Genomic DNA, 219,280 nt, shown 5'->3' with positions numbered 1-219,280 from the left:
TTACTCGCAACCGACGGTGAGACGCCCGATGCGACATCCCACGTAGTAGGGCGATTCGATGGAAATCAGATTCTCGTTCCGCTCCTCACCCGATCGGTTCCTGCGCTGACCGATCAGTTGAAAGTCGCGACGACGCTCGCACGCGCGACGGACGCCTCGCTGACGGTCATCAATCCGGATAGTACTCTCTCAGGAACACCCAACGAATACCATCACGAGATATCCGATGGCGACGAAGCCGACCTTCTGGAGTGGGTGTTCGATCAGACCACCGAGTCGCTTCCACGAGTGAACGGGGATTGTGTCTACACTCGTGGTGTCGTGACCGGCATCCTCCAAGCAGTCAGAACGCGAAACGTGGATACCCTCGTCGTGCCCGGGAGCAGCCGTGAGCGTCGCCTCCGCATGGGCATCACCGAACGGATTGCGGCCCACGCCGATGCGGACGTGGTCGTCGTGAACGGTCGGACCGGATTCAAGGATCCGGCATCGATTCTCCTCCCGATTGCTGGCGGCCCTCACTCAGGGCTAGCCGCCGATGTGGCAGCCTCTATCGCCACCGGCTCCGACGCTTGGATCGACATTCTACACGTCATCGACGATGACGCACCCGATCAGCGGCGAAACGATGCCGAAGAGTTGGTAGACAACGTCCACCGTCGGATCGGCCGCCCTGATACCACGACGAAGTGGGTACTCGAGACGACAGACACTCTGGCGGCGATCATCGACCAATCGCGATGCTACGACCTCACGATCATCGGCGCTCCGACGAAAGGCCGTCTGCGGAAGTTCATGTTCGGATCGACGAATCAATCCGTCCGGAAAAATGCCGGAAGCGTCGTGCTTTCGGCCCGAAACAACAGTCGACGCTAATCCGAATTCGCCGCGGAGTGATGTGTGGTGTCGGACCTGCGGTGTGTGAACTCGTCGCCGCCTCGGTTCGGGATTGTAATAGTGCCGTGTGAACGGCGTTGCACACTCGCCGGGACTATTTGTCGTGTTTCAGTGAACGATCGATCGGTGACAGTCGATGGATACTGACCTCGGACCCACCGGGACGGAAACGCTCTGTGACGTGTGTACGACCGAACTGGATCGCGTATCGAAAATCGGACGGCTCGCCGATCGGGAACTGGACCTCCTCCGACAGCCCAAACGTCGTATCAACGTGAACATCCCGATACGAATGGACGACGGGAGCGTGGAGGTGTTCCCCTCCTTCCGGATCCAGTACAACACCGCCCGTGGACCGACGAAAGGTGGAATTCGCTACCACCCGTCGGTGAATGCCGACGAAGTCGACGAACTGGCCTTCCTGATGTCGCTGAAGTGTGCCGTCGCCAACATCCCGTTCGGCGGCGCCAAAGGAGGGATACAGGTCGACCCGTCGCGGCTCTCGGAGGGGGAACTGGAGCGCCTTTCGCGAGCCTACATCAACGAGTACCACCGGAACATCGGCCCGGAGACGGACATCCCCGCGCCCGACGTGAACACCGACGGCCGGATCATGGCGTGGATGCGGGACGAATACGAGTCGATCACCGGACGGCAGGCACCGGGCGTGATCACGGGGAAACCGGTCGAACTCGGCGGGAGCGAGGGCCGCGAATACGCGACCTCCCTCGGCGGGGCAGTGATCCTCGACGAGTTCGTGAACGAGGTTGGAATGACACGGGAGGGAACGACCGTCGCGGTTCAGGGGTTCGGAAACGTCGGCTCCTACCTCGCGAAGTTCCTTCACGAGCGGGGGTACGACGTCGTATCGGTCAGCAACGTCGACGGCGGAATATACGATTCGAGCGGTATCGACGTGCCGGCGCTGTTCGATGCGTACGAGTCCAGCGACGACCTATTCGAGTTCGGTGCGGCGGAGATCACCAACGCCGACCTGTTGACACTCGACGTCGACGTGCTGATTCCGGCCGCCATCGAGAATCAGATCACCGAGGCCAACGTGGCGGAGGTTCAGGCGGATGCAGTGCTGGAGATGGCCAACGGACCGACGACGTCGCGGGCCGATGAACACCTCACAGAGCGGGGGATTCCGGTCGTCCCGGACATTCTCGCCAACGCCGGCGGGGTCACGGCGTCGTACTTCGAGTGGGTGCAGAACACGACGAACGAGTACTGGACGGAAGAGCGGGTGCGTGAGAAGTTGGCGACACAGCTCCGAGAAGCATTCGCCGACCTTCGAGAGATCAAAACGGCGTCCGAGACGACACGCACCTGGCGAGAAGCGGCGTACACGCGCGCCGTCGAGAGCGTGCTACAGGCAGAGGCGTATCGGGGCAACGTCGCGAGGGACGACGCCGAACGATCGGACTGATCACCGTGTGTCGGAGCCGGTCGGCTTAGACCCAGTTCCTGCGGCCGGGTAGGAATCACGTTCGATGGCTCGATGAGTAGATCCGTCTGACCGCGGTATAGATGTAGCGAACCACGGGACGAAACCGCCGTCGTTCGGAATCGTTCAGTGGCTGAACGAAATCAACGGCATTGCACTCAGAGACGGTAATATCGACGACCATCCCGACGCTATCGTGCGATTACGAACGAGAAGTCGGCGATGGGCGCTGCAGGATTTTGAACCACGGTCGCTCGCTAACGCTCGCTCTCTGGTTCAAATCCCTCGCGGTACATCTTCCGCTCCTCACGTCAGTTCGTCGCAGGAAGATGGGCGCTGCAGGCGCTTGTACGCTCGACGAACGAAGTCCCTTGCTGTGCCTGAAACGGTCGAAATCGAAGAGCGCTGAACACACTGAAAATCACTGCCGGGAAGATGTCACGGTCGTACGATAGCCCTCCACGCGCTCGTAGAAACCTGATGTCAGTGACGACTCCATCTCAACAAGACTTATTGCAATTTGCGTGCAATTTGCTACTACTGATGGCGACGAGAGAAGCAAACTGGGATACTCCACTCGATACTGGTGGCGAGGTGTTCGCGCTCCTCGGGAATCCGCGAAAAGCGTGGATCTACACCTATATCGACCATCATCCGGCGACGACGATCCAGGATGTCGTCGGGACGCTCGATCTCCCACAGCGAACGGTCTACGAATACGTCGGCGACCTCGAAGCCGCGGGCTTCGTCGAACAGTCGAATGACGGACGGCCGGCGGAATATACCGCTCACGAGATCGATCTCCAACTGGTCGCAGGCGATGCCGAACGACGAATCACGCCGGAGCTAGTCGAGGCGATCGCCCGTCGAATGCGGGATGACGACGTCGATACGTACATCGATCGCCACGGGCTCGACGGGCTCGCCGTCGCACTCGACTACGCCCGTGAATACGCCGACGGGTCCGTCACACACCGGATTATGGCTCGTGAACAGGAACTCTCTCCGTTGGAAGCAGGCGTCATTTTGGATGCACTCCGGCCCGTCGTCGAGGACTGATCCGGTATGGAACGCGACGGAGAGGTCATCTTCATCGATTCGTCGGTTCTCATCAGTTGCGGTCGACGTGACAGTGCGGGGTTCCAAGCACTCGCCCGCGAGGCCCGTCAGCGTGATGCGATCTTCCGGATCTCACCACAAGTATATGCCGAGGTGACTGGTGATACTGCACTCGACGCGTATTCTCCTGATCGGTCTCCTGTCGACGAGGCAGTACAGGAGGGGTGGATGAAGGTTACCGAGAGTCCGGCCTATTCGGACTCGGATGTCTCGACAGTGATGGATCGGGCACGGAGCTTCATTTCGAACTCCAGCGATCGCCCGGAGGACATCGTCGAGAAAGCGGATACGGAAATCGTGGGACTGGCGCTCGAAACCCTGCTTGATGGGGCTGGGGATCGAGTTCTCGTCGTCACGAACGATATTCCACTCGGCGAAGCAGCCGAATCGCTACTTCCGAACTACGGATTCGACGACGAGCAAATCACCTGGCTCACCGGTAGTGAACTCGCTGCCGAACTCGCCGAGGATTTCGTCCCCGAGTTCGACTGATTCGAGGGCAGGATGACCGAGCGTGTTCTGTACTCGTTCCCATCAACTATGTAGTGTCGCGTTTCCGTGACCAGTACCTCCCGATTTTGTTGGGACACAGTTGCTCGCGACCGAGAGACGTTCAACGACCCAATGATTAGAGGTCGTGCACCACGCCGTAGAGACAGCGAACCGCGGGACGAAACCGCCATCGGTCGGAATTGTTCAGTCGCTGAACGAAATCAACGGCATTGTTGTCAGAGACGGTGATCTCGACGATCATCCCGTCGTTGTCGTGCGATTACGAACGAGAAATCGGCGATGGGCGCTGCAGGATTTTGAACCACGGTCGCTCGCTAACGCTCGCTCTCTGGTTCAAATCCCTCGCGGTACATCTTCCGCTCCTCACGTCAGTTCGTCACAGGAAGATGGGCGCTGCAGGCGCTCGTTCACGCGGTGAACGAGATTCCTTGCCGGGCCTGAGACGGTCGAAATCGAAGGGTACTGAACGCACTGAAAATCACCGCTGGGAAGATGTCACGGTCGCCTCGTCAGTGCTGTCGCCGGGTGGCTGATCAGCCGTGAGGACAGCGAACTTGGTGGAAGCGTAGCGAGCACACAGAACCGACTCGGAGCAACCCCGAAGAGTCGATTGCTGCCGGGCACCCCGGCCCGGGCACGGACCACAGACTCATGTTCGTCATTCACGAATGGGGAATCGATGACCGACCGAGATGACGATGGCCGACGGCCAAGTTCGGCGGATTCCAGTCGTCGACGACGATGGAGGCTCGTTGGAATCGCCACGCTGGACGACGTCGCTGCCGTGATCGAGAGCCAGTCCCGCGAATTCGAGCCGGACGAGTAATCCGTCCCCCGTCGCAGCGGGTTCTCACAGGATCCGTCCCCCGATCAGTAACTTCATTTCGTGTCCGACCGCTCATGTAATTGGTTCAGGGTGGATACGCCGAAATTGAGGCGGTCGCTCATTCACATATCCTCCTTGCTCGAAAACGACGTTCGTACTGCAAGTTGTCGACCACGCCCTTCGTATATTTTAGAGAATGAGAGGGATGTCCCGTCGATATCTGGTCGTCATCTTCCAATTTCTCCCCTTCGCGCTGGCATTTGGGCAACGTGCCCACCGCCGAGCTAACTCCGTTGATCGCGCGTTTACCGAGCGACCCTATATAGAGACGTTGGACCGCAGTTCTGAATAAGCTTGGTCTGCCGGTAGTCCGTCAGTAGGTTGTCGGACGCACGAGACCCAGCTATACGACCACTCCGCTCGCAAACACTCAAATCCCCAAAGCAGCTAACGGAGACGTGACACAGTCGCTCCTCGTGTACGACGGTAGCAACCCGATGTTCCGTGCGGCCGCAGAGGCGGCGACCCGCCAAGTAGACGGCGTCGTGGCCGTCCGCTGGGACGCCAAGCCAATACAGGCATTCCTCGAAGCGCAGTTTGATTCTCGCCCCTTCGCGTTCATCCTCGTCGAGGGCGAGTCTGTCCACGTCGGCACGGAGACGGTCGGACGGATACTCAGTCGACTGGGCCTCGCCGACCCGCTGGTTGCGGGACTAAAACGAGCCTATGCGGCCGGCGGCGCCCCGGTTGGCCGACTGATCCACGGACGAACGATTGCGGATCTCGACGGGACGTTCCCGCTGTCGGCGGCGGCCGCATCCCACCTCACGGATCTTCGACAGGTCCAGGAGATACCTGTCGAGGAGGCCCCCATCGAGGAGGACTGATCAGCCATCCGCCAGCGCCCGCTGGACCGCCACCTCGACCGACGTCTGCTCGATGGGAACGACTGACTGCAGGTCCCGGTCGGGGTCGACCGTCACGGGGTTCCGCATACTCTCAGCCAGCGGGCGGGCGATGGCGTACTGGACGTCCGTTGTCAGTCGGAGCCAGTGCGAAGAGAGCCCCGGAGACATCACCGGGACGGGCACGATGAGCACGCGTTTGCCTTTCTCCTCGGCAGTCAGCTTCAGCAGTGATTTGTACGACCACACTGTTGGCGCGCCGATGTCGTAGATTCCGCCACGGGTCTCCTCGACGTCGAGGACGCCGATGAGATAGGCGACGGCGTCGTCGATGCCGATCGGCTGACACGGCGTACTCACCCACTTCGGGACCGTCATCACGGGCAGCCGGTCGGTGAGGTCGTCGACGATACGGAAGCTCGCGCTGCCGGCACCGATGATGATCGCCGCCCGGAGGACGGTCAGATCGAAGCTCCCCGCTTCGAGGACCGACTCGACCTCCCGGCGGGAGGCGAGGTGTGGCGAGAGATTCCGCTCGTCGCCGCTGATGCCGCTCAGGTAGACCACCCTGTCGACGCCGGCCGCCGACGCCCGCTCTCGGAACCGGCGGGCGTAAGTTCGGTCCAGATCCGCGAAATTCTTGGCTGTCAGCGAGTGGATGAGGTAGTAGGCCGCGTCGATGCCGTCACAGAGCCCTTCCAAGGATGCCGGATCGGCGAGGTCGCCTTCGAATATCTCGACATCGTCCGGAAAGCTCGACCGACTCGCACTCCGAGAGAAGGCGACGACTTCGTGGCCGGCCGAGCGCAGCGACTCGACGAGCCGACCACCGACGAATCCAGTTGCACCAACGACGAGGACACGCATTGATGAGTGTACGGGCCGTTACGGCAAGGGTGTTCGGTTGGCTCACTCTTACTCGTCTCCCATCCCTGTCGCCTCGCCCACGGTTGCGGTGAACCCGACTGCACGCAGGCGGTCGGCCAGCGGCGTCCCGATCGCAGCGGCGGGGGTCAACACGCCGCCGGAGAGCGGCGAGTCTGTGTCGTCCTCTCGCAGGCACATTCCAGTCTCCCCGAGCATCCGCGCAGTTGCGCCGTACCCCGGTCCCCAGTCGGCCCCGAACTGCGCCTCGACGGTGAAGGGGTCGTCGTCGGTCGTTCCGCGGCCGAGCACCCGGACCGTGAAGTAACCCTGTTCGGTCTCCTCGCTCGTCGGCCCCTCGCCCGGGTCGGGGAAGACGTATTTCCGGATGCCCGACCGGAGCGGTCCGACTGACATCACCGCCGAGAACAATCCCAGACCCCCGGCGACCGCCCCCGCCGTCGCCGCGCCTCTGAGGCCGCGCCCGGTGGGAACGACCTCCGAACAGCGGAACTCCCGACCCCAAGGGTAGCCCAAGAGGGCGTTGCTCCGCCTGACGATGCGCTCGTTGATGGGGGCCATCGGCGACGGTGCCGTCCACTCGTCCCGCAACGGGTCCTTCCGGGGCCACCGCTGTTCGCCCGGGTCGACGCCCTTGCGCTCGCCGGGCGGGGCCAGCGAGTATGGGTTCACTAGCGTCCGCCGGACCACCGGGTCCTCAGAGGCGGCTTCGAACAGTTCACCGAAGCTGGCCAGCGTGCCGCCGCTGACGCCCCCGCTGCCGTCCTCGAGGTAAATGCGGACCGCTTCGCAGGGGACACCGAACGTCTCGCGGGCGAACGACTGGACGAGCGCGGTCCCGATGTCTGCAGGCACGGAGTCGAACCCGCAACTGTGGACGATACGCGTCTCCGCCTCAACCGCCGCGTCGTGGAACCGGTCGACAGTCTCGCGGATCCAGTTCACTTCGCCGGTCAGGTCGCAGTAGTCGGTTCTGGCGTCGATACACGCCTCGACCAACGGTGTGCCGTACGTGGTGTACGGGCCGACGGTCGTGCAGACGACTGCCGTGCTGGCGGCTATCTCCCGGAGACTCTTCGGGTCGGTCGCGTCGCCGAGGAGTATCGGAACGTCGTCCCACTCGGTCCCCACGGTGAGGTCGGCCGCCAGCGCTTCGAGACGCTCCTCGTTCCGGCCGCCAATCGCCAGCGTGAGCGCGTCCGGGTCGTACTGCTCGGTGAGGAACTCGGCGACGAGCCGTCCGGCGACGCCCGTGGCACCCCAGACGACCATGTCGTGCTGTCGTTTGGTGTCGGGCATCTGTCCGGTGTAGGGCCCCAGGGGCCTAAGATGGCAGGTCCGTCAGTCCCCCGAATGTGCTCTCTAGGGAAATAGGGAAGCGATACAGGGTCAGCCGTACACACTTTTTACCCGTTTCGACCGCATAGTTTCGCCGACGGCTCATCCGACGGGCTATCCAGTCGATCGTGTGATAGAAAACAAACCACTAAATCAAATGGTTCTCAATAGAGAATCTTGCACCCGGCAACTCACGCCATAACTACCGCTATTGAGGGACCGCCGATGCTATGAAATGTGTACGACTCGGATCGGTCGGCGACGAACTCTGATATACAGGGGATTCTTAAGCCGGGGGTGCTGGATACGCACATCGACTCTGCTCCTAGAGCAGAGCCAACAGGGGAACTCGGCGTCCCAACGGTCCCAGTCGCCGCGGTTTCGTGTGCTGTATACGCGCCCTGTATGCAGCAGCGCCTCGACGAACTACCGAGCATCTGCCAGTACCGGTCTGCGAGATACAGAGCGTGTATGCAGCACACGCCAATTTGAACCTCTCTAATCGATCGATGCTTAATATTTCCAAAGACAAGATTATTGAAGCAAGCGAGATAACGCCATATGAAACTGAATGGTCTTTTCATTTGACACCACTTACAAAGATTTAGACTCAAACCTCTATTCGAGAGTAACGCCCAAAAGTATCGCTAATCCCAAAATTTTGGTTCTTAATGACAGGCTATGTGCTGATCTTGGATTGGATATAACGAAGCTCAATGCTAAGATTCTAGCAGGCCAGGACCGCTTGGAAGAACCAATCGCCCAAGCATATGCAGGCCACCAGTATGGAAGTTTTACCGTCTTGGGCGATGGGAGAGCGATGATACTCGGCGAACATGTGCACGATGGTAATAGATACGATATTCAACTGAAAGGGTCTGGTCGAACGCCGTACTCCGGAAGAGGCGATGGTAACGCAACTGTCAGCTCGATGCTCAGAGAGTACCTGTATTCATATGCGATGCAGAATCTAAACATCAAAACATCGAGAAGTCTGGCAGTCGTCGAAACTGACGAAGCAGTCGAACGACGACAGACAGAACCTGGAGCCACCCTTGTCCGAGTGATGAACAGTCACATTCGATACGGGACCTTCCAGTACGTTGCAGGCCAGGCATCCGACGAACTACGGCGATTCACTGACTACGTTATTGACCGGCACTACCCGCAATTAAATGAAAAAGATCGTACGTACCTAGAGTTCTTCGATGCAGTCATGCAGTCGTCGATTGAGATGGTCGTTGACTGGTTACGTGTCGGATTCATTCATGGCGTCATGAATACGGATAATATGAGTATCGATGGAGAAACATTTGATTACGGACCCTGTGCCTTCATGAATTACTATGATGAGGAGACGGTGTTCAGCTCAATCGATAAGCACGGGCGATATGCATTCGGAAACCAGCGACCCATCTTGCGGTGGAATCTCGAACGGTTCGCAGAGGCACTCCAACCGCTGTGTACACAGTCAGCGCTCACGTATGATGAAATCGAAGGCAAACTAGACGAGTTCGAGGATCGATTTGATGCGCAATACTACACGATGATGCGGAGGAAACTGGGGATCAACTCAGATGGCGAGGAAGAACTCGTCGATGAATTCTTGGAGTGGCTTCGCAAATCGAACGCAGACTATACCAATACGTTCCTCGAATTAGAGACGCCCGGTACGTTTGATGACCCAGCGTTTGCAACTGCAGAATTCGAACGGCTTAGGAATAAGTTGGCTGCTGTCGGCCTGGATGAGGAGTTGATACAGGAAGCCAATCCGCGGTATATCCCCCGCAACTACCTAGTTGAAGAGGCACTGGATGAGTATCTCGAAACTGGGGATCTATCCAAATTCAAGAGGTTACTGACCGTGTTGGAAAACCCCTATACATCGAAGGATATGGGTCCACAATTCCAGCAACCACCGCCACGAGAGTTCGATGCAGAGTATACAACGTACTGTAATACTTGAGCGGATATTACCAAAATAAACACTTCGAAATTACCAGCGTCGAGTTCACCAATCGGTGACGAGCGGGTCCGACACGACTGTCAGAGCCAGGTGTCGATGCTATCTGGCTGTCAATTCCCGACCGGTTGGCCAGTGTGGCAGCGTGGCGCGGCCTGGCCGGGTGCGTACTCACTGAGCGATTGATTTTCTGGCGGCTGTGTGTCCTGTCCCCGAACCGGGGAACGCGAATCACAGCCGGCGAAGACTCCCAACACAACCCGTAACGAATTCTACGCGAATTCAGTAATGCCATGCTGAGTAGGTAATAGCGCCTCTAAAACACCCAGAAAGGGAGGATTCAGCACGGGCACCGGTTCATTTTCATATCATCCAGATCTACTGCTATCTGGTGATTCTCCTGGCAGGAACAGCCAGCGTCGAGTCTACTAGTAGTTTCTGAATGTGGAACACCCGTAATTAACAACTGCCAGTCGATCCGACGATCGAACTACGACTGGGGTACCTCGTTTTCAGGTACTATCCCAAGTATCTCCGATCCCCTACGTCGAAACCACCACTCGGCGACAGTATGGAGTTCCGTTACCAACCACTCCCAGTTCTCGAAGTTGCTGGGACCCAGTTGCTCGTGACCGAGTGATGGTCAACGAGCCAATGATTAGCAGCCATGCGCCACGCCGTAGAGACAGCGAACCACGGGACGAAACCGTCGTCGTTCGGAATCGTTCAGTAGCTAAACGAAATCAACGGCAGTACACTCAGAAACGGTGATATCGACGATCATTCCGACGCAGTCGTGCGATTACGAACGAGAAATCGGCGATGGGCGCTGCAGGCGCTCGTACGCTCGGCGAACGAAGTCCCTTGCTGGGCCTGAGACGGTCGAAATCGGGGACTATAGAATACACCCGAAAACACAGTATTCTGTAATCCCATCTATTTCCGTACGCCTTCGATCACGGTCAATGTGGACGACGACCTCAAAGAGCGGATGGAGAAGCACCCGGAGATCAACTGGAGCGAGGTGACGCGACAGGCTATTCAAGAGAAAATCGAGACGCTCGAAGTGATGGACGAACTCACCAGTGGGAGCGAACTCACCGAGAGCGACGTGCGGGACATCGCCGACAAAATCAACGAGCGTGGACCCGAGCGAATCAACGAGGTCCGAAAGGAACCGTGACGTGAGGAGGATGGGGCAGCGATAATTACCGGATCGATACGGTGATTCGGCGAGAACTGTAGCAAGCACTGCTATCTCTTGTTTCGGGTGGTTGCTGAGGGACACTTCCGCGGGTAACCGCCCCTCGTTTTGAATGTCTGAACAGAGACAAATTATTTGAGTCTCGCAGTGTGAGAGCTAGTACGATGACCGAACCGCATCCGGAATCGTGGACAGAAAGTATGAGTGGGCGTGAGCGCGTCCGGCACGTCGTGGAATTGCTGGACGAGCCAACGCCGGTTCAGGAGATCGCAGACCGAGCAGATGTCTCGCGCACGACGGCCGACGATGAACTCCAGCGCTTGAAGAGTGACGATTGGGTCACTGAGACGACGCTTGAAGGGACGAAGGCGTACGACCTGAACCCAGTCCGGATGCTCTTCGACGAAGTGACGGACTTGATCGAGGCCCACTCGCGTGACGAACTGGAGAGCCAGCTCACGGAGCTGAAGGAGGAACAGGAAGCGCTGGCGACGGAGTACGACGTCAGTTCACTCGACGAGTTCCGAGAACGGCTCGCTGACGAGGAACTCTCTGCAGAGGAACTCCGTGAACGTCGCAACGTGATCGCGACGTGGGATGCGATCAATACGGAACTCGGGCTCGTGAAGCACGCTCTCCAACTGTACGACGATGTCAGCGAACTCTCGTCACCGCGGACTGACTCTCCCTCGACGCTCGCCTGATGGTCGTCTTCCTCGCTAATCGAGCGAACTTGCAGAGTAAGCGGCTCCACGACCGCATCCAGAACCGGCTCAGCGGCGAATTCGATAACGTCCGACGACGACGTGCTGAACCTCGCGAAGCCGGTCCGTACCGTGTCGTCGCTGAGGTAGACCCACGCCAGTTCCTCGATGACGACGAGTATCCGGTGACGAGCGCGCGGGTCGAGATCGGGTTCCAACTGCAGACTGGCGATCCGTACGAGTACTACTGGTTCAACTGGATCGAACCGGAGCGTAGTCTGCTCGTCGGGTGGCATCAGGACGACACCCACGATGATCTCGGCCCAGTTCATCTGCAGGTGAATGACTGCGCGACGTCCGCCGCGCACGAACCGGCGCAGTTCATCGACTCACATCCGTTAGATGTCATCGAGCGGAGATTCACCTCGCTACGAGATGTAATTCTCACGGTCGAGTGGGAGCAGGGACGACCCGTCGGACTCGATTCCTAACCAAAGCCCACTGACTCTCGTTTTGCTTGGGGGACGGTCGACCGTGATTGGGGGACGTTCAACGGGCCAATGATTAGAGGCCGTGCCCCACGCCGTAGAGGCAGCGAACCAGAGGACGAAACCGCCGTCGATCGGAATCGTTCAGTCGCTGAACGAAATCAACGGCATTGTTGCCAGAGACGGTGACATCGACGTTCACCCCGCCGTTGTCGTGCGATTACGAACGAGAAATCGGCGATGGGCGCTGCAAGCGCTCGGTCAGTTAGTGAACGAATCGTCCTTTGGGGCGTAAGACGGTCGCATTCGGGCAGTCGAAGTTGAGGACGCGGAACTGAGTCGTGTCGCCCATTGCAGTTTGAGGTAGTGCCCGTATCTCGATGAGTATTTTTTCGGATAATATGTTCGAATACAGAAATAGAGGGCTGGAACAACCAAACAGGTCGTCTAGAGCTTTCGCTATTGTGGGTCCATTCCGGACTCAATTCCACGATAGACGCCTGCCTGACTGCTGTCCGCGCTCACACGGCGGTAATCGGGAGTAGCATACAAACGAATTCGATCACACAGGCTTGGGAACACGCGCCGTGGTAGGTATCTGTTGGGTTACTCCGACCGTTCAAGCCTCTCGCGGCGGACCTCGAACTCGTCGTCAGTGAGGTCTCCACGAGCGTATGCCGTGCGGAGTTCCTCCATCGCGGGATCTCGAGAAGCCTGCGTTTCGCTCATGCGCCGGAAGACGAGGTAGCCACCGCCGAGAAAGATAAGGAGGAAGATCAGCGGGACGAGCATCCCGACGAACGGCCACCACCCACCAGTACCGCCATAACCCATCATCCCGCCGTATCCCGTCATCCCGCCGAAGCCCATCCCCATCGTGAGCAAGGGCAAGACAACGATTGCCCCGAGGATGAGGAGGATAATGGTCGTAGTGTCGAGTTGGTTCGATGAAGACATCGAGATCAGGCCTCCGACATGGATTCTAGTTCGTCCGTCACGGCCGAGAGAACACGCTCGAACCGCTCGTTGACCTCGGTCGCGACCGAGTCGAGCGCATCGTTGTCCGCGATGCTGACCAGTTGCTTCGGATCGACAGCACTCACAACGATATCGCCGTCAACGGTTTCGTAGACGATGACGTTACACGGGAGGAGTGCGCCGAGTTCGATTTCTTCGGTCAGCCCCTCGTATGCCAGCGGGGGATTGCATGCACCGAGAATGCGGTACTGGCGGAATTCTTCGCCGAGTTTCTCCTTGAGCGTCGCCTGGATGTCGATGTCACAGAGGACGCCGAATCCTTCGTCTTCGAGCGCTGCGATCGTCGTGTCGACGACGTCGTCGAATTCGCCGGTTACTGCTGTTTGTATTGTATAGTTTATGAATCACATACCCCGTCAACGGGGTTAACGGTTAGGTGCCGCAACGGCGGGCGTTGAGAATGTGATGTATCGGCTGGAACAAGCCGGATCCGGTCATCCGGTACGTTCCAGTTGTTTTCGCCGTCGATCGAATTCGTCGTCCGAGACCTCACCGCGGGCGTAGCGCTCACGGAGAACCGACAGCGACTGTTCCTCGTTCCCGCCGGATTCGCGGTTGAGGAGCGCATAGACGATGTAGAGCGGAACGGCGACGAGGAGCCCCATCCAGAGGAGTCCCCAGAGCCCCATCGCTCCGCCGAAGAGGCCCCAGCCGCCGCCCATCATGCCGCCGCCGTAGCTCCCACTACCGTGGGCAGCAGCCGTTCCTGTCGCCGCGACCAGCAGCGGGACTGCGAGGATCGCGAGTCGACGAGCAGTGCGTCCGATGTGAGTGGTGAGTTGCGTCATTATCTTGCGTTGGTGAATCGCGGTGTCCAGTTGGAGCGATCGAAACGGTCAGGGCCGTCAGCAGTGGCCCTGCCTGGACATCCCGCGGTCGTGGTCGTCGTCAGCCCCACCGTGGTATTCCTCGTCAGCCATGTCCTGGGCCATCTCGTCGACGGTCACACCCATGTGCGACTCCATCCACTCGACAGCACCCGGACCCATGTGGTCGGTCATCTGCGTTTCCATCCAAGTGGCCCATTCATCTGCGGTGGCATTGTCCGTGGGCGCGTCGTCAGCGGTCGTGTCGTTGCCGTGTGCGCTGACAACGGGCGCAGCAAACACGAGTCCGACAATCGCGAGGGCCACGAGCAGCCAGCGGCCGAGTTTGAAGTTGGTCATTGTCTTTCTCCTCGGTTACTCGTAGGCCCCCTCTGGGGTTATCGACGTGGGTGTGAATTCACACAGGAGAACGTCCAAAAACGTGTATAAGACGTTCTAACCGTTTTTCAGAGATAGGATCGTTTGTCCGGGCCGAATTCGCCGGATTGGCACTCGACCCTCCTCTCAGGAAGAACCACGACCACACGAACGGCAGCCTGAACGATCCGAAACCGGGGCTTCAACCGAGTCACTCGACGTATCTCACGACACGCGCCATTCCTGCATCGAGATGGTAGAGATTGTGACAGTGGAACAACCACCGGCCGGGATTGTCGGCGTGGAAGTCGATCGTCACCTGCCCTCGATGTCCCGGAACGATGACCGTGTCTTTGATCGCGTTGCCCTTGGAAGAAGTGGCGGTGAAGGTGCATCGGGTGAACGACCGGGCTCTGATTAGTCATCCGAATTCGGACGTGTTCGTCGGGCCGAACCTGGAGCGGATCGGCGTCCGGGTAGGCCTGTCCGTCTATCGTCCACGTGTAGGACTGGCCTCTGCCGCGTGAGAGCGTCAGATCGAACGTTCGATCCGGCTCTCCACTCACCCCGTCAAGTGAGGAGATCGACCGCAAGTCTCCGTACTGCAGTCGGTTACCGGCCGACGACGGACGCTGCGGGCTCCCGCCCGCTGACTCGTACTCGACAACAGCCCTAGCTGGTGGTTCATCGAGCGCATCCGTTTGAACGGCCCACGTGCCTCGCGCTGAAGGAGGCTCATCCGACCATCGCTCGGTTCGATTTCAGCACCTACGACTCCGATGAATGGTTCTGCAACGGCGGGAATGGCCCGCTAGTTCATTTGCTTCTCTTGTAGGTCGTCACTCGGATAGATACGATACGTCCGCCCTTGGCGCTCGCGGTACAACAGGCCGCGTTTCTCGAGAGCACTCACCGTCTGGCTCACCTTGCTCTTCGAGAAGTCCGAGCGGTCCCTGAGTTCGATCTGTGTGATGCCGGGCGAGGAGAGGACCGGTTCGAGGATCCGGCGCTCATCATCCGGCAAGAGGTCTAATATGCGTGCCTGTGGCTGAGCCTCTGGATTGAGATTCCCCGCCGATTGGGTGTCTTCCTCCGGCGATTCGGCACTCTCAGGATCGGTCGAATTCGTCATCTCCATCTGTGAGCGGTCGGGTGCGTCCGTGCTACTGAGTTCGTCCCGAATCACGAGATATCCCCCACCGATGACGGCCGAGACGAGGAGAGTTCCGAGGACGTACCAGAGCGGATTCGTTCCATGAACTGCTCCCATCGACGTGCCCATCATCGACCCCATCTGGTCGAAGGCCTGCTGTTGCTGGTACGCTTGCCAGCTGAGCACCCCGCCGACGATGAGGATGGCAGCGACCAAGCCACCGACTACTGTATCGGCTCGCCGTCGATTCATCTCTCCCACCTGGATCCGCCGAGGTATTTGCTCATACATGAGAGTTCGTGAGACATCGCTGTACCAGTTGTGATTGACAAACGCAATATTCGGGGCTGCCTAGCCGCAAAACTCGGTATCACGATGCGGCGTTCAGTGATGTTCATGGCTCTGGGAAGACCCCGTCTCCGAGACCTGTGGGTGTTGTGCGAATTCGGAGGGGTGCTTCTCGAACGATCGCTTGCATCGATCCGAACAGAAGTAGTACGTCTCGCCATCGTGGGAGAGGCTCGGCCCACTGTCGTCGGTTCGCATCCCACAGACGGGGTCGCGGTACTGGCCGGGGGCACCGAGGCCACGGCGATACACGTAGAGGAGGTAGCCAGAGAGGGCGAACGCGATGATGTTGAGGTAGAAGGTGTAGTTGAGTTCGAAGTACGTCTGTTTGGTTGCAGTCTCTCCTCCGGCCAGATCCGGGACGATGCCGAAGGCGTCGAATAGCACCTCCATGAGGAAGCCCGTAAAGGCCATCGTCACGAAGAAGATGCCGAGGATATACAGCATCACCTTCCAGCCGTAGTACTTCCGGTAGACGTTCAGGACGGGGATGGTGATGAGATCGGCGTATACGAACGCAATAACGCCCGCGAAGCTGACCCCACCGCCCCAGAGCGCGACGGCGAACGGGACATTGCCCATGCTGCCGACGAAGCTGAGAACCGCGATGACGACGCCCATAACCGCATTCTCCGCGCTGACAAGCAACCCATCGCCTTGGAGGAAGAGCGCGTTCCACACCCACTGCGGGACGAACACAATGACGAATCCTGAGATGAGAAAGCCCGCAACGACGTCTTTCCAGATCATCGACCACTCCTTGCGGTATTGGTTCCCGACTTTGTACCAGCCCCCCCACGAGAGCAGCTCATCGCGCCACTCACCGCTACTTGCGGTCTCCTGCTCATAGGTTTCCATACAGCCTTCCGAGCAGAACTTCAGTGTCTCGCCACCGTCGGTCGTCAGCGAGTACTCGTCTTTGCCTTCCATCCCGCAGGTCGGATCCTCGGTGACACCGTGTTCCTGGTCGCGTTCGTTCAGTTTCTGCCGCACCTCGTCGAAGAGGTTCTCGGGGAGCGTCACGTGGACGAGCAGCGCCATCACGGCGATGAGGATGATGCCGCCGAGGAGTTCTGCGACCAGAAACTCCCAGCCGAGGAGGATCAGGATCATCAGACCGAGCTCAACGATGAGATTCGTCGAGGCGAACATGAACGCGAGGACGTTCACGACGTGCCCACCCTTTTTGAACAGCCCCTTCCCAATAGCGACGGCCCCGAAGCTACAGCCGCTACTCGCGGCGCCGAACACCGTTGCTTTGGTGAGTCCACTCAGGTCATCAGTTCCAAGGATCTGGGCCATCCGCTCCTTCGAGACGTAGACCTGGACGAGACTCGTGATGACGAGCCCCATGATGATCGCCCACGCGGCGGTCCAGAGGAAACCGACGCCGATCCGCAACGACTCGAAGATTCCGTCGACGAGGGCGGCTTGCATACCTAGACTATCTCAGCCATCTGTTTTGTTATTTTTTCTTAAGAAAGCGAGGTAGTGGATGGTGTAACTCTTGCAATCAAAGGTATTGGGCATTATCGACGATGTGGTGTGTTCGGTACTGCTCGCGGAGAAACAGTCCCTGCAGTTAGCATATTGGCGAAAATTATGTGTTCCTAACGTAGTCGGTCCGGTCAATCAACGGCAGTGCGGAGTTCCCGTAATCAAGATCCACTAACTCTCGTTTTGCTGGGGGACAGTCGACCGTGATTGGGAGACGTTCAATGGGCCAATGATTAGCAGCCATGCGCCACGCGGTAAAGGCAGCGAACCAGAGGACGAAACTGCCGCCGATCGGAATCGTTCAGTAGCTGAACGAAATCAATGGCAGTGCACTCAGAGACGATAATATCGACGTTCACCCCGTCGCTGTCGTGCGATTACGAACGAGAAATCGGCGATGGGCGCTGCAGGCGCTCGTTCGCTCGGTGAACGAAGTCCCTTGTTGGGCCTGAAACGGCCGAAATCGGGGGTGCTGAATACACTGCTGAGAAGGATATGTCGGTCTCGGTCGCTGACACTCCGAGAGACGACTCGCATATCGCAGATCGAGGATCCGTTTCCATCGCACCGGGTTCGATCCGTGAATACAAGACGACTCTCCCCAAAGAATAGATGTGAGCCACTCCTCGAAGTACCGCTGTATCACCTGTATGGACGAGACCGTCACGCGTGAATTCGACGTTTCACATCTTTCCCGCACGTGCGGCGTTTGCGGAGAGTTCGATCGGTTCGTCAATACTGTGGTTATCGAGCGGTTCAATGAGTTGGATGCGGATCCACCTCCACATCTCCACTGGGAGCAACTTGACCGCCTCCGGAAATTTCTGATCGCCGAACGGATCAGTCGGCGGGACCACACGATTGATGACTTTGAGGTGGCAGTCGACGATGACCAGTCAGAGCAGACAGGGAAGAGCGAGGCCAACGCCGAAGTGTGAGGCCTGGACTGCGCTGCAAGAGTCACAAGTAGTGCTCCCGAGAAAGCAGATATCGAAGAGAGATTAGCTGTTAGTTCGTGGCGGCACGGGCATCAGCAAGCCACCTCGGTTCGCGCACATCAGTGGATCCGAGGTCTGTGATTTCGCCCGACTGCGTAACGATGATCACCTCACCGCCATTCTCAAGCACAACCTGATATGAGAACTCCGTGAGGACGCCTTGGTCAGACACGACAGCCGATCGATAGTGGATTAGTTCACACGTCGAATCCGTTCCGCCTGAGTGCCTCCGCCAGTTCTCCATCAGGGTCAACCGTAAACTCAACCAACGATGACTCTGGTCTTGTTGTTGTATATAGATCCGAGTCAATATTGTCGGGAATCTCGTTCGTGTGTGACTCGTCTACAACTGCAACTGATATTTGTGGCTTAGTGGCAGTGTCTTCTGACTCACTCATTAACTGATAGTACGGGAGAGCGACGTTTGGCCTTTCGCATTCGAGTATAAAATGTTCTTTACGACACGCGCGCTTGACAGGACAAACCATCACAACCGCACCAATAAACTCAAATTATACTGGGGGATTGAGTTTCTCAGCCTATAGTGATGTGTCGATGGAGGATGTCAGATGTTGCTGTGTTTCCAGCCCTGATTGGAAGCGGTTGAGGACTTCTGTTTGGTGCTGTGGGCAGGCCATGAGGGCGACTGCTCCGGTTTGGATCGGGATTACTGGTTGATGGAGATTGTAGTGTGCGAGCTGGCAACTGGGGCAGCGGATACCTCCAGCCGGTCGATGCTTGATGATGTCTGCTCTACCAGTAGTCGTGAGTTCGCAGATAGAAACGAACTGGTCGACGTGGTCTCCGCAACCGATGATAGGGATGGTAAGCTGATCCAGAAGTAGGAAGGAAACACTGTCGTCGTCGCGGCTGTGGAGAGCAGACTCACAGTCCTCGCACTGGATGGGTGGATGGCCTTGGATGTCGTCAGGATCCGGTCGAGTAGCATCTGCTGGAGGCATACTGAGAGGTATACAAAGTGGTTGAGTCGCCATACAGGTAAGTTATAGGAACTTGTCACAGGCTCCCTCCTATCCCTGATAACCGGCAAGACTCCGAAACACGGGCGATGTCTGGAGTGTGATGAGAGTATTTCTGCTGCACATATCTTAGTCGAATATGAGAAAGACGATGGGACGACTGGAATCTTGGCAGAGTGTTCGGTTTGCGATGATGTCGTAAGGTCCGAGTGAGCATTCAGGACTGCGTTGCGACAGTAGAATCAAGTGTTCTGCTCTATTACCCTGCTGAGAGGCCAACTAATGGAGATTTCTGAAGAACTCGAATGTTTGTTTTCAGCCTCGATCGTAGAACAGGACGGATCGTCCGTGATTGAGGTCCCCGAGCGCGAACTGCAACTGGGTGACCTACAGCAAGGAGAAACATATCGCGTCGCACTCGTATCTTCTCCGACACAGAGCGAGTCGGAACAGACCGAACAGGCTGAACCGGAATCACAGCAACAGCGTCAGCCACCGGAGCCACCAGTTGAGGAAGGTGAGACTCGGGAAGTCGAGATTGAAGACCTCGGCGAACAGGGTGATGGCATTACTCGGGTTGAACGTGGCTTCGTCGTAATCGTACCTGATACCAAAAAGAGTGAGCGAGTCAACATTGAGATCACCGATGTACGGCAAAACGTCGCCTTCGCCGAGGTTGTCGAACGGTTGAGTTACTACGAGTGAGTTCTCGCTGTGCGGTCACCACACTTGAGAACTGTTAGTATTCCGCTCCGATGACACAGCGGATACGCACCGGCTACCTGCCAGAAATAGCGTGACCGATACAGAGAGTGTAATCAGCAAAATGTCCGGACTGTATTGGGAAAATAGGAGACGTGGATGGTGTGCCCAACTGGGTAGCAAATTCGAAGTCCTATCGGTCGTATATACCCGTCCGTGTACCGGAATCTCCGCCGGACATACGAGTTGTTCGCTCCGGAATTGGGGAGACGAATCGGGACGGTCACCGACTGGGCGATTGTCAGTGCGTTGGACCATTGCTGGCGTCAGATCAACGGCCACCACTGTCGTCTCCGCCAGAAGTGACTAATCGGAACGGTTTCGAAGTGTACCGGGAGTCATGATTCTTCGTTCGCGTACTGGTAGGTCGGACGGACGTCCTTGAGAAGCTCTTCGATGATTTCCCAAAGGACCAGGGAAGGGATTTCGTGCTCAAATGTAATCCCCCAGCGGTCCTCGGTATCGGCGGTTGAGTACTGAAAATGCGCCTGCCCGAGACCGGGATGGTCCTCGTCTTGGTGCCAGCCGGCGTGAAAGCCCGTGTTCGGGTCCGTGTAGTTGATACGAAACCAATCGTCTGGATCCTGTCGATACCACTTGATGGTGAGTTCAGGTGATTCAGGGCCTGTCGGGGGATCAAGGCGGCCCGGATCGAAAATCGCTCGCAGCTGCTTGGCCTCGATATCATCCGGAACGAACTCGACCGCTGAAATCTGTGGTACACGATCGAGGACGTCCCGCTTCAGCTGAGCATAGAGGTTCGCGTTCGGATCACCACCTAGATGCGGGACAGACATCCGTTAGCTGTTGGCCTCAGCAGGTTCTGTCGTTGGAGTGAGGAAGTCCCATTCGCGGATGGCGAAGCCAACGATCTGGATACGTCACTGCAGGTGCTCCCACTCACGGGCAATCTCACGGCGACGGGTTTCCTCGTCAGCGTCAAGGGACTCGTCAGCGAGCGTTCCGCGAAGTTGGTTCGGTGACTCAACGTCGAATTCGTCTTCCCAGTCGCGGATCTGCGTCTTCATATCGGCGAGACGGTCGGTGAGCTCTTCGACAGTGTGCCCACTATCTCGAAGACGCATCGCCTCCTGCATCGCCTGACGGCGATAATCAGGGTAGTACGTCGTGTGGGTGCCGCTCTCGTCACGATGGAGAATACCGTCGTCGACGAGCCGTTCAAGGACGCGCTTGGTTGGTTCGTGTGACCAGCCCGCTTCGGAGGCGACCCAGTTGGCCGTCCGCGGCTCCGACAGCTGCCGGGAGGTCATCCGAACCCGGTCTTCACCCGTGGTCTGGCGTTCCATCACGCTCTCGGAGTTCGACCCGTCTTCGGTCATACAATATCGTTCGGGCTTTGTCTTAATATAGGTTGAGTCCATTAGTCCTATAGCGGATTTACTCCTTTGCCATCGCCTCAGCCTCGGCCGAGGGTAACTAGAGCAAACTCGAACCCCGTGTTTGAGGGCTCTACCCGCGGAAGCGTCGTCGTGAGGCGGTTACAGTATTCGTGCGTCACCGACGGCGGGGTAGTTCAAGGGACCCGTGATTATTGCTATGATCATTCCACTAAAACCGACACATCTCATTCACGAATTCCAATAAAATGTCGCTCCCGATTCATTTGACCAAATTGAAACGTAGTATTAAAATCTATCCGCCGGAGCGGGGGACCACGAAGACAACCCTCAATCAGCAATAGTAGGTGGCTTGTGACCAACCACTCTCAGCTCTCAATACTGCTGGGCTCAGTTGATTGCAGCCGAGAGACATCAATGACCCAATGATTAGCAGCCATGCGCCACGCGGTAAAGGCAGCGAACCAGAGGACCAAACCGCCGTCGGTCGGAATCGTTCAGTAGCTGAACGAAATCAACGACATTGTAGTCAGAGACGATGATATCGACGATTACCCCGACATTGTCATGCGATTACGAGCAAGAAATCAGCAATGGGCGCTGCAGGATTTGAACCACGGTCGTTCCGCTCACTCCGTTCGCTCCACTCCCTGATTCAAATCCTTCGCGGTAGGTGATTCTCCGCTCACTATCGTTCGCGGAAGAATCATGGGCGCTGCAGGATTTGAACCCGCGACAATCTGGTCCGAAGCCAGACACTCTGTCCAGGCTGAGCTAAGCGCCCCGTCGTCCGTAATCGGACGCCCGCCAGTCATAAAGTAACCGATTCGCTCGGACCCGACGTTTAATTCGCCACGTCCCGAACGGGAGAGCATGGCCGACGTACGCATCGAATACTGCGTCCCGTGTGGCTTTCTCGACCGTGCCGAGGAGGTACAGCACGCCCTGCTCACGTCGCTGGGGGAGGAACTCGACGCCGTGGCGCTGGTGACCGGCGACAAGGGCGTCTTCCGTGTCCACGTCGACGGCGACACCATCTACGACAAGGACGAGGACGGCGACTACGACGTGGACGCCCTCGTGGCGACGGTGCGCGACCGGGTCGACTGAGACGGTTTATCATAAGTCACCTCCGGACGGGTACGATACCCCTTGCCGAGCCGGCCGCCGAAACGGAACCCTTACTGCCACACCGCCGCCAGCGTCGGGTATGGTCGAGGCCGACGGACGGGAGGCGGCGGCGCTCGTCGCCGACGATGTCCGCAAGCGCTACGGCGATACCGTGGCGCTCGACGGCGTGTCGCTCTCGATTCCCACGGGCGAGGTGTTCGGACTCGTCGGGCCGAACGGCGCAGGGAAGACGACGCTCGTCCGCGCGCTGACGGGGACGACCCGGTGTGAGGGGTCGATACGTGTCCTCGGAGCGGCGCCGGACACCGTCGACGCCCACCGCGTCGGTCTCCTCCCCCAGTCGTTCAACCCGGCGGACCGCCTCACGGCGCGGGAACTGATCGCCTACTACGCCGGCCTCTACGACGAGGCCCGCGCCGTCGACGCCGTCCTCGACGACGTGGGCCTCGCCGACGACGCCGACACCTGGTACGAGAACCTCTCGGGCGGCCAGCAACGCCGGGCCTGCGTGGGGACGGCACTCGTCAACGACCCCGACGTGCTCTTTCTGGACGAGCCGACGACGGGTATCGACCCCGCGGGCCGGCGGTCGCTGTGGGCGCTGATCGACGGCCTCGCGGCCGGCGGGACGACCGTCCTGCTCACCAGTCACTCGATGGCCGAGGTGGAGCGCCTCGCGGACCGCGTCGGTCTCCTCCGCGACGGCTCGCTCGTCGCCGTCGGCTCGCCGGACGAGTTGATCGCCGACCACGGCGGCGACAGTCACCTGCTTCTCGACGCCCCGGCCGTCGAAGCCGCGGCCGTCTCCGCGGCGCTCGACGCCGAGGTGGCCGAGCGCGACGGCCGACTCGTCGTCCGGAACGTCACGCTCGCGGACGTGGGTGGGGTCGTCGCCGACTTGGAGGCCGCGGGCGTCGACTTCGACTCCTTCACGTGGGCCGAGCCGAGTCTGGAGGACGTGTATCTCCGGCTGACCGGCGAGACGATGGACAGGGAGGCGAGCCGATGAGCCGCAGTCGTCGCATCCGGGCGGCGTTCGTGGCCGCCTTACTGGCCTTTGCCCGCCGGAAGACGGCCGTCTTCTTCACCTTCTTCTTCCCCATCCTGATCATTCTGATCTTCGGGGCGCTGGTGCAGACACAGCCCACGGGTGGCGGCCTGTTCGCCCGGCCGCCGGCGTACTACATCCCGGGCTATCTCGGCGTCGTGGTGGTGTTCACCCCGCTGTCGCGGGTCGGAAGCACCATCGCCCGCCACCGCGACGGCAACCGCTTCGAGAAACTGGCGACGACGCCGCTCCGGCGCTGGGAGTGGCTGCTGGCTCACACCCTCGTCAACGTCGCCATCATCGGTCTCGCGGCCCTGATACTGTTCGCGCTGGTCCTCCTCGTGACGGGGGCGACCGTGGTCGTCGGTCCCGGCCTCCTCGCCCTCGCGCCGCTGGTGGTCGCGGGCGTCGCGCTGTTCTGTGGGCTGGGGTCGATCATCGGCCGCGTCGCGGACTCGCAGGACGGCGTCATCGCCGCGAGCAACGCCGTCGCCTTCCCCGTCTGGGTGCTCTCGGAGACGTTCGTCCCGCCCGCGATGCTGCCGGCGTGGTTCCGCTCCGTGACCGCGATCTCGCCGCTGACGTACTTCTCGCGCGGCGTCCGCGCGGCCACCTCGGGCGCCGACCCCACCGTTGCCCTCCTCGTCCTCGCGGCCGTCGCGCTCGCGTTCTTCGTCGCCGGCGCCCTCGCCGTCCCACGGACGGAGTAGGGCGGATTACGGATCGTCGGCGCGACCGTCGCTCCGGGAATCCGGGTCCCCGTCGCCGTCGTCGATGTCGTCAATGTCGTCGCCGTCGTCGTCGCTCTCCGTGCCCACGGCGTCGACCGTCGCCTCGATCCATCCGCGCCGCGCCGCGAGCGACTCCCTGAGCCGCGTCGCGAGCGTCGCCCGCAGGTCGTCGGCGTCGGCGTCGGCCACGTCGACGGCGGCGGCGTCGCTGCCGACGAGCGAGAGCGACCCCGCGGTGTCGGCGGTGACGGTCGCCACGTTCCAGCGCCGCTGGAATATCGTCCGCGAGTCGATGACCGTCTGTATCCGGTAGTACGGGACCACCTTGACCCGCCGGCGCAGGAAGCCGTTGCGCGTGACGAAGTGATGCTCGCCGAGCCAGTAGCCGCGATGGCGCCACTTGAGGTGGGCGGCGACCGGCGCGAGGAGCGCGAGCGGCACCGGCGCGTACGGCGGCCAGGGGAGCGCCCCCGCGGTGACCGCCTCGGCGCCGTAGAGCAGCGCCGTGAGGCCGCCGAGCACGAGGAGATAGCGGACGGCGTAGCGGCGGCGCACGCGCTTCGGTGGCCGGCGAAAGTCGGGCGACCCGAACGACTCGATCCGGTTGGCGAGGGCGAACACCCGGTCTCGGCGGGCGAGGGGGACGGCCGCCTCCGAGCCGCTCTCGCCACTCCCCGGGGCGTAGCCCGCCGTCTCGATGCGGAGCGACGCGAAGCCGAAGTACCGCTTCAGCGGGTCGTCGACGACGGTCAGCGTCTGGACCTTGTCCAGTGGGATCGAGCCGTCGTACCGCCGCAACAGCCCGCGTTCGTACTGGAGTTCGTCCTCGACTTGCGTCAGCCGGAAGCCGTAGTAGTTGAGGACGGCCGCCGTCGCGCCGGCGACCCACGAGACGAGGACGACGGCGAGCGCGCCGACCACCAGCCCCGCGGCGACGACGGCGGTTCCGGACCCCGGTGGGACGACCGACGACATCGCGGGGAGGCTCCCCGAGACGAGGACGAAGAGGAGCCCCGGAATCCGCACGTCGAAGGAGAGGGCGCCGACGAGCGCGAGTTCGCGCGGCGTGAGCGCGAACAGTTCGTCGGCGGGAGGTTCGGGGTCCCCCGCTTCGCTCCCCTCGACGCCGCGTTTCAGGCGCCCGATTTCGCGCTGGAGGCGTTTGGCCTCCTCGAAGTCGACGAAGCGGAGCGAGGCCTCCGTCTCGCTCCCGCCGGCCGTCTCGAAGTCGACGGCGGCGATGTCGAGGAAGCGCTGGACGACGTTCCGGCTGATGTCGACGTTCTGAATCCGACGGATCGGAATCTCGCGGTTTCGGCGCGAGACGACGCCCGACCGGATGTCGAGCGTATCGCTTCCGAGGTCGTACTCGAAGCGACGGAAGTACGCCACCTCGTACGCGATCAGCGCGAGGAGCGCGAGGCCGACGAGGACGACGCCGACGAGGCCGCCGGCCGGCCCGAACGCCGCCGACGCACCCGAAAAGAGGATGGCGGCGGTGAAGACGATGCTCCCCCCGCGCTCGACGATGCGATAGGGGACCGAGAGCGACGAGAGCGTCCGGCTCATGGATGTCGTCGTGACTGGATTCGGACGCTTCGTCGGGACGGGGCGGCGAACCGCCGGGGACGGCGGCCGACCGTACTCGTCATACGGCGTCCTCGCCCTCGGCGCGGATGGCGAGTCGTTTCAGCCGTTCGCGCAGGCCGTCGGCGCCGTCGGGGGTCAGCCCCGGCACCGTCACGTCCGCGCCGCGAGAGCCGGCGGTGTAGACGACCGTGCTGGCGAGGCCGGCGAGTCGCTCCACCGGGCCGCGCGAGGAGTCGACGTGCTGGATGCGGACGAAGGGAACGACGGTCCGCACGCGGGTGAAGACGCCACGTTCGAGATAGAGGGCGTCGTCACGGACCTCGTACCGCCAGACGCGATAGCGGGCGAGCGCGAGGCCGACGCCGCCGACGAGGAAGACGGCGAAGGCGGCGACAGGCGCCCACACCGGCAGGGCGAGGGCAAACCGGCTCACCGCGAAGACGACGAGGCCGACGACGACGGCCGTGACGGCGGCCTGCGCGCCCCAGACGACACGTACCCGTGGGTGGAGGCGGTTCATCGCACCCCTCCACCGCGACGGTCGAACATGCCAACGGCTTCCAGTCGGCGATTCAAATAGGTGCCGGGCGCGGCGGTGGCAAGTCGCGTCACAGCCGTCACAGCGCGTCGAGCAACGCGTCCACGTCCCCGGGGGTGTTGAAGACGTGGACCGACGCCCGCACCGCGTCGGGATACGGGAGCGAGCGGACGTGGATTCCCCGGTCGGCGAGGCGCTCGACCAGCGCCTCGGGGTCGTCGGCCGCGAAGGTGACCAGCCCCGACTCGTACTCCCGGGGGCTCAGGAGCCGGTCACCCAGCCCCGCCTTCAGGCGGTCGGTCAGGCGTTCGATCCGGCCGGTGATGGTGTCGTAGCCGAGCGCCTCGACGGTGTCGATGGCGGCGATCAGGCCACGGTAGGGCGCCGGCGAGGTGGTCCCGACCTCCAGCCGTGGGGCACCGGGTTTGAGCTCCAGGTCGTCGGCACCGGTGTCCGTGACGCTCCGATAGCCCACGACACCCGGCGTCAACCCGTCGGCCACCTCGCGGTCGACGTAGAGGAAGCCGGCGCCCCACGGCCCGAGCAGCCACTTGTGGCCCGCGGCGGCGACGAAGTCGGCGCCCCACTCGTGAACGTCGACGGGAACCTGTCCCGGCGACTGCACCGCGTCGACGAGTACGAGCGTATCGTGTTCGTGGGCGATGTCGACGACCGTCGAGATGGGGAGTTGCGTGCCGTAGTTCCAGGTGATGGAGTTACAACAGAGCAGGCGCGCGTCCGGGTCCGAGACGGCGTCGGTGAGGGCGTCGAGGTCGAGCCGTCCGGCTTCGGTGTCGAGTACCTCCACCTCGACGCCCTGCTCGCGGAGGTTCCACCACGGGATCACGCCCGCGGAGTGTTCGAGGTCGGTCCGGACGACGACGTCGCCGGGCTCCCAGTCGATTGCGGCGGCGACTCGGGCGATGCCGTCGGCCGTGCTGTCGGTCAGGGCGATTTCCTGCGGGTCGGCGCCGAGGAAGTCCGCGACGGCCTCGCGGGTCTCGTCGAACGTCTCGAAGGCGGCGGGGTACGCGCCTTCCTCGACCGGAGAGGCGTACTCGTGGTGTTCGAGGAACTCGGTCGCCGCCTCGACGACGTGCCGGGGAGCCGGACCGGACGCGCCGGTGTTGAAGTAGACGCCGCGGTCACAGACCGGAATCGCCGCCCGGAGGTCTTCGGGGTCCATGCGACACCGTGAGGCCGGCGGTCACCTCAACGTTTCCTAGACGGATTCCGCGAGTGCGTGCTCGACCCGGTCACGGGCGCGGTCGAGTCGCTCGCCGAGGTCGGCCACCGAGGCGAGGGCGGGGTACGACGACGAGAGGTCGGCATAGAGATACTCGGACAGGTCGGTCGGGACGCCGGGCAGGTGGGTCCGGTGGCCACGAATCGTCTCCTGGCGGCACAGCCCGATGCCGTCGACCCGCGCCTGTAACTCCCGGATCGTCGCCCACCGATCGTGCAGGTCGTCGAAGCTCCGGGCCGGGACCGGGCGGTCGTCGAGTGATTCGAACGCCGCCGTCACGTCGGCGATGTCGTCGGCTGCCGTCGACAGCGAGTCGGCTTCGCGGTCCAGCACGTCGAGGAACTCCTCGCGTTCGCGCCGGGCCGCGTCGGTCGCCGCCCGGACGGCGTCGCGCAACTCCGGCGTCAGCGCCGTGCCGCCGAGCAGCGCCGCCGCGAGGTCGTCGCCGAACTCGGCGGCGAGGCTCTCGGCGACGGTGTCGCCGTACTCCGTCTCGTAGTGGGAGGTGCTCATCACCGTCTCCGCGTAGGCCGTCCGGACGCGCTCCAGTGACTGCCCGGACGGTCGGGGATCGGTGACGAGGGGCGGCCCGGTCGAGACGGTCACCGTCGAGAGGTCGGCGACCCGCCGGTCGAACGCCTCGAGCGCCTCGTACTCGTCGCGAACCGTCGCCCGCTCCTCGGCGACGGCGTCGAGCGCCGCGTCGATCCGAGCAGTCATTCGACCACGCTACTCGTGGGTCGGCGTCGATCAGTCGGCGGCGTCGACCCGGTCGCGGCGTCGTCCCGCCGCTCGGAACAGCTCCGAATTCCGGACGAGGGTTCGGCGGTCGCGTGATCGGGTATCATACCTCGCCCACTCGTCGTGTCGAGATAAAAATAACGCATATAATATATGTAGTGCTACCGAGGGACCGGTAGCTGTGGAATCGGTCAAACGGTCGTTTGTGTTTTGAGTGGGGTTTAGGGCCGCCCTGGAGTAAGTCGACCCATGAACCGAAGTCGGTCGATCACCGTGGTGCTCGTGCTGTTGGTCCTGCTCGCCGGCTGTGGTGGCTCGGCCGGCAGCGCGCAAGGAGGCGGCGGCGACGCCGCGACAGTCGCGGAGGCGAACGTGGAAGCCGAGCGGGCGGCGGACGGCGGCGACGCGGGCGCCCAAGGCGATGGCGGCGACGGCGGCACGAGCGGCCAAACCGACGGATCGCTCGCGGCCGGCCGGTCGATCATCCGCACCGGCGAGGTACAGCTCCGCGTCGAGAACTTCGAGGCGGCGCGGGCGAACCTGACCGCGGCCGTCGAGGCCCGCGGCGGCTACGTCAGCGACTCGACCCAACGGGTCCACGACAGCGGCGAGGAGTCGTGGACCTCCGGTCGGGTCGTCCTCCGGGTCCCCGCCGAGAACTTCTCCGGGACGATGACCGCCGTCGAGAGCGAGGGCCGCGTGGTCGAATCGAGCACTTCGACGCAGGACGTGACCGAACAGGTGGTCGACCTGCAGGCGCGTCTGGAGAACCTCCGTGCGGAGCGCGAGCGCCTCCGCGAACTGTACCAGCGCGCCAACGACACCGAGGACGTCCTCGCGGTGGAGCGCCGCCTCTCCGAGGTCCAGACTGAAATCGAACGGACGGAGGCGCGCCTCCAGAGCCTCGAGCGTCGGGTCGCCTACTCGACCATCACCGTCGAGATGCGCGAACCCCGTCCGGACCGCCCCGCGCCCGACCAGTGGTACGACACGCCCGTCCTCGCCGCCTTCCTCGACTCCGTCCACGGCGTCGGCGTCGTCCTCCGGGCAGTCGTCGTCGGCGTCGCCTACGCCGCCCCCTACCTCCTCGTCTTCCTCTCGCCCATCGCGGTGGCCGGGGGTCTCCTCTATCGCTTCCGGCACCGCATCCTCGGCGGTGACGGGGAGTAGGGTTTTGCGCCGGCCGTCCCTACCTCCCCTATGGTCCGGCTCTCCGACCCCCTCCGGATCGGCGACGTGACCGTTCCGAACCGGCTCTACCGTGCCCCCCTGCTGGAGTGTGCGGGCAACGGCGACGACGCGGTCGACCGGCTGATCGACCACCTCGAACCCGCGGCGGCGTCGGGTGCCGGGCTGGTGTGTCAGGGCGCCACCATCGTCCGCGACGAGGGGGGCTGTGCCGCGCCCGGGATGACCCGCGTCCACGACCCGGACTTCGTCTCCCGCCTCGGACGCCTGACAGACCGTCTCCACGAGTACGGGACGACGGTCGCCATCCAACTCGAACACGGCGGCCTGCGGAGCATGGAGACGTGGCACGCCGGCTACCGGGACGAGCATCCCGACCTCCGGCAACTCGCCGTCTCGCGTCCCCCCGCTCTCTTACGTGCCCTCGACCGCCTCGGCTTCCTCGGCTACGATCCGCACGTCCTCACGACCGCGGAGGTGTACGACCTGGCCGACGACTTCGGGCGCGCCGCGGGCCACGCTGCCGACGCCGGCTACGACCTGGTCCACCTCGCCGGCGCCAACATGGGTATCGTCCATCAGTTCCTCTCTCCCTTCTACAACCGACGCGACGACGAGTTCGGCGACGGCGTTCGCTTCCTCGAAGTCGTTCACGACGCCGTCCGCGACCACGCCGGCGACGTGCCCCTGCTGACGAAGGTGCCCGCCGAGACGGCGGCGCCGCCCGTCGTCCGGCGTCGTCTGTCGCGGGCCGACGCCGTCGAGATCTGTCGCCGCCTCGACAGAATCGGCTACGACGCCCTCGTCCCCGTCTCCGGCTCCGTCTTCTGGGACATGAGTATCGTCCGCGGGCGGTTCCCCGCGCGGGCGTGGCGCGACGAGGGGTTCCGCGAGGGCTACGCCGAGGCGTTCGGCGGCCGCCTCCGCGCCGGACTGGTCGCCCTCGCCAACCGCGTCCAGGCCCGCTGGTACGACTTCGACCCCGCGTGGAACGCCGACCTCTGCCGGTCCGTCCGCGACGCCGTCTCGGTGCCCGTCTGCTGTGAGGGGGGCATCCGCGAACGCCCGCGCATCGACCGTCTCCTCGGCGACGCCTGCGACATGGTGGGGATGGCCCGCCCGTTCTACGCCGAACCCGAACTCCCCGCACGTCTGCTCGCCGACGCCGAGGCGAGCGCCGTCTGTGCTTCCTGTAACAACTGCGCGGTGCCGCAGGTGACGGGCGCCCCGGGGGTCTGTCGGACGCCGGCGGTACTGGACGAGGTGGGGCGTCTCCGGAAGGCGGGGGCGTACGACCGCGACAGTTAGTATTGCCCAAAACCCACAAAACTGTTAAGTCGATTCGGCACCGACTAGCCGCCGATGAGCGACACCGACGACATCGAACGGATTCGTGCCGAGAAACGCGAGAGCCTCGAACGCGACCTGCAGGACGGCGCGGCGACCGCACCCGACGACCCCATCCACGTCGACGGGCCGGCCCATCTCGCCGACCTGACTGCCGAGTACGGCGTCGTCCTCGTCGATTTCTACGCCGACTGGTGTGGACCCTGCCAGATGCTCGAACCGATCGTCGAGTCGCTGGCGGCGTCGACGCCGGCGGCCGTCGCCAAAGTCGACGTCGACGCGAATCAGGGTCTCGCCTCGGAGTACGGCGTCCGCGGCGTGCCGACGCTCCTCCTGTTCGCCGACGGTGACACCGTCGAGCGAGTGGTCGGCGTGCAGAGCGAGGATCAGCTGTCGGCGCTGATCGATCAGTACGCCTAGAGCCGCGCCCGCCGCTCCCGGAACGGTACCGTCGCGTCGGCGTCGACGACGCTCGCGATGGCGTCGGCGGCGCCGAGCAACCACTCCGCGCGTTCGATCCGCGACTCCAGGTCACCGGGACCGATGCGGAACCGCTCGACCAGGTCCTCCGCGCTTGCCCCCTCGGTCCACTCGTAGAGGACTCGCGCCGTCTTCACTGCCGTCAACCATCCCTCGAAATCCTCGGTTTCCCCCATCCGGGTGGTGAACTCGTCGGCGTGGTCTTGTGCGAACTGGTACATATCGGCGCGTTCGCGGTTGCCGAGGTACGTATCCTGCATGTCCGGCGTGTCACAGACGATTTCCAGGGCCGTGAGTCCCGTCACCGTCGCCATCCCCGTGGCCGTCCGCAGGCCGTCGACGACGCGGGCGCCCGTCTCCGGCGTGACGTACTGCCGCGACACCTGCGCGCCGAGATCGGTCGCCGCCAGCCCGTCCTCGTCGACGATCATCCCCATCTCCACGAGGTCGGCGATGGCAGTGTCGACGACACCGCCAAGTTCGGACGTAGGCGTCCCGTGGGCGAAAAACGTGGCGTCCAGCACGTCGAGGACGCCCTCGCGCGACGCCGCGAAGTCCGAGGCGACGACCGAGAGGACGTGGGTGCGGAGTGCGTTCGGATCGGCGAGCTTCGAGTCGACGCGCTCCGGGCCCGCTTCGACGTAGCGCTCCCACAGTTCGTCGCGGGTCGTCTCGTCGCCGACGAGGACGGCCTCGCCGTAGGGGTCGAGGTGGGGGCGTCCCGCTCGGCCACACATCTGGTGGACTTCGAGCGTCGGGAGCCACTCCATCCCCGATCCGGTGTATCGCTTCTGATCGCGGACGACCACCCGACGCGCGGGCACGTTCACGCCCGCTGCGAGGGTCGGCGTCGCGCAGATGGCCTTCAACTCCCTGTCCCGAAAGGCGCGCTCGACGGCGACCCGGTGGGCGCTCCGCAGGCCGGCGTGGTGGAAGGCGACGCCCCCCTCGACGCAGTCGGCGAGGCGGCGGCCCGTCTCGGTGCCGTCGAGGCCGCGAATCTCGTCGGCCACCTCGGGCGACGACCCGAGGTCCGCGGCCGCGAGTCGCTCCGCGAGCGTCTCCGCCTCGCGCCGGGAGCGGACGAACGCGAGCGCCTGTCCCCCGTCGTCGACCGCCTCGGTGACGAGGGCGTCGGTGGCGTCCGTGGCGTCGGCGGGGTCGCCCGGTACCGACACGTCCCGCTCGGTGCCGTCGTCGCCGGCTGCCCGAGGCGTCTTCGACGCCTCGCTGTCGAAGCCGACCCTACCCGCGGCGTAGACGCCGGTTCGGAGGTCGACCGGCCGCCACGTCGACTGCACGAGCCCCGCGTCCAGCCAGTCGGCGAGTTCGTCGGGGTTGGCCACCGTCGCCGACAGGGCGACGATCTGTACCCCCGGCGCCCGGCGTCCGAGGGTGGCGAGCGTGACTTCGAGGGTCGGCCCGCGGCCCTCGCTCCCCACGAGGTGTACCTCGTCGACGACGACGCAGGCGAGGTCGGCGATCCAGTCGGCGCCGTTGCGGATGGCCGAATCCACCTTCTCGCTCGTGGCGACCACGATGTCGTGATCGCCCAACTCGGTGGCGCGTTCGTCGAAGTCGCCGGTCGAGATGCCGACGCTCACGCCCGGCAGCGCCGAGAAGGTCTCGTACTTCTCGCGGGCGAGCGCCCGGAGTGGGACGATGTAGAGACCGGGACCGTCCGCGGTCAGCATTGCGAGCGTCGCGACGAACGTCTTGCCGCTGGCGGTGGGGACGGCGGCGACGAGGCGGCGGCCCTCGCAGACGCCGGCCTCGACGGCCGCCGCTTGCGGGGGGTATAGCTCCTCGATCCCCCGCGATTCGAAGTGGTCGATGACGGCTGCCGACAGCGGGAGGTCCCGGACGCGCATCGGGTAGCCGTTCGACGCGCCCGTACCTAAACCTTAGATGTAGTCGTGTTCGGCTAGCCGCTCGACGCCCTCCTGCAGTCGCTCCTGACTCGCCGCGTAGGAGAGGCGGGCGTAGCCGGGCGTCCCGAACGCGCTCCCCGGAACCGTGGCGACGTGGGCCTCCTCGATGGCGCCCTCACACCACGCTTGGTCGTCCTCGTCGACGGGGAGCATCATGTAGAACGCGCCGTCGCCGACGGGGACGTCGACGCCGTGGTCGGCGAAGAGGTCCGCGAGCATGTCGCGGCGCTCGCGGAAGGCGTCGCGCATCTCGCCGACCGCCTCGTCGGTGTTGCGGAGGGCCTCGACGCCCGCGTGCTGGACGAAGTTGACCGCACAGGAGACGGAGTGGGACTGGATCTTGCCCGCCTGCGAGACGAAGTCCTCGGGCGCACAGAAGTAGCCGAGCCGCCACCCCGTCATCGCGTAGGCCTTCGAGAAACCGTTGACCGTGAGCGTCCGGTCGCCCATGCCCTCCAGGCTCCCGAGGCTCGTCTGCTCGACGCCGTAGGTGATCTCGTCGTACATCTCGTCGGAGATGACGGTGACGTCGTGCTCGACGGCGAGGTCACGGACGCCCTCGAGCGCCGCGTCGGAGTAGACGGCGCCCGTCGGGTTCGACGGCGAGTTGACCACGAGGAGTTCGGTGTCGTCGGAGACGGCCCCGGCGAGGTCGTCGAGCGCGGGTTCGAGCTGGAAGCCATAGGGTGAGAGGTCGACCCGCGAGAGGTCGGCGCCGGCCATCTTCGCCTGCGCCTCGTAGGAGACCCACGCGGGGTCGAGGAGGACCACCTCGTCCCCCTGGTCGATCAGGGTGTGGAAGAGTTCGTAGAGCGCCTGCTTGCCGCCGGGGGTGACGACCACGTTGTCCGCGGTGCAGTCGATGTCGTCCGCACGCAGTTTGTCCGCGATGGCCTCGCGAAGCTCCGGGATGCCGTTCGAGGAGGTGTAGCCCGTGTCGCCGGCTTCCAGCGACGCTTCGGCCGCCTGTTTGATGTTGTCCGGCGTGTCGAAGTCGGGTTCGCCGACCGAGAGGTCGACGACGTCGATGCCGTCGGCCTCTAGTTCGTTGGCGAGGTTGCTGATCGCGAGAGTCGCACTCGGTTCGACGCGCCCGACGCGCGCCGCGAAATCGAAGTCCGTCATGGTAACGTGCGTACCATCTCGACGGCCGCGTTTACCGCTTCCGCTCCTTTCTCGACGCGCTCTCGCGCTTCCGCCCCGCTCATTCCCGGCCCGCTGACGCCGAAGGTGACTGGCGTGTCGCGGTCGAGGCTCACCTGCGTCAGCGCCTCCGCCGTCGCATCCGCGATGACGCGGTCGTGCGCCGTATCGCCGGTGACGATGGCACCGATGACCGCCACCGCGTCGATATCGTCGCGGCGCGCGAGCCGATCCGCCGCCAGCGGCGCGTCGTACGCTCCCGGCACGTCGACGGCCTCGACTACCTCGGCGTCCGCCTCGGCGGCCGCCGCCCGCGCTTCCTCCGCCATCGGCTCGGTGACGGACGCGTTGAACTGCGCCACCACCAGCCCCAGTCGTACCATATCCGCGGGTCGGCGCGGGGTGGCAAAGGCCTTGCCCTCCGCGGTGATGGCCATCGCGTGCCGATCCGCCACCGCCCAGCGCCCGAGCCGACCACTCCCGAAGGGAAAGAGTTGTTACCGCCGAGGCGACAGGGATTAGCGATGCCGTTCGACGCCCGCCGCCGCGCCCTCCAGGCGGTTCTCGCGATCACGGCCCTCGCCCTCGCCGTTCGGCTCGTCGGCCTCGGCGTCCGAATCTTCCACTGGGACGAGGGCCGCGTCGCCTACTGGATACTCCGCTATCACGAGTCCGGGCAGTTCGCGTACCGGCCCATCGTCCACGGTCCCTTCCTCTTTATCGTCAACGACTGGGTGTTCTCGATCCCCGTCCTCGGCGCCTCCGACTTCAGCGCCCGCCTGATCGTCGCCGTGGTCGGCGGCCTCCTCCCCCTCTCGGCGTGGCTGCTGCGCGACCACCTGCGCGACGCCGAACTCGTCGCCCTCGCCGTCGTCCTCGCGATCAACCCCCTGCTCGTCTACTACTCGCGGTTCATGCGCAACGACGTCCTCGTCGGCGCGTTCGCGTTCGTCGCTCTCGCCATGTTCGTCCGCGCCCTCGACCGGGGCGACGCCCGCCTCGTCTACCCCGCCGCCGCGGCCATGGGTCTCGCCTTCACCACCAAGGAGAACGCCGTCGTCTACGTCCTCTGCTATCTCGGTGCGGGGGCGCTCCTCATCGATCACCGCCTCTTCCGTGCCGCCCGCTCGGACCGCTCGGTCCGCCAGCTCGTCCTCCGTGACTGGCGGACGGCCCTCGCCTACCGCCTCCAGGCCTGGGGTGGCTCCGTCCGCCGCGGGATCGGACTCACCGCCGTCCACACCGTCGGCGCCCTCGTCGCCTTCTTCGCCGTAGTGACGTTCTTCTACGCCCCCCGCCCGGAACTCTGGACGGCGCTCGCGGCGCCGAGTCGCCTCCCCGGCGTCGTCGAGGCGGCGACCGTCGGCTCGTGGGAGTCATTCTACAGCCTCTGGGTCGCCGGTAGCCACCAGAACCACGACTACCTCCCCTTCCTCTACGACTACCTCGAAACCCTGCTGTACGGCGCGCCCTTCGTCCTCCTCTTTGCCCTCGTCGGCTTCGTCGCCGACGGCTACGGCGACGACGGCTACCGCGATATCGTCGCCTTCGCGACCTACTGGGGCGCGGTGAGCATCGTCGGCTACCCCATCGCGACGGACATCCGGGCGCCGTGGGCCGCCGTCCACGCCGTCATCCCGCTCGCCGTCCCCGCGGCCGTCGGCATCGCCGCCGCCGCCCGGCGCGTCAGGGAGACGGTTCGGGCACGGGCGGGCGACGACCCCGACACCAACGGTCTCCTCACCCCCGCGGCGTGGACCCGTCCTGCCGCCCTCGCGGCCCTCGTGCTCTGTGCCGCCGCGGTGGGCACCGTCGGCGCCAACGCCGCCTACGCCAACAGCGCGTCCGACGCGGAGGCCGGCGAGGTGATCCAGTGGGCACAGCCCGAGAACGACCTGAAGGACACGCTCGAACTCGTCCGCGGCGTCGTCCGCGCGAACGAAGGAACGGATGTCCTCTTCGTCGGCACGCACACGCCGGGGAACCCGAGCGACGTGCGCTTCTACGTCGCGAACGAGAGTACGCTCCAGCAACCCCGCCCGGGCGGGCCATCGTGGCACACCCGCCTCCCGCTCCCGTGGTATCTCGAACGCTACGACGCCGAGGTGACGAGCACCGCACCGGACGCGTCGCTCCCCGCTGATCCGCCGCCGGTGGTCGTCGCCGCGGGCTGGGACGAGGACCGCGTGGCCCGAGAGCTCTCGGGCTACGAACGCCACCGCCACGACTTCCGGCTCTGGAGCGACGAAATCGTCGTGTTCGTCGACGAGTCGGCGCTGGAACGCGCCCGCGAACAGGGGTACGTGTAGCGGGCAACGCTCGTCACGACCCGTGGGACTAAAACCCTCGCCCGACCGATGCAGGACATGGACTACCACGCCGCGGCGGACTTTCTCTCCGATCTCCGCCGCTTCGCGCTCGATCCGGGCACGGAGTCGATCCGAGAGTTGCTCGAGTTCCTCGACGACCCCCACGAGGGCGTCGCGTTCGTCCAAGTCGCCGGTTCGAACGGGAAAGGCAGCACCGCACGCATGACCGAATCCATCCTCCGCGAGGCGGGCTACCGCACGGGACTGTACACCTCGCCACATTTCGACGACATCCGGGAGCGGGTTCGCGTCGACGGGCGGAAGATCACGGAGTCCGCCGTCGTCGAGTTCGTCGAGGAGGTTCGACCGTATCTCGTCGACCGGGCCGTCGAGGGCGACCCCCTCACCTCCTTCGAGACGCTGACGGCGATGAGCCTCTGGTACTTCGGCCGCTCGGACGTGGACGTGGCGGTGCTGGAAGTCGGCATGGGCGGCCGCCTCGACGCGACGAGCGTCGTCGACCCCGTCGCCGCCGCGGTGACCGCGGTGAGTCTCGAACACACCGACATCCTCGGCGACACGCTGGACGACATCGCCGCGGAGAAGGTGACGGTCGCCCCCGAGGACGCGCCGCTGGTGACGGGGGCGACCGGCGAGTCGCTCGCGGCCGTCCGCCGGCACGCTCCCGACGCGCTCTCGGTCGGTCTCGCCGAGGAGTCGCCGGACGTGCGCGTCCGCTACGACGGTCTGGTCAACCACGCGGAGGCGGGCGTCGCCCTGACGGGCGAGGACTGGGGCGTCGAGACGCGCCTCCCCCTCCCCGGCGCGTATCAGGCGCGGAACGCGGGGGTCGCCGCGACCTTGGCACGACAGTTCGGCGGCGACCGGGTGACCGAGACGCATCTCGCCCGCGGTCTCCGGAACGCCCACTGGCCCGGCCGGTTCGAAGTCGTCGAGCGCGACCCGCTGGTCGTCCTCGACGGCGCGCACAACCCCGGCGCCTGCGAAGCGGTCGCCGAAACCCTCGCCGAGTACGACTACGACGACCTCCACCTCGTCTTCGGCGCGATGCACGACAAGGATCACCGGTCGATGGTCGAGGCGCTCCCCCCGGCGGCGTCGGTGCGGACCTGCGCGCCGGCGCTCGAACGCGCCGCCGACCCCGCGGTGCTCGCGGCGGCGTTCGAGGCGGTTGGCGAGGGTGAGACCGTGGAACCCGCAGGCTCCGTCGCCGCCGGCCTCGCCGCCGCCCGCGACGCCGCCGCCCCCGAGGACTGCGTACTCGTCGTCGGCTCGCTCTTCGCCGTCGCCGAAGCGCGGCGGCGCTGGTCCCGACTCGCGATCACCCGTGACGTCGACGGCGTCGACGACGCGCGGGCGGTGCTCGACCGCGCCCACCCCGACGCCGTCGACGCCGCGGCGGCGGCGAGCGAGAGCGTCAGCGACGTGCTGACGGTCCGTCTCGACCGCAAGGAGGCGCGGGCGCTCGACCGCGCCGCCGGACGCGTCGGCGCCACCGCCATCACTGCCGACTACCGCAGCGGGCGCGAACTCCGCGCCGCCGTCGTCGCCGGCACGAACGCCGAACTCCAGGAGTTGCTCGCGGCACTCGACCGCCGGGAACTGGGGAACGTCGCCGACACCTTGCGCCCGCGGATCGACGGGGCGACGACGCGGGCGCCGGCCGACCGCGACTACCCCTGGATCGAACGGCCGTCGGTCATGGGGGTGCTGAACGTCACGCCCGACAGCTTCCACGACGGCGGCGAGTACTTCGACGCGTCGGCTGCCGTCGAGCGCGCCGAGGCGATGGTCGAGGCGGGCGCCGACGTGATCGACGTGGGCGGCGAGAGCACGCGCCCCGGCGCCGATCCCGTCCCCGTCGAGGCGGAGATCGAGCGCGTCCGACCCGTGATCGAGGCGCTCGCCGACCTCGACGCGCTGGTGTCCATCGACACCCGGAAGGCCGCCGTCGGGCGGGCCGCTCTGGAGGCCGGCGCCGACATCCTCAACGACGTGACGGGGCTCGAAGACCCCGAGATGCGCTTTCTCGCCGCCGAGTTCGACGTGCCGGTGATCGTGATGCACAGCATCGACGCGCCGGTCGTCCCCGGCAAGACCGTCACCTACGACGACGTGGTGTCGGACGTGATCGACGAACTCGCGGAGCGGGTGGCGCTCGCGGAGCGGGCGGGGCTGGACCGCGAACAGGTGATCGTCGACCCCGGCCTCGGCTTCGGGAAAAGCGACGTCGAGAACTTCGACCTCCTCGACCGCCTGCCCGAGTTCCGGGCGCTCGACTGTCCGATCCTCCTCGGTCACTCCCACAAGTCGATGTTCGCCCACGTCGGGCAGGGGGCCGACGAGCGCCTCCCCGCGACGATTGCGGCGACGGCGCTGGCGGTCGACCGCGGCGCCGACATCGTGCGCGTCCACGACGTGGCCGAGAACGTCGCCGCCGTCCGCACCGCCGTCGCGACGGCCGACGCCGCGGACGTGCCCGACGACTGGCGGGCGTAGCGCGCCGACTTTAACCGCCCGGCACCCCTACTGCGCCCCGTGTGTACGCTGACGCTCGCGTGGCAGGTGTTCCCCGATTCGCCGGTCGTCGTCGCCGCCAACCGCGACGAGCGGCGTGATCGGCCGTCGGAGCCGCCGCGCCGAACCGAGTCGAACCCGGCCGTCGTCGCCCCACGCGACGCCCGCGCCGGCGGGACGTGGATCGGCTACAACGACGCCGGCGTCTTCGTCGGCATCACGAACCGCTGGGTCGAGGGGACGACGCCCGAGCGCTCCCGTGGCCTCCTCGTCGCCGACGCGCTCCGGGAACCCGACGCCACGTCGGCCGCCCGACTCGTCGAGCGGTCGGTCGACGCCCACGATTACGACGGCTTCAACCTCGTCGTCGCGGACGCGAACGCCGCCTTCCTGTTCGAGTGGGACGGCCACCTCCGGGTGACCCAACTCGATCCCGGCGTCCACGTCGTCGTCAACAGCGGCGCGGCGCTGGGCGGCGGCGGCGCCGTCACCGACGCCTTCGTGGCGCCGTCGGTCCCCGACCGCACCGACCGGGCGAACGAACAGGCCGAGAACGCCCGCGCGGTCCGAACCGCCCTGACGCCCGAACCGGGGGAGGCGGCGAGCGAGTGGCTCGACCGCGCGGCGGCCGTCCTCGCCGACCACGAGTTCGGCGTCTGTCTCCACGAGAACGGCTACGGCACCCGGTCGTCGTCCTTGATCCGCCTCGGCGACCGCGACGAGTATCGGTTCGCCCCCGGGCCGCCCTGCGAGACGGCGTACGAAGCGGTCGTGGCCGACGCCGACGCCGACGAAGGTCAAGTTTAAACCCGCGCCACCGATTTGTGGAGGTATGTTCCGGACCACGTGGGAGGGATGCCGATGAGCGCGGCCGACGACGCCGACCTCTCGGCCGACGAACGCGCGGCGCTCGAACTCGTTCTCGACACCCGCGGCATCCACCAGAGCGAACTGTGGAAGGAGCTCGACGTCTCGTCGCGGAAGGGGAGCCGCCTCGCCGAGTCGCTGGTCGAGCAGGGGCTGATCCAGCGCGAAGAGACCGTCTACGAGGGCCACAACACCTACTTCCTGATGCCGACCGCCCGTGATCTCGAGTTCGCCCTCCTCATGGCCGGCGACATGCTCTCGCCGTTTATCGGCGAGGAGGAAGTCGATCCGCGGAGCGACGCCTTCTCGCAGTGGCTGATGAATCTCGCGTACGAAGAGTACTAGGCGACGAGCGGCGCGGCCGTTCCTGTCGGTCGGCTCGACGACGAGACGCAGTCACAACCGTCCACCGAGACCGCAGGCGACGGGAAGAAGTCGGCCGGGAGTTACTCCTCGTCCTCGTCGGCGTCCTCGTCGTCCTCGCTGGGGAGGAGTTCGAGGGCGTCGAGGTGGGTCTCGATCTCGTCGTTCGTGAGTTCGTGGAACTGCTCGGAGTCGGTGTCGATGGTCGCCACGTCGACACCTGCGGGTTCGAGCGTGTCGTCGTTGGTCGTGGCGAGCGCTCGGAGCGCGAGTTCGATCCCGCCGTCGAGGTCGAGGCCGTCCTCGTAGTTCTCTTCGAGATACTCCTGCAGTTCGCCGCGGTTGGCACCGATGGAGACCGCCTTCCACTCGTAGGGCGTCCCCGAGGGGTCGGTCTCGTAGAGGCGGGGCTCGCCGTCCTCGATGCCGCCGATGAGGAGGGCGACGCCGAACGGGCGCGCACCACCGACCTGCGTGTACTGCTGGATGTGGTCCGTGACCTCCTTGGTGAGCGTCTCGATGCCGATGGGCTCGCTGTATCGGAGGCGGTTGATCTGGGCCTGTCGACGGGCGAAGTCGATCAGTTGGCGCGCGTCGGCGACGTGACCGGCGGAGGCGATGCCGGCGTGGTCGTCGGCCTTGTGGATCTTCTCGACGCTCGTCGGCTCCATCAGCGGCGACCGGGAGCGCTTATCCGCCGCCAGTACGACGCCGTCTTCGGTCCGGATGCCGATGCTCGCTGTCCCTCGCTTGACGGCCTCCCGCGCGTATTCGACCTGATAGAGGCGGCCATCGGGCGAGAAGATCGTTATCCCGCGGTCGTATGCCTGCTGTTGGGCTTGTCCCTGCATTGTATCACGTTGACTCTGAATCGAGATCGAGTTCGGTCGCGCCCGTGAACCCCTCCGGCCCGTCAACGTCCACGTTGCCGTCGCGGACGTAGCCACGCCGACGGTCGTTCTCGAACACGACGCGTCTCTCGGCCCGCACTCCGGCCCGGCGTCCTAAATACCTTTCCTGTTAAGGGCGTGGTGTCTGATAACGCATCACAGGAAGTCACTTCCCTGTGTCGGCTGATTACGGCAGTATGAACGATCTAAAATGTATCGACGCGATCTACGTTTGCGGGCATAAACTCGGGCTGACCGAGATCGACGAGATTCCACAGAAATGTCCTCAATGTGACGACTCCTTAGAAAAGACTGTGCGACGGTAGCGGCGGGTACTCGTCAAATGTAGGAGGCACGTATTTGATGACAGATAGCGGGAATTTGTATTTAAATTAATGCGTTGATGATAGATCATTGGTTAACAATGTCGAATAGAACACTTGGATACCAGACCCGGTGGAGTCCCAAATTAGAACTCCGGTCCACAGGTCCGGAGTGAATTCCTAATAATGAGGGGACAACTTCTCGTGAGTCATCATCTTTCCAAACCACGACTTCACCCTCAGGGGAAAGATAATGTCCTGCCGGAGAGGTAAAAACGGGACTTCCACTCATCCCGACATGCATACGAGCGTCCATTAGGAAACAAGGTTCGTCATTGAATTCCTGCCCATATGGTGTTGAGACAAGTGCACGTCGAATGATTGGGTTGTACGTAGATTCTTCCTTTAGTTCATTAGGGTATCCAATAACGATAGCATCCCCTCCTGCGAGAACAGCATCAGTATCTTCAGGGACAACTTCATCTTGATGAATTGGAACACTTCCGTATTCGTCCAAGTTTATTCCAAGGGGGACGGCCGCAACGTCTGCTTCCTCACACTCCGGATGTGTGAGTGGTCTATGTGAACCCTCATTCAGAGATAGATCGAAAAATTCCCTTTCAGAATTCACTCCTGTCTTTCTGACAAATATCCGAAAGTATTCGGGACTAATGCCGTGTTCATGGCTAATTACGTGTTTGTTTGTGATGAGATAATCCTCATTAGCAGAATTTCTCACGAAACATCCTGTGGCTGAATATTTCACACTCCCAAGCTCGTATTTTATTAGCGTCGTATATTTCAACAGTTGGGTATCTCGAACCATAGCTAACTCCGGGATTTGGGTACTATTTATTGCTTAACTCATTTACAAACCTTGTCTAATCCGTCCACAGATAATGCATATTTACCGGACGCTCAGTGCCTGAGATGCTTTTCTTCACAGCCCCGGACCGTCCCCGAGACGCCGCGGACGTGGAGGCCGACCGGATGCCCGGCCACCTCGTCCACACAGGCCAGCGCGGCCCGCGCCGGCCCGACTTCGCCGCGCCGCGCCCGCACCACCGCCTCGCCCGCGCCGTCGGCGAACGAAAAGTGCAGGACGCGCAGGTCGGCGTCCGCGCTCCCCGGATCGCCCAGCAGGTTCCCCGCCGCGTACCACACCGCCCGCTGGAAGTCCGAGCGGGAGAAAGCGGCATCGGGCCACGCCTCCAGCCCCACGGCGAGGTAGCGCCACCGCGGCTGGAGGTGTTTGGGCAGGTGCTTCATCCGTCGTATCGCCCCCGTTCGACCCCCGGTTCGACGAACGAGTCGGACTGGCGGTGGCGGTTGCGGGCGGCGAGTTCCCCCCACTCGCGCAGGCCGGCTCGGACCGTCTCGGCGTCGAAGCCGACCGCCTCGCCGACGGCGACCAGTTCCCGCGGCGCCCGGAGTTCGAGATGCGACGCCGGATTCGCGCTGACGACGAAGGGAGCGTCCGCGTCCGCGACGAGTTCCCGGAGTTTGCGCAGGTCCCGCAGCGCTCGCACGCGCTCACCGCCGGTCGTGCGCAGCACCGGTCCGAAGTCGAACTCGATCCGGACGCCGTTCTCGGCGGCGCAGTTGGCGAGGACGTGGTTCACGTCGCCGTCGCCGGCCATCGGCCGCGTGAGCACGTCGATGCGCTCCTGTTCGACGGCGAAGCGGTTGAGACGGTCGGTGCCGCCGCGAACGCAGAGGAGGGTGTGGTCGGGGCGCAGGCCACCGACGGCACCGCTCGCACGCTCGGGGTCCGACGCCACTATCTCGACGGCGTCGACGACGTCGATGCCCGACGCCTCGCCGACCGCGGGGTAGTCGGGCGCCGTCTCGCGTGCCCGGATCACCACGCCGTCGTAGCCCATGCGCGCGGCCGTCGCGGCGAAGCGAGCGGCCGTCGCGGCGCCGTCGGGGTGGGCGTGGACCGCCTCGTACATGCTCCCGTCCACTCGCTCCGGGCGCTTGGGGGTTGCGTTTGTGCCCGCCGGTCAGCACTCGTCGAGGACGCCGGCCTCGACGGCCCCGTCAGCGTCGATGCCGACGAACAGCGCGTTGTCCGTACAGCCCTGCATGGTGAACTCGACGGACGTGTGCGTCTCGCCGTCCAGTGTCACGTCCACCCGGTACTCGCCGGCGACGACGACGTTCTCGGCCGTCCGTTCCGTCCCGCCGTCGACGGTGAACCGCCTCTCGGCGACGAGTTCGCCGTCGGACAGAAATTCGACGTCGACGGCGTGCCGTCGGTCGTCGCGGTTGTCGATTCGGACGCCGACCCGTCCGGATCGGAGGGCGCCGAGACAGCCCGCGAAACCGACGAGTGTGGTCGTCCCGGTGGCTCGAAGGACAGCACGGCGACTGGGGACCATAGGTCGGTACAGCGCCCCCGACGGGAAAAAGCCTCATACGGTTTATTGTAACTGTTTACCGGTGGTTCGCCGAGATGGTCCGGCGAACCACCGGTAATGACTTACAATAAACCGTATCAGCCGAGCAGCGCGTCGAGTGCCTCGGTCAGCGCCGTCGCCGCGCGCTCCACCTCGGCGACGCGGACGTACTCGCGGTCGGCGTGGGCGACGGGGCCGTCGTCGTCCGCGAGGACGCCGGGACCGAACACGACGGTCGGCGCCGGCGCGAAATAGGAGGCCTCGGTTGCGGCGGTGAAGGGCCGCACGGCGCCGGCCGCGCCGTCGGTGACGCGGTCGGCCGCCGCGGACAGGTGCCTGACGACCGGCGCGTCCGGGTCCGTCGCGAACGCCTCGAGGAACGGGGTCGGGCGCTCGGTGGGCACGAAGTCGACGCCGACGGGGTCGGGCGTGGCGTCGTCGACGGCGCGTTCGAGTTCGGCCGCGAAGCCCTCGGCCGTCTCCGGCGGGACGCTCCGCCGGTCGACCGTGATCGCACAGTCGGCGGGCACCTGATTCGTCGCCTCGCCGCCGGCGATCACCGTCGGCGTCAGCGTCGCCGACCCGAGGTCGGGGTGGGGGTCGCGCTCCGCGTCGAAGGTCCGAATCGCCGCCAGCGCGCCCTCGGCGGCGGCGACGGCGTTGACCCCCGACGCCGGTTCGGCGGCGTGGGCGTTCCGCCCCGTGAGGTGAACGGTCCCCTCGAAGCGCCCCTTCGCGGCCGTACACACGTCGAGGCCGGTGGGTTCGCCGACGACGTAGTAGTCGGCAGTGGGGGAGTCGATTGTGGGCAGAACGGAGAGGTCGAGCGCCGCCGCCCCCGTCGAGTACACCTCCTCGTCGGGCGTAATGGCGAGCGAGAGGCGGCCGCCGTCGGCGTCGCCGTCGTAGCCGAGGAAGGCCGCCAGGATGGCCGCGAGCGGCCCCTTCGCGTCGCAGGAGCCGCGGCCGTGGATCACGCCGTCCGCGCGGTCGTAGGGGACGTGCGGCGACACCGTGTCGATGTGGGTGTTGCAGACGACGTGGGGGGAGCCCGACCCCGTCGTTGCGAGCGTGTTGCCCGCGTCGTCGACGACGGGGTCGGCGCCGTGGGCCGCGAGAGTCTCGACCAGAAAGTCGCGCATCTCGGTTACGTCCTCGTGGGACTGGATGCGGACGGCCGAATCGAGAAAGTCGACGGGGTCGAAGGCGGCGCTCACGGCTCGAGGACCTCCAGGTCCACCTCGAACTCGCGTTCGACGGGGCCGGTGAGCGTCGCCGGGCCGTCGTCGGGAACGACGATCACGAGGTCGCCGCCCGGCGGCGACACCCGGACCGGGCCGTCCGTGTCGAGGCGGCCGGTGCGCTTCGCGGCGGCGACGACGGCGACGGCACCGGTCCCGCAGGCCAGCGTCTCGCCCTCGACGCCGCGCTCGAAGGTGCGCTGGCGGAAGGCGGCCGGGTCGCCGGGTGCGCCGTCGGTTGCCTCGTCACCCACCTCGACCCGCGAGGCGAGCGTGACGTTCGCGCCATCCGGAAACACCTCGGCGTGGCGGACCGGTGGCGCGACGGCGTCGAGGTCCACGGCGTCCACGTCGTCGACGAACGCGACGGCGTGGGGGACGCCCGTGTTCACGGCGGTGACGGGCAAGCCCTCGACGGCCTCCTCGATCAGTGGGCCGTCGTGGTCGTGGGCGAGGGGCACGTCCGCCGGGTCGAACGACGGGACCCCCATCTCGACGGTGACGCCCTCGCTTTGCACGACGGCGTGGCGGTCGCCGGCGGGCGTCTCGATCAATACCTCGCGGGCGCCAGTCTCGCGGGCGGCCCAGACGGCGGTGACGCGCGCGCCGTTGCCACACATCTCGGCCGTCGAGCCGTCGGGCTGGACGAGCGTCATCGTCACCCGGACGGGCGACGCCGTGGGGTCGAGGTCCAGAAAGAGCACGCCGTCGGCGCCGGTTCGCTCGCCGCCCACGCCCGTCTCGCGGTCGCAGTGGACGCGGGCGAAGGCCGCGCGGTCCGGCACCGGCGCGTCCGCCGGCAGCACGAGGAAGTCGTTCTCGGTGCCGTGGTACTTCTCGGCGGTGACCGTCGTCATCGGTCGACCTCCAGCCCGGTGACGCCGGCGATGGTCTCGCGTTCGCGGGCGAGGCTGGCGGTTTCGACGAGTCCGCCGGCTTCGCCGGCCTCCCGAGGCGCCTCCGACGCCTCGCAGACGACCTCCGCCGGCCGAGGCCGGGAGTTGTACGTACTGGCCATCTCGTAGCCGTAGGCACCGGCGTTGCCGATAGCGAGGAGGTCGCCCCGCCGCGGCGTCGGCATCGGCCGCTCCTCGCAGAAGAGGTCCGACGTCTCACAGACGGGGCCGGCCACCGTGACCGGGCGCTCGGGGCGCTCGGCGGTCAGGTTGCGGATGGCGTGGTAGGCGTCGTACATCGCCGGGCGCAGGAGCGTCGTCATGCCGGCGTCGACGCCGGCGACGACGGGTACCGTCCCGTCCGAGCCGTCGCCGTCGACGGGCTTGACCGTGTTCACGCGGGTCAGGAGGACGCCCGCGTCGGCGACGAGGTAGCGGCCGGGTTCGATTGCCAACTCGGCGTCCACGTCACCCAGCGCCTCGCGGGTGGCGTCGGCCACGGCGTCCAGATCCAGCGGCTGGTCGTCCTCGCGGTACGGGACGCCGAAACCGCCGCCCACGTCGACGAACTCCAGGTCGCCAACCTCGCGAGCCAGCGCGCCCATCCGGGCGACGAGTTCGCGGTGGGCGTCCAGGTCGTCGCCGCTGATGCCGCTCCCCGCGTGGGCGTGGATGCCCACCACGTCGAAGTCGGCGCGGGCGCCGGCGAGGAGTTCGGGGGCGCGGTCGTAGGGGACGCCGAACTTGGCGTGGCCGCCGGTCGTCACCTTCTCGTGGTGGCCGGCGCCGACGCCGGGGTTGACGCGAACGGCGAGTCGGCCGTCGTAGCCCCGTTCGCGAAGGCGGTCGATGGTGTCGCGCGCGCCGGCGACGACGGTCAGACCCGCGCCGTCGCGCCAGTGGTCGAGGACGATATCGAGGTCCTCGGCCGGCGGGTTGACCGCCGTGTACTGCACTTCGTCGTAGCCGGCGTCGAGGGCGCGCACCACCTCGCCGGCGGAGGCACACTCGGCGCCGAGGCCGGCGTCGTGGACGGTTTCGAGGACTGCCCGGCCGGTGTGGGCCTTGACGGCGTAGCTGACGTCGGCGTCGGGGAAGGCGTCGAGGAGCCGCGCCGCGTTCTCGCGCACCCGGTCCAGATCCGTGACGTACAGGGGGGTGCCGTACTCGTCGGCCAGGTCGGTCAGGTCGGCGGCCGACCAGTCCGCGAGGCGTCGCACGGCGGGGCCGGCCGCCTCCCCGCTCATTCCCGCAGCGCCTCCTCCCGCTTCGTGGCGTCCCGTGTGTCGGCCTCGATGTCCATCGCCACCACCGCCGGTTTGTACGCACCACCGGCAAAGAGGTCGTGGTCGCCGATAGAGGACTCGACCATCCGGGTGAAGGCGCGTCGCTCCGGCGGCAGGTGGCCGTAGATGACTTCCTCCGCCACCAGGTCGTAGACGGGGATGCGCGGCGAGAGGAGGGTGTTCTCCCCGACCACCGTGTTCTCGCCGACGACGAAGCCGGAGGTAACCCGACAGCCGGCGCCCAGCGAGACGCCGTCCTCGACGATGACCGGCGCGTCCTCGACGGGTTCGAGGACGCCGCCGATGAGCGTGTTGGCACCGAGTTTGACGTTCGCGCCGATCTGTGCACAGGAGCCGACGGTGTCACAGGAGTCGACGAGGGTGCCGTCGCCGACGTAGGCGCCCACGTTGACGAAGGAGGGGCTCATCATGATGCAGTCCGATCCCAGATAGGCGCCGCGGCGGATGGTCGTGCCGTCGGGGGTGTTGCGGGTGCCGCGCTCGCCCAGGTCGCCCGTCTCGCGCAGGGGGAGCACGTCGTGGTAGTCGACGCCGCCGTAGGAGCGGGCCTCGGTCGCGCGGAGGCCGAAGTTCAGCAGGATGCCCCGCTTGACCCACTCGTTGGCCTCCCACTCGCCCGACCGCTTCTCCGCGGCGCGAATCTCGCCCGCCTCTAGCCCCTCGAGGAAGGCGTCGAGCGTGTCGTAGTCGTCGGCGGTCGCCGTCTCGGCGTCCACGTCGTCGTCGTCGTAGCGCTGCCACAGGTCGGATACGTCGGATTCCAGTGTCATATCGTGTCCTCGAAGTCGTACTCGCCGGCGGGTCGGCCGACGAGCCAGTCGGCGGCATCGAGCGCCCCGGCGGCGAAGACGCCCCGGGATTCGGCGCGATGCGTGAGCGTCAGTACCTCGTGGTTCCCCGCAAGTAGTAGTTCGTGTTCGCCGGTCACGTCGCCGGCCCGGCGGGCGTGGACGCCCACCTCACCGTCCTCGCGGGGCTGTTCGCCTTCGCGGCCGTGGACGCGGTCGGCCGCCTCCTCGCCGGACTCCGTCCGACTCCCCGAGGTGCGTCGCTCCGCTCGCACCTCGTCGACGTCGTCCAGAATCGAGAGCGCCGTCCCCGAGGGCGCGTCGCGCTTGCGGTTGTGGTGAGTCTCCGTGAGTTCGATATCGTAGTCCGGGAGCGCCGCGACGGCCTCGCGGACCGCCCGCCGGAGCGCCATCACGCCGCGTGCGAAGTTCGAGGCGCGGAGGACGGGCACCGACTCGGCGGCGTCGGCGATGCGGGCGAGTTGGTCGTCCGAGAAGCCCGTCGTCCCGACGACGGCGGCGACGCCCGCGTCCGCGCAGGCCTCGACGTACCGCGTGCTCGGGTCGGGGAGGGTAAAGTCCACCAGCACGTCGGGGTCGCGGTCGTCGAGCAGTCGGGGGAGGTCCGCCTCGTCGGCCACCTCGTGGCCGGCAACCGGATCGACCGCCGTGCGGTTGACCGCGAGGGTGACCGCCATCCCGTCGCGGTGGGTGGCGGCCTCGATCACTTCCCGGCCCATGTGGCCGCCGGCGCCGGTGACGGCGACCTCGATCACGCCTCGGCCTCCAGCGGTTCGAGATCGGCGAGGACGGCTTCCAGGTCGGGACGAAGCTCCTCCGAGAGGCGGGTGAGGGGGAGGCGAACGTGTCCCGGGCCGTAGCCGCGGATCGCCATCGCCTCGTTGACCGGGATGGGGTTGGTCTCCCAGAACAGCGCGCGCATCAGCGGCCCGAGTTCGTGGTGGCGCTCGCGGGCGTGTTCGTAGTCGTCGTCGAGCGCCGAGTGGACCATGTCGACCGTCCGCTCGGGTTCGACGTTGGCGACGACGCTGATGGTGCCCGTCCCGCCCACGGAGAGGGTGGGCAGGATGAGGCCGTCGTCGCCGGCGAGGACCGAAAAGTCCTCGTCTCGGGTGCGCTCGACGATCTCGGAGACCTGATTCAGGTCGCCGCTCGCGGCCTTGTAGCCGAGGATGTTGGGATGGGCGGCGAGGTCGACGGCCGTGTCGACGCTGATGTTCTGCCCCGTGCGACCGGGGACGTTGTAGACGATCTGTGGGAGGTCGACCTCGTCGGCGATGGTCCGATAGTGTTCGTACATGCCCTGCGGTTCGGGCTTGTTGTAGTACGGCGAGATGAGAAGGAGGGCGTCGGCGCCGGCCTCGGCGGAGCGTCGGGAGAGCGAGAGGGCTTCGGCGGTGTTGTTCGATCCGGAGCCGGCGATGACGGGGACGTCGACGGCGTCGACGACGGCCTCGACCACCTCGATGTGTTCGTCGTGGGAGAGGGTCGCGCTCTCGCCGGTGGAGCCGACGGGAACGAGGCCGTCGACGCCGGCGTCGGCGAGACGGCGGGCGTCCTCGCGGAGCGTTTCGAAGTCGATGCTGCCGTCCTCGTGGAACGGCGTGGTCATGGCGGGGTAGACCCCGCGGAACTCGGTGAGTGTCATGTGCGTGGGTGGGGTGTCGGCGCTGTTAGTCGTGTCGGAACGGTCCGATCGAAGCGCGCCCGAGACGGGGTCGCTACGCCCGCAGCGAGCGAAAACTACCGCTCGCGTTTTTTCAGAAGGGTCGCGGGGCCACGCGTCGCTGGCGACGGGCGGTCGCCGAGGACGACGCGAAGCGGATGCACACGTACAGTCGGGATGTCGTGAGGCTTATAGCTTGTGACTCCGGCGGGCGTCGGCTGACCCGACCCCGCTCACGCCGTCCGGTCGACCGTCAGGAGGAGGCCGCCGAACAGGAGCAAGAAGACGACGCCGAGCGGGATGGGAAGCGACGAGAAGCCACGCGAGAGGAGGAGGTACGTCGCGCCCGCGAAGACGAGGCCCGTGCCGGCGAGGAGCCCGCCGAGGAGCCGCACCGGATCGACGGGCCACGACTCGGCCCACGCCTCCCGCCGGTAGTAGACGACGGAGACGACGAGGGCGACGGCGAAGACGGCGGCGCCGAGTGCCCACACCCGATAGGCGGCGGCGATGGGACTCCCCCGCTGGAACGCGAGCGCCGAGAGCGGGTCGGAGACGACGACGCCGCGGGCGATGGACAGACCGAAGACGTACCGCACCTGCGCGAGGGGGAAGCGGACGAACAGCACGGCGGCGCCGCTCGGGTTCGAGGCGTACGAGACGTTCCACGGGATGAGCGCCGACAGCCACGTCAGGAGGACGGCCAGTTCGCCGGCGTACTCCGACCGGACCCACATACGCGCCTCCGACGCAGCCCATCGGATAAAACCCACCGGCGCCGGCCCGCTCGAATACTATTAGCTCTGATAATTGTGTCCGAATTACTATACGTCGGATGGTGTTTGGATGGTCGTATGGGGGGACAGAGCGACGGTTGGCGGCGGTTCCCGGCAGGCGATGCCGTGGGTCACGGACGCGGTTCGGAGACGAGCCCCGGACTCGCCGTCCCGACGGTCGGTACGACGTGACGATGTCGGGTCGAATCGAGCTTTCGGCGACCGTGTTCTGTGAGTGCGTCGGCGAGGCGCCGACCACGGCGGACCTCACGTTCGGAGACGACCACCTCCGCCTGGAGAGCGAGACGGATTCGCTCACCGTCGCGCAGTCGGACGTCTTCGACGTCAGACTTGGGTCGTCGCCGCGGGTCGCCACCGACTTCTTCACTGGCCCGGTCCTGACGGTCGGATTCGACGCGGAGGACGGCCGGGAAGTACTGTTCGTCGACGGATCGCGTGACTCCCTGGAGACGTACGCCGGCCTCCTCTATCGGTGGCTCCTCGACGGGCGAGAGGTAGCCGCCCGCCATCCGGCCGAGATCGGCGGCCGAGTGACCGGCCAACCGTTCGACATCGGCACGCTCCGGGTCACACCCGGGAAAGTCGGGTGTACGGGCATCGACTACTCGTTCGGGATCGACCTCGACAGGATCGTCCACCTCTCGCGTTCCGAGGGGGAACTGCTCGGGGACCAACGGACGATGATCGAACTCCAGTACGTGAGAGACGGCCGGGCCGTCTCGCTGGATCTGTCGGTCGACCCGCCGCGGATACAGCACTTACTGGGTCGACACCTCCGACAGGAGTACGACAAGATCCGACGGGCGGTACGGGGGCTGGACGTCCCCAAGGTTGCAGTCCGGACGCTCTACGAACTCTATTCGCTCCGCGGTGCCGCCGCGCCGGCGACGCTGTTCGACGGACCGTCGGACGCGTCGGCGGCCATCCTCCGCGGACTCGAGAAAGCCAGCCTCGTTCGGTTCGGCGACGACGAGGTCGAACTCACCTCCCGGGGCTGGATTCTCGTCACCGAACACGTCGACGCCTCGGCGGACGGTACGGCGGCTCACGGGGTCGGCGACTGATACAGTATGACGCGCCAGCCGTCGCGACAGGCGTGCACCGCCCGCCTGGGGCGTCAGACGCGGGGCGTTACGTTCATACTGTCTGAACCCAAAGGCGAGGATAGGGAATGAGGCGCGACCATTTCGAGTTGGAGGCAGACAACATCGACTGGGTCGAGACCGGCGATCCGCCGGCCGAGCCCCAAGTCATCATCGACTTCAACGGACCGAGGGAGACGCTGACCGACCGCCTGACCGACGCGGAGGGGAACCTGCTTGAGGCCTCCGAGACGGACGTAGCCTTCCGCCTGCAGGACCCGCTCGACGACCCCGACGCCGCCGGCGTCGTCAGCGTCACCGACCGCGTCACGGGTGATTTCCTCCTCGAACTCAACGAGGAGGCCGATGACGTGTTGCGGTTCGTCCGCGCCGCGCGCGAGTACGGCAAGTCGACGGACGACGGCGGCCGCTACAGCGTCGTCATCCGCATCGACGGCGAGACGGTCGCCACGTACGCCAAGAGTACCTTCCTCGTCTACGACGCCAACGGGAGCCTGCTCCGCTCCAAGAGCCTCATCCCGTCCGGTGTCGAACTCTAGTTTTACGTTCGTCGACGCGTAGGTGTGGGCGTGCGAAACGTCACCGACCGCGTCAGCAACCCGTTCGGCATGCAACCGCCCTGCGAGCGGTTCGTCCCGGGCTACGGCGACGCCAACGCCCACTTCCACGTCGTCGGCGACCATCCCGGCGTCCACGGCGGCGCCGAGACGGGCGTCCCGTTCACCCGGAGCGACGCCGGCCGGCGTCTCCAGCGTGCCCTCCACGACGCCGGCCTCCTGCGAACGACGGGCGACGAACCCGAGGTGGACAACACCTTCCTCTCCTATCTCCACACCTGTGTTCCGACGGGTGCGCCGACGGACGACGACTACGCCGCCATGGAACCCTTCTTCGACGCCGAACTCCGCGCCATCGCCGCGCACGTCCTCCTCCCGGTCGGCGAGCGAGCGATCCGACACGTCGTCGAGACGTGCACCGCCCACGACGCGGCCACCCTCGACATCGAGCAGCTGCACGCGACGGAGCTGCTGGGAAGCGGCTGGCTCGTCATGCCGATCCGCGAGCCGACGGCGTGGTCGTCCGACGACGCGTCGAGCCTCGTCGACGCCATCGACCGCCTCCGCGCGACCGACTACCGCCGCGAGACCGACCTCGGCCGATTCGTCGCGGGCAACGATCCGTATCTCGTTCGGTGAGTCGCCGCCCGACCGTCATCTCGTCACCACCCGTCAGTAGCAGTGGCTGACCACACGCCATACGCCAGCTTCGAGTAACATACGAGTGGTTAGAGCAGAATTTATGGAATACATTGGCTGTATCAACAGATTTTTCAATACATACGTAAACCTAGTGACCGACGCGGTCGGCCTTCCGCCGGACGCGTCACGTATCGCAGAGGCATTGCGAGTCAGGTGCTCCTCGCAGTGGCTTGGTCAGTCGAACGACCACCACGTGTGGTCCCGTACGTTCTCCGTTCGGGGGACGCCCTCGTGGCGTCGCCCGTTCGTTCGGAGACGTCGTAGCCGTCTCCCGTTCGTTCGGAGGCGTCTTCCGTCGGCCGGCCGGACGGCTCGTATACGAAAGCTTGAAACGCGAACCACCGGTATCGACGGGTATGGAACTGCGGGTCATCGAGAAGACCGACGAGGAACTCCGCATGGAGATCGCGGGCGAGGATCACACGTTCATGAACGTCCTCAAGGGCGCGTTGCTGGAGACGGCCGGCGTGATGGCGGCGACGTACGACATGAACCCCGAACAGTCGGGCGGTCAGACCGATCCGATTCTCTCCGTCAAGACCGAAGCCGGCACCGACCCCCTCGACGCGGTGGCCGACGCCTCCCGTCGCGTACAGGACCTCACCGACGACTTCATGGCCGCGTTCGACGCCGCCGCGTAAGGTTCTCCACTCGCCCCGGCAGGGCGTGCACGCCGACGCCGACGCCCAGGGCCGCGACGCTCACGACCCCAAGCACCGGCAGCGTCCGGTGGGTGCCCGTGACGACGAAGATGCCGATGAAGAACAGATGGAATAGAAGCGTCGCGGCCACCGCGCTCCGCGCCGGCCGGTCGGCGAACGTCGGCGACCACCGGACGAGTGCGAGCGCGGAGAGGAGACCGAGGCCGAGCAGAATCCCCGCGCCGAGCGCCACCGACTCGACGAACGTCGTCCAGAGTTCGAGCGCGACGAGGAGCGTGCCGAGCGCCGCGACGAGCGTCCCCCCGCCCAGCGCGAGCGGGTGGGAGACCCGTCGCCGGAGGAGTTCGAACCAGCCGGCAAAGAGGAAGGCGACGGCGAACCAACCGAAGAAGTTGCCGAGCGGCACCCCGAACCACGGTCCCGGGGGCGTCCACGTCCAGAACGGCACCCGAATGGCGATGGCGTCCATCGACAGGTCGATGTGGAGGGCGTAGAGCGCGACGAAGCCCGGCAGCGAGGGGAGCGGGACGCCGTACGCCCGCGCGGTGGTCGTCCCGGCGTAGATGACCGCCGACCAGCCGAAGGCGATAGCCAGCGGTACCCCGAGGGCATCGAAGAGGTACGCCTCGGCGGGGTAGGTGTAGGCGCCGAAGGCGACGATGACCAGCTTTTCGAGGATCAGGCCGTAGACGACGGCGGTGGCGTAGAGCGTCAAGCCCTCGCGATCACCGACCGCGTCCCACAGACAGCCGAGCGACGCGAGGACCATCGCGCCGGTGAAGACGAGGTAGATGGGTTGCACGGAATCGACTGCCGACGCGGGGCCGTAAGTTCTGTCGGTTCTACAGTCGGACCGGCACGCCGCGCTCGTCTAAGTACTCCTTCACGTCGCGAATGGAGTACTCGTCGAAGTGGAAGATGGAGGCCGCGAGCGCCGCGTCGGCGCCGGCTTCGGTGAACACTTCGTAGGCGTCTTCCGGGCCACCACAGCCGGAGGAGGCGATGACGGGCGTCGAGACGTTCTCGCAGACCGCGCGGGTCAGCGGGATGTCGTAGCCGTCTTTCGTCCCGTCGGCGTCGATGGAGTTGACGAACAGTTCGCCCGCGCCGCGGGATTCGACCTCCCGCGCCCACTCCACCACGTCGACGCCGGTCCCCTCGCGGCCGCCCTTGATCGTACACTCGAACCAGCAGGACTCGCCGTCGACTTCCTCGTAGTGTTCCCCCTGCTCGTCGTAGCGCCGGCGCGCGTCGACGCTGATGACGATGCACTGGCTGCCGAAGGCCGCGGCGCCCGCGTCGACCAGGTCGGGATTCTCGATGGCCGCCGTGTTGATCGACACCTTGTCCGCGCCGGCCCGGAGCGTCTCCTTGACGTCGTCGCGGGTGCGGATGCCGCCGCCGACGGTCAGGGGGATGAACACCTCGTCCGCGATCTGCTCGACGACGTGGAGCATCGTCTCGCGCCCCTCCGCGCTGGCCGTGATGTCGAGGAAGACGAACTCGTCGGCGCCCGCCGCGTTGTACTCGCGGGCCATCTCGACCGGGTCGCCGGTGTATTTCAGGTCCTCGAAGTTGACGCCCGTGTAGACGGCCGCCTCGCCGTCCTCGTCGATGTCCACGTCGATACAGGGAATGATTCGCTTGGTTACGGCCATCCGTATCGCCGGCTACGCCGGGGGCGGTCAAAAGCCGCCCGGTGTCGAGGATGAGGTGTATTTTTGTACGGCCGCGTCCGACGGAGGCGTATGACCGACCACGACGACGACCACGCGGATCACGAGCATCACCCGCACGGAGAGGACGAAGAGGGACGCGTCACGTCGCCCATGCAAGAGTTCACGACCGGACAGGTCGGCATCGGCTTCGTCGTCCTGCTCGTCGGTCTCGCGGTGACGTTCGGCGTCCCGTTGCTGTTCTAACTCACTCCAGTTCGCGGTCGATCACGTCGCGCAGGCCGCGAATCCCGTCGGCGTCCCGCGTGAGTTGCTCGTCGCCGACCGACAGGGTCAGGTCCGCCTTGGCCGTCGCGGCGCCCAGGTCCCGCACGGGCACGTCGCCCGCGGCGGCTTCGACCGCGGCCGGATCGGTCGTCTCGACGACGACCCGCCCGGGCGTCTCGTCGAACAGGGCCGCGGCGTCCTCGACCGCCGCGCTGATGCCCGCCGACCCGACCATTTCCGCGAGCGTCACCGCGAGACCGCCGTGGCTCACGTCGTGGGTCGCGAGCGTCGAGTCGAGGTCGGCCACCGCCCGGACGGCGTCGACGGCTGCCGTCGGGTCCGCGGGCAGGTCGGGGAAGCCGTCGCTCCCGTCCTGCGTGGCGAGATACGTCGAGCCGCCGAGTGCGCCGCCGCGAGCGCCGACTTCCAGCAGACTCCCCTCGCCGGTGACGGTCAGGGGCGGGGCGTCGTAGCCCTCGCGGACGCCGATCATCGCCACCGTCGGCGTCGGCGGGATGGGACCGGCCACGGAGTCGTTGTACAGCGAGACGTTGCCGCCGACGACGGGCACCGAGAGGTCACGGCACATGTCCGCCAGCCCGTCGACGATGGCACCGAAGCCGCCGTAGACGTCGGGTTTCTCGGGATTGCCGCCGTTGAGACAGTCCACGGCGGCGTGGGGGACGGCGCCCTTCGCCGCGAGGTTGGTCGCGTTCTCCAGCGCGACGGCGCGGGCGCCGTCGTAGGGGTTGGCGTCCGTCCACGCCGGAATCGCGCCCGCGGAGAGCGCGAGGCCCGTTCCGGACTCGCGGATCGCCATGATCGCCGCGTCGTCGCCCGGCCGCCGGGCCGTCCGCGTCCCCACCTCGTGGTCGTACTGGCGGTAGACCCATTCCTTGCTCGCCGTGTTCGGATTCCCGACGACGGCGTCGAACGCCGATTCGAGGTCCGCGTCGGGCAGGTCACGCGCCGCCTCGACTGGCTCCTCCATCGGCAGGTCGTTCATCGGTGCGCCGTCGGCGAGGAACTCGGCGGGCACGTCGACGACCGTCTCGTCTTCAAAGGTACAGACGTAGTTCCCCTCCTGCACCTCGCCGATGACCGAACAGCCGAGGTCGTAGCGGTCGGCGATTTCCTGCACGCGTTCGACGTCCTCGGGGCGTACCTCGTAACACATCCGCTCCTGGGACTCGGCGAGCAGGATTTCGAGCGCGGACATGTTCGGCTCGCGCTGGTGGACCCGGTCGAGTTCGATGTGAGCGCCCAGCCCCCCTTTGGCGACGAGTTCGCTTGAGGCGCCGCCCAGACCGGCGGCGCCGAGGTCACGGGCCGCGCGGATCAGGTTCTCGTCGACGAGCGCCTCGTTGGCCTCGATGAGGAGCTTCTCGGTGTAGGGATCGCCCACCTGCACCGCTGGGCGGTCCTCGGTTTCGGCGTCCTCGCTCAGATCCTCGCTGGCGAAGGAAGCGCCGCCGAGGCCGTCGCGGCCGGTGGCGTTGCCGACGAGGACGAGTTTGTTGCCCGGCGTCTTCGCCTCCGCGGTGACCAGCCGATCCGGCGTCACGAGGCCGACGCAGGCGACGTTCACCAGCGGGTTCCCCTCGTAGTCGTCGTGGAATTCGACGCTTCCCCCCACGGTGGGCACGCCGATGGCGTTGCCGTAGTCCGCGATGCCCTCGACGACCCCTTCGAAGAGGTACCGGGAGTGTTCGCGGTCGAACCCGCCGAAGTACAGCGAGTCGGTCAGCGCGATGGGGTAGGCACCCATCGAGAGGATGTCGCGGACGATGCCGCCGACGCCCGTCGCGGCGCCGTCGTAGGGGTCGACGTAGGAGGGGTGGTTGTGGCTCTCGATGCCCATGGCGACGTACGTCTCCGCGGCGTCGTCGCCGTAGGTGGGCAGGGACACGACGGCGGCGTCGTCGCCGGGGCCGACGACCACCTGGTCGGCCTCGCTGTCGAACGCCGACAGCAGGGGCCGGGACGACCGGTAGGCGCAGTGTTCGCTCCAGAGGTTCTCGAAGAGCGCCGCCTCGGCGGGCGTGGGGTCCCGCCCGAGTTCGGCGGCGACGAGTTCGTGGTCCGGATCGGACAGGCTCATTCGTCCCCGTCTTTCACGCTGTGGAGGTAATGTCTTTCCATCGGCGGGTCCCGGAGGATCGGCGCCCTTTTTACCGCCCGTACCGACGTGACGCGTGTGTTATCGGTCGAGTTGCACACGCACTCGTCGCTGTCCCACGACGGGCGGGATCCGGTCGATCACCTGCTCGAACAGGCGGCCTCCGTGGGTCTCGACGCCATCGCCGTCACCGACCACGACGAGATAGACGCCAGCCTCGACGCGGTCGAGATGGCCCCGGAGTACGGTCTGATCGGCATTCCCGGCATGGAGATCACGACCGCCGTCGGCCACGTCCTCGCCCTCGGTGTCGACGAGCTGGTGCCCGCCGGCCTCTCGTTCGAGGCGACACTCGACCGCATCCACGAGGCGGGCGGCATCGCCGTCGTTCCCCATCCCTTCCAGGCATCGCGTCACGGCGTTGCCCCCCACATCTCGGCCGAGACGCTCGCCAGCGCCGACGCCATCGAGGTGTACAACTCCCGGCTGCTCACCGGCCGCTCCAACCGCAAGGCCGAGCGGTTCGCCGCCTTCCACGACCTCCCCATGACCGCCGGCAGCGACGCCCACATCGCCGAGATGGTCGGGCAGGCGGTCACCGAAGTCGACGCCGACGAGCGGACGGCCGAGAGCATCCTCGCCGCCGTCGCCGACGGCCGGACGAGCGTCGTCGGTCGGCGCACGCCGTGGCGCATCAGCTTCCGACAGGCCGCCGGCGGCGCGAAACGCCGACTCGTCCGCGCGCTCGGCGACCTGCTGTAGGCCGCCGCGCGCGCCCGTCGTCACCCCTCCGGGGCGACGAGGCGCGCGTAGTAGTTCCCGTTCAAAAGGTCCAGCCGCTCGACGCCGAGCGGCGACGCGTCGAGCAGTGCCCGCAGTTCATCGCGCTCGAAGATGTGGTAGAACCGGTCGTGGGTCGACCCGTCGTCGGCCGTCCACGGGACGTAGGTGTCGTTGTCGTTCGCCCTGATCTCGTCCCGCTCGCCGTCGAACGCCGAATGTTCGATGGCCCAGACGCTGAGCAAGGCTCGTCCGCCCGGGGCGAGGGCGCGGCCGAGTTCGTCGAGGAGCGCGGCCCGCTCCCCGGTCGAGGGGAGGTGGTGCAACACGGCCACACAGAGCGCCACGTCGGCGACGCCCGCCGTGATCGGGAGGTGCGTGCCGTCGCCACAGACGAACGCGGCGTCGGGGTTGTCCGTGCGGGCGATGGCGAGGAGTTCCCGCGAGAAGTCGACGCCGACGACGCGCGAACACGCCCCGACCAACAGCGGGACGTTGCGCCCGTTCCCACAGCCGATATCGAGGGCGACGTCGCCGCCCGGGACGTCCTCGACGAAGGCCTCTATCTCCGGCCACGGGCGCTGGCGCGTCCGCGCGAAGTCGGCGGCGATTTCGTCGAAGACCCGTCGAACCCCGCGTTTCTCGTCGCTCATGCGCGTTTCCGGGCCGCCGTCTCGATGGCCTCGATGCCCAACTGTCGCACGTCGGCGTCCACGTCGGCGTCGCGCAGGTCGTCCCGGTCGTACCACGCCCACGCTGCCGGCCCCGGTTCGCCCGGCGCGGGGTCGATGGTCCGGTCGTCGACGGTGGCGTAGTAGACGTGGTCGACGTGCTGGTGGCCGACCTCGCCGTCACAGACGTTCACGTCCGCGAGCATCAGGTGCCGGGGGCGGGGGATGGCCCGTGCCGTCTCCGAGCGCACGTCGTCGCCCTCGGCCAGAAGCGTCGGCTCCAGCCCCGTCTCCTCGGTCGCCTCGCGAAGCGCCGCCTCGTGGGGGAGTTCCGCGCGGTCGACGTGGCCGCCGGGCGGCAGGCGGATGCCGAGGCCCGGATGTTCGTGGAGCGCCGTCGCCCCGTCCGCGACGAGGTATATCGTCGCAGTGAAATGTCGCGTCGTCTCCATGGTCGGCTCTGGACCGCCGGACGTATCCGCCTTCCGACGCGTACCTTTTTGACGCATCACGCCAGTACTTCGGTCGGTGCCCTCCACCGTGAGCTACGTACGCATCAGGGACGGCCGGATGGACCGTACCGTCCCCGTCGAGTCGTCGATGGGAACGATAGAGATAGATCTCTCGAGCGAGGAGACGACCATTACCGTCCCACCGGACGCGTCGGTGACGGTCGAACGTGGGTAGAAGAGGGAAGTCAGGGAACCTGAATCTGCTCTTCGGCTTCGAGCAGTTCGTGGTAGCGGTTGCGAATCGTCACCTCGGAGATGTTCGCCACCTCGCTCACTTCGCTCTGGGTCACCTTCTCGTTCGTGAGGAGGGCCGCGGCGTAGATGGCGGCGGCCGCGAGGCCGACCGGACTCTTGCCGCTGTGGACGCCCTGATCTTTCGCCGTCTTCAGCAGGTCACGCGCCCGTCGCTCCGACTCGTCCGAGAGGTCGAGTTCGGAGGCGAAGCGGGGGACGTACTGCTCGGGGTCCGCGGGCTGGATTTCGAGGCCGAGTTCGCGGACGACGTAGCGGTACGTCCGCGCGATTTCGTCCTTGTCGACGCGGGAGACGGTGGCGATTTCGTCGAGTGAGCGGGGCGTGCCCGCCTGTCGCGCGGCGGCGTAGAGGGCGCTCGTGGCGACACCCTCGATGGAGCGGCCGGGGAGCAGGTCGTCCGAGAGCGCGCGTCGGTAGATGACCGACGCCGTCTCGCGGACGTTCTCGGGGAGACCGAGCGCGGAGGCCATCCGGTCGATTTCGCCGAGTGCCTGCTTCAGGTTCCGCTCCTTCGAGTCCCGGGTCCGGAACCGCTCGTTCCAGGTGCGGAGACGCTGCATCTTCTCGCGCTGGCGCGAGGAGAGCGTCTTGCCGTAGGCGTCCTTGTCCTGCCAGCCGATGTTCGTCGACAGCCCCTTGTCGTGCATCATCTGGGTCGTCGGCGCGCCGACTCGCGATTTCTGGTCTTTCTCCTTGGAGTCGAAGGCGCGCCACTCGGGGCCGTGGTCGATTTCGTCCTCCTCGACGACCAGGCCACAGTCGGCACAGACGGTTTCGCCGTGTTCGGTGTCCGTAGCGAGCTGTCCACCGCACTCCGGACAGCGAAGCTGTTCGCCCTCCTCGGTGCTCTCGGTCTCGTCTTCGCTCTCGCGCGCGCGCGAGCGCTCGGTCGTGTAACCGCGTACGCTATCGGTCATTGGTTTGTATCAGTGAGCAAAACGGCTCTATACAGAACGTGATTGCAGCCGAATATTTAAATGTGTCGGCATCGATTGGTGCGGGTCACAGTGACGCCGGTCCGCAACCGCCCGCGACTACCCGAGGTCGAACTGCGTCGCCGCCGTCTCCATGTCCTTGTCGCCGCGACCGGAGAGGTTCACGAGGATGGTGTCGTGGTCGCCCGTTTCGGCGAGTTGCGTCGCGAGGGCGACGCCGTGGCTCGATTCGAGGGCGGGGATGATCCCCTCGGCTTCGGCGAGTTCGCGGAAGGCGGCGAGCGCCTCCTCGTCGGTGACGGCGGTGTACTCCGCCCGCCCGCTCGCCCGGTACATGGCGTGTTCGGGGCCGACGCCGGGGTAGTCCAGACCCGCCGACACCGAGTGGACCTCCGTCTCCTCGCCGATGACGCGTGTCTTCATCCCGTGGATCACCTCGTCCTCGCCCTCGGCGAGGGGCGCGGCGTGGCGGCCCGATCCCTCTCCTTCGCCGCCGCCCTCGGCGCCGTAGAAGGCCACGTCGTCGTCGCGGAAGGGGTAGAACAGACCGATGGCGTTCGACCCCCCGCCGACGCAGGCCACCGCCGCGTCGGGGAGTTCGCCGATCCGGTCGAGCATCTGTTCGCGCGCCTCGTCGCCGATGACCGACTGGAAGTCACGAACCATCCGCGGGAACGGATCGGGGCCGACGACGCTCCCGACGAGGTAGTGGGTGTCGTCGACGTTCGCCGCCATGTCCTCCAACGCGGCGTCGACGGCGTCGGCGAGGCCCGCGCCGCCGCGGGTCACCTCGTTGACCGTCGCGCCCATGAGTCGCATCCGGAAGACGTTCATCTTCTGGCGCTCCACGTCCTTTTTGCCCATGTAAATCTCCGTATCGAGATCGAGGAGGGCGCCGACCATCGCCGTCGCGGTGCCGTGTTGGCCGGCGCCCGTCTCGGCGATGAGACGGGACTTACCGGCCCGCTTCGCGAGCAAGGCCTGGCCGAGCGTGTTGTTGATCTTGTGGGCGCCGCCGTGGAGCAGGTCCTCCCGCTTCAGGTAGATGTCGGCGCCGTAGCGCTCGCTCAGCGTCTCGGCGTGGAAGATCGGCGTCGGGCGGCCGGCGAACGTCTCCAGGAGGTGTCGGAGGTCGTTTCGGAACGACTCGGTCGTCGCCACCTCGTCGTACGCGGCCGCGAGGTGTGCGAGGGGCTCTTCGAGCGCTTCGGGGACGTGCCGACCGCCGTAGCCGGCGAACTCTCCGTCGGACATGCTCGGTCGATGCTCGCCCGAGTATCTAAAATCCTTCCCGTCGATTGCGTGGAGTTCGACAGCCACCGATCGCCGATCGACGACCAACGTCGGTAACTCGTCGGCTGGACTGCGGGGGGTTGATGACGATCGATCCCGTGAGTCGAACTCACATGACGCCTCCGATTCCGACGACGGTCATCAGCGGTCCGCTCGGCGCCGGGAAGACGACGCTGGTCAACCGCCTTCTGAACGATCCGGGGGACCGCCGCATCGCCGTCCTCGTCAACGACATGGGTGAGGTGAACGTCGACGCCGAACTGCTGTCGGCGGAGACCGACGACGGCGTGATCGACCTCTCGAACGGCTGTATCTGCTGTCGCCTCGGAGACGACCTCGTGACGGAGGTGACTCGACTGGCCGAGGAGCGGTCCTTCGACTACCTCGTTATCGAGGCCTCGGGCATCAGCGAACCCATCCCCATCGCCCGGACGCTGACCGAGGGCACCGACGGGACCGGACCACCCGAGAACGTCCGCCTCGACACCACCGTTTCGGTGATCGACGCCTACGGGTTCTGGAAGGCGTTCGACCCGGCCGAGTCGCTCCCGGACGCGGCGCCGGCACCCGAACGACCGCTGACCGAGGTGCTCGTCGACCAGATCGAGTTCTGTGACGTGCTCCTGTTGAACAAGTGTGACATGGTTCCGGACGAGGAACTCGACGCCGTCGAGGCGGCGATAAGGGAGCTCCAGCCCCGGGCGGAGCTTCGTCGGACGACCTACTCCGAGGTCGACCCAGGTGCGGTTCTCGGGACCGGCCTGTTCGACTTCGAGGAGGCCCGGCGACGGCAGGGGTGGAAGCGGGCACTCGCCGAGGCCGAGGCCGCGGACGACAGTCACAGTCACGACCACGGCGACCGGCCCGCAGCCGCCGCCCACGGCGTCGAGTCGTTCGTCTACCGCCGGGAGCGACCCTTCGACGCCGACCACTTCGACGCCTGGCTCGACGAGTGGGAGGGCGACGTGGTCCGGCTGAAGGGGTTCGCATGGATCGCGAGCCGTCCCGAGACCGTCCTCGGCGTGAGCCAGGCCGGTCCCGCCGTTCAGGCCGGGCCGATCGGCGAGTGGGGCGTGGACGATCCGGCGACGCGGCTCGTGATCATCGGTCGGCACCTCGACGCCGACGCGATCACGGCCGCCCTCGACGACTGCTTGGCCGACGAGTCCGCCGAGCCAGGCGAAGCCGGGACCGATCCGTTCCCCCGCGAGGCCTAGATACCCACGTCCTCGCGGAGGTCGTCCCAGGACTCGTGGAAGCCGTAGGTCGACTCGGACGTGCCGCCCATCGCCGTCTGGTACGTCTCGTCGTACGACAGCAGTTGCGTCCAGCCGTCGTGGTAGCGGTAACTACAGTACTGGCACACGGGTTCGGGTAGTCGTGGTGTGAATATAAAGAATCGGGCTGCGGATGGGTCGACTTACGGCTCCAGCAGGACCTTCGTGACGCCCTCCTCGCGGTTGTCGAAGGCCTCGTACATCTCGGGTGCCTCCTCGAGGTCGACGCGGTGCGAGACGACCCAGCTCGGGTCGGCTCGGCCCGAGATGATCATGTCGCGGAGTTCGCGGTTGTAGGACTTGACGTTACACTGGCCGGTGCCGAGCGCCTGGCCCTTCTCGAACAGCAGGCCGAAGTCGATGCCGAGTCGACCCTGTGCGGCCATGTCGTCGGGCGCGCCGGGGTCTTCCGGCACGTAGAGGCCGGGGATGCCGAGTTCGCCCGTCGGCTTCACCGTCCGAATGAGGTTGTTGATGACGACGGCAGGGTTCTCGCGAGCGGGGTCGTACGCGGAGTCGGCCTCTTTCTCGGGGTCGACGGCTTGGTAGCCAACGGCGTCGACGCCTTTGTCGACGCCGCCGCCGTGCAGATCTTTGATCTGCTCGACCGGATCGCCCTCCTCGAAGTTGACCGGCGTCGCGTCGCAGTGCTCCTCGGCGAGTTCGAGTCGGCTCGGCACGCGGTCGACGACGTAGATTTCGGCCGCGCCCTTGATCTTCGCGCTGTAGGCGGCCATCAGGCCGACCGGTCCCGCACCGTAGATGGCGACGGAGTCGCCGGCTTCGAGGTTGGCGAGTTCGGTGCCGTGCCACCCCGTCGGGAAGATGTCCGCGAGGAGCGCGAACGAATCCTCGTGTACGTCGCCTTCGGGTAGTTTCAGCGCGTTGAAGTCGGCGTAGGGGATGCGGAGTTTCTCCGCCTGCCCGCCCTTGTACGGCCCCATCGCGACGTAGCCGTACGCGCCGCCGGCGAAGCCGGGGTTGACGTTCGTACAGAAGCCGGTGTAACCGTCCTCGCAGTTCTCACAGAACCCGCAGGCGACGTTGAAGGGGGCGACGACGCGGTCGCCGACTTCGAGATCCGACACCGCATCGCCGACTTCCTCGACGATGCCCATGTTCTCGTGCCCGAAGACGATACCCGGCTCCGCGGCCGTCCGCCCCTCGTACATGTGGAGGTCGGACCCGCAGATGCACGTCGTCGTGATGTCGATGACGACGTCGTTGGGATGTTCGATCTCCGGCTCGGCCACTTCCTCGACGGCGACTTCGTGTGGTCCCTTGTAGACGACGGCGTTCATCGACATCAGTGCATCACCGCCTGAGGAGTCTCGGTGTCGAGAAGCTCTTCCCACCGAGCGACGCCGGCTTCCGCGACCTCCATGTCCTGTTCGACGGCGCCACCGGAGACGCCGAACGCGCCGACCACGTCACCGTCCTCGTCCAGCAGCGGATAGCCGCCGCCGAAGACGACGATCCGTCCCTCGTCGGTCGTCTGAAGCCCGTACAGGGAGTTGCCGGGCTCCGAGGGTTCGGCGAGTTCGTGCGTGGGCATGTCCAGTGCGGCGGACGTGTACGCCTTGTTCCGGGCGATGGAGACGGAGGCGAGCCACGCGTCGTCCATCCGGCGTTGCGCGACGAGGTTCCCCTCGTCGTTCGTGACCGCAATCACCATCGGGTTGTCGATCTCCTCGGCCCTCCGTTCGGCCGCATCGATCAACTTCTTTGCAGTGTCAAGTGTAATAGAATCTGACATCCAATCATATGTTTCGAACGCACTGACATAAACATTTGCACTTACGTCCCGAGATACCACCGGCCACACGTGAGCCTCGATGGCGGAGCGACTCGGCCCCGTAAAACCCGTAAAAAAGCGCTTTCTACGGGACATACTCAAATAATATACAACAGCCGACACGTGAATCCGATCGTCGCCACGAAAAGTAGGTAATTGAAACTATTTACTAATTGTGTCTTCGCCAATCGGCGTATAGCGTCGCTGACGAGGCTTTTTAGGCGGGCCTAAACAAACTGGATAGGTGTTCTATCGTTCTCGTCGCGTCATTCACTCTCGTCCGGCGGTGCGCTCGCGGGAGCGCGCGGGACGGGCTGACGACGGATCGCCGCGCCTCCGTGCGGGCGGCGTGGCAGTCGGAACCCCCGACGTCGACGGCCGGACCGAAACCCTTAGTGCCGGCCCGGAAGTCCCCTGCTACATGAGCGAGACGCCCGTCGACCCCGACGAGGTGCGCCACGTCGCGGACCTCGCCCGGATCGATTTGGACGAAGAGGAGGTGGACCGCTTCGCCGTGCAGTTCGCCGACATCCTCTCTTACTTCGACGCCCTCGACGACGTGCCCGAGGTAGAAGCCGAGGCCGACCTGGTGAACGTCATGCGTCCGGACGAGGTCCGCGAGGGACTGAGCCAGGAGGAGGCACTGCGCAACGCCCCGGAGACCGAGGACGGTTACTTCAAGGGTCCGAGCGTCTCATGAGCCTCGACGCGTTCATCACGAAAGAAACCATCGAGGGCGACGACGACGGCCCCCTCGCAGGCCGGACGGTGGCGGTGAAAGACAACATCTCCACCGAAGGCGTCCGGACCACCTGCGGCTCCGCGATGCTCGAAGAGTACGTGCCGCCGTACGACGCGACGGTCGTCGAGCGCCTGAAGGCGGCGGGCGCGACGGTCGTCGGCAAGACCAACATGGACGAGTTCGGGATGGGGACGACCACCGAAACCTCCGCGTTCGGCCCGACCAAGAACCCGGTCGACGAGTCGCGGGTTCCCGGCGGCTCCTCGGGCGGGAGCGCGGCCGCCGTCGCCGCCGGCGAGGCCGACCTGGCCCTCGGCAGCGACACCGGCGGCTCCATCCGCTGTCCCGCCGCCTTCTGTGGCGTCGTCGGCATCAAGCCCACCTACGGGCTGGTCTCCCGGTACGGCCTCGTCGCCTACGCCAACTCGCTGGAACAGATCGGCCCGCTGGCGCCGACGGTCGAATCGGCGGCGGAGTTGCTGGAAGTCGTCGCCGGCCCCGACGAACGCGACGCGACGACCCGCGAGGCGGGCGCCGACGCCGACTACGCGAGCGCCGCCGACGGCGACGTCGAGGGCCTCACCATCGGCGTCCCGACGGAACTGATCGAGGGCGCGGACGAACGCGTCGTCGAGACGTTCGAGGACGCCCTCGCCGACCTCGAAGCACAGGGCGCCGAAACGCACGAGGTGAGCCTCCCCTCCGTCGAGCGCGCCGTGCAGGCCTACTACGTCATCGCCATGTCGGAGGCGTCCTCGAACCTCGCGCGCTTCGACGGCGTTCGCTACGGGCCGGAGACGGAGAGCGAGGGCAACTGGAACGAGGCGTTCGCGCAGGTTCGCGAGGAGGGCTTCGGCGACGAGGTCAAGCGTCGCATCCTTCTCGGCACCTACGCCCTCTCGGCCGGCTACCACGACAAGTACTACGCGAAGGCACAGGACGCCCGCGCGTGGCTGAAGCGGGACTTCGACGAGGCGCTCGCCGAGGCGGACGTGCTGGCGTCGCCGACGATGCCCGTCCTCCCCTTCGAACTCGGCGAGAGCCTCGACGACCCGCTCCAGATGTATCTCGCCGACGCCAACACGGTGCCGGTCAACCTCGCGAACCTCCCCGCCATCTCCGTCCCCGCCGGCGAGGCGGACGGACTCCCGGTCGGCCTCCAGCTGATCGGCGGCGCGTTCGACGAGCGGACGATCGTCCGCGCCGCGAGCGCCGTCGAGGCGTAACGAGCGCTCGTTTTCGATCCCCGTACGCTGCTGCCACGAACGATCCGCGCCGGCGACACCGACACGTCGCTCGGCGATACCACGGGCGGGACGGTGAACGCCCGAGTCGCCCAAAAATCACGACTGCGACGGGCGGTCGAGAGCGAGGGGTCACACGCGAGAGGCGCCCCGATTCGACGCTCGACGCGTTCCCCCCGGAACCGCGCCGAATCGACTGCCCGGAACGACCTATCGTCGTGCCGGTGTCGAATCGAGTCGCCCACCTGTATCGGTGGCGGGGATGGACATAACGTTACGGACTGAGTTCTCATATATGATATTCGAAGGCGGCGGCGGGAGCGATCAGTCCAAGTCGCGGTCGCTGACGCCCTCGCGAATCTTCGCCGCGCGCTTGCGGACTCGGTCGATCAACCGCTGGGTCCGTTCCGGCTTGAAGCCGTAGAAGGACGCGATCCAGTTGATGTCGCCGTACGACTGGGTGTGGAAGTACGCGGCGAGGGTGTCCCGGCCGGCCTGGATGATCGCCGGCGGGACGCCTTCCTCGCCGACCTTCGACTCGTCGAAGCCGTTGACGTCGAAGTAGACGTCGGCGTACAGTTCGGCCGTCTCGGGGTCGTCGAACTCGGCGCCGCCGTGGTGTGGGGCTTCGAACCGGTAGACCGTCCCGTCGGGGGTCGGACGCTCGACGATGCGCACGTCGAGGACGTACTCACGGTGGATCGATTCCGCGTCGTCGGGGGTGGGAGTTGACTGTGACATGGGTCGTCGGGGGGTTAGTTGCGCCGTCGGAGGCCGGTGGCCACGAGGAGTGCGACCGCCACGAGTACCAGCACCGGCGAGAACGGTCCGTCGCCCTCGGTGGATTCGGCGTCGGCGTCGCCCTCGGCGGCGTCGCCGTCCGCGTCGGTCCCGTCGGCGTCGGACCCGCTGGTGCCGTCGGCGTCGGTCGCCCCGTCGGCCGACGGGGCGTCGCCACTGCCGCTCACGGTGATCGTTCCGGCCGCCGTGGCGGGGGTGAACGCGCTCCCGTCGTCGGCGTCGAACTGCTGTGGGGTGACGGTGAGTTCGACATCGCCGGGCGCGGCGCCCGCGACCGTCACCGTCGCCAGCGTCACGTCGGTCGCGCCGGGTTCGACGGCGCCTTCCACGTCCGCGGCTTCGAGGGTGACGGTCGCCCCGTCATCCTCGATCGCGGGCTCGCTCGTGAGACCGTACTGGTCGGGGTAGCTGGCCGCGTCGATGCGTGCCACCGACGGATTCTCGACGGTGAGTTCGAGGTAGTAGCCAGCGAGACCGTCGGGGGCGTTCGTGAGGACGACTCCGACGGTCGTGGTTCCGTCCGGTGCAGTCGTGCCGTCGGTGACGACGATGGTCGGCTGATTGCTCTGTGCCGTGGCCGTCCCGGCCGCCGCCACCGCCCCGAGGAGGGCGAGCGCCGCCAGCGCGACTGCAGTGCAACGGCGGGTGTCGGCGAGTATCGAAATCGATCGTGTCTCTCGTGTCATGGTTGTCGTATGGTGATAATGGGGTGGTGGGATGGGGCGCTGCGGGCCGGCCGTCTGGGCCGACCGAGCGGCCTCAGTTGACCTCTTCGTAGAGGTCGACGACGTCGTCGAAGTCGAGCTGGCCGTTCTCGTTGAAGTCGTACGCCGACTCGTTCATCGCCACGCTGTCGGCGTCGAAGTTGCTGAACAGGATTTCGATGTCCTCGTAGTCCAGTCGGCCGTTACCGTTGAGGTCCTCGTAGCGACCGTCGCCGTCGGGGTCGGTCGGCGCCGCACCGCCCGTGACCGTCGGCGGGCCGGTGACGAGGACGCCGGTACGGGCGTTCGCGCCGACGGCGTTCCCGTCCTCGTCGTCCATCTGCCCCACGGCGACCTGCAGGTCGGTCGTGCCGGTGCTGTCGCCGCGGACGGTGAGGGTGGCGAGCGGGACGTTCCGGCCGCCGGCCTGAACGTTGCGGTCGGTGTCGGCGACCCGAATCGTCACCGTGGACCCGTCCGAACTGACCGAGCGCTCGGTGAGACCGAGGTCGTCGGGGAACTCGACGCCACTGATGGTGGCGACTTCGGGGTTCGAGACCGAGACGGTGACCTCGGCGCCCGAAAAGCCGGTGGGGAGCGACGACGCGGTGAGTGTCGCCTGCCCGGTTTGCCCGTAGCCGACGGCCATCGAGTCCACGTCGACCTGGACGTTCGGCTGGAAGACGTAGAGCCCGTCGTTGGGGTAGGAGCGAGACGGACCGCCGAAGCCGTCCTCACAGCAGAGGACGCGCCCGTCGCGCATCGTGTAGACGTTGTCGATGTTGCGGAGGGCGTCGTCGGCGTCCTGCGGGCCGTCGGTGAAGTCGGGGCCGGTGATGACCGGTTCGAGCGTCGAGACGTCGTAGTCGGGACCGAGTTCCGCGCGGTAGACGACGCCGCCGTCGACGCGGTCCATCTGCACGTCGCCCGTCGCGTCCGCGAGGTCGTCGTTGAACTCGGAGATGCCGAAGTAGACGAAGTCGCCGGGCTGGGAGTCGTCGACGCTGTCGACGCCCTCGGCCTTGTTGAACTCGATGGAGGCGCCGATCTCCTTCGCGGCCGCCCGGGTCTCGAGGAAGGGGACGCGGCGGAGGTCCTCGTCGACGCCGTCGGGGCCGTCTTCCTCGTACTGGGCGGCCCACTCGACGATTTCCTCGTTCGTGATGTAGTTCCGGTTGCCGTTCGCGATGACTTCGAGGTCTGCCTCCTTGATGGCGGCCGCCGGGTCTTCCTGCCAGTCGGTGTCGGCGTGGGTTTCGAGGTAGTCGGCCTGCGTGATGTCGTCGTACTCGGCGATCCAGGACTCGACCTCGCCGTTCGTGGCGTGGCCGAGGGGAATCCACTCGACTTCGAGCGGCGTCTGGGCCGGGGAGTTACGCTGGCCGGACTCCGCGGCGTTCGCGGCGTCGTTCGTGATCTTCGGGGCGTAGAGCATCCCCGCGATGTCGTCCGTGTTCTCGTAGCTCGGGATCGACTCGTCGGCGACGAACTTGTAGATACCCTTGCTGTCGCCGTCCGAACAGCCGTAGAGGGTCCGGTCGTCGCCCTGGAAGTCCGGCGCCTCCCAGGAGGCACGGCCCGCGACCCAGTACTTGATCGGGTCCGGTTCCTCCGCGGTCGGCTCACGGATATCGACGTGGTAGCCGTAGCGGTACGGATTCGGGTAGACGTCGTCGATGGGCGTCGTCGCCAGATTGGTGTCGCCGCTCTGATCGGCCGGCTCGGCGCCCAGATAGTAGGCGAGGAACTCGACGCCCGTCATCGCCCAGTAGCCCTGGACGTACCAACCGTCGACCTCGTCGTACTCGTCGACCGCACTCTGAATCTCCGACGGGTTCGGTCGGTTCCAGAACTGGCACGCACCGAGGATGCCCTCGCCGCTCCCGGCCTCGACGACGTCGCCGACGGTGTGGGTCAGCGAGACGCGGGGATGCGCGTAGTTCTCCTCCGAGGAGACGGGCGTCTCCCACGGGCTGAGGTCGCCGTAGCAGTTGATCCGCGTCCCGCCGATGTCGCGGAAGGCGTCCGTGTTCGGGAGGTTCATCGCGTCCTCGGGGTCGGCGCTCCACTCGCCGTCCTCGTCCTGACTGAGGAACACCCGCGAGATGCAGCCGGGGCTGTTCTCCCAGTTGGTGAACAGGTAGCCCTCGGTGCCGTCCTCGTCCGTCGGGACGAACTGGTTGCAGTCGGGGTTCGTCGCCGCGCCCCCGTACTGCGTGCCGGCGAAGTTGCGCTGAGTGATGTCGGTGCCGTCGGGCGTCTGGGTGACCCCCAGCCGTTCCTCGCCGTCGCCGATCGGTTCGCGTCCCTGAATCAGGACCGTGTAGTCACCGGCCTCGGATCGAACCCGGCGCTGTTTCTCCTCGGTGTCGGGGATGCCGACCTCCGGGAAGTCGTCGTTGTTCCCGTCGAACTCGAAGGTGAAGCCGCTGAAGTAGCCGACCGCCGCCCGACCGAAGGGCTCGGGATTGGCTTCCTCCGGGTGCTGGAGGCTGTAGAGCAGGGACCCGTCCTCGAAGACGAACGGCCCCGTCACCTCCGCCCCGAAGGCCGTCGTCGAGAGGCGCTTGAGGCTTCCCTCGACGCTCGGGGCGCCCGGCGTGTCCCCTTCCGAAATTTCCGAGTCGCTCGCGCTCGCGACGCCGGCGACGCTGGCGCCGAGTGCGGCTGCTGTAGACGTTGCCATCAGACTCCGTCGAGTCAAATCGACCATGCGAGTCGACCGGGGGAGGGCTGGGTAAAAGTCGTTTATATTGTGCGTATATTGTTAGAAATAAAATGTGGAGCGACCGGTGTGGTTGTGTCACTCACAGTACCGCACCCCGGACGTACGGTGTCCGAGTACGCAGGTACAATCCTCCCCACCCGTGTTCGCCCCCAGTCCGACAACTCGTCGCCGGCGGCGGGGGAGCGGTGCTCCTCGCACAACCGGACGAATCCGGTGACGGCGGCGCCGCCGTTGCAACCGGTCGTCGCACCCGTCGGTTTGCGGATTCGGCACATAAAACCGAGCCCCCGATTTTCAGCGCTGATTCTCACTGCCGCCAGTACTCCGGCGTCAGACAGACCAGGACGGGGAGGATTTCGAGGCGGCCGAGCCACATCAGCGCGACCATGAACAGCTTTGAGGTAGCCGAGAAGTCGAGGTAACTCCCCATCGGTCCGACGAGGCCGAACCCCGGCCCGACGTTGCCCAGCGTCGCGGCGACGGCGCTCATCGCCTCCAGCACCGACAGGGAGAGGCCGCTCCGGCCGGTGTTCAGAAAGAGCAGCCCCGACGCGACGAAGAACATGACCAGATACAGCAGAGTGAAGGCGTAGATGCCGCGAATCGCCCGCTCGTCGACCGTCCGGCCGCCGAGACGCACCGGGCGGACGGCCTCCGGATGCGCCGTCGTGAACAGCTCCCGCCGGATCGATTTGAGGATGACGTACCAGCGGACGACCTTGATCCCCCCACCGGTCGACCCGGCCGACCCGCCGATGAACATGGCAAAGAGGAGGAGATACTGCGCCGACGGCCCCCACGCGTTGAAGTCGATGCTCGCGTAACCGGTGGTCGTCACGAGCGAGACGACCTGGAAGGCGGCGTGTCGGAGCGCCGGTTCGACGTTCCCGATCAGCGTCGCACGCACCCCGGCGAGGTAGCCGGCGTCGAACGTCGTGCCGGGCGGCACGAACGTCGCCACCCCGTTCCCGACGAACAGGAGCGCCGCGACCAGTCCCGTGAGGACGGCCATCGCGCCGACGTAGAAGCGAAACTCCGTATCGCGGGGGAGGCGCTTCGGATCGCCCGTGAGCGCGTGCCAGAACAGCGCGAAGTTGGTGCCCGCGGCGATCATGAAGGGGATAATCAGCCACTGGACGGCCGCGGAGAAGGCCTCGATGCTCCGTGCCTCGGGCGAGAACCCGCCGGTCGGCATCGTCGTCAACCCGTGGGCGACGGCGTTGTAGACGTCCATATTGGGCGCCATCCCCCCGAGATGGAGGCCGTAGAGCAACAGGATCTCCAGCACGGTGAAGCCGAGATACGCCCCCCAGAGCGCCCGCGCCGTCTCGGCGATGCGCGGCGTGAGTTTCTCGATGCCCGGTCCCGGCGCCTCGGCGTCCATCAACTGTGCGCCGCCGACGGAGAGTTCCGGCAGGATGGCCACCGCGAGGACGACGATACCCATCCCACCGAGCCACTGGGAGAGCTGGCGCCAGAGCATGATTCCGTGGCCGTGGGCGTCGAGCGAAATCGAGCCGAGAACCGTCGCGCCGGTGGTGGTGAAGCCACTCATGCTCTCGAAGACGGCGTTCGCGGGGGTCGCGAGCGTCGAGTCCGGCGCCGTCGCCGGCACGAGTCCGGGCAGACCGTGGGCCTCGATCAGGTAGGGGAGCGCCCCGATCAGCGACACCGCGAGCCACGTCGCCGCGACCATCAGGAAGCCCTCGCGGGCGCCGAGGTCGGGGTCCGGACGGAGCCACTCCAGCCCGCCGCCGACGGCCACGGTCACCAGCATCGTGACGAGAAACGGCGCGACCGACTCGCCGTACGCGACGGCGACGACCAGCGGGATAGAAAGCGGGACGGCTAGATACTTCAGGACGGTCCCGACGAGACTCAGGCTCGCCCGATAGTCGACACGAATAGCCATCGAGAGGTTCGGTCCGTCGGTGATTCGCGGAGGCGCTTTAAACTGCTGATAGTCGCCGCTACAGCTTCGGCGTCACGTCGTCGACCACGCACTCGTCGAGGAAGACGACGACGTGGTCGCCGCGTTCGAGGACGGTGTCGCCGCGGGGGGTGATGAACTCGTCGCCCCGGGTGATGGCGCCGATGACGACGCCCGCCGGCAGGTCGGCGACCGACTCGTGGATCGGCCGGTCCACGAGGACGCTCTCCGCGTCCACCTCGACTTCGAGCACTTCGGCGCGGTCGCTCTCGATGATGGCGACGTTCTCCGCGCCGCCGTCGCGGGTGAAACGGGTGATCTCCTCGGCGACCACCTCCCGCGGGTTGACGCCCACGTCGACGCCGACGGTTTCGAACAGTTCGACGTACTCCGACGTGTCGATGACCGCGACCGTCCGATCGACGCCGAGACGCCGCGCCAGCAGGGAGACGAGCAGGTTCTTCTCGTCGGAATCCAGCGCCGCGACCAGGAAGTCGGCGTCGCCGACGTGTTCGCGCTCCAGGAAGTCCATGTCGGTGGCGTCGTTCTCCATCACGACGGCGTTCGGGAGGTCCTCGGCCAGCTGCCGGGCGCGCTCGCCGTTCTGTTCGATCAAGCGCGGCTTGAACCCACGGTCACCGAGCAGTCGGGCGACGTGGTAGCCGATTTCGCTACCGCCGATGACGACCACCTCCTCGGCCGTTCCCGGCGGTTCCTCCGGCGCGATGGTGGTCGCGAACCCGCGAACCGACCGGGGGTTCCCGATCACCACCACCCGGTCGCGCTCGTGGAGGATCGAGTCCCCGCGGGCGATTTCGAGTTCGTCGTCCCGGAGGATGGCGGCGAAGGTGAGCTGTTCGAACCGGTCGGCCTCGGCGACGGTCTGGTCCGTCACGGGGCTGCCCGGCGGAATCTCGAACTCCGCCATCTGGACGCGCCCGCCCGCGAAGGAGTCCACGTCGCGGGCGGCCGGGATGCCGACGACGCGGACGATGGACTCCGCGGCCAGCAGGTTCGTACAGACCATGAAGTCGATGCCGAACGCCCGCTCGGAGCGCTCCCACGTCCGGAGATACTCCGTGTTCTTCACGCGGGCGACGGTGAAGGCGTCACTCACCGCGCGGGCCGTCGCACAGACGACGATATTCGTCTCGTCGTCGTCGGTGCTGGCGATGACCATGTCCGCCTCGTCGATCCCCGCCTCGTCCAGCGTCGAGAGCGATGTCCCGTCGCCCTGGACGGTCAGCACGTCGAGCGAGTACGTCAGTTCTTCGACCCGGTCGCCGTCCTGGTCCACCACGACGATGTCGTGGGCGTCGGCGAGGTCGGCCGCGATGCTCGACCCGACCTGTCCCGCCCCGACGATGATCACGCGCACGCCGGATCGCTCCTGACCATGCACGCCACTGCGGACGCCCACCGTTTCACGATTTCGTTTCCTACACCCCGCCCGGTGCCTCGTGGACGACGAGTTCCACCTCGCGGCGCCGTCCCTCGATGTCCGCGACGATGCGCTCGACGACGCGTTCGGCCTCCTCGACGAGGACGGGTTTTACCTTCCGGACCACCCAGTCGAGCGAGACGAACCGCGGCAGATCGATGGTGCCGCCCCCGACGGAGTCGGGGTCGAACTCAACTTCGAGGTGGACGCGACACGCGGCGTCGGCGTCGTCCGGCAGCCCCGCCGGCACCGAGTCGAGCGGTTCGACCCGCCAGTCGCCGCGGGCGTCGATGTCCTCCGTCACCCGCCAGTCGAGACGCGTCGGCGGGTCGGCGCCCGTCACCTCGGTGTGGGCGGTGTAGGAGAGCTTCCACCACGCGAAGCGCAGGCGATACGTCGTCCCCGGCGATCCGTCGCCGTTCGCGGTCACGCCGGTCAGATACTTCGAGTACCGGGCGTAGCGCGGGAAGTCCACGAGGAAGTCGTACACCGCCTCGGGCGGGAGGCAGACGACCGTACTGACGTGGATGCGGTCCACGGGGCTCCGTTGGACCGAATCGTGGTAAGCGTTCCGTGCGCCGGGGCCACGGTTTTGTCGTCGCCGCTCGTTCGATCCCCCGTGCCCGACCCGTTCGCCCGCGCCCTCCGCGACCACCACCGCGACGAACGCGACGCGCCGCTCCACGTCCACGGCGACGGCGAGTGCCGCGAGCATCCGATCGAGGCGTTCTACTTCGGCGACCCGGCCGACGACGACGCCCTCCCGTGGATCGAGTCGTGGGTCGACGGCCCGTTGCTCGACGTCGGCGCCGGCGTCGGCCGCGATGCGTGCTACTTTCAGGAGCGGTTCGAGACGGTGGCCGTCGAGGTGAGCGACGCGCTGGTCGAGACGATGCGCGACCGCGGCGTCGACGACGCCCGCCGGGGCGACCTGTTCGCCCTCCGTGAGACGTTCCCACCCGGCCGGTTCCGCTCGGTCCTGATCCGCGGGACGCAACTCGGCCTCGCGGGATCGACCGACCGACTCCGGGGAACGCTCGCCGACGTCGACACCGTGACGACGCCCGACGCGACGGCCGTCGTCGACGGCTACGACCCCGCCCACCCGGGGACGGCCGACCTGATCGGCTACCGCGACGACCCGCGGGACGGCCTCGCCCGCCGCACGATCCGGTTCGAGTACGCGGGCGAGCGCGGCGACCCGTTCGAGTTCCTCCTGTTCGGCCCCGACCGACTGCGGGCGGCCGCCGCCGACGCCGGGTGGAGCGTCGCCGCCGTCGACCGGCCGTCGACCGCCGACACCGGCTACTACCGGGCGGCGCTGCGGACGCGGGCGGCTCAGAGCGCTTCGCCGCAGTAGTCACAGGCCCCGCCTGCGGCCGTCCGCGACCCGCACTGCGGGCAGTTCACCCGCTCCGGCCCCGTCGGCTCCTCGTCCTCCCCGAACACCGACGCGGCACCGAGGACGGCGATGCCGAGGAAGGCGGCCAGAAACCAGCCGATAGGTCCCATCGTGAGGAGGAAAAAGGCGAGGACGACGACTGGAATCCCGAGGAGGGCGTAGAGCATGAGTTCGGACTCCCGAGTCATGGTCGGGCGTACGCCCCCCACCCGAAAACGCGTTTCGGAGACCCCAATCGTGACTTCACCGACCCGACGGAGGGGGCTTAAGACCCTCGCCGCGGAAGGGGAGACGAATGCTTGCCGACACCAACGTCGCCCTCGGCGTCACGGGGAGCATCGCGGCGGTGACGACGGTGGAACTCGCCCACGAACTCCGGCGGCAGGGGGCGAGCGTCCGCGCCGTCACGACGCCGAGCGCCGAGGGCATCCTCCACCCGTGGGCGCTCCAGTTCGCGACGGACCACCCGCCGGTGACGGAGATTACGGGCGCCGTCGAACACGTCGACCTCTGCGGGCGCGAGGGGTGGGCGGACGTCTTCCTCATCGCCCCCGCGACGGCGAACACCGTCGGGAAGATGGCCGCCGCCGTCGACGACACGCCCGTGACGACGTGTGCGACCACCGCCCTCGGCGCCGACGTGCCGGTCGTCGTCGCCCCCGCGATGCACGAACCCATGTACGACCACCCCGGAGTCCTCGACGCCATCTCCGCCGTCGAGTCGTGGGGCGTCGACTTCGTCGATCCGCGGCTCGAAGAGGGGAAAGCGAAGATCGCGAGCGAGGAGGCCATCGTCACCGCGACGGCGCGGGCGACGACGCCCGCGACGCTCGCGGACCGACACGTCGTCGTCACCAGCGGTGCGACCACGGAGTCGGTCGATCCGATCCGGACGCTCTCGAACCGCGCGTCGGGGCGGACCGGCCGCGCCGTCGCCCGCGCCTGTCACGTCCGGGGGGCGGACGTGACGCTCGTCCACGACGGCCCGGACGTTCCCTACGCCGACGTGCGCCGGGTGGAGAGCGCGGCGGAGATGCTCGACGCCGTGCGGGCGGCGGTCGGGGGCGACGGTGACCCCGCCGACGCCCTCGTCTCCGCCGCCGCCATCTCCGATTTCACCGTCGAGCGGGCGCCGGAGAAGATCCGGTCCGGCGAGTCGCTGACGCTCGATCTGGAGCCGACGCCGAAGCTGCTCGATACGGTCCGGGACGCCCATCCCGACCTCACCATGGTCGGATTCAAAGCGGAGACCAGCGGCGACGACGACGCGATGATCGGCCGGGCGCGGGACCTGCGCGACCGGGTGGGGCTCGCGTTCGTCGTCGCCAACGACGCCACGGTGATGGGCGCCGACGAGACGCGAGCGCTGTTCGTCTTCGACGGGGAGACCGAGACGTACGTTGGGTCGAAGGCTGGCCTCGGGGGCCGCGTCGCGGACGAACTCGCGGCGGCGATGGACTGATACGGTTACTGTAAGTCAGTCCCCGTGGTTCGCTGAGAGTTAGGCGAACCACGGGACACAGTTACAGTAATCCGTATGCCGCGGATGGACGACCGAAGGGGTGTTACGGCGTCGGCGACTGCCGTATAGCAATAGTTATCAAACCGGAACCGAACGCTACAGGGTGATAAGAATGCACAGGGGAGCCACCGCTAGAACCACCGGAGGTCGTCTACCTGATGGTGGCTGACGGACACGACGTGCTGGTCCCCGTCGGTGACTCGGAGACGCTCCGACGGACGGTTACGTACGCGGTCGAGCAGGCACACGAGGCGGCCACGGAGTCCGGCGTGGCGACGACGGTCCACTTCGTCTTTCCCGCCCGCTGGCGCATCTTCGAGACCGACCGGGCGGCGGTCGACGCGGCGAACTCGCTCTTGGATCGGGTCGTCACCTGGGCGGCGGAGGACCTCGACGAACTGATCGGCGAGGACGAACCTCCGACCGTCGACTTCGAATCCGGAACCATCGGCACGGGCGAGTACGTCTTCAGCCCCGCCGACTTCGCCGACGTGGTCGGCCGGTACGCCGACGCGAACGGGGTCGGTCGGATCGTCGTCGACCCCTCTTTCCGTCCCGGCGGGAGCGCCCCGATCCTGCGCTCGTTCGAGGAGGAGCTCGCGAACCGGGGGTTCGACGTACTGGAAGCCCCCGTCACGCGCCGCACCCGACGACGCCTGCCCTTCACCGACATCGGCGCCCCCGAGTTCGCGCTCGTGTTCTCCACCTCCTTCCTGTTCTATCTCGCGCTCGGCGGGTGGCTCGTCACCGACCCGTACGAACTGCTCACCGGCGTCGTCACGGCGGGCGTGGTCACGCTCACGCTCGCCCGCGTGGCGCTCAAGGGCCAACTGCCGAAGCTTCGAGTCGTCGGCATGTCGGTCGTCAGGCTGGCGCTCTACACGCCGATCCTGCTCTGGGAGATCGCGAAGGCGAACGTCGCGCTCGCGTACGTGGTGTTGCACCCACGGCTGCCGATAGACCCGCGGGTCGTCGAGTTCGACGCCGCCGTCTGGGGCGACATGCCCGTCACCACGCTCGCCAACTCCATCACGCTGACGCCGGGGACGCTCACCGTCGACGTCTCCCGCCAGCACTTCCTGGTCCACGCCTTGATCCCCGACGCGGAGGACGACCTGCTGGAGGGAACGCTCGAACGGCTCGTCCGGTTCGTCTTCTACGGCCGCGAGTCGGCGCGCATCGCCTCGCCGCGGGAACGGCTCGAGGATACGGAGGGAGAGAACCCATGATCGGCCTGCCCCTCGTCGCCGCCGGCGGCCCGGACGTGACCGTCTCCTCGACGTTCTCGACCATCCTGCTGGCCGCCGCGGGCGCCTTCGCCCTCTTCGCGGTCGTCCTCCTCTACCGGGTGGTCCGGGGGCCGACCACGCAGGACCGAATCGTCGCCATCAACGTCGTCGGGACGAACACGGTCATCGTCATCGCCCTGGTGAGCGTCGCCCTCGGCGAGTACGGCTACCTCGACGTGGCGCTGGTGTACGGCCTGCTCAACTTCGTCATGAGCATCGCCGTCTCGAAGATATCCGTCGAGTGGGGGGGTGTCCTGTGACGCCCCTCGAGATAGTGGCGACCGTCTTCGTCGTCGTGGGGACCTTCTTCGGTCTCGTCGCCACCGTCGGCATCATCCGCCTGCCCGACCTCTACTCCCGCCTGCACGCGGCGTCGAAAAGCGACACGCTCGGCTCCGTCCTCTCGCTCGCCGGACTCGCAATCGTCCTCGGGCTCACCACCGAGTCGATGAAACTCGTCTTCCTGGTCGTCTTCCTGTTCGTGACCAGCCCGACCGCCGCCCACGCCATCGCCCGGGCCGCGAAGGAAGAGGAGGTCGAACCGATCGGCGAGGGCGAGGTTCCCTGGACGACCGATCAGGAGGAGGGGAACTCGTGAGTCTCTCCGTGCCTGTGGCGGCCGTCCTCCTGTTCATGCTCGGGAGCGCGCTCGCCGCCGCCGCCCTGCGGGACGTCGTCGGCAGCATCGTCGCCTTCGCGGGCTACAGCTTCGGCGTCGCCGTCCTCTGGGCGCTCCTCCGCGCGCCCGACGTGGCGCTCACGGAGGCCGCCGTCGGCGCCGGCATCACCACCGTCCTCTTCCTGCTCACCATCGCCCGGACCAGCGTCTCGCGGTCCGAGCGGTTCGAGGGGATCAGCCTCCGGTCGGGGTTGGCGGTCGTCGCCATCGTCGTCACCGTCGGCGCGACGGTTCCGGCGCTGCCCCCCGTCGGCGCCGCGGGGACGCCGGTCCTCGCGGGCGACGTGAGCCAGTACTATCTGACGAACGCGTACGACCAGACCGGCGTGACCAACGTCGTGACCGCCGTGCTCGTCGGCTACCGTGGGTTCGACACCCTCGGCGAGGTGGCCGTCGTCTTCGCGGCCGGGATCGCGATGTTGCTCGTCCTCCGGCGGGAGGCGTTCGTATGAGCGACGCCGACGCCGACCCCGACGCGGCCGCCGACATCGACGACGAAGTCGACGGCGAGGGCACGCTCTCCCGCCCCGCTAGCGAGCGCCCGCCCTACGTCGAGAGCACGATCATCATGACGACCGTTCGGGTGATCGCCCCCTTCGTCCTCACGCTCGGCGCGTTCGTGATGCTCCACGGCGCGAGTTCGGCCGGGGGCGGCTTCCAGGGCGGCGTCATCGCCGCGACAACCGTCGTCATGCTCGGGTTCGCGTTCGGCATCGAACCCATCGCCGCCCACCTGCGCAACGAACAACTCGCCCTCCTCGTTCTCTCGGGCGTGGGCACCTTCTTAGTCGTCGGATTCGGCGGCTATCTCGTCGGCGGCAACTTCCTCCAGGTCTCCGGCTACGAAACCCTGTTTCACAATGGTAGCAAGTACAGCATCGAACTCGTCGAAGTCGGCATCGGCGTCGTCGTCTCCGGGGTCATCACCGGCCTCTTCTTCCTGCTCGGGACGGGCGTCGACACCGGCGCCGAGGAAACCGACACCGACACCGAACCGGAGGCGGACCGATAGATGATCGACCTGATCGCGACGAAACATACGTACCTCGTCGTGGTTGCCCTGCTCGCCATCGGCGCCTACGTCATGATCGAGAGCGACAACTTCGTGAAGAAGATCATCGGCCTGAACGTGTTCCAGACGGGCATCTTCGTCTTCTTCATCTCCGCGGCGTTCCGGACGGACGGGGCGTCGCCGGTCGTCCAGTCCGGCGGCGGTGGCGGCCCGTTCGTCTCGCCGCTCCCCCACGTGTTGATCCTGACCGCCATCGTCGTCGGCGTGAGCCTGACGGCCGTGGCGCTCGGCCTCGTCGTCCGCATCTACGAGAGCTACGGCACGATCAACGAGGACACGCTGGAGGAGGTGCTGGCGAATGACTGACGCGTTCGTCCCCCTCCTCGTCGCCGTGCCGCTGCTCGGCGCCGTCCTCGCCGTCGCGGCGGGGCTGGTGAGCGAGCGCGGCCCGGCGGCGGTTGCGGCCGCCGTCCTCGTCGTCCAGACGGTGCTCGCGGGGTGGATCGGTTCGCAGGCGCTCCTGAACGGCGAACTGTCGAACGGGGTCGGGGGCTTCGTCGCGCCCTACGGCATCGAACTCGTCGTCGACGGGCTCTCGGCCGTCGTGGTCACCCTCGTCGCCGTCGTCTCGCTCGCCGTCCTCGTCTACGCCGTGCGCGACGACCCCGGCGGCACCGCCTTCTACGCCCAGTATCTCCTCCTCGTCACCGGCCTCTCGGGGATGTCCGTCACCGGCGACGTGTTCAACCTCTACGTCTTCCTCGAAATCTCGGGGCTGGCGACGTACGCGCTCGTCGCGAGCGCGGGGACGGGCCGCTCCGCGGTGTCGGCGCTCAAATACCTCCTCTTCGGCACCGTCGCCGCCTCGCTGTACCTGTTGGGCGTCGGCTACGCGCTGGTGGCGACGGGGACGCTCAACATGGCCGACCTCGCCGTCGAACTGGCGAACGTCGGCTACGACTCGCCGCTCGTCCTCGCCTCCTTCGGCTTCGTCGTCGTCGGTCTCGCGACCAAGACGGCGCTCTTTCCCCTCCACACCTGGCAGCCCGACGCCTACAACGACTCGCCGGACAGCGTGAGCGCGCTCATCTCCGCCTTGGTGTCGACGGTGGCGGCCTACGCCCTCCTTCGGATCGTCTACACCGTCTACACGCCGGCCTTCTTCGACGCGGTGCCCGTCGCCCGCGACGCCATCGTCGTCTTCGCGTGCCTGAGCATCGTCGTCGGGAGCGTCCTCGCTGTCGCCCAGTCGGAGGTCAAGCGGATGCTCGCGTACTCCTCGGTGTCGCAGTACGGGCTGGTGGTCGTCGGACTCGCCATCGGCACCCGCGCCGCCGTCTTCGGCGCGGTCGTCCACCTCGTCGGCCACGCCATCATGAAGGGTGGACTGTTCGTCGCCGCCGGGACAGTCGACGACCTGACCGGCGCGACGACGGTGGAGGAGTACGCCGGCCTCGCCGACCGCTTCCCCGTCCTCGGCGGCGCGAGCGCCGTCCTCATGCTCGCGATGGTCGGCGTCCCGCCCGCGGTGGGCTTCGCCGGCAAGTGGTACATCGCCCTCGGCGCCGTCCGCGCCGGCACCTGGCCCGTCGCCGTCGTCATCTTCACGTCGACGCTCCTGACGCTCGCGTACTTCGCCATCCTCGTCGAACGGATGTTCGTCGCGCCGGCGTCGGCGAGCGTCCGAGCCGCGACCGACGGCGGCGCCGAGTCGGAACGCCTCGGCGGCCCGGCCGCGCCGCCCCGTAGCCTCCTCGCCCTGGTCGTCGGCGCCGCCGTCGTCGCCGTCGTCCTCGGCTTCGCCGTGACCGGCCTCGAAACCGCCCTCGAACCGACCCTCGATACGCTCCTCTCGCCATGACCGACATCGCTTCACTCAGACCGGCTCTGGCGGTCGCCATCGCGGCGGTCGCCGTCGTACCGATCCTCGCCTCCGCCAGCCGCCCGAACGTCCGCGAAGGGTGGACCGTCCTCGCGGCAGTGAGCGCCTTCGCCGTCGTCGCGAGCATGCTCCCCGCGGCCATCTCGGGCACGACGTACGTCACCAACCTCGGGACGCTCGTCGACGGCGTCGAACTCTCCCTGCAGGCCGACCCGCTCGGCCTCCTCTTCGGGACCGTCGCCAGCCTGCTCTGGCTGATCACGAGTTTCTACAGCGTCGGCTACATGCGCGGCCTCTCGGAACACGCCCAGACCCGCTACTTCGCCGCCTTCGCGGCCTCCGTCGCCGCCGCCCTCGGCGTCGCCTTCGCCTCGAACCTCGTCACCATCTTCGTCTTCTACGAACTGCTGACGGTGGCGACGTACCCGCTCGTCACGCACGACGAGACGGCCGAGGCGCGCGCCGCCGGCCGCAAATACTTGGCCTACACCTTCGGCGGCGGCGTCGCCGTCCTCGCGGGGACGATTCTGGTCGCCACGATGACCGGCACCACGGCCTTCACCCCCGGCGGCATCGCCGGCCTCGCGGAGGCCGACCCGCTCCTCGCGCGGGCGGCCTTCGTCCTCCTCGTCTCCGGCTTCGGGGTCAAGGCGGCGCTCATGCCCCTGCACTCGTGGCTCCCCGACGCGATGGTGGCGCCGACGCCCGTCTCCGGCCTGCTCCACGCCGTCGCCGTCGTCAAGAGCGGCGTCTTCGGCATCGCGCGCGTCCTGCTGGACGTCTTCGGCGTCGACCTCACGGGGTCGCTCGGCATGGGTCTCCCCCTCGCCGTCGTCGCCGCCGCCACCCTCCTGCTCGCCAGCGTCATCGCGCTCCGACAGGACAACCTCAAGCGCCGGCTCGCGTACTCGACGGTCTCTCAGCTCTCCTACATCGTCCTCGGGCTCGCCATCCTCGACCCCACGTCCATCGTCGGCGGCCTCCTGCACATCCCCGCCCACGCGTTCATGAAGCTCACCCTCTTTTTCACCGCGGGCGCCATCCACGTCGAGACCCACACCGACGACATCAGCGAGATGGCGGGCATCGGGAAACGGATGCCGCTGACGATGCTCGCGTTCGGCGTCGCCGCCGCGGGGATGGCGGGCATCCCCCTCGTCGCCGGCTTCGTCAGCAAGTGGTATCTCCTCATCGGGAGCGTGAGCGCCGGCCAATCGATCTTCGCCGTCGTCCTCCTGCTCTCGGGCGTCCTCAACATCGCGTACTTCTGGCCCGTGTTCTACCAGGCGTTCTTCGAGAGCGAGGACGCCGCCGACGCCAAGCCGCTCATCGAGTTCCCCCTCGGCGGCGAAGAGTGGTCGATCCGGCCGGAGGCGGCGGCGCCGGAGCCCGATCCGGTGACGGATGGTGGTGCCGCGAGTGAGGATGACGAGCATCACGAGCATCACGACGACCACGACGAGCATCACGACGACCACGACGAGCATCACGACGACCACGACCACCACCACGGCGGCCCGCCCGCCGACGGCTGGGAGCGCCGCGGCTGGCGCGGCGGCGAGAGCACGTGGTTCATGCTCGGTCCCATCCTCGCGGCCATGACTGGTGCCGTCGTCCTCGGCGTGATTCCGCGGACCGCCGTCTTCCTCCGCCTGATCGAGGTCATCGTCGCCGCGGCGACGGGGGTGAGCGTCTGATGGCATCGGCACTGACCGCGATTCCGCCCGTCGTCGTCGTCCTCGCCGCGGCGCTCGCGGCCGGCCTCGCCGGCTCCCGCCGTCGCCTCGGCCACCTCGTCGGCGGCGGCGTCACGGCCCTGGTGACCGTCTGGATCTGGGTCGTCCCCTCGGGGACGCATCTCGCTGGACAGCTGTTCGGCTTCGACGCCGTCTTCTTCGCCGTCGACCCCTTCTCGCGGGTCGTCGGCCTCGTATTCGCGTTCATCGCCACCGTCGCCGTCGCCTACTCGTGGGCGACGGGCGCCGAGAGCAAGCAGACGGCGTACGCCCTCACCTACGTCGGCTCCAGCCTCGGTGCCGTCTTCGCCGGCGACTGGCTGACGATGGTCGTCTGGTGGGAGCTGATGGCCGTCACCAGCACCATCCTCGTCTGGGACTACGGCGGCAAGGCCGTCCGGGCGGGCTTCCGGTACGCCATCCTGCACGGCATCGGCGGCAGCCTCGTCCTCGCGGCCATCGCGTGGCACTACGTCGAAGTCGGCTCCTTCCTCTTTACTGCCTCCGCGGGCATGGTCGGGACGATTCCGCAACTGCTGGCGGCCATCGGCATCGGCGTCAACGTCGGCTTCATCGGCCTGCACGCGTGGCTGCCCGACACCTACCCGCGCCCGCACATCGCGGCCAGCGTCTTCCTCTGTGTCTACACGACGAAGACGGGCGTCTACGCCATGTACCGCGCGTTCCCCGAGGGGCACCTCTGGATCGCGTACATGGGCGGTGCGATGGCCGTCTTCGGCGCCGCCGCCGCGCTCCTCCAGAACGACATGCGGCGCCTGCTCTCCTATCACATCCAGTCGCAGGTCGGCTACATGGTCGCCGGCGTCGGCATCGGCTCCGCGCTGGCGCAGGCGGGCGCGTTCGGCCACGTCTTCAACCACATCCTCTACAAGAGCCTCCTGTTCATGACGGCGGGGGCGGTGATCTACCAAACTGGCGAGGAGAACCTCAAGTATCTGGGCGGCCTCGCGCGGAAGATGCCCGTCACCTGCGCGGCCTTCACGGTCGCCGCGCTCTCCATCGCCGGCTTCCCCGGCTTCAACGGCTTCGTCAGCAAGGGCATCGTCATCTCCGCCAGCCACTACACGTTCGTGAAGGGACCGCTCGTCGTCGGCGACTTCTACACCCTCGAACTCCTGCTCCTGATCGGGGGCGTCGGCACCTTCCTCTCTTTCATCAAGTTCGGCTACTACGCCTTCCTCCACGGACCGTACGAGGGCGACGCCGTGACGACGGCGCCGCGGCCACAGCAGGCCGCGATGCTCCTCGTCGCGGCGCTGTGCGTGTTCTACGGCGTCTTCGACGGGGCGCTGTTCGGCCTGCTCCCGTTCGACGTGACCGACGAAGCCGTCGTCGCCCACGTCTACCACACCTACACCGTCCCCCACGTTATCGAGGGGGTCGCGCTGGCGGTAATCGGGCTGGCCGGCTTCGCGGCCCTGAAAAAGCCGCTGTCGAAGGTGGGCCGGGTGCCCGACGTGGACGCCGCGTACAACCCGCTGGCCTTCTACGGCACCCGCGCCCTCGTCCACGGCGTGACGGAGACGTACGCCGCGGTGGATCGGGTCGCCGTCGCGGCGGCGGACGCCGCCGCACACGTGCGATCAGACCCCGAGATGCTCTCGCGGTACCGCGCGAACATCGGCGGGAGCATCTTCATCCTGATGGTCGTCCTCGGCGGCGTGCTCGCGTTGCTGGGCATCGTGTAGCGGGCGTATCGTCACCTTTTATTCTCGACGGTCGGTACGGTCGACATGGACCAGTTGCGGCAGTCGCTTCTCGACGCGCCGATCATCGAGAAAGGGGATTACGAGTACTTCGTCCACCCGGTCAGCGACGGGGTGCCGATGCTCCGCCCCGAACTCCTGCGTGAAATCGTCATCAAGATCATCCGCAAGGCGGACCTGGAAGACGTGGACAAAATCGTCACCCCGGCGGCGATGGGCATCCACATCTCCACTGCCGTCTCGCTGATGACCGACATTCCGCTCGTCGTCATCCGCAAGCGCCAGTACGGCCTCGACGGCGAGGTGTCGCTGGCCGCCCAGACCGGCTACTCCGAGAGCGAGATGTACATCAACGACGTGGGCGCGGGCGACCGGGTGCTCGTCCTCGACGACGTGCTCTCGACGGGCGGGACGATGAAGGCCATCCTCGACGCCCTCGAACACATCGGGGCGGAGGTCATCGACGTGGTGGCAGTGATCAAGAAGGCGGGACCGAACGAACTCGACGATGCCGGCTACAGCGTCAAGACGCTGATCAACGTCACCGTCGAGGACGGCGAAGTGACCATCACCGACCCACACGGCGACGGATAACCGCCGAACCCGCCGTCGTCACGCGGTTCTACGGTGACCGATGGGTATTAGTGCGCACCGCCGTTTTGAAAACGTATGCCGTCTGGTAACGACCGCCGAAGCGACTCGGACACGGCGGGTCGTCGGGGACGACGCGACGTACTGAAACTCCTCGGCGCGACGGGGGTCGCCGGACTCGCTGGCTGTTCGGGGAACGGAAGCGGCGGCGACGAGGGGAGCACCGACCGGAGCGTCCAGGGGACGTACGTCTCGGCGTCGAGCGTCGACGCGCAGTCGCTCAACTGGCTCACCATCGCCGACGCCACCTCCGGATCGTACGTCACCGCCACCCTCGACGGGACGTGGGCGATCAAACCGAACCGTGAGATATTCCCGCTGTGGGCCGACTACTCGACCGACGACGGCCGCGTCTACGAAATCGAACTCCGGGAGAACCTGGAGTGGGGCGCGGGCTACGGACAGGTGACCGCCGAGGACTGGGTGTACATGATCAAGAACGTCTTCCAGGCCCGGCCCAACTGGAGCGGCTACCCCAACGCCGACGCGTGGTTCCGGGTGAATCCGGACTCCGGGGAGCGGGAACCCCTCCCGGTCGAGCGGACGGGCACCCGGACGTTCGAGATCAGCCTGTTCGAGGTCGACCCCTCGTTCCCGTTCAAACCGATCCTGTGGCGCCAGCAGTGCATCCCCAAGGGCATCCTGGAGAAGTACGTCCCGGAGCAGGACACGGAGGGACTCCAGCAGGACGAGGAACTCAACACGCTGGCCTACACGGGCAATCTCGGCCCCTACACCTACGACGAGTGGGAGCGCTCGGCCCGCTACACCGTCACCCGAAACGACGACTACTACCTCAAGGACGTGGAGGGAGTGCCCGAGCGGTTCACGGAGGCCCCCTACTTCGACCAGCAGGTCGTGCGCGTCATCAGCGAGGAGAGCACGCGCCTCGGCGCTCTGGAGTCGGGCGAAGTCGACTCCTCGGGCATCCCGCCGGACAAGGCGACCCGCTTCGAGAACCTGCCGAACGTCAACGTCAACGTCACGCCACAGCCGTACGCCCGCATCATCGTCTACAACATGCGGGCGAACGGGTGGGAACCGTTCCGATCGAAGGCGGTCCGGCAGGCGCTCGGCTTCGCCGTCGACAAGGAGACGGTCGTGGGCAACATCCTCCGTGGCTACGGACAGGTCGCTCAGACCATGCAGCCGAAGTGGTCGCAGTGGTACGACGACAGCCAGGTGACGGAGTTCGGCGTCGGCGACCGGTACGGGCCGGAACGGACCCGCTCCACGCTCGAATCGGCGCTGTCAGATACGGAGTACGCCTACGACGGCGAACGCCTCGTCGACGGCTCGGGCGAGCAGGTGACGCTGTCCATCTACTACGACTCCGGCCAGCCGACCGAGGGGACCATCGCCGAGTTCATCGCTCAGGAGTTCGAGGAGAACGCGGGCATCGCGGTCCAGCCCGAAGCCGTCTCGTCGTCGACGTTCCAGAGCAACTACGTCCAGACGTCGGCGCCGGAGGGGACGGAGCCCGAGTGGACTGCAGGCGTCTTCAACGGCGGCCCGCGCGACGTGGCCACGAGCGCCGAGCCGTGGGACATGTCGATCAACCTGCAGTTCAACACCTACCCGTTCACGCCCGCCTCCAGCAAGGGCTTCTTCGAGAAGCGGGGCGGCATCAACTACTACGGCTACTACCCCGACGAGGACATCGCGTCGCTGTACGAGCAGGCGACGGCGACGACGGACGAGGAGCGCCGTCGGGAGCTGTTCGGCGAGGCGTTCGGCCTCATCAGCGAGGAACAGCCCTTCGGCTTCCTCGCGATGCCGTCGAGCGTGAGCGGCTACGCCGAGAACGTCCGTGGCTACGACGAGGAGTTCAACACGGGCTGGGACTCCCAGACGTGGTACTTCGCATGAGCGGCGGCGCCCGGACCCCCACGCCCGGGTCACCGGTTCGAGGCGACGACGCGTCCGCGACGGTCGGCGGACGGACGACGCGTAGCGGAGGTCGATCCGGCCGGTGAGCATGCGCTGGTACGTGGTTCGGCGGGTCGTGTGGGCCGTCGTCGCCACGTTTCTCATTCTCTCGATCACGTGGGGGCTGCTCGCCATCACGCCGAATCCGGCGGCCGAACAGATGCAGTTCCAGGCGGCCGCCAGCGGCGGGTCCGCCGAGGCCGCCGAGGAGGCGTTCGAGGCCCGACGCGGCCTCGACCGCTCGCCGTGGGACCGGTACCGGGAGTACATGACCAACATGGCGACGCTCAACTGGGGCTGGTCACAGAGCCGCTCCCAGCCCGTCACCGACGCCATCGCCAGCGCGCTTCCCTACACCGCGATCTACTCCGTGCCGACGACGATTCTCTCCATCCTGGTCGGGCTCTCCATCGGCCTCTACTCCGCGACCCACCAGTACACGCGGACCGACTACGCCGCCACTTTCTTCGCCTTCTTCGGCTACGCCATCCCCAACTTCTGGTTCGGGATCATCCTCCTGCTGGTCTTCGGCGTCCAGCTCGGCTGGTTCCCCGTCGTCTTCGACTCCGACCTCCCCTTCTTCAGCCTCGGGATGGCGCGACAGCTCGTCCTCCCCGTCGTCGTCCTCGTCACCGGCACCATCGCGGGCATCATGCGCTACTCGCGGGCGGAGGCCCTGGAGTACGTCGAGGCCGAGTTCGTCAAGACGGCGAAGTCGAAAGGGGCGGACGGCTACCGCATCCTCACCCGACACATCCTCCGCCCGGCGGCGGTGCCGCTGATGACCATCCTCGTCGGCGACATCCTCGGCATCTTCCTCGCCGCCTCGTATCTCGTCGAAGTCGTCTTCGGGATTCCGGGACTCGGCCAACTCTCGTACAACGCCATCATCGCCCAGGACACCTCCCTCGTGCTCGGGACGACGCTCATCTTCACCTTCATTTCGGTGATCGGCAACCTGATACAGGACGTGGCCTACACCGTCCTCGACCCGCGCATCGACTACGGTGATCGCTGATGGCGGGGGAACCGGACACCTTCGAATCGGTCGACTGGGAGGAGACGGGGAGTCGGCTGTCGACGCTCTCGCGGCGCGACCGGGGCGCCCTCGTCGCCGGCCTCGCCCTCGTCGCCGCCTTCCTGTACGACTACCTCGTCCTCCCGGCGAGTCGCCCGACGATCACGGTCCCCGTCGAGTGGAACGTCACCCAACTCGACTGGCTGTTCGTGACGACGCTGCTCGCGCTCGTCTTCTACGTCGTCGTCCCGCTCTACGACAACCGGCGACTGACCGCGTACTACTGGCGGGAGTTCAAAAAAAACCGGATGGCAGTGCTGAGCCTCGCGTACCTGCTCGTCGTCTTCTGCATCGGCGTCGTCGGCCCGATCCTGCTGGAGAAGCCAACGCTGGCGCTCGATCAGGCCTACCAGCCGCCGGCCTACCTCAGCGTCGACTCGACGGTGCCGGTGAACTGCCTCGGCGACGTCGTCGACGGCCGGTGTCAGGGGACGATGGCCCACCCGCTCGGCACCACCGGCGACGGCAAAGACATCCTCGTCCTCGTCGTCTACGGGATGCAGGTGAGCATGAAGGTGGGTCTCATCTCCACCCTGCTGGTGGTGACCATCGGCACGGCCGTCGGCACCGTCGCGGCCTACGGGAGCGGCCTCGTCGACGAACTCCTGATGCGCTACGTCGACATCCAACTCGTCTTCCCCGCTTTCTTCCTCTATCTCCTGCTCACCTACCTCTTCGGCGGCAGCCTGTTCATGTTCATCGTCATCTTCGGGCTGACGGGGTGGGGCTCCATCGCGCGTCTCGTCCGCTCCGAAGCCCTCCAGCGTGCCGAGGAGGAGTACATCACCGCCGCCCGGAGCGCGGGCGCGGGCACGCTCTACGTGATCCGGCGGCATCTCGTCCCCAACGTCTCGAACAGCGTGATCACCGCCGCGACCCTGTTGATCCCGGGTTTCATCCTCTTCGAGGCCTCCCTCTCCTTTCTCTCGCTCGGCGATCCGACCGTCCCCTCGTGGGGGCAGGTCATCGCCAACGGGCGGAGCGACCTCTCGACGGCGTGGTGGGTCTCCACGTTCCCCGGCGTGTTCCTCTTTACGACCATCCTCGCGTTCAACTTCATGGGCGATGCGCTCCGTGACGCATTGGACCCGCGACAGGAGACATGACCGAACCACTACTCTCGATCCGCGACCTGCGCACCGTCTTCCACACCGACGAGGGCCTCGTCCGCGCCGTCGACGGCGTGAGCTTCGACGTTGGCCGCGGCGAGACGGTCTGTCTCGTCGGCGAGTCCGGCAGCGGCAAGACCGTCACCGGCGAGTCGATCACGCGCCTCATCCGGATCCCGCCCGGGGAAATCGCCGGCGGGGAAATCGTCTTCGACGGCCGCGATCTGACGACGCTCGACGAGGACGAACTCCGAAAGCTCCGCGGCGACCGCATCGCCCACGTCTTCCAGAACCCGCAGGGGGCGCTCAACCCGGTCTACACCGTCGGGTGGCAGATCGTCGAGGCGATCCAACTCCACCAGGACGTGAAACGGGCCGAGGCGCGGGAGCGCGGTATCGACCTGCTGGATCGGGTCGGCATCCCGGAGGCGACCCGCCGGTTCGACGACTACCCCCACGAGTTCTCCGGCGGCATGAAACAGCGGGTGGCGCTGGCGATGGCGCTCGCCACCAATCCCGACCTCCTGATCGCCGACGAACCGACGACGGCGCTCGACGTGACCATCCAGAACCAGATTCTCGGCCTCCTGTCGGAACTGCAGGCCGAGTTCGACATGAGCATCCTGCTCATCACCCACGACCTCGGCGTCGTCGCCGAGGTGGCCGACCGCGTCGTCGTCATGTACGCGGGCAAGGTGATGGAACGCGGCGGCGTCTTCGACGTGTTCGAGCGGCCCTCCCACCCCTACACCCGCGCCCTCCTCGACTGTCTCCCGGGGCGGGGGACGGGCGGCGCCCGCTCCATCGGCGGCAAACTCCCGTCGGCGACCGACCCGCCCGACGGCTGTCGGTTCCACCCGCGATGCGAGCACGCCGTCGACGCCTGTCGAGCGGGCGAGCAACCCCCCGTCTACCCCGTCGATGGCGACGACGACCACGTCGTCTCGTGTGTCCACTACGAACCCGGCGGCGATCCGTCGGTGGTGCGTGGAGAGGAGGCAGTCCCGACCGACGGCGGGCGGCCGGTCGAGGACGATACCGAGGAGGACGACCGATGACCCGGCCGCTCCTCGACGTGGAGGGCCTCGTCAAACACTACCCGGTCACGGAGGGCGTCCTCCGCAACGAGGTGGGGCGGGTCCGCGCCGTCGACGGCGTGAGTTTCACCGTCGACCGGGGGGAGACGCTGGGGCTGGTCGGCGAGTCGGGCTGTGGGAAGTCGACGGCGGCGACGACGGCGCTGCGACTGGAGGAGCCGACCGACGGCCACGTCGTCTTCGACGGCGAGGACGTGACCGAGTACGGCGAGAAGGCGCTCAAGCGGTTCCGCCGGCGCGCACAGATGGTGTTTCAGGACCCCACGTCGAGTTTCGACCCGCGCATGAGCATCGGCGAGTCGGTGGCGGAACCCCTGCGGGTCCACGGGATGCGCGACCGGGAGCGCCGACGGCGCATCGTGGGCGACCTGCTGGAGCGCGTCGGCCTCGACGCCGCCGACATGGACCGCTACCCCCACGAGTTCTCCGGCGGGCAGAAACAGCGGGTGGGGCTGGCACGGGCGCTGGTTATCAACCCCGACCTGATCGTCGCGGACGAACCCGTGAGCGCGCTCGACGTGAGCGTGCAGGCGGACATCCTCGATCTGATCGAGGAGTTACAGGCCGAGTTCGGTCTCGCCATCGTCGTCATCAGTCACGACATGGGCGTCGTCCGCGAAGTCTGTGATCGGGTGGCCGTGATGTATCTCGGCGAAATCGTCGAGACGGCGCCGACCGAGCAGCTGTTCGAGGACCCACAGCACCCCTACACCCGCGCACTCCTCGGATCGACGCCGATAGCCGACCCGCGGCGCCGCGGGCAGGGGACGAAACTCACCGGCGACGTGCCGAGTCCGTCCGACCCGCCGCCGGGCTGTCGCTTCCACACGCGGTGTCCGGAGGTGATCCCCGACGAGGAGTACGACCTCGACGCGACGACGTGGCGGGCGGTGTTGAACCTGCGTCTGCGGACGGCGGCGGACGGTATCGACGTCGAGGCGGTCCGCACCTACGCCGCCGCGGACGACGACCCCGAGTCCGCCGACCCCGAGGCGGTGCGGGCGGCGATCCGCGAGGAGTTCGACCTCCCACCGACCCTCCCGGATGCGCGGGCGGAGGAGACGCTCTCCGGGGCGCTGGATCGGATCGTCGCCGGGGACGTCGACGGCGCGGCCGACCGCCTGGCGGAGGCGTTTCCGACCGTCTGTCGGCGCGAGCGACCCGGACTCGTCCCCGCGGGGACCGACCTCTCGGCGGACGAGTGGGACGCGATCAAGGGCTTCCGGGTGTGGGTCGCGACGCTCGTCGACGCCGACGAGTCGACGGTGGCCGACCGCCTCGACGCGCGGTGTGCGGACGACCGGGACCGCGACGGGGTCGACCGCCTCGCCGTCCGGTCGGCCTTCCGCCTCCCCGAACCCCTGTCGGACTCGGACGCCGAGCGGTCGGTCGGGGCGGCCATCGACGCCCTGCTGGCCGGCCGAGCCGGTGCCGCCGCCGACGAACTGTACGAGACGTTCGGGCCGCTCCGGGAGAGCGCCTGTCACCTGAACCGCGGCTGACCCGGCTCGGTCCAATCGAATCTCGTCCCGCGCCGATCAGTCGATCCGGAACGCCGGTTCGGCCACGTTCTCGCTCCGACACTCGGGACAGGTGGAGGGGTGGTTGATCGGGTCGTCGAAGCCGTCGAACCCGCAGTCCCGACAGGTCGGCGGGGAGACCAGGACCCGTTCGTCGCCGTCGTCGCCGCGGAGCGACCGGGCGACGTGTCGGAGGTGGTCGTAGACGGCCGAGCGGGAAGTGCCGACGCGTGCCGAGAGGTCACTCGCCGTCGCCGGGGATTCCCGAAGCGCCGCCGCGATGCGTTCCCGCGTCGTCGACTCCATGGCCGCCGTTGGGGTCGCTGGGACAAATCCCTTTCCTCGGCGTCGAGGATACAAAAAGAACTTGTCGCTGTGGTCGGTCGGGTGGGGTATGAAGGCCATCGTCCTGGCAGGGGGGTACGCGACGCGACTCTGGCCGATCACCAAACATCGGCCGAAGATGTTTCTCCCGGTCGGCGACACGACGGTCATCGACACCGTCTTCGAGGATCTGGAGGCCGACGACCGGATCTCCGAGGTGTACGTCAGCACCAACGAGCGCTTCGCCGACGAGTTTACGACGTATATCGCCGAGGGCGAGTTCGAGAAGCCCACCCTGTCCGTCGAGGAGACGACGGACGAGGACGAGAAGTTCGGCGTCGTCGGCGCGCTCGCCCAGCTCATCGACCGCGAAGGCGTCGAGGAGGACCTGGTCGTCGTCGCCGGTGACAACCTCATCAGCTTCGACGTGTCGGAGTTCGTCGACTTCTTCGAGGCCAAGGGCACGCCGGCCATCGCCGCCTACGACGTGGGATCGAAAGAGCGGGCGCGGTCGTACGGACTGGTCGAACTCGACGGCGACCGAGTCGTCGACTTCCAGGAGAAACCCGACGACCCGAAGAGCACGCTCGTCTCCATCGCGTGTTACGCCTTCCCCGCCGACACCCTCCCGCTGTTCGAGGAGTATCTCGACGCCGGCGAGAACCCCGACGAGCCGGGGTGGTTCATCCAGTGGATGCAGGCCCGCCAGCCGGTCCACGCGTTCACTTTCGACGGCGCGTGGTTCGACATCGGGACGCCGGAGAGCTACCTCGACGCCGTCGCCTGGCATCTCGACGGCGACAACCGCGTCCACCCGAACGCGACGGTCGAGAACGTCGAACTGCGTGGGAACGTCCACGTGATGGCCGGCGCCGACGTCGCCGACTCGACGCTCGAACGCACCGTCGTCTTCCCGAACGCCACCATCCGCGACGCCGACGTTCGCGGGTCGATCATCGACGAGGAGACGCGGATCGAGAACCTCGACCTCGCGGACGCGCTCATCGGCGCGCACTCCACGATGACGAACGGCGACGATAGTAGCGAGTGAAACTGTCTGCACGGCCGATCGTGGGCCGTACTGGGGTCGGCTGTGCGATGACGTGCAACCGCTACTAACAGTGGACGGCCGCCGGCCCGACCGCCGGCTGGTCGATCTCGACCGTCGCCAGTACGGCGCTCTCGCCGTCGCCGGGGCGGTGGACGAACCGATACGTCTCGCCCTCGCAGGCGGGGTTCAGGGCGCTGTCGCTCCCGTAGCCGTCGATGTGCGCGTAGTCGCCGGCGGTTAGCGGACCGGCGGTCGTCCACACGGCGTCCCACCGCACCTCGTTCCCCGAACTGTCGGTGATGTAGAAGTGTTCGCCGACCTCGACCTGTCCGCCTTCGAGCGTCAACACGACGTACGGCCGGTCGTTCGTGTTCCCGTCCCCGTCGGCGTGGTACTCGGTGCCGTAGCTGTACTGCGGCGTCGGATCGGGGGGCGGTTCGATTCCGAGGAGGAGACTGCCGAGCACCGCGGCCAACACGACGACGAGCGCGAGCAGCAGGGCGACCCCGACGACCGGCGATATCGCGCGGCCGTCCCGGCGGAGGACTCCGGACATACGACCCCGTTCGGGTGGGTGTAGTATAATGTCACCCCAGCCACGCGTCCGTCACCCGCAGGTGGCCACGCGACCCCTCCCACACTCGCTCCCACTCCAGTTCGATGGGCCGGGACATGTGTGGCCCGTCGACCACCAGCGTCTCGAACTCCCCACCCTCACCGAGGGGGTGGACGCCGTACCGTTCGTTCAGGGCGATCAGTTCGTCGAGGGTGTCGGCGTCGAGGCGTCGGCCGAGCCACGACTCGTCGAGGCCGGCGGCCGCGACCTGGACGATCAGGATTTCGAAGCCAGCGTCGAGCATCTCCTCGGCCAGCGTGACGGGGTCGCGCTGCCAGAGGGGTGCGTAGAGGTCGAGTCCCAGCCGCTCGCACATCGCCTCGATACGGCTCGTCTGGAACTCGCTCTCGACGGCGCCGGCGGTGACGCCGGTCAACGGCGACAGTTCGCGAAGCGCCGCCTCCAGCGGTTCGAGTTCGGCGTCGCCCTGGGCCGCCGAGTCGGTCGCCGTCGCCGCGCCGAGGTCACCGGGATCGACTTCCAGCAAGTCGATCCCGACGCTCTCGGCCGCCAGTGCGGCGAGATCCGTCGCCGGGACGTGGTACATGTAGGAGTCGTCGCCGGGATGGACGGTCACGAGCGTGGTCACGTTCAGGCCGTCCTCGAGCGCGCGATACAGCGCCCACGAGGAGTCCTTGCCGCCGGAGAAGAGGCTCGCCCACGCGCCGTCGCCCTCGCTGTCGTCGGTCATCACCGTCGCTAGGCGGAGTGAGCGGTTAGGAACTGTGGTTCGTCAGCCGCGGGCGCTCGACGTTCGCGGCGGGCGGCGAAAAGGGGGTGGACTGGCCGAGCTTACATGTAGCCCAGGTCGCGGAGGCGCTCCATGAGGTCCTCCTTGTCCTGGGCGCGGCCGGCGCGTTCGGTCGTGTTCGCCATGTCCTGGAGCCACGCGGGCTCCTCGTCGGACTTCTCGGTGCTGACCTCGCTGCCCAGCGACCGGAAGCCGGCGAAGTACTTCGGGCTGACGGGGATGTCGGCCTGCGTGAGGCCGTTCGGCAGGTCCTCGGAACCCTGCGGGACGTAGCCCTCGTCCGGGAAGTCGGCGACGGTGTCGGGGACGACGTAGTTCCAGAAGGCGTCCCACACGTCCGGCTCCGCGAACTGTAGGATCGGCTGGATGCGGTCGTGGGGCGGGTAGATGTCGGGGTCGTGGCGCGGGCTGAAGAACGTCTCGTCCGCGCGCGCCTCCTGTTCGTCCCAACGGACGCCGGAGATGACGCCGTCGATGCCGTACTCCTCCAGTGCGTCGTTGAGCGCGACGGTCTTCAGCAGGTGGTTGCCGACGTAGGTGTCGAGCAGGAACGGGAAGTCGTCCTCCTCGTACTCCAGAATGTTGCGGATGTGGTGCTGGTTGTGCTCGGACAGTTCCGAGACCGGGATGTCGTCACCCGGCTCCAGCCCGTGCTCGCCGACGTACGCGCCCACGTCCTCGTTTTTGGCGTAGATCACGTCGAGGTCCCACTCCTCGGCCCAGTGCTCCACGAAGTCGTGGATGGCGTCGAAATGCTGGTAGTGGTCGATGAAGACCGCGGGCGGCGTCTCGAGGTCGAACTGCTCGGCGACCTCCTTGATGAAGTAGAGCGTGAGCGTCGAGTCCTTGCCGCCGGTCCACATCACGGCGGGGTTCTCGTACTGTTCGAGGCCCTGTCGGGTGACCTCGATGGCCTTCTCGATCTTGTCTTCGAGCGTCGGATAGTCGTCCGGCGTCTCGCCCTCGCCGTCCGTGTAGTCGACGTCGAGGTAGTCGGGGAACTCGCTCATCGTATAATAATATGTAATTAGCCTCGCTAAAGTGTTTTTTGACTCCGCCCGCCGTCACGGGCGTGTGGGGCGGTAACACTCGCGGAATCGACGCGCCGCCGAGTGGGGTGTCTACTCGTCGTCCTCGTCTTTCATCTCGCCGAGTTGGTCGATCAGGTCGTCGGTCGACGCGTCCGTCTCGAAGCTGACCGTGCCCTCGTGGTCGTTCTCGTGGACGGAGACGCCCTCACCGTCGTCGTCGGCGTCGACGTTCTGGTTCTGCTGTTCGGATTCGTCGTAGCTCCCAAAACCCATATGTGACCGTTCGTGTGCCGTGGATTAAAACGCCCGATCCGTCGCCGCTACGTTCGACACTCTCATACATGGCGCCGTGGAACGGTGCCCCCATGCGGCCGATTCCGCGTCGGGGCGTCGCCGCCGTCCTCATCCTCGCGCTCGGCGCTCTCCTCGTGGCTCACGGTACGCTGACCCCCGATCCGGCGGCGGGACGGTTCCCGGGCAACGGCGCCGTCGGTTCCGGAACGCTCGCGACGGGTGACCGGGTGGTCGTCGCCGGCACCGCCCGCGGCGACGCGCCCGGGGGCGCCCGCCTCGACCTCGGCGGCGGTCCCACGGTGATCGTCCACGGCCTCGACGCCGACCCGGGTACCGACGTGTGGCTCTACGGAACCTACGAGGACGGGACGATCCGAAGCGACCGAGCCGTCGTCCGCGCGCCGTGGGAGATCACCTACCTCTACGCCGTGTCGGCGCTCGGCGGGATGCTCACGCTCGGTCGAGTCGTGCGGACGTGGCGCGTCGACACCGACCGCTGGGTCATCGTACCCCGGGAGGACGGGGATGGCTGACCTGCTGACGCACGTCCTGACCGCCTACGTCCTCGCGGCGCTCCTGTCGCTCCGTGACGATCGGATCACGCCCGCGATGGTGACGGCCGCGATGGTCGGTGGCCTCGTACCCGACCTCAATCGCATCGGACTCGTCGTCCCGGCGTCGGCCGTCGAGTCGCTACTCGGCGTGCCGTTCGACTGGGACGCGCTCCTGACCGTCGGTGGCGTGAGTGTCGTACTCGGACTCGGGACGCTCCTCGTCCCACCCCGACTTCGGCGCCGCACGGCCGCCATGCTGGCGCTGGGTACCCTGTCGCATTTCCTGCTCGACTACCTCCTCCTCTTTCCGTCGGGGTACAGCCACCCCTACCTGTGGCCGATGACTGCGGCCGGGCTGCCGGGGCCGGAGCTGTATCTGAGTTCGGCGCGATGGCCGGCCGTCGTCGCCGCGGCGTGTGCGGCGCTGGCGTGGCTAGCGAATCGTCGGCAGAAACGAGTGGGGTGGGTGTCGGACGGTCGGAACTAGCTGATGAACTGATTGTCTCGCCAGTTCACGCCGTTCTTCTCGGCTTGGGACTGGCTGGGGTTCTCGACGACTTCGACGGAGGCGGGGCGGTCCTCGCCCTCGACGATTCGGGTCGCCTTGAGTTCGTCGTCCTCCTCGACGATGGCGGTGAGCGTCCCCTTCTCGGCCATGCGGGCGATGTCCCGCAGGACGAGGAACATGGGGTACTGGAGCGCGGTGTTCTGGAGCACCGTCTCGCGGTCGCCTTTGAAGCAGGCGAACTCCACGAGTTCGGAGGGAATCTCCTCCTCTTCCTCCTGCCACGGCCCGCCGGCGCGTGGCGGCTCCTCCTCGTACACCCGCGTCTCGGTGACGCTGGCTTTCAGCTGGGCCGTCGGGGTGTACTTGCTCAGGTTTTCGTCCTCCGAGACGGCCTTGAGGATGAGCGTGTTGTTCCGTCGAGTGAGGGTTACGTCCGCGATTTCGGGGGGGAGGTCGGGGTCCCCCTCGAAGTATTCTTGCACGTCTTCGAGTGGCAGTTCGAGCGTCGAATGGAGTCGATATACGCGGCCTGACATAGTTTGTTCTCGGCGAGGGTGGCACCACTACGCCCGTCTACCGGAGTGTACGGGGCGTATGCTTATATGACCTGCTGTTCTCATTGGATGGCGAACACGTCGGGCTACTCGCCCGCGAGCGTCGCCTCGAGTTCACCGCGCTCGTCGAGTTCCGCGAGCACGTCGCTCCCGCCGACGAACTCGCCCTCGACGTACGTCTGGGGCGTCGTCTCCCACCCGCTGTGGGATTCGAGCGCCTCGCGGAACTCCGGCAGCGCCGGCAACACGTCCACCGTCTCGAAGTCGTCGACGTACTGGGAGACGAGTTCGAGCGCCCGCTGGGAGTAGCCACACTGGGGCATGAGCCGGTTGCCCTTCATGAACAGCACCACGTCGTTTTCCTCGATGGCGGTGTCGACCCGCTCCTGTACGGTGTCGGCGTCCAGGTCGCTCCCGGGTTGGAACGTCATGGCTCTGCGTACGGTACGGCGAGTGAAAGGGGTTGCGCACCGACGTGGAAGGGACTGCCTACTCCGGCGCCGAATCCGCGAGAGTCGCCGCCACCCCGGTGTACGTCGCCGGCGTCAACGCCCGGAGCTCCTCGCGCACCGGCGCGTCCACGTCTAGGTCCTCGAACAGGTCGCGGAAGTCCTCGATGGTCACCCGCTCCCCTCGCGTGAGCTCCTTCACGCGCTCGTAGGCCTCGGTGTCGCCCTCGCGGCGCAGAATCGTCTGAACCGCCTCGCCGATCACTTCGGGCGTCGCCTCTAGTTCCTCGCGCATCACCTGCTCGTTCGGCACCACCTTCTCCAGCCCGGCCTCGGTCTTGCGGTAGGCGATGAGGCAGTGGCCGAGCGCCGCGCCCATATTGCGTTTGACCGTCGAATCCGAGAGGTCGCGCTGGAGTCGCGAGGTGGTCACGTAGTCCGCGAGGAAGGTCAGGTCCGCGTTGGCCTTCGAGAGGTTCCCCTCGCTGTTCTCGAAGTCGATGGGGTTCACCTTGTGGGGCATCGTCGACGACCCCGTCTCGCCCGCGACGGCGCGCTGTCCCAGATACCGGTCGGAGACGTAGAGCCACGCGTCGAGGTCCAGATCCCGGAGGACGTTGTTGACGCCGCGGAGGGCGTCGAACAGGGTGGCGATGTCGTCACAGGGGTTGACCTGCGTCGCGAGCGGCGTATGATCGAGGCCGAGCCCCGTGACGAACTCGCGGGAAAAGGCCGGCCAGTCCACGTCGGGGTAGGCGGCGTCGTGGGCGGCGTAGGTGCCCGAAGCGCCGGCGAGTTTGCCCGAAAGCGAGTCCGCAGCCTCGCGGACCCGGCCCATCGTCCGCCCGAGGCGCGCGGCGACGACGGCCATCTCCTTGCCGAACGTCGTGGGCGTCGCCGGCTGGCCGTGGGTGCGCGCGAGCATCGGCGTGTCCCGATAGTCGCGGGCGAGCGTCGTCAGTTCGTCTCGCACGCCTGCGAGCGCGGGCAGGAGTACCTCCTCGACGGCGGGTTCGAGCAGGAGGCGGTGCGCGAGGTTGTTCACGTCCTCGCTGGTCAGGCCGAAGTGGATCCACGGGTGGAGCGATGCTCGCGTCTCCGTCTGCAGGAAGTACTCCACCGCCTTCACGTCGTGGTTGGTCGCGCTGTAGCCCGCCGCACCCTCGGTTTCGAGGCGCTTGATCAGGCGGGCGTCGTCGGCGTCGAAGTCCTGATAGCAGTCGCGCAACGACTCGCGTTCCGTGCCGTCGACGGCGACCGGTGTCGCGTCGAGGTCCGCGAGCGCGAGGAGATACTCGACTTCGACGCGGACCCGTGCCCGCATGAGCGCCGACTCGCTGGCGTAGGGCACCAGCGGTTCGGTGTAGCGCGCGTAGCGCCCGTCGAGCGGCGAGACGGCCGCGAGCGGGTCGCTCCGTGGCAGATCGGTCATGCTCCGGAGTCGCCGTGGACGGCGCAAAAGCGTACCGGTCCGCCGAGTCGCAACTGTTTTTCCCTCGCGCCCGCCTCCCACCACCATGCTCCGAATCGCGGGTCTCGCCGGCAATCGCGGACGGAACCTGATGCACATCGCGGACCTGGCGCCCGGCGGCGCCGAGGTGGCCGCAGTCCTCACCGACCACGAGTCGGCGCCGGTGCTGTCGGCGGCCGCCGACCGCGGCATCCCGACCGAAGTCGTCGAGCGCGGCGACGACACTCGTGCCGACCACGAGTCGCGGGTGCGCGACCACCTCAACGACTACGAGTTCGACCTGGTCTGCATGGACGGCTACATGCGCGTCCTCTCCGGGGAGATGCTGGAGGCCCTGCCGACCACCCTCAACGTCCACCCCTCCCTGCTCCCCGCATTCCGTGGTGAGGACGCCCACGAACAGGCGCTCGCGGCCGGCGTTCGCACCACGGGCTGTACCGTCCACGTCGCCACCGAGGAACTCGACGCCGGTCCCATCGTCACGCAGGAGGCGGTGCCGGTCTACGAGGGCGACGACGCCGACGACCTGAAGCGACGTGTCCTCCACGAGGCGGAGTTCAAGGCGTACCCACGCGCTGTGAGGTGGTTCGCGGAGGACCGCGTCACCGTCGCGGACGGCGAGGTTCGCGTCGAGGGCGACGAGGCCGGTCAGTTCCCCACCCGCCGCGCCGTCTCCGACGACCGCAGCCGGACGCTGCGCTACGGCGAGAACCCCCACCAGGACGCCGCGCTGTACGCCGACGCCGCGAGCGACGCCGCGAGCGTCGTCGCCGCCCCGCAGTTGAACGAGGGGGCGAAGGCGCTGTCGTACAACAACTACAACGACGCCGACGCCGCCCTCGATCTGATCCGGGAGTTCGAGGAGCCCGCGGCCGCGGTGATCAAACACACCAACCCGGCGGGGTGTGCGACCGCCGACTCGCTCTCACAGGCCTACGACGACGCCCTCGCGACCGACGCCATGAGCGCCTTCGGCGGCATCGTCGCCTTGAACCGCCCCTGCGACGCCGCCACCGCCGAATCCATCGTCGACTCGTTCAAGGAAGTCGTCGTCGCGCCCGGCTACACCGACGGCGCCTTGGACGTCCTCACCGAGACGGAGAACCTCCGCGTCCTCGACGTGGGCGAGTTGACCGAACGCACCGACGCGCTGACCGAAAAGCCGCTGACCGGCGGCCGCCTCGTCCAGGAACGCGACGACTGGGCGCCGAGCCGCGAGGATCTGGAGGTCGTCACCGAACGCGACCCCACCGACGAGGAGATCGAGACGATGCTGTTCGCGTGGCGGACGCTGAAACACGTCAAATCCAACGCCATCCTGTTCGCGTCGGGGACGGAGACGGTCGGCATCGGCATGGGGCAGGTCAGCCGCGTCGACGCCGTGCGGCTGGCGGCGATGAAAGCGGACGAACACGCCGAAGGAAAGGGCGCCGAGGGGGCCGTGATGGCCTCCGACGCGTTCTTCCCGTTCCCGGACGGGGTGGAGGAGGCGGCCAAGTCGGGGGTTTCGGCCGTGATCCAGCCCGGCGGCTCCGTCAACGACGAGGACGTCGTCGCCGCCGCGGACGACCACGACATGGCGATGGCGTTCACCGGAAAGCGGTGCTTCAGACACGACTGAAAGGAGTGTCTGAAGTTCACGGGACGAGCGGAGCGAGTCCCGTGGTGCTTCCGGCACGATTAGTGCCTGAAGCCAGCGAGACGAGCGACAGTGAGTCTCGCGCGGCTTTAGACACGACTGAAAACCACGCTTCGGACGCGGAGCGGGGGTTGCGTGTAGCCCGATTATCGGGGCTGATACCCGACGCCGAAAGCATATGCGTTCGGTGGGCGTGGTTCCGCGAGTGCAGAGTGTCGGCGATACGATCACGGTCCTCTACGTGAACGACGATCCGGATCTCTTGGAGCTTCTGGTCAGGGGGCTGGAACGCGAGAACGAGCGGCTGACCGTGCGGACGGCGCTGTCCGCGGACGAGGGGATCGAGGCGGTCCGCAACGGGGACGTCGACTGCGTGTTGAGCGACTATCACATGCCGGAACGGACGGGCGTGGCGTTACTCCGGGACGTTCGCGCGGTCGACGCGTCGCTCCCGTTTATCATGTTCACGGAGACCGGGAGCGAGGTAGCCGCGAGCGAGGCCATCTCGGCGGGCGTCACCGATTACATCATTCAGGAACCCATCGGCAGCCAACACGCGCTCGTCGCTCGGAAGGTCGTCTCTCACGTCGAGCGTCGCCGGATGGAGCGAAGCGCCGCCCGTGCGGACGAGCGGCTGCACGAACTGGCCCAGACCTCGAACGACGTCCTGTGGACGTTCTCCGCCGACTGGGGGGAACTCCTGTTCGTCAACGCCGCATACGAGGACGTCTTCGGTCAATCCCCCGAGACGATCCGTACCGATCCGAGCGCCTTTCTGGACGTGGTACACGACGACGACCGCGACCGAGTGACACTGGCGATGGAACGTGCCTCGGCCGGAACGGCCCAGCAAGTCGAGTTTCGAGTCGATCACGCCTCCGGGATGCAACTCTGGGTGGAGTCACACTGCAAACCGGTCACGGACGACGACGGGACCGTCCAGCGTGTCGTCGGCTTCACGCGCGACATCACGGAGCGAAAGACCCGCGAGCGGGATCTCGCGAGAAAGAACGAGACCCTGGACCAGTTCACGTAGACCGTCGCCCACGATCTGCGGAACCCGCTGAACGTCGCCGACGGGCACCTCGACATCGCCCGCCGGGAGTGTGAGAGTCCTCACCTCGAAACGACCGCCCGGTCGCTCGCCCAGATGAACGACCTGTTGGAAGACCTCCTCACGCTCGCCCGGACCGGCGAGACCATCGACGAACTCACCGCCGTCGACTTCGCCGACGTCGTGGACGCGAGCAGTAGCAACGTGGCGACGATGCGGACGACGGTGGCCGTCGCTGGCTCCGCCCGGATTCGGTGTGACCCGAGTCGGCTGAAGGAGGCGATGGAGAACCTGCTCCGGAACGCCGTCGAGCACGGCTCGGCGGGCAACCGGTCGGAGACCGGTGACGCCGTCGAACACAACGAAGCGTCGGTCCGGATCACGGCCGGCGTGCTCCCGGATCGAACCGGCGTGTACGTCGAAGACGACGGTGCGGGGATTCCACCGCGGAGCAGGATCGGATATTCGAGAGCGGCTACACGACGCTCAAAGCTGGGACGGGTTTCGGACTGTCCATCGTCGAAGAAATCGTCGAAGCCCACGGCTGGTCCATCCGCGCTCGGACTGGCGAGAGCGGTGGCGCCCGGTTCGAAATCACCGGCGTCGAGTTCGTCGACTGAGCGTCGATCCGACGCGCCGGACGCGTCGAATCGGCCCGGACCGTCGGGAGCCGTCGACCGCGGTAACAACGTTTAAGCGCGGCTCGAAACCACGACCACCCATGACGATAACCGTCCCCGGACCGACGCTCGGCGTGGTCGGCGGCGGCCAGCTCGGCCGGATGCTCGCCGAGGCGGCGGCCCCGCTCGGCGTCGAGACCATCGTGCTCGACCCGACGCCGGACTGTCCGGCCGCGCCCGTCGCGCGCGATCAGATCGTCGGCGACTTCGACGATCCGGACGCCATCGGTCGGCTGGCCGACCGCGCCGACGCGCTGACCTACGAAATCGAACTCGCGGACCCGGACCACCTCGCGGACGCGAGCGAGGCGGCGGACGTGCCGGTCCACCCGACGCCCGAAACGCTGCGAACGATTCAGGACAAGTTCCTGGAGAAGGAGATGCTGACCGAGGCCGGGATTCCGGTCCCCGAGTACCGCCGCGTCGACTCGGTGGCCGACCTCGAAGCCGCCGTCGAGGAGTTCGGCGCCGTGATGCTGAAAGCTCGGGAGGGCGGCTACGACGGCCGGGGCAACGTCCCGGTCCGCTCGCCGGAGGAGGCCGAGGACGCCATCGAAACCGTCGGGTCGGCCGACGACCCGGCCGCGCTGGCGGAGGCGTTCGTCGACTTCGAGCGCGAAGTCTCCGTCATCGGCGTGCAGGGCGACGGCGAGGTGCGAACGTTCCCCGTCGGCGAGAACGTCCACGAGGAAGAGATCCTGCGCGAGACGGTCGTCCCGGCGCGGACGAGCGAGGCGGTGAAAGAGCGCGCCCAGACCGTCGCCCGCGAGGTGCTCGACGCCCTCGACGGCCGCGGCGTCTTCGGCATCGAACTGTTCGAGACTCCCGAGGGGGATATCTTGGTCAACGAAATCGCCCCGCGCCCCCACAACTCCGGGCACTGGAGTATCGAGGGGGCGGTCACCTCGCAGTTCGAACAGCACGCCCGTGCCGTCCTGGGCTGGCCGCTGGGATCGACCCGACAGCGCGCGCCGACGGTGAGCGCGAACGTTTTGGGGACCGTCGACGAGACGCGACCGGCCGAACTCGCCGGCGTCGAGGCCGTCCTCGAAGCGGAGTCGGCCCACCTCCACTGGTACGGCAAAGACTCGGTGCGCCCGCTCCGCAAGATGGGACACGTGACGGCGACCCGCGAGGACGGGACGCCGGCGGACGTGACCGCACTCCTCGAATCGACACGCGAACTGCGCGACGCACTCACCTTCCGATGACCGACGACATCGACGACCTGATCGACGAACTGCACGCACAGGCGGACGCCGACCGACCGACCGAGGAGACGCCCGAGGTGGGTATCATCATGGGATCGGACTCGGACCTCGACGTGATGGCGGGGGCGTACGACGCCCTCCGCGAACTCGGCTTCGCCGAGCAGACCGACTACGACGACCCGCCCGAGGCCCGCTTCACCTTCGAGAGCTACGTCGTCTCCGCCCACCGAACGCCGGACCTGATGTACGCGTACGGCGAGACGGCGGCCGACCGCGGACTGGACGTGCTCATCGCGGGAGCGGGCGGGAAGTCCGCGGACCTGCCGAACATGACGGCCTCCATCGCCTACCCGCTCCCGGTGATCGGCGTGCCGGTCCAGGAGAAATCGGTCGATTCGGTGATCGGCATGCCGACGGGCGCGCCCATCGTCGCCGTCGACGCGGGCAAGTCCTACAACGCGGCGCTGTCGGCGGTCCAGATTCTGGCGCGCGAACACGCGGAACTGGTCGAGCGACTGGACGCCGAACACGACGCGTTGCGGGCGGGCGTGGCGGGGGTGTCGCGGGCGCTGCACGACCTGGGTATCGACGGCTTCCGCGAGCGGTCGGAGTAGGTCGACGCGGTCGGGGGTGGCGGTCCCCTGTCGGCCGGTCGGACACACCGCCGAGTAGACGCGACGACAGCCCCTAAAAGGACCGTAGACGGGCGCGAAATCGGCTCACGTCCCCGAATGGCATAAATCAACGCTTATGGGGGAGCACTCCTAACCGCCAAGACGACAGGAATCAAGGTATGAATCAGTGGATAGCAATCGGTGCACTCGGCCTGGTCGGCGTCGGCATCCCCATCGGCATGATGGTAGTGTCCGCGCTCCTCCGGCCGACCGTCACCGAACAAGGAAAGACCGTCATCTACGAGAGTGGAGAGGTCCCGACGGGGACGGCGCACGTCCAGTTCAACATCCAGTACTACATGGTTGCGCTGCTGTTCGTCGTCTTCGACGTCGAAACCGTCCTGATCTTCCCGTGGACGTTGATCTATCGGCCGGCACTGGAGGGCGGGGCGACCCTCGCTCAGGTGCTCGCGCCGATGCTGGTGTTCATCGGGGTCCTCGCCATCGCTCTCGTCTGGGCCTGGCGGAACGGCGCGGTCGAGTGGGTCAAGAGCCCGCGCGCGAACCGCCGTAAAACGGAGCGTCAATCATGAGTAGCGAACAGGAACGATTCGTCACCGACACGACACAGGTAGGAAGCGAGACACGCGACGCCCGCATCGGGGCGTCGGGAACCGACAACCGGTTCAACTCCAAACTTCGCGAGGCGTTCGGCTCCTCGCCGTTCATCCTCACGAAGTTCGACCGGTTCATGGAGTGGGTGCGTGGCTCCTCGATGTTCATGCTGCAGTTCGGCATCGCCTGCTGTAGCATCGAGATGATGCACACGTACGCGGTCAAACACGACCTCGACCGGTTCGGGGCGGGCGTGCCGCGTGCGTCGCCGCGACAGGCCGATGTGATCATCGTTCCGGGGACCATCGTCTCCAAGTTCGCCCCGCGGATGAAGCGCGTCTACGACCAGATGCCCGAACCCAAATTCGTCGTCGGCATGGGGTCGTGTACCATCTCCGGCGGTCCGTTCCAGGAGGGGTACAACGTCATCAAGGGTGCCGAGGAGGTCATCCCGGTGGACATCCACGTTCCCGGCTGTCCGCCCCGGCCCGAGGCGCTGGTCTACGGCGTCGCCAAGCTGCAGGAGCGCATCGCCAACGGCGAGAGTTCGCCGGTGACGGTCAAACCCTACGAACTCGAACAGTTCAGCGACCTCGACCGCGACGAAGTGGTCGACAAACTCGCCGAACAGATCGACGAGGACGACCTCGTCATGCGGTACAACTGGGCCGACTCGCCATGAGCCTCGAAGAATCACCCCCGGATACGGTCGAGACGGAACCGACCACGGCCGAGGAGATCGACGCCCTACTGGGCGATCTGGTCCTCGACCGCGACGACCACCTGAACGCGCCGGGCTTCGTGGTCCGACCGGACGAGGTGCAGGACACCCTCTTCCGCCTGCGCGACGAGGCCGGCTACGACCACCTGTCCTGTGTCACGGCACAGGAGTACGAGGACCGCTACGAGTCTATCTACCACCTCAAGAAGTACGACGACCCCACCGACGAGGTGAGCGTCGTCGTGCCGACGCCGACCGACGACCCGGTCAGCGAGTCGGCGGAACCCGTCTACCGCACCGCCGACTGGCACGAACGAGAGGCGTACGACCTCGTCGGCATCCAGTACGACGACCACCCGGACCTGCGTCGCATCCTCCTCCCCGAGACGTGGCAGGGCCACCCCCTCGGCCGGGACTACGATCAGGACCGGCCACAGATCGTCCCCCTGCGCGAACACGCCAACCCGCTGCAAGAGGACCACGCGAGCGACGCGGGCGACACGATGTTCCTCAACATCGGCCCGCACCACCCGGCGACCCACGGCGTCCTCCACCTGAAGACCGTCCTCGACGGCGAACAGGTGGTCGACGTGGAGTCCGACATCGGCTACCTCCACCGTTGTGAGGAGCAGATCTGTCAGCAGGGCACCTACCGCTACCAGATCATGCCCTACCCGGACCGCTGGGACTACATCTCGGCGGGCCTGCTGAACGAGTGGGCGTACGCCCGCGTCGCGGAGGACCTCGCGGACATCGAGGTGCCGGAGTACGCACAGGTCATCCGGACGATGGGCGCCGAACTCTGTCGGATCGCGGCCCACATGCTCGCGGTCGGCACCTTCGCGCTCGACGTCTACGGCGACTTCACCGCCATCTTCATGTACGCCGTCCGGGACCGCGAGAAAGTCCAGAACATCCTCGAAGAGCTGACGGGCCAGCGCCTGATGTTCAACTACTTCCGCCTCGGCGGGGTGGTCTGGGACCTGCCCGAACCCCGCGAGGAGTTCTTCGAACTGGTTCGGGACTTCCTCGACGACCTGCCGGAGGCGCTGGAGGAGTACCACGACCTCATCTCCGCCAACGAGATCCTGCAGATCCGGACCGTCGACACGGGCGTGCTGCCCCCGGAAGTCGCGAAGAGCTACGGGGCCACGGGGCCGGTCGCTCGCGGGTCGGGCATCGACTACGACCTGCGCCGCGACGACCCGTACGGCTACTACGACGAACTCGACTGGGACGTGCCGGTCGAGGACGGCTGTGACAACTACAGCCGCCTCCTCGTCCGCTTACGCGAGGTGGAGGAGTCGGCGAAGATCATCGAGCAGTGTGTCGACCTGCTGGAGGACTGGCCCGAAGAGGAGCGGACGATCCAGTCGAACGTCCCCCGGACCATCCGGCCGGACGACGACACCGAAATCTACCGCGCCGTCGAGGGCGCGAAGGGCGAACTCGGCATCTACGTGCGTGCCGACGGCACCGAGAAGCCCGCCCGGTTCAAGATCCGGAGCCCGTGTTTCTCGAACCTCCAGACCCTGCCGGAGATGTCCAACGGCGAGTACATCCCCGACTTGATCGCGTCGCTCGGCAGCCTCGACATCGTCCTCGGTGAGGTGGATCGCTGATGGACGGGCTACTGCTCCAGTCGGGGACATCCACCCCGACGGGGACCGCCAACGCCTCCGCGGCTAACGCCTCCGCCAGCGGCCCGGTGACGACGCTCCCCGAGACGATCTCGGGCGCGCTCGGCCTCTCGGGCACGTTCGGCGACATCGTCGGCGGCCTCATCGGCGCCTTTCTCATCGCCAACATCATGCTCGGCATGACGGCGCTGGCCGGGCCGTGGGCCAAACGGAAGATCACGGCGGCGTTCACCGACCGCATCGCGGTCAACCGGATCGGCCCCTTCGGCCTGCTGATCATCGTCGCCGACGCGGTGCGACTGCTCTCGAAGGAACTGATCGTTCCGGACGGCGTCGACCGACCGGCGTGGGACCTCGCGCCGATCATCCTGCCCTTTTCGGCGCTGCTCGGCTTCGCGGTCATCCCGCTGGGGAGCGGCCTCCAGTTGGCCGACCCCGAGACGGGGATCGTCTTCGCGTTCGCGGCGGCCTCCATCGCGTCGCTCGGACTCGTGATGGCCGGCTACGCCTCGAACAACAAGTACTCGCTTCTGGGGTCGCTGCGCTCCATCGCGCAGAACCTCGCCTACGAGATTCCGCTCGTCCTCACGGCGGCGTCGGTGATCCTCTTCGCCGGCACCTTCCGGACGAGCGAAATCGTCGCCGCACAGACCGAGACGCTCGTCACGATTGCGGGCATCGCGATTCCGGGCTGGTACGCGTTCGTCAACCCGTTCGCGTTCGTCCTCTTCCTGGCGGCGAACATGGCGGAGATCGGACGCAACCCGTTCGACATCCCGGAGGCGCCGACGGAGATCGTCGCCGGCTACCAGACCGAGTACTCGAGCGTCTACTTCGTCCTCTTTTACCTCGGGGAGTTCATCCACATCTTCCTCGGCGGCGCGCTGATGGCCGTCCTCTTCCTCGGCGGCCCGGCCGGACCGGTCCTGCCCGGGTTCGTCTGGATGGTGATCAAGATGTGGGCGTTCTTCCTGTTCACGCAGTGGGCCCGTTCCGCGGTGCCGCGCGTGCGTATCGATCAGTTGATCGAAATCGGCTGGAAGGGGATGCTCGTGCTGTCCCTGGCTAACCTGGTGCTCACGGCAGTCCTCGTGGGAGTGATCGTGTAATGATTGGAATCCTCAAAGGCATGGCGGTGACGATGAAACACGCGCTGGACGGCAAGACGTTCACGGTCGAGTACCCGGACGTGGCGCCGGAGGTGAGCCCGCGGTTCCGCGGCGTTCACAAGTTCAGCCAGGAGCGCTGCATCTGGTGTCGGCAGTGCGAGAACGTCTGTCCGAACGACACGATCCAGATCGTACAGGACGACCAGCGCAACGGCGAACAGTACAACCTCCACATCGGCCAGTGTATCTACTGCCGGCTCTGCGAGGAGGTGTGTCCGGTGGACGCCATCCTGTTGACCCAGAACTTCGAGTTCACGGCGGACACGAAAGACGACTTCGTCTACAACAAAGAGCAGTTGAAGAACGTCCCGTGGTACAAGGGGATCGACCCGCTCGAATCGCGCAACCCCGACCGGAGCGCGTGGATCGGCGAAGGTGACGGCGAAATCGACTACCAGTGACAGCCGAGTCGGCGCTACGCCGTCTCGAAACGTTCAAAGGACTACCTCAAGCAAACTCAAGCAATGGTGTATGAAACGATCGCGTTCGCGCTGTTCGCCCTGATCACACTGGGCTGCAGCCTGGGCGTCGTCCTGGTCGAGGACGTGTGGCACTCCGCACTCCTCCTGGGTGGCGCCCTGTTGAGCGTCGCGGTACATTACGTGATGATGCAGGCGGAGTTTCTCGCCGCCATGCAGATCCTCGTCTACGTCGGCGGGGTGCTCATCCTCATCACGTTCGCCGTGATGCTCACGAAATCGACCTCGGCAGCGGAATCGACATCGACAACGGAGGTGCGTGAGACGTGACGACGAAGCCGTCGCTCAGAACCGGCTCGCACCTGCTCCCCGGCCTCGCGGCCGTCGCGCTGTTCGTCGTGATTGCGGCGGCCGTCCTCCGGGCCTCGTTCGGCGACCCACAGATGTTCGGCCCGGACGCCGAAATCACCGCGAGCATCGGCTACGCGATGTTCAACCTCGATATGGGTACCGTGCCCGGCGAGGGGATGCTCGTCGCCTTTATCGTCATCGCGGTGGCGCTCGACGCCGCCCTCGACGGGGCGATCCTCCTGGCGAAACGCGAGGAGGACGGCAGCGCCGTGGCGTTGCTCGCCGACGGCGGTCGGCGGGTCCGTGATCGGTTCCGCGGCGACGCGGAGGCCGAGACGGACGCGGAAACCGACGCCGGCGACGGAGGTGACCGCTGATGGTCCCAGTGCAGTGGTACCTCCTGCTCGCGACCGCCGTGTTCTGCATCGGGCTGTTCGGCATCCTGACCCGTCAGAACGCGCTCCTGTTCCTGATGTCGGTCGAGCTCATGCTGAACGCGGCCAACATCAACCTCGTGGCGTTCTCCGCGTACTGGGGCAACGTCACCGGCCAGACGTTCAGCCTGTTCACGATGGCGCTCGCCGCCGCGGAGGTCGCGGTCGGCATCGGCATCATCCTCGTGCTGTATCGCAACTTCAACGACGTGGACGTGACGCTGGCCAAGGAGATGAGGTGGTAAGATGGCGGCGTTCGACTACGCACCCGCGATCGTACTGCTCCCGTTCCTCTCCTTCCTCGTGTCGCTGGGGGGCGGGAAGTACCTCCCCAAGGGCGGCGCGTTCGGTGGCATCGCCGCCACCGCCGGCTCCCTGGTGCTGTCGGCCTGGGTCTTCCTGACCGTCGCGGGCGGCGAGGTCTACAACGAGACGCTCTACACGTGGGCGGCGGGCGTCGGCGAGGGGACGACCACCCTCACCTTCGGTCTGCTCCTCGACCCGCTGGCGGCGATGATGCTGCTGATCGTCTCGCTGGTCGCCCTGCTGGTCCACGTCTTCAGCCTCGGGTACATGAACGACGAGGGCGAGACTGGTTTGCCGCGGTACTACGCCGGACTCGGCCTCTTTACCGCCTCCATGCTCGGGTTCGTCGTCGCCGACAACCTGCTGATGGCCTTCATGTTCTTCGAGCTCGTCGGCCTCTGTTCGTACCTCCTGATCGGCTTCTGGTTCCGCCAGGAGGGGCCGCCGAGCGCCGCGAAGAAGGCTTTCTTGGTCACTCGGTTCGGTGACTACTTCTTCCTCGTCGGCGTCGTCGCCGTCTTCGCCACCTTCGGCACCGCGAAGTTCGCGGGCGAGGGGTCGTTCCCCGTCCTCGCCGAGGAGGCGCTCAACGGTGCGGCCGAGGTGACGACCTTCGGCTTCGCGCCCGAGACGTGGTTCACCATCGTCGGCCTCCTGATCCTCGGCGGCGTCATCGGGAAGTCCGCGCAGTTCCCGCTGCACACGTGGCTTCCGGACGCTATGGAGGGTCCGACGCCCGTCTCCGCGCTCATCCACGCCGCGACGATGGTCGCGGCCGGCGTCTACCTGGTCGCGCGGATGTACGGCTTCTACGCGCTCTCGCCGACGGCGCTCGGCATCATCGCGCTGGTCGGCGGCTTCACCGCCCTCGTCGCCGCGACGATGGGCGTCGTGAAACGGGAGATCAAGCAGGTGCTCGCCTACTCCACCATCTCGCAGTACGGCTACATGATGCTGGGGCTGGGGGCCGGCGGCTACGTCGCCGCCACCTTCCACCTGATGACCCACGCCTTCTTCAAGGCGCTCCTGTTCCTCGGCGCAGGCTCGGTCATCATCGCCATGCACCACGACGAGGACATGTGGAACATGGGCGGCCTCAAAGAGCGGATGCCCGTGACGTACTACACGTTCCTCGCGGGCTCGCTCGCGCTCGCGGGCATCTTCCCCTTCGCCGGCTTCTGGTCGAAAGACGAGGTGCTCTACGAGACGCTCATCCACGGACTCGGGGGGTCACCCCTGCTGCTCGCGGGCTACGCGATGGGCCTCCTCGCCGTCTTCTTCACCGGCTTCTACACCTTCCGGATGGTCTTCCTGACCTTCCACGGTGAACCCCGGACGGAGACTGCTCGGAACCCCCACGGCGTTCGATGGAACGTCAAGGCCCCGCTGGTCGTGCTGGGGGCACTCGCCACCGTCGTCGGCGTCGTCAACATGGTGCCCGTCGAGAAACTGCTCGGCATCTCGGGCATCGACTTCCTGCACCAGTGGCTGGACGGCGGCTTCGAGGCGCTGACTGCCCACCACTACGGCGACGTGCTCCCGTACTCGTCGGCGTACATCGGCGGGGAGACGACGACTGTCGCCGTCGGCGCGGCCGTCTCGCTCGGTCTCGCGCTCGCGGGCGTCCTCACGGCACACGTCCTCTACAACGTCGACGACCCGACCGAGCACACCGAGAAGCTCGGCGCGATCAAGACGCTGTGGTACAACAACTACTACCAGGACGAGTACCAGGTCTGGATCGCCCAGTCGGTCGTCCTGCCGGTGGCTCGGCTGGCCGATACGTTCGACCAGGGCGTCGTCGACGGCGTCGTCAACGGCGTCTCGTCGGTGAGCCTGTTCGCCGGAAGTCGGATTCGACGCATCCAGACCGGCGTCGTGACTAACTACGCCGCGCTCCTCACCCTCGGGCTCGTGGCGTTGCTCGTCGTCTTCGGCGTGATGGGAGGGTGGTTCGCATGATCATCGAAGCGCTCATCGCCGTTACGTTTATTGCCGCGTTCGTGGTGATGCTGGCCCCCGACGAGGTGGCCGGCCGCCTCGCCGCGGCGCTGAGTCTGCTCCCCGTGGTCGGGAGCCTCTACATGTGGAGTCGGTTCGACGCGACCGGTAACGCCCTGATGGGCGGTGACATCGCGTTCGAGACGATGGTGCCGTGGCTGGAACTCGGCGGCTACACGCTCAACTGGCACGTCGGCGTCGACGGCATCGGCCTGCCGCTGGTCGTGCTGACGACGCTGCTCTCGACGCTCGCCATCGTGAGCGCGTGGACGCCCATCGACGAGCGCCAGTCGCAGTTCTACGGCCTGATGCTGTTCATGGAAGCGAACCTCCTCGGCGTCTTCACCGCGCTCGATTTCTTCGTCTGGTTCGTCTTCTGGGAGGCCGTCCTCCTGCCGATGTACTTCCTCATCGGCGTCTGGGGCGGTCCCCGCCGGAAGTACGCCGCGATCAAGTTCTTCGTCTACACCAACATCGCGTCGCTCGCGATGTTCATCGGCTTCATCGCCCTGGTCTTCGGCCTGGGCGACTCGGTGTCGTCGCTCGACATGCCGGCCATCGCGGCCGCGCTCCGGGCGGGGGAACTCGGGTCGCTGTACGGCATCCCCGCCGCGACGCTGCAGTCCGTGGCGTTTATCGCCATGTTCCTCGGCTTCGCGGTGAAGGTGCCCATCGTCCCCTTCCACACGTGGCTGCCGGACGCCCACGTCGAGGCGCCGTCGCCGGTGTCGGTGATGCTGGCGGGCGTCCTCCTGAAGATGGGGACCTACGCCCTGCTCCGGTTCAACTTCACCATGATGCCCGAGACGGCGACGGCCTTCGCCGTTCCCATCGCGCTGATCGCCGTGATCAGCGTCATCTACGGCGCGATGCTCGCGCTGGCCCAGCAGGACCTCAAGCGCATCGTCGCCTACTCCTCCGTCTCCTCGATGGGCTACGTCATCCTCGGCCTCGTCGCCTACACGACCTACGGGGTCGGCGGGGCTACCTTCCAGATGATCGCCCACGGCCTCATCTCGGGGCTGATGTTCATGGCGGTCGGCGTCATCTACAACGCCACCCACACGCGGATGGTGGGCGACATGTCCGGCATGGCCGACCGGATGCCGGTCACCACGGGAATTCTGGTCGCCGGCGCCTTCGGCTACATGGGGCTCCCCCTGATGGCCGGCTTCGCCGGCGAGTTCTTCATCTTCAAGGGCGCCTTCGCGTCGACGGTCACGGCCGGGATGCCCCTCTACACCGCCGCGGCGATGTTCGGCATCGTCATCGTCGCCGGCTACCTGCTCTTCGCGATGCAGCGGACGCTCTTCGGGGCGTTCCGCCTGGAGACCGACTACGAAGTCGGTCCCGCCGCGCTCCACGAGACGGTCCCGCTGGCCGTCCTCCTCGTGACGATCATCGTCCTCGGGGTCGCCCCCGACCTCTTCTTCGGGATGATCCAAGACGCGGTGAATCCGCTGCTGGACTTCGGAGGTGAACTCTCGTGATCCCGATTCAGACCCAACTGCCGACCTGGACGGCCGTCACGCCGACGCTGCTGCTCGCCCTGACGGCGCTCGTCCTGTTCCTCGTCGACAGCATCGACCCCGACTCGACCCGGCCGACGGCGCTCGCCGGCATCTCGGCGCTCGGGAGCGTCTCGGCCCTCGTCGTCGCCGGCTGGTTCCTGCTCGCGGGCACCGGCCAGACCGGAAGCGGCGGTGCCATCGAACTCTACGGTGGCTCCATCGTCGTCGACGGGATGAGCCTCTTTTTCACCGTCATCTTCGCCAGCGTCGCCGCCATGGTGTCGCTCGCGAGCTACGACTACCTGCGCGACCGGACCTACCAGGCGGAGTTCTACTCCCTGGTGATGCTGGCCGCGACGGGGATGAGCCTCATGGCCTCGTCGGGGTCGCTGGTGACGGTGTTCGTCAGCCTCGAACTCGCCTCGCTCCCCTCCTACGCGCTCGTCGCCTTCCTCAAGAAGAACCGCGGGAGCGTCGAGGCGGGGCTGAAGTACTTCCTCGTCGGCGCCGTCTCCTCGGCCGTCTTCGCGTTCGGTATCTCCCTGATCTACGCCGTCACCGGGTCGCTCCTCCTCTCCGAGGTGGCCGCGGCTATCGGTGATGCGGGTGACCTCGTCGGCGTCGCGGGCATCGGTATCGTGATGATCGCCGGCGGCTTCGCGTTCAAGACGGCCTCCGTCCCCTTCCACTTCTGGGCGCCGGAGGCGTACGAGGGCGCGCCCGCTCCGATCAGCGCCTTCCTCTCGTCGGCGTCGAAGGCGGCCGGCTTCGCCGTCGCCTTCCGCGTCTTCGCCGTCGCCTTCCCCATCGACGCCGTCGTGCCGATGGGCGTCGACTGGCCGCTCCTCTTTGCCGTCCTCGCCGTCGTCACGATGACGCTCGGCAACTTCGCGGCGGCGACTCAGGAGAACGTCAAGCGGATGCTCGCGTACTCCTCGGTGGGGCACGCGGGCTACGCGCTGATCGGCCTCGCGGCGCTCTCGGGCGGTGGCCCCAACGGCTCCGTGATGGGCGCGAGCATGGCCCACCTGCTCGTCTACGGCTTCATGAACACGGGCGCGTTCCTGTTCATCGCCATGGTCGAGCACTGGGGGGTCGGCCGCACCTTCGAGGACTACAACGGCCTCGCGACGCAGGCGCCGGTCGCCTGTCTGGCGATGACCGTCTTCATGTTCTCGCTGGCGGGGCTGCCGCCTTTCGGCGGCTTCCTCTCGAAGTACGCCCTCTTCTACGGGGCGATTCAGGGTGGCTTCTGGTGGCTCGCCGCCGTCGGCGCCATCAACAGCGCGCTGTCGCTGTTCTACTACTCCAGAGTGGTGAAAGCCATGTGGATCGAGGACCCGTCCGGAACCTTTGATCTCGGCGCGACGCCGCTCGGCATCTACGTCGCGGTGCTCGTCGCCGCCGTCGGGACGCTCGTCCTCCTGCCGGCGTTCGGGCCCGTCGTCGAGACGGCCCAGAGCGCCGCGACGGCGCTGTTCGCGTAACGGCCGGTCATTCGGCCGGCGCCGTCACCCGTAACGTCGATCGAATCGCCTCGGTCACTTCCTTCGATCTGAGAACGGTGATGCCGTCCGTCGTCACGAAGACGCCCCGGTCGCCGTCGATGACGCGCGTCATGAACCCGTTCTCGAACACCCGGAGCGTGTACTGGTAGTCGCCGAGTTCGCTCCCCTCGTACGCCATCTGTGTGCGAAATCCCGCGGCCTCGTGTTCGACCGACGCCGCGAGGTCGGCGTCGGCTTCCAGGTCGGACCGGAGATACATCTGCTCGTACGCGTCCGGCGTGAAGTACGTGACACTCCGCAAGCTGTCGCCGACTGCGGTTCGGCAGGCGCTCACCAACTGCTCCTCGAGCGACGGATCGACGAGATCACGTTGGTCGGACATGTTACACGGTATCACGCACCACACTCTGATAACTCCATCGACAGTTCGTGACGGTAGGGTTTTGAGTGGCGGGCGTAACGAACGGATATGGTGAGGCGGCTCGTGCTCGGGTGTGGGCGCGCTGGCGAAACCGTCGCGGGTGTCGTCTCGACGTGGGGCGGGGAGCTTCGGGCTGTCCTCCCGGACGACTCCCGGATCGAGGGACTCGACGGCATCGCGGAGGTGACCCGCGGCGATCCGACGGACCCCGCGACGTATCCCGACGCGACCGACGTGGTGGTGGTGCTCGGGGAGGACGCCGACCGCAACCTCGCGGCCGCCCGGCAGGCCCGCGAGTCGTTTCCGGAGGCCCTGATCGTCGCCTGCGACGGGCGGCGGGGGTCCGAGTCGGGTCCCGCGCTCGAGGAGGTGGCCGACCGCGTCGTCGACGTGCAGGGGCTCGTCGTCGACCACCTCCTCGAGGCGGTCACCGGCGAGGGGGCCGAGCGGGTCTGTCGACTGTTGAGCGTCCTCCGCGACATCGACGGCCGGCTGGCCGTCGTGATGCACGACAACCCCGATCCAGACGCCATCGCGTCGGCCATCGCGCTCGCACACGTCGCTCGGACGGTCGGCGTCGACGCCGACGCCTGTTACTTCGGGGAGATTTCACACCAGGAGAACCGGGCGCTGGTGAACCTGCTCGACCTCGACCTCCTGAGCGTGGAGTCGGCGGACCGGATCGCGGAGTACGCGGGCGTCGCCCTCGTCGATCACTCGAGACCCGGCGTGAACGACGGGTTGGACCCCGACACCGAGGTGGACGTGGTGATCGACCACCACCCGCCGCGGGCGCCGGTCGAGGCGCGGTACGTCGACCTCCGGAGCGACGTGGGCGCGACCAGTACGCTCCTCGCGGAGTATCTCGACCGACTCGGAATGACGCCGGATCGCGTGGTCGCGACGGCGCTTTTGTACGGCATCCGGATCGACACGCGTGACTTCACGCGCGAGGCAGTCGAGGCCGACTTCGAGGCGGCCGCGTTCCTCCTCCCGACCGCCGACGAGTCGGTGCTCGACCGTGTCGAGGAACCGAGCATGAGCGCGGACGTACTCGCGACGCTGTCGGCGGCGATCCGCAACCGCCGGGTGCGTGGGGACGTGCTCACGACCGGCGTCGGGCGGGTCCGCGACCGCGACGCCCTCGCACAGGCCGCCGACCGTCTGCTCGACATGGAAGGGATCTGCATCGTCGTCGTCCACGGCTTCATGAACGAGACGGTCTACGTCTCCGGCCGGGCGCGCGGCACCGACGTCGACCTCGGCGAGGTGTTGCGCGACGCGCTCGGCTCCATCGGGAGCGCCGGCGGACACGCCGATATGGCGGGGGCACAGATCCCGCTCGGCATCCTCGGCGCGGTGGAGGAGGCGTCGGCCGAGTCGCTGGCGAGCATCGTCGACGACGTGATCGCCGGCCGGCTGTTCGAGGTGCTGGAGAACCCGCCGAGCGCGCCCCGGCGCGACCCCGCTGCCGCCGACATCGCGCTGGAGTTCCCGCTGGAGGAGTGATACGGATTAGTGTAACTGTGTACCGGTGGTTCGCCAAGACGGGTCGGCGAACCACCGGTAATGGCTTACACGAAACCGTATGAGCGGTCGGCGAGCGAGCCGCCGACGACCACCCTTTTGAGAGTCGGCGTCGTACGGCCCTGCAATGGCCGCGAACGCGACAGTCGAAGATTACATGACCCGTGACGTGGCGACCGTCTCGCCGGACGACACCGTCTCCGAGGTGTCGCGTCGAATCGTCGAGAGCGACGGTCACACCGGCTTCCCGGTGACCGACGGGCGACACGTCGAGGGGTTCATCAGCGCCCGGGATCTGCTGGCGGCCGACGACAACGCCCGGGTGTTCACCGTGATGTCCGAGGATCTCGTGGTCGCCCACCCGGAGATGAAGATCAACGACGCCGCGCGGGTGATCCTCCGGTCGGGCATCCAGAAGCTCCCGGTCGTCGACGACGCCGGCAACCTCGTCGGCATCATCTCGAATACGGACGTGATCCGGAGTCAGATCGAACGCGCCACGCCCGAGAAGGTGGGGAAGCTCATGCACACCTTGGAGGAGATTCACGACATCGACGTCTCCGAGGAACGACGACAGATCGAGCTCTCGGAGCTCACACCCACGCAGTCGCGGGTGTACGCCGACGAACTCCAGGGCCGGAGCTACGAACTCGAACACGGGCTGGCCGAACCGCTGGTCGTCATCGACAACGCGGGAACGCTCCTGCTCGCCGACGGCCACCACCGCGTCATGGCCGCCAACCGCCTCGACATCGAGGAGATGGACGCCTACGTCATCGTCGTCGACGCCGCCGCGGAGCTCGAACTCGGGATGCAACGCACCGCGGAGAAAGAGGGGTTAGAGACCATCGACGATATCTCGGTCGTCGACTACGCCCGTCACCCGCTGATCGAGACGACCGAACGCCTGCAGGAAGAGGGACGGTGAGTGACGGCCAGCCTCGTCGGTGCTCCGATTCGACGGTCGTGCTGAAAACAGTGCGTATGCCGCACGGCTCGATCGGGTGAGGTGGCGAGTCACGGTCCACGATCGTTGCTTTTCACGCGCCCGTGGACCTCCGAGCGGACGATTCCGATCAGCCGGACGCCACAGACGAGGATCGCTCCGATACCGGTGAACAGTAGTAGGTGAGCGAGGACTCGAAACAGGTACTCGACCAGAGTCACGTTCTGAGTTATATGCAACACGAGGAGCGATGCCACAATCATCTGTGATGGCGGGAGGAATCGGCACGCCCGGCTACGTCGTCCGAACGCCCCGGTAGGACAGTACGACCCCCGCAATAAAGACGATCGTCGCGAGGTAGATCGGTCCCAGATGTGTCACCCAATCGTGGGAGAACGCATCCGCCGTCCAGTGCATCGGGAGTGCGAGCGCGAGACCGACGACGGCGCTGACGATCGCGGTCGCCCACGCCCACGTGAGCCGCTGGCGCACACCGTACCACGAGAGGCCTGTGACGGCGATGCCCGTCGAGATGATGAACGCGGCGGTGGCGACGTGCAGGTGACTGATGTAGTACGCCACCCTCGGATCGAGGTCGGCGCTCGTCATCCCAGCCAGCGTACTGACGCCGAGTTCGAAGCCAGTACCCACGAAATTCAACGCGAGAAACACGACCCCGTAGCCGACGAACGCGACACCGGCGAGTGCCATCAACAACGCTCCGTTCCGGACTTGCGATTCGACCTGTACTCCCTGTTCGTCCGCGACTGGTTGATCTGTAGCCATGCTGATCACTTGGTTGCCCCGAGTGTGACGCTCTTGACGCCGTACTTCTCGCACGCATTCGCCGCCCGATCGGAGATGAATTCGTACTGGCTGTTGTCCCGGACATCCGTCACTGCGAAGCCAGCGGCTTCGATGGCCGTCGTATAGCGGTCGATCTGCTCGGCCCCGCCGATGCAAGCCGCCCAGAGGTCCTCGTCGTTCTTGATGCTCTCCGGCATCACCTCCTCGCTGATGATGTCGGAGATGGCAAGCCGACCGCCGGGAGCGAGCACCCGATGGGCTTCCTCGAACACCTGTGCCTTGTCCGGAGAGAGGTTGATGACCCCGTTCGAGACGACGACGTCGAAGGCCCCATCGTCGAAGGGAACGTCTTCGATGTATCCCTGCTCGAACGAGACGTTCTCCAGTCCAGCCTCGTCGCGCAACTTGCGGGCCTTCTCGAGTTGTTGGACCGTCATGTCCAGCCCGGTCACGCTTCCGTCGTCTCCCACGTGGAGTGCGGCGACGAACACGTCCGTGCCCGATCCACTGCCGAGGTCCAGCACGTCGTCGCCGTCCTCGATAGCGGCCAGATCGAAGTAATATCCGACGCCGGCGAACGATTCCATCGCCTCCGCGGGAATCCGATCGAGATGCTCCGGCGGATAACCGAGGCGTTCCGCCAGCGGGCGACCCATCTCGAAGTGATACCCTTCGTCCGGCTCCTCCGCGACATCCTGGTAGACCGATTTAACTGCCTGTTCCAGTTTGTCGACGTCGAGTGAGTTTGCCATGTGCCTGTCCTCTCAGTCGTCGGCTTCCACCTCGGCAGGCGTGTTCACCGTGAGGTTGATATCCTGTTCGAGCGAGACGAGCGTGTAGACCGGCGCACGTCGTGCCCACTCGTCGACCTCGTCTTTGTCGAGATCGGGGCTCTCGATCTCGATCTCGGCGGTCAGGTTCTCGAACACCGTGTCGGCGTTCCCGAGATCCTCGAGACTGAAGAGGACGGCCGGGTCGAAGTCGGTACGAACGCGCGTTTCGAGGTGGTCGATGTCGACGCCGTTGGCCACGGCGTTGATGGTGATGCCGACGTTGATGCAGGAGACGAGCGCAGACAGTGCTGCTTCGATCGGCTCGAGCCGATCGGTCGCGCCGACCCAGCCGCCGGCATCCAGCACTTCCTTCCAGCCTCCGTACGGAATCGTGTACTCCCGGGTGTCGCGTGCGATCGTCTCGCCGCCGAGGACGTACGAGTCGATCGTCGCGAGGCTGTGAGCGGCCGTCCCCTCGTAGGTCGATCGGGCGCTCAGCCCGAGTTGAACGTCCTCGGGGTTCTCGGCGGCGTGCTCCGCGAAGGCGGCGAGTGCCTCGGGATCGACGCCGTGGGTAACCTGGCCTTCGGATGCCATGATTAGACCACCTGAAGGTGTTCCTTCCGGAGTTCGTCGTCCGAGTAGTCCTGTCCGTGACCCTCCCGCATGTGTCTCTTGGCCAGTTCGATCGCTTCGGTTTCGTCTTCCGACTGAATGATGAATCGGCAGTCGACCGCCTCCGATTCACAGTCGAGTTTGTATGCGTCAGCCATCGTCGGTTCAGTTGCCTTGCGGCAAGATGTGTTACAGACTCCCAAGGATAGATAACTAACTCGTGACAGTTATGCAGTGGATAACAGCCGCGGTAGTGGTTGCAGGGGTTGGTATTCGGTGACAGTCAATCAGACGTTGACGACTGTGCGGTTACTGCAAACGAGATGGCTATAGTAGCGTTTGAGATCAACGACCACGAAAAGAGGATATCGGCCCACATCGTCCGACCGGTCGGTTCCCCGGGAACGGGCACGAAGCCCACCGATAGGTTCGGCTGTGATCGGGGCGTTCGATACCCACCTCAAAGGTCCTGTTCGATGGGGAGAATTGGCGTCTTTCGTCGGTGGAGCGTGAAAGTCGATTCCGCCCATGCGCGTGCGTCCGTGTCGTCGGTGTCGACCAAGACTCGAACCATAACGCCCTCGCGGTCGTATCCAGTGACTGCGATTCGGTCGTCGAAGATACTGACCCCAAACGGTGGTAACTCGTCGTGCAATCGGACATCGAGATTGCCGCTCTCCAGTGCCTCCGAGAATAGATCCGGACAGTTCGAGCGAATGTAATTGGCTACTCTCGGCGGGTTGATGAGCTCCGTTTCCATCCCATCGACGATTCGCTCGCAGAGTTCGGTCTTACAGGAATCGAGCATGGCAACGTCGAATCCGGTAAATCGCAGTCGATCCGTCTCCTCGATGAGCGAGCAGAAACGGGTGATCGGGCGGGACGGATCCTCGGGGTCGGCCACCGTGACGGTCGCATCCGCACACATCTTGATGGTGAAACCGCTCTCATCGTCCGGAAGTAATCGCCACACGTCGCGTAGCTTCCGTTCGGTTTCCACCCGGTCGATCAAATCCGCCATCGCTGACGCGACGAAGGCACCCAGTTGTGTCGCCTCGTACTGATACCCATCCCTTTGAACCCAGTCGCGGTCCTCGAACTCGCCAAGCGTCCGTCTGATCGTAGACTCCGAAACGCCGGCCATCTCCCAGAGTTCCGAGCGGCTACGGGGACGAACCGTGAGCGCGATAAGCGTCGGCGCTCGGTGTTCGGATCGTATGAGGTACGCTATATCGTCGATCGCCGTCCCTCTGTTACGTTCCCCCATGTTACCGCTACACATGTTGAACTAATAACAGCTGTGCCGTTCGAAGCGTCACTCGAACGACTTCGAAAGGGTGTACGTCACTTCAGTGCTACTCATCCATTCCGATCGTAACAGGATGACGGATCCGATCACTCCATCCAGCGGACGAGTTCTATGGGTTCAGCCGTGCCTGTCGGCTGGACGGCCGTGGGACGATTCGACACGTCGAGTTACCGACTCCAGTCACGTGGCGACGGCCGACAACTACACCGCTGGGTACGCCCCAACGGTGTCGGCCGGGGCCGAGAAGTCGTCGCCGGTACCGGTGTCGTCACCGTCGTCGTCATCGTTCGGCCCATCGTCACCGCCGTCGTCATCGTTCGGCCCATCGTCACCGCCGTCGTCACTCTCCTCATCCGGCCGCTCGACGCCCACCAGGTCGAGTTCGGGCACCAGCATTCCGAGCACCGACAGCGAGTAGTACCGGACGAACGTGAGCGCCGGCACCTGCACGATGAGGCCGACGACGATCATGACGAGGACGAACAGGGCAACGAGCACGGCAGCGACGATCAGGCCGACGTGGCTCGCGCCGGCGGCCGAGGTGGCGAGATACAGCCCGCCGCCGACGATAGCGAACGGAATCGCGACGATCAGCGCGGCCAGCAGGACGACCAGCGAGACGGCGAGACTCACCGCGATACCGAGGACGAACTTCGCGACGACGTAGAGGGCGACCTGTTTCCACTCGGCCCGGAGCGTCGGCCAGAGGCGCCGCCAGCCGTCGACGACGCCCCGACTCTCGGTCAGCATCGTCGGGACGACGAAGTCCGTCGTCAGTCCGAGGACGACGCTCCCGGCGAGTGCGACGACGCCGAACACCACGATCAGGGGGACGAGCAGGATCAGGAACGCGGGCGAGACGCCGATGCCGACGCCGAACACCGCGAGTAGCGGAAGGCCGACGACGAGCAGGCTCACGAGGCCGACGGCGAGTCGGAAGCCGAACAGCCGGAGCCCGGGGCGCAGGTTCGCGCCGAAGGGGTCGCGGATCGACACCTCGCGGTCGCGGAGGCCGACGATCAGGACGAACTCCATGACGGCACCGATCAAACTCCAGACGAGCGCCAACAGGAGGATCAGGACGACGACACCGGCGATGACCGCGGCGACGGAGCCGATGTCGGGCAGCGACGGCGCCGGCACGTCCGACGGCATCCCGCCACCGCCGCCACCCGAGGGCACGTTGACGTTGCTCCCGCCGGTCGGGACGCCGCCGCCGACGCCGACGAACAGGGCGATGAGGGCGAGTCGCAGCCATCGCCCGCGGTCGACGGGGCGGAGGAGGTCCTCGGTCGCGTCACGGGCGTCACTCAGGGCCGCGAAGGCGTACCAGTTGGAGGGCATACTTATCCTCGCACGCCGAAATGACAAAAGCGTGTAGGGTTCGTCTCGGATTCGCGGACGCGACGCTCTTTACGCCCGCGGCCGAACGGCCCGACATGACCGCCTTCGAACGCCGGACGCGACGCGTTCAGTCCCGCCTCGACGCCGTCGGCGCCGACGCCCTCGCGCTCACGCCCGGTCGGGACTGGTACTATCTGACCGGTGTGGACGCCGAGCAGAGCGACCGCCTCCAACTGCTCGTCGTGCCCGCCGACGGAGACCCGACGCTCGTCGTCCCGACGCTCGAAGCCGCATCGGTTCGGGAGGCGTGGGTCGACGACGTGCGGACGTGGGACGACGACGAGGGGCCGTGGCCCGTCCTCGATCCGTTGCTCGACGCGCTCGCCCCGTCGCGGCTCCTCCTCGCGGATCGGATGTGGACGCAGTACGCACTCGGCGTCCGCGAGCGACTGCCCGACGCCGACGTGGGCCTCGCGAGCGAGGTGCTCTCGCCGCTACGACGGGTGAAGGATGGCCGAGAACTCGACGCGCTCCGGGCGGCGGGGAACGCCGCCGACGCGACGATGCGGGACGTACGCGCCCTCGGCGCCGACGCCGTCGGGATGACGGAGGCCGAACTCGCCGACTACGTCGAGGAGCGCCTAGAAGCCCACGGCGGGACGGGCGTCGCCTTCGAGACCATCGTCGCCGCGGGACCGAACGGCGCCGACCCCCACCACGCGAGCGGCGACCGGGTGATCGGCGCCGGCGACCCCGTCGTCCTCGACTTCGGGACGCGGGTGGACGCCTACCCGAGCGACCAGACCCGCACCGTCGTCTTCGACGGCGAGCCGAGCGAGGAGTTCCGGCGCGTCCACGACGTCGTCCGCGAGGCGCAGTCGCGGGCCGTCGCGGCCGTCGAACCCGGGGTGTCGGCGGGGGCGGTGGACCGCGCCGCCCGCGAGGTGATCGAGGACGCCGGCTACGGCGACGAGTTCGTCCATCGAACGGGTCACGGCGTCGGTCTCGACGTGCACGAGGCACCCGACATCGTCGCCGGGAATGAGACGAAACTGGAACCGGGGACGGTCTTCAGCGTCGAACCCGGCGTCTACCTTCCCGACCGCTTCGGAGTTCGGATCGAGGATCTGGTGGTCGTGACTGCCGACGACGGCGCCGAGCGGCTGAACCACACCGACCGGCGGTGGCGGGTCTAGGCGTCGTCACCGGCGCCGGAACTGGAACCGGCGTCACCCCCGAGCAACGCGTCCACGTCGGCGTGTTCCGTCAGTAACGACTCCATCACGTCGACGGTGCGCTCGTCCCGCGTCCGCCCGCTCCGGATCACCTCCTCGGCGCGTTCGAGCGTCGAGAGGGTATCGGCCGAGGACAGCAAGACTGGCAGGCCCTTCTCGGCCGCCTTGCCGAGGACGGTTCCCGGCGGGCGGCGCCCACCGGTGACGACGAGGCAGGTGATCCCCGGGGCTTCGAGCGCGGCGGTGTGGATGTCGGTCCGGTCGCCGCCGGTGATGACGGCGGCCGCCTTCGTCCGCCGGAAGAAGCGCAGGGCCTCCTCGCCGCTCATCGCGCCGACGAGAAACCGTTCGACGACACCGTCGGTCGGGGCGTCGGTCAGCGTTTCGACGCCGAGTTCGTCGGCGAGTTCGGCGACGGTGACGCCCGCGAGGTCGGGGTCGCGGGGCAGGACGCCCACGACGGGGATGCCCTTGCCCTCCAGAAACGGCGCGACGACGCTCTCGACCTCGTCGTAGGCGGCGTCGGCCACGCGGTTGAAGACGACGCCGACGAGGCGGTCGCCGAGTCGGCGGGCGGCCGCCAGCGTGTCGTCGATGTCCGGCGGCGATCCGTAGTCGGCGAGCAGGACCACCTCGGCGTCGAGCAGCTCCGCCACCTCCGCGTCGGTGAGGTCGACGACGCCGCCGGTGGTGAGGCGGCCGCCGCCCTCGACGACGACGAAGTCGCGGCCCTCGCTCACGGCGTCGAACCCCTCGCGCACGCGTTCGCGGAGGTCGGCGGGGTTCTCGCGCCCGTCCATCGCCGAGCGGACGAACGTCGGCGAGTAGACGATGGGCTCCATCTCGTGCATCTCGTCGTCGGTGTCGAGGAGTTCGCGCGCGAGCATCGGATCGCGATCCAGCGTCTTGCCGACGTGGCTCTGGAGGCGCGTCCCCTTCGGTTTCATGTAGCCGACGCTCCGGCCCCGGGCCTTCGCGAGACGGCCCAGCGCGACGGCGACGGCCGTCTTGCCTGTGCTCTCTCCGGTCGCGGTGACGAGTAGGGTGGTCATGGTTCGGGTTCGATGGTGAGTCGGAGGTCGACGGCCTCGACGCCGTCAGGCCGGACGATCAGGGGGTTCACGTCGAGTTCGAGGATTTCGGGGAAGTCCGTGACGAGTTGCGAGAGGCGGCCGACCGTCTCGGCGACCGCCTCGCGATCCACGGGGTCGCGGCCGCGTGCCCCGGACAGCAGCGGCGACGCCCTGATCTCTTCGGTCATCGCCAGCGCCTCCGTCTCCGCGACGGGCGCGAGGCGGACGGCGGTGTCTTCCATCACCTCGACGAACACGCCGCCGAGGCCGAAGAGGACGAGGGGACCGAACTGCGGGTCGCGGTTCGTGCCGACGATGGTCTCGACGCCCGACTCCGTATCGACCTGCTCTTGCACTTGCACGCCGAGAATCGTCGCGTCGGGCTGGTAGTTCCGCGCCCGGGCGATCAGGTCCTCGTAGGCGTCGTAGACGTCCTCGTGGGCGACGCCGACTTTCACGCCGCCGATGTCGGACTTGTGCAGGATGTCGGGGCTGACGATTTTCATGACGACCGGGTCGCCGATCCGTTCCGCCGCCTCGAGGGCGTCGGTCGGCGAGTCGACCACCTCGCCGGCCGGCGTCGGAATCCCGTAGGCGTCGAGCAGCGGGGTAGCCTCGACGCCGAGACGCGTCGCGCCGCGGTCGCGCGCCCGGTCGAGAACCGTCGTGGCCGCCTCGTGGTCCACGTCGTAGGTCGTCGGCTCCGGGCGCTCGCGGTCCCGAACCTCCCGGTAGCGTTCGAGCGTCGCGAGGCTTCCGACGGCCCGCGCCGGGTCGAAGTAGTTGGGGATGCCGGCGTCTTCGAGGACGTCGTCGGCTTCGCGGGCACGCTCGCCGCCCATCAGACACGTCGTGACGGGGAGGTCGTGTCGGGACTGCAGGTCGGCCACGTCGGCGGCCAACTGTGTAAAGTCGATAGTCGCCGTGGGCGCGGCGAGCACGACGGCCGCGCCGACGGCGTCGTCGGCGAGCACGACGTCGACGGCGTCGCGGAGGCGGTCGTTGTCGGCGTCGCCGATGACGTCGACGGGGTTGTAGACGTTCGCTCCCCCGGGCAGGCGGTCACGGAGGCGGTCGACGGTCGCCGACCCGAAGTCGGCGAGCGAGAGGGGGCCGTCCCCGACGGCGTCGGTGGCCATCACGCCCGGCCCGCCGGCGTTGGTGACGACGGCTACGCCGTCGGTGTCGGGAATCGGCTGGCCGGCGAGGACGCGCGCGGCGTCGAAGAGGTCCTGCACCGTGTCGGCGCGGATGACCCCCGCCTCGCGGAGGCCGGCCGCGTAGGCGCGGTCACGGCCCGCCATCGCCCCGGTGTGGGAGGACGCCGCCTGTGCGCCCGCCTCGGTCCGCCCCGACTTCACGACGACGACGGGCGTCTCGCGGGTCACCTCGCGGGCCACGTCGACGAACCGGCGGCCGTCCTCGATGCTCTCCAGGTAGCCGACGATCACGTCCGTCCTCTCGTCGTCGCCCCACGACGCCACGAAATCGGATTCGTCGAGGACGGCCTTGTTGCCCAGCGACACGACGTTCTCGAAGCCGACGCCGTGGTCGGCCGCCCAGTCGAGGACGGCGGTGACGAACGCGCCCGACTGGCTCAGAAAGGAGATGGACCCGGACGGTGCCGACCGGGGGGCGAACGTGGCGTTCAGACCGACGGCCGTGCCGATGATCCCGAGGCAGTTCGGGCCGACGAGGTTCAGGTCGTACTCTTCGGCGACGGCTTCGAGTTCGCGCTCGCGCGCGGCGCCCTCGCCGCCCGTCTCGCCGAACCCCGCGGTGACGACGACGACGTTCTCGATGCCCGCCTCGGCCGCCTCGCGCACCACGTCGACGGCAGCCGAAACCGGAACGGCGACCACCGCCAGGTCGGCGCCCGCCTCGCCGACGCCGTCGACGCAGGGGAGTCCACACACCGTCTCGTAGTTCGGGTTGACGGGGACGACGTCGCCCTCGAAGCCCGCTTGCAGGTTCTCGACGAGGGCGCGGCCGACCGATCCCGGACGCTCCGTCGCCCCGACGACGGCGACCCGTTCGGGAGCGAACAGCGCGGAGAGTGTACCCATCGAGTCCGGCTACCACCGGTCACCGCATAAAACGGACGGGCGGTTCCCGCCGGTTTAGGCCGACCAAATGTATCGAGAATATGATAATACTTAACCGCGTCGCCGTCGTCGAATCGGCCGATGGCGCTGCTCGAAAACGTCGTCTTCGTCTTCCTCGCCGGACTGGTGACCGCGTTGGCGACCGGGCTGGGTGCGATTCCGTTCTTCCTCGTCGACGACGTGAGCGACCGCTGGAACGTGGCGCTGTGGGGCCTCGCCTCGGGGATCATGGTGTCGGCGTCCGTGTTCGGACTCGTCTTCGAAGGGCTCTCCGCGGCCGACTCGCCGCTGGAAATCGTCCCCGGTCTCGTCGCGGGGGTGGTCCTCGTCGTCGTCGCTCACGAGGTGATCGAGGGGTACGAGATGAGCCCGAAGCGCTACGAGGAGGCGGACTTCCGGAAACTCCTGCTCATCCTCGGCGTACTGACCGTCCACAGCTTCCCCGAGGGCGTCGCCGTCGGCGTCTCCTTCGCCGACCTGGGACTGCAGGCAGCGGCCGGGGCGACGCTCGGCCTGTTCGGCTTCGTCGTCCCCCTGCTCGCCGTCTTCATGACCGTCGCCATCTCCATCCACAACGTACCGGAGGGCGTGGCCATCTCCATTCCCCTCCGGACGCTCGGCGTCTCGGAGTGGAAGATGGTGTGGTGGGCCGTCTTCTCCAGCCTGCCCCAGCCGGTGGGTGCCGTGATCGCGTTCCTGTTCGTCCGCGTCGCCCGCGAGTTCCTCCCCGTCGGCTTCGGCTTCGCGGCCGGCGCGATGATCTATCTCGTCGTCACGGAGTTCATCCCCGAGGCCCTCGACATCGGCGCGGGACTGCCGGGCGGCGGCAAGCGCGAACTCGTCGCCGGCGTCACCGTCGGCGTCCTCGCGATGCTCCCGCTCCTGTTCGTCTAGTGGCTGTGACCCGTCGCCTCGCCGAACGTCATCCCGAAGCGCTCCTCGAACAGGTCCTCGGCTTTCTCGTTGATCGCCTCCAGATCGCCCGGCACCTCGCCCTCGGCGTGGTGGACGATGGCGTGGGACCGCTGGACGAAAGAGAGCAGCGTAATCTCGGCGACGACCGTCGTCGGGTCCTCACCCTGTTCGGCGAGGGCGTCGACGAGTCCGACCGGGAGTTCGAGTTCGTCGCTGTCGCCGTCGGGACCTTCGATGGTGTACGTCTCGGTGTCGACCATACGGCTACTGGGAACGCCCGGTATAAGGACGTGTGGGAAACGGGCGTCGGGAACCCAACCGATATCACGGTTCGTCCGGTAGGGTACGCACCGATGAATCACCGAACTGCGAACGCGAGCGCATCCCGGAGGACACGATAACATGCCGTGGGGCGTCAACACGGAGTTCACCGAGGAGGAGGGACCGGAAGTGGAAATCGACGAGGAGCAAGAGAAAGTCGAACGGGGCGAGGAGGGGACCGAAACCACGGCGGATTTCGACATCGACGACGCGATCGCGAATCTGGACTGAACGGCGTAACCGTGGTCAGTCGTCGCTCTCGGCCGCCGCCGGCTCTTCCGCGGCCGCGCGCTCCCGTTCCAGGTCTTCGAGGTAGCCGTCCGCGTCGATGGCGGCCTTACAGCCCATGCCGCCCGCGGTGATGGCCTGCTGGTAGTGGTAGTCGACCACGTCGCCCGCGCCGAACAGGCCGGGGACGCCCGTCGCCGTCTGTCCGCCGCCGTCGCCGCCGGCCGTCTCCAGATAGCCCTCGTCGTCCATCTCCACGTCCAATCCCTCCAGATACGACGTGTTCGGGGTGTGGCCGATGGCGTAGAAGACGGCGCCGGCGTCGAAGTCGTACTCCTCCGTGTCGGGGTCGTCGAGTTTGTCCGTCGGGTGACCCTCGGGATGGTGGACCATCGTCACGTGGTCGACGCCCTCCTCCGGCGTCCCGTGGAGTTCGGTTACCTCCCGATTGAGTTCGAGTTCGATCTCGCCCTCGTCGACCTTCTCCATCACGCGGTCGATCCAGTAGTCCTCGGCGCGGAACTCCTCGCGTCGGTGGACGAGGTGGACCGTCGAGGCGAACTTCGTGAGGAAGACGGCCTCCTCGCAGGCGGCGTCGCCGCCGCCGATCACGACGATCTTCTCGTCGCGGAAGAAGGCGCCGTCGCAGGTGGCACACGTCGACAGTCCGTAGCCCATGAGTTCGTCCTCGCCCGGGATACCCAGGGTGCGGGCGCTGGCGCCCGAAGCGGCGATGAACGCGTCCGACGTGTACTCCGCGCCGCTCGACAGCGTCACGCGGAAGGTGTGGCCCGGTCCCGACGACTCCTTCACGTCGACGTTCTCGATGACGCCGTTCTTTATTTCCGCGCCGAACTTCCGGGCCTGCGCTTTCATGTCGTTGACCAGGGTCGGCCCGCTGATCCCCTCGGGGAAGCCGGGGTAGTTGTCCACGTCGGTCGTCAGCGTCAACTGCCCGCCGGGTTCGTCGCCCTCGAACACCAGCGGGTCGTTGTTCGACCGGCCGGCGTAGATGGCGGCCGTGAGTCCCGCGATCCCGCTCCCGGCGATGATGAGACGCCGGTGGTCGGCGCCGTCGCTCTCGCTCATACCCGGGATAGGTGGGAGGGACCCATTTAGCTTGCGCTGTCGGGTCACGACCGCGCGAATCCGGGCACGCACCTTCTTGTCCCGCGCTCACCCATCGCCGGTCATGCCCGCCGACCTGCAGGAGAAGACCGATCGCTACGAGCGGATGCTCGCGGACGCCCTCGCCGAGGCGGAGTCACGCCCGCCCGCGGAGACGCCCCTCGGCGAGGCGGCCGCGGAGTGTCGGGAGATGGCCGAATCCTACCTCGACGACGGCCGCCACTTCCGCGAGACCGGCGACCCCGTGAACGCCCTCGCCGCCTTCTCCTACGGCTACGGGTGGCTCGACGCCGGTGTGCGGATGGGCCTCTTCGCCGTCCCCGAGGACACGGATCTGTTCACGACGTAGGCAACGTACTATACGAATCGACGACGAACGTGAAGGTATGCCACGACCCCGCACCGACGGCGGCACCGAAGTCGACCCCGAACGCTACGCCCGCTTCGACACCCGCGCGGGCAACCCGGCGATGACGCCCGACGGCCGGTTGCTCGTCAGCAACCACCCGTTTCCCTACGGGGACGCCCCCGACTATCGCGTCGTCGAGTACGTCGACGACGAGACGGTGCGCCCCTTCCCGAACGAGGCGTGGAGCACACCACCCGGCGACGACGGCGTCGGCATCCACCAGTTGATCGGCCTGCGCGCCGACCCGGACGGGATGGTCCGCATCCTCGACATCGGTAACCCCGCCGAAGGTCACCTCCCCAAACTCGTCTCGTGGGATACGACGACCGACCGCCTCCACCGCGTCGACCACGTCCCCGCCCACGCGGCGACGGAACTCTCCTTCATGCAGGATTTCGCGTACGACGCGGTGCGCAACGCCATCTACATCGCGGACCTGGGGCTGAGTGACGAGCCGAGCGATCCGGGCGAGCCAGCCCTCGTGGCCCTCGACCTCGATACGGGCCGAACCCGACGGGTGATCGAGGACCACCCGAGCGTCCTGCCCGAGGAGGGCGTGATTCCGATCATCGAGGGCGAGCCCGTGGTCCAGGAGAACGCCGCGGGCGAGTACGAACCGATCAGCGCCGGTCTCGACGGCATCACCATCGACCCCGCGTTCGAGTGGGTATACTACTGCGGCATCACGACCGAGAGCGTCTACCGAATCCGCGCCGCCGACCTGCTCGACGAGACGCTCTCCGACGCCGAACTCGACGACCGGATCGAGCGCTACGGCGACAAGGAGGTGTGTGACGGCATCACAGTCGACACCGCGGGCAACGTCTACATCACCGACATGACCAACAACGCCATCGGCGTGACGCGACCCTCCGGCGAGTACGAGATCATCGCCCGCGACGACGAGAAGTTCCTGTGGCCCGACGGCTTCTGCTGTGGGCCGGACGGCCACATCTACGTCACCGTCACTCAACTCCACCGCGCGCCGCCGTTCAACCGGGGCGAGGAGGAGTCGTACCACCCCTTCGAGCTGTTCCGGTTCGAGAGTCTGGCGCCGGTGACGGTGGGTCGGTAGGAAGGCGTCGGAGTCGACCTCAGGGCCGTTCGTACTCGGGGTCGAACATCCGCGCCGCCTTCGGTTCCGGATCACCCGCGGTGACGTTGTACCTGCCGAAGTCCTCGATCCCTGCCGCCCGGAGGACATCCTCGTCGTACACGGCGTGCCCGCTGAAGGTCCCCGGATCGCGGTCGAGGAGTTCCAGCACCGTGTCCGCGACGACCGCCGGCGTCCGCCAGTCGTCCGCGTCGCCCAGTCCGAAATAGCGCGTCGCTCGCGTCTCGATCAGCGTGACCGGCCAGAACGCGTTCGCGGCGATCGGTTCGTCGTCGAGTTCCGCGGCGAGCGAGAGCGTGGCGAACGTCATGCCCAGCTTCGACCACGCGTACGCCGCCTTCCCCGGCGCCCGGTCCATCCGGATCGGCGGCGCGTTCGTCAGGATATGTCCGCCGCCGATCGCCCGGAGATGTGGCAGGAACGCGCGAGAGACGAGGTAGGTGCCGCGGACGTTGACCTCGGTCAGCAGGTCGAAGCGGTCGGCCGGGAGGTCCTCGATGGCCGCCTGCTGGATCGCACTCGCGTTGTTGACGACGACATCCACCTCGCCGAACGTCTCGATGGCTTCGTCGACGGCGGCCCGCACCGCGGCCGTGTCGCGCACGTCCAGCCGGATGGCGTGGGCGTCGACGCCGCGATCCTCGCACGCCGCCGCCGTCTCGTGGATGGTTCCCTCGAGGTCGGTGTCGCTGTCGTCGACGGTCTTCCCGGTCGAGACGACGTTACAGCCGGCCTCGGCGAGCGCGAGTGCAATCTCCTTCCCGATCCCCCGCGTCGTCCCCGTGACGAACGCGGTCCGCCCGCGCAGATCCGGTCGCTGGTAGGTCACGTGCGTCGCTATCGTGCCCGTGGCCTAATACTGCCGGCTGTACGTCGATCGAGAGATTCGTCACTCCGGGGCGACGGATCTCTTGAACAGTTACGGCCGACAGTACGAGGATGTCGCTGACCCGAAGGTTCAATCGGGCGTGGCCGAAGAGTGGGACGATGAACGGGTCGTCGACCGGCAGAGCCACGCACGCGAGGATCGTGTCCCCGTGACCGACCCCGTCGACCCGGACGACGACCGCTCTCTCCCATCCTCCTTCGACTTCGAGTTCGGACCGGCCGTCGTCGGCCTCCTCGTCGGCGCCGGCGGCCTGCTCTTTCTCGTCGACCCCCTCGTCGGCGCCGTCGCGCTCGGACCGGTACGGGCGCGGCCCGTCGCGCTCTCGACGGTAGCCCTCGGCGCCGGCTTCTGTCTCGGCGCCGGCGTCTTCTACCGCCGCGGCCACCGGCTCTTCGCCGCCGCTCACGCCGTCTTCGGACTCGCGTGGCTGGGGGTTGCCGTTGGCACCGCCCTCGGTAACGGCGTGGTCGTCGTCGGGGCCGTCCTGCTCGTCGTCGCCGGGGCGGGCTGGCTGGTCACCCGGACGCGGGCGTGGTAGGGCGCGTCGCCGCGGCCGTCAGTACCGATACGTCGGCCCCTCGTCGCCGTCCTCGACGGTGACGCCGAGTGCCTCTAGGTCGTCGCGCAGGTCGTCGGCCCGGTCGTAGTTGCCCGCCTCGCGTTCGGCCTCGCGCACGTCGAGGACGAGTTCGATCAGGTCGTCGGCGAGGTGCGCCTCGCCGCCGGCGTCCGCTCCGCCGCCGAAGTCGAGTCCCAGGACGCCCTCCGCGAGGTCCTCGAACGTCTCCACCGCCTCCCGGAGGCCGACGTAGTCGTACTCCTCGTGCCCGTCGACGTGGCGGTTGACCGCCGTCGCGAGTTCCAGCAGGGCGGCCATCGCCTCGCGCACCCCGAAGTCGTCGTTCATGGCCGCCGTGAACTCCTCGCGGGTCCGTTCGACGGCCGTCCGCAGGTCGTCGTCCTCGACTTTGGTGCGGGCGTCGACGCCGTCGCAGGCCTCGACGGCCGCCTCGTGGGCACGTTCGAGGCGTTCCCAGCGCTCCTCGGCCTCCGCCATCGCCGCCTCGCTGTAGGTCTGTTTCGACCCGTAGTTGGTCGAGCAGTAGAACGTCCGGACGACGTTCGGGCCGAACTCCTCGAGGGCGTCGGTGACGTAGAAGTAGTTGCCGAGGCTGGAGCTCATCTTCTCGCCGGCGGTTTCGAGGAGGCCGGTGTGGAGCCAGTAGCGCGCGAACTGCTCCCCCGTCGCCGCCTCGCTCTGGGCGATTTCGTTCTCGTGGTGGGGAAAGACCAGATCGTGACCGCCGACGTGGATGTCGATGGTGTCGTCCAGATGGGTCGTGCTCATCGCGGAGCACTCGATGTGCCAGCCGGGCCGTCCCTCGCCCCACGGGGAGTCCCACGTCTCGCCGGACGGGGGATGGTCGCCGACTGGCCGGTCGTCCTTCCGGTGTTCGGCCACGTCGCCGGGGGAGACGCCGTTTGCCTTCCAGAGCGCGAAGTCCGCGGGGTTGCGCTTCTCACTTCGCTCGTCGGGGTCGCCCTGGGCCTCCATATCCTCGGGGCGCTGGTTCGAGAGTTTGCCGTAGTCCTCGAACTGCGTCACGTCGAAGTAGACGGAGCCGTTCGTCTCGTAGGCGTAGCCGCGGTCGAGCAGCCGCTCGACGAGGGCGACGATTTCGGGGATGTGCTCCGAGACCCGCGGGTACACCGCCGCGCGCTTCAGGTTCAGGCCGCGCATGTCGGCGAGGACGGAGGCGATGAAACCCTCCGCGACGTCGAGTTCCGACTCGCCGAGGTCGTCCTCGCCGACGCGGGCGACGATCTTCTCGTTCACGTCGGTGAAGTTCTCGACGTGACGCACGTCGTAGCCGAGATGGTCGAGCCACCGGTGCATCACGTCGGCGTGAGTCCACACCCGGGCGTGGCCGAGGTGGGCGTCGTCCGAGACCGTCAGCCCACAGACGTACAACAGGACTTCGTCGCCCCCCGGCTCGAACGCCTCTCGCTCGCCCGTCAGCGTGTTGGTCACGGACAGCGTCATTGGAGAGCCTTCCAAGTCGAGGCATTAATATCTGTAGAAACGCGCGTCGGCCGCCGTCCGGGCCTTTCATAAGCCAGCTTACAGAATAGTCGTTCGGATTACAGTTATCCGGGGTCGGGACTTGCATTCCCACGCGACGAGTGCGATCCGTCGCGAGTTCGGTCCCCGCGGACGCTTCCGGGCGCCGCCACCGTTTCTCCGTCACCGACGCCACCCGTCCAGCCGACGGGCGATCCGGTCCCGGTTCGCGTAGCCGAGCGCGGAGAGCCCCGTGAGCAGGACGAGTAGTCCAATCGCCACCTCGGTGTCGCCGGTCGCGATCAGGTCGCCGAAGACGTTCGCGAGAAAGAAGGCGGGCGCCCGCCCGACCACGGCGACGACGACGAGTTTTCGGAGTCGGATGGGCGTAAGGCCGCCGACGAAACAGATGGCGTCGTCGGGTAGTCCGGGGATCAAAAAGAGGACTAAGAGGCTGAGGAGGCCGCGCCGCTCGACGAATCCGTCGAACGTCGCCAGCGCGTCCTCGGCGACCATCCGCTCGACGTAGGTCCGCCCGAATCGGCGCGACAGCCAGAACGCGGCGGCGCTCCCGATGCCGATGCCGACGACGTTGTAGAGCGTCCCCCACCACGGGCCGAAGAGGTAGCCGGCGACGGCGGCCAGCACCTGTCCGGGCACCGGCGCGAGCACCACCTGGAGCGCCTGGAGGACGATCAACGCCAGCGGCGCCCAGACGCCGAAGCCCCGGACGTACGCCCGGGCCGCCTCGGCGTCGGTCAGGAACGCTATCTGCCGGCGCAACAGGACCGCCGCGCCGACCAGAAGGAGTCCCACGAGGAGTAGGTGGAGGAGGACCTGGCGGCGCGCCCGCGGCGAAGCGAACAGTCGGGGCGGGGCGGGTGCCATCGCTACGCCCATCCCATCGGACGGCCTGTCGGTCGGAACGACACGTTCCGCACCTGCGTACGTCCCGAGCATAAATCCCGTCGCCGCGGCGACGGGGCGCGATCGGTCAGGTGCGTTCGACCTCGACGTGCACGTCGGTTCCGGCATCCAGGTTGTCGGCGACGGGACAGCGTTCCTCGACTTCGGCCATCCAGTCCGCCAGCGCGTCGGCATCGGCGTCGGCGTCGACGGTCACGTGCGCCCGGATCGACCCGAACCCCGCCCGTGAGTCCGTCTCCCCGCCCTTGTACCTCGCGGCGTCGATGTCGCCCTCGACGCGCACGTCGAGGCCGCGGACGACCATCCCACGTTCCTTGGCGACGAGGTGACCGATGACGTTGATGCAGGCGGCGAGCGACCCCAGGAGGTGTTCGAGGGGACTCGCGTCGCCGACGACGAACTCCGTCTCGGCAGTCTCGATGGTCGTTCGCTTCGGTCCCTCGCTCCGACCGGTGACCGTAATCGTGGTCTCCGAGGCGGTGGACTCGCGTGCCATACCGTCCATACGTGTCAGTATAAGATAAATTCTGTCGGTCGAGCCGGCAGTACCTGACTGGAATCAACACCCGTATATCGGTGTCCCCGTCTATTGGACGTACGAATGACCGACGTTAGCGTCATCGGGTGCGGTCACATGGGGAGCGCCCTGATCAGGGGCCTCGACCGGACCGGCACCCACAGGGTGGTCGCGTGTGATCTGGACACGAGCGCCCTCGAAGCAGTCGAGCCGTACTGCGCCGAGACGACGACCGACATCGCGTCGGCCGCCGACGCCGACGTGGTGTTCGTCGCGGTCAAGCCGAAGGTCATCGCGGCGGTGCTCGCCGACCTCGACCTGCCGGCCGACGCGACGCTCGTCACCATCGCCGCGGGCGTCCCGCGGTCGTTCGTCGAGTCCCACACCGACGCCACCGTCGTCCGGATCATGCCCAACCTCGCCGCCGAGTTGGGCGAGATGGCCGCGGCCGTCTCGTGGGACGACGTCGACGACGACGTGCGCGACATCCTCGACGACCTGGGCGAGTTCGTCGAAATCGAGGAGGGGGAGATGGACGTGGCGACGGCGCTGAACGGGAGCGGCCCGGCCTTCGTCTACTACCTCATCGGCGCGATGCGGAAGGCGGCCGTCGCCGAGGGACTGCCCCCCGACGCGGCGGCGACGCTCGCCGCCCAGACGTTCAAGGGCGCGGCCGAGACGGTCGTCCGGTCCGACGAGGACACCGACGCCCTGATCGACGCCGTCGCGACCGAAGGTGGCACGACCATCGAGGGGATGGAGGTCCTCTGGGACAGCGACGTGGAGTCGGTGCTGGCGGAGACGCTGGGTGCCGCCGCCGAGCGTTCCCGCGAACTCGCCGGCGGGTTCGACGATGAGTGAGAGCGAAGCGGTCGCCCCCGAAGAGATCGAGCACGCCCGGCAGTTGGCGGCGGACGCGGAGCGCGTCGTCGTCAAGGCCGGCACCAACTCGCTGACCGACGACGAGTCCAACTTGGACGACGCCAAACTCGACAAACTCGTCGACGACGTGGAGGCGCTCCTCTCTCGGGGCAAGGAGGTCCTGCTCGTCTCCTCGGGCGCCATCGGCGCCGGCAAGGGCCGCGTGGGCTACCCCCAGGAGACCGTCGAGGAGTCACAGGCGCTCTCGACGGTCGGGCAGAGCCACCTCATGCGCCGCTACACGGAGAGCTTCGAGCGCTACGGCCGGACGGTGGCCCAGATTCTCCTGACCGATCACGACCTCGAAAATCCGGAACGCTTCACCAACTTCCGGAACACGGTCGAGACGCTACTCGATTGGGGTGTCGTCCCCATCATCAACGAGAACGACGCGGTGGCGACCGAGGAGATCCGGATCGGCGACAACGACATGCTCTCCTCGTCGGTGGCCATCGGCGTCGACGTGGATCTGCTGGTGACGCTGACGGACGTGGACGGCGTCTACACCGGCAACCCGAAACGGGACCCCGACGCGAAGCGCATCGAGGCCGTCGGCCGCAACTACGGCTACGTCCAGGAACTCGTCGCCGGCGCGTCGAGCGAGGGGGTCGGGTTCGGGGGCATCCGGACGAAAGTGGAGGGCGCCCGCGACGCGAGCGAACACGGCATCCCGGCGATCATCGCGGCGTCGGCCGAGCCGGACGTGCTGGAAAAAATCGCTACTGGCAAATCCGTGGGGACGCTATTCGTCCCCGTGAACGGGGTCATCGATGACTGAGCAAGCCACCGAACGGAAGGTCGCCGAGGCACAGAGCGCCGCGCTGGAGCTGGCGAAACTGGACGACGACGAACGGAGCGAGGCGCTCCACGCCATCGCCGACGCCCTCGCGGCGAACGAGGAGCGCATCCTCGACGCCAACGAGACGGACGTGGCCGAAGGCGAGGCGCTGCTCGAAGCCGGCGAGTACAGTCAGGCGCTCGTCGACCGCCTGAAGCTCTCGCCGTCGAAACTCGACGACATCGCGGAGATGGTACGTAGCGTCGCCGAACAGGACGACCCGCTGGGACGGACGCTCTCCGCCCGCCGCCTCGACGACGGTCTCGAACTCTACAAGGTGGGCGTCCCCATCGGCGTCATCGGCACCGTCTTCGAGTCCCGACCGGACGCGCTGGTTCAGATCGCCGCCCTGAGCCTGAAATCGGGGAACGCGGTGATCCTCAAGGGCGGGAGCGAGGCCAGCCACTCCAACCGCGTCCTCTACGAGGTCATCCGCGAGGCGGCGGGCGAGATGCCCGACGGCTGGGCGCAACTGATCGAGGCCCGCGAGGACGTGAACACGATGCTCGATATGGACGACTCCATCGACCTCCTCATGCCCCGCGGGTCGTCGGAGTTCGTGAGCTACATCCAGGACAACACCAAGATTCCGGTCCTCGGGCATACGGAGGGCATCTGTCACGTCTTCGTCGACCACGACGCGGACCTGGAGATGGCCGAAGACGTGGCCTTCGACGCGAAGGTGCAGTACCCCGCGGTCTGTAACGCCGTCGAGACCCTGCTGGTCCACGAGTCGGTCGCCGCCGACTTCCTGCCCGACATGGTCGAGCGCTATCGCGAGGCGGGCGTCACCCTCCGCGGCGACGCGGCGACACGGGAGGTCGTCGACGTCGACCCCGCGACCGACGCGGACTGGGAGACGGAGTACGGCGACCTCGAACTCTCGATCAAGGTCGTCGACTCGCTGGATTCGGCCATCGACCACGTCAACGCCCACGGCTCGAAACACACCGAATCCATCCTGACCGAGGACAGCGACCGCGCGGCGACGTTCATGCGGAGCATCGACGCCGCGAGCGTCTTCCACAACGCCTCGACGCGCTTCGCCGACGGCTACCGCTACGGTCTCGGCGCCGAAGTCGGGATCAGTACGGGCAAGATCCACGCCCGCGGTCCCGTCGGCCTCGACGGCCTGACGACGTACAAGTACTACCTCGAAGGCGACGGCCACCTCGTCGCCACCTACGCCGGCGAGAACGCGAAGCCGTACCTCCACGAGGAGTTCGCGGGCGAGTGGATTCCGGGCCGCCTCGCCGAGGAGTAGGCGAGAAACACCGACGGACGATCAGAGGAACCGGTCGCTCACGTCCTCGCTCGGCACCATACACTGTTCTCTGCGTCCGAACCAGTCGTAGCGGTTGGCGGCGATCACGTCGTACGCGGCGTCCCGAAGCCGTCGCGGGAGGAGGCGCGCGACCGCCGCGGCCCGATACGGCCACCCGAGCAGCTCGGCCACCCGGATGGCGGCGGCGGATTTCGTGTACACCCGGTCGCCCTCGACGAGGACGACGCTGTCGAGGTCGTCGGGGAGGTCGTGACGCGCCAACAGCGCCCGCCCGGCGGCCGACTGGAGGGGGGCGAACCGAATCCGGCCGTCGGGGTCGCGGGGCACGACGAACCGGACGGCGCCGGTACAGAGGTTGCAGACGCCGTCGAACAGGAGGACGGGGCCGTCGGCGGACGCGGACGACTCGCTCATCAGCGAAGCAAGGCGACGATGGCGACGAGCACCGCGCCGACGACGACGCCGGCGCCGACGAGCACCGCGGGACTGCGGACGGCGTTCGCGACGGCGGCGGCGACGGCGACGGCAACGACGCCGAGGAGGAGAACGGGCACGACGCGGCGGCCGGGGAGGGCGCCCGCGAGGCGGTCGCCGAGCGACGGGGTGGCCGGCTCGGGGTCGGGCCGCTGTGGTTTCGAGAGCGTCTCGTCGACGTCGACGGCGTCGCCGTCGGATTCGGGTTCGACCGTCACCTCGACGGACCGCGTCTCCGAGCCGTAGCCCGTCGAGATTTCGAGCGTGCCGGTGACGGGGTCGTCGACGGGGCCGACGCCGACGGGGACGGATTTGGTCGTCTCGCGCTCGACGAAGAGGTTGCCGTCGGCGTCGATGCGGGCGGCCGCGGCCAGGGTATCGTCGGCGCGGACGTGGACGTGGACGGCTTCGCCGTGGTTGCGAAGCTCGACGGAGAACGGCTCCGAGGTGGCGAACTCCGCCGGAGCCTCCACGTCGTGAAGCTGCCCACGGTTCAACTCGACGAGCAACACCGGAGTCACAGGCCGAGGGTCGTACCGGGGGAGGAAAAAGCTTCAGGCCGGGCGTGAGCGCCGGCCGGGTGTCGTCGTTCGGTCACCGAACCTACTCGTCGTCGCGCATATCCGGCGGCAGGAGGTTCGGGATGCCGTCCTCGATGGGGTACACCTCGCCCGTGACGGTGCCGACGAGCCGCCCCTCGATGATCTCCTCGCCGTCCCGTTCGTCCACTTCGAGTTCCAGGTCGCTCTTATCGAGTGGATCACAGAGGATGTCCATCAGGGATTCCTTCATCATTCGATGGGAGGTGTCGGGTCGATAAAAAGCCACGGGAACCGGGGCGTCACGCGCGCCAGATGGCGGTCACGACGCGGTCGTCCCGCTCGACGGTGTCGTAGGCGAACCCCCGGTCGTCGAGACGCGGGAACAGGTGCTGGGGAACGCGGTCGCTCACCTGCACGACGACGCCGTCGTCGTCGAGTTCGGCGAGGGTCTCCAGCGTAACCTTCAGCGGCTCCGGCGGCGGGAGTTCACGCACGTCGAGTACGTCGTGGACCGTGGTCGACGGGGCGTTCGTCTCGGCCAGGAGTGAGTCGACACCTGACATAGCAGAGAGGTGGGGCGCCGAAACCGAGGCCGTTGTCCCGAACGGGTTCGCCCCACCGCCGGGCTTCATCACCCTGGCGACGGGGGCTACGCGTATGCAGACAGTCACCGTCGCGCGGACGATAGCCGCGCCGGCCGAGGCCGTTCGGGAGGCGATACTGGACGTCGAACCGTTCATGCGCGCCGCGGGGTTCGACGAGGTGACCGTCGACGGCGACGAGATTCACCTCGTCAACCGGGTGGGCATCGCCACCATCGAGTTGGGGCTCGAGCGCGTCGACGACCCGACGGCCGTCCTCGCGTACGAACAGCGCGAGGGCATCTTCGAGTCGATGCGGACCGAGTACCATCTCGAAGACGCGGGCGTCGAGGGCACGCGCGTCGAGGCATCGACCGACTTCGCGCTCGACGTGGCGCTCGTCGGCGACCTGCTGGATTCGACGATCATCCGCCGGCAGCGACGGAAGGAACTCGACGCGCAGTTCGATCACCTCGAAGCCACGCTCGGCTGATCCGACCGCCTCCAGACGAACGTGTTCGGGGGACGCCTTTGGGGACCGGAGCGGCAATCGACGACCATGAGCCAAGAGACGACCCACGACACTTCGTGGTCGGCGAATCTCGAAGGGCCGGACCACGCCGCGAGCCGCGAACTCGTCGTCGAGGAGTCGGTGGCGGCGGTGGAACGAACCGCACCCGGAACGCACGTCAACCTCGTGACCCACGGCGACCACGGCCACCCGGAGGCGTATCTGTACGACGAACTCCGCGAGCGGTTCGACGACGTGACCGTCGAGTACGTCGACCAGTGTGGCTGTGGCGGCTACGTCACCCGTGTCCACGTCTGACCATGCACGCGAACGTCGACACCGACGAGCGGCCGTTCGTGCTCGTGTGGGAACTCACGCGGGCCTGTGAGCTAACCTGCAAGCACTGCCGGGCCGACGCTCAGTCCGAGCGCCACCCCGACGAACTCACGACGGCGGAGGGGACGGCCCTGCTCGACGAGGCGCGACGCTTCGGCGAGAACCAGCTGGTCGTCCTCTCGGGCGGCGACCCGCTCGCCCGCGACGACACGGTGGAGCTGATCGAGTACGGCGCGGATCGGGGGCTCCTGATGACGCTCACCCCGAGCGGGACGGCGTCGCTGACGCCCGACCGCGTCCGAGCCGTCGCCGACGCGGGCGCGCGCCGCCTCGCGCTGAGCGTCGACGGCGGGTCGCAGGCCGCCCACGACGAGTTCCGGGGCGAACCGGGGAGCTTCGAGTCGACGATGCAAGCGGCGGCGGCGGCCCGCGACGCCGGCCTCCCGCTCCAGATCAACACGACGGTCTGTGCCGAGACGGTGAGCCAACTGCCGGCGATCAGGGACCTCGTGGCCGACCTCGACGCCGTCCTCTGGTCGGTCTTCTTCCTCGTGCCCGTCGGTCGGGGAGCGGTGCTCGACTCCATCGACCCCGAGCGCGCGGAGGACGTGATGGCGTGGCTGGCCGAGGCGGAAGCCGAAGAAGAGTTCGGGATCAAGACGACCGAGGCACCCCACTACCGACGGGTCGCACTGCAGCGGGAACGCGAGAGCGGGGCGGGTGCCGTGGCCGACGCCATCGGCCGGCGGACCGGCATCACCGCCGGCGACGGCTTCGCGTTCGTCAGCCACGTCGGGGACGTGTTTCCCTCGGGCTTTCTCCCGAAGTCGGCGGGCAACGTCCGCGAGCGAAGCCTCGTCGACGTCTACCGCGACGCCGACCTGTTCACCGACCTCCGCGACCCCGGCGCGCTCCGCGGGAAGTGTGGTGCCTGTGAGTACCGGGGGGTCTGTGGCGGGAGTCGGTCGCGGGCGTACGCCACGGCGGGCGACCCGCTGGCGAGCGACCCGCTGTGTGCGTACGTGCCCGAGGGGTACGACGGCCCGCTCCCCGACGACCGACCGGCGGCGACGGGGGACTGATCCGAGGATGTCGATACGACTCCAGCGGATGGACGACGGTGAGGACGACGGCGACGGCGGCGACGCGACGGGCGGGGAGCGACGGGCGACGCCGGCCGACCCGCTCGACCGGTGCCTGCGGGACTGCGGCCGCACCGTCGCGACGCGGGAACTGCGGACCGCACTCGACCGACTCGACGGACTGACGCCGGCACAGCGACGGACCGTCGCGCGCATGGCCGGCCGCATCGCCGCGGGCGTCCTCGAACCGGCACGGGACGCGCCGGAGGAGGAGCGGCCGGCAGTCGCGCGGCTGTTCGATCCCGAACGTATTCGGGACGGAGGGTAGGTGGCGGGCGGCCGTACCGTCGCCCATGCCCATCGTCCCCCGTCCCTGGTCGAGCGACGACGGCGACTTCGACGACTACGACTCGTTCGTCCCCGAGCATCTCCCGGACCCCGGCCCCTTCCTCGACGGCCACGCGGTACTGACGGGACGCGACCACGCGGCCGTCCACCGGCTGACCCGCGAGCGGTTCGAGGAACGGACCGTCTACGACGTGACGTTCGGCTACAACCTCGCGCGGCTGAACCTCGACACCAGGCATCCCGACGCTGGCTACCGGTACGCCGTCGACGCGGACGACCCGACCACCCTCCGCGCGGAGTTCACGCCGACGACCGAGTTCTGTCCGCAGAGCGACACCCTGACCACGGCCTCGTTCCGGGCGTGGAACGCCGCGGACGTGGGGCCGCCCCACGAGTTCGACCGTGTTCGCGTCCGGATCGCACCGATGCACGACGCGAGCGACCGGATCAACGGACGGCTCGCGGACCTAGAGGCGGCCAGCGGGGACGGGACCGTCCCCGAAGCGGATCGAGAGGGGACGCTGGCGGGCGCGGACGACACCGACGGCGCGACGACCCCGTTCTGATCACTCTCCCCCGGCGGTCACTGCGGGGCCGCGACGGAGCGCCTCCGGAGCGTGTCGCCACACCACGAGCGACAGGTTCGCGGCGACGACGGCGAATCCGAGGGCGAGGCCGACGCCGCCGAGACGGACAGCGGGTTCCCACCCCGCCCACTCGCCGGCGACGAGGCAGGCGCCGCCGCCGGCGACGAGGACGAGGTCGGCCGTCGCGAGGCGGTCGTCGTAGAGGTCGTCGATCATCGGGACGGCCTCCAGCCCGAGGCGGTCGCTGTAGCGGTGGACCCAGACGAGGAAGGGGACGACGTGATAGAGCGTCCCGACGAGGACGAGGACGAAGACCATGGCGAGGAGGTGGACGGTCCCCGGCGCGCCGAACCGGGCCGTAGAGGCCAGCGGGTCGCGGAGCCACGCCGGCAGCGCCACGAGTAGCCAGACGAGCAGCGCGGGCGCGAGGAGCGTGTACCGAACCAGCATCGGCGTCGAGTCCGCCCGGGCGTCGTGGAGGCGGCGCCCGAGGACGACCAGAAAGGCGAGGACGCCCGCGAGGAGGAGGCCGGCGCCGACGCGGGCGAGGGGAGCGTTCGCGAGGAGGCGCCCGAACGCGAGGACGGCGACGCCGAGTGGGTAGACGACCGTCTCGATCCGCTGGAGCCGACGGTCGAGGCCGTCGAGGTCGGTCTGACCGAACATCGGGACCAGCTGGTAGAGCGCGCCGAAGACGGTGGTCAGGACGGCGCCGAAGACGGCGAGCGTGACGTGGGCGCCGACGACGGCCGACCGGGGGAGCGCGCCGCCGAAGATGGGCCTCACGAATCCGGTCGCGAGGGCGACGCCGAGCGCCGTCAGCACGACGAAGAAAGCGAGCGCGGCGGCGAAGTGGCGCTCGGTCACGTCGAGCGGGCGGTCGAGCGTCCGGCCGACGTTGTACGCGAGCGTCCAGAAGCCGGCGAGCAGGAGGCCGCCGAAGGCAGGGAGGACGACGGGTCGCCCGGTCAGGAGCCCGGCGACGAAGCCGACGAGGCCGACGACGAGCAGCCACAGCTGGACGCGCGCCAGCCGGCGGGAGTGGAGCGTCCGTCCCGACCAGACGGGGACGAACTGCGTCATCGCGCCGGCGATGGTGAGACAGACGAAGCCGACGAGCAGGAGGTGGACGTGCGCGAGGCGGGCGAGGCCAGAGGCGACGCCGAACGCGTCGGCGACGCCGAGCGCCGAGCCGGCGAGGAGGAAGCCGAGCGCGGCGACGAAATGCCGAAGCGGTATCGAGAGCGGCGGCCCACCGTCGGGGTCCACACCTTGGGGAACGGCGGTCATGGAAGAGGGTAGGGACGCCTCGACCCTCGGCGTCGTGGCGAACGTGTTCGAGTCGGGGGCGAACCGGGTTTTTAATACACCGGAACGTCTGAGTGCCGACCATGCCTACCGCGGAAGTTTCGTTGCCGGACGACGTGGATATCGAGATTCGACAGCTCGTCGAGGACGGGGAGTTCATCAACCGCGATCAGGCGGTCGAAGAGCTGCTCTCGCTGGGCGTCTCGGCGTACAACACGGACGATTCGCCGAACCAGACGGCGGACGAGGACCTGTTCACGCAGGTGGTCGACGATCAGCAGGACCCGGCGATCCGGAACGAGTCGGACGACGAACACACGCTGTAGCCCGCGTCGAAATTCTTTCTCGCCGACAGAAACGGGGGCAGCCCGCCCCTCCGCGGGGTAACGTTTAGTATCGGATACTCGTTACGTGCGGACAGGATGGGACAGCCGCAGGACTCGGAGCCGAAGCGGATGGCCGAACTCGAAGCGCTCCACGCGGCGACGCGGCGTCTCCTCGACGTCGACGGCCGCGAGGCGATCGCGTCGGTGGCCGTCGACGCGGCGGTCGACGTGCTCGAGTTCCCGTACAGCGTCGTCTGGTATCCCACATCGACCGACGACGCCCTCGAAGCGGCGGCGATTTCCGAATCGATCGAACCGCACGTCGACGGCGACCCCGCGGCGGAGATGCGCCACGAGCCCGGAAGCTGGCTGTGGCGTGCCTACGAGGCCGACGAGACGCGCCGGCTGACGATCAGCCGGGCGCAAGCGGCCTCCGAGACGCCGCTGCACGCCGTGATCACCGTCCCGCTCGACGACCACGGAGTGTTGACCGTGGGGACGGCCGACCGGACGACCCTCGAGGACGCCGACGAGAAGCTGGCGAGCATCCTCGGGAAGAACGTTCAGGCGGCGCTCTCGCGGGCGGAGCGCGAGCGCCGCCTCGACGAACAGAACCGACAGTTGGCGTTGCTCAATCGGATGGTCAGACACGACATCCGCAACGAGATGCAGGTGGTACTGGGGTACGGCAACACCCTGCAGGACCACGTCGACGGCGAGGCGGCCGACCAGCTGTCGCGGCTCGTCGAGGCGGGCGAACACGTCGTCGACCTCACCGACGACCTCCGCACGCTACTCGACGCCATCCTCGACCAGCGGACGGAGCGGCCGGTCGCGCTCCGGCCGACGCTCGCCGAAACCGCCGACCACATCCGGGCGGAACACGAGGACGCGACCGTTCGGATCGACGGCGAGATTCCGGCGGTCGACGTGCTCGCCGACGACATGCTGGGCTCGGTGTTCCGGAACCTGCTCGTGAACGCGGTGACCCACAACGACACCGCGGAGCCACACGTCGAGGTGTCGGCGACGGCCGGCGACGGGCGGGCCGTGGTGGCCATCGGCGACGACGGGCCGGGGATTCCGGACGAACGCAAGGAGGCCGTCTTCGAGAAGGAGGTGACGGACGCCTCGGACGCGGGTGGGGTCGGGCTCTACCTCGTGCGAACCCTCGTCGAGCGCTACGGCGGCCGGGTTCGCATCGAGGACAACGAGCCACGCGGGAGCGTGGTGATCCTGGAGTTCGAGACGGTCGACTAGTCGGCCGTCAGCAGGCGCTCCGACATCCCGTCGAAGCGCTCGCGTTCGTCGGCCCAGAACGTCCGCAGGTCGCCGACCGGCTGGTGGACCGGCTCGGCCACCTCGTCGTGGGTCTCGTACTCCTCGCTCGATTTGACCTCGTGGTACGCGTCGCGGAAGGGCATCCCCTCCGTGACCAGCTGGTTCGCGGTGTAGGCGGCGAAGATGCCCTCGTCGGTCTCGAAGTCGTCCGAGAGCTCCATGCTCTCGACCAGCGGGGTGAGGATGTCGAGGGTCGCCCGCACCGTGTCGACCCCCTCGATCAGGTGGCCTTTGGTCTGCTGGCTGTCGCGGTTGTAACCGCTCGGGAGTTTGCCGATGATGCGGCGGATTGCCTCCTTGCCCGCCGACACCTCCTCCGCCTTCGCGCGGGCGAGTTCGAGGATGTCCGGGTTGCGCTTCTGGGGCATGATCGAACTCCCCGTCGTGTAGTCGTCGGCGAGTTCGAAGAACTGCTGGTCCTCGGAGAAGTTGATCACGTCCTCCGCGAATTTCTGTACGTCGAGCATCACCAGATCGAGCGTTTGGAGCAACTGTAGCTCCTGTTTCCCGCGGTTCGAGCAGTAGATGGGGTTGTGCTGTTTCTGGGCGAACCCGAGGAGTTCGGTCGTCAGGTCGCGGTCGATGTCGAGGCTGGTGCCGTAGGAGGCGGCGGCGCCGAGCGGGTTCGAGTCGATGATCCGGTAGGTCGCCCGGAGCGACTTCAGGTCGTCGATCAGTGCGTCGACGTAGCTCGACGCCCACAGCCCCGTCGAGGACGGCATCGCCTGTTGCTGGTGGGTGTAGCCCGGGATCAGGACGTTCTTCTCCTCGGCGAAGGTCCTGAGCGCGTCGACGAAGTCGAGGATTCGGCCCGCCAGGTCGATGGTCGCGTCCTTCATGAACAGCCGCGTGTCGACGAAAATCTGGTCGTTGCGGGAGCGAGCGAGGTGCATCTTCTTGCCCGCCTCGGTCCGCCGAGTCACGCGCTCCTCGACGAACGTGTGGACGTCCTCGCCGTCCACCTCGTCGGCCTCGTGATAGAGGTCGGTGAGCGCGTCCCGGAGGGCCGCGAGTTCGTCGTCGTCGAGGAAGCCCTGCCGGTGCAGCATCGTCACGTGCGCGAGGTTCGTCAGCACGTCGTACGGGAGAAACCGGTTCTCGAACTCCTTCGGCTCCATCGTGTACTGGAGCGTCGCCTCGCTCGCCGAATGGTCGGTGTTCTCCCAGAGCATGGCTCCGCCTACCCGAGGGACGGTACTAAGCGTTGTTGTACGGGGCGGCGGGCGACCGCCCTAGAAGTTCGTCGCGTCCTGTCCCTTCAGGCCGAGGAACTCGCGGGTCTCGGCCGGCGTGGCGACGTCGCGGCCGGTCACCTCCTGGGTCAGGCGGACCATCTTCTCGACGAGTTCGGCGTTGCTCTCGGCGAGGCGGCCGCGTTCGAGATAGAGGTTGTCCTCGAGGCCGACGCGGGCGTTCCCGCCCATGGAGACGCCCTGCGTGCCGAGGGGGAACTCGTTGCGGCCGGCGCCGATGACCGAGAACGAAAAGTCGTCGCCGAAGAGGTCGTCGGCCACGTCGACGAGGTGAGTCAGGTTCTTCGCGCTCGCGCCGATGCCGCCGTGGATGCCCATGACGAACTGGATGTGAAGCGGCGTCGAGAGGAGGCCACGGTCGAGGAGGTGTTTCGCGTTGTAGAGGTGACCCACGTCGTACACCTCCAACTCCGGCATCGTGCCGTGGTCGTCGAAGACGGGGAGGATGGTCTCTAGGTCCTCGAAGGTGTTCCGGAAGATCAGGTCGCGGGTGCCCGAAAGATAGTCCGCCTCCCAGTCGTACTCGAACTCGTCGTACTTCTCCACCAGCTGGTAGAGACCGAAGTTGATCGACCCCATGTTACAGGAGGCCATCTCGGGTTCGAGTTCGGGGACGACCCGAATCCGTTCCTCGGGCGCCATCGTCGGCGCGCCGCCGGTCGTCGGCTGGACGACGGCGTCACAGCCGGCGGCGACCCGCTCTGCGACCTCCCGAAAGAGTTCGAGGTCGGTGATCGGTTCGCCGGTCTCCTCGTCGCGGACGTGGAGGTGGACGATGCTGGCGCCGGCTTCGGCGGCCGCGATGGCCTCCTCGGCGATTTCCTCGGCAGTGATCGGGAGATGCGGCGACATGGTCGGCGTGTGTATCGCCCCGGTCACCGCACACGAGATGATGGTCTTGTCGAACTGGCGCATACGACCGCGGATGATCGGCTCCGGCATAGGTGTAGGGGATTGCCCCCGATTGCCCCGCTCGGTGGCCCTCCGGGTCGGAACTCACTCCCGCCCGGGGCCGGTGTGCGCGGCGACGATACCACCGATGGCGCCGAAGACGGCCGGGAACACGACCCCGGCCAGGAGGATCGCCGGCAGGAGTTCGGGTCGGCCGCTGAAGCTGGCGCCGAGCCCCTCGGTCGAGACGCGGAACAGCAACGCGCCGACGGTCGACAGCACCAGATACGGGGGGACGACGAAGACGCCGGCGACCGCGCCGTCGGTCGTCCCGTCGACACCCCGTGCGCGGCCGACGGCCAGCCCGGCCCCGACCAGCAGCGCCACCGGAACCAGATACAGTAACGCCGTGAACCCGTCACCGCCGACGAACGACGTCGTGCTCGACCCGCCGAACCCGAGAAAATCGGCCTCGACGACCGTATCGACGAAGTGACTGTTGAAGAACACCCACCCGACGAACTCGAAGCCGTTGCCGCCGCCGTCGACGTTGCTGGATAGCTCGCCCAGTTCGGTGTCTTCGAGGCGAACGAGGACGAGCAGGCCGGTGAGCAGGTAGCCGACGATCCAGGCGGCGGCGCCGGCGATGGCCCCCTCTACGAGCGGGAGGTCGTCGGAGTCGCCTGACGTGGACATACCAGTTTGAATCGTGGATATGAAAAGAGGGTTCCGATACGACGATCCTGACACAGCGCTGATCAGAAACCGGAACCACCGGGAAGGGAGTGCACCCCACTACGTCCTCGGAGTCCGTTCCGGCGATCGGTTGCTCGGGGCCGGGCGCCTCACCGGAACCCGAAGTGCGGGACGCAGGGACAACCGCTAAGTTCCGGACCCGTGACGCCGACGTATGGATTACGAACACACGCCGGTCACGGTCGAGGGCAAACGAGCGGTCGTCATCGGGGGGACCAGCGGCATCGGACGGGCGCTCGCCCACGGGTTCGCGGCCGACGGCGCGGACGTGGTGGCGTCGAGTCGGAGTGAGGCTGACGTGGCCGAGACGGCGGGCGAACTCCGTGACCTCGGCGCCGAGACGGTCGAACGGACCTGCGACGTGACGGACCGCGAGTCGCTCGTCGCCCTGCGCGACGCCACCGTCGACGCCCTCGGCGGGGTCGACGTGCTGGTCACCTCACAGAGCTACATCGCGCGGGCGAACCTCGACGACGGCACCGAGGACGAGTGGCAACGGGTGTTCGACGTACAGCTCGACGGCACCTACCGCGCCGTCCAGACCTTCGCCGAGCGGATGGACGAGGGGGCGATCATTCCCATCTCCTCCATCTCGAACGGACTCTCCATCCCGGATCTGGTGCCGTACACGACGGCGAAAGGCGGCATCGACGCGTTCACGCGCGTCGCCGCGGAGGAACTCGGCCCGGAGATTCGGGTCAACGCCATCCGCCCGGGCTTCGTCCGCACGGAACAGACCGGCGGCACCTACGACGAGGGGACCGATCGCCACGCCGAAATCGTCAGCCGGACGACGAACGGGCGACTGGCCGATCCTCAGGAGATGGTCGGCGCCGCCATCTACCTCGCCAGCGACGCCGCGACGTACACGAACGGGACCGTGCTCACCGTCGACGACGGGTTCACCGCGGGCGCGTTCGGTCGGTAGGGGCGTCGGGAATCACGACGGCTCGCGTTCGTCGCCGGTCGGAGCGCCGGCAGCATCGCCGGCCCGCGACGGGTCGACTCGCGGGACGCAAAAACCTATTACCCTCTCCGTGGCACATTCGGAGCATGACCGAAGACCGGGAGCAGCGGACGGACGCGGTCGTCTACAGCCCCTCGCAGTCGTTCGTCGAGTCGACGAACGTCTACGACTTCATGCGGACCTACGACATCGACGACTACGACGAGTTGATCGAGCGGACCACCTCGAACGTCGAGGGGGAGCCACGGTCGGGGGTCACGTGGTTCTGGGACGAACTCGTCGACTACCTCGGCATCGACTTCTTCGAGGGCTACGACGCGGTCCGCAACGACGCCGAGGGGCCACAGTTCACGGACTGGTACCCCGGCGGCCGACTCAACGTCGCCCACAACACGGTCGACCGGTACGCGGCGCCGGACGCGGCGGAGCGCAACAAAGTCGCCTGCATCTGGGAGGGCGAACCCGGCGAGGTGCGCGAGGTGACCTACCACGAACTCGCCCGGCAGTCGAACCGGGTGGCGAACTATCTGGAGTCCGAGGGGGTGGGAACCGGCGACACCGTCGGCCTCTACATGCCGATGGTCCCCGAGGTCATCGCCATCCTCTACGGCTGTTTCAAGGTGGGAGCCGTCGCGGTTCCCATCTTCTCCGGATTCGGCGTCGACGCCACCGCCACCCGCATCGGCGACGCCGAGTGTTCGGTCCTCTTTACCGGCGACGGCTTCTACCGCCGCGGGAGTCAGGTGACACTGAAGGAGTCGGCCGACGAGGCCATCGACGAGGCGGGGCACGTCGAGCGGACGGTCGTCTACGACCGTCTCGGCCTCGCGAGCGAGGGGGCGATCCCGTGGGACGACGACCGGGACGAACTGTGGGCCGAGTCGGTCGCCGAGGCGGCCGACGACTACGAGTCCAAATCCCTCCCCTCGGATCAGGAGTCGATGCTGCTGTACTCCTCGGGGACGACGGGGAAGCCGAAGGGCATCGTCCACACCCACGCCGGCGCGCTGCTGCAGGCGGCCAAGGAAGTCTACTTCGGGATGGATCTCAAGCCCTCGGATCGCTTCTTCTGGGTCAGCGACATCGGCTGGATGATGGGGCCGTGGACGCTGATCGGCACCCACGCCCACGGCGGCACGGTGGTCATGTACGAGGGGGCGCCGGACCACCCCCAGCCCGACCGGTTCTGGCGGATGATCGACGACCACGGCATCACGCAGTTCGGCATCTCGCCGACCGCGATTCGCGCCCTGCGCAAGCGGGGCGACGAGTGGGTCGAGGGCTACGATCTCTCCAGCCTCCGTCTACTGGGGTCGACCGGCGAACCGTGGGACCCCGAGTCGTGGCTCTGGTTCCACGAGGAGGTCGGCGGCGGCGACACCCCGATCATCAACATCTCGGGCGGGACGGAGATCATGGGCTGCTTTCTCATGCCCATGCCGATCACGCCGCTCAAGCCCTGCACCCTCGGCGGGCCGGGGCTCGGCATGGACATCGACATCGTGGACCGCAACGGCGACTCCATCGCCGACAGCCACGAACGCGGCTTCCTCGTCGCCCGCGACTCCTGTCCGAGCATGACGAAGTCGCTCTGGAGCGGGGACGAGCGGTATCTGGAGGAGTACTGGAGTTCGTTCGAGGATCTGTGGGACCACGGCGACTGGGCACAGAAAGACGAGGACGGCTTCTGGTTCCTCCACGGCCGCGCGGACGACGCCCTCAACGTCGCCGGTCGGAAGGTCGGTCCCGCCGAAGTCGAGGGCGCCGCGATGGAACACGACGCGGTGAATCAGGCCGCGGCCGTCGGCGTCCCCGACGACACGACGGGCACCGCCGTCGTCCTCTACGTGGTCCTCGAAGCCGGCGAGGAGGAGAGCGACGACCTGCGCGAGGCGGTCCGTGACACCGTCGGCGAGGAGTTGGGGAAACCGTTCCGACCCCGCGAGGTGCTGTTCGTCGACGCCTTCCCCAAGACCCAGAGCGGGAAGATCATCCGCCGGGCCATCGAGGCCATCTACACCGGCGAGGAACTCGGCGACATGAGCAGCATCGAGAACCCCGACGTGCTCGACGAGATCGAGGCGGCGCGCTGAGGGCGGTCAGAACATCACCCGGCCGGCGGAGACGTTGAGGTCCTGCCCGGTGATCCGGTCGGCGTCGGGCGAGCAGAGAACCCGGGCGAGCTGGGCCACGTCCTCGGGCTGGACGAGTTCGCCCCGGGCGCTCTCGGCTCTCGCCTCCTCGCGGACTCGCTCGACGGGCACGCCACGTGCCTCGGCCTGTCCCTCGAAGACGCGATCGAGGCGTGGGCCGTCGACCGGCCCGGGACAGATGGCGTTGACGTTGATGTCGTGGTCGCCCACCTCGTCGGCGAGGGTCCGCGTCAGCCCGATGACACCGATCTTCGAGGCGGCGTACGGTGCTCGGTTGTAGAGTGGGTTCTTCCCCGTCATCGAGGCGATGTTGACGATGCGGCCGAACTCCGCGGCCTTCATCGTCGGCAGGACGGCCCGGCAGGTGAGGAACTGCCCGCGGAGGTTGACGTGCATCGTCCGGTCCCACTCCTCGACGGTCACGTCCTCTACGGGTGCCGTCGGCCCCATGATTCCGGAGTTGTTGACCAGAATCTCGACGCCGCCGAGGTCGTCGAGCATCGCGTCGACCCGTTCGTCGACGAGGGCCGGGTCGGCGAGGTCGACGGCGTACGACGCGGCCGTCGCCTCGGTCTCGGCTTCGATCCGCTCGACGGTCGCCGCCATCCCCTCCTCGTCCACGTCGGCGATGGCTATTTCGGCGCCGTTGTCGGCGAGTTCGAGACAGATCGCCTCCCCGATGCCACGGCCGCCGCCGGTGACGATGGCGCGCATATCGGACACCTGCATATCTCACGGCTCCGGAGCGAGCGAAATAACTGTACCGTCGGTCGGGACGATGGTTTATGTTCCGCGGTGGCCGTATCACCGGCATGACCGACGATCGACGGCGGTTCGAGTTCGCGTACCGGCCGGGCGAGATCGCGTGTTACCCCGGCTGCGTGACCGATCTGGAGGCGGCGTGCGAGCGCCACGGGTGGGAGCGCGCCCTCGTCGTCTGTGGCACCACCGTCGGCGCGACGCCGGCGGTGATGGACCCGGTCCGCGAGGGACTGGGCGACCGACTCGCCGGCGTCTTCGACGAGACGACGCCCGAGAAGTACCTCGGCACGGCCATCGAGGGCGTCCGGCGCGCCCGCGCCGTCGACGCCGACGTCCTCGTCGCCGTCGGCGGCGGGAGTTCCCTCGACGTGGCGACGGTGATGGCGACGCTGACCACCCACGACGATCCGGACGAGGCCGGCCATCGGGCAATCGACGAGGCGTCGCTCGCCCTCGCCGCGGGCGACCCGCTCCCCGTCGTGGCCGTCCCGACGACGCTCGCGGGCGCCGACCTCTCCACCGTCGCGGGCGTGACGTTCGCGCACGGTCCCGACGCCGACGACCCCCCGAGCGGCGGCGTGGGCGACGCGCGACTCATGCCCGCGGCGATCGGGTACGACGCCGACCTCTTCCGGACGACGCCCACGGCCGTCCTGACCGCCTCGGCGATGAACGGCTTCGACAAGGGCGTGGAGGCGCTCTACACGCGCAACTCGACGCCGATCACCGACGGCACGGCCGCCCGCGGCCTCCGACTCCTTCGGTCCGGTCTCCCCACGCTCCGCGAGGACCCGATGGAGTCCGACCGACTCGACGACGTGCTCGCCGGCATCGTCTGCGTGCAGTACGGCGTCTCCGAACCCGGGGCGTACAAACTCTCGCTCGTCCACGCCTTCGGCCACGGCTTCTCACGGAACACCGAGGCCCACCAGGGCGTCGTCCACGGCATCGTCGCGCCCCACGTCCTCCGGTACCTGTTCGAGGAGGTGGACGGCCGGCGCGACCTGTTGGCGGAGGCGCTGGGCGTCACAGCAGCCGACGCCGACGCGACGGCCTCGGCCGTCGTCGACGCGGTGGCCGACGTGCGAGACGGCCTCGGCCTCCCGACCCGCCTGCGAGCCATCGACGGCCTCGCGCGGTCCGATCTGGACGACGTGGCCGAACGGATCGTCGACGACCCGCTGCTGACGACGGTGCCCGCGGGGCTGGACCCGTCGGTCGCGGACGTTCGAGACGTACTCGACGCGGCGTGGTAGGTGGGGTGGGCGACTCAGCGCGGCCCGAAGCTCTCGGCGCGTACGTCGGCGACGCCGGCCGCCTCCGCGACGGTCTTCGCGTCGCGGACGAAGGACTCGAAGCCGAAGACGTACACCGTCGCCTCGGCGGCGCCGACGAGGGTGTCCACGGCCTCGTCGAGCGAACCGACGACGAGGACCGTCGCGCCGTCGGCGTCGAGGGCGTCGAGGCGGTCACGGTGGGGCGGGTCCTCGCCCCAGAAGATCACGGTGGCGTCGTGGCCCGCTCCGCGGGCGCGTTCGGCGATGCCGACCGCCGGGCCGATGCCCGGCCCCTCGGCGAGGACGACGGCCGGGCCGTCGCCCGTGTAGCGCACGTCGCCGAACGGCCCTTCGATCTCTATCTCGTCGCCCGGCGTCCGTTCGGCCAGCCACGGCGCGAGCGTCCCCTCCGGCACGTACTCGACGGTTATCTCCATCGTCCCCTCGGTGTCGGGCGAGGAGAGGGTGTAGTAGCCCGTCTCCTCGACCCCGTCGACGGTGGCCCGGACGAGCAAGAACTGTCCGGGTTCGGCGTCGAAGCCGTCCGGCGTCCGGAGTTCGAGCGCGACGGTCCGTGTGCCGACTTCCTCGACGGCGTCGACGGTGACTGCTGTCATGCCTCCCACCAGGGGTGGCGGGGATAAACCTTCGGCGATACGGACGCGGCGTGAGGCGTTCCGGCCGCGCCGCCAATCTATAAGACCGTCACGGCCGACTTCCGTGGTGTCATGCACGACACTGTACTGTCGAACGAGACGCGCACCGTCGTCTCGCCGGGACGGATCGAACTCGGCGTCGGCGCGGTCGACACCGTCGGCGACCACGCCGCGCGCTACGGCGACACGGCGCTCGTCGTCGCGACGGAACAGATCTTCGAGTTCCACGGCGACACGGTCGTCGACCGACTCGACGCGGCGGGCGTCGAGGCCGTCGTCTACACCGACGTGCGCCCCGACCCGACCGTCGAGAACATCGAGGCCGCCCACGACCTGTACGAGCGCAACGACTGCGACCTGATCGTCACGCTCGGCGGTGGGTCCTCCATCGACACGGGGAAAGGCGTCGGCATCCTCGCGGCCAACGACGGCTCGATCCGCGATTTCGGCGTCGACCGTGCGGGGTACGAAGGGGTGCCGAACCCCTCGCCGCCGCTGATCGCCGTCAACACGACGGCGGGCACGGGCAGCGAGGCCACCCGGTCGGTCGTCGTCAGCGACGAATCCACGTCGACGAAGTTCCTCATCGTCTCCGCGAACGTCGTCCCCGACGTGGCGATCGAGGACCCCGAACTCACCGTCTCCCTGCCCAAGAGCCACACGGCGTTTACGGGCATCGACGCGCTCACCCACGCCATCGAGGCGTACGTCTCGGTCAAATCCTACAGCGTCCCCGACGGCTACGCCGAACAGGCGATGGAGCGCATCGCCCGCTCGCTCCCCGTCGCGTGGGCCAACGGCGACAACCTCGACGCCCGTGCGGACGTGATGGTCGGACAGTTGCAGGCGGGGCAGGCGTTCACCAACGCCTCCGTCGCCCTCGTCCACGGTCTCGCGCGGCCGCTCGGCGCCCAACTCCACATCCCCCACGGGCTGGCGAACGGCCTCATCCTCCCCTACGTCGTCGACTTCTCGTCGATGGCGGCGCCGGAGAAGTACGCGGAAATCGCGCGCATCCTCGGCGTCGCGGACGCTCACACCCCCACTCGCGAGGCCGCCGACGCGGCCGCGGAGGGGGTCCTCCGGCTCTGTCGGGACGTGGATCTGACCGGCTATCTCGACGATTTCGGCGAGGTACCCTCGCGGGACGACTACCTCTCCGTCGTCGACGAAATGACACAGGACGCCATCGACTCCGGATCGCCGGACAACAACCCGCGAAAGCCGACCCGCGACGAGATTGCCGATCTCTATACGACCATCTACGACGACGCCTTGGCGCCGGACAGTCCGCGTCGGTCCTGATACTGCGTATCGTACGCCAGTACCGGCGTCGCGGGATTTAGGTGGTGCGTCCCCGCAACGGCCGGTATGGCCCTCCCCGCTCTGCCCGCTCTCCCCGCCCTCTTCGGCGTCGCCACCCTCCTGCTCGGCGCGTTCGTCTGTCTCGTCAGCGTCCGCCACCTGTGGCGCACGGCCGCGCTCGCCCGCGCCGACCCCGTCGATCGGATCGACGGCGTCGCCGAGGGGGCGCTCGTCCGCGTCTCGGGCGCCGTCGACGCCGAGCGGACGCTCACGGCGCCGTTCAGCGGCGTCGACTGCGTCGCCCACCGTGCCGTCGTCGAGGAACGCCGCCCCGGCGCCTTCTTCCTCCCGACGGACGTGACGATTCACGAGCCGACCCGAAGTACGGCGTTCGCCGTGCGGACGCCACACGCGAGGGTGTCGGTCGCCGATCCGGTCCGCACGGTGGCACTCGATTCGACCGTCGTCGCGACGGTCGGTCCCGACGACGACCCACCGGAGCGGATCGCCCGGTACGAACGCGAGACGGACGGTCTCGGACGGGAGACGGTCTGGACGGCACCCCCCGCCCCGCTCGTTCCCGTCACGCGGACGCTCTCGCTCGGCCGCCGGCGGTACAGCGAGCGCCGCGCGTCGCCCGGCGACGACGTGACCGTGGCCGGCCGCGTCCGCGACGGCCGCCTCGACCCGCTCGTCGTCTCGACGGGAAGCGCCGGCAACGCGCTCCGTCGGCTGTCGACGACGTCGCTCGCGGGGCTGCTGATCGGCGCCGTCGCCGTCGTGCTCGGCGCCGCGATACTCGTGCTCGGGTAACCGTCAGTCCCCGTCCGGCGGGTCGGCGTCGACGCTCCCGTCGAGCGACCCCTCGAACCGCGCTCTGAGCCCCACCTTGTCGAACTTGCCCGTCGCCGTCTTGGGCAGCCTGTCGACGAACTCGAATCGGTCGGGCGTCCACCAGTCGGGGTAGGACTCGCGGACCCGCTCGCCCGCGGCGTCGATCAGCGCCTCGCGGTCGTCGGCGTCGGTGACGACGTACGCGACGGGGCGTTCCCCCCAGCGGTCGTGTGGGACGCCGACGACGGCCGCCTCGCGCACGCGCTCGTCGTCCATGATGACGTTCTCGACGGCCTGCGAGGAGATCCACTCGCCCCCGGAGTTGATCACGTCGGCCGCACGGTCGACGAGTTCGACGTACCCACTCCCGTCGACGGTCACCACGTCGCCGGTGCGGAGCCACGACCCCTCGAACGCCTCGTCGTCCTCGCGGCCGTAGTAGGACGTGGTGACCCACGGCCCGCGCACCAGCAGTTCGCCCATCGTCTCGCCGTCGTGTGGCACCTCGTCCCCGTCGTCGTCGACGACGCGGAACTCCAGTCCGGGGAGGATCAGCCCCTGTTTGAGCCGTTTCTCCAACTGCGTCTCGTAGTCCGCGTCGCGCAACTCGGGTTTGCAGTGGGAGACGGCGCCGACGGGCGCCGTCTCGGTCATGCCCCACCCGTGCACCACCTCGACGCCCCGGTCGTCGAACGCGCGGATCAGGCGTTCGGGGGGTGCCGCGCCGCCGACGACGATGCGGTCGAGGGCGGAGAGGTCGGCGTCGTGCTCCTGCAGGTAGTCGAGCACTCCCAGCCACACCGTCGGGACGCCCGCGGTGAGGGTGACGCCCTCGTCCTCGATCAGGGTCACGAGGTCCGCCGGATCGGGCGACGGGCCGGGGTAGACCTGCGCGGCACCGGCCGCCGTCGCCGCGTAGGGAAGCCCCCACGCGTTGATGTGGAACATCGGGACGACGGGCATCACGGTGTCGTGATGGGAGATGTCCAGCCCCGCCGGCGTCAGAATCGCCATCGTGTGGCTCCAGAGCATCCGCTGGGTGTACCGGACGCCCTTCGGGTCGCCGGTCGTCCCCGAGGAGTAACAGAGGCCGGCGGGGTCGTCGCCGGCGAGTTCGGGGTAGTCGGGGTCGGGGTCGTGACCGGCGACGAAGGCGTCGATATCGACGGCGTCGAACGGGAGACCTGACGCCTCGCCGTCGACGACCACCACCTGCTCGACGCTCTCGAAGGCGTCGGGGTCGTAGGCCTCGGTCAGCGCGCCGGCGAGCGACGCGTCGACGAGGAGGAGTCGGTCGGCCGCCTCGGCGACGATAGTTCGAACGTCGTCCGCGGGCAACAACGGGTTGATCGTATGCAACGCGGCACCGAGGTTCGGCACCGCGTAGTAGGCTTCGGCGTGGCGGTCGTGGTTCCAGCACATCGTCGCCACGTGGTCGCCGCGGCCGATACCGGCGTCGCGCAGGGCGCTCGCCAGTCGGCCGACGCGGTCCGCGTACTCGGCGTACGTGTACCGAACCGTCCCCGTGGCCGTCCGGGCGACGAGTTCTCGGTCGGGGTACAGCTGCGCCGCCCGCGACAGAAACGGTCGGAGCGTCTGTGCGTGTCCAGTCATACGGGACGGTTCGCCAGCGGGGTGATAAAAGTCATCGCGTCCGTCACGCGAGTTCGGCGAAGGCGAGCAGGATGCTGGGCACGACCAGCAAGACGAGACCGAGGACGATCAGGGCCGCGGGGAGAAAGAGCAGTCCCACGTCGGTGAGCAGCCAGAGGCCGAGTCCGGCGAGCACGGCGACGAGACCGAGCAGTCGGAGGAGCCACGTGATCGCCCCTTCGAGACCCGAATCGGCGAGTACGTCGACTACCTCGAGTGCTTCGTCCATGGGCGGGGTGTGTGGCGTGAGCCACTTCAGGGCCACGGCCACGCCGCCGGAACGTTTTCCGCCGCCGCGGCCGACGGCCGCGTATGGACCGTCCAAGCGAGATGGACGCCTTCGAGGAGTACGACGGGCCACGCGGCTTCGCCCGGCAGGCGTTCGTCACCGGCGCCGCGGTGACCCTCCCGCTCATCGTCACGCTCGTGGTTCTCGGCGCCGTCGTCGACTTCGTCTCCCAGCAACTCGACCCCGTCGTCGGCTTCTTCACCTCCGTCACGGGGCTCCAGCCGGCCTCCGATACGACGCTCAAAGTCGTCGCCATCCTCTCCATCCTCGCGGCCATCTTCTGTATCGGCGTCTGGACCGAGCGCCGCCCGAACCGCTCCGGGTTCGGCGCCTTCTTCGATACGCTCGTCTCCCGCATTCCCGGCGTCGGCTCCCTGTACCAGAGCATCGACGAGATGAGCGGCCTCCTCCTCGATAGCGACACCGACAGCTTTCAGGAGGTGAAACTCGTCGAGTTTCCCGACAAGGGGACCTACGCCTTCGCCTTCCTGACCGCCGAGACGCCGGACGTGGTGTGCGAAGGCGTCGGCGAGACCGAGGGGATGATCACCGTCTTCCTCCCCATGGCTCCCAACCCCGTGATGGGCGGGTACGTTCTCCACGTCGCCGAGGAACACGTCTTCGACGTGGACATGACCGTCGAGGAGGGCATCCAGTCCATCGTGACCAGCGGCGTCGCCACCGGTCGTCGGTCGGAGGAGGAACTCACCGATGGGATGCTCGACCGCTTCGAGCGCCGCCTCGACGCCGCGGACGTGATGGTCGGAATCGAGGAGCTAGAGGAGACGGCGCGGGAGACGGTGGCCGCCGCCCGCGAACGGGCCGCGATGGACGACGTGGAGGACGGCGACGGCGAGGCGGAGGGGCGGGGCCGGACCTCCGAGTGAGCGGGCTCAGCGGAGCCACGAGAGGAAGCCGCCGCCGTCGTCCTCCTCGTCCTCGTCGACGGGGGTGACGACACCCCGGTTTCGACCTTCGGCGAGCAGTTCGGCGTCGATGTCCTCCTGTGTGAAATCGAAGAAGCGCTCCTCGGGGAGTTCCACGTCGAGGACATCGAGAGTCGTCGGCTCCCCCTGATTGTCGAACGCCCGCCAGTCGCCGCGGCCGTAGGGCGCGCCGACGATGATGTGGACGTCGCCCTGTCCGAAGGTGGCGAGGTCGGCGTCGCTCGGGCGGAGTACGCCGTTCGGGTGGGAGTGGACCGAACCGACGGACTGCACGTCGTTGGGCTTCATCTCCGAGCGGACCGTCGCGCTGACGGGGTTCGAGGTGGTGCCGGGGATGACGAGCACGTCGGTGATCACCTGTCCGCGCCGGTCGAGGCCGAGTTTGCGCGCGTCCTCCGCGCGGAGAAAGCCCATGTACTCGTTGGGGTGGGTCTCCTCGCTGGCCTCGAGGACGAAGTCCATGGTCTCCCGAGCGATACCGAGGAGTTCGCTCGACCGGAACAGACGCATACCGAACGTGGGTGCCGTCACCTTCTAATACTGTCGGCTGTCGCTCCGTGTCGGCGACCGGAGGCCGAACGTACAACTCGATCCGGACCCAAGGGTAGGTATGACACTCGAACGCAACGTCGGTGGCCGTGACCGCCTCGTCCGTGCAGCCCTCGCCGTCCTCCTCACCGTCGTCGCGGTGCGTGCGCTCCGGCGCGGGAATCGAACCACGGGCCTGCTCGCCGGAGTCGGGGCGCTCGGCCTCGGATTCAACGTCACGACCTGTGTCTGCGGGCTGAACCGACTGCTCGGAATCGACACGACCGACGGGGACGACTGACCGTGCCCACGGTCACCTTCGAGGGCGAACGCATCCAGTGCGAGACCGGTGCTCGCCTCCGGAACGTCCTCCTCGACGCAGGGCATTCGCCACACAACGGCCCGACTGCGCTCTCCTGTCACGGGCTGGGCACCTGTGGAACCTGCGCGGTCGAGATCGAGGGCGCCGTCGCGGAGCCGACCGCCCGCGAGCGCGCCCGTCTCGACTTCCCGCCCCACACGGCCGAGCGGGGACTCCGCCTCGCCTGTCAGGTGCGGGTGACCGACGACCTCACAGTCACCAAACACGACGGGTTCTGGGGACACCGGACGGAGTAGGCACGCACCGCCCTGTCACTTATACGCCCCTGGCGCTAGCCGACAGTAACGACGCACGATGAGCGAGACAGGCGAGGGGATCGACGTACTCCACGTCGACGACGACCCGGACTTTGCCGACCTTGCCGCGACGTTTCTGGAGCGGGAGGACGACGCGTTCGCCGTCGAGACGGCGACGAGCGCCGACGCGGGGCTCGACCATCTCGACGCGAACGACGTGGACTGTGTCGTGAGCGACTACGACATGCCCGGCCCTGACGGGCTAGCGTTTCTGGATGCCGTCCGCGAGCAGTCCCCGGACCTTCCCTTCATCCTCTTCACCGGGAAGGGGAACGAGGAGATAGCGAGCCGGGCCATCTCGGCGGGCGTGACGGACTACCTCCAGAAGGAACGGGGAACCGGTCAGTACGCCGTCCTCGCCAACCGGATTCGGAACGCGGTCGATCAGTACCGCTCACAGCGGGAGCTCGAAGCCAGTCAGAAACGACTCTCCCTGTTCGTCGAACAGTCGCCGCTCGGCGTCTTGGAGTACAACAGCGAGTTCGAAATCGTCGGGCTGAACGAGGCCGGAGAGGAGATCCTCGGCTACTCCGAGGAAGAGCTCCGCGGCGAGACGTGGGAGAAGATCGTCACCAGCGAGAGCTACGAGAACGTCGACGAAGTCACGTCGGCCCTGGCGGAAGCCGAGGGCGGCTTCCACAGCATCGACGAGAACGTCCGGAAGGACGGCGAGCGGATCGTCTGTGAGTGGCACAACCGCGTCGTGACCGACGACGACAGCGTGGAACGTAGTTCCACGAGCAATCGGCCACAGGCCGATGACGGCGACGTGGTCGCTATCTTCTCGCAGTTTCAGGACGTGACCGAGCGTCGGGAGCGCCAGCGACGCATCGAGGCGCTCCACGAGGCGACCCGTGACCTCATGGCGGTCGACTCGCGGGCGGCCGTCGCCGAGCGGGCCGTCGAGACGGCACGGAGCGTCCTCGGGCTCCCGATAAACAGCGTCTACCTCTACGACGAGAAAGCGGACGCACTCGTCCCGACGGCGACGACCGAGGAGGCCCTCGACCTGATCGGCGAGCCGCCGACCTACGAACCGGGCGAGAGCCTCTCGTGGGAGGCGTTCCAGTCGGGGGAGGTGCGCGTCTTCGAGGACGTCTCCGAGGAACCCGGCCGCTACAACCCGGATACGGCGTTCGGCGCGGAGATCATCCTCCCCCTCGGTGACCACGGCGTGATGTACGTCGCCGCGACCGAATCCGGGGCGTTCGACGAGGCCGACGTGACGTTGGCCCGGACGCTCGCCGCCAACGCCGAGGAGGCGCTCTCGCGGATCGAACGGGAACGCACGCTCCGGGAGAGCCAGCGCCGGTACCGGACGCTCGTCGAGAACTTCCCCGACGGCGCCGTCTTCCTCTTCGATCACGACCTCCAGTACGTCCTCGCCGGCGGGGCGGAGGTGTCGTCGGTCGACCTCTCCGGCACCGACTTCGAAGGGAAGACCCCCTACGACCTGTTTCCCGAAGACATCGCCGACGAAACCGCGTACCACTACCGCGAGGCGCTGGCGGGCCGACACAACACCTTCGAGCAGGAGTATCGTGGGGAGCGGTACCGCATCCGGACCCTCCCGGTTCGCGACGACGAGGGTACCATCGTCTCCGGCATCGCCGTCTCGCAGAACGTCACCGAGCGCGAGCGGCGGGAGCGCGAACTCGCGCGGCAGAACGAGCGCCTCGAGGAGTTCGCCAGCGTCGTCTCCCACGACCTTCGGAACCCGCTGAACGTCGCCGAGGGACACGTCGAACTCCTGCAGCAAGACTGCGACAGCGAGCGTCTCGAGGCCGTCTCGCGCGCCCACGACCGGATGAACAGTCTGATCGACGACCTGCTGACGCTGGCGCGGGAGGGCAGCGAAGTGGGAACGCTCGAAGCGGTCGACCTCGACACCTGCGTCGAACGCTGCTGGCGGAACGTCGATACCGACGACGCGACGGTCCGACTGCGGACGGAACGGACGATGTACGCCGACCGGAGCCGCCTCCAACAGCTACTGGAGAACCTGCTGCGCAACGCCGTGGAACACGGTTCCACGAGCAGTCAGCCGACGGCTGACGACGCCGTCGAGCACGGCTCCACGACCGACGGCGTAATCATCACCGTCGGCGACCTCTCGGACGGCTTCTACCTCGAAGACGACGGTCCCGGCATCCCCGAATCGGAGCGCGACAGCGTCTTCGACGCCGGCTACACCACCTCGGAGGACGGCACCGGCTTCGGGCTGTGCATCGTCGAACGGATCGCCGAGGCCCACGGCTGGGCGGTTCGGGTCGTCGACGGCACCGACGGTGGTGCCCGCTTCGAGTTCACCGGCGTCGAGTTCGAGCCCTGAGCACCGTCGAGGCGAGCGTATATGATGGTGGCCGTGGTACGGATCCTCATGGCCGACCCCGACACGTACCCGACCCAGCGACCGATGGGCGCCTTCCGAAACGACGAACTCGGCGTCGAGGAGCCACCGTCCTCGGCCGTCACCCGAATGCCGTGGATCGACATCCACCAGCACGGTCACACGATGTCGTGGGGTGACCGCGAGCGGTTCGACCTCTCCGGCTGCGAGGCGGCCGTCTTCGTCGCCGCGGCCGCCCACTACGCCCCCTACCGGCCCATGCGCCCCGAGGACGTGCGCTTCCTCTGGGACGACGCCATCCGCCGCTCGCACGCCATCGGTCGGAGCCACTTCTTCGACCCCTACCTCGCCATCGGCATCCACACCACGGGACCGAAAGTCGACTACGAGGACCTGTTCGACGTGCTCCCCGAATACGCCGCCCTCGACGAGGTGGTCGCCCTGGGCGAGACGGGCATCTCGATGACCCAGTACAGCGAACCCATGGCCGTCGAGGATCAGGAGGCCGTCGTCCGCGAACAGATGCGCGTCGCCGACGATCAGGGGCTCCCCATCCTGCTCCACACCCCCTCCGTCACGAAATCCGAGCCGGACAAGTGGCTCACGGGCAAGACCGAGGAGGGCCACGACCTGGCCGACCCGGTGCTCGACCCCGCGACGGCCAAACTCGACGCGACGAAGATGGACGTGGCGCTCGCGGACGAGGTGGGACTGGCCCACGAGCAGGTCGTGCTCGACCACGCCCACCCCTCGATGGCCGAGTTCGTCATGGAGCAAACCGACTGCTATCTCGCCTTCAGCATCGGGCAGTGGATCCGGACGACGACCGTCGAGGACGTGTCGGCGGTGATCGAGGAGTACGGGCCGGAGCGCGTCATCCTCGACACCGACGTGGCCGGGATGTATCAGACCCAGCCGTTCGCGATGAAGCGGGCTATCTTGGATCTGGTTCGGAGTGGGGTGGAGGAGGAAGATGTTCGGAAAGTGGTGTACGAGAATCCGAAGGGGGTGTTGGGGTTGGAGTGAGGGTCAGTCGTCGGCGACGGCGTCCTCGTCGCAGTGAACGAAGGGCGCGCGGAGTCCGCTCGCCGGCACTCCCGGCCCGTCAGTTGGTTCGCGCGGACCCGGATTTGAACCACGGTCGTTCCGCTCACTCCGTTCGCTTCACTCCCTGGTTCAAATCACGCTCGTTGCGCATTCGTCGCTCGCCGTTCGGCTCGCGACAGAATGCGCGGGACCGGATTTGAACCGGCGGACCCCTACGGGACAGCGTCCTAAGCGCTGCGCCTTTTCCTGGCTTGGCTACCCGCGCTCGTTTCGTTGTGCCCCCGAAACGGGCAAGTAACTAACGCTCCGACATTGATTTAAATACCTCGAAGCCGTCGAGCCGATCATGTACCGGGCGCGCGACCGCGTCGACAACGAGGAGTGGGTGGCTCGAATCACCCGTGCGGCGGACGGCCTCGAACTGGACGCAGCGGCGCGGTCGAACGCCGTCGACCTCTTCCTCTCGAACGTGCCCGACGAGGAGCGGTCGAAACCCGCAGTGGCGGCCGCGAGCCTCTACGCCGGGGCGCTCATCGCTGGCGAGGAACGCTCACAGGGCGCCGTCGCCGAGGCGATGGACGTGACGCGTCTGAGCGTCCAGAATCACTGGAAGGCGCTGCTGGAGTCGTCGGGGTTCCGTCCGCCGGAGTGGTAGTCGTCGCTACTCCGTCTCGGGCGTCCGCTCCGACGTGAGGTTGCCGTGGCGGTCGATTTCGCCGCGGACGATCCGGGTCGAGGAGATGCGGTCACCGTCGTCCGCCGGCACGTAGTCGACGAGTTCGATCCGGAGGGGGTCGAGGCCCCGCTGCTCGCGAATCTCGTTGATGCGTTCGGCGCCGGCGAGGGTGTCGGGCGAGACGACGATGGCTTCGAACCCCGGTTCGGTCGCGATGCCGGTCGGCTCCTCCAGCTTTCGCACCTCGAACTCACGGTTCGCCGCGTCCGCGAGCGGTCGGAGTTCGGCTTCGAGGGCCGTCCGACGCTCCTCGAAGGGGCGGACGCGCCGTGGCTCGGCTCGCGTCTCGGGGGCCAGGTCGTCGCTCGTGAGACCGACGGTCACGTCGCCGAGTTCGAACGCGCGCTCGAACAGCGCTCGGTGTCCGTCGTGAATCGGATCGAACGTCCCACCAAGCGCGACTGTCATGTCCGGGGCCACGAATTCGCGCGACTTAAACGGGTCGACTCGACGGGGCGGTCGCCGCCGTCACTCCTCGTCGTCTTCGACGGTGATGCGAACCGGTTCGGTCGCCGACTCGTCGGCGTCCGCGCCGGCGTCGGTCAACTGCCGGTCGAGGTTGAAAACGGCGTTCAGTTGCTCCTGGACCTGCCCCACGACTCCTCGAACGAGCGCGCTGGGGGCGATGGCCTCGTACTCGTAAGGATTGTTGCCGGCGCCGGCGCTCTCGCGTTTGTGTCGCTCGACGGTGTCCTCGTCGTGGAGCTGGGCCAGCGCCTCGCGGACCGTACTGGGGTAGAGACCGGTCCCCTCCGCCACCTCGTCGCTCGTCGAGTTCGGATGCTGTCGAAGATAGACGTAGATGCGGGCACGGGTCTCCGTATCGAGCACCCACGCGAGCAAGTCGACGACGCCCTCGTCGAACTCCGTGACCGCCCGGTCGGCCTCGGCCTCCAGCCGGTCACGCGCCGACACGTCCTCCTCGGTCGGATCGTCGATATCGAACTCCTCGGACGTGCTCTCGTCAGACATATGTTCTCTTTGGTAGGTCAGAACGCGGCGGATAAAAAGGCTTTCCCGGTCAGGGAGAGAGGAGTAGCGACTCGCGAAGGGCGGCGTGGCCGCCCTCGTCGTGGATCCGTCGCTGTGTCGCGGCGCCGCTCGGGTCGTCGTACAGGTCGCGAATGCCGTCGACGCCGAGGCGGTTACGCTCCCGGTCGACGACGGTGCCGAGCGAGACGGTGTCCTCGGCGTCTCGGGTGACGAACTCGGCGTCGTGGCCGTAGCGCATGGCACGCCACTTGTTCTCGTCCAGAAGTTCCCGACGGAGTTCGGCCGGCGACTCCCCGTCGTCGTAGCGCTCGGCCAGGTCGAGGACGAGGGCGTGGACGTACTCGACGATGGCGAGGACGCGGTCCGGATCGGCCTGTGCGTCCGGCGTCCGCACCTCGACGGTGCCGTGGCCCGTATGTGGGCGCACGTCGTACCAGAGTTCGCCCCGGTCGTTGATCGATCCCGTCTCGACCATGCGCCGCTCGAAGCGCCGGTAGGCGTCGAAGTCCTCGAACGCGGTTGGGATGCCCGTATTTGGCAAATTCTCGAAGATTTTCGCCCGAGCCGAGGCGAGGCCGGTGTCGAAGCCATTCCAGAACGGGGAGTTGGCCGAGAGCGCGAGAATGGGGGGGAGATGCCACCGCAGACGGTTGGCGATCCACGTCGCCTTGTCGGCGTCGTCGACGCCGACGTGGACGTGCAGGCCGGCGGTCGTGTTCCGGTGTTGTGGATACTGGATGCGGTCGAGTTGGGCGCGATAGCGGGGTTTGGTCGCGTGATCGAGTTCCCGCCACTTCGCCGAGGGATGCAGGCCGGCGGCCGCCACCCGGTAGCCGTGATCGGTCGCGTGGTCGACCAGCGCCCGACGAATCCGGGTCAGTTCCGCACGCGCGTTCTCCGGCCGCTCGATCAACGGCGTCTGCGTTTCGATAGTGAACTGAAACAGTTCGTGATCGAGGCGGTCGACCAGCGGTTCGGGCGGCTCGCTCCCGTAGATCAGGTCGTCGATACCGGCCGTCGGCCGCCCCGCCTCGTCGACGACGTAGAACTCCTCTTCGATACCGAGCGTACCCATCCGCGCGAACGCGTCCCGGGAGCCGAGGTCCATCGGGGCACCGTTCGACGCGACCAAGTAAATAAGTCTTGGACCACGTGTTGAAAATATAGGAAAAATTTCACATTTCGACGTGAAACGGTGGTGATCGGCCGACACGGACGAACCGTACTAATCGATACAATTATTATATAATTCCACGTATTCGTCTGTGGTCGGTGGCGTTGTCCTGCCTCTGACACACCGCCAACGGCCGGCTATTCGTCGCCCCGAACGTCGCCAACGAGCGGCCCGACTGGCAGCCCAGTCTCACCCGGAGATATCAGTATCAACGGACGATGACGTTCCGCCATCGCCCCGTCGCGTCGCGGAACGTCGGCACGCGTCGATGACGTTGATTCCTGCATCGCGGCGCCCTTCGACCCGAAATTCGACTATCCGGGCGAATAGTGTCCCGCCACGACAGACATATAAGTATCGAGATATAACAGTAGGTGACGATGCACGATCTGACCGGCTTCCAGCGAGATCTCCTGTACGTGATCGCCGGGCTCGACGAACCGCACGGACTGGCGATCAAGGAGGAACTCGAGGATTACTACGAGAGCGAAATCCACCACGGCCGCCTGTATCCGAATCTCGACACGCTGGTCGAGAAGGGTCTCATCGACAAGGGGCAGCGCGACCGTCGCACGAACTACTACACGCTGACACGTCGGGGACGGCGCGAACTCGAAGCGCGCCGGGAGTGGGAAGATCAGTACGTCTCGGATCTGATCGAAGAGGCGACGCCCGCCTGAGTCCGACAGGCCCAGTGCTCGAGGAATCGCGTCGAACTCGGAAAAACCGTGCCGCGTCCGCCGGGATAGGGGGAATCCCGGCCGGCAGAGTGCCTCTGACGCAGCACACTCCATAGGCGCTTCGTCAACATCAACGTCTTGGCCGTGTGCGCGCCCGCCGCTCAACCGCTCCCCGTCCCTTCGTCTTCTCTTCGGGGGTATCGTAACTGCCCGGGGATTCTCGCCGGCACGGCCCAGCAAGCATATCCGATAATCCCTATCCCTCGACGATCCGTGTCGCGATCCGTTCGGCGGCGCGGACGTGCTCGTCCGCGTCGGCATTCCCCGTCGTCTCCACCTCGGCGAGTAGTTCCGCGACCCGACCGACCCGGTCGACGACGACGGCGGGTGGGGCGTCGCCGTCGGCGACGTCCGCCGCGACGGCCGCCGCCTCACCGAGCCACACGCTCGCGTCCGGTCGGACCGGCAACTCCTCGGTCGCTTTCAGGTGTTCGTGGAGTGCCCGCAGGTCGTCGCTCATCCGACCGTCCACGTCTCCTCGTTCCACGCGGCGTCCCAGAAGCGGTACTCGTAGCGCGCGGACGTGACGAACCGGTCGCGGTATCGCTCCCGGTCCGACGCCGTCGCGTCCGCGGCCACTTCGTCCATCAGGTCCTTGCACCACCGCGTGAGTGCCGAGAACTCCTCGCCCGCGTAGGTCCGAATCCACTCCGCGTAGCGCTCGTCGTCGGGCATACCGTCGGTTTCCAGACGCGTCGCCGTCTCGTTGAACCCCCACATGCAGGGCAAGAGGGCGGCGACGAGATCACCGAAGGGCCCCGTCGCCGCCGTCCGCACGAGGAAGTCGGTGTAGGCCCGCGTCGTCGGTGACGGCTCCGTCGCCTCCAGTTCCGCCTCGGTGATCCCGAACTCCGCGGCGTAGGCCCGGTGGAGATCCATCTCCGTGTCGATGGTCTCGTGGAGCAGTTCCGCGAACGTCCCCATGTGATCGAGCGTCGGCGCCGACGCCGCACCGTGGGCGAACACCCGCGCGTAGTCGATCAGGTAGACGTAGTCCTGCCGGACCCAGTACTCGAACGGGGCCGTCTCGAGCGTCCCGTCGCCGAGTCGCGACACCATCGGATGCGACACGATGTCGTCCCACAGGTCGTCGGCGGTAGGACGAATGTCGTCGGTGAAGGTCATACCCTCACTCCGACGGCCCCCCTCAAGAGTCTTTTCCGGGTTGTACCAAGGAGTTATCACACGGGAGTGGGCACCGGTCCGCGCCGGCGGTCAGGATCCACTCAGTCGGTCGTTCGGGGGCGGGCGACGACGGCCAAGTGGTCGTCGTGGTAGCGATCCAGCCGCGCAGTCTCGAGTATCTCGTAGGTCGCGCGCAACTCGTCGAGTACGTCCTCGAAGACGGCGTCCGGTTCCCGCGTCACGTCCTCGCTCCGGGCTTTGATTGCCGCGAGGAGGCGGCCGTCGTCCCGGAGGAACTGCCGGTTGCGCGCGGCGACCCGGGCCTGTCCGCGCGTCGCCACGTCCTGAACGACGACGTCCAGGTCCGACTCGACGACGTGGGCGTACGTCGTCGGCTTCCTGGCGTCTTTCAGGAGCGGGAATAGGTTCGACCGCCCCGCGGCTACGTCCACGAGGTCACGGGTCGGTCGGGGCGCGAACTCGACGGCGTAGGTCGGGCCACAGAAGTCGGCGACGTGGCTCACCGTCGTCCCGCTGGCGGCGCCGAGATAGAGGACGGACTCGCCGCCCTCGAGGCCGGTGTCGAGACCGAGTTCGAGGGTCGCCCCCAGTTTCGACCGGCCGGCGTCCCACAGGCGCCACGGCCCGTCGGTCGGCTCGCCGTACACCGGATCGCCGCGCGTGGCGAGGCGGTCACGGCCGTCGAAGGATCGCCACTCGACGCCGTCGGGCAGGCTCACGAGTCGGCCCTCGCGCGGATGGTCGCCATCCGTTCGTCGAGTTCCTCGTGAATCCCCTCCCGGAGGTCACCGGCGTAGTGGTCGATCCGCGCCGCGATGACGAGTTTGCCCGCTAGCGCGCGGGCGGCCGACCCCCGATCCTCGGGCCGGGTGTTGCGCACGTAGTCGTGGGTGTAGATGACGCCGTGTTTCGGCGACGGCGCGCGCCCGGCGAGGTGAGCGAAGAGCGCGTCCTCGGCGCCGAGGACCTGCACCGTCCCGGACGGCTTCTTCGCCAACTCGCCGAGGCCGCCGGCGAGGGCGATCAGGCGCGCGGCGAGCACCGGTCCCGCCATCCGGCTGAGGTTGGGGGCGACGGCCGGCGCCGTCCGCTCGACGAACGCCCGGCAGTCGGCCGCCTCCGCTGCGAGGTCGGCGACCCGCGTCGCCAGCGAGACGACACGCTCCTCGGCGGCCGTCTCGGGATCGCGTGCGGCCACCTCACGCGCGCCGTCGACGCCCGTCCGCACGTCGTCGAACAGTGCCCCCGCCCACTCGGCGACGCGTTCGGCCAACTCGTTGGCCGTCCGGTCGGCGTCGTCCATGCTCCGGATGGCGTGGACGAGCTGCTGGTCGTCCGCCCGCTCGCGCTCCCGGACGGCTTCCCGGGCCGCGGTCACGGTGGCGTCGTGAAGCAGATCGTAGTAGTCGTCCTCGTCGTCGGCGAACCCGGCGTCGACGGCGAGGGCGGGCCAGTCGTCCGGGGTTTCCGCGCTGCCGTTCTCGATGACATCGCGGGCGGCGTCGAGATCGTCAGGTGGCACCGATTCGAACCAGCCTGACCCGACTTTCTCGTTGGTCATACTCGGAGAACTACAGTCGACATCGTATATGCGTCCCGGTGTGGCGGTTGGTGTTTCGGTCGGCGACGGAGCGAATAAATCGGGTTAGACCCACGCATCGAGTTCTTCCCGACCCGGGAAATCGGCCCGATTCGGATAGGTATCGACCATCGCGATGAGCGCGGACGCGACTCGGTAGGCGGGCATCGTGTCGTCGTGGAGGAGAATGATCCCGGCGTGAACCTCGTTCGAAAGCGCCCCGAAATCTTTCACGTCACTCGTGACGACGATGAGATCGTGTTCGCGGGCGTAGGGGAGGACGTCGTCTTGGTCGTCGGCGCCCTGTCCGACCGTGTCCTGGACGTGGACGGCGAACAACGCCTCTTTGTCGAGATACGTGGCTACTTTCGGGTCGACGTTCTCGTCGAGAAGAAACCGCCACTCCGACATGTCAGGCGGCGTCAGGGTCGACGCCATCGGGGCGATGAATCGAGTCCCGGAACGTCTCGAAAGCCTCGTCGCGCTCGGCTTCGATCCCGCTCATCTCGCGTGGGTTGTCGTGATAGTACGCGAGCGCGTGGTAGACGTCGGCCACATCTAGGTCGTATCGGTCGGCGACCGTTTCGGGGTCCACGCCGCGCTCTTCGACCAGCGCGTACACCTGGCGGACGCTGACTCGATGTCCGGCGATATGGGGTTCGTCCATGAGGTCGTGGACGACACGACGGCTCTCCCGTTCGGCCATGCTCGCTTCTATCGACTGCTATCGCAAAAGCGTTCCCGTGAACTGCTCTCAATGTCGAGGGGTTCGGAGAATACTCTGGACTGGCCGGTAGCGAAAGGCTACTTCTCCGGACATGGGGAGCTCCGAGTGCTCGAAATCGTTCGTTTCCCATTGAGAATACGATTCCTGATAGGAATCTATACCGGGCGAGTCGACAGCCGAAGCCCACGAGGACAGAGACCGCAATCAAGCGGTTCGCACTATGTCGTCCATGCTCCGGATGGCGTGGACGAGCTGCTGGTCGTCCGCCCGCTCGCGCTCCCGGACGGCTTCCCGGGCCGCGGTCACGGTGGCGTCGTGAAGCAGATCGTAGTAGTCGTCCTCGTCGTCGGCGAACCCGGCGTCGACGGCGAGGGCGGGCCAGTCGTCCGGGGTTTCCGCGCTGCCGTTCTCGATGACATCGCGGGCGGCGTCGAGGTCGTCGGGCGGGACGGATTCGAACCATCCCGGTCCCGCCGTGTCGTCGGGCATACTCGGAGAACTGCGTCCGAAATCGTATATGCGTCCCGGTGTGCCGTCCAACAGCCTACCCGAGGTCGATCACGGACGCGTCCACGTGATCCCGGACGAGCGCCGCCGCAGCATCGTAGGGGCTTCGTCGGCCGCCGTCCCGTTCGGGCCGCGTCCGACCGGCCGCGTCGTAGACGGCTTCGACGAACGCCTCGCGCATCGTCCGATTTTCGAAGAGGCCGTGGAGATACGTCCCGGCGACGTCGCCGACCGCGGCGCTCTCGGGACCGACCGGCCGGTCGACGGGAGCCAGCGCGTGGGTGTCGCCCATGTGAATCTCGTAGCCCGAGACGGTCCCGCTCGCGCCGGAAAGCGGTCCCGCCCCCGACACCGCCCGGGTCACCGCTTCCACGCGCTTGTCGGCCGAGAACGTCGTCGCCACGGGCAGCCGTCCGATCCCGTCGACGACCCGCCGGTCCCCGGTCCCCTCGACGTGGGCGTTTTCGATGCGTTCGCCGAGTAGCTGGTAGCCGCCACAGATCCCGACGACTGGGCCGTCGAACGCGGCGAGTGCCGCGTCGAAGCCGGTCTCGCGGAGCGCGAGCAGATCGTCGACCGTGTTCTTCGTCCCCGGGACGACGACGGCGTCGACGCCGTCGAGCGACGCCGAGGGTGGCAGGTACGCGACGCGGACGCCCGGCACCCGAGCCAGCGGTTCGAGGTCGGTGGCGTTGGAGACGCGGGGGAGGCGCGGGACGCCGACGGTGACGGCCCGCCCGTCGGGCACGCCGTCGTCGTCGCCGCGGACCCCCTCGTCGTCCGGGAGGGAGACGCTGTCCTCCGCCGGAAGGCCGGGGTCGTCGTACGGCAGGACGCCGACCACGGGGACGCCCGTCCGATCCTCGACCGTCTCGATGGCCGGATCGAGCAGCGACCGGTCGCCGCGGAACTTCGTGATGACGACGCCGACCACCCGCTCGACGACGTCGTCCGGGGCGAGTTCCAGCGTGCCGACGATGCTGGCGAACGCGCCGCCACGTTCGATGTCCGCGACGAGGAGGACGTCCGCGTCGGCGAACCGCGCCGTCTCGACGTTCGCTATGTCGCGGTGTCGGAGGTTCGGCTCCGCGACGCTCCCCGCGCCCTCCGCGACGACCACGTCGTGTGCCGCGGCGAGTCGGCGGTAGGCGTCCGCGGCGGCGTCGCGGGCGCGTTCCCAGTGGGTCTCGTAGTAGTCGCCCGCCTCGACGTCGTCGACCGCCTCCCCGTGGACGACGAGTTGGCTCTCGCCGTCCCCGCGGGGTTTGAGCAACACTGGATTCGTGTCCGTCGTCGGCGTCACGCGTGCCGCCCGCGCTTGCACGTACTGCGAGACGCCGATTTCGCCCCACTCGGCGTCGCCGTCGGCGGCGAGGACGGCCCGGGCGTTGTTGCTCATGTTCTGTCCCTTGAACGGAGCGACGTCGACGCCCCGGTCGGCGAGGTGGCGACAGAGACCGGCCGCGACCGTACTCTTGCCGACGTGGCTGGCGGTGCCGGCGACGAGAATCGTCCGGGTCACTCCGTCACCCGCTCGACGAAGGCGCCGCCTTCGGGGTGGCAGTGACAGTCCGTGCCGAGCGGTCGGTACTCGTGGCGGCCGTCGCGTCGCGCGGAAGCCCTATCTGAAACGTCACATCCACCGTTTCGACCTCCCCGCAGAAACAGTTTCGCACCCCTTACTGAACGCAGTCGGTCCCTCGTCGGCGATGGCGGCCCGGTCGCGTCTTCGAGTCACCGGCGGGTCTGCCGCTCGTGAAAGCCCACCCAGCGGGTGACGTCGCCGTCCTCGTCGCGGAGGGGCGTGCGGCTCACCCGGGTTCGGAACGCCTCGCCGTCGCGCCGCTGGGTGCGGAGCGTGGTCGTCACGGACTCGCCGGCGTCGACCGCCGCTCGGAGTTCGGCGACCGAGTCGTCGGCGGCGTCGGAAGCGCGGAGGAATCGGAGGTTGCGTCCGAGCAGCGTCTCGCGGTCGTACCCCGTCATCTCGACGAACCTGTCGTTGACGTAAGTCAGGGGAGTGTCCGGCTTCGAGGGGTCGCTCATCGTGATCCCGATGGGCGCCTCGTCCATGGCGCGGGTCCGCCGTTCGAGTTCGCGCGCCCGGCGCCGCTCCGCCGAGACGTCGCGGAGGATGCCGACGCTCCCCTCGAAACACTCGCCGTCGTACGGGAGGGCGGCCATGTGGTCGCGACACCGGATCGGCTCACCCTCCTTCGGCACGATGTCGACTTCGAAGCGGCTGATCGACGGCCCTTCGCTCGAGAGGATCGAGCCGAGTTCGTCCGACGCCCGCTCGACGGCGGCGTCGGTTTTGATCAGTTCGGGCTTGCTCCCGACGATGGTCGACACGTCGTAGCCCGTGAGTTCCGCGAAGGGTTCGTTGACGAACTCGAAATGTCCCGTCTCGTCCACGACGTAGATGGGGTAGCCGAGCGCCTCCATGACCGTCGAGTAGCGGTCGGCGACGGTCTGGGTCCGACTCTCCTCGATGGCCTGCCCGACGCGGTTCGCGAGTCGGCGCTGCTGTTCCGGACCACCCTTCTGGAAGTAGCCGGTGACGCCGGCGTTGAGCGCCTGACTGGCGATTTCCTCGCTCCCCTTGCCCGTATAGAGGATGAACGGGGCGTCGACGTCGCGGTCCCGAAGCGCGTCGAAGAAGGCGAGACCGTCCATCTCGGGCATGTCGTAGTCGCTGACGATGCAGTCGAACGCCCCCGCCGAGAGCCGTTCGAGCGCGGCGTCGACCGACGTCTCGGTGACGGTCGTGACCGGCCAGTCGAGTTCGCGGTCGAGAAACGCAGCCGTCAGATCCAGCACCGCGGGGTCGTCGTCGACGTGCAGGAGGCGCGGTTCGTCGATAGCGCTCATACCGGATCGCAACGCGACGGACGGTTCGTGAAGTACATCACGACTAATCGTGGGATGGAGGGTTACAAAATACGTCCCCCCGGATTACCAGTCCTGAGAAGCGGACGACGAAGGACTAAGTGGCCGTACGGAGCAGGTACCACCGAATGCGACTGAATCGGCGAGTGTCGCTGACCGTACTGTCGGGGATCGGCCTGTCGCTCACCGGCGTCCTCCTCTTCGACGTGGTCGAGGACTGGGCCGTGCAGGGCAACACGCTCGCGTCGACCGCCGTCGAGAACGCCCTCCCGTTCGTGCTCCTGCTGGGACTGTTCTACACCGTCTGGGAACTCCGGCACGGGGCGTACAGCGACTCGTTCGTCGAATCCGTGACGCTGTGGACCGTCGCCGGCGCCGTGACGACGGCGACGCTCGTGGGCTGGGTCGTGGGCATCCAGAGCCTCCAGAACGAGCTGAAGCCGTGGATCATCGTCCTGCAGACGACGGTCGTCGGCACGGGTGCCGGGGTGCTCGTCGGCCGGCGGACGGCGACCGTCGAGCGCGCACGGAAGCGGAGCGAGCGCGAACGGGCCCGCTTCGAATCGCTGTTCGAGAACGATCCGGCGGCGATAGCCGATCTGCGCCTCGACGACGACGGGTTCGTCGTCGAGATGGTCAATCCCGAGTACGAGGCGCAGTTCGGGGCGGTGAGCGACGACCACGGGACGGTCCTGCCCGCGCTCGACGAGGAGACGATTCGGGCGTTCGAGCACGCGGCCGAAGCGAGCGAGCGACACACAGTCGAGACGACCCACTACGCGCCCGAGGGGCGGAAACACTACGTCGTGCAACTGGTCCCGTACGGCGGCGACGCGGCGTTGAACGGCGTCCGCAGCTACCTGCTCTACCGGGACGTGACCGAGATCCGCGAAGCCGAGATGGAGCTCGAACGAACCGTCGAACAGCTCGAACGCTCGAACGAACAGCTCCAGCAGTTCGCCTACGTCGCCTCCCACGACCTGCAGGAGCCCCTTCGGATGGTGTCGAGCTACGTCGACCTGCTCGCCTCGGAGTACGGCGACGAACTCGACGACGAGGCCGACGAGTACATCGGCTTCGCCGTCGACGGCGCCCAGCGGATGCAGGCGATGATCGGCGACCTGCTCGAATACTCCCGGGTCCACACGCAGGGCGAGTCGTTCGAGGAAGTAGACGCCGACGCCGTCCTCGGCCGGGTGTTACAGGACCTCGAACTCCTGATCGCCGAGACGGACGCGACGGTTACCCACGACGACCTCCCCCGCGTCGTCGCCGACGAGAACCAACTCGGGCAGCTGTTCCAGAACCTCCTCTCCAACGCCATCGAACACGGCGGCGACGGCGACGACCCGCCGGTGGTACACGTGAGCGGCGAGGACGGCGAGGACGCGGTCGTCTTCTCGATTTCCGACGACGGGTCGGGGATCCCGCCGGACCAGCAGGAGCGCGTCTTCGAACTCTTCGAGCAGTCGAACCGCGACGACGAGGGTACCGGCATCGGCCTCGCCATCTGCCAGCGCATCGTCAACCGTCACGAGGGGGATATCTGGATCGAGTCGACGCCCGGAGAAGGCGCGACGTTCTACGCGTCCTTCCCGAAGCGGTAGCCGCAACAGTCAACAGGGTGTGGTCGCAACCACCGTCGTATGCCAGAGCGGGAACCCGTCGAAATCCTCCTCGCTGAAGACAACCCCGGCGACGTGAAGCTGACGCGCAAGGCCCTGGAGAAAGGCCGATTGGCAAACAACCTCCACGTCGTCAACGACGGGGTCGAAACCATGCAGTTCCTCCTCGGGGAGGGCGAGTACGAGGGCCGACCGCGGCCCGATCTGGTCCTTCTCGACCTCAACATGCCGCGGAAGGACGGCCGGGAGGTGCTGGAGGAGATCAAAGAGCACAGGCAACTCAAGCGGATTCCGGTGGTCGTCCTGACGAGTTCCGAAGCCGAGGAGGACGTGCTCCGCTCGTACGATCTGCACGCGAACGCCTATCTGACCAAGCCGGTGGATTTCGACGGGTTCATCGACGTGGTCGGGACGCTGGAGGAGTTCTGGCTGCAGGTCGTGAAGTTACCGCCGGAGTGACCATGGCCGCCGATCTGACGGACGAACTGCAACTCCTGCTCGTGGAGGACAACCCCGGCGACGCGCGGCTGATTCGGCACCACCTCCGATCCGACACCAGCGACGCCTTCATCGCGCCGTCGGTGACCCACGTCGAGACGCTCGATGCGGCCCTCGAACGGCTCGAAACGACGACCTTCGACCTCGTGTTGCTCGACCTCGGTCTCGCGGACAGCCGAGGCATCGAAACGCTGGAGCGACTGAACGACCGGATCGGCGAAGACGACGACGTGTCGCCGCTCCCCGTCGTCGTCCTGACCGGCCTGACCGACGACGAGACGGCGCTCGAAGCGATCCAGCAGGGGGCACAGGACTATCTCCTCAAGGACCACCTCGAAGCCAAACTCCTCGAACGCGCCGTCCGATACGCGCTGGAACGGCACCGCCAGGAGCGAATCCTGGAACGACAGAACGAGCGACTGGAGCGCTTCGCCAGCATCGTCTCCCACGACCTCCGCAACCCGTTGCAGGTGGCACAGGGACGGCTGACACACGTCGATCCCGGTGACACGGCGGAGCACCTCGACGAGGCGGTGGACGCCCTCGACCGGATGGAGGAACTCGTCGACGATCTCCTCGACCTGGCGCGGGACGGCCGTGACATCGACGCGACGGAGTCGGTCGACGTGGCCGACACCGCACGGTCGGCGTGGAGCAACGTCGAGGCGCCGGCGAGTACCCTCGGCGTCGACGTCGCGGGGACCGCCACGGCCGACGCCGGTCGGCTCACACAACTGTTCGAGAACCTGTTTCGAAACGCGGTCGAGCACGCGGACGACCGCTCGTCCGTGGGAGTCACCGTCGGCGCTCTCGACGACGGGTTCTACGTCGCCGACGACGGCCCCGGCATCCCCGAATCCGAGCGCGACGACGTGTTCGAGGCCGGCTACACGACGAACGAGGACGGGACGGGGTTCGGTCTCGACATCGTCCGTGAAATCGTCGATGCCCACGGATGGTCGATTTCGATCACCGAGAGCGAGACCGGCGGCGCCCGCTTCGAGATCACGGGGCTCTCCCCAGACGACTGCTGACGCGTCGCTCCGGACGGCGACCGGTCACTGCGCCGACAGGCCGTGGTAACATTTAACATACCAAAGGCCGTAGCCGGTATCGATGCCGGAACGTTCGTCGTTCGAGTGTGAGTGCTGTGAGCAGCGCGTGAGCCCGATTTCGTATCGGTCGGCGTGTCCGGCCTGCGGCGGGAGCCTCCGCCGACGACGGGTACAGTAGCGGGACGGTCGGATCGGGAGCGAAGTCGATCCTGGCGACACGTTTTCGTCCGCGGCGCCACTCTAGCCGAGCGATGACCGAACACGGAGCGGCGTCGGACGACGCCGATCCGAACGCGATTCGCTCCATCGCAGTGACCGTCGACGACGTGGTGACGGCCCTCGAAGCGACGCGTCGGAGCGACCGCCGAACCGTCCTCCGGATCACGCCGCCGTTCTCCGGGCGGATGCGCGCCCGCCTCCACCGTCCGACCGGCGACGACGCGACGGAGGCAATCCACCTCGACCCGTCGGCGCTCGTCGCCGACCTCCCCCCGTATCCGGACCCCGACGAGACGGCGGACCGACTGCGGGCGGCGGGGGAGTACACGACCAAGCGACACCACGACCGCCACGCCGCGGCCGTCCGGGAGTGGCGGGCGGCGACCCGCGAGGCAATCGTCGACACCGTGGCGCTCCCGACGGACGACGGCCCCCACCGGGTCGAAATCAAGCGCCTCGGCTGAGACGGTTCGTCGTAACGTGTACCGGTAGTTCGGCAAGGCTGGTCGGCGACCCACCGGTACCGAGTGATACCGATCCGTACGGGCAGGAATCCACCACAACGTATATATCTCGTCACGCCCCGTTCCGGGGATTCGTCGAACGACGCAAATGTGTGTGTAAGACCGTGAAAGACCAGATATCGGCCGAATTGCTCTCGAAACTTTTATAAATCTTACGCGCGTACTTCTGGTAAGGACGCCCCCGTCGCTCGTCTCGCTTTTCTCTCCCGGCGAGGGTGCCTCGACAGTCACAATGAGCGATACCACGACCTACCGAACGGACGCGACGGAACAGGAGCAGGAACGGACAGAGGGCGAACGGACTGGGACGACGCCGGCCTGCCCGGAGTGTACCGGCAACCTCGTGACCGACGAGGAACACGGTGAGACGGTGTGTGGCGACTGCGGCCTGGTCGTCGAGTCGGACGAAATCGACCACGGCCCCGAGTGGCGCGCCTTCGATTCGAGCGAGCGCGACTCCAAGTCACGCGTCGGTGCGCCGACGACGACGATGATGCACGACCGGGGACTGTCGACGAACATCGGCTGGCAGAACAAGGACGCCTACGGGCGGGCGCTCTCCTCGCGCCAACGCGAGAAGATGCAGCGCCTGCGCACCTGGAACGAGCGGTTCCGGACCCGGAATTCGAAAGAGCGCAATCTGAAGCAGGCGCTCGGCGAAATCGACCGGATGGCGTCCGCGCTCGGGCTTCCCGAGAACGTTCGCGAAACCGCGTCGGTGATCTACCGCCGCGCGCTCGCCGAGGACCTCCTGCCCGGCCGCTCCATCGAGGGCGTCGCCACCGCGGCGCTGTACGCGGCGGCACGACAGGCCGGCACGCCCCGGAGCCTCGACGAGATTGCCACCGTCTCCCGCGTCGACAAGATGGAACTGACGCGGACGTACCGCTACGTCGTCCGCGAACTCAAGCTAGAGATTCAGCCCGCGGACCCCGAGCAGTACGTCCCCCGGTTCGCCTCCGAACTCGGGCTCTCCGAGGAGGCGACCCGACAGGCTCGCGAACTCCTCCAGTCCTCCCGCGACGCCGGCGTCCACAGCGGCAAGAGCCCGGTCGGCCTCGCGGCCGCCGCCGTCTACGCCGCCGCGCTGCTCACCAACGAGACGGTGACCCAGAGCGAAGTGAGCGCGGTGGCCAACATCAGCGAGGTCACCATCCGCAACCGGTACAAGGAGCTGCTGGAAGCGAAAGGCGCGGCGGACGCTCAGTAGAACCCTCTGTCGACCTCGTCGCGTTCGATCAGGTCGTCGAGTTCCGCAGAGAGCAACTCCTCGGCCTCGTCGAACGTCTCCGCGAGCGCGTCGAGGTCGTCCGGTCGGTCGGAAAGTTCGAACGCCATCGGTCCGTAGGCGGGGCTGTCGACGGCGTCCATCACGTCCCGAAACAGGTCGTCGGGCGTGGTCGGCGCCTCGGCGTGGACCTTCACCGTCTCCTCCAGCCGTCGGGCCATCGAGTCGGCCTCCTCCTCGTCTTCCGGCGGCGACTGGACGGCGAAGCGCCGGCGCAACTCCTCGGTCGGGAGGTGGGGATCGATCCCGTCGTCGATCTTTCGGGCGACCTTCGCGCCGACGCCGCGCACGTCGTAGGGATTTTTCGCGTACGTCTTGAGGTGGTAGACGCCGACGCCGGGGTGACCGAGATAGAGGTCCTCGCCGACGCCGCCCTGCCGCTGGCCGGCGATGGCTCGCCAGCCGTCCGGGTCGGCGTTCGCGTCGGTCACGTCGTCGAGGATATCCTGCCAGTCCCTGACCCGCATGGGCGGGCGTTGGGCGTCGATTCAGGTGAGTTTGTCGGTCGCACGGATGACGCACATTGATACTCCACGGGCCGCAAGCCCCGACAATGCCCGAAATCGAGATCACGCCCGAACAGGAGGAGCGTCTGCGCGCCCTCCAGGAGGACATCGCGCGCGACGTGGTCGGGAAGTACGGCCACGTCCGCCCCCGCGACGCCGTGGAGTATCTCCTCGACCGGTACGAAGACGACGACGACGCCGATCCCGGAGCCGCGCACGCCGGGGGAGACGCGGACGCCGACCCCGAGGGCGACACGGACGCGGCGGACGACGACACGGAGGCCGACGGCGACACCGGCGGGACGGACGCCGCGGCGGCACGCGTCGTCGCGAATGAGGACGGCGACGCGACGGACGGTGCCGGCGGCGACGCCATGCTGAACGAGATGATGAGCCTGCTCGACACCCACAGCGACAAGTGGGGCGAGTCGTCGGGCGACGAGCGATACCAGGTCGACCTGCCCGACGGCTCCACCGAACAGGTGCGGACGAAAGACGACGTGAAGGCGCTCCTGTTCAAACACTACCGATGACGGGGCTGTTCGCGCGGTTCCGGGCGTGGCTCGGCGGCCTCTTCGACGGCGGGACGACGGCGGACGACGAGACGGAGGCGGCGGCGTCGGCCGACGAGGCGTCGCCCCGGGTCGTCCACCGCGACGACCGCCCGCTGGAGACGCCGAGCACGATGGAGCGGCCGGATCCGCCGTCGGCCGAGAGCGAGTCGCCCGGCTCGGCGGCGAGTGCGCCGGCCCCCGACGAGCCGACGGTGTCGATTCCGGACGCCGAGGCGACGGCGGGGGCGTCGGAGCCCGGCAGTGTGGCGCCGCCGACGGACGGGACCACGGCGGGAGACGAGGGTGTGGAGCGGGCCGAAGCCGCGACCGAGGCTGGCGCGCACCCGGACGCCGAGTCGGTGGACGCCCGCGACGCCGACGGCGCCGTCGCGTGTTCGGTGTGTGGCACGACCGTCGAGGACCCGTCCGAACCCTGTCCACTCTGTCGGTCGACGGACGTGGTGCCGGTGGCCGACGCCGACGCCGAGGATGCGGAACCGTTCACGCGCGGCGGTCGGACTGCGGTGTCGACGGCGGACGACGAGGCGGTCGACCGCCTGCGCGACGTGCGAAAGGGCGAGTAGCACAGGGTTTTTCGCCGCCGACCCCCATCCTCGGGCGTGAACTTTCGCGGGACGATTCTGGACGTTGGCGAGGTGCGGTCCGTCTCGACGCAGTACGGCGAGCGGGACCTGGTCGAGGTGACCGCTCGCCCGGACGACGATGCGGGGGTCGACGCCGCCGAGACGACGGTCACCCTCTGGGGCAAGTGGACCCACACCGCCGACCACGCCGCCCCGGGGATGGACCTCCTCGTCACCGACGCGGAGCGGACGGAGTTCCGGGGGGAGTCGGGCTACGCCACGGGCGGCGACTCCTACGTCGTCCTCGAACCGGACTTCCTCGTCGACGTGACCGACGTGCGCTCGTGGGTGCAGTGCCCGCGGATGTACTACCTGAACAAGCTCTCCGGCGTCCCCCTCGCGTACCCGGTGGTCAAGGGGACTATCGTCCACGAGGTGTTCGGCGACCTGTTGCGGGGTCGGGACCTGGACGAGTCGGTCGCGGACCACGTCGAGGCGGCCGGCCTCGAACTCGGCCTGCTGGGCCGCGAGGCGGGGGAAGTGCGCGACGAGGTGCGGCGCAACGCCGCCGCCATCGAGGGGTGGCTGGCACAGGGGACGCTCACCGAGGAGGACGAGTGGCGCTCCGAATACACGCTCATCAGCCCCACGTTCGGGGTGAAAGGGCGGGCCGACGCCCTGCGGCGCGACAGTCCGGTCGAACTCAAGACGGGGAAGAACACGAAGCGCGAACCCCGATTTCACGACAAGATTCAGGCGGCGACGTACGCGCTCTTGCTGGGCGAGTCGGGCGACCCGCCGAACACGGGCACCCTCCTCTACACCAAGAACGCGGCGCTCGACCGGAGCGAGGCGAGCGGCGACCTCTCGCCGGCCAAGGAGTTCTCGGTCGGGCGCGGGTTGCTCGAGTTCGTCGTCCGCACCCGCAACGAAATCGCGGCCATGGAGGCCGAGCGCGACGTACCGACGGGCTACGAGGCCGACGCCAAGTGCGAGTGGTGTTTCGAACAGGACACCTGCATGGTCGTCTCCGGCCGACTCGATCAGGAGTCCAAGGCCGGACAGATCGGCACCGCGATCCCCGAGGAAGAGCGCGACTACTTCGCCGACTTCTACCGCGCCATCGAGGACGAACGCAGCGCCGTCCACGACGAGTACCGGAAGCTGTGGGAACAGGATGCGAGGGAACGGGCCGACGCCGACCGGGCGCTGATCGACCTCGACCCCCTCGACAGGCGGCAGTTGCCCGACGGCGACTGGGAACTTCGCGCCCGAGTCCCCGACGGTGCGGTGTCGAAGCTCCGCGAGGGTGACGTGGCACTCGCGAGTTCGGGTAACCCCGTCCACGGCGACGCCGAACTCGGCCGGATTCGGTCGCTCGGCGACGAGGCGGTCGTCACGGTCGACGAACCCCTGGACCTCCGGCGACTCGACGTGTATCCCTCCGAAATATCCGTCTCCAGACAGTTGACGGCGCTCCACGACGTCCTGCTGAAGGGCGACCCCGACCGCAAGGACGTGCTGTTCGGGCGGCGCGATCCGACGTTCACCGGCGTCTCGGAGACGTTCATCGACAACAACGACGCCCAGAACACGGCCGTCCAGCGCGCCGTCGGCGCCGACGACTTCGCGCTCGTCCACGGCCCGCCGGGGACGGGCAAGACCTACACCATCGCCCGTCTGGTCCGGGCGCTCGTCGACCGCGGCGACCGCGTCCTCCTCTCGGCGTTCACGAACCGCGCCGTCGACAACGCGCTCGACGCCCTCCGCGAACAGGGGTTCGAGGACGTGGCCCGCGTCGGGACGAAGACGGGCGTCCGCGAGGACATGCTCGACGTGCGCCTCGAACGCCGCGGGGAGCCGAACGACCGGGCGGCCGCGCTCCGGAATGCCCCCGTCGTCGCCGCCACCACCGCCACCTGTGGCTCCCGCGTCCTCCGCGAGGCGGACTTCGACGTGGCCGTCGTCGACGAGGCCTCGCAACTCACCGAGCCCGGAACGCTCGCGGCCGTCAACCTCGCGGATCGGTTCGTTCTCGTCGGCGACCACCAGCAGCTCCCGCCAGTCGTCCAGTCGGGCGACGAACGGCTCGCCACGTCGCTGTTCGAGCGCCTCCACGACGACCACCCCGACGCCGCGGTCATGCTCGACCGCCAGTACCGCATGAGCCAGCGCATCCAGGCCTTCGCCTCCCGAGAGTTCTACGACGGCGCACTCCGCCCCGCGACGCCGGCGGTGGCGGGCGGGTCGCTCGGGGACCTCCCCGGCGTCGACGCGGCGTCGCTGCCGGCACACCTCCGTCAGGGCGTCCGCTTTATCGACCCCGACGGCCGGCAGGCGGGCAACGCCAACCCCGTCGAGGCCGACCGGGTGGCGGCGGTCGTCGAGGAGTACATCGACGCCGGCGTCGACCCCGACGACGTGGTGGTGATCGCCCCCTTCCGCGCGCAGGTGGCCGAAATCAGTCGGCGAGTGGACGTGGCCGTCGACACCGTCGACCGCTTCCAGGGGTCGAGCGCCGAGGTTGTCGTCGTCTCCTTCGTCGCCACGGGGGACCTCGACGGTCCCATCTTCGAGGACACCCGTCGGGTGAACGTGGCGCTCACGCGGGCGAAGAAGGCCCTCGTCCTCGTCGGCGACGCGGCGGCGCTGGACTCCGAGCCGTTCTACGCCCGGATGCTCGACTGGGCGCGGCGCTAGAGGTCCTTGCCGCCGTTCACGTCGATGACCTCGCCGGTGATGAAGGAGGACCGGTCGCTGGCGAGGAAGGTGACGACGTCGGCGATCTCCTCGACGGTTCCCAGTCGACCGAGCGGCGTGTCCGCGCGGATGGTCTCTTTGATGTCGTCGGGGAGTTCCTCGACCATGCTGGTCAGGACGAATCCCGGGGCGACGCAGTTGGCGGTCGACCCCGTGGACGCGAGTTCGAGCGCCAGCGTCCGGGTGAACCCGAAGATGCCCGCCTTGGCCGTCGCGTAGTTCGCTTGCCCGAAGTTCCCCTCCTTGCCGATGATGCTGGAGATGTTGACGAGGCGACCCTCCTCGGCGTCGGCCAGGTCGTCGTAGAACGCCTGCGTGCAGTGGAAGGTGCCGTCGAGGTGGACGTCGAGGACGGTGTCCCACTCCTCGTGGGACATCTCCGTGAACCGGACGTCCTGTGTGATGCCGGCGTTGTTCACGAGGACGTCCACCGGGCCGAACGACTCGTGAGCCTCGTCGCGCATCGCCTCGACCTCCGCGAGGTTCGTCACGTCGGCCTGGACCGCGATGGCCGACCCGCCGGCCGCCTCGACGCGGTCGACGGTTTCGGCCGCCGCGGCCTCGGAACTCCGGTAGTTGACGACGACGTCGCAGCCGTCCGCGCCGAGTCGCTCGGCGATGCCGCGACCGATCCCCTTCGATGCCCCCGTGACCACGCACGTCTTCGGTCGCATGGAATAGACGTGTGTTACCGAATTGCAAAAGATTTCGGCGGGAGTGATTCGTGTCACCACACCACACACTAAAATACCGTCGTAGCGTATCTCCGATCGGGTGCCGATCGGGTAGCTGGTAGGTGGGGGCCTTCGTCCGATCCGGGCGAGGTTACGAGTCGGTGGGGGATCGCATGATACCAGACAGGAACGATGTGGACGGCGCCGACGGGACTGGACCGGCGGTCTGGAGTCGACTACGGTCGACCGTGGCCGGACTGCTCACGGTTTCGTCAGTGCCCTCGGCGAAGCTCTGGCGATTGCTGTCTCAGCTTTCGGGCGAAATCCGTGAACTGGAGCGACTGGTCGCCGGCGAGGCGGGGCGGGAGGAAGGGGGCGACTTCACGGCGGCGTTGGAATCCTCACGAGAGGGACCGATGCCCGAGATTCGCTCCCCGTTCGGTGGTGAGTCCGTTCGGACGCTTCCCGAGGCGTCGACAGAGTGGGGCGCGCTCGCGTACCTCCACGTCAGGCAGGCGCGGATGGCGCTGGAGGACGGCGACAAGGTGACGTTCTGGCGAGAGTTCTACGCGGCCCGCCGGATGGAACTGTTCGGTCTCGAAGGACTCGGCGGGGAGTACCTCGAGATGCAGGCACAGAGTATCAAACTCGAGGCGGCGGGGCTGGCCGCTCGCAACGGACTGCTCCGTCTCGACCCGCCCCGAAAGGAGGCGATCCAGAACATCCTCGGTGACGTGGGCAACTATGGCGAACAGGCGCCGGCGACCGAGCAGGCAGGTCGACTGACTGCGGATCGGGTGGGGGCTGCGATGCACGTTCTCCACGAATTTTACGTCGACCAGCGGTTGACCGGCCGGATACTGGAGATCCACCTCCGGTCGTTTATCGTCATCATGGCGGTATCGGCGATCACCTTCATCGTCGCGTTCCTCAGCATCCCCCTGCGGGAAGGAGAGGGGTTGGTCGACCGCATCGAGTTGCTCCAGTCGCCGGTGTCCGGACTCGTCGGATTGCCGACGTTCGCGCAACTGATCGTGCTCGTTCTCATCGTGGTGTTGGGGATCATGGGTGCCTCCGTCAGCGGAATTCTATCCCTCTCCCGGGAACTTCGGGAGTCGAGAATTCCGGAACAGGCTGGGACGGTCTGGTTCGCGATCGCTCGGCTCGCCACCGGCGGCGTCGCCGCGCTGATGCTGTTTCTCTTTTTGCTATCCGGAGTCGTCTCGCTCGACGGCGACGCGACGACCGGGATACTGACCCTCAACCTGGGGACCACTCTCTCGGTCGCACTGGTGTTCAGCCTGTCGTTCGTCGCGGGGTTCTCCGAACGACTGCTCGTCCGGGTCGTCAAATCGGTGGCGGGAGAAGACGGCGACGTGACCAGAGGGGATGGAACGTGGTACTGAACCGCGCAGTCGTGAGGGACACCGAGCACGTACGGCGTGCGCTGACTCGACGCCACGCATCCAACCACGAGCCGACTGTGACCGACAGGTTGAGGGACAGTGCCACACCAGCGAAGGTATGCAACTCCCGCTCGGCACCGGGACGGTCGACATGTCGTTGCCCGACTGCGAAGTCCGGACCGTCGAGCGCCCCGGCGGCGAGACGGTCGATCCGGCCGCGGCGGCGCGGGCGGCCCTCGACGACCCCCACGGGCCGTCGCTCGGGACCCTCGTCGACCCCGGCGACGACGTGACCGTCGTCGTCACCGACGTGACGCGTGCGACGCCGGACGACGTGTTGGTCGAGGCGATGCTGGACCGCCTGCCCGACTGCGAGGTGTCGATCCTCGTCGGCCTCGGCCTGCACCGGCCGATGACCGACGCCGAACTCCGCGCGGGACTGGGCGAGTACGCCGACCTCGCGGTGAACCACGACCCCGAGGCGACGGTCGAGGTGGGAACTGTCGACGGTCTGAACGGCGAGGCAGTTCCCGTTCGCGTCCACCCCCTCGTCGCCGAGGCGGACTGCCTGCTCTCGACGGGCATGGTCGAACCCCACCAGTACGCGGGCTTCTCGGGCGGCGCGAAGACCGCCGCCATCGGCGCGGGTGACGGCTCACTGATCGGCTACACCCACGGCCCCGAGGTGCTCTCGCACCCGAACGTGCGCCTCGGCCGGATCGAGGACAACCCGTTCCGCGAGGTCGTCGACCGCGCGGGCGACGCTATCGGTCTCGACTTCTGTCTCAACGTGACGAAGGGTCCGAACGGCTTCCTCGGCGCGAGCGCCGGCCGGCCCCGGGCGGTGGTCGCCGACCTCGCCGAGACGGCCCGGGCGGCGCTCTCGGTGCCCCTCTCGGACACCTTCGACGCCGTGATCGGCGGCGTCGGCGCGCCGAAAGACGCCAACCTCTACCAGACGACCCGCGCCCCGACCTACCTCGTCCTCGGCGACCACAACCCCGTCCGCCCGGGAGGCCGGGTCGTCGTCCCCGCGCGCTTGCCGGAGGGCGTCGGCGAGGGGACGGGCGAGCGGCGCTTCTACGAGCGCCTGCGGACGGCGACGAGCGCAGACGCGCTGTACGAGGCGATGCGCGCCGGCTACGACCCCGGCGCACAGCGGGCGTTCGTCGTCGCCCGCACCCTCCGCGAGGCGGACGTGTACGTCACGAACAGCGAACGTCCCGAGGTGGTCGAGGAGTGCCTGCTCCACGCCGCCGACCGTGTCGAGGACGCGGTCGACCCGGGCTGCGACGTGTTGGTCGTCCCGGATGCCCTGAACACGCTGTTGGTGTCGGCTTAGTCGTCCGCGCCTTCGATTTCGGCCACCACCCGCTCGTGGAAGTCCCGAAGCGCCGCGCTCTCGTCCTCGGCGAGGACCGTGTCGGTGGCGGCGAGGGTCGCCAGCCCGAACGCGCGGGGCGTCGGCGTCTCGACCGTGTGTTCCACCACCTCGACCTCCCCCGCCCGAATCCGCGCCAGGACGGCCTCGATCCCCGCGACGTGGAGTTTGTCCTCCAGTAACTCCCGGTCCGTCTCCTCGACGACGGCGAAGTCGTCCAGGTCGTCGGCCAGCGAGAGCAGCGTCTCGCTCTCGACCTGCTGGCGGGCCGCCGACTTTTCGTGTCCCTTGTACCGCTTCAGGATCATGAGCGAGCGCGTGGCGTCGATGCGGAAGTAGCGCTGTCTGAGGTCGGTCCCCCGGAGCGCGTCCCGGAGGTCCGCACGGGCGTCCGCAGGGTCCAGTCCCCGCAGGATGCCGGCCGCGTCGACCCGGCGGTTCAGCGGCATCGAGAGGACGAAGCCGTTGTCCGCGACGGCGACGGTGACCGAGGCGTTCGACTCGCTCGCACAGGCGGCCGCGAGCAGCCGGGAGAGACCGTCGTTGAACCGCCGCCCGTAGAGGGTGTGGACGTAGTAGCGCCGGCGGTACTCCTCGCGGTCGCGCTCCTCCTCGACCGCGATCCGTTCCGGCGTCGAGACGCTCTCCGACCCGGCGAAGGCAACCTGCTGGTCGTAGAGTCGGGTGACTGCGCGCACCGCCCGCTCCGAGAGCGGCGACTCGCGGAGCCAGACCCGAACGGCGGGTACGCCGCCCGAGTCGAGTCGGTCCAGCAGATCCCGCTGGAAGGCGAGGATTTCGCGGGCGAGGTCGTAGGCGAGCGGCAGGCGCTCGGAGTACCACGACGGCACCGTCGGGCGCGCGCTCGTCCGGTCGACGTACACCTTCGACCCTCGGCGATACCGGAACTCGAAGCGCTCGCCGCCGATGACGAACACGTCGCCCGAGTCGAGCGTGTCGAGGTAGTCTTCGTCGAGTTCGCCCACCCACTCGTCGCCGCCGCGGACGAACACGTCACACGAGAAGGAGTCGGGGATGGTGCCGACGTTCGTCAGGTAGATCATCCGCGCGAGGCGGCCGCGCTTGCCGATCAGGGGCTCGCCAACCGTGAAGTCCGGGTAGTGGTGGTCGCCGTCGGGCGGGTCGTTCGTGTCCCGCCAGATCTTCGCGTAGACGTTGCGCTCCTCTAACCCCTCGTAGTCGGCGGTGAGGTAGCGAAACAGCGTCTCGAACCGCGCGTCCGAGAAGTCACGGTAGGGGTAGGCCCGGCGGAGGGTCTCGCGCACCGCACTCTCCCGCCGGACGGCGTTGATCGCCATGCCGTAGACGTGCTGAGCGGCCACGTCGTAGGCGTTTTCCGGGACGAACACGCGGTCGACGAACCCCGACTCGGCTTTGCGGACCATCACCGCCGACTCCACCAGGTCGTCGCGGTCGAGGGCGATCACCCGGCCCTCGACGACCTGCCCGACCTGGTGGCCGGCGCGGCCCACACGCTGGAGGAGCGCGGCCACGGATTTGGGTGACCCGACCTGCACCACGAGGTCGACGTGGGGCATGTCGACGCCGAGTTCGAGGCTGGTCGAGGTGGTGACCACGTCGAAGTCGCCCTCCTTGAGACCGGCCTCCACCGCGTTCCGGCGGTCCGCCGAGAGACTGCCGTGGTGACAGGCGGAGTTCGACTCGTCGTAGTCGAAGCGCTCCCGGAGCGCCTGCAGGGTTCGCTCGGCGCCAGACCGCGTGTTCGTGAACACGAGCGTGTTGGTGTGGTCGGCGATCAGGTCGTGCAGTTGCTCGTAGAACCGACTCCGGACCACCTCGCCCGGCGTGCCCACCAAGTCGTCGACCGGACAGTCCACCTCCAGGTCGAACTCGCGGGCGAAGCGGGCGTCGACCACCTCGCAGTCGCGGGGCGTCCCGTCCTCGCAGCCGACGAGGAACTCGGCCATCGTGTCGAGGGGTTCGACGGTCGCCGAACAGCCGATGCGGGTCGGCGAGCCGTCGGCAAGGCGTTCGAGGCGTTCCAGCGACACCGAGAGGTGTGTCCCCCGCTTGTTCGCCGCGAGCGCGTGAATCTCGTCGACGACGACGTACTCGACGCTCCGCAGCTTCTCCCGAAACTTCGGCGAGTTGAGGAGGATGGCGAGCGTCTCGGGCGTCGTGTTGAGGATGTGTGGCGTCTCCGAGAGCATCCCCCGTCGCTCGGCGTCGGCGGTGTCGCCGTGGCGGATGGCGTGGCGCACCTCCGTCGACTCGCCGCGCTCGGCCAGCCGCTCGCGGATGCCGTCGAGAGGGTCGGCCAAGTTCCGGTGGACGTCGTTGGCGAGGGCCTTCAGCGGCGAGATGTAGAGGCAGTAGACCGCGTTGTCGAGGCCCCCGTTTCGCTCCCGGCGGAACAGTTCGTTGATGATGGCGGTGAAGGATGCGAGGGTCTTGCCGCTCCCCGTCGGTGCGCAGACGAGGGTGTTTCGCCCCTCGTGGACCAGCGGGATGGCCTCGCGCTGTGGTGGCGTGAAGAAGCCGCCGTTCTCGGAGACGAACGCGCCGAACTGGTCGACCCACCAGTCGCGGACGGCGGGGTCGAGCAGCGAGAGGACGTCCGTATCGGCCGCCGCTGCTGCATCGACGCCGTCTAGCACGTCCACGCCTGCCAGCGGGTCCGTCTCCCCGTCGGTCGACCGATCCATCGGTCGTGAGTTGGGGCGGACGATCAAGTGGGTTGTGTTCGGAGCGAACCGAACACGTCACAGTGCGAAGTTCGGGAGAAGCAAGCTGAGCGCAGGCACGTAGCTGAGGATGAGTAAGACGACGACGAGAACGACGTAGTACGGCTTCACCTGCTGAATCACCCGCTCGACGGGTGTGTTGGCGATGTCCGCCGAGAGGAAAATCGACAGCCCGAGCGGTGGCGTCAGCAGTCCGACCATGAGGTTGAACACGACGACGACGCCCACGTGGACGGGATCGAAGCCGAGTTCGACGAGCGGCGGGACGACGATGGGAATGGACATGATCATCGCCGCGATCGGTTCGAGGAACAGGCCGAGGAAGATCAACAGGACGTTCACCAGTAGCAAGACGACGACGGGATTCTGCGAAATCGAAAACAGATACGTCGCGAAGAGAGCGTCGACGTTCTCGGCAGCGATCACCCAGCTAAACAGTCCAGCGGCCGCGAGAATGACGATGATCGTCCCGGTCGTCTTGGCCGTCTCGAGTCCGGCAGACCAGATGTAATCCACCCTGACGATGCGGTACCAGACGGTGTTGATGAGGATGATGTACGCACAGGTGACGGCGGCCGACTCCGTCGGGCCGAAGAAGCCGAGAAACATGCCGCCGAGCAACACGACGGGTGTGAGCAACGCCGGCAGCGCCTCCACGAACGACGACAGGATCTGGTCAGTGTCCGCGCGCTCGTTGTGTTGTGGGAGATCCCGCTGACGGGCGATCCAAGCCGTACTGATCATCAGCGCGACGGTCGCCAGAATCGCCGGAATCGCTCCGGCGAGCAACAGGGAGAGTACCGAGACCTGTGCGACGAGACCGAAGATGATCAGCGGGATGCTCGGCGGAAAGATCGGTCCGACCGTCGCGGAGGCACTCGTGAGTGCTGCGGCGTAGTCGCTGTCGTACTCCTCGGCCTCCATAGCCTCGATCAAGATGCGCCCGACGCCACCGATGTCGGCGAGGGCGGAGCCGGAGATACCCGAGAAAATGAGGCTCGTGACGATGTTTACTTGCGCCAACCCGCCTTGGAAGTGGCCGACGAGGTTGTTGGCGAACGCGAATATCTTGTCGGTGATCGCGCCGTGATTCATCAGCCCTCCGACGAGGATGAACAACGGAATCGAGAGGAGGGTGTACGAGTCCAGTACGCGGACCAGTCGCTGGGACAGAAACACCGGCGGAAACCCGTTCAGCAGGATGTACGCCATCGGTGGCGCCCCGAGCGCGACGAACACCGGCGCACGGAGCATGATCAGCACGACGAACCCGAGCAAGACCAAGAGGCCCTGATTAATTTCTAACACGGGTCCCCTCCTCGAATCCGAGGCACTCGGCCAGCGACGTCTTGATTTTGGCCAGATACGCGAGCGTTAGGAGCAACATTCCCAACAGCGGAGCCGCGTGGAGGACGAACGTCGGGACCCCGAGGGTCGGGATGGTGGTACCCGCGGAGGCGAGACTGCCAAGCACGGCGGCCACGAAGATGATCGCCGCCCAGAGTGCGCTGAGACTCAGCACGGCGATGTCGACGACCGACCGTACGGGCGCCGGGAGTTTCTCGGCGAAGTAGTTGACCCGGATATGCTTGTCCTCGACTTCGAGATTGCCGATCAAGAGGAACGCCATCCAGACCGCGAGGAGTTGGGCCAGTGCCTGCAGTCCCGGGACGCTCACGTTCAACGTGCGGGTGGCGATCTGGAGGAGCAATGCCACGGTGACCCCGAACAAACAGACGACTGCGACGGTGTACTTGAACTGCAGGAGGCCGTTCAGGACGTCGTTTCGCACGAGCGTCTCGTGGGATGATCCGTCGCCGGAAGCCTCGTCGGCCGAACTTGCTGTCAGTTTGTCCGCCATGGTCACTTAGACGTACTCGCTGCCGCGTATCTCTTCGATGAGGTCGACGGAATCGGGGAACTTCTCCCGGATGCGGGATCGAACCGAGGTCCTGAACGCGTCCATGTCGAGTTGGTCCTGACCGACGATTTCCAGTTCCGCACCCATCTGCTCTTTGAGGTCGCCCAGCGACGATCGAAGCTCTTCGAGGGCGGTCTCCTGTGTCTCGAGCATCGCCTCGGTCATCATGTCCTGCTGATCGGACGAGAGCTCACTCCACGCGTGTTCGCTGATGTAGACGGGGAGCGTCTGGTCGAGGTGGTCGGTCTCCATCAGGTAGTTCTGGCTCTCCCAGATGCCGGAGTTCCAGATGATGTTGTAGGGGTTCTCCTGCCCGCTAACCGATCCGGTCGACAGCGCCGATGGAAGCTCCGACCAGTCGATGTTGACGGCCTTCGCCCCCAGTCCGTTGACCGTCTCGAACATCAGTTCGTCCGGAACTGCACGGACCTGTTTGCCCTCGAGATCGTCGGGATGGTAGACGGCCTCGTCGGCCAGCGTCAACCGCCGAGTGCCCATGATACCCGTTCCGATCACCCGGATGTTCGTCTCCTCGACCATGTTCGAGACGACACGCTCGGCGATCTCCGAGTGGTTCGGGTCCGCCGACTGGAGCAGGTGGTCGTAGTCGTCATAGAGGTACGGTGCGTCGAACATGGCCGCCGGCCCGTACTGCGATCCAGCGATGGAGTATCCCGTGATGAACATGTCGATGGCTCCACTGGAGAGGTTCTCGAAGGACTCGACCTGCCCACCGAGTTCGCCGTTGTAGAACAGTTCCAGCGTCAGATCCCCGCCGGAGCGCTCTTCCACGTTCTCCTTCAGCCATCCCGGAATCTTTCCTTGGATCGACTTGTCGTTGGTCGGAATGTTGAACCGGAGATTCGTCGGCCCGGACCCGCCCCCGTTCCCGCCGGCACATCCTGCCGTGGCGATCAGACTAGCCGCGGCGACGGCGCTGCCGGTGTGTTTGAGAACACGTCTTCGAGACGACCCGTACTGCTTGTTTTCGCGTTCCATACACCAACATACACGATACACCATATCACGATTGACGACCACTCGTCGGTAGTGAACAACATTCAGTCACGAGGCGAACGGACTACGACTATGACGACGTTCGAGGTTGCAGTGTGTCAACTCGACTCGGGAATCGACACGGACGAAAACCTCGCCACCATGCTCGAATACGTCGAGTCGGCCGCCGCCGAGGGCGCCGATCTGGTGGCGTTTCCGGAGATGTCGACCTACGTCGGCGACGAGGAGCGCCTGCAACGTGTTGCGGAACCGATTCCGGGCGAGACGACCGACGCCATCGCCCGCGCGGCGGCCGAACACGACATCTACGTCCACGCGGGGAGCATCTTCGAGGAGTCGGACGGCGACCGTGTCTACAACACGTCCGTCGTCATCGACGACCGAGGTGAAATCGTGGAGCGCTACCGGAAGATCCACCTGTTCGACATCGACGTGGAAGATGGGGTCACGTATCAGGAGTCGAAACGGGTCGCCCCGGGAGAGCAGATCAAAACCGTCGACACCCCGTTTTCGACGCTGGGGTTGAGCATCTGTTACGACCTTCGGTTCAACGAACTGTACAACGCGCTGGCGGACGCAGGGGCGGAAGTCGTGTTCGTGCCCGCGGCCTTCACCCTCTTTACCGGGAAGGACCACTGGATCCCGCTTCTCCGGACGCGAGCCATCGAGAATCAAGTGTACGTGGTCGCGGCGAACCAGATCGGCGACAAGCCGGAGTCGGTACCGATGTACGGCAAGTCCGTGGTGATCGACCCTTGGGGCAACGTCGTCAGTCAGGCGAGCGATCGGAGTGAGATGATCACCGCGACGATCGATACGGACTACATCGACACGGTTCGCGAGGAACTCCCCTGTCGCGAACACACCAGACCCGACGTCTACGAGAGTCAGTAATCGGGCACACGAACGAGGATTTATCCGGGCACATTAACAACACCCCTCTGATGAAGAAAACGGATGTACAGGCGATAGAGCGGTATCTGAAAGATCTGGGTCTGTCGGAATACGAGGCCGCAGCGTATCCCACGCTCTTGATCTGTGGCATCTCGACCGCGAAGCAGGTCTCGACGAACGCAGGCATCCCACAGTCCCGTATCTACGACGTCCTCGAACGACTGGAGACGAAGGGATTCGTGATGATTCAGGAGGGCCGACCGAAGAAGTACGGGCCGGTGGTCCCCGAACGGGCGATCGATCAGTTCTGTCGGTACAAGTCACAGAAGTTCGAAGAGCAGATCGACCGTACGAAGGAGGTCGGTCGACGGATGGTGGAGGAGGCACAGGATTCGATCGTCACGGAAGACGCGGGAGGGGAGATGGACGTGGGGTGGTACTACACCGACCGAGAGCACATCAGAGAGGAGATGCGCCACCTCTGTCAGGAGGCCGAATCCGAGATTCTGATGATGACGACTCCATACGGGTTGAAACGGCTCACGAACCACCACTGCGAGGAGTTCGCCAAGAGCAGCGAGAACGGAGTCTCCATCAGGATCGTCCTCTCGAGCGACGAAAGCTTGCATCCGAAGATCTACGAGTCCGCGTCAAACTGGGCGGACATCCGGTTCGTCGACAACATCTGGGGAAAGATCTACCTGTACGACAGTCGGGAGGTCGTGATGGCGTACGCGACGGAGACCAACGACACGGAGGTGGGGTTCAACACGCGTTCGGCGGCGCTCTACCGGACGCTCGCGTACTGCTTCGAACTGGTGTGGCAGGAGGGTGATCCGACGCCGCCGCGGTTCGAGAGAGCGGAGTGACAGTCCGTGGCAAGTGACGTATAAGAAGGAACCACTCCCCCAGAGTGGTTAACGAACTTCATAGTCGCTACGGCCGTCGATCGGTACAAATGAAGCAACAAAACGCGGTCAAAGCGGGGTTGGAAGCGGGCGATGCACTCTTCGGTGCGGGCGTCGAGACGGGAGCGCCGGCCCTGGTCGAAGTGTACGGCTCGGTGGGTCTCAATTGGGTCTGGATCGACATGGAACACAAGAACCCGAGTTCGTTCGATAGCAACTATCTGGAGGGACTCGTCAGGGCCGCTGAGTGCACCGACACGGAGTTGATCGTCCGGATCGCTGGCTCGGATCCGTCGTGCGTGCGGAAGGTACTCGACGCGGGCGTTCGAAACGTCGTCGTCCCGCGCGTCGAGACCGCAGCGGAGGTTCGACGCGTCGTCGAGGCGTCGCGATACGAGTACGACGGCGGCCCCGGGGAACGAGGCGTGAGTTTCGGACGAGCGAGCAACTACGGCAAATCCCTGTCGATGGACGGAGGCTCGGACTTCCACGAGCGAGAGGACGACAGCGTCCTCGTCGGCGTCCTCATCGAGAACGAGACGGCCGTGGAGAACATCGAGGAAATCGTCGACGTGCCGGAGCTGGGCTTCGTCTTCCCCGGGCCGGGCGATACGGGTGTCTCGATGGGACACACGCTAGAGTACGGCCATCCGGACGTGAGTGCGGCTTTGAAGACGGTCGAACGGACCTGTCTGGAACACGACGTCCCGCTACTCGGGATCCTCGGGAGTAATTTCGACACGCTGGACGACGCACGGTCGGCCGTCGACCGGGGCTACCAACTGATCGGCATCGGCAACGAGTTCGCCATTCTCCGGGACTCACTCGGGGAGACGCTCGACGCGTTGACCTGAGCAGGGGCGTCCCGGCGGCGGTCCGTAGACACAACCGCTAAGTTCGCGGTGGCGCTACACTCAGTATGGCAGACAAGAAATTCACCCTCCTGGAGCTCCACCTCGACGAGGGATCGATTCAGGTCGGTCCGTCGGTCATCGGCGACGAGCAAAACACGATCACCGAACCGGAATCGAAGGACTCGGACGAGAGCGAGAGCGGCGACTGCTGTGCCGGTCGCAAAGCCGGCAAACTCCTCGTCGTCTTCCTGGTGCTCGCCGTCCTCGCGCTCGGTCTGAAGAAGGTCCTCGGCGGCGGCGACGACCTGGAGGAACTCGAAGAGCTCGCAGAGCTCGACGAGGAAGCCTGATATCCGGTCCGCTTAAGCGACGGCCGCGGAATAACACGCGTATGACGGTATCGAGCGCACCGGGCAAAGTGTACCTCTTCGGCGAACACGCCGTGGTCTACGGCGAACCCGCCGTCCCCTGTGCCATCGAACGGCGAGCCACGGTGAGCGTTACCGCCCGCGACGACGACCACGTCCGCGTCGAGGCGTCCGACCTCAGCCTCGACGGCTTCACCGTCGAGTACGCGGGGTCGACCGACGACCGGCCGGACGTGGACGTGCCCGCGGGCCTGGTCGAGGCGGCGATGGGTTACATCGACGCCGCGGTCGAGCAGGCCCGCGACGCCGCCGACGCGCCCGGCGCGGGCTTCGACATCACCGTCGAGAGCGAGATTCCGCTCGGCGCCGGCCTGGGGTCGTCGGCGGCGGTGACCGTCGCCGGCATCGACGCCGCGACGCGCGAACTCGGGACGACTCTCTCCCCCGAGGCCATCGCGGACCGCGCCTACCGCGCCGAGTCGGCGGTCCAGAAGGGGGAGGCGTCACGCGCCGACACCTTCTGTTCGGCCGTCGGCGGCGCCGTCCGCGTCGAGGGCGACGACTGCCGGCGCATCGACGCCCCCGACCTCCCCATCGTCGTCGGCTTCGACGGCGGCGCGGGCGACACCGGCGAACTCGTCTCGGGCGTCCGGGCGCTCAAGGAGCGGTACGGCTTCGCGGCCGACACCGTCGAAACCATCGGCGACATCGTCCGCACGGGGGAACGCCTCCTCGACCCCGACGCCGACGATTCCGGGGCGGGTGTCGACGCGGCGGACCGGATCGCGGAGGTGGGGGACCTGATGAACTTCAACCACGGCCTGCTGGAGTCGCTCGGCGTCTCCTCGCGGTCGCTGGACAGCATGGTCTGGGCGGCGCGGGAGGCGGGCGCTCACGGCGCGAAACTCACCGGCGCCGGCGGCGGCGGCTGTATCGTCGCGCTCGATCCCACCCCCGAGACGCTGACGGCGCTGCGCTTCACCCCCGGCTGCGAGGAGGCGTTCCGCGCCGAACTGGCGACCGACGGCGTCCGGAGGCTCGAATGACGACCGTTCTCAAACTCGGCGGGAGCCTGATCACGGACAAGGAGCGCGCGGAGACGCTGGACGGCGCGGCGCTGGACGCGGCGGCCGACGCCATCGCCGCGGCGGCCGACGACCTCGCCCTCGTCCACGGCGCCGGGAGTTTCGGCCACCACTACGCCGAGAAACACGGCGTGAGCGTGAGCGAGGGGACCCACGAGGCCGGCGCCGCCCTCGAAATCCACGGCTCGATGACCACCCTCAATCGGTTCGTGCTCTCGCGGCTCCACGACCGGGACGTGCCCGCCCTCCCCGTCCACCCGCTCTCGACGGGCGCCCGCGACGCCGACGGAACGCTCGAGATGCCGCTACCGGCGGTCGAGCGGATGGTCGGCGAGGGGTTCGTCCCCGTGGCCCACGGCGACGTCATCGCCCACGAGGGGCACGGCACGACAATCATCTCCGGCGACGAGGTGATCGTGCGGTTCGCCGACGCTCTCGACGCCGACCGCGTGGGGCTCTGTTCGACCGTCGACGGCGTCTACGACGCCGACGGAGCCGTGATCGACCGGATCACGGACTTCGACGCCGTGGCCGACGCCCTCGGCGGGAGCGACGCCACCGACGTGACCGGCGGCATGGCCGGCAAGGTGCGAACCCTCCTCGACCTCGACGCCCCCGCCTACGTCTTCGGCGCCGACGACCTCGAACCCTTCCTCGCGGGCGGCGAACCGGGGACGCGGATCGACTGATACGGATTAGTGTAACTGGTTACCGGTGGTTCGCCGGACCGTCTCGGCGAACCACTGATAATGATTTACACTAAACCGTATGACCGTGCGGCGCCGTCGCCTGCTCGCGCTCCTCGGCTCGCTCCCCCTCGCCGGCTGTACCGGCGGGCCGGGCGATCCGATCACGTCGCTCGCGGTGAATCGGGACGACACGAGCCACACCGTCGCGGTGCGAATCGCCCGCGACGAACGGGTAGTGATCGAGAACGCCGTCACCGTCGACGCCGAGGGCGTCGCGGAACTCGGCACGACGCCGTGGCGACCCGGTCGCTACCGGGTGACGGCCCGCGTCGACGGCGAATCGGCGCTCGACGAGACGTTCCGCTCCGAGGAGTGGTTCAACCAGCTCGACGTGGTGGTCGGCGCCGACGGCTCGGTCGAACTGAATCGCGCGCGGGCCGCGTAGCCCCGGGACTCAAGCGCCGCGCGCGTCTACGCGAGACCGATGACCGACAGCGACGACGCCATCCGCGTCTGGCTGGTCGAGAGAACGTACTCCGACGACGAACAGAACATCGTCATCCTCACCTACGCGACGCCGGACGGAGAGCAGTATTTCCGGAAGGAGCGCTCGCTCACCTCGTTTTCGGACGTGCGGGACACCACCGCCGCCGTCGACGCCGCCCCGGAGAATCTGGGGTCGACCGCCCCCGACGACCGCGAGGCGTACGCGGCCGAAGCGCGGCGGATGGCGGCCGAACACGATCCCGAGGACGTGATATGAGACGGTGATCGGAGGTCACGGTCGCTGCTCGGCCGTCCCGCGACGACGAGCAGCGACCGACAGCTACGGTTCCCGTCTCAACACTCCACCCGCAACCCGTCCCGCGCGAACCGCACGTCGCCGTCGTAGCGTCGTGCCAGCGAGTCGAGCATCTCCTCGTGGCGCCCCTCGGTGTGGGGGTAGAGGTGGGTCAGGTAGACGCGGCCGTAGTCGTGGCCCGCGAGGGCGTCGCCGAGTTTCGCGGGCGTCGGGTGGTTCGACACGTCCACGTCGTCCGGGAACGAGCAGTCGTGGACGAAGACGGCGGAGCCGTCGGCGAAGGCCGCGAGCCCCTCGAACGCCTCGGTGTCGCTGCTGATCGTCAGGTCGCCCTCGTCGCCGTCGAATCGGTAGGCGAGACCGTCGACGGAGTGGCGCGTCTCGTGGGCCGACACGTCGAAGCCGGCGACGGAGAAGTCGTGGGCGCCCACCTCGCGGACGCGCACGTCGACCCGGCCGTCGAGGTAGTCGAAGGCGTCGAACAGGTCGTCGACGAGCGCCTTCGTTCCGTCGGGACCGACGACTTCGATGCCGCCCGCGCCGGCCAGCCACCTCGCCTTCACGAGCGCGAGGAGGTCGGAGACGTGGTCGAGGTGGTGGTGGGTGAGGAGGACGGTCGAGACGCCCTCGTAGCCGGGGTCGGTGGCGGCGAGGCGATGGAGGACGCCCGCGCCGCAGTCGACGAGCACCCGACGGTCGTCGCGTTCGAGCAACAGGCCGGTCTGTGCCCGGTCCGGGAGGGCCATCGCGCTCCCCGTGCCGAGGAAAGTGAGGCGCATGGCGGGGCGTGGGTGGGCGTCGGGGAAATGGGTTCGGGTCGGCGGCTCAGTCGCCCGACTCCTCGTCGTCGAGTCCGAGCGCGGCGCTCAGTCGCCGGGTGACGACCCGTTCGACGATGTCGAGAAACGTCTCGTCGTCGAGGTCGTAGCCGGCGAAGATGCCGAGCGGAATCTCGCCGCCGCCCATCTCGCGGTGCCCGCCGGCACTGCCAACGTCGTCGAACGCCGCCGAGAGCGCGTTGCCGACGTGGACCCTGGAGTCGGTCGACCGGGCGCTGAGCTGGACCGAGTCGTCGACGATGCCGAACACGACGGCCGTCTGGACGCCCTCGAGCGTCGCGAGGTAGTCCGCGGCCTGTGGCAGGGCGTCACGCTCGCTCGTGTGGCCGACGCTCGTCACGAGCGTCGATCCGCGGACGACGCGGTTGTGGACGGCGTCCGCGATGGTGTCGACCGTCGCGCCGCTGACCGAGGGGGTCGACAGCCGACGCAACAGGTCCAGGTCCGTCCGGTCGTAGAGGTCGATCACCGCCTCGTACTCGGCGACGGTCGCCCCGCGCAGAAAGCCCAGCGTCTCCCGCCGGATGGCGAACGCGAGCGCCGTCGCGAGCGTCGAATCCACCTCGACGTCGAGTTCGACGACGTACTCGGTGAGAATCGTCGCCGTCGCGCCGACGGCCTCACGGTGGTCGACGAACCGCGCCTCGATCCCCTCGGCCGGGTGATGGTCGATCACCACGTCGACCGGCGTGTCGGCCGGCACCTCGTTGTTCGCGCCCGGAACCGCGTGGTCGACGAACGCGAGGAGGGACCCCTCGGGACGGTTACGGATCGCCGCCGGATCGAACGGCTGGAGGTCGACGTTCAGGAGGTTGACGAACGCGCGGTTCTGCTGGTGTGAGATCTGCCCGCTGTAGAGGATGCGCCGCTCGTCGACGCCGGCCGCGGCGGCGATGCGACCCAGCGCCAGCGCGCTCGACAGACAGTCCGGATCGGGGTTGTTGTGACAGACGACGGTGAGTGCGTCGGCGTCGGCGAGCAAGTCGTACAGCGTCCGGGCGCGACTCATCACTCCCCGTTCGGCCCCGTCGGATAAGCCACTATCCCCGTCGGCCCGCGCCCGTATCGAGCGTCGCCGCCCGTGGTCGACGACCGCCGGGGACCACGTATCCGCCTCATACTGTCGGCTGTAACTGTTTCAAGATATCCCTCGCCCCGGGGTGACGGACATCTCGGTTGACTTACAGCCGGCAGTATCAGCCGAAGCCGAACTCGGCGTCGACGACTTCGCCGCGCGCGAAGTTCGACCCCACAGCCGTAATCTCTACCCGTACCGTCTCGCCGAGTGCGGCGTCGTCGACGAGCACCGCGAAGTCGTCGACGTACCCCACGCCGTCGCCCTCGGAACCGAGTTCCTCGATGGCGACGACGTGCGTCTCGCCGGTCGTGACGGGGCGATCGACCATGTGTGACAGTACCACACATGGACAGAAAGTAGTTGCGGGAGTGACAGATCCTTCCGTCAGGGCGCCAGCCGGTTCTTCCGGCCTTTCATGTGCTTCTCGTAGTGTTCGAACGTGATGGGACACCACTCGGCAGCCAGGTCGAGGATCGATTCGGTCATCTCGCGGATCTCCCACTGGCTGTCGGCGGCGGCGCGCATGTCCGCGACGTGCATCAGCATCCGGGCGTTCAGCGACATGACGATGTTGACCTCGGTGCCGATGGGGAGGACGAAGCGGGCGTCCTCCGGGGGCATCCCCAGATCGAGGAGTTCCTGATACGACTCGACGGACTCGCGCACCGACTCGCGGAACACCCGTTCGCGCTCGGCGACCGTCTCCTCGTCGACGGCGCCGCTCGACTGGTTGCGGCCGATCCAGTCGGGATCGGTCGCCGACGGCGGCGTCACCACCATCGCGCCCTCCTCGACGTCGGCGGGGTCCACGTCGTCGAAGGAGACGTAGCGCATGCTCTGGATGTCGAAACTGACGTGTCGGTGCCGGGTGATCTGGGCCATACACGACCGGCTGACGCCCTTGATGGCGAACGTGGCCTGCGGGTGTTCGAACGGCCCGAAGTGGCCGTGATCCATCAGGTGGCCGATGAGCGTTCGCTGTTTGTCCTCCAGACTCTCCCCCTCGATGCCGTCCATCGCCTCCTCGAAGGAGATGTCGCCGACGAACTCCGAGAGGTAGTCGTTTCGCGCCGCCGTACAGACCACGCGCTCCGGGTCGGGCGTCGCTTCGAGCAGTGTGACCTCCATGCGTTCGACGGGGGCGCCGGCCCACCTAAACGTATTGGACAGGATCAAGCCGCCGGCGACGATAGGGGACCCCATGCCCACCATCGAGAACCTCGCGGCCGACGTGACGGCCTTCACCAGCAACGTCTTCCTCGTGGCCGGCGACCGCACCGCCCTCGTCGACACCGGCGCCAACTTCGACGTCGTGTCGGCGATCGAAGCGCGCGTCGACGGCCTCGACGCCGTCGTCCTCACCCACACCCACCGCGACCACGTGGGCAACGTCGACGCCGTCCGCTCGGCGTTCGGCGTCGACACCGTCGGCTACGATCCATCCCACCCCGCCGTCGATGCCGAACTCGGGGCGACGGTCCGGCTCGGCGATCACGACTACGCCGTCCTCCATACACCCGGCCACAAGAACGATCACGTCTGTCTCTACGCGGCGGACGCGGGGATCTGTTTCGCGGGCGACCTGGTCTTCGCCGGCGGGTCGTTCGGTCGGACCGATCTGGAGGAAGGAGACCGCGAGACGCTGATCCGGAGCATCGACCGCCTCCTCGAATCGGTCGATCCGGACCTCACCGAACTCCACACCGGTCACGGGCCGAGCGTGACGACCGACGCGTACGAGACCATCGAGCGTGCCGGGCAGGCGGCGCGGCGCTTCTAATCTTTCAGCCCGTAGTAGCCGGGGTCGTCGTCTGTCGGCGGTTCACCGATCACGAGGTCGTCGGCGTTTCGCATCACCCACGGCACCGCCCAGTCGACGAGGACGGCCTCCGTCCCCTCGTCGAGGTCCGCGTCGGGCTCTAATCCCTGAAGCAGCCGGCCGATTTCGCGGATCGTGTACATCTGGTCCGGATCGAACAGTTCCTCGGGTGTGTAGAAGTCACAGGGGTAGATGCCGTCGAACGCGTCTTTCGGTCGGGGCATGGGGAGGGGTAGACGGGCGTCCCCGTAAACGGTACCGGACCGCTACTCGAAGAACCGTCCGCGATAGAACGTCGCCAGGTCCGTATCGAAGTCGTCCAGTCGGAGGATATCCGCCTCGGAGAGGTCGTCGTACCCGGCGACGTACGCCTCCGCGTCGGCCCGGTCGGCGAACGGGAGGGGGTTGCGCTGCATCGGATCGTCGACCCGGTCGGCGTTCGTCTCCCGGACGAACCACGCCGACCGGGCGTCGATCAGTTCCTTCGTTTCGTGGTCGTGCACCCAGAGCCCCGCGAACGTCGTCCCCTCGTGGGACGGCTCGAAGTGCCCGGGATCGACGTAGTACGCGCCGAAACAGCCCGACGAGCAGAAGAAGACGCGATCCCCCGCCTCGACGGTCAACTGGGCGTTGTAGTCGGGGAAGTTCGCGGGCACCATGTTACAGACCGCACACGAGGCCTCCGCGGGGACGGGTGCGGGGTCGGTGCGGGCGGTGGTCGAGGTGGGAGTAGCCGTGGGCGTCGCGTCGCCGTCGCCGCCCGTACACCCCGCGAGGCCGACGGTCAGGGCGCCCGCGGCGACGACGAGGCGACGGCGAGAGAGTGAGGTGCGCACGGCCCGGAGTACGCGGCTGGTCGGCTTGTAGCATCTGGTCGGCGCGTCGAAACAGACGGGGACGAACGGCGTCGCCACTGCTCGGGTGAGCGCGAAAGAAATGTTGGATCGGCCGAGTCGTCGCTTACTCGAAGAGTTCGACGGCCTGCTCGTAGCGGGCGCTCGGCTCGGACCAGTCGACGACTTCGAAGTAGTTGTCGACGAAGTCGCCGCGGGCCGGACCGTAGTCGTGGTAGTACGAGTGCTCCCAGACGTCGAGCGCGAGGATGGGGTGGCTACCCCAGAGCGCGCCCTGGTCGTGCTTGTCGACGACGACGTTGCGGAGCTGGTTCGAGAAGCTGTCGTACACCAGCAGCGCCCAGCCGCTGGCCGCCCCCGCGGCGGCCTCGAACTCGCCCTTCCAGGCGTCGTAGGAGCCGAAGTCCTCCTCGATCCGGTCGGCGAGGTCACCGCTCGGCTCGTCGCCACCCTCCGGCGACATGCAGTTCCAGAACAGGTCGTGGAGGATGTGCCCACAGCCGTTGTGGGTTACGTTCCGGATGGCGCCGGCGGAGGAGCCGAAGTCGTGCGACTCGCGGTTGGCTTCGAGCGTCTCGTCGGCGCTGTTCCAGCCGTTCACGTAGCCCTGATGGTGGGTGTCGTGATGCCAGGTCAGCACCTGCTCCGAGATGTGCGGCTCCAGTGCGTCGTAATCGTACGGCAGGGGATCGAGTTCGTAGCTCATGATATAACCTCCACACGTAGGATGTATCGGGACGCTGTTAAGCTTTGAGGAACCGTACGCTAACGCCTGCCACACCGTGACGAGCGGATGGATAGGGACTTACGTCGGGCTGGCAGACCGAGGAACGATGCGTGGCTGGCACGGCGTCGGACTGGTGACGGGCTGGCAGGCGGTCGCCAGCCTCTCGTTTTACGCCATCTTCGCCGCGACGGCGTTTCTTCGGGCCGATTTCGGCCTCTCACGCACCCTCGTCGGGGTCACCATCACCGTGACGATGCTCGGCTACACGCTCCTGTTGTTCGTCATGGGCGCGGCCGTCGACGGCTACGGCGAACGGCCCGTGATGGTCGGCGGCCTCCTCGCCCTCGGCCTCGGCGCCGCCGGCGTCGCCGTCGCCCCCTCCTACGCCGTCCTCCTCGTCGTCCTCCTCGTCCTCGGCGGGGCGTACGCGACGGCCATGCCCGCGACCAACCGGGCCGTCCTCGCCGTCGCCCCGCCCGGCCGGCGCAACCTCACCATGAGCATCAAACAGGTGGGCGTCACGGTGGGGAGCGGCCTCGGCGCCCTCCTCGTGACGTGGACGGCCGCCACGCGCTTCGGGTGGCGCGCGGGCTTCGTGACCGTCGCCGCCGTCGCCCTCGTCGTCGCCGTCGCCTTCGGTCACTGGTACCGCGGCGACGGCGGTTCCGGATCGATGGGCCTGCCCGACGTGCGGGGGCTACTCTCCCGTCCCGACTACCGGCTGCTCGTCGCCGCCGGCTTCTTCTACGGCGCCGCCATCTTCACCACGACGGCGTACGTCGTCCTCTATCTCACCGAGTCGGTGGGCGCCGCCGCCGGCGTCGCGGGGTCGGTGCTCGCCTTGGTCCAACTCACCGGGAGCGGCGGGCGTATCGGGGGCGGCGCGCTCGTCGACCGCCTCCCCCTCGGCGACGCGCGGGCGAGCGCGTTCGTCCTCGTCGGCCAGTCGACGCTCGGCGTCGCCTGCATCGTCACCGTCACCGCCGTCGACACCGAACTCGCGGCCGCCGTAGGCTTCGCGGCGCTCGGCCTCTTCGTCTTCGGCGTTCCCGCCACCTACTACGCCTGCATGACGGCGCTGGTGCCGTCGGATCGGGTGGGTGAGGCGACCGCCGGCGGCCAGCTCACCATCAACGCCGGCGGCCTCCTCGCGCCGCCGGCCTTCGGCTACCTCGTCGACACCGCGGGCTACACGGCCGGATGGTTCGCCCTCGCCGGCGGCGTCGGCGTCGCGGCGCTGCTGACGGGGTGGCTGACCGTCCTGACGCGTTCCTGACCTATCCCCGCCGCTCGTACTCCATGTGGGTCGCCACGGCGTCGGCCGTCTCGGCGTCCGCCAGTCGCTCGATCAGGTGCAGCGCCAGGTCCAACCCTGCGGTGATGCCGCCGGCGGTCAACACGTCGCCGTCGTCGACGTATCGCGCGTCGACCACCTCGGCACCCGTCTCCCGCAGGTCGTCGAGGGCGCCGGCGTGAGTGACTGCCGGCCGGCCGTCGAGCAGCCCCGCTCGCGCCAGCAACATCCCGCCAGTACACACGGCTGCGACCGTCGTCCCCGCGTCGTGGAGGTCGGCGAGCGCCGACGGGATCGCCCCCCGCTCCGCTTCGGCCCACGCGCCCGCCGAATCGCGGTCGTTCCATCCCCCGCCGGGGACGACCACGATATCCGGAGGCTCGGCGACCGAGAGGACGCCGTCGGGTTCGATCCGGAGGCCGTTGGCGGCCGTCACGCGGTCGCACGCCTCGAGCGTCACCAGCGACACGTCGAGGGGAAGGCCCCGCGAGGCCGCGACCTGCAACACCTCGTACGGGCCGATGGCGTCCAGTTCCTCGAAGCCATCGAAACAGACGATTTCGATAGTCGTCACCATACCCCACGCTCGGAACGGTCGGGTTTCAAGCTATCTTTCTTCGAGGAGAGAATCCCGTCGTTTACGGCGTTGACGAGACGCTTCGCGTTCTAGGGGCGGGAGTGAATTCGACAACCACTACATAACCACTGACGACACTCAGGCCGGATATTCAAAGTCGACCCACACAATTAAGTAGATTTATTTACATAGGCTATGTATAGTGATTAAGGTCACGCGCACCTACGTTGGTTCCATCCAGAACCACCGGCAGGTGTGTGATGGTCTCGATTCGCTCGGCGATTCCGCCTCAAAAATCTGGAACGTCGCACGCTGGACAGCCGACCGCATCCGGACCGCAACCGGCGAAATTCCAGATGAGGGAGCGCTGAAAGCGTACATGAAGAACCGGTCGTGCTGGAAAGACTTGAACGCACAATCCAGTCAGAAAGTCATCGAAGAACTTTCCGACGCTTTCCAGTCATGGTTCGACCTGCGACAGAGAGACCCAGAGGCAAATCCACCCGGCTACCGCAAATACGGCGATAACCGACCGCGTAGTACGGTGACGTTCAAGGCAGACGGCTTCAAGCACGATCCCGAGAACAACCGCGTCCGACTCAGTAAAGGATCGAACCTCAAAGAGAACTGGTCGGACTTCCTGCTCTGCGAGTACCAGACCCGCCCCAACGTTGACCTCTCGGAAGTCAATTCAGTACAGAACGTTCGTGCCGTCTGGAAAGGCGATGAGTGGGAACTACACTTCGTCTGTAAAGTCGAACTCGAAACCAACGACTCCGAAGGCGATGGTGTTGCTGGCATCGACCTCGGCATCAAGAACATCGCAACGGTCGCGTTCCCCGACGAATACGTTCTCTACCCCGGTAACTCGCTCAAACAGGACAAACACTACTTCACCCGCGCCGAGTATGACACAGAGGGTGAGAACGGCCCGTCTGAGAAGTCGATGTGGGCACGTCGGAAACTCGCTGACCGCGAAGCCCACTTCTACCACGTTCTCACGGACACAATCATCACCGAATGTGTCGAACGGGGGATTGGCACGCTTGCGGTGAGCTGGCCCGAAAACCTTCGTGAGTCGGACTGGGGGAAGACCGGCAGCAAGAAACTCCATACGTGGGCGTTCGACCGCATTTATCAGTACCTCGAATACAAAGGAGAGATTCGTGGCGTCGAGGTGCTGAAAAAGAACGAGTGGGACACCTCGAAGACGTGTTCAGCGTGTGGCGACAACACGAAAGCGAACCGCAAGCATCGTGGCCTGTACGTTTGCTCGTCGTGCGGGTTAGTCGGAAACGCGGACTGTAACGGGGCGGAGAACATGCGTCAAAAGATAACTCCAAGTCCTCACGGCGAGGATAGGAGTAACGGCTGTGTGGCACAGCCATCGGCGTACTTGTTCGATTCAGAGAGTGGGGTATTCGCCCCGCGAGAACAGGTCGTGTCGTAAACCGGCAAATATCCCACCTGCGGTACGGGAAGCCTCGGCGTTTACGCTGGGGAGGATGTCACGGCCGGGAGTATAAATCCGAGGCCGACGATAGTGTCACCATGGCGACGATCAAGGACAGCGTCCACGACCACATCGAGGTGACGGGTGTCGCCGAGGACCTGCTGGACACGCCGGCGATGCAGCGGCTCCGCCGAATTCGCCAGCTCGGCACCGTCTCGCTGGTGTATCCGTCGTCGAACCACACCCGCTTCGAACACAGCCTCGGCGTCTACCACCTCGCGAGCGAGACGCTCGATCACCTCGGCGTGGCCGGGCGGACGGCCGAGCGGGTCCGCGCCGCCGCCCTCCTCCACGACGTGGGGCACTGTCCGTTCAGCCACAACGTCGAGGACCTCCTCCATCGCCACACGGGGAAGTACCACGACGACGTGGCCGACCTGCTCGCGAGCGGTCGGGTGGGCGCTGTCCTCCGCGACCACGACATCGACCCCGCGGCCGTCGCCGAACTCGTCGCCGGTGGGGGTCGCTACGGCCAACTCGTCTCCGGCGAACTCGACGTGGACCGGATGGACTACCTCGTCCGCGACGCCCACCACACCGGCGTGCCGTACGGCACCATCGACCACGGGCGCCTGATCCGCGAACTGACCTTCGTCGACGGCGAACTCGTCCTCGCGGAGGGGAACGTCCAGACGGCCGAGAGCCTCCTGCTCGCCCGCGCGCTGATGAACCCGACCGTCTACCAGCACCACGTCGCCCGCATCGGGAAGGCGATGCTCCGGCGGGCCACCGAGCGCCTGATCCGCGAGGCGGAGTACGACGCCGAGACGGTGCGTCGGTGGGACGACGCGGATCTGCTGGCGACGCTCCGACGAACCGACGCCACCGTCGACTTCGCCGACCGACTCTCGACGCGCGACCTGTTCAAGCGCGCGGTGTGGGCCGAACTCCCCGACGTGCCCGAGGACTTGCTGGACGCCGACCACGAGCGAATCCGCGAACTCGAACGCGACGTGGCGGCGGCGGCCGACCTCGACCCCGACGCGGTGGTCCTCGACGTACCGCCGCCGCCGGAGATCAGGGAGTCGTCGTCCCGAGTGGTCGTCAACGGCGACATCAGGCGTCTGGACCGGCAGTCGCCACTCGTGAGCGCGCTCCGGGTCGCCGGCCGCAACCAGTGGCGACTCGGCGTCTACGCCCCCACGGGCGCCGTCGACCGGGTCGGCCGGGAGGCCGTCCGGACGCTCGGTCTCGATATCGACGGCGCGCCCATCTCGGAGGTACGCGGCGGCCTCGACGCCACCCTCGACGAGTTCGGATAGGTTGAAGGGTCGGGCGGCCCCCGTAGGGGTATGCACGTCGAGGGAACGATCCTCCGCGGCCGCGCGTTCGAACCGGTCGAGGGACGCGTCGTCGTCGAGGGGGGCGACGTCGTCGCCGTCGAGGAGACGACGACGGACTCGGACGCCATCGTCTGTCCGGCGTTCGTCAACGCCCACACGCACATCGGCGACTCCATCGCCAAGGAAGCCGGCGCGGGCCTCTCGCTCGACGAACTCGTCGCGCCGCCGGACGGCCTCAAACACCGCCTGCTCCGCGCGGCCTCGGCCGACGAGAAAATCGAGGCGATGCGCCGCTCGCTCCGGTTCATGGAGCGCTCGGGCACCGCGGCGACCGTCGAATTCCGCGAGGGCGGCGTCGAGGGCGTCGCGGCCATCAGGGAGGCACTCGACGGCCTCGACATCGAGGCGACCGTCCTCGGCCGCGAGACGACGGCGGCGATGGCGGAAGCGGACGGCTTCGGCGCCAGCGGCGCCCGCGACGACGACTTCGCCGAGCGCCGTGCCGCGACCCGCGAGGCGGGCAAGCCGTTCGGCATCCACGCCGGCGAGCGCGACCCCCACGACCTCACCCCCGCGCTCGACCTCGATCCGACCTTCCTCGTCCACGTCGTCCACCCCGAACCCGAGCATCTCGACCGAATCGAACGCGAAGGCGTCCCCGTCGTCGTCTGCCCGCGGTCGAACCTCGTCACCGGCGTCGGGTCGCCGCCCATCGCCGACCTACTGGACCGGACGACGGTGGCGCTCGGCACCGACAACGTCATGCTCAACAGCCCCTCGATGTTCCGCGAGATGGAGTTCGCGTCGAAGGTGGGCAGCGTCGACGCCGCCGACGTGTTGCGGATGGCGACGGTCAACGGCGCGGACCTCGTGGGACTGAACTGCGGCCTGATCGAACCGGGCCGCGCGGCGAAACTGCTCGTCCTCGACGGCGACTCCGACAACCTCGCGGGGGCGCGCGACCCCGTTCGCGCCGTCGTGCGGCGGGCGGGGGTCGACGACGTGGAGCGTGTGATTCTCTGATACGGTTTGGTGTAACTGTGTGCCGGTGGTTCGCCGAGACGGGGCGACGAATCGCATGAAGAGTTATGTTCTGACACGAGTTACCATTACACATGGGCACCTACGACCGGATTCTCGTCCCGACCGACGGCTCGGAGGGCGTGGAGCGGGCCATCGAACACGCCGTCGAGGTGGCCGCGAGCAACGGCGCGGCAGTCCACGGCCTCTACGTCCTCAGTACGGACGCCTACGCGGGGCTGGCGATGGAGTCGTCGTGGGAGAGCGTCGACCGCCTCCTCCGCGAGGACGCGGAGACGGCGGTGGCGCGGATCCGGGAGATAGCCGAGCGGATGGACGCCGGCGTCCCCGTCGAGACGGCAGTGGTGGAGGGCAAACCCAGCCGCGAAATCGTCCGCTACGCCGAGCGCGAGGGCTGTGACCTCGTGGTGATGGGAACCCACGGCCGCGGTGGTATCGACCGCCTGCTGCTGGGGAGCGTCGCGGAGTCCGTCATCCGGGCGTCGTCGATTCCGGTGACGGCCGTCCCGGTCGGCACCGAGGGAGAGGCGTAGGCTAGGCGGGACGCAGGTGTTCGCAGTCGCCGGCGTGGACGGTCCGCTCCCCGTCGTCGGTGCGGACGACGAGCGCGCCCGGGAACGCGACGTCGACGGCCTCGCCCTCGACGACGCCACCGGGCGTCTCGACCCGCACCGCGCGGCCGAGGGTGACGGCGTACTCGCGCCACGCGGGGAGGACGTCGTCGGGGTCGAGTCGCAGGTCGTGGAACGTCTCGACGATCCGCTGGCAGAACCGGCGACGGTCGGCGTCGCCTCCCGCCTCGCGCACGCTCGTCGCCGTCTCCGGCAGGTCGGCGGCCGCCACGTCGACGTTCGCGCCGATACCGACGATCAGCCACGAAATCCGGTCGGCCTCGCCCTCCATCTCGGTCAGAATTCCGGCGAGCTTTCGCTCCGACCCCGCCACCAGCACGTCGTTGGGCCACTTGATCACCGCGTCGACGCCGGCCTCGCGGCAGGCACGGGTGACGGCGACGGCCGCCGCGAGCGTGAAGATCGGCGCGTGCGCCGGCGGCCGGTCCGGCCGGACGAGGAGGCTGGCGTAGACGCCGCCGGACGGCGAGTTCCAAGTGCGGTCGAGTCGGCCCCGGCCGCCGGTCTGTTCGCCCGCGACGACGAGGACGTCCGCCGCGCCCTCGACCGCCAGTTCCCGCGCCCGGTCGTTCGTGCTGGGGAGGCGGTCGTGGTAGTCGACGGCGTAGGGCGCGTCGAGGCCGTAGGCGATGGCGTCGCCGCCGTAGTCGGGGACCGACCGGACGGCGTAGCCGTCGGCGCCGCTCTCGATTTCGAAGCCCGCCTCCCGGAGCGCCTCGACGTGCTTCCAGACGGCCGCCCGGGAGACGCCGAGGTCGTCCGCGAGCGCCGGTCCCGAAACCGGATCGTCGGCGCGGGCGAGCGCCCGGAGCAGCGCACGGCGCGTGTCGCTCATTCGAGGACGATCAACGGATCGCCCATGTCGACGCTCTCGCCCTCGCTCACGAGCACCTCGCTGACCGTGCCGCCGCCCTCGGCGACGATGTCGTTTTCCATCTTCATGGCTTCGAGGACGAGCACCACGTCGCCGGGCGCCACCTCGTCGCCGGGTTCCACGTCGACAGAGAGGATGGTCCCCTGCATCTCGGCGGTGATCCGTTCGCCCTCGCCGGCGGCGACGGCGCCGCCGTCGTCGTCGTTCGTCGCGACGTCGGGGCGCTGCATGCCGCCCCCACCGCCGCCACCCCCACCCCCACCCGACGGAATCGGGGGCGCGCCGCGCTCCTCTAAGTTCACCTCGAAGCGCTTGCCGTTCACCTCGACCGTGAACTCGCGTTCGGTCACCTCCTCGTCGTCGTCGCCGTCCGTCTCCTCGGGGCCCCAGCGTTCGACCGCCTGCTCGATACGCTCGGGATCGAGTTCCTCGTCGAGGTAGTTCGTCGTGTGCGTCCCCTCGGTGAACCGCTCGTCGGTCACCATCAGCCGGTGGAAGGGGATGACGGTGTGGAAGCCCTGGATGTCGAACTCGCGGAGGGCGCGTTCGGCGCGTGCGAGACACTCCTCGCGGTCGCTCGCGTCGACGATCAGCTTCGCGATCATCGAGTCGTAGTCGCCGCCGATGTCGTCGCCCTGACGCACCGCGTCGTCGACGCGGACGCCGATACCGCCGGCGGGGTCGTACGTCGTGAGCGTGCCCGTCGCGGGCGCGAAGTCGCGAGCGGCGTTCTCGGCGTTGATCCGGAACTCCATGGCGTGGCCCTCGATCTCCACGTCGTCCTGCGAGAAGCCGATCTCCGCGCCCGTCGCCACCTTGATCTGCTCTTTCACGATGTCGATGCCCGTGATCTCCTCGGTGACGGGGTGTTCGACCTGGATGCGCGTGTTGACCTCGAGGAAGTAGAACTCGCCGTCCTCGACGAGGAACTCGACGGTCCCGGCGTTGGTGTAGTTCGTCTCGCCGACGCCGCGGCGCGCGGCCTGCCCGATGCGTTCGCGCAGGTCGTCGGAGAGCGCGGGGCTCGGTCCCTCCTCGATCACCTTCTGGTGGCGACGCTGGAGCGAGCAGTCCCGCTCGCCGAGGTGGCGGACGTTGCCGTGTTGGTCCGCGACGATCTGGACCTCGATGTGCCGGGGCGCTTCGAGGAAGCGTTCGAGGTAGACGGAGTCGTTGTCGAAGTACGCCTCGCCCTCCCGTTTGGCCGCGGCGAGTTGGTCCTCGATCTCGTCGGGACCCTCGACGATCTTCATGCCGCGGCCGCCGCCGCCGCCCTCGGCCTTGATGGCGATGGGGTAGCCGTTCTCCTCACCGAAGGCCTCGACCTCTGCGGGGTCCTCGACGGGGTCGGTCGTCCCGGGGACGACCGGGACGCCGGCCGCCTGCATCACTTTCCGTGCTTTCGTCTTCTCGCCGAGGCGCTCCATGGCCTCGGAAGGCGGGCCGATCCACGTACATTCGCTATCCTCGACGCGCGCCGCGAAGTCGGCGTTCTCGGCCATGAACCCGTAGCCCGGGTGGATGGCGTCGGCGTCGGCCTTCCGCGCCGCTTCGAGCACCGCGTCCTGATCGAGATAGGAGTCCGCCGCCCGCGCCGGGCCGACGTTGTACGCCTCGTCGGCGTAGCGGACGTGACCCGCGTGTTTGTCGGCCTCGCTGTAGATCGCGACGGTTCGAACCCCCAGTTCCTCGCAGGCGCGCATGACACGCACCGCGATCTCGCCCCGGTTGGCGACGAGGACCTTCCTGAACATGTACCCCTGTACGACCATTTCCCCCGTTAGTGTATCGGTCGGGGTGATCGGGCATCGTTCCGTGACGATCCAAAGCGAGATGGCGGTCGAAGTCGTCGAAAGACGATTTCGTACCCGATACATCGTGACTAACTGGACGTTCGGTCGGTTCACCCCCGCGTCGGGTGTCCCGACGAATCCAAACGGCCTTATGTGAGAGAACCACACGGCTATGTAATGTCAGTACGAGTCGGCATCCTCGGTGCGACCGGCGCGGTCGGACAGCGCTTCATCCAACTTCTCGACGACCACCCGACGTTCGAACTCGCGGCGCTCACCGCGAGCGAGGACAGCGCGGGCGACCCGTACCGCGAGGCGGCGAAGTGGCGGGTCGATTCGCCCATCCCCGTCGACGTGGCGGAGATGACCGTCCGCCGGACCGAACCGGACGCCGTCCCGGACGACGTGGACCTGCTCTTCTCGTCGCTTCCCTCCAGCGTCGCCGTCGACGTCGAGGAGGACTTCGCCCGCGCGGGCTACGTCATCTCCTCGAACTCCTCGAACGACCGGCTCGCGGAGGACGTTCCCCTGACCATCCCGGAAATCAACCCCGACCACATCGACCTGATCGAGGTGCAACGCGACGAGCGCGGGTGGGACGGGGCCTTGGTGAAGAACCCGAACTGCTCGACGATCACGATGATCCCGCCGCTGGCGGCGCTGGACGGGTTCGGTCTCGAACGCGTCAACGTCTCCACCCTGCAGGCCGTCTCCGGCGCCGGCTACTCCGGCGTCACCTCCATGGAGATCATCGACAACGCCCTCCCACACATCGGCGGCGAGGAGGACAAGATGGAGACGGAGTCCCGCAAGCTGCTGGGCGAGTTCGACGGCGCCGAGGTGTCGTGGCACGACATGGAGGTCGCCGCCTCCTGTAACCGCATCCCGACCCTCGACGGCCACCTGGAGAACGCCTTCGTCGACCTGGCCGACGACCCCGACCCCAGCGAAATCGAGGACGCGATGCGGGAGTTCCCCGGTGTCGACCTGCCGAGCGCGCCCAACCAGTTGATCCACGTCTTCGACGACCCCGAGCGACCCCAGCCCCGGATGGACCGGATGCGCGGCGGGGGCATGCAGATCTGTGTCGGCGGCGTACAGGAGACGCCACAGGGTGTCAAGTTCAACTGCCTCGCGCACAACACCGTCCGCGGCGCCGCGGGCGCCAGCCTGCTGAACGGCGAACTGCTCCACGAGAACGGGTATCTCTAGTCCATCAGCCGCGCTTCGGTGAAAGAGAGGTAGGCAAGAAAGGAGAGCGCGAGCAACAGCATGCCGGCCATCATGAACACGCCCTCGTAGATGTATTTGATCACGAGGAGGACGGCACCGACGATGATCATCCGGAAGAGGAGGGTGCTCAACAGGACGGTAACGGAACTGGACACGGTCGTCTTCTGTTAGAGTGCGAACAACAAAAAGTCGCCGCCGGGGGAGAACCCCATGGCTCATTACCCCACCGGCTCGTGTGCTACCTATGAGCATCGACGAGGGGTCGGAGACGAACCCGGAGCCGGAAAGTGACGACGCGGAGCGCCCGCTGTCGGAGCGTGGCGTCGGCGACGGGCGGGAGAAACACGTCCTCGTGGTGACCGCGAGCGGCAAGGAGATCGATCACGACGAGGTGTTCCTCCGGCACACCGAGACGGAGTATCTCGTCTGTGCGGACCCCGACTTCCCACCGGGGGAGACCACGCGATACCGGAAAGAGAACATCGACCGGGTGAAGATCACCCAGCACCACTCGAACTGCTTCATCACGACGGCCGCCGCGGGCGAGGGGCCGACCCTCGACTCGCTCCGGGGATTCCGCGCCGACGTGATGACGCCCACCCGCTCCGGGCGAGCGTTGCTCCGCGTCTACGAGGCGCTCAGTCCACCGATCGCGGCGACGCTCGACCGGCATCCCGAGGCAGCGGCGACCCGACTCGTTCGGTGGCTCGTCGGCCGCTGTGGCTCGCTCGCCGATCGACGCCGAGCGTCGACCGCGGACGGCGAGCGTGCCGTGCTGTCGCTCGCGTTGATCGGTCTCTACGTCGTCGGCATCTGCGTCGCGGCGCTCGGGCACGGCTGGCTCCGTGGCCGCGAGCGGATCGCTCGCTAACTGAAGAACCGCTGGACGTTCTCTCGTGGGTCGAATCCGGACCCCGTCTCGACGACGACGTCGAAGGGACGGCCCTCGGCGACCTCCCGGAGCGACGCGGCGAGCGCGTCGGGGTCGTCCTCCTCGTGGAGGCGGACGGCGTGTGAGCGTGCCGACTCGTCGGCCGGGTAGACGGTGAGCTTCGGCCGCCCGAAGTAGCCACCACGGTGGAGGACCACCCGGTCGATGGCCCGGTAGTTCAGCCAGTGGACGGTGTCGCCCTGCAGCAACACCTCGTCGAGACCGTGCACGTCGTACACTTCCTGCATCGCGCTCGCCTCACGCCGGTGTTTCTTCGTCCCCAGCCCGAACATCGGGGTGATGTAACTGTACTCGACGATGTGGAGTCCGTCGTCCGCGAAGAACAGATCGGCGAGCCGGAGCGGGAAGGACCCGGCCATCCCGAAGTGGACGTGTAACTCAGTCTCGATGTCGGTCGTGGGAAGGTCGTCGAACTCTTCGAGATCGACTTCGAGGTCGGACGCGGACGGCGACTCGGACTCAGACGCCATCGGGTCCCTCCAGTTCGGTGCGGTAGCCCATGTAGGCGAAGAGGAACGCACCGAGAATAAAGAAGGCGCCGGTGAGCGGATTGACCTCCATGAGGACGTAGATGCCGACCGCGAGGCCGACGACGGCAGTGGCGATGGAGGCACGGAGGCGAAGCGAGTACGACTCCGAGGCGTCGTCGAGGCCGGTGCCGGAGCCGGAGTGTTCCCGCCCGACCCGTCGCTCGCCGATGTAGGTGACGATCATCAGGCCGAGACTCACGACGACGATTGCGGTTCGGGCGCCCGGCGAGAGCTCCATGCTGTAGGCCCGCTGTAAGGCGAGTGGAATACCGATTGCGATCAGTCCGCCCAGATAGATGAACAGTCGATAGGCGACCAGAAGCCGCAACAGGGTTCCGAACGGACGCGCTGCGGACTGCGTCTCGGATGCCATGCGCTCACTTGGCGATGCCGATAAATAAAAAGGGTTGGTCGGGAGCCGTTACGAGAGGAAGCCGCGCGCGGTATCCGCCCCGTCGACGGTGCCCGAGGCGTTCATCTTCCCGG

General features: G+C 67.2%; 237 protein-coding genes, 2 tRNA genes and 5 pseudogenes (1 of these 244 cut by a window edge). 124 read left to right on the top strand and 120 right to left on the bottom strand.

From position 1 onward, the window contains the following. Positions 1 to 405: 405 nt before the first annotated feature. The 5 genes from DU484_RS20445 (at position 406) to DU484_RS12005 (ending at position 5,692) form a co-directional block, all read left to right on the top strand. Entirely contained in the window at positions 406 to 876 is a 471-nt protein-coding gene (locus DU484_RS20445; protein WP_262342783.1) for a universal stress protein, read from the top strand. Between the two features lie 157 nt (positions 877 to 1,033). Further along, positions 1,034 to 2,329: a Glu/Leu/Phe/Val family dehydrogenase gene (locus DU484_RS12020; RefSeq protein ID WP_114606004.1), complete on the top strand. Its 1,296-nt coding sequence runs from the start codon at positions 1,034 to 1,036 to the stop codon at positions 2,327 to 2,329. Positions 2,330 to 2,890: 561 nt separating this feature from the next. Further along, positions 2,891 to 3,406, top strand: a complete 516-nt coding sequence (locus tag DU484_RS12015; RefSeq protein ID WP_114586302.1) for a DUF7437 domain-containing protein — start codon at positions 2,891 to 2,893, stop codon at positions 3,404 to 3,406. A gap of 6 nt (positions 3,407 to 3,412) precedes the next feature. After that, positions 3,413 to 3,958, top strand: coding sequence for a hypothetical protein (locus DU484_RS12010; RefSeq protein ID WP_114586301.1), 546 nt, complete (start codon positions 3,413 to 3,415; stop codon positions 3,956 to 3,958). 1,305 nt (positions 3,959 to 5,263) lie between these two features. Further along, positions 5,264 to 5,692: a hypothetical protein gene (locus DU484_RS12005; RefSeq protein WP_114586300.1), complete on the top strand. Its 429-nt coding sequence runs from the start codon at positions 5,264 to 5,266 to the stop codon at positions 5,690 to 5,692. Here the strand turns inward: DU484_RS12005 and DU484_RS12000 are convergent, their stop codons facing one another. Then, the gene (locus tag DU484_RS12000; RefSeq protein ID WP_114606003.1) at positions 5,693 to 6,577 is read right to left on the bottom strand and encodes an NAD(P)H-binding protein; all 885 of its coding nucleotides are present in this window, start codon (positions 6,575 to 6,577) and stop codon (positions 5,693 to 5,695) included. It lies immediately after the preceding gene. 48 nt (positions 6,578 to 6,625) lie between these two features. Continuing rightward, on the bottom strand, positions 6,626 to 7,894 hold the full coding sequence (locus DU484_RS11995; protein ID WP_114606002.1) for a saccharopine dehydrogenase family protein: 1,269 nt from the start codon (positions 7,892 to 7,894) through the stop codon (positions 6,626 to 6,628). Between the two features lie 610 nt (positions 7,895 to 8,504). Between DU484_RS11995 and DU484_RS11990 the strand changes: the two genes are divergently transcribed. The 4 genes from DU484_RS11990 to DU484_RS11975 all read left to right on the top strand — a co-directional run bounded on the left by DU484_RS11990 (position 8,505) and on the right by DU484_RS11975 (position 12,295). Continuing rightward, entirely contained in the window at positions 8,505 to 9,899 is a 1,395-nt protein-coding gene (locus DU484_RS11990) for a protein adenylyltransferase SelO (RefSeq protein WP_114606001.1), read from the top strand. A 988-nt stretch (positions 9,900 to 10,887) separates the two neighbouring features. Beyond that, positions 10,888 to 11,079, top strand: coding sequence for a hypothetical protein (locus DU484_RS11985; protein ID WP_114606783.1), 192 nt, complete (start codon positions 10,888 to 10,890; stop codon positions 11,077 to 11,079). 221 nt (positions 11,080 to 11,300) lie between these two features. Further along, positions 11,301 to 11,804: a winged helix-turn-helix domain-containing protein gene (locus DU484_RS11980; RefSeq protein WP_114606782.1), complete on the top strand. Its 504-nt coding sequence runs from the start codon at positions 11,301 to 11,303 to the stop codon at positions 11,802 to 11,804. Beyond that, positions 11,804 to 12,295 (top strand): hypothetical protein, encoded by a 492-nt coding sequence (locus DU484_RS11975; protein WP_114606000.1) that lies wholly within the window; start codon positions 11,804 to 11,806, stop codon positions 12,293 to 12,295. The genes DU484_RS11980 and DU484_RS11975 overlap by 1 nt, the downstream gene beginning before the upstream one ends. Positions 12,296 to 12,898: 603 nt before the next feature. Here DU484_RS11975 and DU484_RS11970 read toward each other — a convergent pair. From DU484_RS11970 to DU484_RS11940, 7 genes and pseudogenes are all read right to left on the bottom strand, one after another. After that, the gene (locus DU484_RS11970) at positions 12,899 to 13,249 is read right to left on the bottom strand and encodes an SHOCT domain-containing protein (protein ID WP_114605999.1); all 351 of its coding nucleotides are present in this window, start codon (positions 13,247 to 13,249) and stop codon (positions 12,899 to 12,901) included. Positions 13,250 to 13,254: 5 nt separating this feature from the next. Then, positions 13,255 to 13,671, bottom strand: coding sequence for a DUF302 domain-containing protein (locus DU484_RS11965; protein WP_114605998.1), 417 nt, complete (start codon positions 13,669 to 13,671; stop codon positions 13,255 to 13,257). Positions 13,672 to 13,764: 93 nt separating this feature from the next. Continuing rightward, positions 13,765 to 14,118: an SHOCT domain-containing protein gene (locus DU484_RS11960; RefSeq protein WP_114605997.1), complete on the bottom strand. Its 354-nt coding sequence runs from the start codon at positions 14,116 to 14,118 to the stop codon at positions 13,765 to 13,767. Between the two features lie 57 nt (positions 14,119 to 14,175). Then, positions 14,176 to 14,496 (bottom strand): hypothetical protein, encoded by a 321-nt coding sequence (locus tag DU484_RS11955; RefSeq protein ID WP_114605996.1) that lies wholly within the window; start codon positions 14,494 to 14,496, stop codon positions 14,176 to 14,178. Positions 14,497 to 14,725: 229 nt separating this feature from the next. Further along, positions 14,726 to 15,080: pseudogene (locus tag DU484_RS11950) on the bottom strand (multicopper oxidase domain-containing protein). Positions 15,081 to 15,325: 245 nt separating this feature from the next. Beyond that, positions 15,326 to 15,919: a helix-turn-helix transcriptional regulator gene (locus DU484_RS11945; RefSeq protein WP_114606781.1), complete on the bottom strand. Its 594-nt coding sequence runs from the start codon at positions 15,917 to 15,919 to the stop codon at positions 15,326 to 15,328. Positions 15,920 to 16,051: 132 nt separating this feature from the next. Further along, on the bottom strand, positions 16,052 to 17,452 hold the full coding sequence (locus DU484_RS11940) for a permease (RefSeq protein WP_114605995.1): 1,401 nt from the start codon (positions 17,450 to 17,452) through the stop codon (positions 16,052 to 16,054). A 710-nt stretch (positions 17,453 to 18,162) separates the two neighbouring features. Between DU484_RS11940 and DU484_RS11935 the strand changes: the two genes are divergently transcribed. After that, on the top strand, positions 18,163 to 18,450 hold the full coding sequence (locus tag DU484_RS11935; protein WP_262342782.1) for a hypothetical protein: 288 nt from the start codon (positions 18,163 to 18,165) through the stop codon (positions 18,448 to 18,450). A 257-nt stretch (positions 18,451 to 18,707) separates the two neighbouring features. On the opposite strand, the gene DU484_RS11930 is transcribed toward DU484_RS11935, so the two are convergent. After that, positions 18,708 to 18,908 (bottom strand): hypothetical protein, encoded by a 201-nt coding sequence (locus DU484_RS11930; RefSeq protein WP_114606780.1) that lies wholly within the window; start codon positions 18,906 to 18,908, stop codon positions 18,708 to 18,710. Between the two features lie 642 nt (positions 18,909 to 19,550). Here DU484_RS11930 and DU484_RS20820 point away from each other — a divergent pair. Together DU484_RS20820 and DU484_RS11920 are read left to right on the top strand one after the other, a co-directional pair. Continuing rightward, entirely contained in the window at positions 19,551 to 19,703 is a 153-nt protein-coding gene (locus tag DU484_RS20820) for a DUF7837 family putative zinc-binding protein (RefSeq protein ID WP_449405124.1), read from the top strand. 69 nt (positions 19,704 to 19,772) lie between these two features. Continuing rightward, complete coding sequence (locus DU484_RS11920) at positions 19,773 to 20,195, top strand: TRAM domain-containing protein (RefSeq protein ID WP_114605992.1); 423 nt, start codon at positions 19,773 to 19,775, stop codon at positions 20,193 to 20,195. 395 nt (positions 20,196 to 20,590) lie between these two features. Here the strand turns inward: DU484_RS11920 and DU484_RS11915 are convergent, their stop codons facing one another. The 3 genes and pseudogenes from DU484_RS11915 to DU484_RS11905 all read right to left on the bottom strand — a co-directional run bounded on the left by DU484_RS11915 (position 20,591) and on the right by DU484_RS11905 (position 22,394). After that, entirely contained in the window at positions 20,591 to 21,049 is a 459-nt protein-coding gene (locus DU484_RS11915; protein ID WP_114605991.1) for a hypothetical protein, read from the bottom strand. A 3-nt stretch (positions 21,050 to 21,052) separates the two neighbouring features. Then, positions 21,053 to 21,634, bottom strand: a pseudogene (locus DU484_RS11910) (DUF7342 family protein). A 685-nt stretch (positions 21,635 to 22,319) separates the two neighbouring features. Continuing rightward, a tRNA-Arg gene (locus DU484_RS11905) sits at positions 22,320 to 22,394 on the bottom strand. A gap of 89 nt (positions 22,395 to 22,483) precedes the next feature. Here DU484_RS11905 and DU484_RS11900 point away from each other — a divergent pair. From DU484_RS11900 to DU484_RS11890, 3 genes are all read left to right on the top strand, one after another. Next, a complete protein-coding gene (locus tag DU484_RS11900; protein WP_114586252.1) occupies positions 22,484 to 22,720 on the top strand; it encodes a SelT/SelW/SelH family protein in 237 nt (78 codons plus the stop codon). Between the two features lie 100 nt (positions 22,721 to 22,820). Next, complete coding sequence (locus DU484_RS11895) at positions 22,821 to 23,750, top strand: ABC transporter ATP-binding protein (RefSeq protein ID WP_114586251.1); 930 nt, start codon at positions 22,821 to 22,823, stop codon at positions 23,748 to 23,750. After that, positions 23,747 to 24,499, top strand: coding sequence for an ABC transporter permease (locus DU484_RS11890; protein WP_114586250.1), 753 nt, complete (start codon positions 23,747 to 23,749; stop codon positions 24,497 to 24,499). The genes DU484_RS11895 and DU484_RS11890 overlap by 4 nt, the downstream gene beginning before the upstream one ends. Positions 24,500 to 24,505: 6 nt before the next feature. Here the strand turns inward: DU484_RS11890 and DU484_RS11885 are convergent, their stop codons facing one another. The 5 genes from DU484_RS11885 to DU484_RS20440 form a co-directional block, all read right to left on the bottom strand. Continuing rightward, entirely contained in the window at positions 24,506 to 26,089 is a 1,584-nt protein-coding gene (locus DU484_RS11885; RefSeq protein WP_114605990.1) for a PH domain-containing protein, read from the bottom strand. 79 nt (positions 26,090 to 26,168) lie between these two features. Continuing rightward, a complete protein-coding gene (locus DU484_RS11880; RefSeq protein ID WP_114586248.1) occupies positions 26,169 to 26,630 on the bottom strand; it encodes a PH domain-containing protein in 462 nt (153 codons plus the stop codon). Positions 26,631 to 26,727: 97 nt separating this feature from the next. Further along, complete coding sequence (locus tag DU484_RS11875; RefSeq protein ID WP_114605989.1) at positions 26,728 to 27,834, bottom strand: aminotransferase class V-fold PLP-dependent enzyme; 1,107 nt, start codon at positions 27,832 to 27,834, stop codon at positions 26,728 to 26,730. A gap of 36 nt (positions 27,835 to 27,870) precedes the next feature. Further along, on the bottom strand, positions 27,871 to 28,614 hold the full coding sequence (locus DU484_RS11870) for a DUF7260 family protein (RefSeq protein WP_114605988.1): 744 nt from the start codon (positions 28,612 to 28,614) through the stop codon (positions 27,871 to 27,873). Next, positions 28,611 to 28,742: a hypothetical protein gene (locus DU484_RS20440; protein WP_262342781.1), complete on the bottom strand. Its 132-nt coding sequence runs from the start codon at positions 28,740 to 28,742 to the stop codon at positions 28,611 to 28,613. Before DU484_RS20440 ends, DU484_RS11870 begins: the two co-directional genes overlap by 4 nt. A gap of 142 nt (positions 28,743 to 28,884) precedes the next feature. On the opposite strand from DU484_RS20440, the gene DU484_RS11865 reads away from it, so the two are divergent. The 3 genes from DU484_RS11865 to trxA are packed head-to-tail and all read left to right on the top strand — an operon-like array spanning position 28,885 to position 31,590. After that, complete coding sequence (locus DU484_RS11865; RefSeq protein WP_114605987.1) at positions 28,885 to 29,805, top strand: DUF4349 domain-containing protein; 921 nt, start codon at positions 28,885 to 28,887, stop codon at positions 29,803 to 29,805. Between the two features lie 30 nt (positions 29,806 to 29,835). Further along, complete coding sequence (locus DU484_RS11860; protein WP_114605986.1) at positions 29,836 to 31,131, top strand: oxidoreductase; 1,296 nt, start codon at positions 29,836 to 29,838, stop codon at positions 31,129 to 31,131. Positions 31,132 to 31,185: 54 nt separating this feature from the next. Continuing rightward, positions 31,186 to 31,590 carry a thioredoxin gene (gene trxA / locus DU484_RS11855; RefSeq protein ID WP_114605985.1) on the top strand — a complete coding sequence of 135 codons (405 nt, stop codon included), beginning with the start codon at positions 31,186 to 31,188 and terminating at the stop codon, positions 31,588 to 31,590. Here trxA and DU484_RS11850 read toward each other — a convergent pair. Genes DU484_RS11850 through ribH form a run of 3 tightly spaced genes read right to left on the bottom strand, consistent with a single transcriptional unit; the run spans position 31,587 to position 35,107 of the window. Beyond that, on the bottom strand, positions 31,587 to 33,521 hold the full coding sequence (locus DU484_RS11850) for a DEAD/DEAH box helicase (protein WP_114605984.1): 1,935 nt from the start codon (positions 33,519 to 33,521) through the stop codon (positions 31,587 to 31,589). The two genes, trxA and DU484_RS11850, sit on opposite strands and share 4 nt — an antisense overlap. A gap of 33 nt (positions 33,522 to 33,554) precedes the next feature. After that, on the bottom strand, positions 33,555 to 34,706 hold the full coding sequence (locus DU484_RS11845) for a pyridoxal phosphate-dependent aminotransferase (RefSeq protein WP_114586241.1): 1,152 nt from the start codon (positions 34,704 to 34,706) through the stop codon (positions 33,555 to 33,557). Further along, complete coding sequence (ribH, locus tag DU484_RS11840; RefSeq protein WP_114586240.1) at positions 34,703 to 35,107, bottom strand: 6,7-dimethyl-8-ribityllumazine synthase; 405 nt, start codon at positions 35,105 to 35,107, stop codon at positions 34,703 to 34,705. The genes DU484_RS11845 and ribH overlap by 4 nt, the downstream gene beginning before the upstream one ends. Before the next feature lie 141 nt (positions 35,108 to 35,248). On the opposite strand from ribH, the gene DU484_RS11835 reads away from it, so the two are divergent. The 4 genes from DU484_RS11835 to DU484_RS11820 are packed head-to-tail and all read left to right on the top strand — an operon-like array spanning position 35,249 to position 40,783. Beyond that, a complete protein-coding gene (locus DU484_RS11835; RefSeq protein ID WP_114605983.1) occupies positions 35,249 to 37,033 on the top strand; it encodes a flippase activity-associated protein Agl23 in 1,785 nt (594 codons plus the stop codon). Positions 37,034 to 37,090: 57 nt separating this feature from the next. Next, complete coding sequence (gene folP / locus DU484_RS11830; RefSeq protein WP_114605982.1) at positions 37,091 to 39,553, top strand: dihydropteroate synthase; 2,463 nt, start codon at positions 37,091 to 37,093, stop codon at positions 39,551 to 39,553. 39 nt (positions 39,554 to 39,592) lie between these two features. After that, on the top strand, positions 39,593 to 40,378 hold the full coding sequence (locus DU484_RS11825) for an NRDE family protein (protein ID WP_114586237.1): 786 nt from the start codon (positions 39,593 to 39,595) through the stop codon (positions 40,376 to 40,378). A 48-nt stretch (positions 40,379 to 40,426) separates the two neighbouring features. Further along, positions 40,427 to 40,783, top strand: a complete 357-nt coding sequence (locus DU484_RS11820; protein ID WP_114586236.1) for a helix-turn-helix transcriptional regulator — start codon at positions 40,427 to 40,429, stop codon at positions 40,781 to 40,783. 101 nt (positions 40,784 to 40,884) lie between these two features. Here DU484_RS11820 and psmA read toward each other — a convergent pair whose 3' ends face one another. From psmA to DU484_RS11760, 13 genes and pseudogenes are all read right to left on the bottom strand, one after another. Beyond that, on the bottom strand, positions 40,885 to 41,652 hold the full coding sequence (gene psmA, locus DU484_RS11815; protein ID WP_114586235.1) for an archaeal proteasome endopeptidase complex subunit alpha: 768 nt from the start codon (positions 41,650 to 41,652) through the stop codon (positions 40,885 to 40,887). A 4-nt stretch (positions 41,653 to 41,656) separates the two neighbouring features. After that, entirely contained in the window at positions 41,657 to 41,791 is a 135-nt protein-coding gene (locus DU484_RS20435; RefSeq protein WP_262342780.1) for a hypothetical protein, read from the bottom strand. Positions 41,792 to 42,102: 311 nt separating this feature from the next. Beyond that, the gene (locus tag DU484_RS11810; protein WP_114605981.1) at positions 42,103 to 42,840 is read right to left on the bottom strand and encodes a S1 family peptidase; all 738 of its coding nucleotides are present in this window, start codon (positions 42,838 to 42,840) and stop codon (positions 42,103 to 42,105) included. 101 nt (positions 42,841 to 42,941) lie between these two features. Then, positions 42,942 to 43,283 (bottom strand): annotated as a pseudogene (locus DU484_RS11805) (Rpp14/Pop5 family protein); the annotation flags it as partial. Continuing rightward, entirely contained in the window at positions 43,280 to 43,969 is a 690-nt protein-coding gene (locus tag DU484_RS11800) for an RNase P subunit p30 family protein (RefSeq protein ID WP_114606779.1), read from the bottom strand. The pseudogene DU484_RS11805 and the gene DU484_RS11800, both read right to left, overlap by 4 nt. A 51-nt stretch (positions 43,970 to 44,020) precedes the next feature. Next, a complete protein-coding gene (locus tag DU484_RS11795) occupies positions 44,021 to 44,398 on the bottom strand; it encodes a hypothetical protein (RefSeq protein WP_114586233.1) in 378 nt (125 codons plus the stop codon). 116 nt (positions 44,399 to 44,514) lie between these two features. Next, positions 44,515 to 45,633: a M20 family metallopeptidase gene (locus DU484_RS11790; protein ID WP_114605979.1), complete on the bottom strand. Its 1,119-nt coding sequence runs from the start codon at positions 45,631 to 45,633 to the stop codon at positions 44,515 to 44,517. Next, positions 45,630 to 46,514, bottom strand: a complete 885-nt coding sequence (gene dapF, locus DU484_RS11785) for a diaminopimelate epimerase (RefSeq protein WP_114605978.1) — start codon at positions 46,512 to 46,514, stop codon at positions 45,630 to 45,632. The genes DU484_RS11790 and dapF overlap by 4 nt, the downstream gene beginning before the upstream one ends. After that, positions 46,511 to 47,800, bottom strand: coding sequence for a diaminopimelate decarboxylase (gene lysA, locus DU484_RS11780; RefSeq protein WP_114605977.1), 1,290 nt, complete (start codon positions 47,798 to 47,800; stop codon positions 46,511 to 46,513). Before lysA ends, dapF begins: the two co-directional genes overlap by 4 nt. Next, positions 47,797 to 48,630 (bottom strand): 2,3,4,5-tetrahydropyridine-2,6-dicarboxylate N-succinyltransferase, encoded by an 834-nt coding sequence (locus DU484_RS11775; RefSeq protein WP_114605976.1) that lies wholly within the window; start codon positions 48,628 to 48,630, stop codon positions 47,797 to 47,799. Before DU484_RS11775 ends, lysA begins: the two co-directional genes overlap by 4 nt. Then, the gene (gene dapB, locus DU484_RS11770; protein ID WP_114586228.1) at positions 48,627 to 49,424 is read right to left on the bottom strand and encodes a 4-hydroxy-tetrahydrodipicolinate reductase; all 798 of its coding nucleotides are present in this window, start codon (positions 49,422 to 49,424) and stop codon (positions 48,627 to 48,629) included. The genes DU484_RS11775 and dapB overlap by 4 nt, the downstream gene beginning before the upstream one ends. Beyond that, positions 49,421 to 50,317, bottom strand: coding sequence for a 4-hydroxy-tetrahydrodipicolinate synthase (dapA, locus tag DU484_RS11765; RefSeq protein WP_114586227.1), 897 nt, complete (start codon positions 50,315 to 50,317; stop codon positions 49,421 to 49,423). Before dapA ends, dapB begins: the two co-directional genes overlap by 4 nt. Positions 50,318 to 50,568: 251 nt before the next feature. Then, a complete protein-coding gene (locus DU484_RS11760; RefSeq protein ID WP_114586226.1) occupies positions 50,569 to 51,072 on the bottom strand; it encodes a DUF7549 family protein in 504 nt (167 codons plus the stop codon). A gap of 233 nt (positions 51,073 to 51,305) precedes the next feature. Between DU484_RS11760 and DU484_RS11755 the strand changes: the two genes are divergently transcribed. The 4 genes from DU484_RS11755 (at position 51,306) to DU484_RS11740 (ending at position 54,135) form a co-directional block, all read left to right on the top strand. Continuing rightward, the gene (locus tag DU484_RS11755; protein ID WP_187347697.1) at positions 51,306 to 52,196 is read left to right on the top strand and encodes a CheF family chemotaxis protein; all 891 of its coding nucleotides are present in this window, start codon (positions 51,306 to 51,308) and stop codon (positions 52,194 to 52,196) included. Positions 52,197 to 52,303: 107 nt separating this feature from the next. Further along, positions 52,304 to 52,774, top strand: coding sequence for a DUF5793 family protein (locus DU484_RS11750; RefSeq protein ID WP_114586224.1), 471 nt, complete (start codon positions 52,304 to 52,306; stop codon positions 52,772 to 52,774). A gap of 30 nt (positions 52,775 to 52,804) precedes the next feature. Beyond that, the gene (locus DU484_RS11745; protein WP_114586223.1) at positions 52,805 to 53,431 is read left to right on the top strand and encodes a uracil-DNA glycosylase family protein; all 627 of its coding nucleotides are present in this window, start codon (positions 52,805 to 52,807) and stop codon (positions 53,429 to 53,431) included. Between the two features lie 419 nt (positions 53,432 to 53,850). After that, positions 53,851 to 54,135: a DNA-directed RNA polymerase subunit L gene (locus DU484_RS11740; RefSeq protein WP_114586222.1), complete on the top strand. Its 285-nt coding sequence runs from the start codon at positions 53,851 to 53,853 to the stop codon at positions 54,133 to 54,135. On the opposite strand, the gene DU484_RS11735 is transcribed toward DU484_RS11740, so the two are convergent. Beyond that, complete coding sequence (locus DU484_RS11735; protein ID WP_114586221.1) at positions 54,107 to 54,958, bottom strand: carotenoid biosynthesis protein; 852 nt, start codon at positions 54,956 to 54,958, stop codon at positions 54,107 to 54,109. The two genes, DU484_RS11740 and DU484_RS11735, sit on opposite strands and share 29 nt — an antisense overlap. A gap of 40 nt (positions 54,959 to 54,998) precedes the next feature. Continuing rightward, complete coding sequence (hisF, locus tag DU484_RS11730; protein ID WP_114586220.1) at positions 54,999 to 55,814, bottom strand: imidazole glycerol phosphate synthase subunit HisF; 816 nt, start codon at positions 55,812 to 55,814, stop codon at positions 54,999 to 55,001. A 90-nt stretch (positions 55,815 to 55,904) separates the two neighbouring features. Here hisF and DU484_RS20015 point away from each other — a divergent pair, with 90 nt between their 5' ends. Further along, on the top strand, positions 55,905 to 56,078 hold the full coding sequence (locus DU484_RS20015; RefSeq protein ID WP_187347696.1) for a DUF7550 family protein: 174 nt from the start codon (positions 55,905 to 55,907) through the stop codon (positions 56,076 to 56,078). Between the two features lies 1 nt (position 56,079). On the opposite strand, the gene purL is transcribed toward DU484_RS20015, so the two are convergent. Further along, positions 56,080 to 58,200 (bottom strand): phosphoribosylformylglycinamidine synthase subunit PurL, encoded by a 2,121-nt coding sequence (gene purL / locus DU484_RS11725; protein WP_114605975.1) that lies wholly within the window; start codon positions 58,198 to 58,200, stop codon positions 56,080 to 56,082. Between the two features lie 96 nt (positions 58,201 to 58,296). Between purL and DU484_RS11720 the strand changes: the two genes are divergently transcribed. Beyond that, a complete protein-coding gene (locus tag DU484_RS11720; RefSeq protein ID WP_114586218.1) occupies positions 58,297 to 58,980 on the top strand; it encodes a PHP domain-containing protein in 684 nt (227 codons plus the stop codon). 20 nt (positions 58,981 to 59,000) lie between these two features. Here the strand turns inward: DU484_RS11720 and DU484_RS11715 are convergent, their stop codons facing one another. Then, positions 59,001 to 59,651, bottom strand: coding sequence for a class I SAM-dependent methyltransferase (locus DU484_RS11715; RefSeq protein WP_114605974.1), 651 nt, complete (start codon positions 59,649 to 59,651; stop codon positions 59,001 to 59,003). Continuing rightward, positions 59,648 to 60,121 carry an NUDIX hydrolase gene (locus DU484_RS11710; protein ID WP_114586216.1) on the bottom strand — a complete coding sequence of 158 codons (474 nt, stop codon included), beginning with the start codon at positions 60,119 to 60,121 and terminating at the stop codon, positions 59,648 to 59,650. Before DU484_RS11710 ends, DU484_RS11715 begins: the two co-directional genes overlap by 4 nt. Before the next feature lie 76 nt (positions 60,122 to 60,197). Here DU484_RS11710 and DU484_RS19565 point away from each other — a divergent pair, with 76 nt between their 5' ends. Further along, a complete protein-coding gene (locus tag DU484_RS19565; RefSeq protein ID WP_157969334.1) occupies positions 60,198 to 60,356 on the top strand; it encodes a hypothetical protein in 159 nt (52 codons plus the stop codon). 10 nt (positions 60,357 to 60,366) lie between these two features. Here DU484_RS19565 and DU484_RS11705 read toward each other — a convergent pair whose 3' ends face one another. Continuing rightward, a complete protein-coding gene (locus tag DU484_RS11705) occupies positions 60,367 to 61,353 on the bottom strand; it encodes a transcription initiation factor IIB (protein WP_114586215.1) in 987 nt (328 codons plus the stop codon). A 117-nt stretch (positions 61,354 to 61,470) separates the two neighbouring features. Continuing rightward, positions 61,471 to 62,625, bottom strand: coding sequence for a tryptophan synthase subunit beta (gene trpB, locus DU484_RS11700; RefSeq protein WP_114586214.1), 1,155 nt, complete (start codon positions 62,623 to 62,625; stop codon positions 61,471 to 61,473). A 152-nt stretch (positions 62,626 to 62,777) separates the two neighbouring features. Here trpB and DU484_RS11695 point away from each other — a divergent pair, with 152 nt between their 5' ends. After that, positions 62,778 to 63,881, top strand: coding sequence for a CobW family GTP-binding protein (locus DU484_RS11695; RefSeq protein WP_114606778.1), 1,104 nt, complete (start codon positions 62,778 to 62,780; stop codon positions 63,879 to 63,881). Here DU484_RS11695 and DU484_RS20010 read toward each other — a convergent pair. The 3 genes from DU484_RS20010 to DU484_RS11685 are packed head-to-tail and all read right to left on the bottom strand — an operon-like array spanning position 63,878 to position 65,697. After that, entirely contained in the window at positions 63,878 to 64,030 is a 153-nt protein-coding gene (locus DU484_RS20010) for a hypothetical protein (protein WP_187347695.1), read from the bottom strand. The genes DU484_RS11695 and DU484_RS20010 overlap by 4 nt on opposite strands. 54 nt (positions 64,031 to 64,084) lie before the next feature. After that, the gene (locus DU484_RS11690) at positions 64,085 to 65,242 is read right to left on the bottom strand and encodes a glutathione-independent formaldehyde dehydrogenase (protein ID WP_114587253.1); all 1,158 of its coding nucleotides are present in this window, start codon (positions 65,240 to 65,242) and stop codon (positions 64,085 to 64,087) included. Between the two features lie 5 nt (positions 65,243 to 65,247). After that, positions 65,248 to 65,697 (bottom strand): GlcG/HbpS family heme-binding protein, encoded by a 450-nt coding sequence (locus DU484_RS11685; protein WP_114605973.1) that lies wholly within the window; start codon positions 65,695 to 65,697, stop codon positions 65,248 to 65,250. Between the two features lie 460 nt (positions 65,698 to 66,157). On the opposite strand from DU484_RS11685, the gene gatC reads away from it, so the two are divergent. Both gatC and gatA read left to right on the top strand, forming a co-directional pair. After that, complete coding sequence (gene gatC, locus DU484_RS11680) at positions 66,158 to 66,436, top strand: Asp-tRNA(Asn)/Glu-tRNA(Gln) amidotransferase subunit GatC (RefSeq protein WP_114587252.1); 279 nt, start codon at positions 66,158 to 66,160, stop codon at positions 66,434 to 66,436. Further along, the gene (gene gatA / locus DU484_RS11675; RefSeq protein WP_114586212.1) at positions 66,433 to 67,704 is read left to right on the top strand and encodes an Asp-tRNA(Asn)/Glu-tRNA(Gln) amidotransferase subunit GatA; all 1,272 of its coding nucleotides are present in this window, start codon (positions 66,433 to 66,435) and stop codon (positions 67,702 to 67,704) included. Before gatC ends, gatA begins: the two co-directional genes overlap by 4 nt. Before the next feature lie 342 nt (positions 67,705 to 68,046). On the opposite strand, the gene DU484_RS11670 is transcribed toward gatA, so the two are convergent. The 6 genes from DU484_RS11670 to DU484_RS11645 form a co-directional block, all read right to left on the bottom strand. Continuing rightward, a complete protein-coding gene (locus tag DU484_RS11670) occupies positions 68,047 to 68,463 on the bottom strand; it encodes a hypothetical protein (RefSeq protein ID WP_114586211.1) in 417 nt (138 codons plus the stop codon). 14 nt (positions 68,464 to 68,477) lie between these two features. After that, positions 68,478 to 69,209, bottom strand: a complete 732-nt coding sequence (locus tag DU484_RS11665) for a hypothetical protein (RefSeq protein WP_114586210.1) — start codon at positions 69,207 to 69,209, stop codon at positions 68,478 to 68,480. 73 nt (positions 69,210 to 69,282) lie between these two features. Continuing rightward, positions 69,283 to 71,940, bottom strand: coding sequence for an alkaline phosphatase PhoX (locus tag DU484_RS11660; protein WP_114605972.1), 2,658 nt, complete (start codon positions 71,938 to 71,940; stop codon positions 69,283 to 69,285). Positions 71,941 to 72,262: 322 nt separating this feature from the next. Then, on the bottom strand, positions 72,263 to 73,867 hold the full coding sequence (locus DU484_RS11655) for a TrkH family potassium uptake protein (RefSeq protein ID WP_114586208.1): 1,605 nt from the start codon (positions 73,865 to 73,867) through the stop codon (positions 72,263 to 72,265). Between the two features lie 58 nt (positions 73,868 to 73,925). Next, positions 73,926 to 75,263 carry a Trk system potassium transporter TrkA gene (trkA, locus tag DU484_RS11650; RefSeq protein WP_114587251.1) on the bottom strand — a complete coding sequence of 446 codons (1,338 nt, stop codon included), beginning with the start codon at positions 75,261 to 75,263 and terminating at the stop codon, positions 73,926 to 73,928. 61 nt (positions 75,264 to 75,324) lie between these two features. Beyond that, complete coding sequence (locus DU484_RS11645) at positions 75,325 to 75,864, bottom strand: type II toxin-antitoxin system RatA family toxin (protein WP_114587250.1); 540 nt, start codon at positions 75,862 to 75,864, stop codon at positions 75,325 to 75,327. Positions 75,865 to 75,945: 81 nt separating this feature from the next. Here DU484_RS11645 and DU484_RS11640 point away from each other — a divergent pair, with 81 nt between their 5' ends. Next, complete coding sequence (locus DU484_RS11640; protein ID WP_114605971.1) at positions 75,946 to 76,686, top strand: methyltransferase domain-containing protein; 741 nt, start codon at positions 75,946 to 75,948, stop codon at positions 76,684 to 76,686. Here the strand turns inward: DU484_RS11640 and DU484_RS11635 are convergent. Further along, on the bottom strand, positions 76,665 to 76,916 hold the full coding sequence (locus tag DU484_RS11635; protein ID WP_114586206.1) for a zinc ribbon domain-containing protein: 252 nt from the start codon (positions 76,914 to 76,916) through the stop codon (positions 76,665 to 76,667). The genes DU484_RS11640 and DU484_RS11635 overlap by 22 nt on opposite strands. 107 nt (positions 76,917 to 77,023) lie before the next feature. On the opposite strand from DU484_RS11635, the gene coaBC reads away from it, so the two are divergent. From coaBC to DU484_RS20430, 16 genes and pseudogenes are all read left to right on the top strand, one after another. After that, entirely contained in the window at positions 77,024 to 78,190 is a 1,167-nt protein-coding gene (gene coaBC, locus DU484_RS11630; protein WP_114605970.1) for a bifunctional phosphopantothenoylcysteine decarboxylase/phosphopantothenate--cysteine ligase CoaBC, read from the top strand. Between the two features lie 218 nt (positions 78,191 to 78,408). Beyond that, positions 78,409 to 79,479 carry a monovalent cation/H+ antiporter subunit E gene (locus DU484_RS11625; RefSeq protein WP_114605969.1) on the top strand — a complete coding sequence of 357 codons (1,071 nt, stop codon included), beginning with the start codon at positions 78,409 to 78,411 and terminating at the stop codon, positions 79,477 to 79,479. Beyond that, the gene (locus DU484_RS11620; protein ID WP_114605968.1) at positions 79,476 to 79,799 is read left to right on the top strand and encodes a cation:proton antiporter; all 324 of its coding nucleotides are present in this window, start codon (positions 79,476 to 79,478) and stop codon (positions 79,797 to 79,799) included. Before DU484_RS11625 ends, DU484_RS11620 begins: the two co-directional genes overlap by 4 nt. Then, complete coding sequence (mnhG, locus tag DU484_RS11615; RefSeq protein WP_114586202.1) at positions 79,796 to 80,137, top strand: monovalent cation/H(+) antiporter subunit G; 342 nt, start codon at positions 79,796 to 79,798, stop codon at positions 80,135 to 80,137. Before DU484_RS11620 ends, mnhG begins: the two co-directional genes overlap by 4 nt. Next, positions 80,134 to 80,670, top strand: coding sequence for a DUF4040 domain-containing protein (locus DU484_RS11610; protein WP_114605967.1), 537 nt, complete (start codon positions 80,134 to 80,136; stop codon positions 80,668 to 80,670). Before mnhG ends, DU484_RS11610 begins: the two co-directional genes overlap by 4 nt. Then, entirely contained in the window at positions 80,667 to 81,230 is a 564-nt protein-coding gene (locus DU484_RS11605) for an MnhB domain-containing protein (RefSeq protein WP_114605966.1), read from the top strand. The genes DU484_RS11610 and DU484_RS11605 overlap by 4 nt, the downstream gene beginning before the upstream one ends. Beyond that, positions 81,231 to 81,596, top strand: a complete 366-nt coding sequence (locus DU484_RS11600; protein ID WP_114586199.1) for a sodium:proton antiporter — start codon at positions 81,231 to 81,233, stop codon at positions 81,594 to 81,596. After that, on the top strand, positions 81,589 to 83,091 hold the full coding sequence (locus DU484_RS11595) for a proton-conducting transporter transmembrane domain-containing protein (protein ID WP_114605965.1): 1,503 nt from the start codon (positions 81,589 to 81,591) through the stop codon (positions 83,089 to 83,091). Before DU484_RS11600 ends, DU484_RS11595 begins: the two co-directional genes overlap by 8 nt. Beyond that, complete coding sequence (locus tag DU484_RS11590) at positions 83,088 to 84,809, top strand: proton-conducting transporter transmembrane domain-containing protein (RefSeq protein ID WP_114605964.1); 1,722 nt, start codon at positions 83,088 to 83,090, stop codon at positions 84,807 to 84,809. Before DU484_RS11595 ends, DU484_RS11590 begins: the two co-directional genes overlap by 4 nt. Next, positions 84,809 to 86,557, top strand: a complete 1,749-nt coding sequence (locus DU484_RS11585) for a Na(+)/H(+) antiporter subunit D (protein ID WP_114605963.1) — start codon at positions 84,809 to 84,811, stop codon at positions 86,555 to 86,557. The genes DU484_RS11590 and DU484_RS11585 overlap by 1 nt, the downstream gene beginning before the upstream one ends. A 45-nt stretch (positions 86,558 to 86,602) precedes the next feature. Further along, positions 86,603 to 87,169 (top strand): hypoxanthine/guanine phosphoribosyltransferase, encoded by a 567-nt coding sequence (hpt, locus tag DU484_RS11580; protein WP_114586195.1) that lies wholly within the window; start codon positions 86,603 to 86,605, stop codon positions 87,167 to 87,169. 75 nt (positions 87,170 to 87,244) lie between these two features. Then, positions 87,245 to 89,095 (top strand): ABC transporter substrate-binding protein, encoded by a 1,851-nt coding sequence (locus tag DU484_RS11575; protein WP_114605962.1) that lies wholly within the window; start codon positions 87,245 to 87,247, stop codon positions 89,093 to 89,095. A 109-nt stretch (positions 89,096 to 89,204) separates the two neighbouring features. Continuing rightward, positions 89,205 to 90,173 (top strand): ABC transporter permease, encoded by a 969-nt coding sequence (locus DU484_RS11570; protein ID WP_114586193.1) that lies wholly within the window; start codon positions 89,205 to 89,207, stop codon positions 90,171 to 90,173. Then, the gene (locus DU484_RS11565; RefSeq protein WP_114605961.1) at positions 90,173 to 91,339 is read left to right on the top strand and encodes an ABC transporter permease; all 1,167 of its coding nucleotides are present in this window, start codon (positions 90,173 to 90,175) and stop codon (positions 91,337 to 91,339) included. Before DU484_RS11570 ends, DU484_RS11565 begins: the two co-directional genes overlap by 1 nt. Beyond that, the gene (locus tag DU484_RS11560; RefSeq protein ID WP_114605960.1) at positions 91,336 to 92,400 is read left to right on the top strand and encodes an ABC transporter ATP-binding protein; all 1,065 of its coding nucleotides are present in this window, start codon (positions 91,336 to 91,338) and stop codon (positions 92,398 to 92,400) included. The genes DU484_RS11565 and DU484_RS11560 overlap by 4 nt, the downstream gene beginning before the upstream one ends. Next, positions 92,397 to 93,620: pseudogene (locus DU484_RS20430) on the top strand (ABC transporter ATP-binding protein); the annotation flags it as partial. The gene DU484_RS11560 and the pseudogene DU484_RS20430, both read left to right, overlap by 4 nt. 357 nt (positions 93,621 to 93,977) lie before the next feature. Here DU484_RS20430 and DU484_RS11550 read toward each other — a convergent pair. Then, a complete protein-coding gene (locus tag DU484_RS11550) occupies positions 93,978 to 94,265 on the bottom strand; it encodes a transcriptional regulator (RefSeq protein ID WP_114586190.1) in 288 nt (95 codons plus the stop codon). Positions 94,266 to 94,353: 88 nt separating this feature from the next. On the opposite strand from DU484_RS11550, the gene DU484_RS11545 reads away from it, so the two are divergent. Continuing rightward, entirely contained in the window at positions 94,354 to 95,334 is a 981-nt protein-coding gene (locus tag DU484_RS11545; protein WP_114586189.1) for a sugar phosphate nucleotidyltransferase, read from the top strand. A 64-nt stretch (positions 95,335 to 95,398) separates the two neighbouring features. On the opposite strand, the gene DU484_RS11540 is transcribed toward DU484_RS11545, so the two are convergent. The 4 genes from DU484_RS11540 to DU484_RS11525 form a co-directional block, all read right to left on the bottom strand. Then, positions 95,399 to 95,890 carry a type IV pilin gene (locus DU484_RS11540; RefSeq protein WP_114586188.1) on the bottom strand — a complete coding sequence of 164 codons (492 nt, stop codon included), beginning with the start codon at positions 95,888 to 95,890 and terminating at the stop codon, positions 95,399 to 95,401. A 31-nt stretch (positions 95,891 to 95,921) separates the two neighbouring features. Further along, entirely contained in the window at positions 95,922 to 96,641 is a 720-nt protein-coding gene (locus tag DU484_RS11535; RefSeq protein WP_114586187.1) for a diphthine--ammonia ligase, read from the bottom strand. A 101-nt stretch (positions 96,642 to 96,742) separates the two neighbouring features. Next, positions 96,743 to 97,711 (bottom strand): phosphoadenosine phosphosulfate reductase family protein, encoded by a 969-nt coding sequence (locus tag DU484_RS11530; RefSeq protein WP_114586186.1) that lies wholly within the window; start codon positions 97,709 to 97,711, stop codon positions 96,743 to 96,745. Positions 97,712 to 97,822: 111 nt separating this feature from the next. Beyond that, complete coding sequence (locus tag DU484_RS11525) at positions 97,823 to 98,005, bottom strand: DUF5786 family protein (RefSeq protein WP_114586185.1); 183 nt, start codon at positions 98,003 to 98,005, stop codon at positions 97,823 to 97,825. Between the two features lie 92 nt (positions 98,006 to 98,097). On the opposite strand from DU484_RS11525, the gene DU484_RS11520 reads away from it, so the two are divergent. Continuing rightward, positions 98,098 to 98,559, top strand: coding sequence for a hypothetical protein (locus DU484_RS11520; RefSeq protein WP_114605958.1), 462 nt, complete (start codon positions 98,098 to 98,100; stop codon positions 98,557 to 98,559). Further along, positions 98,552 to 99,067, top strand: coding sequence for a metal-dependent hydrolase (locus tag DU484_RS11515; protein ID WP_114586183.1), 516 nt, complete (start codon positions 98,552 to 98,554; stop codon positions 99,065 to 99,067). Before DU484_RS11520 ends, DU484_RS11515 begins: the two co-directional genes overlap by 8 nt. Here the strand turns inward: DU484_RS11515 and DU484_RS11510 are convergent. From DU484_RS11510 to purB, 3 genes are all read right to left on the bottom strand, one after another. Next, positions 99,064 to 99,624: a DUF7110 family protein gene (locus DU484_RS11510; protein WP_114586182.1), complete on the bottom strand. Its 561-nt coding sequence runs from the start codon at positions 99,622 to 99,624 to the stop codon at positions 99,064 to 99,066. The genes DU484_RS11515 and DU484_RS11510 overlap by 4 nt on opposite strands. Positions 99,625 to 99,728: 104 nt before the next feature. After that, positions 99,729 to 100,073: a glutaredoxin family protein gene (locus tag DU484_RS11505; protein WP_114586181.1), complete on the bottom strand. Its 345-nt coding sequence runs from the start codon at positions 100,071 to 100,073 to the stop codon at positions 99,729 to 99,731. 58 nt (positions 100,074 to 100,131) lie between these two features. Further along, a complete protein-coding gene (gene purB, locus DU484_RS11500) occupies positions 100,132 to 101,523 on the bottom strand; it encodes an adenylosuccinate lyase (protein ID WP_114605957.1) in 1,392 nt (463 codons plus the stop codon). Between the two features lie 85 nt (positions 101,524 to 101,608). Here purB and purH point away from each other — a divergent pair, with 85 nt between their 5' ends. The 16 genes from purH to DU484_RS11420 all read left to right on the top strand — a co-directional run bounded on the left by purH (position 101,609) and on the right by DU484_RS11420 (position 117,414). Then, a complete protein-coding gene (gene purH / locus DU484_RS11495; RefSeq protein WP_114605956.1) occupies positions 101,609 to 103,183 on the top strand; it encodes a bifunctional phosphoribosylaminoimidazolecarboxamide formyltransferase/IMP cyclohydrolase in 1,575 nt (524 codons plus the stop codon). 223 nt (positions 103,184 to 103,406) lie between these two features. After that, complete coding sequence (locus DU484_RS11490; RefSeq protein WP_187347694.1) at positions 103,407 to 104,237, top strand: PAS domain S-box protein; 831 nt, start codon at positions 103,407 to 103,409, stop codon at positions 104,235 to 104,237. Positions 104,238 to 104,252: 15 nt separating this feature from the next. Next, positions 104,253 to 104,951 carry a sensor histidine kinase gene (locus tag DU484_RS11485; protein WP_114605954.1) on the top strand — a complete coding sequence of 233 codons (699 nt, stop codon included), beginning with the start codon at positions 104,253 to 104,255 and terminating at the stop codon, positions 104,949 to 104,951. A gap of 25 nt (positions 104,952 to 104,976) precedes the next feature. After that, complete coding sequence (locus DU484_RS11480) at positions 104,977 to 106,146, top strand: 5-(carboxyamino)imidazole ribonucleotide synthase (protein ID WP_114586176.1); 1,170 nt, start codon at positions 104,977 to 104,979, stop codon at positions 106,144 to 106,146. Continuing rightward, positions 106,143 to 106,760, top strand: a complete 618-nt coding sequence (purE, locus tag DU484_RS11475; protein WP_114586175.1) for a 5-(carboxyamino)imidazole ribonucleotide mutase — start codon at positions 106,143 to 106,145, stop codon at positions 106,758 to 106,760. The genes DU484_RS11480 and purE overlap by 4 nt, the downstream gene beginning before the upstream one ends. A 179-nt stretch (positions 106,761 to 106,939) precedes the next feature. Beyond that, on the top strand, positions 106,940 to 107,353 hold the full coding sequence (locus DU484_RS11470) for an NADH-quinone oxidoreductase subunit A (protein WP_114586174.1): 414 nt from the start codon (positions 106,940 to 106,942) through the stop codon (positions 107,351 to 107,353). Next, positions 107,350 to 108,057 (top strand): NADH-quinone oxidoreductase subunit B, encoded by a 708-nt coding sequence (locus tag DU484_RS11465; protein ID WP_114586173.1) that lies wholly within the window; start codon positions 107,350 to 107,352, stop codon positions 108,055 to 108,057. The genes DU484_RS11470 and DU484_RS11465 overlap by 4 nt, the downstream gene beginning before the upstream one ends. Further along, positions 108,054 to 109,718 carry an NADH-quinone oxidoreductase subunit D gene (locus tag DU484_RS11460; RefSeq protein ID WP_114586172.1) on the top strand — a complete coding sequence of 555 codons (1,665 nt, stop codon included), beginning with the start codon at positions 108,054 to 108,056 and terminating at the stop codon, positions 109,716 to 109,718. The genes DU484_RS11465 and DU484_RS11460 overlap by 4 nt, the downstream gene beginning before the upstream one ends. Continuing rightward, on the top strand, positions 109,718 to 110,845 hold the full coding sequence (locus DU484_RS11455) for a complex I subunit 1/NuoH family protein (RefSeq protein ID WP_114586171.1): 1,128 nt from the start codon (positions 109,718 to 109,720) through the stop codon (positions 110,843 to 110,845). The genes DU484_RS11460 and DU484_RS11455 overlap by 1 nt, the downstream gene beginning before the upstream one ends. Continuing rightward, positions 110,845 to 111,306 carry a NuoI/complex I 23 kDa subunit family protein gene (locus DU484_RS11450; RefSeq protein WP_049936392.1) on the top strand — a complete coding sequence of 154 codons (462 nt, stop codon included), beginning with the start codon at positions 110,845 to 110,847 and terminating at the stop codon, positions 111,304 to 111,306. Before DU484_RS11455 ends, DU484_RS11450 begins: the two co-directional genes overlap by 1 nt. A 63-nt stretch (positions 111,307 to 111,369) precedes the next feature. After that, positions 111,370 to 111,654, top strand: a complete 285-nt coding sequence (locus DU484_RS11445; RefSeq protein ID WP_114447406.1) for an NADH-quinone oxidoreductase subunit J — start codon at positions 111,370 to 111,372, stop codon at positions 111,652 to 111,654. Further along, the gene (locus DU484_RS11440) at positions 111,651 to 112,052 is read left to right on the top strand and encodes a proton-conducting membrane transporter (RefSeq protein WP_262342776.1); all 402 of its coding nucleotides are present in this window, start codon (positions 111,651 to 111,653) and stop codon (positions 112,050 to 112,052) included. Before DU484_RS11445 ends, DU484_RS11440 begins: the two co-directional genes overlap by 4 nt. Then, complete coding sequence (gene nuoK, locus DU484_RS11435; protein ID WP_114447408.1) at positions 112,052 to 112,354, top strand: NADH-quinone oxidoreductase subunit NuoK; 303 nt, start codon at positions 112,052 to 112,054, stop codon at positions 112,352 to 112,354. Before DU484_RS11440 ends, nuoK begins: the two co-directional genes overlap by 1 nt. Position 112,355: 1 nt before the next feature. Next, positions 112,356 to 114,377, top strand: coding sequence for an NADH-quinone oxidoreductase subunit L (gene nuoL, locus DU484_RS11430; RefSeq protein WP_114586169.1), 2,022 nt, complete (start codon positions 112,356 to 112,358; stop codon positions 114,375 to 114,377). Beyond that, on the top strand, positions 114,374 to 115,906 hold the full coding sequence (locus tag DU484_RS11425) for a complex I subunit 4 family protein (protein ID WP_114605953.1): 1,533 nt from the start codon (positions 114,374 to 114,376) through the stop codon (positions 115,904 to 115,906). The genes nuoL and DU484_RS11425 overlap by 4 nt, the downstream gene beginning before the upstream one ends. Then, complete coding sequence (locus tag DU484_RS11420; protein ID WP_394338764.1) at positions 115,906 to 117,414, top strand: NADH-quinone oxidoreductase subunit N; 1,509 nt, start codon at positions 115,906 to 115,908, stop codon at positions 117,412 to 117,414. The genes DU484_RS11425 and DU484_RS11420 overlap by 1 nt, the downstream gene beginning before the upstream one ends. 7 nt (positions 117,415 to 117,421) lie before the next feature. Here DU484_RS11420 and DU484_RS11415 read toward each other — a convergent pair whose 3' ends face one another. After that, positions 117,422 to 117,817, bottom strand: coding sequence for a DUF7522 family protein (locus DU484_RS11415; RefSeq protein WP_114586166.1), 396 nt, complete (start codon positions 117,815 to 117,817; stop codon positions 117,422 to 117,424). Between the two features lie 87 nt (positions 117,818 to 117,904). On the opposite strand from DU484_RS11415, the gene DU484_RS11410 reads away from it, so the two are divergent. Further along, entirely contained in the window at positions 117,905 to 119,365 is a 1,461-nt protein-coding gene (locus tag DU484_RS11410) for a DHH family phosphoesterase (RefSeq protein ID WP_114605951.1), read from the top strand. 145 nt (positions 119,366 to 119,510) lie between these two features. Next, a complete protein-coding gene (locus DU484_RS11405; protein WP_114605950.1) occupies positions 119,511 to 120,311 on the top strand; it encodes a CBS pair associated ParBc domain-containing protein in 801 nt (266 codons plus the stop codon). Between the two features lie 312 nt (positions 120,312 to 120,623). Here the strand turns inward: DU484_RS11405 and DU484_RS11395 are convergent, their stop codons facing one another. The 6 genes from DU484_RS11395 to DU484_RS11370 form a co-directional block, all read right to left on the bottom strand. Next, complete coding sequence (locus DU484_RS11395) at positions 120,624 to 121,115, bottom strand: hypothetical protein (RefSeq protein WP_114606777.1); 492 nt, start codon at positions 121,113 to 121,115, stop codon at positions 120,624 to 120,626. A gap of 5 nt (positions 121,116 to 121,120) precedes the next feature. After that, positions 121,121 to 121,888, bottom strand: coding sequence for a methyltransferase domain-containing protein (locus DU484_RS11390; RefSeq protein ID WP_114586162.1), 768 nt, complete (start codon positions 121,886 to 121,888; stop codon positions 121,121 to 121,123). A 12-nt stretch (positions 121,889 to 121,900) separates the two neighbouring features. After that, entirely contained in the window at positions 121,901 to 122,506 is a 606-nt protein-coding gene (locus DU484_RS11385; protein WP_114586161.1) for an OsmC family protein, read from the bottom strand. A 2-nt stretch (positions 122,507 to 122,508) separates the two neighbouring features. Further along, positions 122,509 to 122,682, bottom strand: a complete 174-nt coding sequence (locus DU484_RS11380) for a DUF1059 domain-containing protein (protein WP_114586160.1) — start codon at positions 122,680 to 122,682, stop codon at positions 122,509 to 122,511. 302 nt (positions 122,683 to 122,984) lie between these two features. After that, positions 122,985 to 123,791 carry a helix-turn-helix transcriptional regulator gene (locus DU484_RS11375; protein ID WP_114605948.1) on the bottom strand — a complete coding sequence of 269 codons (807 nt, stop codon included), beginning with the start codon at positions 123,789 to 123,791 and terminating at the stop codon, positions 122,985 to 122,987. A gap of 243 nt (positions 123,792 to 124,034) precedes the next feature. Next, entirely contained in the window at positions 124,035 to 125,177 is a 1,143-nt protein-coding gene (locus DU484_RS11370; protein WP_114605947.1) for a DUF7544 domain-containing protein, read from the bottom strand. Positions 125,178 to 125,272: 95 nt separating this feature from the next. On the opposite strand from DU484_RS11370, the gene DU484_RS11365 reads away from it, so the two are divergent. After that, on the top strand, positions 125,273 to 126,373 hold the full coding sequence (locus DU484_RS11365; RefSeq protein ID WP_114605946.1) for a M24 family metallopeptidase: 1,101 nt from the start codon (positions 125,273 to 125,275) through the stop codon (positions 126,371 to 126,373). Here the strand turns inward: DU484_RS11365 and DU484_RS11360 are convergent. Continuing rightward, complete coding sequence (locus DU484_RS11360) at positions 126,370 to 127,464, bottom strand: phosphotransacetylase family protein (protein ID WP_114605945.1); 1,095 nt, start codon at positions 127,462 to 127,464, stop codon at positions 126,370 to 126,372. The genes DU484_RS11365 and DU484_RS11360 overlap by 4 nt on opposite strands. Then, entirely contained in the window at positions 127,461 to 129,551 is a 2,091-nt protein-coding gene (locus DU484_RS11355) for an acetate--CoA ligase family protein (RefSeq protein ID WP_114605944.1), read from the bottom strand. Before DU484_RS11355 ends, DU484_RS11360 begins: the two co-directional genes overlap by 4 nt. Positions 129,552 to 129,671: 120 nt before the next feature. Here DU484_RS11355 and DU484_RS11350 point away from each other — a divergent pair, with 120 nt between their 5' ends. After that, positions 129,672 to 130,484, top strand: coding sequence for a ZIP family metal transporter (locus tag DU484_RS11350; RefSeq protein ID WP_114586155.1), 813 nt, complete (start codon positions 129,672 to 129,674; stop codon positions 130,482 to 130,484). On the opposite strand, the gene DU484_RS11345 is transcribed toward DU484_RS11350, so the two are convergent. Next, the gene (locus tag DU484_RS11345) at positions 130,481 to 130,765 is read right to left on the bottom strand and encodes a DUF7545 family protein (RefSeq protein ID WP_114605943.1); all 285 of its coding nucleotides are present in this window, start codon (positions 130,763 to 130,765) and stop codon (positions 130,481 to 130,483) included. The two genes, DU484_RS11350 and DU484_RS11345, sit on opposite strands and share 4 nt — an antisense overlap. A 142-nt stretch (positions 130,766 to 130,907) precedes the next feature. Here DU484_RS11345 and DU484_RS19560 point away from each other — a divergent pair, with 142 nt between their 5' ends. Continuing rightward, positions 130,908 to 131,057, top strand: a complete 150-nt coding sequence (locus DU484_RS19560; RefSeq protein ID WP_157969332.1) for a hypothetical protein — start codon at positions 130,908 to 130,910, stop codon at positions 131,055 to 131,057. Positions 131,058 to 131,072: 15 nt separating this feature from the next. Here DU484_RS19560 and DU484_RS11340 read toward each other — a convergent pair whose 3' ends face one another. Then, positions 131,073 to 132,143, bottom strand: coding sequence for an NAD(P)/FAD-dependent oxidoreductase (locus DU484_RS11340; RefSeq protein ID WP_114605942.1), 1,071 nt, complete (start codon positions 132,141 to 132,143; stop codon positions 131,073 to 131,075). A 103-nt stretch (positions 132,144 to 132,246) separates the two neighbouring features. Between DU484_RS11340 and DU484_RS11335 the strand changes: the two genes are divergently transcribed. Together DU484_RS11335 and DU484_RS11330 are read left to right on the top strand one after the other, a co-directional pair. Beyond that, positions 132,247 to 132,531, top strand: coding sequence for a DUF357 domain-containing protein (locus DU484_RS11335; protein WP_114586152.1), 285 nt, complete (start codon positions 132,247 to 132,249; stop codon positions 132,529 to 132,531). Between the two features lie 37 nt (positions 132,532 to 132,568). Next, the gene (locus DU484_RS11330; RefSeq protein ID WP_114605941.1) at positions 132,569 to 133,666 is read left to right on the top strand and encodes an L-dopachrome tautomerase-related protein; all 1,098 of its coding nucleotides are present in this window, start codon (positions 132,569 to 132,571) and stop codon (positions 133,664 to 133,666) included. 19 nt (positions 133,667 to 133,685) lie between these two features. Here DU484_RS11330 and DU484_RS11325 read toward each other — a convergent pair whose 3' ends face one another. Then, positions 133,686 to 134,534 carry an SDR family oxidoreductase gene (locus DU484_RS11325; protein WP_114605940.1) on the bottom strand — a complete coding sequence of 283 codons (849 nt, stop codon included), beginning with the start codon at positions 134,532 to 134,534 and terminating at the stop codon, positions 133,686 to 133,688. A 139-nt stretch (positions 134,535 to 134,673) separates the two neighbouring features. Between DU484_RS11325 and DU484_RS11320 the strand changes: the two genes are divergently transcribed. Then, complete coding sequence (locus DU484_RS11320) at positions 134,674 to 135,132, top strand: hypothetical protein (protein ID WP_222844838.1); 459 nt, start codon at positions 134,674 to 134,676, stop codon at positions 135,130 to 135,132. Positions 135,133 to 135,150: 18 nt separating this feature from the next. Here the strand turns inward: DU484_RS11320 and cysS are convergent, their stop codons facing one another. The 3 genes from cysS to DU484_RS11305 form a co-directional block, all read right to left on the bottom strand. Next, positions 135,151 to 136,638, bottom strand: coding sequence for a cysteine--tRNA ligase (cysS, locus tag DU484_RS11315; protein WP_114586149.1), 1,488 nt, complete (start codon positions 136,636 to 136,638; stop codon positions 135,151 to 135,153). 201 nt (positions 136,639 to 136,839) lie between these two features. Further along, positions 136,840 to 137,544, bottom strand: coding sequence for a TVP38/TMEM64 family protein (locus DU484_RS11310; RefSeq protein WP_187347693.1), 705 nt, complete (start codon positions 137,542 to 137,544; stop codon positions 136,840 to 136,842). Between the two features lie 106 nt (positions 137,545 to 137,650). Then, positions 137,651 to 138,079 (bottom strand): OsmC family protein, encoded by a 429-nt coding sequence (locus DU484_RS11305; protein WP_157969557.1) that lies wholly within the window; start codon positions 138,077 to 138,079, stop codon positions 137,651 to 137,653. Between the two features lie 105 nt (positions 138,080 to 138,184). Between DU484_RS11305 and proC the strand changes: the two genes are divergently transcribed. Genes proC through DU484_RS11290 form a run of 3 tightly spaced genes read left to right on the top strand, consistent with a single transcriptional unit; the run spans position 138,185 to position 141,123 of the window. Further along, positions 138,185 to 138,961: a pyrroline-5-carboxylate reductase gene (gene proC / locus DU484_RS11300; protein WP_114605937.1), complete on the top strand. Its 777-nt coding sequence runs from the start codon at positions 138,185 to 138,187 to the stop codon at positions 138,959 to 138,961. After that, positions 138,954 to 139,799 (top strand): glutamate 5-kinase, encoded by an 846-nt coding sequence (gene proB, locus DU484_RS11295; RefSeq protein WP_114606776.1) that lies wholly within the window; start codon positions 138,954 to 138,956, stop codon positions 139,797 to 139,799. The genes proC and proB overlap by 8 nt, the downstream gene beginning before the upstream one ends. Next, complete coding sequence (locus DU484_RS11290) at positions 139,792 to 141,123, top strand: glutamate-5-semialdehyde dehydrogenase (RefSeq protein ID WP_114605936.1); 1,332 nt, start codon at positions 139,792 to 139,794, stop codon at positions 141,121 to 141,123. The genes proB and DU484_RS11290 overlap by 8 nt, the downstream gene beginning before the upstream one ends. Before the next feature lie 21 nt (positions 141,124 to 141,144). Here the strand turns inward: DU484_RS11290 and DU484_RS11285 are convergent, their stop codons facing one another. The 4 genes from DU484_RS11285 to DU484_RS11270 all read right to left on the bottom strand — a co-directional run bounded on the left by DU484_RS11285 (position 141,145) and on the right by DU484_RS11270 (position 142,723). Beyond that, positions 141,145 to 141,558, bottom strand: coding sequence for a thiol-disulfide oxidoreductase DCC family protein (locus DU484_RS11285; protein WP_114586144.1), 414 nt, complete (start codon positions 141,556 to 141,558; stop codon positions 141,145 to 141,147). Continuing rightward, the gene (locus DU484_RS19555; protein WP_157969330.1) at positions 141,558 to 142,139 is read right to left on the bottom strand and encodes a DUF7524 family protein; all 582 of its coding nucleotides are present in this window, start codon (positions 142,137 to 142,139) and stop codon (positions 141,558 to 141,560) included. Before DU484_RS19555 ends, DU484_RS11285 begins: the two co-directional genes overlap by 1 nt. Positions 142,140 to 142,221: 82 nt before the next feature. Then, a complete protein-coding gene (locus tag DU484_RS11275; RefSeq protein WP_181861558.1) occupies positions 142,222 to 142,410 on the bottom strand; it encodes a methytransferase partner Trm112 in 189 nt (62 codons plus the stop codon). A gap of 49 nt (positions 142,411 to 142,459) precedes the next feature. Next, positions 142,460 to 142,723 carry a DUF2249 domain-containing protein gene (locus tag DU484_RS11270; RefSeq protein WP_114586143.1) on the bottom strand — a complete coding sequence of 88 codons (264 nt, stop codon included), beginning with the start codon at positions 142,721 to 142,723 and terminating at the stop codon, positions 142,460 to 142,462. A 94-nt stretch (positions 142,724 to 142,817) separates the two neighbouring features. Here DU484_RS11270 and DU484_RS11265 point away from each other — a divergent pair, with 94 nt between their 5' ends. The 5 genes from DU484_RS11265 (at position 142,818) to DU484_RS11245 (ending at position 145,584) form a co-directional block, all read left to right on the top strand. Continuing rightward, positions 142,818 to 143,234, top strand: a complete 417-nt coding sequence (locus DU484_RS11265; RefSeq protein ID WP_114605935.1) for an SRPBCC family protein — start codon at positions 142,818 to 142,820, stop codon at positions 143,232 to 143,234. 66 nt (positions 143,235 to 143,300) lie between these two features. Beyond that, positions 143,301 to 143,570, top strand: coding sequence for a CGCGG family putative rSAM-modified RiPP protein (locus DU484_RS11260; protein ID WP_114586141.1), 270 nt, complete (start codon positions 143,301 to 143,303; stop codon positions 143,568 to 143,570). 2 nt (positions 143,571 to 143,572) lie between these two features. Beyond that, entirely contained in the window at positions 143,573 to 144,670 is a 1,098-nt protein-coding gene (locus DU484_RS11255; RefSeq protein WP_114605934.1) for a TIGR04053 family radical SAM/SPASM domain-containing protein, read from the top strand. A gap of 7 nt (positions 144,671 to 144,677) precedes the next feature. Further along, positions 144,678 to 144,998 carry a hypothetical protein gene (locus DU484_RS11250; RefSeq protein ID WP_157969329.1) on the top strand — a complete coding sequence of 107 codons (321 nt, stop codon included), beginning with the start codon at positions 144,678 to 144,680 and terminating at the stop codon, positions 144,996 to 144,998. Positions 144,999 to 145,023: 25 nt separating this feature from the next. After that, positions 145,024 to 145,584, top strand: a complete 561-nt coding sequence (locus DU484_RS11245; protein WP_114586138.1) for a hypothetical protein — start codon at positions 145,024 to 145,026, stop codon at positions 145,582 to 145,584. Here DU484_RS11245 and DU484_RS11240 read toward each other — a convergent pair whose 3' ends face one another. Next, the gene (locus DU484_RS11240) at positions 145,585 to 146,895 is read right to left on the bottom strand and encodes a heme-copper oxidase family protein (RefSeq protein WP_114605933.1); all 1,311 of its coding nucleotides are present in this window, start codon (positions 146,893 to 146,895) and stop codon (positions 145,585 to 145,587) included. A 101-nt stretch (positions 146,896 to 146,996) separates the two neighbouring features. On the opposite strand from DU484_RS11240, the gene DU484_RS11235 reads away from it, so the two are divergent. Beyond that, positions 146,997 to 147,239 carry a DUF7120 family protein gene (locus tag DU484_RS11235; protein ID WP_114586136.1) on the top strand — a complete coding sequence of 81 codons (243 nt, stop codon included), beginning with the start codon at positions 146,997 to 146,999 and terminating at the stop codon, positions 147,237 to 147,239. A gap of 96 nt (positions 147,240 to 147,335) precedes the next feature. Beyond that, a complete protein-coding gene (locus tag DU484_RS11230) occupies positions 147,336 to 148,499 on the top strand; it encodes a sensor histidine kinase (RefSeq protein ID WP_114605932.1) in 1,164 nt (387 codons plus the stop codon). Here the strand turns inward: DU484_RS11230 and argH are convergent. From argH to DU484_RS11215, 3 genes are all read right to left on the bottom strand, one after another. Next, the gene (gene argH, locus DU484_RS11225) at positions 148,496 to 149,752 is read right to left on the bottom strand and encodes an argininosuccinate lyase (protein ID WP_114605931.1); all 1,257 of its coding nucleotides are present in this window, start codon (positions 149,750 to 149,752) and stop codon (positions 148,496 to 148,498) included. The two genes, DU484_RS11230 and argH, sit on opposite strands and share 4 nt — an antisense overlap. A 60-nt stretch (positions 149,753 to 149,812) precedes the next feature. Further along, positions 149,813 to 150,748: a BKACE family enzyme gene (locus tag DU484_RS11220; RefSeq protein ID WP_114605930.1), complete on the bottom strand. Its 936-nt coding sequence runs from the start codon at positions 150,746 to 150,748 to the stop codon at positions 149,813 to 149,815. Between the two features lie 81 nt (positions 150,749 to 150,829). Beyond that, positions 150,830 to 151,420 (bottom strand): hypothetical protein, encoded by a 591-nt coding sequence (locus DU484_RS11215; protein ID WP_114586132.1) that lies wholly within the window; start codon positions 151,418 to 151,420, stop codon positions 150,830 to 150,832. A 214-nt stretch (positions 151,421 to 151,634) separates the two neighbouring features. On the opposite strand from DU484_RS11215, the gene DU484_RS11210 reads away from it, so the two are divergent. After that, on the top strand, positions 151,635 to 152,408 hold the full coding sequence (locus tag DU484_RS11210; protein WP_114605929.1) for an SDR family NAD(P)-dependent oxidoreductase: 774 nt from the start codon (positions 151,635 to 151,637) through the stop codon (positions 152,406 to 152,408). 125 nt (positions 152,409 to 152,533) lie between these two features. Then, complete coding sequence (locus DU484_RS11205) at positions 152,534 to 154,540, top strand: AMP-binding protein (RefSeq protein ID WP_114586130.1); 2,007 nt, start codon at positions 152,534 to 152,536, stop codon at positions 154,538 to 154,540. Between the two features lie 6 nt (positions 154,541 to 154,546). Here the strand turns inward: DU484_RS11205 and DU484_RS11200 are convergent, their stop codons facing one another. Further along, on the bottom strand, positions 154,547 to 155,329 hold the full coding sequence (locus DU484_RS11200) for an SDR family NAD(P)-dependent oxidoreductase (RefSeq protein ID WP_187347692.1): 783 nt from the start codon (positions 155,327 to 155,329) through the stop codon (positions 154,547 to 154,549). Positions 155,330 to 155,412: 83 nt separating this feature from the next. Between DU484_RS11200 and DU484_RS11195 the strand changes: the two genes are divergently transcribed. Beyond that, positions 155,413 to 156,618: an iron-containing alcohol dehydrogenase family protein gene (locus tag DU484_RS11195; RefSeq protein ID WP_114605928.1), complete on the top strand. Its 1,206-nt coding sequence runs from the start codon at positions 155,413 to 155,415 to the stop codon at positions 156,616 to 156,618. Between the two features lie 14 nt (positions 156,619 to 156,632). Here DU484_RS11195 and DU484_RS11190 read toward each other — a convergent pair whose 3' ends face one another. After that, complete coding sequence (locus tag DU484_RS11190) at positions 156,633 to 157,256, bottom strand: ferredoxin--NADP reductase (RefSeq protein ID WP_222844836.1); 624 nt, start codon at positions 157,254 to 157,256, stop codon at positions 156,633 to 156,635. A gap of 111 nt (positions 157,257 to 157,367) precedes the next feature. Between DU484_RS11190 and DU484_RS11185 the strand changes: the two genes are divergently transcribed. Continuing rightward, positions 157,368 to 158,600, top strand: coding sequence for an iron-containing alcohol dehydrogenase (locus DU484_RS11185; RefSeq protein ID WP_114586127.1), 1,233 nt, complete (start codon positions 157,368 to 157,370; stop codon positions 158,598 to 158,600). Positions 158,601 to 158,666: 66 nt separating this feature from the next. Then, entirely contained in the window at positions 158,667 to 159,413 is a 747-nt protein-coding gene (locus DU484_RS11180) for a hypothetical protein (protein ID WP_114605927.1), read from the top strand. A 3-nt stretch (positions 159,414 to 159,416) separates the two neighbouring features. Here the strand turns inward: DU484_RS11180 and DU484_RS11175 are convergent, their stop codons facing one another. Together DU484_RS11175 and DU484_RS11170 are read right to left on the bottom strand one after the other, a co-directional pair. Continuing rightward, positions 159,417 to 161,048 (bottom strand): long-chain-fatty-acid--CoA ligase, encoded by a 1,632-nt coding sequence (locus DU484_RS11175; RefSeq protein ID WP_114605926.1) that lies wholly within the window; start codon positions 161,046 to 161,048, stop codon positions 159,417 to 159,419. 43 nt (positions 161,049 to 161,091) lie between these two features. Further along, on the bottom strand, positions 161,092 to 161,316 hold the full coding sequence (locus tag DU484_RS11170) for a hypothetical protein (protein WP_114586124.1): 225 nt from the start codon (positions 161,314 to 161,316) through the stop codon (positions 161,092 to 161,094). Positions 161,317 to 161,399: 83 nt separating this feature from the next. Here DU484_RS11170 and DU484_RS11165 point away from each other — a divergent pair, with 83 nt between their 5' ends. Then, complete coding sequence (locus DU484_RS11165; RefSeq protein WP_114586123.1) at positions 161,400 to 162,263, top strand: DUF502 domain-containing protein; 864 nt, start codon at positions 161,400 to 161,402, stop codon at positions 162,261 to 162,263. Between the two features lie 6 nt (positions 162,264 to 162,269). On the opposite strand, the gene DU484_RS11160 is transcribed toward DU484_RS11165, so the two are convergent. Further along, on the bottom strand, positions 162,270 to 162,833 hold the full coding sequence (locus DU484_RS11160) for a Mov34/MPN/PAD-1 family protein (RefSeq protein ID WP_114586122.1): 564 nt from the start codon (positions 162,831 to 162,833) through the stop codon (positions 162,270 to 162,272). 100 nt (positions 162,834 to 162,933) lie between these two features. Between DU484_RS11160 and DU484_RS11155 the strand changes: the two genes are divergently transcribed. From DU484_RS11155 to DU484_RS11140, 4 genes are read left to right on the top strand one after another with little or no spacing between them, the layout of a single operon-like run. Next, positions 162,934 to 163,152 carry a YgaP family membrane protein gene (locus tag DU484_RS11155; RefSeq protein WP_114586121.1) on the top strand — a complete coding sequence of 73 codons (219 nt, stop codon included), beginning with the start codon at positions 162,934 to 162,936 and terminating at the stop codon, positions 163,150 to 163,152. Positions 163,153 to 163,154: 2 nt separating this feature from the next. Then, positions 163,155 to 163,469, top strand: coding sequence for a 2Fe-2S iron-sulfur cluster-binding protein (locus DU484_RS11150; RefSeq protein ID WP_114586120.1), 315 nt, complete (start codon positions 163,155 to 163,157; stop codon positions 163,467 to 163,469). 58 nt (positions 163,470 to 163,527) lie between these two features. Next, a complete protein-coding gene (locus DU484_RS11145; protein ID WP_114586119.1) occupies positions 163,528 to 165,861 on the top strand; it encodes a hybrid sensor histidine kinase/response regulator in 2,334 nt (777 codons plus the stop codon). Between the two features lie 48 nt (positions 165,862 to 165,909). Then, positions 165,910 to 166,905, top strand: a complete 996-nt coding sequence (locus DU484_RS11140) for a TatD family hydrolase (RefSeq protein ID WP_157969556.1) — start codon at positions 165,910 to 165,912, stop codon at positions 166,903 to 166,905. Positions 166,906 to 167,107: 202 nt separating this feature from the next. Here the strand turns inward: DU484_RS11140 and DU484_RS11135 are convergent. Next, positions 167,108 to 167,191, bottom strand: a tRNA-Leu gene (locus DU484_RS11135). Positions 167,192 to 167,272: 81 nt separating this feature from the next. Here DU484_RS11135 and DU484_RS11130 point away from each other — a divergent pair. After that, complete coding sequence (locus DU484_RS11130) at positions 167,273 to 167,581, top strand: transcription initiation factor IIB family protein (protein WP_114605924.1); 309 nt, start codon at positions 167,273 to 167,275, stop codon at positions 167,579 to 167,581. A gap of 6 nt (positions 167,582 to 167,587) precedes the next feature. On the opposite strand, the gene DU484_RS11125 is transcribed toward DU484_RS11130, so the two are convergent. Genes DU484_RS11125 through DU484_RS11115 form a run of 3 tightly spaced genes read right to left on the bottom strand, consistent with a single transcriptional unit; the run spans position 167,588 to position 169,763 of the window. Continuing rightward, on the bottom strand, positions 167,588 to 168,070 hold the full coding sequence (locus DU484_RS11125) for a phosphopantetheine adenylyltransferase (RefSeq protein WP_114605923.1): 483 nt from the start codon (positions 168,068 to 168,070) through the stop codon (positions 167,588 to 167,590). Between the two features lie 60 nt (positions 168,071 to 168,130). Further along, a complete protein-coding gene (locus DU484_RS11120; RefSeq protein WP_114586113.1) occupies positions 168,131 to 168,634 on the bottom strand; it encodes a helix-turn-helix domain-containing protein in 504 nt (167 codons plus the stop codon). 49 nt (positions 168,635 to 168,683) lie between these two features. Then, positions 168,684 to 169,763: a glutamate--cysteine ligase gene (locus DU484_RS11115; RefSeq protein WP_114586112.1), complete on the bottom strand. Its 1,080-nt coding sequence runs from the start codon at positions 169,761 to 169,763 to the stop codon at positions 168,684 to 168,686. 446 nt (positions 169,764 to 170,209) lie between these two features. Here DU484_RS11115 and DU484_RS11110 point away from each other — a divergent pair, with 446 nt between their 5' ends. After that, positions 170,210 to 170,509, top strand: a complete 300-nt coding sequence (locus DU484_RS11110) for a PadR family transcriptional regulator (protein ID WP_114586111.1) — start codon at positions 170,210 to 170,212, stop codon at positions 170,507 to 170,509. A gap of 256 nt (positions 170,510 to 170,765) precedes the next feature. Here DU484_RS11110 and DU484_RS11105 read toward each other — a convergent pair whose 3' ends face one another. The 9 genes and pseudogenes from DU484_RS11105 to DU484_RS11065 all read right to left on the bottom strand — a co-directional run. Beyond that, the gene (locus DU484_RS11105) at positions 170,766 to 171,029 is read right to left on the bottom strand and encodes a hypothetical protein (RefSeq protein ID WP_114587245.1); all 264 of its coding nucleotides are present in this window, start codon (positions 171,027 to 171,029) and stop codon (positions 170,766 to 170,768) included. Continuing rightward, positions 171,026 to 171,694, bottom strand: coding sequence for a thiaminase II (tenA, locus tag DU484_RS11100; protein ID WP_114586110.1), 669 nt, complete (start codon positions 171,692 to 171,694; stop codon positions 171,026 to 171,028). Before tenA ends, DU484_RS11105 begins: the two co-directional genes overlap by 4 nt. Positions 171,695 to 171,795: 101 nt before the next feature. Next, positions 171,796 to 172,434: a fibrillarin-like rRNA/tRNA 2'-O-methyltransferase gene (locus DU484_RS11095; protein ID WP_114605922.1), complete on the bottom strand. Its 639-nt coding sequence runs from the start codon at positions 172,432 to 172,434 to the stop codon at positions 171,796 to 171,798. Then, entirely contained in the window at positions 172,431 to 173,276 is an 846-nt protein-coding gene (locus tag DU484_RS11090; protein WP_114605921.1) for an NOP5/NOP56 family protein, read from the bottom strand. Before DU484_RS11090 ends, DU484_RS11095 begins: the two co-directional genes overlap by 4 nt. An 84-nt stretch (positions 173,277 to 173,360) precedes the next feature. Next, positions 173,361 to 173,732, bottom strand: coding sequence for a DUF5615 family PIN-like protein (locus DU484_RS11085; protein ID WP_157969555.1), 372 nt, complete (start codon positions 173,730 to 173,732; stop codon positions 173,361 to 173,363). After that, positions 173,707 to 174,000 carry a DUF433 domain-containing protein gene (locus DU484_RS11080; protein ID WP_114586106.1) on the bottom strand — a complete coding sequence of 98 codons (294 nt, stop codon included), beginning with the start codon at positions 173,998 to 174,000 and terminating at the stop codon, positions 173,707 to 173,709. Before DU484_RS11080 ends, DU484_RS11085 begins: the two co-directional genes overlap by 26 nt. 225 nt (positions 174,001 to 174,225) lie before the next feature. After that, the gene (locus DU484_RS11075; protein WP_222844835.1) at positions 174,226 to 174,510 is read right to left on the bottom strand and encodes a hypothetical protein; all 285 of its coding nucleotides are present in this window, start codon (positions 174,508 to 174,510) and stop codon (positions 174,226 to 174,228) included. Between the two features lie 55 nt (positions 174,511 to 174,565). Continuing rightward, positions 174,566 to 176,050: a cobyric acid synthase gene (locus DU484_RS11070; protein WP_114605919.1), complete on the bottom strand. Its 1,485-nt coding sequence runs from the start codon at positions 176,048 to 176,050 to the stop codon at positions 174,566 to 174,568. A gap of 230 nt (positions 176,051 to 176,280) precedes the next feature. Next, positions 176,281 to 177,399, bottom strand: a pseudogene (locus tag DU484_RS11065) (PAS domain S-box protein); the annotation flags it as partial. Positions 177,400 to 177,545: 146 nt separating this feature from the next. Here DU484_RS11065 and DU484_RS11060 point away from each other — a divergent pair. The 5 genes from DU484_RS11060 to DU484_RS11040 all read left to right on the top strand — a co-directional run bounded on the left by DU484_RS11060 (position 177,546) and on the right by DU484_RS11040 (position 182,548). Then, positions 177,546 to 179,024: a sensor histidine kinase gene (locus DU484_RS11060; protein WP_114605917.1), complete on the top strand. Its 1,479-nt coding sequence runs from the start codon at positions 177,546 to 177,548 to the stop codon at positions 179,022 to 179,024. A gap of 39 nt (positions 179,025 to 179,063) precedes the next feature. After that, complete coding sequence (locus DU484_RS11055; RefSeq protein WP_114586102.1) at positions 179,064 to 179,501, top strand: response regulator; 438 nt, start codon at positions 179,064 to 179,066, stop codon at positions 179,499 to 179,501. A gap of 2 nt (positions 179,502 to 179,503) precedes the next feature. Then, complete coding sequence (locus DU484_RS11050; RefSeq protein ID WP_114586101.1) at positions 179,504 to 180,574, top strand: ATP-binding response regulator; 1,071 nt, start codon at positions 179,504 to 179,506, stop codon at positions 180,572 to 180,574. Between the two features lie 272 nt (positions 180,575 to 180,846). Then, positions 180,847 to 181,278: a hypothetical protein gene (locus DU484_RS11045; RefSeq protein ID WP_114605916.1), complete on the top strand. Its 432-nt coding sequence runs from the start codon at positions 180,847 to 180,849 to the stop codon at positions 181,276 to 181,278. A gap of 292 nt (positions 181,279 to 181,570) precedes the next feature. Then, on the top strand, positions 181,571 to 182,548 hold the full coding sequence (locus DU484_RS11040; RefSeq protein ID WP_114605915.1) for a transcription initiation factor IIB: 978 nt from the start codon (positions 181,571 to 181,573) through the stop codon (positions 182,546 to 182,548). Here the strand turns inward: DU484_RS11040 and DU484_RS11035 are convergent. Next, the gene (locus tag DU484_RS11035; protein WP_114586098.1) at positions 182,542 to 183,093 is read right to left on the bottom strand and encodes a hypothetical protein; all 552 of its coding nucleotides are present in this window, start codon (positions 183,091 to 183,093) and stop codon (positions 182,542 to 182,544) included. The two genes, DU484_RS11040 and DU484_RS11035, sit on opposite strands and share 7 nt — an antisense overlap. Before the next feature lie 86 nt (positions 183,094 to 183,179). Here DU484_RS11035 and DU484_RS19550 point away from each other — a divergent pair, with 86 nt between their 5' ends. From DU484_RS19550 to DU484_RS11020, 3 genes are read left to right on the top strand one after another with little or no spacing between them, the layout of a single operon-like run. After that, positions 183,180 to 183,665, top strand: a complete 486-nt coding sequence (locus tag DU484_RS19550) for a hypothetical protein (protein WP_157969327.1) — start codon at positions 183,180 to 183,182, stop codon at positions 183,663 to 183,665. After that, positions 183,662 to 184,270, top strand: a complete 609-nt coding sequence (locus DU484_RS11025) for a hypothetical protein (protein WP_114605914.1) — start codon at positions 183,662 to 183,664, stop codon at positions 184,268 to 184,270. Before DU484_RS19550 ends, DU484_RS11025 begins: the two co-directional genes overlap by 4 nt. A 36-nt stretch (positions 184,271 to 184,306) precedes the next feature. Beyond that, on the top strand, positions 184,307 to 186,970 hold the full coding sequence (locus DU484_RS11020; protein ID WP_114605913.1) for an ATP-dependent helicase: 2,664 nt from the start codon (positions 184,307 to 184,309) through the stop codon (positions 186,968 to 186,970). On the opposite strand, the gene DU484_RS11015 is transcribed toward DU484_RS11020, so the two are convergent. Then, positions 186,967 to 187,704, bottom strand: a complete 738-nt coding sequence (locus DU484_RS11015) for a beta-ketoacyl-ACP reductase (protein ID WP_114586095.1) — start codon at positions 187,702 to 187,704, stop codon at positions 186,967 to 186,969. The genes DU484_RS11020 and DU484_RS11015 overlap by 4 nt on opposite strands. Positions 187,705 to 187,952: 248 nt before the next feature. Between DU484_RS11015 and DU484_RS11010 the strand changes: the two genes are divergently transcribed. Beyond that, the gene (locus tag DU484_RS11010) at positions 187,953 to 189,110 is read left to right on the top strand and encodes a hypothetical protein (protein ID WP_157969554.1); all 1,158 of its coding nucleotides are present in this window, start codon (positions 187,953 to 187,955) and stop codon (positions 189,108 to 189,110) included. 118 nt (positions 189,111 to 189,228) lie between these two features. After that, positions 189,229 to 190,452, top strand: coding sequence for a lactate racemase domain-containing protein (locus tag DU484_RS11005; RefSeq protein WP_114605911.1), 1,224 nt, complete (start codon positions 189,229 to 189,231; stop codon positions 190,450 to 190,452). On the opposite strand, the gene DU484_RS11000 is transcribed toward DU484_RS11005, so the two are convergent. From DU484_RS11000 to DU484_RS10985, 4 genes are read right to left on the bottom strand one after another with little or no spacing between them, the layout of a single operon-like run. After that, the gene (locus DU484_RS11000) at positions 190,449 to 193,178 is read right to left on the bottom strand and encodes an ATP-dependent helicase (RefSeq protein WP_114605910.1); all 2,730 of its coding nucleotides are present in this window, start codon (positions 193,176 to 193,178) and stop codon (positions 190,449 to 190,451) included. The two genes, DU484_RS11005 and DU484_RS11000, sit on opposite strands and share 4 nt — an antisense overlap. 57 nt (positions 193,179 to 193,235) lie before the next feature. Beyond that, the gene (locus tag DU484_RS10995; protein ID WP_245957236.1) at positions 193,236 to 194,525 is read right to left on the bottom strand and encodes a TRAP transporter large permease; all 1,290 of its coding nucleotides are present in this window, start codon (positions 194,523 to 194,525) and stop codon (positions 193,236 to 193,238) included. Further along, positions 194,512 to 195,078 carry a TRAP transporter small permease gene (locus tag DU484_RS10990; protein WP_114605909.1) on the bottom strand — a complete coding sequence of 189 codons (567 nt, stop codon included), beginning with the start codon at positions 195,076 to 195,078 and terminating at the stop codon, positions 194,512 to 194,514. The genes DU484_RS10995 and DU484_RS10990 overlap by 14 nt, the downstream gene beginning before the upstream one ends. Positions 195,079 to 195,084: 6 nt before the next feature. Beyond that, a complete protein-coding gene (locus tag DU484_RS10985; RefSeq protein WP_157969325.1) occupies positions 195,085 to 196,137 on the bottom strand; it encodes a TRAP transporter substrate-binding protein in 1,053 nt (350 codons plus the stop codon). 90 nt (positions 196,138 to 196,227) lie between these two features. On the opposite strand from DU484_RS10985, the gene DU484_RS10980 reads away from it, so the two are divergent. From DU484_RS10980 to DU484_RS10945, 8 genes are all read left to right on the top strand, one after another. Then, positions 196,228 to 197,049, top strand: coding sequence for a carbon-nitrogen hydrolase family protein (locus DU484_RS10980; protein ID WP_114586089.1), 822 nt, complete (start codon positions 196,228 to 196,230; stop codon positions 197,047 to 197,049). A gap of 50 nt (positions 197,050 to 197,099) precedes the next feature. Further along, entirely contained in the window at positions 197,100 to 197,918 is an 819-nt protein-coding gene (locus DU484_RS10975; RefSeq protein ID WP_114586088.1) for a TrmB family transcriptional regulator, read from the top strand. An 89-nt stretch (positions 197,919 to 198,007) separates the two neighbouring features. After that, entirely contained in the window at positions 198,008 to 198,811 is an 804-nt protein-coding gene (locus DU484_RS10970) for an HpcH/HpaI aldolase family protein (RefSeq protein WP_114586087.1), read from the top strand. A 65-nt stretch (positions 198,812 to 198,876) separates the two neighbouring features. After that, complete coding sequence (locus DU484_RS10965) at positions 198,877 to 199,161, top strand: hypothetical protein (RefSeq protein ID WP_114586086.1); 285 nt, start codon at positions 198,877 to 198,879, stop codon at positions 199,159 to 199,161. 41 nt (positions 199,162 to 199,202) lie between these two features. Next, a complete protein-coding gene (gene mvk, locus DU484_RS10960) occupies positions 199,203 to 200,225 on the top strand; it encodes a mevalonate kinase (protein ID WP_114586085.1) in 1,023 nt (340 codons plus the stop codon). Next, positions 200,222 to 200,953: an isopentenyl phosphate kinase gene (locus tag DU484_RS10955; protein WP_114586084.1), complete on the top strand. Its 732-nt coding sequence runs from the start codon at positions 200,222 to 200,224 to the stop codon at positions 200,951 to 200,953. Before mvk ends, DU484_RS10955 begins: the two co-directional genes overlap by 4 nt. 79 nt (positions 200,954 to 201,032) lie before the next feature. Beyond that, complete coding sequence (locus tag DU484_RS10950; RefSeq protein WP_114586083.1) at positions 201,033 to 201,398, top strand: hypothetical protein; 366 nt, start codon at positions 201,033 to 201,035, stop codon at positions 201,396 to 201,398. 39 nt (positions 201,399 to 201,437) lie between these two features. Then, positions 201,438 to 201,716, top strand: a complete 279-nt coding sequence (locus DU484_RS10945) for a hypothetical protein (RefSeq protein ID WP_114586082.1) — start codon at positions 201,438 to 201,440, stop codon at positions 201,714 to 201,716. A gap of 77 nt (positions 201,717 to 201,793) precedes the next feature. On the opposite strand, the gene DU484_RS10940 is transcribed toward DU484_RS10945, so the two are convergent. The 4 genes from DU484_RS10940 to thyX form a co-directional block, all read right to left on the bottom strand. Continuing rightward, positions 201,794 to 202,534 (bottom strand): MBL fold metallo-hydrolase, encoded by a 741-nt coding sequence (locus tag DU484_RS10940; RefSeq protein WP_114586081.1) that lies wholly within the window; start codon positions 202,532 to 202,534, stop codon positions 201,794 to 201,796. Between the two features lie 46 nt (positions 202,535 to 202,580). After that, positions 202,581 to 203,603, bottom strand: a complete 1,023-nt coding sequence (locus DU484_RS10935; protein WP_114605908.1) for a DHH family phosphoesterase — start codon at positions 203,601 to 203,603, stop codon at positions 202,581 to 202,583. A 187-nt stretch (positions 203,604 to 203,790) separates the two neighbouring features. Next, positions 203,791 to 204,000, bottom strand: coding sequence for a TRAM domain-containing protein (locus tag DU484_RS10930; protein WP_114586079.1), 210 nt, complete (start codon positions 203,998 to 204,000; stop codon positions 203,791 to 203,793). A 56-nt stretch (positions 204,001 to 204,056) separates the two neighbouring features. Then, complete coding sequence (gene thyX / locus DU484_RS10925; protein WP_114605907.1) at positions 204,057 to 204,800, bottom strand: FAD-dependent thymidylate synthase; 744 nt, start codon at positions 204,798 to 204,800, stop codon at positions 204,057 to 204,059. Between the two features lie 73 nt (positions 204,801 to 204,873). On the opposite strand from thyX, the gene DU484_RS10920 reads away from it, so the two are divergent. After that, positions 204,874 to 205,452, top strand: a complete 579-nt coding sequence (locus DU484_RS10920; RefSeq protein ID WP_114605906.1) for an MBL fold metallo-hydrolase — start codon at positions 204,874 to 204,876, stop codon at positions 205,450 to 205,452. Here DU484_RS10920 and DU484_RS10915 read toward each other — a convergent pair. The 3 genes from DU484_RS10915 to sod are packed head-to-tail and all read right to left on the bottom strand — an operon-like array spanning position 205,449 to position 207,051. Then, positions 205,449 to 205,715, bottom strand: a complete 267-nt coding sequence (locus DU484_RS10915; protein WP_114586076.1) for a DUF5827 family protein — start codon at positions 205,713 to 205,715, stop codon at positions 205,449 to 205,451. The genes DU484_RS10920 and DU484_RS10915 overlap by 4 nt on opposite strands. A gap of 42 nt (positions 205,716 to 205,757) precedes the next feature. Beyond that, on the bottom strand, positions 205,758 to 206,405 hold the full coding sequence (locus DU484_RS10910) for a nitrous oxide reductase accessory protein NosL (protein ID WP_222844834.1): 648 nt from the start codon (positions 206,403 to 206,405) through the stop codon (positions 205,758 to 205,760). A 46-nt stretch (positions 206,406 to 206,451) separates the two neighbouring features. Beyond that, positions 206,452 to 207,051: a superoxide dismutase gene (gene sod / locus DU484_RS10905; RefSeq protein ID WP_114605905.1), complete on the bottom strand. Its 600-nt coding sequence runs from the start codon at positions 207,049 to 207,051 to the stop codon at positions 206,452 to 206,454. 127 nt (positions 207,052 to 207,178) lie between these two features. Here sod and DU484_RS10900 point away from each other — a divergent pair, with 127 nt between their 5' ends. Beyond that, positions 207,179 to 208,348, top strand: coding sequence for an MFS transporter (locus DU484_RS10900; RefSeq protein ID WP_114605904.1), 1,170 nt, complete (start codon positions 207,179 to 207,181; stop codon positions 208,346 to 208,348). Between the two features lies 1 nt (position 208,349). Here DU484_RS10900 and DU484_RS10895 read toward each other — a convergent pair whose 3' ends face one another. Beyond that, positions 208,350 to 208,943 (bottom strand): DJ-1/PfpI family protein, encoded by a 594-nt coding sequence (locus tag DU484_RS10895; RefSeq protein WP_114605903.1) that lies wholly within the window; start codon positions 208,941 to 208,943, stop codon positions 208,350 to 208,352. Positions 208,944 to 209,142: 199 nt separating this feature from the next. Here DU484_RS10895 and DU484_RS10890 point away from each other — a divergent pair, with 199 nt between their 5' ends. The 4 genes from DU484_RS10890 (at position 209,143) to DU484_RS10875 (ending at position 213,313) form a co-directional block, all read left to right on the top strand. Then, positions 209,143 to 210,393, top strand: coding sequence for an RNA-guided endonuclease InsQ/TnpB family protein (locus tag DU484_RS10890; protein WP_114605902.1), 1,251 nt, complete (start codon positions 209,143 to 209,145; stop codon positions 210,391 to 210,393). A 101-nt stretch (positions 210,394 to 210,494) separates the two neighbouring features. Next, on the top strand, positions 210,495 to 211,718 hold the full coding sequence (locus DU484_RS10885) for an HD domain-containing protein (RefSeq protein WP_114605901.1): 1,224 nt from the start codon (positions 210,495 to 210,497) through the stop codon (positions 211,716 to 211,718). 30 nt (positions 211,719 to 211,748) lie between these two features. Beyond that, complete coding sequence (locus DU484_RS10880; RefSeq protein ID WP_114586069.1) at positions 211,749 to 212,762, top strand: amidohydrolase family protein; 1,014 nt, start codon at positions 211,749 to 211,751, stop codon at positions 212,760 to 212,762. A gap of 92 nt (positions 212,763 to 212,854) precedes the next feature. Continuing rightward, positions 212,855 to 213,313 (top strand): universal stress protein, encoded by a 459-nt coding sequence (locus DU484_RS10875; RefSeq protein WP_114586068.1) that lies wholly within the window; start codon positions 212,855 to 212,857, stop codon positions 213,311 to 213,313. Position 213,314: 1 nt separating this feature from the next. Here DU484_RS10875 and DU484_RS10870 read toward each other — a convergent pair whose 3' ends face one another. After that, entirely contained in the window at positions 213,315 to 214,247 is a 933-nt protein-coding gene (locus DU484_RS10870; RefSeq protein WP_114586067.1) for a biotin--[acetyl-CoA-carboxylase] ligase, read from the bottom strand. Next, positions 214,244 to 216,040 (bottom strand): acetyl-CoA carboxylase biotin carboxylase subunit, encoded by a 1,797-nt coding sequence (locus DU484_RS10865; protein ID WP_114606773.1) that lies wholly within the window; start codon positions 216,038 to 216,040, stop codon positions 214,244 to 214,246. Before DU484_RS10865 ends, DU484_RS10870 begins: the two co-directional genes overlap by 4 nt. 216 nt (positions 216,041 to 216,256) lie before the next feature. On the opposite strand from DU484_RS10865, the gene asd reads away from it, so the two are divergent. Further along, on the top strand, positions 216,257 to 217,291 hold the full coding sequence (gene asd / locus DU484_RS10860; RefSeq protein ID WP_114586066.1) for an aspartate-semialdehyde dehydrogenase: 1,035 nt from the start codon (positions 216,257 to 216,259) through the stop codon (positions 217,289 to 217,291). On the opposite strand, the gene DU484_RS10855 is transcribed toward asd, so the two are convergent. Continuing rightward, positions 217,288 to 217,467 carry a hypothetical protein gene (locus DU484_RS10855; RefSeq protein WP_114586065.1) on the bottom strand — a complete coding sequence of 60 codons (180 nt, stop codon included), beginning with the start codon at positions 217,465 to 217,467 and terminating at the stop codon, positions 217,288 to 217,290. The two genes, asd and DU484_RS10855, sit on opposite strands and share 4 nt — an antisense overlap. An 89-nt stretch (positions 217,468 to 217,556) precedes the next feature. On the opposite strand from DU484_RS10855, the gene DU484_RS10850 reads away from it, so the two are divergent. Then, complete coding sequence (locus tag DU484_RS10850) at positions 217,557 to 218,183, top strand: CFI-box-CTERM domain-containing protein (RefSeq protein WP_114605900.1); 627 nt, start codon at positions 217,557 to 217,559, stop codon at positions 218,181 to 218,183. Here the strand turns inward: DU484_RS10850 and DU484_RS10845 are convergent. The 3 genes in view from DU484_RS10845 to DU484_RS10835 are tightly spaced (at most 48 nt apart) and all read right to left on the bottom strand, a layout consistent with a single transcriptional unit that may run on beyond the window. Next, the gene (locus DU484_RS10845) at positions 218,180 to 218,734 is read right to left on the bottom strand and encodes a hypothetical protein (RefSeq protein WP_114586063.1); all 555 of its coding nucleotides are present in this window, start codon (positions 218,732 to 218,734) and stop codon (positions 218,180 to 218,182) included. The two genes, DU484_RS10850 and DU484_RS10845, sit on opposite strands and share 4 nt — an antisense overlap. Then, positions 218,724 to 219,167: a hypothetical protein gene (locus DU484_RS10840; RefSeq protein ID WP_114605899.1), complete on the bottom strand. Its 444-nt coding sequence runs from the start codon at positions 219,165 to 219,167 to the stop codon at positions 218,724 to 218,726. Before DU484_RS10840 ends, DU484_RS10845 begins: the two co-directional genes overlap by 11 nt. A 48-nt stretch (positions 219,168 to 219,215) precedes the next feature. After that, positions 219,216 to 219,280: the final stretch of an Nramp family divalent metal transporter gene (locus tag DU484_RS10835; protein ID WP_114605898.1), read on the bottom strand. The gene runs 1,669 nt beyond the window's last position; 65 of the gene's 1,734 nt are visible here — the last part of the coding sequence; the start codon falls outside the window, past its right edge — the gene reads right to left on this strand; it ends in the stop codon at positions 219,216 to 219,218.

Source organism: Haloplanus rubicundus, assembly GCF_003342675.1.
GTDB classification, from domain to species: domain Archaea; phylum Halobacteriota; class Halobacteria; order Halobacteriales; family Haloferacaceae; genus Haloplanus; species Haloplanus rubicundus.
This window is presented reverse-complemented; position numbering and strand designations above follow the sequence as displayed.

Bases quoted from the DNA above. Each gene is read 5' to 3' on its own strand.
- DU484_RS11920 (WP_114605992.1), top strand. From the start codon at position 19,773: ATGGAGATTTCTGAAGAACTCGAATGTTTGTTTTCAGCCTCGATCGTA.
- DU484_RS11480 (WP_114586176.1), top strand. From the start codon at position 104,977: ATGACGATAACCGTCCCCGGACCGACGCTCGGCGTGGTCGGCGGCGGC.
- DU484_RS11240 (WP_114605933.1), bottom strand. From the start codon at position 146,895: ATGACCGCCGTTCCCCAAGGTGTGGACCCCGACGGTGGGCCGCCGCTC.
- DU484_RS11935 (WP_262342782.1), top strand. From the start codon at position 18,163: ATGGACGAGACCGTCACGCGTGAATTCGACGTTTCACATCTTTCCCGC.
- DU484_RS11000 (WP_114605910.1), bottom strand. From the start codon at position 193,178: ATGGATCGGTCGACCGACGGGGAGACGGACCCGCTGGCAGGCGTGGAC.
- DU484_RS11390 (WP_114586162.1), bottom strand. From the start codon at position 121,888: ATGGCAAACTCACTCGACGTCGACAAACTGGAACAGGCAGTTAAATCG.
- hpt (WP_114586195.1), top strand. From the start codon at position 86,603: ATGGACCAGTTGCGGCAGTCGCTTCTCGACGCGCCGATCATCGAGAAA.
- DU484_RS11660 (WP_114605972.1), bottom strand. From the start codon at position 71,940: ATGGTCGATTTGACTCGACGGAGTCTGATGGCAACGTCTACAGCAGCC.
- DU484_RS10880 (WP_114586069.1), top strand. From the start codon at position 211,749: ATGCACGTCGAGGGAACGATCCTCCGCGGCCGCGCGTTCGAACCGGTC.
- DU484_RS11945 (WP_114606781.1), bottom strand. From the start codon at position 15,919: ATGAATCGACGGCGAGCCGATACAGTAGTCGGTGGCTTGGTCGCTGCC.
- DU484_RS10845 (WP_114586063.1), bottom strand. From the start codon at position 218,734: ATGGCGTCTGAGTCCGAGTCGCCGTCCGCGTCCGACCTCGAAGTCGAT.
- DU484_RS10915 (WP_114586076.1), bottom strand. From the start codon at position 205,715: ATGCCCCGACCGAAAGACGCGTTCGACGGCATCTACCCCTGTGACTTC.
- DU484_RS10850 (WP_114605900.1), top strand. From the start codon at position 217,557: ATGAGCATCGACGAGGGGTCGGAGACGAACCCGGAGCCGGAAAGTGAC.
- DU484_RS10970 (WP_114586087.1), top strand. From the start codon at position 198,008: ATGAAGCAACAAAACGCGGTCAAAGCGGGGTTGGAAGCGGGCGATGCA.
- DU484_RS11535 (WP_114586187.1), bottom strand. From the start codon at position 96,641: ATGACCGACGACAGCGAGGGCGACGGCGCGTGGGCGAGCCTCTTCTCC.
- DU484_RS11625 (WP_114605969.1), top strand. From the start codon at position 78,409: ATGGTGGCTGACGGACACGACGTGCTGGTCCCCGTCGGTGACTCGGAG.
- DU484_RS11665 (WP_114586210.1), bottom strand. From the start codon at position 69,209: ATGACACGAGAGACACGATCGATTTCGATACTCGCCGACACCCGCCGT.
- DU484_RS11845 (WP_114586241.1), bottom strand. From the start codon at position 34,706: ATGACGGACTTCGATTTCGCGGCGCGCGTCGGGCGCGTCGAACCGAGT.
- DU484_RS11900 (WP_114586252.1), top strand. From the start codon at position 22,484: ATGGCCGACGTACGCATCGAATACTGCGTCCCGTGTGGCTTTCTCGAC.
- DU484_RS11525 (WP_114586185.1), bottom strand. From the start codon at position 98,005: ATGGGTTTTGGGAGCTACGACGAATCCGAACAGCAGAACCAGAACGTC.
- DU484_RS11090 (WP_114605921.1), bottom strand. From the start codon at position 173,276: ATGACCAACGAGAAAGTCGGGTCAGGCTGGTTCGAATCGGTGCCACCT.
- DU484_RS11195 (WP_114605928.1), top strand. From the start codon at position 155,413: ATGACCGACGATCGACGGCGGTTCGAGTTCGCGTACCGGCCGGGCGAG.
- DU484_RS11035 (WP_114586098.1), bottom strand. From the start codon at position 183,093: ATGCGGGTCAGGGACTGGCAGGATATCCTCGACGACGTGACCGACGCG.
- DU484_RS11360 (WP_114605945.1), bottom strand. From the start codon at position 127,464: ATGACCACCCTACTCGTCACCGCGACCGGAGAGAGCACAGGCAAGACG.
- DU484_RS11820 (WP_114586236.1), top strand. From the start codon at position 40,427: ATGCCGATGAGCGCGGCCGACGACGCCGACCTCTCGGCCGACGAACGC.
- DU484_RS11025 (WP_114605914.1), top strand. From the start codon at position 183,662: ATGACGGGGCTGTTCGCGCGGTTCCGGGCGTGGCTCGGCGGCCTCTTC.
- DU484_RS11055 (WP_114586102.1), top strand. From the start codon at position 179,064: ATGCCAGAGCGGGAACCCGTCGAAATCCTCCTCGCTGAAGACAACCCC.
- DU484_RS11690 (WP_114587253.1), bottom strand. From the start codon at position 65,242: ATGAACGCCGTCGTCTACAAGGGACCACACGAAGTCGCCGTCGAGGAA.
- DU484_RS11380 (WP_114586160.1), bottom strand. From the start codon at position 122,682: ATGGCTGACGCATACAAACTCGACTGTGAATCGGAGGCGGTCGACTGC.
- DU484_RS11565 (WP_114605961.1), top strand. From the start codon at position 90,173: ATGGCGGGGGAACCGGACACCTTCGAATCGGTCGACTGGGAGGAGACG.
- DU484_RS10965 (WP_114586086.1), top strand. From the start codon at position 198,877: ATGGCAGACAAGAAATTCACCCTCCTGGAGCTCCACCTCGACGAGGGA.
- DU484_RS11005 (WP_114605911.1), top strand. From the start codon at position 189,229: ATGCAACTCCCGCTCGGCACCGGGACGGTCGACATGTCGTTGCCCGAC.
- DU484_RS11955 (WP_114605996.1), bottom strand. From the start codon at position 14,496: ATGACCAACTTCAAACTCGGCCGCTGGCTGCTCGTGGCCCTCGCGATT.
- DU484_RS11880 (WP_114586248.1), bottom strand. From the start codon at position 26,630: ATGAACCGCCTCCACCCACGGGTACGTGTCGTCTGGGGCGCGCAGGCC.
- DU484_RS11455 (WP_114586171.1), top strand. From the start codon at position 109,718: ATGGACGGGCTACTGCTCCAGTCGGGGACATCCACCCCGACGGGGACC.
- DU484_RS11335 (WP_114586152.1), top strand. From the start codon at position 132,247: ATGCCCGCCGACCTGCAGGAGAAGACCGATCGCTACGAGCGGATGCTC.
- DU484_RS11125 (WP_114605923.1), bottom strand. From the start codon at position 168,070: ATGACAGTCGCGCTTGGTGGGACGTTCGATCCGATTCACGACGGACAC.
- DU484_RS11940 (WP_114605995.1), bottom strand. From the start codon at position 17,452: ATGCAAGCCGCCCTCGTCGACGGAATCTTCGAGTCGTTGCGGATCGGC.
- DU484_RS11975 (WP_114606000.1), top strand. From the start codon at position 11,804: ATGGTCGTCTTCCTCGCTAATCGAGCGAACTTGCAGAGTAAGCGGCTC.
- DU484_RS11050 (WP_114586101.1), top strand. From the start codon at position 179,504: ATGGCCGCCGATCTGACGGACGAACTGCAACTCCTGCTCGTGGAGGAC.
- DU484_RS11960 (WP_114605997.1), bottom strand. From the start codon at position 14,118: ATGACGCAACTCACCACTCACATCGGACGCACTGCTCGTCGACTCGCG.
- purE (WP_114586175.1), top strand. From the start codon at position 106,143: ATGACCGACGACATCGACGACCTGATCGACGAACTGCACGCACAGGCG.
- DU484_RS11850 (WP_114605984.1), bottom strand. From the start codon at position 33,521: ATGCGCGTCCGGGACCTCCCGCTGTCGGCAGCCGTCATCGACCACTTC.
- DU484_RS11205 (WP_114586130.1), top strand. From the start codon at position 152,534: ATGACCGAAGACCGGGAGCAGCGGACGGACGCGGTCGTCTACAGCCCC.
- DU484_RS11575 (WP_114605962.1), top strand. From the start codon at position 87,245: ATGCCGTCTGGTAACGACCGCCGAAGCGACTCGGACACGGCGGGTCGT.
- DU484_RS11395 (WP_114606777.1), bottom strand. From the start codon at position 121,115: ATGGCTACAGATCAACCAGTCGCGGACGAACAGGGAGTACAGGTCGAA.
- DU484_RS10935 (WP_114605908.1), bottom strand. From the start codon at position 203,603: ATGAGTCGCGCCCGGACGCTGTACGACTTGCTCGCCGACGCCGACGCA.
- DU484_RS10875 (WP_114586068.1), top strand. From the start codon at position 212,855: ATGGGCACCTACGACCGGATTCTCGTCCCGACCGACGGCTCGGAGGGC.
- lysA (WP_114605977.1), bottom strand. From the start codon at position 47,800: ATGAGCGGGGAGGCGGCCGGCCCCGCCGTGCGACGCCTCGCGGACTGG.
- DU484_RS12015 (WP_114586302.1), top strand. From the start codon at position 2,891: ATGGCGACGAGAGAAGCAAACTGGGATACTCCACTCGATACTGGTGGC.
- DU484_RS11330 (WP_114605941.1), top strand. From the start codon at position 132,569: ATGCCACGACCCCGCACCGACGGCGGCACCGAAGTCGACCCCGAACGC.
- DU484_RS11520 (WP_114605958.1), top strand. From the start codon at position 98,098: ATGCGGCCGATTCCGCGTCGGGGCGTCGCCGCCGTCCTCATCCTCGCG.
- DU484_RS10865 (WP_114606773.1), bottom strand. From the start codon at position 216,040: ATGTTCAGGAAGGTCCTCGTCGCCAACCGGGGCGAGATCGCGGTGCGT.
- DU484_RS11040 (WP_114605915.1), top strand. From the start codon at position 181,571: ATGAGCGATACCACGACCTACCGAACGGACGCGACGGAACAGGAGCAG.
- DU484_RS11835 (WP_114605983.1), top strand. From the start codon at position 35,249: ATGCCGTTCGACGCCCGCCGCCGCGCCCTCCAGGCGGTTCTCGCGATC.
- DU484_RS11190 (WP_222844836.1), bottom strand. From the start codon at position 157,256: ATGACAGCAGTCACCGTCGACGCCGTCGAGGAAGTCGGCACACGGACC.
- DU484_RS11915 (WP_114605991.1), bottom strand. From the start codon at position 21,049: ATGTCTGTCCCGCATCTAGGTGGTGATCCGAACGCGAACCTCTATGCT.
- purL (WP_114605975.1), bottom strand. From the start codon at position 58,200: ATGAGCCTGTCCGATCCGGACCACGAACTCGTCGCCGCCGAACTCGGG.
- DU484_RS11385 (WP_114586161.1), bottom strand. From the start codon at position 122,506: ATGGCATCCGAAGGCCAGGTTACCCACGGCGTCGATCCCGAGGCACTC.
- gatC (WP_114587252.1), top strand. From the start codon at position 66,158: ATGAGCGAGACGCCCGTCGACCCCGACGAGGTGCGCCACGTCGCGGAC.
- DU484_RS11345 (WP_114605943.1), bottom strand. From the start codon at position 130,765: ATGGTCGACACCGAGACGTACACCATCGAAGGTCCCGACGGCGACAGC.
- DU484_RS11310 (WP_187347693.1), bottom strand. From the start codon at position 137,544: ATGGCACCCGCCCCGCCCCGACTGTTCGCTTCGCCGCGGGCGCGCCGC.
- DU484_RS11860 (WP_114605986.1), top strand. From the start codon at position 29,836: ATGGTCCGGCTCTCCGACCCCCTCCGGATCGGCGACGTGACCGTTCCG.
- DU484_RS11470 (WP_114586174.1), top strand. From the start codon at position 106,940: ATGAATCAGTGGATAGCAATCGGTGCACTCGGCCTGGTCGGCGTCGGC.
- argH (WP_114605931.1), bottom strand. From the start codon at position 149,752: ATGCTCTGGGAGAACACCGACCATTCGGCGAGCGAGGCGACGCTCCAG.
- DU484_RS11450 (WP_049936392.1), top strand. From the start codon at position 110,845: ATGATTGGAATCCTCAAAGGCATGGCGGTGACGATGAAACACGCGCTG.
- DU484_RS11080 (WP_114586106.1), bottom strand. From the start codon at position 174,000: ATGGCCGAACGGGAGAGCCGTCGTGTCGTCCACGACCTCATGGACGAA.
- cysS (WP_114586149.1), bottom strand. From the start codon at position 136,638: ATGACGCTGTCCGTGACCAACACGCTGACGGGCGAGCGAGAGGCGTTC.
- DU484_RS11115 (WP_114586112.1), bottom strand. From the start codon at position 169,763: ATGGACCTCGGCTCCCGGGACGCGTTCGCGCGGATGGGTACGCTCGGT.
- sod (WP_114605905.1), bottom strand. From the start codon at position 207,051: ATGAGCTACGAACTCGATCCCCTGCCGTACGATTACGACGCACTGGAG.
- DU484_RS10975 (WP_114586088.1), top strand. From the start codon at position 197,100: ATGAAGAAAACGGATGTACAGGCGATAGAGCGGTATCTGAAAGATCTG.
- DU484_RS10945 (WP_114586082.1), top strand. From the start codon at position 201,438: ATGACCGACAGCGACGACGCCATCCGCGTCTGGCTGGTCGAGAGAACG.
- DU484_RS11045 (WP_114605916.1), top strand. From the start codon at position 180,847: ATGACCGAACACGGAGCGGCGTCGGACGACGCCGATCCGAACGCGATT.
- DU484_RS11220 (WP_114605930.1), bottom strand. From the start codon at position 150,748: ATGCGCCAGTTCGACAAGACCATCATCTCGTGTGCGGTGACCGGGGCG.
- DU484_RS11375 (WP_114605948.1), bottom strand. From the start codon at position 123,791: ATGGGGGAACGTAACAGAGGGACGGCGATCGACGATATAGCGTACCTC.
- DU484_RS11255 (WP_114605934.1), top strand. From the start codon at position 143,573: ATGCACGCGAACGTCGACACCGACGAGCGGCCGTTCGTGCTCGTGTGG.
- DU484_RS11670 (WP_114586211.1), bottom strand. From the start codon at position 68,463: ATGTCACAGTCAACTCCCACCCCCGACGACGCGGAATCGATCCACCGT.
- DU484_RS11685 (WP_114605973.1), bottom strand. From the start codon at position 65,697: ATGTCAGATTCTATTACACTTGACACTGCAAAGAAGTTGATCGATGCG.
- DU484_RS11245 (WP_114586138.1), top strand. From the start codon at position 145,024: ATGCCCATCGTCCCCCGTCCCTGGTCGAGCGACGACGGCGACTTCGAC.
- DU484_RS11285 (WP_114586144.1), bottom strand. From the start codon at position 141,558: ATGAGCGAGTCGTCCGCGTCCGCCGACGGCCCCGTCCTCCTGTTCGAC.
- DU484_RS11015 (WP_114586095.1), bottom strand. From the start codon at position 187,704: ATGCGACCGAAGACGTGCGTGGTCACGGGGGCATCGAAGGGGATCGGT.
- DU484_RS11415 (WP_114586166.1), bottom strand. From the start codon at position 117,817: ATGTCCGACCAACGTGATCTCGTCGATCCGTCGCTCGAGGAGCAGTTG.
- DU484_RS11140 (WP_157969556.1), top strand. From the start codon at position 165,910: ATGGCCGACCCCGACACGTACCCGACCCAGCGACCGATGGGCGCCTTC.
- DU484_RS10940 (WP_114586081.1), bottom strand. From the start codon at position 202,534: ATGCGCCTCACTTTCCTCGGCACGGGGAGCGCGATGGCCCTCCCGGAC.
- asd (WP_114586066.1), top strand. From the start codon at position 216,257: ATGTCAGTACGAGTCGGCATCCTCGGTGCGACCGGCGCGGTCGGACAG.
- DU484_RS11145 (WP_114586119.1), top strand. From the start codon at position 163,528: ATGAGCGAGACAGGCGAGGGGATCGACGTACTCCACGTCGACGACGAC.
- DU484_RS11160 (WP_114586122.1), bottom strand. From the start codon at position 162,833: ATGCGTCTGTTCCGGTCGAGCGAACTCCTCGGTATCGCTCGGGAGACC.
- DU484_RS11715 (WP_114605974.1), bottom strand. From the start codon at position 59,651: ATGAGCGACGAGAAACGCGGGGTTCGACGGGTCTTCGACGAAATCGCC.
- nuoK (WP_114447408.1), top strand. From the start codon at position 112,052: ATGGTCCCAGTGCAGTGGTACCTCCTGCTCGCGACCGCCGTGTTCTGC.
- DU484_RS11410 (WP_114605951.1), top strand. From the start codon at position 117,905: ATGGTGAGGCGGCTCGTGCTCGGGTGTGGGCGCGCTGGCGAAACCGTC.
- DU484_RS11505 (WP_114586181.1), bottom strand. From the start codon at position 100,073: ATGACGTTCCAACCCGGGAGCGACCTGGACGCCGACACCGTACAGGAG.
- DU484_RS11585 (WP_114605963.1), top strand. From the start codon at position 84,809: ATGGCATCGGCACTGACCGCGATTCCGCCCGTCGTCGTCGTCCTCGCC.
- purB (WP_114605957.1), bottom strand. From the start codon at position 101,523: ATGACCGATCTGCCACGGAGCGACCCGCTCGCGGCCGTCTCGCCGCTC.
- DU484_RS11270 (WP_114586143.1), bottom strand. From the start codon at position 142,723: ATGTCAGGTGTCGACTCACTCCTGGCCGAGACGAACGCCCCGTCGACC.
- DU484_RS11185 (WP_114586127.1), top strand. From the start codon at position 157,368: ATGCACGACACTGTACTGTCGAACGAGACGCGCACCGTCGTCTCGCCG.
- DU484_RS10920 (WP_114605906.1), top strand. From the start codon at position 204,874: ATGCCCACCATCGAGAACCTCGCGGCCGACGTGACGGCCTTCACCAGC.
- trxA (WP_114605985.1), top strand. From the start codon at position 31,186: ATGAGCGACACCGACGACATCGAACGGATTCGTGCCGAGAAACGCGAG.
- DU484_RS11890 (WP_114586250.1), top strand. From the start codon at position 23,747: ATGAGCCGCAGTCGTCGCATCCGGGCGGCGTTCGTGGCCGCCTTACTG.
- DU484_RS11600 (WP_114586199.1), top strand. From the start codon at position 81,231: ATGATCGACCTGATCGCGACGAAACATACGTACCTCGTCGTGGTTGCC.
- DU484_RS11130 (WP_114605924.1), top strand. From the start codon at position 167,273: ATGTACCGGGCGCGCGACCGCGTCGACAACGAGGAGTGGGTGGCTCGA.
- DU484_RS11260 (WP_114586141.1), top strand. From the start codon at position 143,301: ATGAGCCAAGAGACGACCCACGACACTTCGTGGTCGGCGAATCTCGAA.
- DU484_RS11705 (WP_114586215.1), bottom strand. From the start codon at position 61,353: ATGACCGATAGCGTACGCGGTTACACGACCGAGCGCTCGCGCGCGCGC.
- proB (WP_114606776.1), top strand. From the start codon at position 138,954: ATGAGTGAGAGCGAAGCGGTCGCCCCCGAAGAGATCGAGCACGCCCGG.
- psmA (WP_114586235.1), bottom strand. From the start codon at position 41,652: ATGCAGGGACAAGCCCAACAGCAGGCATACGACCGCGGGATAACGATC.
- DU484_RS11405 (WP_114605950.1), top strand. From the start codon at position 119,511: ATGGCCGCGAACGCGACAGTCGAAGATTACATGACCCGTGACGTGGCG.
- DU484_RS11540 (WP_114586188.1), bottom strand. From the start codon at position 95,890: ATGTCCGGAGTCCTCCGCCGGGACGGCCGCGCGATATCGCCGGTCGTC.
- DU484_RS10870 (WP_114586067.1), bottom strand. From the start codon at position 214,247: ATGAGCGACACGCGCCGTGCGCTGCTCCGGGCGCTCGCCCGCGCCGAC.
- DU484_RS11590 (WP_114605964.1), top strand. From the start codon at position 83,088: ATGACCGACATCGCTTCACTCAGACCGGCTCTGGCGGTCGCCATCGCG.
- DU484_RS11275 (WP_181861558.1), bottom strand. From the start codon at position 142,410: ATGAAGGAATCCCTGATGGACATCCTCTGTGATCCACTCGATAAGAGC.
- DU484_RS11120 (WP_114586113.1), bottom strand. From the start codon at position 168,634: ATGTCTGACGAGAGCACGTCCGAGGAGTTCGATATCGACGATCCGACC.
- DU484_RS11990 (WP_114606001.1), top strand. From the start codon at position 8,505: ATGGTCTTTTCATTTGACACCACTTACAAAGATTTAGACTCAAACCTC.
- DU484_RS11060 (WP_114605917.1), top strand. From the start codon at position 177,546: ATGCGACTGAATCGGCGAGTGTCGCTGACCGTACTGTCGGGGATCGGC.
- DU484_RS12020 (WP_114606004.1), top strand. From the start codon at position 1,034: ATGGATACTGACCTCGGACCCACCGGGACGGAAACGCTCTGTGACGTG.
- DU484_RS11370 (WP_114605947.1), bottom strand. From the start codon at position 125,177: ATGCCCTCCAACTGGTACGCCTTCGCGGCCCTGAGTGACGCCCGTGAC.
- DU484_RS11620 (WP_114605968.1), top strand. From the start codon at position 79,476: ATGATCGGCCTGCCCCTCGTCGCCGCCGGCGGCCCGGACGTGACCGTC.
- DU484_RS11340 (WP_114605942.1), bottom strand. From the start codon at position 132,143: ATGAGCGAGAGCGACGGCGCCGACCACCGGCGTCTCATCATCGCCGGG.
- DU484_RS11350 (WP_114586155.1), top strand. From the start codon at position 129,672: ATGGCGCTGCTCGAAAACGTCGTCTTCGTCTTCCTCGCCGGACTGGTG.
- mvk (WP_114586085.1), top strand. From the start codon at position 199,203: ATGACGGTATCGAGCGCACCGGGCAAAGTGTACCTCTTCGGCGAACAC.
- DU484_RS11215 (WP_114586132.1), bottom strand. From the start codon at position 151,420: ATGTCCACGTCAGGCGACTCCGACGACCTCCCGCTCGTAGAGGGGGCC.
- DU484_RS11760 (WP_114586226.1), bottom strand. From the start codon at position 51,072: ATGTGGGTCCGGTCGGAGTACGCCGGCGAACTGGCCGTCCTCCTGACG.
- DU484_RS10955 (WP_114586084.1), top strand. From the start codon at position 200,222: ATGACGACCGTTCTCAAACTCGGCGGGAGCCTGATCACGGACAAGGAG.
- DU484_RS11695 (WP_114606778.1), top strand. From the start codon at position 62,778: ATGACGCCTCCGATTCCGACGACGGTCATCAGCGGTCCGCTCGGCGCC.
- DU484_RS11075 (WP_222844835.1), bottom strand. From the start codon at position 174,510: ATGCCCGACGACACGGCGGGACCGGGATGGTTCGAATCCGTCCCGCCC.
- gatA (WP_114586212.1), top strand. From the start codon at position 66,433: ATGAGCCTCGACGCGTTCATCACGAAAGAAACCATCGAGGGCGACGAC.
- DU484_RS11800 (WP_114606779.1), bottom strand. From the start codon at position 43,969: ATGTACGAGGCGGTCCACGCCCACCCCGACGGCGCCGCGACGGCCGCT.
- DU484_RS11105 (WP_114587245.1), bottom strand. From the start codon at position 171,029: ATGAGCGACGACCTGCGGGCACTCCACGAACACCTGAAAGCGACCGAG.
- DU484_RS11930 (WP_114606780.1), bottom strand. From the start codon at position 18,908: ATGAGTGAGTCAGAAGACACTGCCACTAAGCCACAAATATCAGTTGCA.
- DU484_RS11545 (WP_114586189.1), top strand. From the start codon at position 94,354: ATGAAGGCCATCGTCCTGGCAGGGGGGTACGCGACGCGACTCTGGCCG.
- DU484_RS11085 (WP_157969555.1), bottom strand. From the start codon at position 173,732: ATGGCGTCGACCCTGACGCCGCCTGACATGTCGGAGTGGCGGTTTCTT.
- DU484_RS11530 (WP_114586186.1), bottom strand. From the start codon at position 97,711: ATGAGCGAGTTCCCCGACTACCTCGACGTCGACTACACGGACGGCGAG.
- DU484_RS19550 (WP_157969327.1), top strand. From the start codon at position 183,180: ATGCCCGAAATCGAGATCACGCCCGAACAGGAGGAGCGTCTGCGCGCC.
- DU484_RS11595 (WP_114605965.1), top strand. From the start codon at position 81,589: ATGACTGACGCGTTCGTCCCCCTCCTCGTCGCCGTGCCGCTGCTCGGC.
- DU484_RS11180 (WP_114605927.1), top strand. From the start codon at position 158,667: ATGGCCCTCCCCGCTCTGCCCGCTCTCCCCGCCCTCTTCGGCGTCGCC.
- DU484_RS11230 (WP_114605932.1), top strand. From the start codon at position 147,336: ATGGGACAGCCGCAGGACTCGGAGCCGAAGCGGATGGCCGAACTCGAA.
- DU484_RS10985 (WP_157969325.1), bottom strand. From the start codon at position 196,137: ATGGAACGCGAAAACAAGCAGTACGGGTCGTCTCGAAGACGTGTTCTC.
- DU484_RS20440 (WP_262342781.1), bottom strand. From the start codon at position 28,742: ATGATACCCGATCACGCGACCGCCGAACCCTCGTCCGGAATTCGGAGC.
- DU484_RS11155 (WP_114586121.1), top strand. From the start codon at position 162,934: ATGACACTCGAACGCAACGTCGGTGGCCGTGACCGCCTCGTCCGTGCA.
- tenA (WP_114586110.1), bottom strand. From the start codon at position 171,694: ATGACCTTCACCGACGACATTCGTCCTACCGCCGACGACCTGTGGGAC.
- DU484_RS10895 (WP_114605903.1), bottom strand. From the start codon at position 208,943: ATGGTGACGACTATCGAAATCGTCTGTTTCGATGGCTTCGAGGAACTG.
- folP (WP_114605982.1), top strand. From the start codon at position 37,091: ATGGACTACCACGCCGCGGCGGACTTTCTCTCCGATCTCCGCCGCTTC.
- DU484_RS11425 (WP_114605953.1), top strand. From the start codon at position 114,374: ATGATCATCGAAGCGCTCATCGCCGTTACGTTTATTGCCGCGTTCGTG.
- DU484_RS10990 (WP_114605909.1), bottom strand. From the start codon at position 195,078: ATGGCGGACAAACTGACAGCAAGTTCGGCCGACGAGGCTTCCGGCGAC.
- DU484_RS10885 (WP_114605901.1), top strand. From the start codon at position 210,495: ATGGCGACGATCAAGGACAGCGTCCACGACCACATCGAGGTGACGGGT.
- thyX (WP_114605907.1), bottom strand. From the start codon at position 204,800: ATGGAGGTCACACTGCTCGAAGCGACGCCCGACCCGGAGCGCGTGGTC.
- DU484_RS20445 (WP_262342783.1), top strand. From the start codon at position 406: ATGGGCATCACCGAACGGATTGCGGCCCACGCCGATGCGGACGTGGTC.
- DU484_RS20015 (WP_187347696.1), top strand. From the start codon at position 55,905: ATGACCGACCACGACGACGACCACGCGGATCACGAGCATCACCCGCAC.
- coaBC (WP_114605970.1), top strand. From the start codon at position 77,024: ATGCTTGCCGACACCAACGTCGCCCTCGGCGTCACGGGGAGCATCGCG.
- DU484_RS11355 (WP_114605944.1), bottom strand. From the start codon at position 129,551: ATGGGTACACTCTCCGCGCTGTTCGCTCCCGAACGGGTCGCCGTCGTC.
- DU484_RS11740 (WP_114586222.1), top strand. From the start codon at position 53,851: ATGGAACTGCGGGTCATCGAGAAGACCGACGAGGAACTCCGCATGGAG.
- DU484_RS11175 (WP_114605926.1), bottom strand. From the start codon at position 161,048: ATGACTGGACACGCACAGACGCTCCGACCGTTTCTGTCGCGGGCGGCG.
- DU484_RS11885 (WP_114605990.1), bottom strand. From the start codon at position 26,089: ATGAGCCGGACGCTCTCGTCGCTCTCGGTCCCCTATCGCATCGTCGAG.
- DU484_RS11510 (WP_114586182.1), bottom strand. From the start codon at position 99,624: ATGTCAGGCCGCGTATATCGACTCCATTCGACGCTCGAACTGCCACTC.
- DU484_RS11570 (WP_114586193.1), top strand. From the start codon at position 89,205: ATGCGCTGGTACGTGGTTCGGCGGGTCGTGTGGGCCGTCGTCGCCACG.
- DU484_RS11865 (WP_114605987.1), top strand. From the start codon at position 28,885: ATGAACCGAAGTCGGTCGATCACCGTGGTGCTCGTGCTGTTGGTCCTG.
- proC (WP_114605937.1), top strand. From the start codon at position 138,185: ATGACCGACGTTAGCGTCATCGGGTGCGGTCACATGGGGAGCGCCCTG.
- DU484_RS11655 (WP_114586208.1), bottom strand. From the start codon at position 73,867: ATGGCTATTCGTGTCGACTATCGGGCGAGCCTGAGTCTCGTCGGGACC.
- DU484_RS11710 (WP_114586216.1), bottom strand. From the start codon at position 60,121: ATGGAGACGACGCGACATTTCACTGCGACGATATACCTCGTCGCGGAC.
- purH (WP_114605956.1), top strand. From the start codon at position 101,609: ATGCTCCGAATCGCGGGTCTCGCCGGCAATCGCGGACGGAACCTGATG.
- DU484_RS11560 (WP_114605960.1), top strand. From the start codon at position 91,336: ATGACCGAACCACTACTCTCGATCCGCGACCTGCGCACCGTCTTCCAC.
- DU484_RS19560 (WP_157969332.1), top strand. From the start codon at position 130,908: ATGCCGTGGGGCGTCAACACGGAGTTCACCGAGGAGGAGGGACCGGAA.
- nuoL (WP_114586169.1), top strand. From the start codon at position 112,356: ATGGCGGCGTTCGACTACGCACCCGCGATCGTACTGCTCCCGTTCCTC.
- DU484_RS11265 (WP_114605935.1), top strand. From the start codon at position 142,818: ATGCAGACAGTCACCGTCGCGCGGACGATAGCCGCGCCGGCCGAGGCC.
- DU484_RS10980 (WP_114586089.1), top strand. From the start codon at position 196,228: ATGACGACGTTCGAGGTTGCAGTGTGTCAACTCGACTCGGGAATCGAC.
- DU484_RS11750 (WP_114586224.1), top strand. From the start codon at position 52,304: ATGAGGCGCGACCATTTCGAGTTGGAGGCAGACAACATCGACTGGGTC.
- DU484_RS10840 (WP_114605899.1), bottom strand. From the start codon at position 219,167: ATGGCATCCGAGACGCAGTCCGCAGCGCGTCCGTTCGGAACCCTGTTG.
- DU484_RS12010 (WP_114586301.1), top strand. From the start codon at position 3,413: ATGGAACGCGACGGAGAGGTCATCTTCATCGATTCGTCGGTTCTCATC.
- DU484_RS10930 (WP_114586079.1), bottom strand. From the start codon at position 204,000: ATGGTCGATCGCCCCGTCACGACCGGCGAGACGCACGTCGTCGCCATC.
- DU484_RS11605 (WP_114605966.1), top strand. From the start codon at position 80,667: ATGAGCGACGCCGACGCCGACCCCGACGCGGCCGCCGACATCGACGAC.
- DU484_RS11995 (WP_114606002.1), bottom strand. From the start codon at position 7,894: ATGCCCGACACCAAACGACAGCACGACATGGTCGTCTGGGGTGCCACG.
- DU484_RS11895 (WP_114586251.1), top strand. From the start codon at position 22,821: ATGGTCGAGGCCGACGGACGGGAGGCGGCGGCGCTCGTCGCCGACGAT.
- DU484_RS12000 (WP_114606003.1), bottom strand. From the start codon at position 6,577: ATGCGTGTCCTCGTCGTTGGTGCAACTGGATTCGTCGGTGGTCGGCTC.
- DU484_RS11170 (WP_114586124.1), bottom strand. From the start codon at position 161,316: ATGGACGAAGCACTCGAGGTAGTCGACGTACTCGCCGATTCGGGTCTC.
- DU484_RS11985 (WP_114606783.1), top strand. From the start codon at position 10,888: ATGGAGAAGCACCCGGAGATCAACTGGAGCGAGGTGACGCGACAGGCT.
- ribH (WP_114586240.1), bottom strand. From the start codon at position 35,107: ATGGTACGACTGGGGCTGGTGGTGGCGCAGTTCAACGCGTCCGTCACC.
- DU484_RS11250 (WP_157969329.1), top strand. From the start codon at position 144,678: ATGTCGATACGACTCCAGCGGATGGACGACGGTGAGGACGACGGCGAC.
- DU484_RS11165 (WP_114586123.1), top strand. From the start codon at position 161,400: ATGGACCGTCCAAGCGAGATGGACGCCTTCGAGGAGTACGACGGGCCA.
- DU484_RS11970 (WP_114605999.1), bottom strand. From the start codon at position 13,249: ATGTCTTCATCGAACCAACTCGACACTACGACCATTATCCTCCTCATC.
- DU484_RS11870 (WP_114605988.1), bottom strand. From the start codon at position 28,614: ATGACTGCTCGGATCGACGCGGCGCTCGACGCCGTCGCCGAGGAGCGG.
- DU484_RS11465 (WP_114586173.1), top strand. From the start codon at position 107,350: ATGAGTAGCGAACAGGAACGATTCGTCACCGACACGACACAGGTAGGA.
- DU484_RS10900 (WP_114605904.1), top strand. From the start codon at position 207,179: ATGCGTGGCTGGCACGGCGTCGGACTGGTGACGGGCTGGCAGGCGGTC.
- DU484_RS11755 (WP_187347697.1), top strand. From the start codon at position 51,306: ATGTCGGGTCGAATCGAGCTTTCGGCGACCGTGTTCTGTGAGTGCGTC.
- DU484_RS11210 (WP_114605929.1), top strand. From the start codon at position 151,635: ATGGATTACGAACACACGCCGGTCACGGTCGAGGGCAAACGAGCGGTC.
- hisF (WP_114586220.1), bottom strand. From the start codon at position 55,814: ATGGCCGTAACCAAGCGAATCATTCCCTGTATCGACGTGGACATCGAC.
- DU484_RS11305 (WP_157969557.1), bottom strand. From the start codon at position 138,079: ATGGCACGCGAGTCCACCGCCTCGGAGACCACGATTACGGTCACCGGT.
- DU484_RS11635 (WP_114586206.1), bottom strand. From the start codon at position 76,916: ATGACTCGGGAGTCCGAACTCATGCTCTACGCCCTCCTCGGGATTCCA.
- trpB (WP_114586214.1), bottom strand. From the start codon at position 62,625: ATGTCCGACGGAGAGTTCGCCGGCTACGGCGGTCGGCACGTCCCCGAA.
- DU484_RS11980 (WP_114606782.1), top strand. From the start codon at position 11,301: ATGAGTGGGCGTGAGCGCGTCCGGCACGTCGTGGAATTGCTGGACGAG.
- DU484_RS11810 (WP_114605981.1), bottom strand. From the start codon at position 42,840: ATGGTTCGAGATACCCAACTGTTGAAATATACGACGCTAATAAAATAC.
- DU484_RS10950 (WP_114586083.1), top strand. From the start codon at position 201,033: ATGACCGTGCGGCGCCGTCGCCTGCTCGCGCTCCTCGGCTCGCTCCCC.
- DU484_RS11550 (WP_114586190.1), bottom strand. From the start codon at position 94,265: ATGGAGTCGACGACGCGGGAACGCATCGCGGCGGCGCTTCGGGAATCC.
- DU484_RS11515 (WP_114586183.1), top strand. From the start codon at position 98,552: ATGGCTGACCTGCTGACGCACGTCCTGACCGCCTACGTCCTCGCGGCG.
- DU484_RS11290 (WP_114605936.1), top strand. From the start codon at position 139,792: ATGACTGAGCAAGCCACCGAACGGAAGGTCGCCGAGGCACAGAGCGCC.
- DU484_RS11110 (WP_114586111.1), top strand. From the start codon at position 170,210: ATGCACGATCTGACCGGCTTCCAGCGAGATCTCCTGTACGTGATCGCC.
- DU484_RS11445 (WP_114447406.1), top strand. From the start codon at position 111,370: ATGGTGTATGAAACGATCGCGTTCGCGCTGTTCGCCCTGATCACACTG.
- DU484_RS11795 (WP_114586233.1), bottom strand. From the start codon at position 44,398: ATGGTCCCCAGTCGCCGTGCTGTCCTTCGAGCCACCGGGACGACCACA.
- DU484_RS11365 (WP_114605946.1), top strand. From the start codon at position 125,273: ATGACCGCCTTCGAACGCCGGACGCGACGCGTTCAGTCCCGCCTCGAC.
- DU484_RS11775 (WP_114605976.1), bottom strand. From the start codon at position 48,630: ATGACACTGGAATCCGACGTATCCGACCTGTGGCAGCGCTACGACGAC.
- DU484_RS11200 (WP_187347692.1), bottom strand. From the start codon at position 155,329: ATGCAGGTGTCCGATATGCGCGCCATCGTCACCGGCGGCGGCCGTGGC.
- DU484_RS11875 (WP_114605989.1), bottom strand. From the start codon at position 27,834: ATGGACCCCGAAGACCTCCGGGCGGCGATTCCGGTCTGTGACCGCGGC.
- DU484_RS11235 (WP_114586136.1), top strand. From the start codon at position 146,997: ATGCCTACCGCGGAAGTTTCGTTGCCGGACGACGTGGATATCGAGATT.
- dapF (WP_114605978.1), bottom strand. From the start codon at position 46,514: ATGACGACGGTCACCGCCGAGAAGTACCACGGCACCGAGAACGACTTC.
- DU484_RS11460 (WP_114586172.1), top strand. From the start codon at position 108,054: ATGAGCCTCGAAGAATCACCCCCGGATACGGTCGAGACGGAACCGACC.
- dapA (WP_114586227.1), bottom strand. From the start codon at position 50,317: ATGACACTCACCGAGTTCCGCGGGGTCTACCCCGCCATGACCACGCCG.